This window comes from Sphingomonas sp. IC4-52, assembly GCF_020707225.1.
Taxonomy (GTDB): domain Bacteria; phylum Pseudomonadota; class Alphaproteobacteria; order Sphingomonadales; family Sphingomonadaceae; genus Sphingomonas.
In genome coordinates this window covers 57,672-284,188 of the sequence record NZ_JAJFEU010000005.1, presented here as the reverse complement: position 1 = coordinate 284,188, position 226,517 = coordinate 57,672, and the positions used below count along the sequence as shown (strand labels likewise).

Below are 226,517 nucleotides of genomic sequence, written 5' to 3'. Positions count from 1 at the left end.
GACAGCCTCCCCCGGAACAGCCATCGGCCGCCCGGAAACCGCTGCCCGCCAGATTCACGCGGGTTCGACAGCCCTCGCTTCCAAAAGCCCGGAAAGGCGCTGCGCCACGATCGCGTCGGCTTCCCCGATGATCCGGTCGATGAGTTCCTGGACACTGGGAATGTCGTGGATCAGGCCCTGCGCCATCGACGCCCAGTAGATGCCGGCGTCCAGATCGCCCTGCTCGATCACGATCTGCCCCTTCGCGCCGGACACCAGGTGCTGGATGTCCGCAAACGTGGAATCGGGCTGTGCGGTGATCCGCACCACTTCATCGGACACGGCGCTCTTCCCTACCCGCGCCGTATTGTGGAACTTGCGGAAGATAAGGTTGGTGCCGCGCTCGTCATTGTCGACATACGCCTGCTTCACGCGCGGGTGGATCGGCGCCTCCTGCGTTGCGCAAAACCGCGTCCCCATGTTCACCCCTTCCGCGCCCAGCGCGAGCGCCGCGACGAAGCCGCGGCCGTCGGCGATGCCGCCGCTGGCGATCAGCGGGATCTTCACCTTGTCCGCCGCCGCGGGGATCAGGATCAGGCCGGGAATGTCGTCCTCGCCCGGGTGGCCCGCACATTCGAACCCGTCGATCGAAATAACGTCCACGCCCTTGCGCTCGGCCGACAGCGCGTGGCGCACCGACGTGCACTTGTGAAGGATCCGGATACCGTTCGCCTTGAACATCTCCCACAGCTCGGCGACGGCGGGCGTGCCGGCGGTTTCCACCGCCTTGATCCCCGCATCGATGATCGCTTGCGCATAGGCCTTGTAATCGGGCGAGTTGATAGTCGGGAACACGGTCATGTTCACGCCGAATGGCTTGCTCGTCATCGCCCGGCAGCGGTCGATTTCGTCGCGTAGCGCCTGGGGCGTTGGCTGGGTCAGGCCGGTGAGGATGCCGAACCCACCTGCATTCGAGACGGCCGCGGCCAGTTCCGCCCGGCCCACCTGCTGCATGCCGCCCTGAACAATGGGATGCTCGATCTCGAGCAGCTCCGTGATCCGTGTATGAAATGCCACGTTCGTCCCCTCCTGTGTCGCCCCCGATCTGGTGGTCCTGCGTTGAGGTCGCAAGGAAACAGGTGGCGGGCAAGAGGGTTCGCCTTGCGAGGTCCCAACCTCAGCTCCTGTCGCTGAACCGCGCACAGGCGGCTGCGAAATCTACCAGATGGTTCCGTCCGCCGTGCGGCCGTTCCCGGCGCAATTTGGTCGTCGTCGTCGCGGTTCGATCAAGCGCTCCCGCTTGATCCCGTACAAGACGCGCATCGCAGGATCTGACCTGCTAGCCTTCATGCCCAAGGGATTTGCGATGAAAACTCTGCTTGCTGCTGCGTTGCTGCTCGCGCCTGTCGCGGCGACCGCCCAATCCGCCGTCGTGATCCCGGCGGCATCGCCCAATGTCTTGCGCGCGGGAACGCCGGTCGCGCTGCGCCTCATCGAGGGACTTACGACCAAGGAGAAAATCGCGCGCATCAACGATCGCGTGCGTTTGGAGGTCGCAGAAGCCGTCACCGTCAATGGTGCGGTTATCATTCCGGTCGGCAGCCCGGCAATCGGCGAGCTGACCGATGTTCGCAACAAGGGCATGTGGGGCAAGTCCGGTCGGATCGTCGGCCGCGTGCTGAGCGTGAACGCGAATGGCCGTACCATCCGCTTGTCCGGCACGTTCGACAGCAAGGGCGGATCAGGAACGGCCGGCGCCGTGGCAGTGTCGGCCGTGGTGTTCGCACCCGCCGGTTTCTTCATGACGGGCAAGAGCGCGGAGATGCCGGCCGGCACCATGCTGCGCGGCTTTGTCGAGGAAGACGTACCCTTCGCCCTCGCCCGCGCATCGGCGCCGGTGGCCGCTCCGATGCTGGTCGCTCGCTGAGCGTCGCGGCGCCTTTGCTCCCAGACGGGCGCCGCGACACTCAGGTGATCAGTCTATCCAAAGGGTATGCGCATCGATGCGCAGCTTGAGGATCAGCCGCGCGGCCGCGGCGCGGGCCGTGAGTTCCTGAGCACGCGCCTCGTTCGCCTGCCGCTCGGCATAGAGTCGGTCGGCTAGGTCGATGGCGCCCAACTGCTGGCCACGCGCAGCCAGCGCGGCGCTGCGCTCGGACCGTTCGACCGCCGCCTGCGCCGCGAGCCAGGCACTATGGCGGGCACGGAACTCCGCCACATCGGCTGCGGCATTGCCGCTGACCTCGCGCTCCACCGCGACTCTCTCCGCCTGCGCTGCGCCGGCCTCGGCGGTGGCCTGATCGGACAGCGCGCGCCGGTACCCGCCACCTAGCGGGAGCGAGGCGAAGAGGCCGGCGCCCTGTTCCTCGCCGCCGCGCTCACTGAACAGGCGGACGCCGAGCGAGGGGTCAGCGACGCGGTCCGCCCGTGCGCGCCTGGCGAGGATCGACTGACGCTCCGCCGTACCCGCGGCGGCGGCAATTTCATGGCTGCGGGCGACGATCAGGCGCTGAAGCTCGAGCAGGCCCTCTGAGGGGATGGTGGGAGCGGCCAGCACCGGGGCCTCGGCGGGCAGCGGCAGGTCGGGGAAGCGCGTTTCGAGCAGCGCGCGGGCGCGATCGCGGCCGGCGGCAGCCTCGGCCACTTGCGCCTCGGCCAGCGCGAGCGCGGCGCTGGCCTGTTGCAGATCCAGTTCGGCCGCGTCGCGCACCTGTACCCGCCGCTCGGTCGCGGCGACCAAGGCGCGCTGGTTCTCGACCAGTTTCGTCGCGTTGCGATGAAGGTCGGCGGCGAGCAGCCAGTCGTACCACAAGGTCGCGAGCGACAGCGCGGCCTGGTGGCGGGCATCCTCCATCCGGTTCTGCGCGACATCAACGCCAAGCGCGCCGGCCCGCCGATCGAGTGCGGCCTTGCCCGGCAGGCGGAAGGCGCGGCTGATCGTGGCGTCATACTCTACGAAATTGCCCTCGCGATCGACGCGGCGGCGCGACAGCGTGCCCTGCGCGGTGATTTCGTGCGGGCCGCGGCGAAGCGCGTCGGCCTCCGCCTCCGCCGCGCCGATCCGCGCGGTCGCCGCAGCGACGCCGGGCGCATTGTCGAGCACGCGGATGACGAGATCGGCGGGGGGCAGATCGCTGGTTTGCGCCATCGCCGGCAGTGCAGCGCCGGCGAGCAGCAGCCATGCCCATTTCATGCGATCCGCCCCGCATCGAGGATGGCGACACTGTGCCAGCGGAACGGCAGGCGGCGGCGGGCAGCGGTGGCGATGCCCAGCGCCTGCGGCACCTGATCCGCCGGAATGTCGAGCGTGATGGCGATGCGGGCGAGCGCGCCGGCGACCCGCTCCACCGTGCCGGCGTCGTCGAAGTCGCGGCCGAGCACTGTTTCCGCGCGCTGGTGCACGGGGACGTGGAGCCCGTCGCGCAGGCCCGAGGCGATCGCCTCCGCATCGGCGACCCCGCAGGTCAAGGTAAGCAGCACGCGGCTCATGCGGCCAGCTCCTTCCGGCTTTCGCCAAATCGTTCAAAGAGGATGGGAAGAAGGACGAGCGTCAGCAGCGTCGAGGTAACGAGGCCGCCGATCACGACGATCGCGAGCGGACGCTGGATCTCCGATCCCGGCCCGGTCGCGAAGAGCAGGGGCACGAGGCCGAAGCCAGTGATGCTGGCGGTCATCATTACCGGGCGCAGCCGGCGTTCCGCCCCCGTCCGTACCGCCTGCGCCATCGGCATGCCGTCTTCGCGCAGCTGACGGAAATAGGCGACCAGCACGAGCCCGTTCAGGACCGCGATGCCGAGCAGCGCGATGAAGCCGACCGAGGCGGGGACCGAAAGATACTCGCCGGTCAGCCACAAGGCGACGATCCCGCCGACCGCGGCAAAGGGAATGTTGGCGAGGATCAGCAGCGATCCCCGCACAGACTTCAGGGTCACGAACAGGACGAGGAAGATCAGCAGGAGCGCGATCGGGATCACCGTCGCCAGCCGGGCGGAGGCACGCTGCTGGTTCTCGAACTGCCCACCCCATTCGAGGCGATAGCCCTGCGGCAGCGGAACCTCGGCGGCGACGCGCGCGCGGGCATCGTCGACATAGCCGACGAGGTCGCGCCCCGACACGAATGCCTGCACCAGCGCGTAGCGCGAGCCGCTTTCGTGATCGATGCGGATCGGCCCCTCGGTCTTTTCCACGCGCGCCAGATCGCTGAGCCGGGCCAGCTCGCCGCTCGGCGTCGTAACCTGAAGATCGGCGAAGCGGGTGGCGTCGTCGCGGGTGCCGTCGTTGCTGCGGATCATCACGGGCACGCGCTTCTGCCCCTCGGCGACGATGCCCGCGGGCAGCCCCTCCAGCTGCGCACGCAGCGTGTCCTGCAACTGGTCGATCGGCATGCCGGCGCGGCCCGCGGCGGTGCGATCGATATCGAGCTGGAGATAGTCGATATTCTCGTTTGCGACCGTCAGCACCTCGGCGGCGCCCGGGGTGGATTGCAGGACGTGCTGGATGCGTCCCGCCAGCCCGGCCAGCGTCTTCAGATCAGGGCCGAAAATCTTGACCGCGAGGTCGCCGCGCGCGCCAGTAAGCATTTCGGCGACGCGCATCTCGATCGGCTGGGTAAAGCTGGGATCGAAGCCCGGCATCCCTTCGAGCGCGCGGCGCATCTCGGCGACGACGAACTCGCGGTCGCCGCGCCATTCCTTCGACGGCTTCAGCGTCACGAACAGGTCGGTTTCGTTGAGGCCCATCGGATCGAGGCCGATCTCGTCGGTGCCGGTGCGCGAAATGACGCCGGTGACTTCGGGCACCTTGCCGATCAGCTCCCGCTCGACGCGCGAGGTGAGATCGAGCGAGCGGTCGAGGCCGACGGTCGGCAGCTTGGTGATCTGGATCACCACCGAGCCTTCGTCCATGGTCGGCATGAACGTCTTGCCGACCGCGCCATAGGCAAGGCCGGCAATGACCAGCCCGACGCCGGCGAGGGCATAGACCAGCTTCTTGCGCCCGAACGCACCGGTCAGCAGCCGATGGTAGCGGGGCGCGAGCTGCCGCATCACCCATGGCTCGCCATGATGACCGCTCTTGAGGCCGTAAGAGGCGAGGACTGGCACCAGCGTCAGCGCGAGCAGCAACGAGCCGGCGAGCGCGAACATGATGGTGAGCGCGACGGGGGCGAAAAGCTTGCCCTCCAGCCCCTGCAGGGAAAGCAAGGGGAGGAAGACGAGCGCGATGATGACGAGGCCGGCGGTTACCGGCACGACCACCTCCGCCGTCGCGCGATAGACGATGTTGAGCCGCGGCGCGGTTTCCTCACCGGGCCGGTTCAATCGCTCGACGATATTCTCGACCACCACGACGGCACCGTCGACCAGCAGGCCGATCGCGATGGCGAGGCCGCCGAGGCTCATCAGATTGGCCGACAGCCCCATGCCGCGCATGAAGAGGAAGGTCGTCAGCGCCGCCATCGGCAGCGTCGTCGCGACGATCGCCGCGGCGCGCCAGTCGCCGAGGAACAGGATCAGCAGCACGACCACAAGGATTGTCGCCTCGATCAGCGCCTTCTGCACGGTCTGCACCGCGCGGCCGACGAGGTCGGAGCGGTCGTAGAAGATCGTGATCTTCGTCCCCTTGGGGAAGCTGCGTTCCAGCTCCGCCAGTCGCTCGCGCACGCCGTCGACCACCTTGCGCGAATCCGCGCCGCGCAGTGCCATGACGAGGCCCTGCACCGCCTCTCCCTTGCCGTGCGCAGTGACCCCGCCATAGCGGGTGAGCGAGCCGGTGCCGACGGTCGCGACGTCGCCGATCCGCACGACGCGGCCATCGCGCGCAACGACGGCCATCTGCTCGACATCACTGGCGCTCTGAATCGCGCCCACCGCGCGGACGATCAGCGCCTCCTCGCCCGCTGCGATGCGCCCCGCACCGTCGTTGCGGTTGCCGCGCATGATCGCGTTGCGAAGGTCGTCGACCGACAGGCGCGCAGCGGCGAGCGCCGCGGCGTCAGGACGGATTTCGTAGGTGCGCACGAAGCCGCCCAGCGCGTTGACGTCGGCGACGCCCGGCACCGTGCGCAGCGCGGGGCGGATCGTCCAGTCGAGCAGCTCGCGCTTCTCCGCAAGCGACAGCGGGCCGTCGATGGTGAACATCAGCACGTCCGACAGCGGCGTCGAGATCGGTGCCATGCCGCCCGTCACGCCCTCAGGCATGTCGGCCATGACGTTGGCCAGCCGCTCGCCGACCTGCTGGCGCGCCCAGTAGATGTCGGTGCCGTCGGTGAAGTCGATCGTGATGTCGGCGATGGCGTATTTGGCGGTCGAGCGCAGCGTCGCCTGATTGGGAAGGCCGAGCGTTTCCAATTCGATCGGCGCGATGACCCGGGTTTCTACCTCCTCCGGCGTCATGCCGGGCGCCTTCAGGATGATCTTCACCTGAGTTTGCGCGATATTGGGATAGGCGTCGACCGGCAGCGCGGCATAGGCAAGCGCGCCGAGCACGCCGACCACCAGCGTCAGGCCGATTACGACCAGTCGGTAAGATAGCGACCAGGCGACGAGCGATCGCAGCATCAGTTCTGCCCTGCGATCGACTTGAGCTCGCTCACCCCGGCGACCGCGATCTGCTCACCCGCGCGAAGCCCCGAGCGGATGACGATGCGGCCGTCGGCGCGGTCGCCGGTCGCGACCGTGCGGACCGCTGCGCCCTGCGGCGTGCGCACGAATACGCTCGGCTTGCCGTCGACATCGGTGACGGCCGCGGCGGGAACGGCGATCGCCCCCCCGTCCGCCGCGGGTGCATAGAGGGTCGCGGAGACCGCACGACCGGAGACCACCCCGGCGCTGGCAGGGAGGCGCGCGCGCAACGTGGCGGAGCGGGTCTGTGGGTCGATCACGGTGCCGACACTGGTCACCTCGCCGCGCACGTCCTCGCCGGAGGAGGCGGGCACGCGCACCTTCATGCCGGGGCGGACCTGCCCCAGCAGCCGTTCGGGCAGCTGCGCGGTCAGCTCGTAGCGGCCCTGCGCGTCGATGACATAAGCGGAGGTCGCCTCGCTCACCGGGCTGCCGGTGGTGATCGTGGCGGAGGTGATCTTGCCGGCGATCGGTGCGGTCAGCGTATAGCTGCCGCGGTTGGGCGATCCGTTGACGAGACGGACGATGCGGCGCTGTTCGTTCAGCTCCGCCTCCGCCTCGCGCAGCGCGGCGCGTGCCTCGTCAGCGCGCGAGCCGGCGATCACGCCTTCGCGCGCCAGCTGACCCAGGCGGCGATCGTTGGCGCGGGCGACGGCGACACGTGCGGCGGCCTGGTCGATCCCGGCGGCGAGGGTGAACATCTCGCGCGCGGCGACGGTGGCGAGCGGCTGGCCGGCGCGCACGCTGTCGCCCTCCACCACCATCGTGCGGGTGACGACGCCGGGGATGACGGCGGCGACCGCGACGCGGGCGTTGGGCGGGGGTGCGAGCGTGGCGGGAACGGTGGCGACCGGGAGCTCGCTGACGCTTTCGACCGGAGCGAACGTGACACCAATCCGGGCGAATTCGGCCGCCGACAAGGCGAGGGGGGGCTTTGCGGCGGCCGCGGCGTTGCTGGTGGCGGCCAGGTTGTCGCCGGCCGGTACCGCTTCATTGCCGCCGCACGCAGCGAGCGTGCCGAGCAGCGCGAGAAGCAGCGGCTGTCGCCAGTTGCCGACCATGAAAGACGCCCCGATGTTGTTATCCTGGGCGCGCCGGTAGCTTCGCAACCTGACAGGAACCTGTCAGGATGAGCCATGCGAATTCTCCTGGTCGAAGATGAAGCCGCGCTGGCCGAGCGGGTGGTCGCCAATCTCGCGCGGCACGGCATGACGTGCGAGTGGCTGAGCCGGGCAGAGGATGCGGTCGATTTTGCCAGCGACGGCTTCAGCGTGCTGGTGGTCGACGTCGGCCTGCCGGGCATGTCCGGGATCGAGCTGGTCCGGGCGCTGCGGGCAAAGGGCATCGCGACGCCGATCCTGATCCTGACCGCCCGCAGCGGGTGGGAGGAAAAGGTCGAGGGGCTGAACGCGGGCGCGGACGATTTCATCGTCAAGCCAGTGCGCACCGAGGAACTGGTGGCGCGGATCCACGCGCTGGCGCGGCGGGCGGCGGGGCATAGCGCGACGCGGATCGCCGCCGGTCGGATCGCGATCGACACGGCATCGGGCGAGGCGTGGCTGGACGACCGGCCGGTGCCGCTGACCGCGCGTGAGTTCCACCTGTTGCAGCTGCTGCTCTACAATGCCGGGCGCACGCTGACGCGGCAGAGCATCATCGACAGCCTGTATCCGCTGAGCGAGGAGCGCGACGAGAATGCGATTGAGGTGCTGGTCGGCCGATTGCGCCGCAAGATCGGCCGCGAGCATGTCTTGACGGTGCGCGGCCTCGGCTATCGGATCGGGGCATGAACCAGCCGCTACACAACAGCCTGCGGCTGCGGCTGATCGTCGGGTCGGCGCTGGGCGTGATCCTGGCGGTGCTGCTGGCCGGGCTGTTCATCGGATACCTCTACCGCAGCCACACCACCGACCGCTTCCAAACCGAGTTGGACCATCATCTCGACGAGCTGACCGCGCTCATCGATTTCGATCCGCAAGGTCGACCGGTGGTGCGCCAGCCGCTGTCCGACCCGCAGTTCAACGTCGGCCGGTCCGGCCTTTACTGGCAGGTCAGCGGCCCGGGCGGCAGCGCCCTCTCCCCGTCATTAGCCGGCGGTCCACGGCTGATCCCGGCGCCGGACGACGCCTGGCACCAGGGGCGCGCCGGCGAGGAGGACGTGCTTCAGCGTAGCGCCCATATCGTGCGCGAGCGACAGCCGCTGACCGTCACGATCGCCTCCGCCCAGCATCTGCTGGAGGAACAGGTCGATCAGTTCCGCCTCGATCTCACGCTGTCGATGGCGGTGGTGGGCCTGCTGCTGCTGGGCGGAGCCGGGCTGATGGTCCGCTTCGGCCTCGCGCCCGTTCGCCGGCTCGGCGAGGAGGTCGACCGGCTACGCAACGGTGAGATCGAACGGCTCGATCCGCATGTGCCCGCCGAATTCGTGCCCGTCGTCACCCGATTCAACGCGCTGCTCGAGGGGCAGGCGCAGCTGATCGCGCGGGCGCGGACGGAATCGGGCAATCTGGCGCACAATCTGCGCACGCCGCTGGCGCTGATCGCCGACGAGGCTGAGCAGCTTGAGATTGCCGGCCAGACGCAAAGCGCCGCCTTCCTATTGGAACGGTGTCGGACCATGCAGCGCCAGATCGACTATCATCTCGCCCGCGCCGCCGCTGCCGGTACCCGCGGTGCTGGCACCCTGACAGCGGTCGAGCCGCTACTCGCGCGCATCCTCGAGGCGATGCGACGGCTGCACGCGGATCGCGCGATCGAGGTGACAGCGGAGCTGCCCCCTGCCCTTCGCCTTCCCTGTGATGGCGGTGATCTGGCGGAAATGCTGTCCAACCTGATCGACAATGCGTTTAAATGGGCCCGAACCCGCGTCACGATCACGGGAAGCGCCAACCGGATCGAGATTTCCGACGACGGCCCCGGCATTCCCCCCGATCAGCGTGCCCTGGTGACGAATGTCGGCACCCGGCTCGATCCGGCGACCCCCGGCACTGGTCTGGGCCTCGCGGCCACGGCCGACCTGCTGCGCTTCTACGACGCGCGGCTGGTGCTGGAAGATTCGCCGGAAGGAGGGCTGCGCGCCGCCATGCAGTTCTGATGCCCGGCTGCCCGGTCGGTGGACATGCGCAAGCGTTCGATCCCGCCGCAGGCCAAGCACGGCGAAGACCGCGGGGCTGGTGATCGCAAATCTACTTTATCAGCCCTCACTTCCAGGATCGCGCCCGGCGCCAACCAGGTATATATTGCGCCAATCGCCACCGAAGGTGCCGCGAGCATGATGGCGACAGAGGGCATGATGCCCCCGCTTGCAGAACGCGAGTGCCTGCCATGATCAGGAACACAGTTTTTCCATCCGATACCATCGACACCGAAGCCCTGCCCGCCGTCCGCAGGATCGAGCCAGCGCACCTGCGCCGCGCGCTGCGGCTCGGCTGGGATGATTTCCTCGCCAAACGCGGTGACCTTCTGTTCGTGGGCGTGCTTTATCCGCTCGTCGGCCTGCTGGTTGCGGTGGTGACCGTCGGCGACCGCTTGCTGCCGCTCTTCTTCCCGCTGGTGGCGGGGCTCTCGATCCTTGGACCGCTGGTCGCCGCCGGCTTTTACGAAATCGCGCGGCGACGCGCCGATGGCGACGAGGCGGGCTGGTCGCATTTCCTCGACCCGCTTCAGCCGGCGAGGCGGCACGGCGTGCTGGCGATCGGGGCGATGCTGATCGTCCTGTTCTTCGCCTGGCTGCTGATCGCCTGGACCTTGTACGAGGCGACGCTCGGCCGGCTGGAGCCGCAGGGCGTCGAAGGCTTCCTGCGTGCCCTGTTCACCACGCCAGAGGGCTGGACGCTGATCCTGCTCGGCAATGCTGCCGGCGCGCTGATCGCGGCGCTCACCCTCGCGCTGACGGTGGTGTCGGTGCCGATGGCGGTGGACAAGCCGGTCAGCGGGGTCGCGGCGGTGCGAACCTCGATCCGCGCCGTTACCGCCAATCCGGGCGTCATGCTGCGCTGGGGGTTGATCGTCGCCGCCCTGCTGGTGGCGGGCACCATTCCGCTGTTTATTGGACTTGCCGTCGTGCTCCCCGTTCTGGGTTACGCGACGTGGCACCTTTACGGCATGCTCGTCGAGCGATGATCCGCACTGCCGCTTCGCCATGAAGGTTGGCGAGGCGGCCGACCCGGCGCCTGACAGCGCCCTTACCGCTTGTCCCTTGCGACATGCCGGCAGGGCTCGCTGCGCTCGTTGAGGGCGAGCTGAGCGGATCCTAGGCGCCCTGTCCGGACAGTGCGGGATGACCGCTTTGAGCGGAACGCGACCACCGTGATCGCGGCGCTTCGGACCCGCCCCGAAAGCCGCTCACCTCCGTCAAACCTCGGCCCGGACGCTTACGCCGGGGCCTCCTTGATGCAGTGGACCTGAGAGGACATCAGGCGAATTCCGCACCAAGCCGCTTGGTCACGACGGCAGGACGTGGCTATCACCGCCATATGACCAGCAATCCTACCGCCATCGCCAAGCCTGATTTCCGGTCCCGCGTCGCGGAAGGACGGCGTGACCGGATGCGCGCTCGCCTGCTCGCCGCGACCATGAAGGTGTGCGGCGGCGCCAATCGCGGCCGTGCCGTGATCGACGATGTGGTGCGGGAGGCAGGCGTGTCGCGCGGCGCCTTTTACCGATACTATCCCTCCCTGGAGGCGGCGATCGGGGAACTGATCGATCAACTCGTGGCCGAACTGGTCGATGCCGCGCGCCTGACGTTTTCCGACGTGGACGATCCGGTACTCGGCTCGGCAATCGGCTCCCAATTGCTGCTGGGGCGCGCCAGCGGCGACAGGGAATGGGCGACCTTCGTATCGAGCTCCAGCCAGGTGCTGGACACACCGCCACTGCGCGCCGTGCTCCACGACACGATCGGTGCGGGGGGCAGGACCGGCGTGTTCGAGTTTCCGTCGCTGGATGTCGCGACGGACCTGTTCGCCGGCGGGTTGCTCGGCGGGATTCGGCGGCTGGCGTCGGATCAGGCGGCGGGGGACAGTTACGTCGTGGACCTGAGCCTTCAGCTGCTGCGCGGGCTCGGCACAACGCCGGATCGTGCCGCGGAGGCGGCCCGGGAGGGCGCCGACCGCATCGCGGCGGCCGCGTCCCGCCTTCCCTGGGCGCGCTGACCCGGCTTACGCCACCATCTTCACGTCGGGCAGGTCCATCACGAACCGCGCGTGGGTTTCGTAAGCGATATCGCTGACGAACATATGGGTCGCGGCGGTTTGAAGGTCGCGCAGCGTCCGCTCGAAGCGATGGCCGGCCCGGATCCCCTCCCCGCCGGCATAAGCGACGATCCGGTTCATCACCTCGACGGTCACGTCGGAGCAATAGGTGCCGACCGCGCGCGCCTCCGCTTCGTTGCGCTCCGGGCTGTTGCCCAGCCGCTCCGCGTCGGCAAGCAGCCGTTTTCCCATGTCGATGGTGAGCGCGCGTGCCGCCTTCAGCTTCAGGTCCGCCGCGCCCAGAAACGCCTGAAAGGCCCCGCGCTCGGCCAGCGTCGTCTTTACGGCATACCCGCGTGACTTTGCCGCTGCCATCGCGCCGAGATCATCGAGCGCCCGGCGCGCCGCGCCCACCATCACCGCCGGCATGCAAAGACCGGCATAGCCGAACGTGCCGAGCCGGAACAAAGCGCCGCCGCGCCGCGCGGTGCTGCCCGCGACATAGGTCATCTCAGCCGGCACGAAGATGTCGTCAGCGATGAAATCACAGCTTCCGGTACCCTTGAGGCCCATGACTTGCCAGTTGTCGACCAGCTGCAACTGGGCACGGGGCACGACGCACTGGATCACCTCCGGCCCGCCGCCGACCACACGGGCGGTCATCTGCACGAACTGCGCCTGGTGGATGCCGCTGCCGTAGATCCAGCGGCCGCTGAGACGATAGCCGCCCTCCACCGGGGTCAACTCGCCCATCATCAGACCACCGCCGCCGCATACCGCCGGGAGCGGCCCGCCATCACACAGCCGCGCCAGCCCTTCGTCGGGCAGGAAGGCCGCAGCCTTGCCGGTGTTGTCGACGTAAAGCATCAGGCACCAGGCCGCGGCGAGATTGTGATAGGCGACCTTCTCGAACACCGCGATCTGTAGCGGCCAGTCCGCTTCCGCGCCGCCCACCTCGCGCGGCGCCTTCAGATCCATCAACCCGGCGTCGCACAGCGCTTTCACCACCTCCGCCGTCGGCTCCCCCGACAGCTCCGCCGCCGGTGCGCCGCGCTCCAGCTGATCCACGATCCCGTCGACGGCGTTCAGCCAATGCTCGCGGCTGGCGATAAGGGTGGTCACGTCTGCTCTCTCCTGATGATCAGCATCAGGTCGCACAATGTCGTCACAATGACAATTCTGTTTACTGTCAGGTGCGCAGTCGGGATCCTGTCCCCCGCCAGCGTTGGCAACACCCCGCACCGCCCCCTATGGCCAGGCCGATCGAAGGGCTAAGGACACGGCATGAGCGACGATGACTATGTGTACGACGAGGATAGCGGCGAGTGGGTGCCCGCGTCCGAACTGGCCGCCAAGCGCCAGTCCGAAACCGAGGTTGAGGTTAGGGATGCGGTCGGCAACGTGCTTGCGGACGGCGACCAGGTCACGCTGATCAAGGATCTCGACGTCAAGGGCGCCGGCCAGACCCTGAAGCGCGGCACGCTCATCAAGTCGATCCGCCTGACCGGAGACCCGCAGGAGATCGATTGTCGGTACGAGGGGATCAAGGGCCTCGTTCTTCGGGCGGAATTCGTCCGCAAGCGCTGACATCTTTCCTCGCGGCGCGCGCCACAGCCCTGGCTTGGTGCACCGCCTGGCGTCGAGAAGCCGCGGCCCTCGCGGGCGCTGAGCGGTCGCGCAGCGCGCCTCCGCTGCGTCGCACAAAACCTATGTCGTATCCTGGCTGCCACAGAACGGATCTATCCGTCAGCTTCCGGAACTTTGCTGCCCCCTCGCGTTCCGCCCTTCGGATCAAAGCCGAGTTTCCAACCGGCAGGCGCGATCCCCGCTTCTGCCGCGTGGGACTGAGGAGGCGTATCATGTTCCTCGCTTGCCGCCGTTCGCTTCTCGCCACCACCTTCCTTGTCGGGGTCAGCGTCTCCGCCGCCGCCGCTGCGCAGGACGCCGCCAGCGCGCCGCCGCAGCAGCCGCAACCACCCTCGACACAAGTCGCCCCGACGACCACCCCGCCCGCCGCCGACCAGACCGGACAGACACCGGCGGGGAACACGGATACTGCCCAGGCCGGCGGCGCAACCGAGGAGGGCGGCAGCGACATCGTGGTCACCGGATCGCGCATCGCATCACCGCAGGCGGTATCCGCCTCGCCATTGCAGGTCGTTGGCGTGGAGCAGATCCAGCAGGCCGGCGCGATCAACGTGCAGGACGTGCTGCTGGAAAACCCGGCGTTCGGCAATCCGGGCATCAGCCGCACCAATTCCAGCTTCGCCACGCAAAGCGCCGGCGCCGCCACGGTGAACCTGCGCAACCTTGGCGAGGATCGCACCCTGGTGCTGCTGAACGGCCGCCGCTTCGTATCGGGGCAGCCGGGCAGCCAGGCGGTGGATCTCAACGTCATCCCCACCCAGATGCTGGAGCGGATCGACGTGCTGACCGGCGGCGCTTCCGCCGTGTACGGCTCGGATGCGGTCGCGGGCGTCGTTAACCTTGTCTACAAGACGCGGTTCGAGGGCATCCAGATCGACGGTCAGGTAGGCATTTCGGAACAGGGCGACGGCGCGGACCGGCAAGTGAACCTGCTGGTCGGCAAGAATTTCGCCGATGATCGCGCCAACGTCATGCTGTTCGGCGGCTATTCCAAACAGGGCACCGTGCTGAAGCGCAACCGCTCCACGCAGGCGGGCAGCAGCGCGATCGACACCACCAGCCTTGGCGGCAGCATCACCGGCGATCCCAGCGAGTTGTTCACGCCCACGACGCTCCTGTCCGGCTTCACGCCCGGCGGGCGCTTCTATGCCGGTGATTCCGTCTTCACTTATGGCTCGGACAATGTGCTGCGCGATTGCACCGACACCAGCTGCGGCGGTTTCAACCGTTCGGCACAACGCTATCTCGCGGTGCCGGTTGAACGCTATGTCGTTGCCGGCCGGGCGAATTTCGAAGTATCGCCAGCGTTCAACGTGTTCATCGAGGGCAATTACGCCCGCACCCAGGCCGACACCAATATCGAGCCCTTCCCGCTCAGTTCCGATCTGGTGGTGATCCCCACCGGCGGGCAAGTGCCGATCGAAACGCTGGTCGGCGGCCTGCCGGTGCGCAACCCGTTCGTGCCGGACGCGATCTTCAATGCCGCCACCGACACGGACGGTGATGGCCTGCGCGACATCTTCTTCGATCGTCGCCTCGCGGATCTCGGCTCACGCTCGCAGTCGGCCAAGCGTGATCTCTATCGCATCGCTGGCGGCGTCACCGGCAAGCTGCTGGACGATCGCGTCAGCTACGAAGTTTATGGCATCTACGGTAAGACGAAGGAGCGACAGGTCGGCACCGGACAGTTCAACAGCCTGAACTTCACCCAGGCGCTGAACGCCGTGGTTGATCCAGCGACGGGCACGATCGTCTGCGCCGATCCGGCCGCCCGCGCCGCGGGGTGTATCCCGGCCAATCTCTACGGCATCAATTCGCTTGCCCCCGCCGCCTCCTATATCGCTGCGCCAACCACGCTCGACGCGCGGGTTTCGCAAACGGTGGCGGGCGCCAACGTCTCTGCGCAGCTATTCTCGCTATTCGGCGCCGATCCCGTTGGAATCAGCATCGGCGGCGAATATCGGCGCGAGAGCAGCAGCAACGATTTCGACCCGCTGACCCAGCAAGGGCTCAACGGCAACAATGCCCTGCCTTCCACGCGTGGCAAGTTCCACCTGTGGGAAGGTTTTGGCGAGGCCATCGTCCCCTTGCTTCAGGACCGGCCGTTCTTCCACTCGCTCAGCATTCGCGGCGCGGTTCGCGTGTCGGACTATTCGACGGTCGGCACCACCTTCAGCTACAATTACGGTGGCGAATGGGCACCTATCGAGGACATCCGCTTCCGCGTGATCCAGGCCCGCTCGGTGCGCGCGCCGAACATCAACGAGCTGTTCCAGGCACCGCAGCAGGATTTCCCCAGCGGCCTGCAGGATCCCTGCGCCGGCATCACGCTCGCCTCGACGGGCACCCTGGCCGACAATTGCCGCGCGGCGCCCGGCGTGCTCGCCAATATTGCCACCAACGGCGCCTTCACCGTCAACCAGGCGGATCTTCAGGGCATTACCAGCTTCGGCGGCGGCAACCCGAACCTTCAGGAGGAAAAAGGCGATTCCTTTACCGCTGGCGTGGTGGTCAATCCGCGGTCGATCGACGCGCTGCGCAACCTCGTCCTGACCGTCGATTACTTCAACATCCGGGTGAAGGACGCGATCGTTTCCACCCCGCTCCAGTTCATCCTCACCCAATGCTACAACGCCTCGATCCAGTCCTATTGCGACCTGATCGTCCGCCGCCCCGCCCCGCTCGGCCCGAACAGCGCCGGCTCGCTGGATGAAGTGAACACCGGCCCCAGCAACAGCGGCGGCCTGAAGACCTCCGGCATCGATACCACGCTGACGTACCGCCAGGATCTTTCGCAATGGGGGTTGGGCGGAACAGCCAGCATCCGCGCCTCTTATACTCACCTGTTCAAAGGCTATGCCGTCCCGCTGCCGGGGTCGGATCGCGATTATTTCGCCGGGGAGATCGGCGCGGCCAAGGATCGGTTCACGACCAACCTGTCCTATGACAATGACGGGTTCGGCCTGACACTGACCGGCACCTATATCGGCGCGTCCTATCTCGACGATCAGTTCGTGATCTCGAACTTCCCGGATCTGTCGCGTACCGACCGCGCCTTCCGCATCGCGCCGGAATTCTATCTGGATGCGCAGGTGCGCTATCGCGTGCAGGACCGCTTCGAATTCTATCTGGGCGTCGACAACCTGTTCAATAACAAGCCGCCCTATCTGGCCGATATCGGCGCATCGACCGGCCAGGATACCGAGGCCGGCGTCTATGACGCGTTGCTGCGGCGCATGTATGCGGGCGTCCGCCTGTCGTTCTGAATGGCGGGCGCGGCGGTGAGGCGATCTGCGTGGAACGGGCCGCGGGTGGCGCCGTGGCCCGTTGCAGGTTATAATCGTGGCCCATCTGGATAGGAGCCACTCTCGTGAACAACCGGAAGATCAGCGCAGCCCGCCCTGTTTCTCCCGCCTGTTCCGGTGTCCATGTCCAGCTTTCTCACGCTTTCGCGTCTTTCCGCCGCCACCCCTGAGGGCCGCACCCTCTTTCACGACCTGACGCTATCGATCGGGGCCGAGCGGATCGGCCTTGTCGGCCGCAATGGATCCGGCAAGTCGACGCTGCTTGGCATCGCGGCGGGCCATGTCTCGCCCGCATCCGGCAAGGTCAGTCGCGCCGGCACCGCGGGGATGCTGGTCCAGCACTGGCCCGATGAGCAGACCATTGCCGAAGCGCTCGGCGTCGCCGAGCCGCTCGCCATCATCCGCCGCATCGAAGCGGGCAGCGGCAGCGAAGAGGATTTCGCAGGCGCCGACTGGCAGCTTCCCGGCGTTATCGAGGCGGCGCTGGCCGATGTCGGGCTGGCCGGGATCAACCCAGACCGCCGCATCGCCAGCCTGTCCGGCGGCGAGCGGACGCGCATCGGCATCGCCCGGCTGGCGATCGAGCGGCCGGACCTGCTGTTGCTGGACGAGCCGACCAACAACCTCGACCGGCCAGGCCGCATGGCGATCGAGCGGCTGGTTCATGGCTGGCGCGGCGGGGTGCTGGTGGCAAGCCACGACCGGCAATTGCTCGAGGGCATGGACCGGATCTTCGAGCTGAGCCCCATCGCCATCAGGATCGTCACTGGCGGCTGGTCCGACTTTGCCGCCATCCGCGACGCGGAACTCGCCCGCGCCGCGGCGGAGCGCGAACGGAGCGAGGCGGCATGGCAGGCGACCCGCCTCGCCGCCCAGGCGGCGCGAGAGGCGAAGGATCGCCGCGACAAGGCCGGCCGCGCCTTTGCCGCCAAAGGCTCCGAGCCGAAGATCCTGCTGGGTGCCCGAGCCGAGCGGGCGGAAAACAGCGGCGGTGACGCGCGGCGCCTGGCCGAGAGGCAGATCGAGGAAGCGGCGCGCCATCGCGACGATGCTCGTGCCCGCGTGGAGGTGCTCACCCCGCTCACCATCGATCTGCCGCCCACCGGCTTGCCGTCGCAAGCGGACGTGCTGGCCATGAAGGAGGCCAGCGTTGATCTCGGCGGCCGCCATTTCGGCCCATGGACGCTGGCGATCCACGGGCCGGAGCGGGTGGCGATCATGGGCGAGAATGGCGCCGGGAAATCGACGCTGCTGCGGCTCGCCACCGGCTCGCTGGTGCCGACGGCTGGTATCGTGCGGCGACGTGCCGAGCGGATTGCGATGCTTGATCAGCATGTCGCCTTGCTGGATGCGGCAGACACGATCGTCGGCAACCTGCGGCGGCTACATCCCACGCTTGACGATCAGGCCGCCTTTGCCGCCTGCGCCCGCTTTGCCTTTCGCAATCGTGATGCGCAGCGGCTCGTCGGCAGCCTGTCCGGCGGCGAACGGCTGCGGGCGGGGCTGGCGGCGGCGCTGTCCGGGCCACAGCCGCCGTGGCTGCTGATCCTCGACGAGCCCACCAATCACCTCGACGTGGACTCGATCGACGTGCTCGAACGCGCGCTTCAGACGTTTGACGGCGCCCTGCTGGTCGTCAGCCACGACCAGCGCTTCCTTGATGCGATCCGCATCGACCGCACGTTCGAGATAACGCGGCCGCCAGGCAGCGCCCGCTGATTGCCGCCGGGCCGGGCTGCCGTCGCGGCGGCACCGGCCCGGCTCGCATCGGATCACCAGATCCGGACGCGCTGCTCCGGCGCCAGGAACAGCTTTGATCCGGCGTCGGGCTGGAACGCCGGATACCAGGGATCGAGATTGCGGACGATCCATGCGCGCTGCTGGGAAGGCGAATGCGGATCGGTCAACAGGCGCTGGCGCAGATTGGCTTCGCGGTAATTGCGCCGCCAGACCTGGGCCCACCCAAGGTAGAAGCGCTGGTCCGCGGTAAAGCCATCGATCACCGGCGGCGCCTTGCCCTCGAGCAAGGCCATATAGGCATCGTGCGCCACGGTCAGCCCGGCGAGGTCGGCGACATTCTCGCCCAGCGTCAAAGCGCCCTTCACCTTCATGCCGGGTAACGGCTCGTACGCATCATATTGCGCCACCAGCGCGTCCGTCCGCTTCTTGAAGGCGGCGACATCGGCCGGCGTCCACCAGTCCGTCAGACGGCCTTCCTTGTTGTACTTGGCACCCTGGTCGTCGAAATGGTGGCTCAGCTCGTGGCCGATCACTGCGCCGATGCCGCCATAATTCACCGCCGGATCGGCGTTCGGATCGAAGAACGGCGGCTGCAGGATCGCGGCCGGGAACACGATCTCGACCATGCCGAAATTGGCATAGGCATTCACCATCATCGGCGTCATGCCCCATTCCCAGCGCTGCAGCGGCTTGCCGAGATGGCCAATGTTCCATTCATGCGCCCAATGCGCCGCCCGCACCTTGTTGCCGAACGCGTCGCCGGAAACGATCTGGAGGTTGGAATAATCGCGCCAGCGGTCGGGATAGCCGATCTTCGGGGTGAAGGCGGCGAGCTTCTCATGCGCCTTGGCCTTGGTTTCCGGCGCCATCCAGTCGAGCTGGTCGATACGGCGGTCCATGGCGGCGATGACGTTGCGGACCAGCGCATCAGCGGCGGCCTTCGCTTCCGGCGGGAAGTAGCGGGCGACATAGATCTTGCTCACTTCATCGCCCAGCGCCTCGCTGGTGAAGGACACCGCGCGCTTCCACCGCTCCTCCTGCTCGGGCGTGCCGGACAGGACGGTGCCCTGGAATGCGAACACCGCCTGATCAATGGCGGCGGGCAGCACGTCGGCATAGCCTTCGAGGCTGCGCACGATCAGCTGGTCCTGCAACACCTTGACCGGCGTGGACGCGATCAGCCGCGCTTCGCCGGCAATGGCGGTCGGCTGCGCAACCAGCAATTCGCTGACGGGCGTGCCGATCCCGGCGAGATAGGCTGCGAAATCGAAGCCGGGCGCGGTACGTGTCAGCTCGGCGACGCTCAGCTTGTTATACGCCTTGTCGCGATTGCGGCTGTCGATCCGCGTCCAGTGCACCCGCGCGATGCCGGTTTCGAAATCAAGGATCGCCTTTGCCCGCGCCGCGGCATTGGCTTCCCCGGCCAGCGTCAGCATCCGTGTCAGATGGGTGAGATACGCCGCGCGCGTCTCGGCAAGCTTGGCGTCGCTCGACAGGTAATAATCGCGGTCGGGCATGCCGAGCCCGCCCTGACTGAGCCGGACGATATAGGTTTCGGGATTCTTGTCGTCCTGCCCGACATAGCTGCGCACGGGCGTCGCGATGCCCATCCGGTCCGCTTCCGCCAGCAGCGCGGCATAGCCGGCCTTGTTGGTCAGCGCCTTGATCTTGCCCAGCCACGGCTGAATCGGCGCCAGCCCCTTGGCATCGATCGCGGCGCGGTCGAGATAGGTCGCATAAGCGGTGCCGATCTTCGAATCGCCCTTGGCCCGCGCTTCGTCCAGCAACCCGCGCGTGCGCTCCGTCGACAGATCGTCCAGCACGGTGAACATGCCGTAATTGGACTTGTCGGCCGGGATCGGCGTGTTCGCCGCCCAGGTGCCATTGGCATGGCCGTAGAAATCGGTGCCTGGCGCGATCGAGCGGTCCATGCCGGCGACATCGAAGCCGAAGGTGCCGATCTGCGGCGCATTCGCCTTGGCCTGCGCCGATCCGTCGGTGCCCGTCTGCGCCGCAGGTGCGGAGGCGACGGGACGATCGGCATTGGCGCAGGCCGCCACCAGCGAGACGGAGGCGAGCAACGCGCCGGTACGGATTAGGGTCAGCATGGAATTTCCCAATTCTTTTCGGTCGTTCGCCGCCGGCTGTAGACCGAACTGGGCGCGAGGGCCAACATGGTAACATTTATTACCATGCCAGCGCCTCGCTGATGGAGCGCGATCACACGTTGGCGACGACCACCGCGCGCGTGTTCAGATATGCGTCCAAAGCCTCCGGCCCGCCTTCGGTGCCATAGCCGGAATCCTTGATCCCGCCGAACGGCAGCTCCGCGCTGCCCGCGGCCGGCGTGTTGACCCAAAGCATGCCGACCTCGACGCGCCGGGCGAGCAGATCGGCATTCGCCAGCGACCGGGTGAAGGCATAGCCGGCAAGGCCGTAGGACAGGCGATTGGCTTCCGCGATCGCCTCGCCGAGATCGTCATAGCCGCGGATGCCGGCAACCGGGCCGAACGGCTCCTCGTTGAACAGCTTCGCTTCCAGCGGCACGTCCGCCAGCACGGTCGGCGCCCAGAAGTTCCCGGCATCCCCGATCCGCCCGCCGCCAGCCAGCACCGTGGCGCCCCTTGCCACGGCGTCCTCATGAAACTCGGCCATGGCGGTCAACCGCCGCGGGTTGGCGAGCGGCCCCATTTCAATGCCTTCCTCAAGCCCGTTGCCGACCTTGATCCCTTGCGCCAGCGCCGCCAGCGCCTCGGCGAACGGCTGCTTCACGCTGTTGTGGACGAGGAAGCGGGTGGGCGAGATGCAGACCTGCCCGGCATTGCGGAACTTCGCCCGCCCGACGCTTTTGACAGCGAGGTCGAGATCCGCGTCCTCGCACACGATCACCGGCGCATGCCCGCCCAATTCCATCGACACCCGCTTCATATGCTGCCCGGCCATGCCGGCGAGCAGCTTGCCCACCGGGGTGGAGCCGGTGAAGGTGATCTTGCGGATGATCGGGCTGGCGATCAGATATTCGGAAATCTGCGCTGGGTTGCCGAACACCAGGCCAAGCACGCCTTCGGGCAGGCCGGCGTCCTGGAACGCCCGGATCAGCGCGGCCGGGCTCGCCGGCGTTTCTTCCGGTGCCTTGACGATCATCGAGCAGCCGGCGGCAAGCCCGGCGCCGATCTTGCGCACGATCTGGTTGATCGGGAAGTTCCACGGCGTGAAGGCGGCAACCGGCCCGACCGGATCCTTCACCACCATCTGGCGAATGGACAGGTTGGTACGATGCGGGACAAGACGGCCGTACACGCGGAAGCCTTCTTCCGCGAACCATTCGATGATGTCGGCGGCGGCCATTGCCTCGCCCTTGGCCTCCACCAGCGGCTTGCCCTGTTCCTGGGTCAGCAGCGCCGCAATGTCACCCGCGCGCTCGCGCATGAGGCCGGCGGCCTTGCGCATGATGCGGCTGCGTGCGGCGGGGGTGTAATCGCGCCAGATCTCGAAACCGCGCTGTGCCGCGGCCAGCGCCTGGTCGAGATCGGCGACATCGGCATGGGCGACCCGGCCGATCTCCTGACCCGTTGCCGGATTCTGCACCGCCAGCGAGCGGCCATCCGCCGCATCCTGCCAGCGGCCGTCGATGAAAAGCTGTGTGTCGGGATAGGTCATTGGCACTCCGTCGGGTCACTTGGTCGTCAGGCCGGCCAGCGAGAAGCGCCGCCGGTCGTATGGGACGGAGCAGAGATAGCGGGTGAGCGGCCCGCCATGTAGCCCATCCGCCGCTCTTTTCGTCATCGCCGCCGCATCGGCGGGCGTGCTGCCGGTGAGGATGATGAGGAACTCCTCCCCGCCATATCGAAACCCGGGGGGCGTGCCGGGCCGCGCTGGGTTTGACTTTCCCCTCCAAAGGTCCATGTTCAATTCATGTCCTTCACGGCCATCATCCCGCACATCGGCGTGCATCCGGGCAGCAGCACCGAACGCCTGCCGGCCCTGGGCGGCGCCGTCGCTTAGGCGCCCGACCTAGGGCTCTCCTCCAGCCGGTGATCGCACCGGATGTCTGCAACTTGAACGATGCCGCGCCCTCTCTTCCGGCGCGCCGTTCGCTTGTTTGGAGGTGCATGATGGACAGGTTTCTTGTCGAAGCGGACAGACGGCCCGTCGGCGTCGCGGTACGGGTTCCCGGTGGCTTCCGGTTCTTTTCCTCGGATCCCGAGTTCCGCGCGATGGACAGCAAGATCTTCCCCCGCGCGCGGGCCCTTACCAGCCGGGTACAGCAGCTGGCGCGCATGCGGCGCAGCGGCATTCGCGCGCCGGCCGAACATTGAGGGGGCGGATCATGGATGCGATCTGCCCCACGGCCGTCGATTCCCTGGTCCGGATCTGGACCACGCTTCACGCCGATCTCTCCGTCGAGATCGAGCCGGCGGAGGTGCGCCATCTGCACCGCGTCGTCTTTGGCATGGATGACGAGCTGTTGGCGTGCCTGCTCGCCACCAAGCTTGCCATGTCGCGGCGCCCTCGCAGGAACTGGCCCGGCGATGATCTCGCCCGGTTCGGAAGCGAGATCCTGTTCTCGGTTCAGGGGCGGCAGCATCGCGGCAGGCTGATCCACGGCGCCGCGGACGAGGCCGGCGTGATCGGCATCGAAAGCCGCTATGGCGCCGCGCTCCTCGGCCTGCGTTCCGGCCAGCAGATCCTCTGGCCGCACGCTTCGGGTCGCCTCGTGGAAGTCCGGGTGCTGGAGGTGACGGCACCGCGAATTCTGGGGAGGCCGGATTGCGCCGCTGGCAGGCCGGGGAGGGCCGCGCCATGCGCATCTGGGTAACAAGAACGGCCCCCGAGAATGCAAAAACGGCCGCCAAACTTCGCGATCTCGGGCACGAGCCGGTCTGCGTACCGGTTCTTGATGTGCGCCCCACACCGGCGGAGCCCCCGCTCACGCCGCCCCATGCGATCGTCTTCACCAGCATCAACGGCGTCAGGCACCATCCCCGCCAGACCGCCCTTGTGGACATTCCTGTCTTCGCGGTCGGCGACCGTACGGCGGCAGCGGCCGTGCGCGCCGGCTATGCTGACGTACGCTCCGCCAACGGCGATGTTTTCGCCTTGCAGCGGCTGATCCGCGAACAGCTCCCTGCCCCCGGCCGCCTCGTCCATTTCGGCGCGCGCGACGTCGCCGGCGATCTGCGCGCCATGCTGCGGCGCTTCGGCTATCTGGTTGATCGCAGGGTGGTTTACGCAGCGCATTCGGTGGCGCTGCGCTGGCTGCTGCAGGTGAGAAACGGGCTCGGCTCGATCGACGGCATCGTCGTGCATTCGCCCCGCGCCGCTGATCGGGTGGCGCGGGTGCTCGCCGGCACGACCTGGCGCGGCAAGGTGTGGTGCATCTCGGAAGCCTGTGCCCGCAGGTTCGCCGGCATGCCGGGCGTGCTGACGCGGCATGCGGCGCAACCGAACGAGGCCGCCCTGCTCGACCTGGTTCAACGCGCGGAACCGCCCCGATTGCCGTTTCGCACTCCGCCTTCAGCGGAGGGCTCCCCCTCGCCTGCCCGGCCGGGAAAGCCGGCCAATGACAATGACAGGCCACCCGGCGGCGGCAACGGCAAGGGCTTCGATCCCGGCGAAGGTCCCCCGCCCGCCGCCTGACCTGCAGTCGCAGGGTCCTCGCCCGCCGGGATCCGTGCTACGGCGTGAGCGCCTGCGCCACGCGGCGGCGCAATACCGGCAGCACCTCCGCCTCGAACCAGGGATTGCGCTTCATCCAGCCATTCGACCGCCACGACGGATGCGGAAGCGGAAAGACGCCAGGCAGATGCTGGCTGAACGCCCGCACCCGATCCGTCATCTTGCCCGGCCCCAGCACATGGTTCTGCGCATAGCTGCCGACCAGCAGCGTCAGGCGCAGCTGCGGCAAAAGGTCGAGGAGCGGCCGCCGCCATAAAGTCGCACATTCGCGCCGCGGCGGGGCATCACCGCCCCCGCTCCGGCCGGGATAACAGAACGCCATCGGCACGATCGCTACGCGGCTGGCGTCATAGAATATGTCGTCCGGCACGCCCATCCAGCGCCGCAGCTGTTCGCCCGACGCGTCGGAAAAGGGCACGCCGCTCTCATGCGCACGCGTACCCGGCGCCTGGCTGGCGACCAGCAATGTCGCGCTCGCCGACACCTGCAGGATCGGTCGTGGCCCGAGCGGCAGGTCGCGGCAGGCGGTGCACGCCCGCACCCTGCGCAACAGTTCAGGAAGATCGTTCGCAGGATCGGAGACTGCCATTCTGCGGCTCGATGTGGGGGCATGGGGGCGCGTTCGCCACCGTCTCTCACACGGCGGCTTCGCACCTCGCCTGCACGCCCACTTGCGCCCGGTGCCACGCGACGACAAAGTATCGCCAATGGCGGCGCCCGCGAAGGCATGCCGCGCACAGGCCGGGCGGGATCTGCCGATCACTGACCTGAGCCACGGGAGGGGTATCGGCAATGACCGAAGACATTCTGGATCCGGATCTGCGCATCATCGATCCGCATCATCACCTCTGGGATTTCTCCCCTGCGCTGCCGCGAATGCCGGAGATCGCCCATCCCTTTGGCCGTATCACCCGGCAGAGCCCGCGCTACTTGTTCGACGAGCTGCTCGCCGACTGCCGCGGTTCCGGGCACAATGTGATCGGCACCGTCTTCCTTCAGTGCGGCGCCTTCTATCGCGCGGACGGCCCAGTCGAGCTGAAGCCCGTGGGTGAGGTCGAGTTCGTCAACGGCGTCGCGGCCCAATCGGCCAGCGGGATCTACGGCCCGTTCCGCGCCTGCGCCGGGATCGTCGGACAGGCCGACCTGACGTTGGGCGCGCGCGTCGGCGCGGTGCTGGACGCGGAGATCGCCGCTGGCAACGGGCGCTTCCGCGGCATCCGGCATATCGGAGCGCATGATCCCGATCCGGAAGTGCTTGGCCCCTTGGCGCATGCACCGGCCGGTCTCTACTCGGACCCAACCTTTCGCGAAGGCTTTGCGGAACTCGGCAAACGCGGGCTGACGTTCGACGCATGGGTGGTGGAGCCGCAGATTGGCGACGTAACGTCTCTCGCCCGCGCCTTTCCCGAACAGCCGATCGTGCTGGATCACGTCGGAACGCCGCTGGGCCTTGGCACCTATGCCGGCCGGCATGACGAGCGTTTCGCCGCGTGGAAGACAGCCATCGAGGAACTGGCGACCTGCCCGAATGTCACGGTCAAGCTGGGCGGGCTTGCCATGCCCTTTTGCAAGCTGGGTGAGCTCGGCCCCGACAACCGCACCACCTCCGCACGGCTGGCGGAGCTGTTCCGCCCCTATGTGGAAACGTGCATCGCCGCGTTCGGGCCCGCCCGCGCGATGTTCGAAAGCAACTTCCCGGTCGATCGCTGGGGTGCCGATTACGGCACGCTGTGGAACGCTTTCAAGCTGGTAGCCAAGGGGGCCAGCGCCGACGAAAAGCACGAACTGTTCGCCGGCGCCGCCGCTCGCTTCTACAAGGTCGAGGATCTGCTCGCCTGAAAACATAGCTCGCGCGGGCACGCGGCAACCGCGCGCACTGCTTCCCTGGTGCCGCTGGAACGGGACGTGCCGTTCCAAGCCGCGCTAATGTCAGTCACAAGTTACGTAGCGGGAGTCAGCTGCGCGCGGCTCACGGCCAGTTCGTCCTTGCGAAACGGCTTTGTCAGCCGCGGCAGGTCCGGGTCGACCCCCTCGGTTTCGGCATATCCGGAGACCAACAATACCGGCGTAAGAGGCCGGGCGGCCCGCACCTCGCGAGCCAAGTCGGTGCCACTTAGGCCGGGCATCAGGTGATCGGTCACGAGGAGGTCAAAAGGCTCGTTGCCCCGTAGCAAGGAAAGAGCTTCCTCTCCTGATGACGCTTCGATCACCGCATAGCCGAAATCTCCGAGCATATCGGCCGTGCTCATGCGGACCAGCTCTTCTCGGCGCGCGCTGTCGACCGCCACTTTCACCCGTTCGCCAACTTCGCGGAAAAGCCCCCCTCGGAGGACGTCCATGTGCGAGGGGTAGCGCTTTGCGGGGCGAGCAGGCTTACCCAAGGCCCTTTTTCGAACAGGACCACATCGAAATAGGCGCCGACTTGCCGCGCCTGGAGCCCTGCGCGGGCTTGCTTATTAAAGCGCGGATCCGTGCGAAGGTCGTCGACCTTGACGATCGGGCATTCGCGGTAGGCGAGTGTGGCCATGACTCCAATGCGCCGAGCGGCGAGGCGGACCAGTCATGACTCGCGATCATCCGCCCGTTCCCTCCGCCGAACACGCCCAGTCGGTCAGAGAAGGTGTAGGCCCCGGTTGAGCCCGGGGCGGTCCTTTCCGGGTCGTTCCCGGGCAGAAAGCTACTCATTGGCCATACACTTACCGCAGGACGTCGGCGCAGTCATGGTCGAAGCGTCTCGCACCGGTGGCTATCGAGGCAAGTGGTTGAGCCTCTGTCCGCCCCTGATGTCGTACGCGCCACGGCACGAAGGTTTAGGCAAACGTCGCCCTGGTTTCGCTGCCGGCGTTAGGGCTCGTGGCATTCGCCTGCCGCGACCCGCGTCAGGAACGGCATGCCTTTACGGGCTGGCATGAACCTTGACGCGCTTGACTGCGCACCGTCATGCAAGCCGCGGAGCGAGCCGGCTGCACGCTCCAAGACTGGAGTACGACAGGGCGCGACGAATGCAGGATGGCTCAACAAGGCGCGTCAGGGAGGAACGGGAACTCGTTCGATCGATACGGCTGTCCCCGATCGCTTCGATCGTCACCGATCCGAAGGCGCCAGACAATCCGATCATCGCCGCGAATTGTTCCTTCGAGCAGCTGACCGGCTACACCGAGGCAGAGCTACTCGGCCGGAACTGCCGTATTCTCGCGGGGCCCGAGACGTCACGCGCGCAATCGGCATCGCTCAGCCGCGCTGTCGCGTCGGGCACACCTGCCGTGGTCGAACTGGTCAATTATCGTAAAGACGGCAGCGCGTTCCTGAACGCAGTGATGGTTGCTCCTCTCTTCGACGAAGAAGGCAACCTAGCCTACTTCGTTGGCAGCCAGATGGAAGTCAGTGGCACGCAGCCCGGCGAAGCCCGGGCAATGGCGGTGGAGCGGATAAGCGGCCTGACCAATCAGCAACGCGCCGTGCTGCGGCTGATGGCACAAGGCATGCGCAACCGCCAGATCGGTGAGGCCCTTGGCCTGGCCGAGAAGACCATCAAGATGCATCGCGGCGCCCTGGTGAAGCGCCTGGGGGTATCCACAGCGGCTGAAGCCATGCGCGTAGCGATCGAGGCGGGCTTGTAAGCGTTGGAAGACGCTCGGGAAGATGCATGCGAAATCCCGTTGCACGCTCCTCTCGACCCACTATGGACTTTGGTCTGGGGTGTGAGCCGGGAAGCTAACACGGGAACAGATCTTGCCGACGTCCGAGTTCCAAAAGCAGCCACCTGCGGAAACGTTTCAGCGGCTCGTCGACGCGGTCACTGACTACGCGCTCTACATGCTTGATCCGGACGGGCGCATTGTGACCTGGAACGCGGGCGCTGCGCGATCCAAGGGCTATGCTCCGGACGAGATCATCGGCGAACATTTCTCGCGCTTCTTCACCCAGGAGGACCACGATGCCGGCCTCCCCGCTCTGGCGCTTGAAGCGGCAGCACGAGAAGGTCGCTTCGAGGCGGAAGGCTGGCGTGTTCGCAAGGACGGCACCCGTTTTTGGGCGAACGCCATTCTCGACCCCATTCGCGATGATGCCGGCCAGCTGATCGGCTTCGCCAAGATCACCCGCGACATCACCGAACGCAAGGAGCGCGAGCGGGCCCTGCGCGAGAGCGAGCGTCGCTTCCAGCTGCTCGTCGGGTCGGTCGACGATTACGCCATCTACATGCTCGACCCTCAAGGGCACGTCGCTACATGGAACGCCGGCGCGCGTCGTTTCAAAGGCTATGAGGCCGAGGAGATCATCGGCGAGCATTTTTCCAGGTTTTTCCTTCCGGAGGACCGACGCGACGGCCTTCCCGCCCGCATCCTCAAGACAGCGTTTGAACAGAAGCGCTTTGAGATGGAGGGCTGGCGGCTGCGCAAGGACGGTACGAAATTCCTCGCGCATGTCGTGGTGGACGCCATCCACGAAGATGGCGAGTTCGTCGGCTTCGCCAAGATCACCAGGGATATCACTGACAGGCGGCGCCTCGAGCAGGAGACCTACGATAGCGCGCTGCAGCTTCGTATGCTCGTTCAGGGGGTGCGCGATTACGCCATCTACATGCTCGATCCGCAGGGGAGGATCACGAGCTGGAACTCGGGGGCACGCGCCATCAAGGGCTATGAGGAAGACGAAGTGCTGGGTCAGCACTTCTCGCTCTTCTACACGGAGGACGATCGAGCGCTCGGCAAGCCTGCGATAGCGCTGGAAACCGCGTTGCGCGACGGCAAGTTCGAGGCCGAGGCGCGCCGCGTTCGTAAAGACGGGTCGCTATTCTGGGCGCACGTCCTCATCGACCCGATCTACAACGAAGCCGGCGAGCACGTCGGCTACGCCAAGATCACCCGCGACATTACGGAGCCCAAGCAGGCTGAGGCTGAGCTTCGACAAACCCAGGAAGCGCTGCTCCAGTCGCAGAAGCTGCAAGCGCTCGGTGAACTCGCGGGCGGTATCGCGCACGACTTCAACAACCTGATGACGGTCATGCACGGCTCGGCGGATTTCATGTTGCGCCAGCCTGACCTGCCGGTCGACAAGCGCAACCGCTACCTGAGCGTCATGCTGGAGACGGCAGAGCGGGCAACCAGCCTGACCTCTCAACTGCTCGCCTTCGCGCGCCGCCAACCGCTCGAGCCCGAGGTCATCGACCTCAGCGTGCGCCTGGATGCCTTGAGCGAGATGCTCCAGCGCACGCTCGGCAGCCTCTATGATCTGAAGCTAGATCTCGCGCCAGCCCTATGGCTGGTCGAGGTCGACCCTACGGGGCTCGAAGCCGCCCTGCTCAACGCGGTACTCAACGCACGCGATGCCATGCCGGACGGTGGGCGGATCACCGTCGCAACCAGAAACGTCACGCGCGACGAAGCCGAAGGTGTCACGCTGTCGATCAGTGATACCGGCCACGGGATCCCAACCGAAACGCTCCAGCGTGTCCTTGAACCCTTCTTCACAACCAAGCCCACGGGCAAAGGAACCGGCCTCGGCTTGTCTCAAATCCATGGCTATGCCGTTCAATCTGGCGGATCGGCCAAGCTGGAATCCGAGGTAGGGCGCGGCACCACGGTCGAACTTTGGCTCCCCCGCACGAGCAAGCAGCGGCGCGGGGATGCTTCGCCTACCGGCCAGGCCGTGGTCCCGCCGGGGCTCAGGGTTCTCGTCGTGGAGGATAGTGAGCACGTTCGTTACTTCGCACGACAGTTACTCGATGATCTCGGCTGCGTGGTCATCGAGGCGACGGACGGCGACGAGGCGCTCGAGCTCATGAAGCATCATTCGGTAGATCTGGTATTCTCCGACATCGTGATGCCGGGAATGAGCGGCCTTGATCTGGCGAAGCAGATCAGGGAGGCCTACGGAGACGTGCCCGTGCTCCTGGCCAGCGGCTACAGTAGCAAGCAGTTCATACCGAAGAACGAGCGAGAGTTTCCGATCCTCCGCAAGCCGTACAAGATCGAGTCGCTTACTGCAGGAATAAACCAGCTTGTGGGGCCCACCTCTCCTCCCGAGTGAGGCCGCTGGAACAAGCGCGGGCTTACTGAGTGAGGCGAACCTCGATGCGGCAAAGTCGAAGGATGCGGGTTGATCATCAGCGTCTTCGAACGCCCGGAGGTGCAGCCATGGAAGGCGCAGACCCATATCGCCTTCGTGGATACAGTGATATGCTCGCGCAGGAAGGCGCGCACGGCTTCGAGCTTCTCCACAAGCCATATTCGATCGAGGACCTGGCCCGGGTTCTACGCCGCATGAGCAGATGAGCTCTTGCCAAAAAATACCAGCTGGTACAGAAAACCAGTTGACGCAGAGCAGCACGATTTCTATACCATGCGGTATTGAACGAGCGCCGTCTTGGTGCTCCTGCCGAAAGGGCGCTGAAATGCTTCCTTGTTCCAATGGGGCCGCCGCCGGGCCGTAGCCCGCGCGTTCCCATCCTCATCTTCTCGCGACCTGCCGGCTGCGCGCTCTGCGTGGCGGTGATCGCTCCTGCGCGTGTCAGCCGCTGATCCGGATTGCCGGAGGTTCGCGCGCGCCCATCAGACAAAGGGGAATTTTCATGGCCTATCTCGCGTTCGACGCGTTCGGTGCCGTCCAGAATGCCGCAACTGCGGGTCGGGAGACCGGCGCTCGTCTTTCGCCGCTCGAATGGGCAGTGGTGGTGCTGGCGCGCCGCGACACGCCGGCATCGCTGCGGGAGCCGGGGCGGCTCTCCGTGGCGCTCGGCAACCTGTTCGGCCGGCGACCCAATCCGCGCCTTGCCGATCCTCGGCTGGAGGCGCTGCGACGGCTCGCCGTGCTGACGTGGCAGGACCGCAACACCGTGCCGGAACGCGAGATGGCGGACTTCCTCGCCGCCGGCTTCACCACTGGCCATTATCACACCATGCTCGCCAGCATCCGCATGGCGACGTTCAACAAGGCGCAACGCGCATGAACATGCACAGCAGGATCGAGGCCGCTGCCGAAGTGACGTCTCCCATTGAACGGCGGCCCGCCAGATGGCGGATCGGCGCGGTGATGGCCGCGCCCGTGCTGGCCATTGCCGCTGCCGGCATCTTGCTCAACCGCGAACAGCCGGCGGTTGCCGCACCCCCGCCCGCCACCGTCACCGCGGCAACACCGCTCGTCCGCACGATCACCGAGTGGGACGATTATGTCGGCCGGTTCGAAGCCAGCAACTCCGTGGAGGTGCGGCCACGCGTCTCGGGCGCCATTACGGCCGTTCACTTCACTGATGGCGCCATCGTGAAGAAGGGCCAGTTGCTGTTCACCATCGATCCGCGCCCATTCACGGCCGCGCTGGCGGAGGCGCAGGCCGGGCTCGCCACGGCGCAGAGCGAAATGGCGCTCGCCCGCGCCAATCTCGACCGCGCAAACCGCCTCGTTGCCGACGATGCCGTGTCGAAGAACGACCTTGATCAGCTCGGCGCGCGGGTCCGCGCGGCAAGCGCCGCGCTTGCGGCCGCACAGGCGCGCGTGCGTGCCCGGGCGCTGGACGTGGAGTTCACGCAGGTGCGCGCGCCGATCAGCGGCCGCGTCTCGGATCGCCGCATCGACGGCGGCAATCTGGTCGCTGGCGGAGACACCAGCGGAACGTTGCTTACCACGATCAACGCTCTCGACCCGATCCATTTCACCTTCGACGGCTCGGAAGCCCTGTTTCTGAAGTCGAAGCGGGCGCAGGCATCGGGCGCCGCCCCATCGACGGTCGAGATCAAGCTTCAGGACGAAGGCCAATATCGCTGGTCCGGCCGGCTCGACTTCACCGACAACGCGCTTGATCCGCGCTCGGGCACGATCCGCGGACGCGCCGTGTTGCGCAATCCGGACATGTTCCTGACACCCGGCATGTTCGGCAACATGCGGCTGGCGAGCGGCGGTGCGGCCCCGGCGATGCTGGTGCCCGACGCGGCGGTGCAGACCGATCAGGCGCGCAAGACGCTGCTGACGGTCGGCGCCGACGGCATTGTTGCGGCAAAGACGGTGAAGCTCGGCCCGGTGGTCGACGGCCTGCGGGTGGTGCGCAGCGGTCTGGAGCCCAGCGACCGCGTCGTCATCAGCGGAACGCAGATGGCGATGCCAGGGACCAAGGTTCAGGTGCGCGTTGGCCGAGTTACGCCGACACGCGAAACGGCATCCGTCACGATCGGTGAGGGCACCATCCCCGGCCAGGCAACCTTGGCAGCGCGGTAGAGCCGCCCCCGAGCGGTCCGCAACGAACGGACCCATGATCTAGCTCGGCTCTCAAAGGCCGATCCCTTCCATCCTCGTTTCCGGGGAGCCTGCCATGCGCCTGTCGCGCTTCTTTATCACTCGCCCGATCTTCGCGGGCGTCATCGCGGTGATCATCACCATCATCGGTGCGATCGCTTATTGGCAACTGCCGGTCGCGCAATATCCCGACATCGTGCCGCCGACCGTCACGGTGACGGCGACCTATCCCGGCGCATCCGCCGAGACCGTGGCGGAAACCGTCGCCGCGCCGATCGAGCAGGAAATCAACGGCGTCGACAACATGCTGTACCAGTCGAGCCAGTCGACCGGCGACGGCGTCGTCACCATCACCGTCACCTTCAAGATCGGCACGGACCTCGATGCCGCGCAGGTGCTGGTGCAGAACCGCGTCGCGGTGGCCGTGCCGCGCCTGCCCGAGGAGGTGCAGCGGCTGGGCGTCGTAACGCGCAAGACCTCGCCCGACTTCCTGATGGTGGTGAACCTCATCTCGCCCGACGGGTCACTCGATCGCGGCTACATTTCCAATTACGCGCTGACGCAGGTGCGCGACCGGCTTGCCCGTATCGACGGCGTCGGCGATGTGCGCCTGTTCGGCAGCCGCGATTATGCCATGCGGGTGTGGATCGATCCCGGCCGCGCCGCCGCGCTGAACCTCACCGCGGGCGACATCGTCTCCGCGTTGCGCGCGCAGAACGTGCAGGTCGCCGCGGGCACATTGGGCCAGCCGCCTTATGCGCAAGGCAATGCCTTCCAGCTTAACGTCGAGACGCAGGGGCGGCTCGTCGATCCGGCGCAGTTCGCCGACGTGATCGTGCGCACCGACGCCGATGGCCATCAGGTGCGCGTGCGCGATGTCGCCCGCGTCGAGCTTGGCGCGCAGGACTATAATTCGAACACCTATCTCTCGGGCCAGCCGACCGTCATCGCGGCGGTGTTCCAGCGCCCGGGCACCAATGCGCTCGCCGCCGCCGAAAAGGTGACGGCGGAGATGGAGGCGATGGCCAAGTCCTTCCCCAAGGGCCTGGAATATCGCGTGATCTACAACCCGACCGAATTCATCGCGCAATCGGTGGATGCGGTGATCGATACCTTGTTCGAGGCGATGATCCTCGTCGTCCTCGTGATCCTGGTGTTCCTGCAGAAATGGCGCGCGGCGATCATTCCGATCGTGGCGATCCCGGTGTCGCTGGTCGGCACGTTCGCGGTGCTGGCGGCGTTCGGCTATTCGCTCAACACGCTGTCGCTGTTCGGCCTGGTGCTGGCGATCGGCATCGTCGTCGACGACGCGATCGTCGTAGTCGAGAATGTCGAGCGCAACCTCGCCAATGGGCTGACACCGCTGGAGGCGGCGCGCACGTCGATGGACGAAGTGTCCGGCGCGCTGGTCGCGATCGTGCTGGTGCTCTGCGCGGTGTTCGTGCCGACCCTGTTCCTCACCGGCATGTCGGGGGCGTTCTATCAGCAGTTTGCGGTCACGATCGCGACCGCGACGATCATCTCGCTGATCGTGTCGCTCACCCTGTCGCCCGCGCTCGCCGCGATCCTGCTGAAAGGGCATGAGGCGGAAGGGCACGGCAACCGCGTGACCCGCGCGCTTGCCCGCGCCGGCGACTGGTTCAACCGCGGGTTCGAGCGGATGAGCGATCGCTATGCGCGGCTCACCGACCGGCTGGTGCGCCGGCCCAAGCGGATGATGCTGACTTATGCCGGCCTCATCGCCGCGACGGGGGCGGTGTTCTGGGCGACGCCGACCGGCTTCATTCCGGCGCAGGACCAGGGCTATTTCCTCACCGTCGTTCAGCTGCCCGCCGGCGCCTCGGTCGAGCGCACCGATGCGGTGGTGCAGAAGGTGGCAAAGCGGATCCTGCCGCTCGCCGGGGTTAAGGGCGTCGTCATGCTCGCCGGCTTCGACGGCCCGTCGCAGACGCTCGCGCCCAACACCGCCGCCGCCTACGTTCCCCTCAAGTCCTTCGAGGAGCGCGCCGAGCTTGGCGTCACCTTCGCCGGGCTGATGGACGAGGCACGCAAGGTGACGGCGGACATCGACGAGGCGCGCATCCTCGTCATCCCGCCGCCGCTGATCCAGGGCATCGGTTCTGCCGGCGGCTATCGCATGATCGTGCAGGATCGTGAGGGCGCTGGGTACCAGAAGCTGGGCGAGGAAACCCAGAAGCTGATCGCCAAGGCGAACGAGACGGAAGGGCTGGCGCAGGTCTTCACCTTCTTCGACACCGCCACGCCACGCATCTTTGCCGATATCGATCGTGCCAAGGCCGACATGCTGGGCGTGCCGCCGGAACGCGTGTTCGAGGCGCTGCAGGTCTATCTCGGCAGTGCGTTCGTCAACGACTTTAACCTGCTCGGCCGCACGTATCGCGTGACCGCGCAGGCCGACGCGCCGTTTCGCTCGACCCCGGCGGATATCGCCAACCTCAAGACGCGGTCGAACGCCGGCAGCATGGTGCCGATCGGATCGGTGGCCAATTTCGAGGACAAGACCGGGCCGTACCGCGTCACGCGCTACAACCTCTTCCCGGCGGTCGAGGTCGATGGCGACACCGCGCCCGGCTATTCCTCGGGTGCCTCGCTGGTCGCGATGGAGAAGCTTGCCGCCGAGACGCTGCCCAAGGGCTATGGCACCGAATGGACGGGCATCGCCTTCCAGGAAAAGGTGGCGGGCAGCACCGCGGGGATCGTCTTCGCGCTGGCGGTGGTGTTCGTCTTCCTGGTGCTGGCGGCGCAGTATGAAAGCCTGTTCCTGCCGCTGTCGATCATCCTGATCGTGCCGATGTGCCTGCTTGCGGCGATGATCGGCGTGAACCTGCGCGGCATGGACAATAACGTCCTGACGCAGATCGGGCTGGTCGTGCTGATCGCACTGGCGGCCAAGAACGCGATCCTGGTGGTCGAGTTCGCCAAGCAGGCGGAGGAGCAGGAAGGCCTGTCGCCGGTCGAGGCGGCGGTGCGCGCGGCGCAGGACCGGCTTCGTCCGATCCTGATGACGAGTTTCGCCTTCATCCTGGGCGCGGTGCCGCTGCTGATCGCCACCGGCGCCGGCGCGGAGCTTCGCCAGGCGCTGGGCACGGCGGTGTTCTTCGGGATGATCGGCGTCACCGGCTTCGGCCTGATCTTCACCCCCACTTTCTACGTCGTCTGCCGCGGGCTGGCGGAGCGGATCGGGCGCGGCCGTCGCCGCCCCGCCGCCGATACCGACCCCGCGCTGCAGCCGGCCGAATGAGGAGCGAAATGATGCTCATGCACTTCACCAAGTTGATGGTGGCTGCGTCCGCGCTGACGCTGGCGGCCTGCGCGACCGGGCCGGATTATGCCCGGCCTGCCACCCCGGCCGCTGCTGCCGCGCCGTTCGTATCGACCAGCCCGGCCGTCTCGACCGCCGCGCCGGCGGAGGATTGGTGGCGGCTGTACCAGGATCCGGTGCTCGACGGGCTGATCACCGACGCGCTGGCGGCGAATACCGACGTGCGCGTCGCGGTCGCGCGGCTCGCCCGAGCACGCGCAGCGCTGCGGGAGGTGCGCAACGATCGCCTGCCGCAGGCCAATGTCGGCGCCGGCGCGACCTACAACCGCTTCTCCCAGGTGCAGCGCGCACCGGGCATCGACAGCGAAAGCTGGCTGACCGATGGCGGGCTGGACGTCTCCTATGAGGTGGACCTGTTCGGCCGCGTCAGCCGCAACGTCGAGGCGGCGCGCGGTGACGTCGGCGCGGCGGAGGCGGATGCCGACGCAGTGCGCGTGTCCGTCGTCGCCGAGACGACGCGGGCCTATGCCGATACGGCATCGGCGGCCGAGCGGCTGGCCGTGGCGGAGCGGATCGTCGCCTTGCTCGATCAGTCGCTGCGCGTGACCGAGCGGCGCGTCGAGGTGGGCATGACGACGCCGCTCGACGCGACGCGCATCGCCGCGCTGCGCGACCAGCGGCGCGCCGACGTGCCGACGATCGCCGCCGAGCGGCAGGCGGCGCTGTTCCGGCTGGCAACGCTGACCGGGCGCACGCCGCAGGAGCTGCCCCCGATCGCCGCGCAGCGGGACCGGATGTTGCGGCTCGATCAGCCCATTCCGGTGGGTGACGGGGCAGGGCTGCTCGCCCGCCGGCCCGACGTGCGTGCGGCCGAACGGCGGCTCGCCGCGGCCACCGCGCGGATCGGCGTCGCGACGGCGGATCTCTATCCGCGCATCACGCTGGGCGGATCGATTGGCCAGACCAGCACGGGGCTGGGCAACCTGTTCGGTGGCGGGCCGCTCAACTGGCTGATCGGGCCGCTGCTGAACTGGAACCTCAATCAGGGCCGCGCACGGGCGCGGATCGCCGGGGCGGAAGCGGACACGCAAGCCGCGCTCGCGACCTTCGACGGCACCGTGCTGACCGCGCTGGAGGAAACCGAGACCGCTCTGTCCAATTACAAGCAGGCGATCGAGCGCCGCGCGGCACTAAGTCAGGCGCGCGAGGCGGCGGAGCGGGCGGCGCGGATTACCCGCGCCCAGCGGCGCGAGGGGCAGATCGACAGCCTGTCGCAGCTCGATACCGAACGCACCTTTGCCGATGCGGAAGCCGCGCTCGCGCTGGCGGACGCGCAGATCGCGCGTGCCCAGATCGATGTGTTCCGCGCGCTGGGTGGCGGGTGGCAGACCGCTGATGGCGGCAGCAGTGTCGAAACTGCCGCCATATCCGCGTCCACGCCCTAGCCGGCTCGCGCGCCCACCCGCCGTCGCCAGTGAAGAAGGCCGGTCACGAACAGGATGGCCGGCACCAGCCCCAGCAGCACGGCAAGGACGCGCGTCGCCATCCCGCCGATCGTCCCGTCATGAAGGGTGCGGACCCACAGCAGCACCGCCGCGCCAAGATTGCTCCGCCGCACATCATGCACCGCCAGCACATGGCCGGCGCGGCGATCAACGAAGACGAAGCTGCCGGGAAAGCGCGAATGCGGGTCGCCCGGCACCTGGTAGCGCGCGCGGATCGGGGCATTACCGTCGACTGGCACGTCAACGAACACCAGCCGCCCGTCCGGCAGCGCGCGCTGCGCGGCGGCGAGTGCCCGGGCGATGGACACCGTCCGACCCTCACCGCCGCGATTAGCGGAAACCGGCGCCGGCACCGCGGTGGGCGCCAGCAGCGCCTGCGTCACCGCTGGCAGCGCCAGCAGCACCCCCGTCGCCACCAGTATCAGGAGCAGCATCATGCTCCACACCCCGAACAGCTTGTGGATATCGCGCAAGCGGCGGATCGGCGCGGCATCACGCTTGAACGCCAGCGCCTTCCGCCAGCTGCCGCGCGGCCACCAGGCGAACAGGCCGGACAGCAACAGCAACAGCATGGCAACACCGGACCACCCGACGATCTGATGCCCGACGTCGCCGGCGAGAAGCTGCATGTGCAGTTGATACAGCCAGCTCATCAGATAGCCGCCCCATGGCTCGGCGCGCAGGATATGGCTCCCATCGGCGGAAAACCAGACCATCAACCGATCCGCATGATGGCCGGGGGCGGGGTAATAGCGCGCCGGTATGGCGCCCCCCTCCCCCGTCACTTCAAACGTCCACTTGCCGCCAGGATGGTGCCAGCGCGCGCTGCCCGTCGCGAGCGCCCGATCCCACACGGGGGATTGGATGCCCGGCGCGGGGGCGCCATCGCCGGCTTGCACCACCGGATGAAGCGCCGCGTCGATGCCGGTGTAGAAGACCAGCGCCGAGCCGGTGATACCGAGCAGTACGAACAGCAGCCCGAGCGTCAGGCCAAGCCACAGGTGCACGCGCCGCACCAGAACGCGGGCGCGCGAACCGAAGGCCGACACGGGCGGCCACGGGTGCGAAGCCATCGGCACCCTCAGAACCGCGCCGCCAGCGACAGCTCGAACGATCGCGGCGCGCCGATATAGACGTTGGTGGCGGGGTAACCGGAATATTCGCCATAAAAGGCATTCGTCAGGTTGCGGCCGCGCAGGGTCAGCGTCGCTTCCGGCGCGACCGGCACGGAAAGGCTCGCGTCCACCACCCGGTGGCCAGCAACCCGGATCGTATTCGCCGTGTCGGTGTAGAAGGCGCTGGCGTGGCGCAGGAACCCGCCCAGCGTCACCTTGCCGGCGATTGTATAGAGCGCGGAGGCATTCAGCGTCGTAGACGGCACGTTGATCGGGCGATTGCCCGCGCGGTCGATCCGCACGCCGCCGATCAGCTCGGACAGCTCGTCATATTGCGCGTCGGTGTAGGATGCGCCCGCCGACAGGCGCAGCGCCTTCACCGGCGAAATTACGGCGGTCACCTCCAACCCTTGCGAGGATTGTCGCCCGCCTTGTACGGTCAGCGTCGGATTGGCGGGATCACGAGTCAGGATATCGCGCTGTTCGATGCGATAGGCGGCGCCCGTCACGCTGGCCCGCCCGCCCCATCCGCTCGCCTTGAACCCCGCTTCATAGGCCCGACCCTTGGTCAGTCGGAACCGGCTGTTGGCGATCGACGCCAGCAGGATCGAGGACACGGGTGAGACGGCGGTCGTATATTGGGCATAGAGCGTCAGCCCCGCCGCCGCATCCCACGTGGTGCCCGCCCGCCAGGAAACCGGGTTGAAGGTGGGGCTGTTGCGATCCACCGCTCCGGTCACGTTCTGGATCGTGGCGCGGCGCAGCGCGATATAATCCCAACGCACACCGCCGACCAGCAACCACTTGGGCGTCAGGTTCAGCGCATCCTCCGCAAAAACCGAGGTCTGCCGCAGCCGTGAATCAAATGTGACATTGCCGCTGGTGAAGATTGCGGTGCCCGTCGGCAGCGGCACGATTGCGGGATCGCGCACGTCCACCTCGGGCAGCGCGGTTGTGGGCGCCTGTTGCCGCAGACTGACGAAGTCGGTTTCGTTATGCTCCACGCCCAGGGTGAAGCGATTGCGGAAGGCTCCGATACGGCCATCGTTGCCGACAACGCCCCGCGCATTCCAGAACTGATGATCGTGGCGGAAGTCCTGATAGCTTTGCCGGAAGCTCCCAACGGGAAAGGCGGCGCTAGGCGCGACGAAGCTCTGGCTGTCCGCCAGCAGGAAGGCCCGGTCGGCGGTATAGCCGGTCACGTCCAGCGCCACGGACCAGCCATCACCCACTGCCCAGTCCAGCCGCGAGCGGACGGTGGTTTCGTCGGCTCCGGAATAGGCGCCCCGGGGATTGTAATTGCGCCGCCGAAGCGCGCGATCCGCGATCAGGCCGCTGTCGCTCCGCACCGCATCGGTCGGGCGCAAGGCATAGCGTTCTGGGATCAGCGGCAGGCCCTGGTAAGTGGACGTGTAACGGTCTTCGAAATGATCAACCGCCACCAGCAGCGACAATCGATCACTCGGCCGCCAGAGCGCGCTTGCCGTCAGCCCGGCAGAGAACGTGTCGTTATCCTCCACGTCGTAGAGGCTGTCGGACCGTTGGTAGCTGGCATCGGCGCGCACCGCGAGCGTTGAGGACACCGGCAGGTTCACGCCGCCAGCCGCGAACAGCGTGTCGAAGCTGCCGACCGAGACCAGGCTGTCGAGGCGCCTCTCGCCCAGCACCGGCTTGCGCGTTACCTTGTTGATGACGCCGGCCAGCGCGCCCTCGCCATACAGGACGGACGCTGGCCCCTTCAGCACCTCGACCCGGTCAAAGTGCCAATTGTTGCTGTCCCGCTGAACCACTGTGGAGGTAGAAACGCGCACTCCGTCCTGCAGGATCGACACGCTGTTGCCGGCAAAGCCGCGCAGTGACACGACGGCGGGATTCCCCGGCACGTTGCCGGCGATGGCGCCCACCACTTGGTTGAACGTCTCGCGCGCCGTGCGCACGCCCTGGAGCTGGAGATCGTCCTGCGTCAGCACTTCGACGCTGGCTGGGGTTTCGCGAACCGACAGGCCAAGCCGGCTGCTCGCCTGCGGCCGCTCGTCAAGGCGCAGAGGATCGCGCTGGCCGGTGACGATGATCGCGGCGCCGTTGCCCTCTTCGGAATCGGCCGGCCGCGCACTGGCGGCGACCGGAAACAACAAGCTCGATGACAGGGCCAAGGTCAGGCAGGGCGCGGCAACGCCCGCCAACAGGTGGGAACGGAACATGGACATACCTTTGACCGGCCCAGCGCCTATGGCGTGGGCCGCAGTTCATGGACGCGCCTGTTGCAGCAACGGCGCGAAACGACAGGTCAGAGGTAGGCTGGTGGCCCTCTCAGCGGCGGCCGCAGGTAGCCATCGCGCGCAGGCGTCGGCAGGACGACCGGCACAAAGCCGATCGCCAGCACGAAGGCGATCAGTGCGGCAAGCTGGATCGGATCGATGGCGCCGAGCGCCGCGGCCGAAAGCCCGGCAAAGGCGCAGGGCATCTTTGCCCAGCTATGATCGCCCGATTGGTCGTGGTGATCTGCCTTGGCATGGTCGTGCATGGATGCATGTTCCGCCATGTCGCCATGCGTCGCGGCAGCGGCAGCCACCGGCGCGGGACGCTGGACCACGCCCGAACATTCGATGATGGCAAGGCGCCCGTGATCAGCCTGGATCATGTAGCCGGTCGGCACCAACAGCTTCAGCACCAGCGCTGCCCCGCAGATCAACAGGGCAAGATGGCGTTGCGCAAGAAGGAGCCGGATGGCCTGCACTGGCTCGCGGTATCGGCATCGGGCACCCGTGTCACTTGGACATTCTGCCCAACCGCCTCCTCCGCCGCAGCGCTGCCCGCTCCCCTGTCGCCCGCCTCACGGCGGCATCAGCCCGTCAGCAGCCGAGCTGGTCGGCCAGGTCGATCAGGCTGTCCGCCGACCATTCCCAATCCTGCGCCAGCTTCGCATCAGGCGCGGGCCGGCCGCCATATTCCATCGGCCGGGCAATGAACGCGGTTTTCAGCCCTGAGGCGCGCGCGGCGGCAAGGTCGCTGTGATGCGCGGCGACGAGGCATATCTCGCCGGGTGCGAGGCCCAGGACCTCCGCCGTGCCGAGATAGGCGCGGGAATCGGGCTTGTAGGCGCGGGTGACTTCCGCCCCCATGATCGCATCCCATGGCAGCCCGCCGCGCCGCGCCATCTCCAGCATCAGCGCGATATTGCCGTTCGACAGCGTGACGATCGGGAAGCGGCGCTTCAGCCGGGTCAGCCCCTCGACCGAATCCGGCCATGGCGCGAGACGGCGCCAGGCGAAGGTCCAATCCTGCAACAACGCTGCATCCAGGGTGGCGGGATCGATCCCCTCGTCCCGCAGCCTCTCTTCCAGCATTTCCCGGTGCAGCACGTCGAGAATGGTGAAGTCCCGGCCCGATTTCGCATAGGCGGCCATGCCGGTCAGATAGCGGCGGCGCCAATTGTCGGTGAACGCGGCCGGATCGATCTCCGATCGGCCGATTTGCGCCAGAAACGATCCGGACTCAGCCGAAATGCTGCTGCGCCAATCCACGACCGTGCCGAACACGTCGAACGCAAGCACCCCTGGTAAGTCGTTGGCCGCCATCGATCCCCTCGCGTCCGGTGTCGACGCGTCGCCACGCGCCTTCCCGAACGGGTGCTAAGGGCGACGCGCCCCGTGGACAAGCCGCGCCGATCCCGCCACTCCGTTGCCCGGCAACAACAAGGCAGGTCTGGATGGCGTTCACGGCAACAATCCTTCTGCTCGGCTCGGGCGAGCTTGGGCGCGAGTTCGTGATCTCGGCAAAGCGGCTGGGCTGCTATGTCATTGCCTGCGACAGCTATGACGGCGCGCCGGCGATGCAGGTGGCGGACGCGCGGGAGGTGTTCTCGATGCTCGACGCCGACTTGCTGCGCGCGGCAGTCGAGAAGCACCGGCCCGATTTCGTCGTGCCTGAGGTGGAGGCGATCCGCACCGAGGTGCTGGCCGAGCTGGAAGCGGCGGGGACGACGATCGTGCCATCCGCGCGCGCGACAATGATGACGATGAACCGCGACGGCATCCGCGAAGTCGCCGCCGTCGAACTGGGGCTGCGCACGTCGCGCTATCGCTATGCCGAGACGCTGGACGAGGTGCGCGCGGGCGCGGCGCACACCGGGCTGCCGTGCGTGATCAAGCCGGTCATGTCCTCATCAGGCAAGGGGCAGAGTACGGTTCGCAGCGAGGCGGAGCTGGAGGCGGCGTGGGACTATGCCGTCGCTAATATGCGGGGCGACCGGGCGCGGGTGATCGTCGAGGAGTTCGTCGATTTCGACTATGAGATCACGCTGCTGACGGTGCGTACGCGCGAGGGCGTCGTCTTCTGCCCGCCGATCGGCCACCGGCAGGAACGCGGTGATTATCAGGAAAGCTGGCAGCCCGCCGCCATGTCGAACAAGGCAATCGCCGACGCGCAGGACATGGCGCGCAAGGTAGTCGATGACCTGGGCGGTTATGGCCTGTTCGGGGTCGAATTCTTCGTCAAGGATGACGAGGTGATCTTCTCCGAACTGTCGCCGCGGCCCCACGACACTGGGATGGTGACGCTGATCTCGCAATCGTTGAGCGAGTTCGACCTGCACGCCCGCGCGATTCTGAGCCTGCCGATCCCGACGCTGACCAGCTACGGCCCGTCCGCCTCCGCGGTGATCCTGGCGGATCGTGCGTCGGACACGGTGCGCTATGACGGCCTTGCCGAGGCGCTGGCGACGCCGGGGGGCGAGGTGGACGTGCGGATCTTCGCCAAGCCGACGACGCGGCCCTATCGCCGCATGGGCGTGGCGCTGGCACGCGCCGCAACTACCGACGGGGCCCGGCGCATCGCGGCGGAGGCGGCGTCAAAGGTGCGGCTCAGCTACGATCCTGCATGACCATTTTTCCGCGGTTCACCTGCTGCTGCTGATCTTTTGGGGGGAGAAAGAATATGCGTCCGAGCCGATCTGTTGCCGCCGCGCTGGCGACCGCCATGCTCACGTCGCCCGGCCTGGCGCTCGCGGGTAAACCGAGCACCACAGCACCTGCGGCCAACCCTGCGGATGATGGCGCCAAGGGCCGGCTGAAGGCGGATGCGATTGCCGGCGTCGAGCGCCAGACAAAGCTGGTGCAGGAGATGGTGGATTCTGTCTTCAGCTTCGCCGAACCGGGCTTTCAGGAATTCCAGACCATGGAATATCTGACCGGGATCCTTGCGAAGAATGGTTTCAAGATCGAGCGCGGCGTCGCCGGCATCCCCACCGCCTGGACGGCGACATGGGGAAGCGGGGGGCCGCTGATCGCCCTGGGCAGCGACGTGGATGGCCTGCTGGGGCTGAGCCAGGTGCCGGGGTCGCCGGAATTGAAACCGCAGGTCGAAGGCGCGCCCGGCCATGGCGAGGGGCATAATTCCGGCATGCCGCTGGTGATCGCTGCTGCGATCGCCGCCAAGCAGGTGATGGAGAAGAACAAGATTCCGGGGCGGCTGATGCTGTGGCCGGGCATCGCCGAGGAGCTGCTCGGCTCCAAGGCCTATTACGTGCGCGCGGGCCTGTTCAAGGACGTGGACGCGTGCATCTTCACCCATGTTTCCAGCGAATTCAGCACCGGCTGGGGCGACATGGGCAATACCGGCATGGTCTCGGTCGAATATACCTTTCGCGGCAAGACTGCCCATTCCGCCGGCATGCCTTGGGAAGGACGCAGCGCACTGGACGCCGTGGAGCTGATGAACGTCGCCTGGAACATGCGGCGCGAGCATCTGCCACTGACCCAACGATCGCATTATGTCGTCACCGAAGGCGGCGGCCAGCCTAACATCGTGCCCGGCAAGGCCAGCGTCTGGTATTATTTTCGCGACAAGGATTTCGCGAGCGTTCGCACCCTGTTCGACACTGGCAACACCATCGCCAAGGCGGCGGCGATGGGAACGGGTACAACGGTCACACAGCGTACTTTGGGCTATGCCGCGCCCAATTTCGGGAACAAGCCGCTCGCGGAAGCGGCGTGGGCCAACATCAAGGCCGTCGGCATGCCGCAATGGACCACGGGCGATCAAACCTTCGCGAAGTCGGTGCAGCAGGCCAATGGGCGCGAGTTGAAGCCGCTTGCCGGCGAGGTGGCGCCGCTCTCCACGCCGGACACGAGGGAGAAATCCATGGGTGGCGGGTCGGACGACATCGGCGACGTGATGTGGACGGTGCCGACGATCACCGTGCGCTACCCATCGAATATCCCCAACATGATCGGCCATAACGTGCTGTCAGCGATCGCCATGGCCACCCCGATCGCTCACAAGGGCGCGGTGCAGGGCGCGAAAGCGGTGACGGCGACCATTATCGACCTGGTGACCACGCCATCACTGATCGCGGAGGCCAAGACGTTCCAGCAGACCGTTCAGTTCAAGGACCAGAAATACGATCCCGTACTGACCGCGACCGATCAGCCGGCAACTCATCTCAACGCCGATCTGATGGAGCGAATGCGGCCGAAGCTGAAGCCGTTCTATTATGATCCGGCCAAGCACCGCAGCTACCTGGAGCAGATAAAGGTCGCTTATCCCGAACAATAAGTCGCTCGCCTGCCCCCGCGCCACTCTCAACTGGCGCGGGGATCCAGCGAGCGGACGACGTCATGTAAGTTCATTGTTCACTATTGCTGGGAATGGTGCGCCATGGCCCAGGCATCCCGTTTTACACCTTCCTCGATCCTTCTCCTTGCCGGCATCATTGGCGTGGCGGGCGGCATCGGCTCCGTCGCGGCAACGCCAGAGGGCCGGAAGATCGTGAGCGAGAAGGCGAGCGGCCTTGCCATTGCGACCGGCCTGAAACGGGCCCGCGAGCCGCAACCCGGTGATTATTGGCGCGGCTGCAACGAAGCGCGCGCTGCGGGTTCCGCGCCCATCTACCGGGGTGAACCAGGCTATCGCCCGGCGATGGACGGGGACAATGATGGGATCGCGTGCGAGCCTTATCATTAAGGTGATGTGGGCGGCGGGATTGCCGCTTCAGATGAGTGTGCCGCCTTCCGAACCGCCCATCGGCCCTGCCATCACCAGCCGACCGTCGAGCAGCTCGATCCGGCGGCGGCAGCGCGCGGAGATTCGCTCGTCGTGAGTGGAGATCAGGAAGCAAGTGCCAGTTTGCGCGTTGATCGCGCCGATCAGGTCCATCACCTGGTCCGCGGACTCCCGGTCGAGATTGCCGGTCGGCTCATCGGCAAGCACCAGCGCGGGACGGTTCATCAAGGCGCGTGCCACGGCAACACGCTGCCGCTGTCCGCCCGACATGGCGGCAGGGCGATAGTCGCGCCGTGCCGCCAGACCAACGGCTTCCAGCAGCTCGCCGGCACGGTCCCGCATCGCCGGCGTTTCCCGCCCGGCCTGAGCCGCGGCAGGCATCATGACGTTCTCCAGCGCGGTCAGATCGGGCAGCAAATGGTGAAATTGAAACACGAATCCGATGTTTTCGGCCCGAAACCGCGTTTTCTCGGCCTCGCTTGCCGTGGCGAGATCGACACCCAGCATCCAATGCTCGCCTCTGGTCGGCTGAAGCAGCGTGCCGAGGATCGTCAGCAGCGTGCTTTTGCCCGACCCGGATGGTCCAAGCAGAGCGGCAAGCTCGCCTCGCGCCAGATCGAGGTCGATGCCGTAAAGAACGGTGGCAGCGGCTTCGCCCTCGCCAAAGCGTTTCACCAACTGGCGAACGGAAAGTAGCGGCGCGTCGGTCATTGCCCGATCGCCTCCACCGGATCGATCCCCGCCGCACGTCGCGCGGGCAGCACGGAAGCGAGCGCGGCGGCGAGCGTGGTCAGCACGATGGCGAGCAGGAACTGGCCCTGTGCCCGGTCGACCGGCAAGCCACCGGACTGAACCTGCTCGATCGGCGGAAATGGCGCCAGCGCCGCCCAGGCGACCGCGGCGCCAAGCACTGCGCCGCTGGCGCCGATCAGCGTTCCTTCCAGCACGAAGATGGTCGTCACCAGTCGCTTGCCTGCGCCCATGGCGCGCAGGATGCCGATCTCGCTGCGGCGGCGGACGATCGACAACAGCATGGCACTGGCGATGCCAACCACGATGGTAATCAGCGCAAAGGCCTTGATGATCGTGCCGGTCCGCCCCTGCGCATTCAGCGCCTCGAACAATTGGGCGTTATCCTCGGTCCAGGGCGTTACCTTGAGCCCGGTGGCGCGCCGCAGGGTAGCGGCGATCTGCGGCGCGTTTTCCACCGGCATCACCTTTGTCTCGATGCGCGAAATGCCGCTCGGCAAGTCGAACAGCGCCCGCGCGGCAACGAAGTTCATGTACAGTGCCTGACGATCCGCACTGGCGATACCGAGCGAGAAGATACCGCCGATGCGAAAGCTGCGTTCGCGTCCGCGATCGGAAACGAGGCGCAGCACCTGACCGACGCGAACGCCCAGGTCTTCCGCCAGCGTGCGACCGATCAGGATGCCGTCCACTGGCAGATCGGCACTGCCGCTGACGATCGCACCGCGGATGTTGGCAATTGCCGAAAGGTTGCCGGGCGTAACGCCAGTGACGCCGACCGGTGCGATCGCCTGGCCGCGCTCGATATAGGCGCTGCCGCGGATTTGCGGAGACACGGCCGTGATGCCGTTGGTGCTGGCGATGACCGGAAGGAACGGCTGCCACACGGCAATCTGTTCGCGTCGACTGAGATCCTTTTGCACGACTGCCTGGGCCGCCGTTCCGCCGAGCGGCGCCGGGTCGCAATCGCGCATTTCAAGCGTCACATGGGAAATGCTGCCGACGGTGCGCTGCGTGAGCAGGGTTGCGAGGCCGCCGATCAGTGCGCTCATGAAGATGAACACCGTGACGCCGAGCGCCACGCCAACGGTCAACAGCGCCGTTTGCCCAGGGCTGGACAGGAGGTGCCGAAACGCAATCTTGGCGGCGTAGCGCATCGGTCAGTCGCGCAAGCGAACGCGGGTGCCGGGTGCGGCCGCCTCCGGATCGGCGAGGATGCGGGCGCCCGGCGCGAGCCCCTTGGTGACCGTCACCGTTTGCGCCGGCCAATCAACGAACCGGATCGGACGCTCGACGACGTTTCCGTCTGCTTCGACGACCCGCACCTGCGGATTGCCCTCCGGCTGAAGGATGGCGCTGCGCGGGATGCTGATCGCCGACGGCTCGCGGGCGACAATCAGGTTGACCGACAGAGTAAGGCCCGCGGGCACGTCCGTCAGTGGCTGAGCGACGCTGAGCCGTACCTCGCGCGCGCCCGTCGAACGGTCGACGCGCGGCTCGACAAAGACGATGGTGGCGCGCAGCGGTGCCGAACGGCCGGGTACGGAGACCAAGGCTTCCCCGCCCGGACGCAGATCCACGGCATAGGTTTCGTCCACATCCGCCGTCACCTGCGGCGCGGAAAGGTCGGCGAGGCGATAAAGCACGCTGGTGGCAAGAATGGTCTGGCCGGGATCGACCGGGCGTTCCATGATCACCCCGGCAAACGGCGCGCGCACCTCGTAGCGCTGCTGCACCTCGCGCGTCTGGACCAGGGCGGCGCGGCGGCGGCGTAATTCCTGCTGACCCTGATCGACGGCGAGGCGCGCTTCCTCCTTGCGCTGCCGCGTGACGAACTCCCCGAGCGCGAGGAAGCGGGCGAGATCGCGCCGGGCCTGCGCCAGAACGACCTCTTGCGCTGCCACCGACGCCTGTGCTTCGCCGATCGCCGCGCGCTGCGGCGCATCGTCGACCCGAGCGAGGAGCGCGCCCGCAGTCACCCGATCGCCGACGTCGAGCGGAAGCGCCGTTAGCGTGCCGGCGACGGGCGACTGCACCTCTACGGACAGGCGCGGGCGGATGGTGCCGTTCACCGCCAGCGTCCGCACCGCGGGCGCGCGCTGAACGAGGATCGTCTCAACCGGAACGGCACGCGGCCACAGCAGCCACGCCCCCAGTGCGGCGAGCACTAGGACGGCGACGGTGGCGACAAATTTCCTGGATTTCATCCTCACGGGACGAGCGATAGCGCAGCTGTTGCCGATCGGGCCAGAGCGGCGCACAGGCGACACCCGGCGAGTGTTTCCGAGCAGGGCGGGTGACGGCGAACGGGCATGAACATGGCCAAACCGCGCTTATTCCGGCGGGTTGCCTGCTACTCCATCTTCACGGGATTGAATGACGGCGGCGATCGGATAGCATCGGCGCACAGGAGAGGCGGCCATGACCGACACGAAGACGCTTGCCGCGTCGATCGAGGGCAATCTGTGCATCATCCGGCTTCAGCGCCCGGAGGTGCTCAACGCCTTCGATTACGAAATGCTGGAGGCGCTTCGGCGCGCGGTGGACGCGGCAGTGGCAGACGAACGGGTCTTCGCCATCGTCATCACCGGTGCGGGGCGTGCCTTTTGCGCGGGCATCGACGTGTCGCTGCTGCAACGGGCGGCGAACGAGGGAGCGAGTGGCGGAGGAGCCGGGGCCGGCGACGGGTTGCCACGGCCCGAGGGACCCGCGCTGTTTGCCTTTCTGCTACACGCGCCCAAGCCTGTGATCGCGGCGGTCAATGGCATTGCCGCGGGCGGCGGCTTCGTCCTGTCCATGATGAGCGACCTTCGCTTCATGGCGGCGGACGCCAGCTTCACCACCGTATTCTCGCGCCGCGGGCTGGTGGCCGAACATGGTATGAGCTGGCTGCTGCCACGCCAGCTCGGCACCAGCCGTGCGCTCGACCTGTTGTGGAGTTCGCGGCGGGTGGGCGCGGACGAGGCGCTTCGCCTGGGGCTGGCCGACCGGCTGACGGCACCAGACGCGCTGCTGGACGAGGTCCGCCGCTATGTCGATGACATGGCGGCAACGGTAGCGCCGCGCGCGATCGCGACCATCAAGCGGCAGGTTTATGATCATTGGGCGCAGGATTTCCTCGCCGCCTCCGCCGCCTCCGAACGGCTGATGCAGGACGCGCTGGCGCATCCCGACGCCGCCGAGGGCGCGCGCAGCTTCATCGAACGGCGACCGCCACACTTCCGGCCCTTGGGGGAGAACCAGCCATGACCGATTACAACAGCATCCGGCTGGCGGTGGAGGGGCGGGTCGCCCGGCTCACCTTTGCCCGGCCGGCAGCGCGCAACAGCCTGACCGGCGAATCGGTACTGGAGATTCATGACGCCGCGGCACGCGTGGCGGCGATGAATGAGGTCCAGGTGCTGGTGGTGCGCGGCGAAGGGCGTGACTTCTGCCCCGGCGCCGATGTGAAGGGCTATAATGCCGCCGATGCCGGCGGGAGCGATGCCACCAACGCCGGACCCGCCGGATCGTCCGCCCCTTCCCTGCTGCCCTACCAGACAACCGTGCTGCTGCACGAGATGCCGGCAGTGACCATTGCGGCGATCCAGGGCGGCTGCGCGGGCGCGGGCTTCGGCTGGGCATGCGCGTGCGACATCCGGGTTTGTGATACCGGCGCTCGGTTCAACACCGCCTTCCTTGACGTGGGCGTGGCTGGCGACATGGCGGTGCCGTGGCTGCTGCCGCGCATCGTCGGTGCCGGGGTGGCGCGTGACCTGTCCTTCTTCCCGCGCAAGTTCGACGGGGTGGAGGCCGATGCGATGGGGCTGGTGTCGCGTCTGTGGTCGCCGGAGGTGTTCGACGCTGAGCTGGAAGCCCTGGTCGCCCGACTGGCCGGCGCGGCGCCGCTTGCGCTCAAGGCCTTGAAATCGCACTATGTTCAGGCAGAGGGAATGGGCCTCGCCGATTTTGTCGCGGTCGAGAGCGAGCGCCATCACCAGCTGTTCGCCACACAGGATCGGGCCGAGGCGTTCGCCGCCTATGTGGGAAAGCGCGCGCCGCGCTTTGCCGGCCGGTGAGCGGGGTGGCTGACCTTCGCCTGCGGCAGATCGCCTTTGCCGCGCACGACATGGACTTAGCCGAGGCGCAGCTGCGGGCCGCGTTTGGCCTGCCTGCCGGCTACCACGATCCGGGCATCATCCATTATGGCCTGCGCAACACGGTGCTGCGCGCCGGCGGCGATTTCCTGGAGATCGTGGAGCCGGTGCGGGCCGACGCTTCGGCCGCGCGCTATCTGGCGCGGCGCGGCGGGGATGCCGGCTATATGGTGATTTTCCAGGCGGAAGATGCGCTAGCCCATCGCGAGCGGACACGCACGCAGGGCGCGGCGATCGTCGACGTGCTCGACCACCGGGAGCACCAGGCGACGCACTACCATCCACGCGAGTTCGACGGCGTGCTGGTGTCGATCGACGCCGCGCCGGGGGTGGCGGACTGGCGACGGTCAGACAGCTTCTGGCATCCCGCCGGGCCAGATTGGCAGGGCGCGGCGGCGGGCGATGTGGTGGGCATTGCCGAGGTGGCGATCGCGAGCGCCGATCCCGCCGCCACTGCCGCGCGTTGGGGCCGGATGATCGATGCGGTGCCGCGCGAGACCGAAGAGGGCTGGCAGATCGACCTGCTGCACCACGCCGCAGTGCGTTTCGTACGGGTCGCTGACGGTGCGGCGCCGGGTATTTCCGGCCTCGCCCTATATGTCGCCGGCCTGCCTGCGGCCTGTGCGCGGATCGCATCGGCCAGCGTGCCGATGGCGGGTGACGCAGCGCTGATCTGCAACGTGCCGGTTCGCGTGGTGGCGGCACCCTGACCCCCGCAGATGCCCGGCCAATCGAGCGTTGACTCCGCGCCGGGTTAGGCGGAACCTGCCACCCGATCGAACCGGCAACAGACCGGAACGGCAGGAGAGTGATGATGGCGACGGTCCTACGCCCCCCAGCGGCGGCGCCCGAGGCGTCCACGCGCACGTCCGACGCAGCCCGGCAGCAATTGCACGACGAGGGCTGGTGCGTGATCCCGGACGTGATCGACCCGCAGACGACGCAGGCGGCACTCGACCGGCTCCACGCCGCCGCCGCACGCAGCGAGGCACGGGGCATTTCCACCTTCATGCCGGTGCTGGATCCCAACGCCAGCAACGTGCGCGTTTTCTACCTGCTGGAGCATGACGCGATCTTTCGCGACCTGATCCGCCACCCCGAAGCGCTGGCGCTGGTGCGCGAGGTGCTGGGGCGCAACTTCCTGATCTCCAACTTCACCGCCAATATCGCCCGCCCGGGTGCGCGCTCGATGGCGCTTCATTCGGATCAGTCGATCGTGGTGCCGGAGCCATGGCACGAGGCCTGGTCGGTCAACATCATCTGGTGCCTGTCCGACGTTCGGTTCGAGAACGGCGCCACCTTGTTCATCCCGGGCAGCCATCACTGGCGCACCCATGGGGACGTTCCCGCCGACGCCAAGGACCGGCTGCGCCCGTTTGAGGCAAAGGCCGGCTCGATCGTCGCGATGGACGGGCGGCTGTGGCACACATCGGGAGCGAACATCACGGCGGACGAGGAGCGTGCGCTGTTGTTCGGTTATTACAGCAAGGCGTTCCTGCGGCCCCAGGTGAACTGGAATGCCGCGCTGTCGCCCGAGACTCAGGCCGCGATCGACGGTGAGTTGTTCGACCTGCTGGGCCTGGGCGTGACCGCCAACACCGGCGAGGCAAAGCATATCAGCCAGCTGGAGCCGCGCGCATGAGGAAACAGCCCGACATTCACGGCGAGATCATTCATGTCGAACTGGCGTCGCCGCCGACCGCCGCGCCCTCCCCTGCCCGCGCGCCCGACCCGGTGATCCCGCCGCCGACCCGCGACCTGGCACAGGGCCTGCGGAACATCGCCGACCATGGCCTTACCATCGTGCCGGACGTGCTGACCGGCGACGCGCTGAAGGCGGCACGCGATGCGCTGTACCGCGCCGCGGCCTCCGACCGGGCGCGTGGGCGCGAGCAGAAGTTCGGGCTGGACTATGCGCATGACGACAGCAACCAGCGCGTCTGGAACGTGCTGAACCGCGATCCGGTGTTCGAGGACATGGCCTTTCACCCGCTCGCCATCGCTTATGTGAAGGCGGTGCTGGGCTGGCCAGCGCTGCTCGGCAACCTGTCGGCCAACATCACCGGGCCGGGCGGCGGAGAGATGGTGCTTCACGCCGACCAGATCTTCGTTCCCGAACCCTGGGCGGCCGAGCCACAGGGGCTGAACGTCGCCTGGTGCCTGGACGATTTCACCGAGGCGAACGGCGCCACCCGCTTTGCGCCCGGCAGCCATCGCTTCAACCGCGCGCCCACTGCCGCCGAAGCCGACACCGCCACCGTCCCGATCGAGGCGCCGGCGGGCTCCATCGCAATTTTCGAAAGCCGCGTCTGGCACAAGACCGGCTTCAACCGCACCCAGGATCAGCACCGCGCCGGCGTGTTCGCCTGGTACACCAAGCCGATCTATCGCACCCAGGAAAACTGGTTCCTGTCGCTCCGTCCCGAGATCCGCCAGTTCGCCAGCGATGATGCGCTGGTGCTGCTTGGCTATCGCGCGGAGGGGCTGGGCCTCGTGAACGGCGCCTCGCCGGCCTGACGCCGAGTGCAGGAGCAGGTGGACGATCGGGTTGCCGAGCCGGCGTGAGGTGGGCGAGAGGCGAAGAGGCGCCTTGTGTTGCTCAAGGCGCAGGCCTGATCACGCGGACCGCCGGCTCACCACTGTGCGGTTGCGGCCGCTCCGTTTCGCATCATAGAGGGCGGAATCCGCCGCTCGGACGAGCGTGGACCCGTCGCGTGCCATTGTGGGGTCCCATGTCGCGATGCCAAAGGACATGCTGGTCGAGCCCAGGGTTCTGCCGTTCTGCGCGATGTTCAGCTCCGAAATCGCCTGCCGAACAATCTCGACCCGGTGCAGCAGGGTCTCGGCGTTGGTTCCCGGGGCAATGATCGTGAACTCCTCGCCACCATAACGGCAGACGACATCGCCGTCGCGGAAGCGGCTGCGCATCTCGGCGGCGACAGCCTGGAGCACGGCGTCTCCGCCGTCATGTCCGAACTCGTCGTTGAACCGCTTGAAGTGGTCGACATCGCACATGACCAAGCTGAGCGGGTTGCCCGAGCGGGAGGCGCGCGCGATTTCGAGCGTGAGCGCTTCCTCCATGTAGCGGCGGTTGAACAAGCCGGTGAGCGGGTCGCGGATCGTCTGTTCGCGCAGCGATCGCTGCAGGCGATGATTGACGAGGGCGGAGGAAATATTTTCGGTCAGCACAGTGAGGTGGAAGCGGGCTTCCCCCTCCACCCGTCCGCCCAGCGACAGGACGCCGATGACCTCGCCACCCGCAAGCAGCGGCTCGCAATGATAGACCTCGCCTTCATGAGCGTGGCCGCAGACGATATCGCTGCCGGGCGCGCTGACGAAATGGCTTTGACCGAGGCGCAACGCCCAGCATTGGTCCGGGGCAAAACCGCCGCTCAAGGGGGTGGCACCGCCCCAGTCCGCGATCGGGAGCAGCAGGTTACGCGAATTGTTGTGAGCGTAAAGCGTGCCGGGAAGGTCCGGCATGATACGGGGCACGAACGCGCGAATGATCGCGGCCAGTTCCTCGTCCGTGCGGGCCGCCTGCATCCGATGCGCCATGCCGCCAAGGATCTCGATCGCCTCTCCGCGCTCCTGCAGCGTCGCGGTCTTGCGCAGCAGCTCCGCATTGGCGCCCTGCAGATGCTGCTCGCTCTGCTCCTGTTCATCGATCGCGTGTTCGAGGCGATCCGCCATGTCGTTATAGCCGCGCGCCAGCCGCCTGAATTCGATCGACCCCATGCGGGCGCCGACCCGCGCGCCTCGTACGCCGTGCCCAAGGCTGGTCATGGCCAGGAGAATGGTATCGAGCGGTTGGCGAATGCTGCGGACCAGCAAGGCGAAGCCAGCGACGACGATCAGCCCGACGATCGTTGCACCGAACAGCGCCAGCCGCTCGCCGCGCGTCACCCGCTGCTCGGCTGCCCTGCCCCGTTCCTTTTGGAACATGCGTTCTTCGTCGAGGAAGGTTTCGGCGCGGACGTTGACGGCGTCCATCAGTTCGCGACCGTGACCGCTCTGGATCGTGCGGACCGCGGCGGCGAAATCGCCGCGTTGCCCGAGATCGAGCGGAACGCGTAACGTCGTGGCGCGGCGCGCCATCAGGCCGGCCAGTTCGCCGGCCCGGGCATGTTGGGTCGGATTGTCGCGGGTCAGCGCCACGACGCGCGCGATCGCCACTGCGGACTTGCGCAGGCTGGCCTCGAACGAGCGGGCATAGGCGGGTTCACGCGTGACGATAAAACCGCGCTGACCCGATTCGGCCCCGCGGAGATGATCCAGCGCCTCCTGCGTCGCGTCGATCACGGCAGCGGAGTGGGCGACCCAGCGAAAGCTGTCGGTGGTCTGACGCGAAGCATCCACGAGCAGCCCCGCCAGGGATGCCAGGGCCAACAAGACCACCAGACCCAGCCCGGCGATCCTCCCGGAGATCGACGCAAACATGCCCCTAGGTTAGGGCCGAAATCTTTAGAGGAGATTACCCGATCGCGGCCCGGACGGGTCGGCGGCGTGCGAGCGGAGGGGCAGATGCGATCGCCAGCGGCACGTCCGCTGGCGGTTTGATCTGGGCGAGACCCAGCCTTGCAGAGGCGATCCGGCCCCTCTCAGGAGGCACTCAGTTCACTGACCCGACACGGGTTCGTGCGCTTCGCGGGCGGCCTGAGCGGCGGAGGTGCGGGGCATCGCCTCGATCGCGCGTTCCACTGCATCGGCGCCGGCGGGCGAGGCCGTGGCAAGCGCGAGCGGCCTTCCGCCGAGGGCGGGATCAGGAGTGTTCAGGAACAGGCGGGCGGCCTCCGCGCCAAGCCGGTCAAAGGCGATCCGCACGATCCGGCCTTCGCGTGCAACCTCATCGCCCGACAGGCGCGACGCGGTCTTCGCGGCGCGAAAGATGCGACGCGGCCGCCCGGTCGCGGCAGCGCCGGTCGCCGCCGCCGCCGCCGGGTCATTGCCGGCCGCGCTCATGCCTCGATACCCTCACGCAGCGGCTGGCGCGCAGCGGCCTGCGCCTCCTCGATCCGACGGCCGTAGCCATTGGCGAGTTCGCGATGGGCGTAGCGCGCTTCGACGCTTGCCGCGCCGGCGGCACGGGCAAGGGAAATCTGCTGCCGGAAATACAGCTCGTTCAAATCCATCGGACATTCTCCACACGCGTAAGCGGGAGCACGATGGTCTCTCAGTCAACGGCGCCTACGGATCGGAACTGCCGTCGATCACCCTGATGTGGGAAGCGGGTTCCCCATTGGCAAGGCAGCGGCAATTTCGCGCCGGGGCCCGGGAAATTGCCATGGGCGGCGGGACCTAAATTAATATCAAGCGTTAGGGGGCGATGACTGACAGCCGGATCGTAGCGGTGGGCCTCCTAACCCGGCGGGACCTCGAAGTCCTCGGTACAGGGTTCACGCGCGCCTTCCCGGTGGAGGATCTTTCCGGCTTTGAGGACGTGCTGGCAAAGCTCGACCAGATCGAGGCGCTACCGCCACGGGAGGAACGGCGGTCATAATCCTGGCGCGTGGCGCCAGGGATCCATCAGGGGAAGCGAGGCGATGGATATCGAGGTCACGGCGGTTGACGGCATGGTCCGCCTGAATGTGGGCCAGCCGGTACTTCTGACACCAATCGAAGCCCATGCGTTGACGACGCGGCTGGTGGCCGTGCTGGCGGACCTTGCCGAGCCGCCGTCGCGGCCCGCGCCGTCCAGCCCCTGCACGACCCGCCGGGGACATCTGGTGCTGGTGGCATCCTCAGGATCCGCCGTCTCCGCCTGACCGGGGGGTATCGGCCGGATCTTTCCCCGCCGCGCGATCCTGTCCGATCCTCCCCGGCCTGCTGAACCGACCCCGGCAACGGGGTGATCCGTCGCGGCCGGACGAACAAAGCGTTGACGATCATGACCCCGGCCCCCTAGCCGGCGGCATTGTCCCACCCGCTCCAACCGTCCCGAAGGCACATGCGCCATTCCCGACCCTGTTCCTGCTGATGACACCTGTCGCCTGCGCTTACACAGCGGCCGACGCCCGTGCGGGGATATCGCCCGACACGGCCAGGCATAGCCGGGATACGAGCGCCGCTGACGCGCCGGTTGTGGCAAGGGGACGGGGTCATGGCTGACGTTCTGATCGAGATCTGCGTCGACAGTCCGGACGGGCTGGAAGCCGCCGTGGCGGGCGGGGCGGATCGCATCAAGCTCGCCTCCTCGCTGCCGCTTGGCGGGCTCAGCCCGTCCGCCGGCCTGCTGGCGATGGCGGGCGATTGCCCGGTGCCGGTGCGGGCGCTGATCCGGCCGCGGGAAGGCGGCTTCGTGTACGATGCGCGCGAGCGGGTTGCGTTGTTCCGGGATATCGACGCAGCGCGCGCCGCCGGGCTGACCGGCGTGGCGATCGGCGCGCTGACGCCGGAAGGCGAACTCGACGTCGCGCTGATCGAAGCGTTGGTCGCCCACGCCGACGGGATGGAGGTGGGATTGCACCGGGTCGTCGACCTGCTGCCCGATCCTGCCGTCGCCGTGACGGTCGCCGTCGATCTCGGCATCGCCGGGATCGCCACCGCAGGCGGCGCCCGGGTGGCGCCTGAGGGGGTGGCGACGATCAAGGCGATGCAATGGATAGCCGGCGACCGGGTGGAAATCATCGCCGGCAGCGGGCTTCATCCCGGCAATGTCGCCGCGCTGGTCGCGGCCACTGGGGTGCGCGCGATCCACGCCTCCTGCTCGCGGCCGAACCGCAATGCCTCGTCCCGCGCCATCGAGCTTGGCTTCGATTCAGAGCTGGCACGCGTGACGGACGGGGCGGAAGTGGCGGCGATGCGGGCGGCGCTTGGCCGCCCTGCCCCCCTGCCCGCCAACCCGGAGGCGGAGGCGAAGCCGGTGCGGCGCGCGCCCACGGACACGTTGATGTATGCCGAGGCGGGCGAGGCGCCGGACGTGGTCGCGCGGCTGGTGGCGCGCAATCGCGCCGCGATCGATCGCATCGCCGCACGGCTGCGCGACCGCCCGCCGCCGTTCATCGTGACGTGCGCGCGCGGCTCATCCGATCACGCCGCCACTTACGGCAAATATCTGTTCGAGACGATGACGGGCATTCCCGTGTCCTCGGCGGCGCTGTCGGTGGCATCGATCTTCGGCGCGCCGCTGCGCGCGGACGGTGCCTTGTGCCTGGCGATCTCGCAATCGGGCCGCAGCCCCGATCTCCTCGCCAGCGTGGAAGCGTACAAGGCGGCGGGGGCGTTTGTCGTCGCGCTTGTCAACGACGAGAGCTCACCGCTGGCGAATGCCGCGCATGAGGTGCTGCCACTGTGCGCCGGGCCGGAGCGGTCGGTGGCGGCGACCAAGTCCTGCATCGCCGCGCTCGCCGCGCAAGCGGCGCTTGCCGCTGCCTGGGCCAGTGACGATCGACTGCCGCCGCAGATCGCGGCGCTGCCTGCCGCCATGACGCGCGCCTTTGCGCTGGACTGGCGGGGCGCGGATCTGCCGCTGCTGGGCGCGCGCAACCTCTTCGTCCTCGGCCGCGGCTATGGCTTCGGGGTGGCGCAGGAGGCAGCGCTCAAGTTCAAGGAAACCTGTGGCCTGCATGCCGAGGCATTTTCCGCGGCGGAGGTCCGGCACGGGCCGATGGCGATCGTCGGGCGCGGCTTTCCGGTGCTCGCCTTTGCGACCTCCGACCCGTCGGGCGAGGGGGTACGAAGCGCCACCATGCTGTTCGCGGAGCGCGGCGCGCGGGTGATGCTGGCCGATCCCGCCGGGCAGTCGGGTGGCCGGGGGAACCTGCCAGCCATCGCCGCCGCGCCGGCGCTGGAGCCGATCCTGATGCTCCAGAGCTTCTACCGCTTCGCCAATGAGCTCGCGCTCGCGCGCGGCATTGATCCCGACGCGCCGCCGCACCTAAAGAAGGTGACGGAAACGCGATGACTGACCTGGTCTTCGAGAACGGCACGATCGTGATCGACGGTGGCCCGGATGGCGGGCGGCGCACCGCTGACCGGCTGTACGTTTCCGATGGGCGGATTGTCGCCGATGCGCCCGCGGGTGCGGACAGGACCGACCTGGGCGGTGGGTGGCTGCTGCCCGGCTTTATCGATACGCAGGTGAATGGCGGCGGCGGCGTGCTGTTCAACGACGATCCCAGCGTGGAGACGATCCGCCAAATCGGCGCGGCGCATGCGCGGTTCGGCACCACCGCGTTCCTGCCGACGCTGATTTCCGACACGCTGGAGCGGGTGGACCAGGCGATGCGGGCCACCGAGCAAGCGATCGCCGAGGGCGTGCCTGGCGTAGTCGGCATCCATATCGAGGGTCCGTTCCTGAACCCGGCGCGCAAGGGGACGCATGACGCCAATCGCTTCCTGGCGCTCGATGCGGAATCGATCGCGCTGCTGGGCAGCCTGAAACGGGGCAGAACGCTGGTGACGCTGGCCCCGGAGATGTGCACGCCGGCCGATATTGCGGCGCTGGCCGCCGCGGGCGTGATCGTGTCCGCCGGGCATAGCGATGCCGATTACGACACCATGCGCCGGGCGTTCGACGCCGGGGTGACTGGCGTCACCCATTTGTTCAACGCCATGTCGCCGCTACACCATCGCGAGCCGGGCGTGGTGGGCGCTGCGATCGAGAACCAGCGGATCTACGCCGGCCTGATCGTGGACGGCCACCATGTCGCGCCGGCCGCGCTGCGCATCGCGCTGGCCGCGCGGCCGCACGATCGCTTCATGCTCGTCACCGATGCCATGTCGCCGGTCGGCACCGATGCGACCAGCTTCACCCTGCAAGGCAAGACGATCCGGATCCGGGACGGGGCCTGTGTCGAGGAAAATGGCACGCTCGCCGGGTCGGCGCTCGACATGGCGACAGCGGTGCGCAACGCCGTGGAGATGCTCGGGCTCGACGTTGCCGAGGCCGCCGGCATGGCATCGGCGTCACCGGCTGCATTCCTGTCGCTGGCGGATCGCGGTTCGCTTCGGCCCGGTGCGCGTGCCGACCTGGTGTGGCTGGACGAGAAGCTAATGCCGCGGGGTACCTGGATCGGGGGCGTTCCGGCGAGTGCCGGCTAATCACTGAGAAAGCGGCGTAGCGCCGGCGGCATCCCGCGCGATCGGGACGTGATCAGGGTCGGCTGCGGGATGCGGCGTTTCAGACCGATAACTGGGCCAGGCTTGCTGCCAGTTCATCCTTGCGGAACGGCTTGGTCAGGCGCGGCAGGTCCGGGCCGACATCCTCACGCTCGGCAAAGCCCGACACCAGCAGAACGGCCACGTCCGGCCGCTGCTGACGCACCGCGCGCGCCAGTTCGGCGCCGGTCAGCCCAGGCATCAGGTGATCCGTGACCACCAGGTCGAACGGCTCGCCGCGATTGATCAGCCGCATCGCCTCCTCGGCAGAGCCAGCCTCCGTCACGGAATAGCCGAGGTCGACCAGCATGTCCGCGGTGGTGATCCGCACCGCTTCCTCGTCATCCACCAGCAGCACCAGCCCACCCCCCACCGGTGGCGACACATCGGCGGGCGCCATGTCGGCCCGGTCAGGGGCAACGAGGCTGCGCGGCAACCACAGCTCCACGTTCGTGCCGAGCCCCTGGCGGCTCTGGATCGTCAATGCGCCGCCCAGTTGCGAGGCGAGCCCATGCGCCATGGACAGACCAAGGCCCGTCCCCTTGCCAATGCCCTTGGTGGAAAAGAACGGCTCAATGGCACGGCCCAGCGTTTGTTCATCCATGCCGATGCCGGTATCGGCGACCGACAGGCGCACATATTGGCCGGGCCGCAGCTTCGCACGATGGCCGGTCCGCACGTCCTCCGCCGTGGCGGAAATGCGCAAGGTGCCGCCGTCCGGCATGGCATCGCGTGCGTTCACCGCCAGGTTGAGCAGCGCCATTTCGAGCTGGTTCGCATCGCATTCGGCGGGCGGCAGATCCGGCTCGGCATCCACCACCACCTTGATCTGCGGCCCGGTGGTGCTGGACACGAGATCGCCCATGCCGGACACGAGCTCCACGATGTCGACCGACACTGCGCGCAGCGGCTGGCGTCGGGCAAAGGCGAGCAGCCGCTGCACCAGCGTCTTGGCGCGGTCCGCAGACTGGATGGCGCCAGCGATCAGCCGTTGTTCGCGCTCCGAGCCGACGCCGCGGCGCTGAAGCAGGTCCAGCGAGCCGACGATGGGCGCGAGCAGATTGTTGAAATCATGCGCGACGCCGCCGGTCAGTTGGCCCATCGCCTCCATCTTCTGCGACTGGCGCAGCGCTTCCTGCGCGGCTTCCAGTTCCGCCTGCCGCGCCTTTTCCGCCGTCACATCCCGAGTGACCGAATAAAGCTTTCCGCCCTCTGGGACGGCTACCCAGGACAGCCAGCGCCATTCCCCGGTCTTGCTGCGATAGCGGTTATCGAAATGAAGGACGGCGTTGCCGCGCCGGACGTCCTGAAACGCGTTGGCGCTGGCGTCGTGATCGTCGGGATGGACGAAATCCGTGTAAGGCCGGCCCTCGATCTCAGCGATCGACCAGCCCAGCGCCGTGGCCCACGCCGGATTGACGGCGTCGAACCGTGCCGTCGCGACATCGATAATCGACAGCAGATCCATGCTGTTCTGCCAGATAAGGCCACGTTCCCGCGTGCGCTGGATCACCTGACGCTCCAGATCCGCATTAAGCGCGGTCAGCGCCTCCTCGGCCTTTTTCCGATCGGTGATATCGATCGAAACGCAGGCCATGCTTGTGACCTCGCCCGCGGGGCCGCGTAGCGCGGTCACGCTGTTGTGCACCCAGACGATGGAGCCATCCGGGCGAAGATAGCGCTTCACGATGTCGAACGGGCCGGCGCCGCTCGCCGCGCCTGCGAACAGGTCGACGTTGCCGGGAAGATCATCGGGGTGCGTGATGTCCTGCATGCGCAGCTGCATCAGCTCCTCGCGGGTGCGGCCGACAATTTCGCAATAGCGATCGTTCACGCGCACGAACCGGCCGGTGACATCGCCTTCGGAAAGACCAGCGGCGGATTGGTTGAAGATCGCCGACAAATGCATTTCACTGGCCCGAAGCGCTTCCTCCGCAGCCTTGCGATCGTTGATGTCGACCGAAGCGCCGAACCAGCGAACGATCTGCTGCGTATCGGCATCGCGATACGGCTCCGCGCGAACCAGGAACCAGCGATATTCCCCCGACGCGGATCGGATGCGATGCTCGGTCTGGAAGGTGGTGCCGGTGCGGCGCGCTTCGTCAAAGGCGGCCATGGTGGCGGCAGCATCATCGGGGTGCAGGTGGTTGTTCGACACCTCCGCCGCCGTGGTCGGCTCCGGCGGGGCGCCGGTATAATCCCACCAATGTTTGTTGAAGAATTCGGCGCGGCCATCCGCATCCGTGATCCAGGTGATCTGCGGCACCGCGTCGGCCATCAGGCGGAACCGCGTTTCGCTCTCGCGCAGCCGCCGTTCGCCCAGCACCCGTTCCGTTGTTTCGTTCAGGATGCACAGCACGCCGCCGGGCCGGCCGCTTTCGTCCAGCACCGGCGAGTAATCGAGATCCATCCAGACGGGCTCGGCAACGCCGTTGCGGTAAAGCGTCAGTTCCTGATCGCGGTAGCGCAGCGTTCCGCCGGCAAGCCCCACCTTCATCACGTGATCGTTGAAGTCGGCGACCTCCAGCCAGCCTTCCCGCACGCGCGAGCCAAGGAGTTGCGGGTGATTGCCGCCGGCGAACAGGGAATAGCTGTCATTGTACAGCATGATCCCCTCCTCGCCCCACAACATCACGATGGGCACCGGCGAGCGCAGCAGGATGGACGTCGCGGTGCGAAGGCTGGGCGGCCAGGCTGAGATCGGGCCGAGCGAGGTTGCCGACCAGTCGCGCATGGAGATCAGACGCCCGCACTCGCCCCCGGCCAACAGGCTTTCCCGGAATATGTCCACATCAGCCTCTGCCAAATGAACCTCGTTTATGCCGGAGCTGGTGTCCCACGAACGCATCAACGCTGCGAATGGTGGCGGGAAGGCCCCAATACCTCCTCGGCGCCGCCGAGGACGCACGCTCGCGCTACGGACGCCGGTGCGCGGCGGCAAGCGGGCGGTGAGCGTTATCTGGCAAGCGACGGCGGCTGCCACGCGATCCGAGGTTCGCCTTCCTCGCGCGAGCCCGGCATCCTTCCGGGGCGGCTGGAAGCGCCACCGGGTGTCAGCGTCGGGTGGGTCAGACGAGCGTGGGACGGGAGCGAATGGCGTTCAGGACCGGCGGGTCGACCCGATAGACCGCCAGGCGCCGGCCGCCCCGGTTGCAATGATCGGTGATGCGGCCGGCGTAGTGGCGGCGCACGAGCCCAGCGCGGACCAGATCGGATACCGCGCGGCTGACATTGGCCTTGCCGATCGCCAGCGCTTCCTCCGCGAGAGCCGCCTCGACGCGATCGGGATCGTTGCTGCCGAGCCGAGCCGCTACCTTTGCGCGCAGCCCGGCCCGGCGACGATCGCGCGCCGCCAGCGGCAAGAGCTGACGCGCGAGCCAATCACGCAGCGAGACGCGTTCGGCCCCCTCCTCGCCGCGCACCTGGACCCAGGGGCCAGCCTGGCCATCGGCACGCGCGGCCTCCGCGATCAGGCCGAGGACGAGAAAGGCGTAGCGGGGGCGGCTGGACGCAGCCGCGAGCGCGGAGAGGATCGAGCCGAGATCGGGACGGGGGGTGGTCGCAGTCATGTTGGAGAATCAAGCACAAGCGGAACGCAACGTGAATCCCCCTTCGTACCGATTGTTGTGACTTTGTCGTGCGTGACACTTTGCCGCGGGCCCTCGGCAGAGTGTCATCCGTGACCTATCCGGGAGTTTTTCGAGCGGGCGGCTCCCCCACTTGCGTGCGCCCGGATGGCACTCGCCCAAAGGCTGCTACCGCCCGCTGACTCCCTCCCCTTACCCGCCGGCAACAAGCAGCGGCGCCCCGAGGCAAAGTGTCACACCTTCCACTTTATGGGCCCCGTCCGCAGGGGTTGGGCTTGCGCGGCGTGAGATGCACGAGGGGCGGCAGTTTGCGGTCAGCGAGTTGACGGAGAGATCCCGATCCGGCCGTGGCGGCGCGTCACGCGAACGGGACCGGAGGTCTCTTCAACCAGACGGTTTGATGCAGCGCTTGCGACAGCGGCGCTTGGGGGCATGCGGGTTAGGGTCGCTGCGGCGCCGGGACTGACTGGCCGACTTACGTTCTGCGGGATGCGGCCCCGGTTCTTTGATCAGGCAGGAGCGCGGTGGCGAGGTGGCCCCCTCCCCTGCCCCCGTGATCAGGCTTTCGGGCCTAGCCACTTTGCCATGAGCACGCGCGGTACGTCCTCGTAGCCGAGCCGTTCGTAGAATTGCGCGACGCCAACATTGGTGGGGCGGATCATCAGCTGGACCTTGGGCACGCCGCGATCCTGAAGCCAGCGTTCGCCGGCCTCGACCATGGCCCGCCCGATGCCGTGGCCCTGCCGCTCCGGCATGGCGGCGAGATAGTAGAGCCAGCCGCGATGCCCGTCATGGCCGACCATCACGCTGCCGATGATCCGACCGCCCTCCTCCCCCACCAGCACCATCGAGGCCGGGCCGGCCAGCGCGAAGCGGAAGTCGGCGGCGGGATCATTGTGGCTGACGACCAGATCGCACGCGCGCCACAGGGCGGTGACTGCGGCTTCATCGGCAGAGGTTGCGGCGCGGATCGACGGGGGCATGGCGAGTAACCTGGCTTGATGGCGCGGCGCCGAACCAGTCAGCGCCGAGCCAGTATCGGCGGTTCAGCAGGCCGGCGCCAGCGCCAGCGGCACGTCCAGTTCGATGCGGTTGCGACCGCGCGCCTTTGCCAGATACAGCGCCCGATCGGCAGCGGACAGCAGTTCGCCCAGCGTGGTGCCGCCCATGCCATATTCGGCAACGCCAATGCTGACCGTCGCTTCAAGCCCCGGGGAACGCGGGTCACCCGGAACGGTGTCGGCGAAGCGGGCGGCGAGAACACGGCCGATCTCACGGGCGTGATTGCGCCCGAAGCCGGGCAACAGCGCGACAAATTCCTCGCCGCCGATCCGCGCCAGCGCAGCGCCGGGGCCAAGCGTGGTCCGCGCGATACGGGCGAACGTCTTCAGAACCTCGTCGCCGGTAGCATGGCCATAGCGATCGTTGATCGACTTGAAGTGATCGAGATCGAACGCGAGCAGCGACACCGGCTGATCGGCGCCGCGCTGGTGGAGCAGCCGCTCGCCATGTTCGAAGAACCATTGCCGATTGCCGAGGTCGGTAAGGAAATCCTTGCGCGATGCCTCCAGTAACTGGGCATGCGATTCCTCGCGGACCACGGCGAGGAGCGCCATCGGCAGACCGACGGAATATAGCACGCCCTCATACATGGTGAGCTTTGCCACCACCGACATGATCGAGGGGCCGAGCGTGGCCTCCAGCGCCGGCAGCACGAACAGCCGGGCCGAATAGAACAGGGTATGCATCGCCAGAACGGCGACCACGAGGCGATGGGAACGCAACGCGCGCAATGCCCGGCTGCGGATCATCTCCCAGGTCGTCAGCCCCCCGGCCAGCGCGATGGGAATGCCGCCGATATAGCTCCACAGGCCCTCCGGCCAGGTCGCGCCACCGACGATCCAGGCCAGCGCAAGCGAAACCAGCATGATGGCCGAGAGCTGACCATAGCGGCGCCCGTTGAACGAAGCCGCCGCGTTCAGGATCAGCAGATAGCCGCTGACAAAGGTGAGATTGCCCAGCGCCGAGCCGAACACGCCATGAAGTTCGCTGCGGATGGTGGCGATCACGCACCCCGCGGCCAGCATCAGATAGCCAGCGGCAAGCAGCCGCAATTCCCGCCGCCGCTGCGGACGAGCCTGGCACTCCCACACGGTCAACGCTGCACTCAGGAGCAGCGTGCCGACCGCCAGAAAGTAAAGGGTGAACAGATCGAAACGCATCGCGAGGCCAAAGTTTCCAATGCCACCATTTAGGCGCCATTTCGAAAGAACTCCTTAATTGTTGAAGATGCCGCGCTGCCGGTGTTGGCTGTCCGAAAAGAAGGCTCGTCAGCGGGCGGCGTGCCGGTGCCGGCAGGCATGGCGCGGCGCGACCCGGCCAGCCGCACAAGCCCTTTCATCCCGCGAACTTGCTGATATTAGGCGCGCCGCAGCCGCCTCTTTCGGGTTTCCGGCCGCTGCCCTCCCCAGTCAGAGCCCGCGCAAGGAGAACGCTTTTGGCGTGGGTCATACTTGGCTGTGCCGTGGTTACCGAAATCATCTGGGCGCTGAGCTTGAAATGGGCAGCGATGGGCGGCGGATGGCAGAGATCCATCATTCCGGTGGCGCTGAGCTTCGTGAACATGGGGCTGCTGGCGCTCGCGATGCGCGGGCTTTCCGCGGGCACCGCTTATGCGGTCTGGACGGGGCTTGGCGCCGTGGGCGTGACCATTTTCGGGGTCATGTTGTTCGGCGAGCGGCTGAGCGCGGTGCAGATCGGGTTTCTGGCGCTGATCATCATCGGCGTGGTCGGCACGAAGCTGTTCGCCCAGCAGTAACCCCGCGGTCGCTGGAAGGGCGAGGCTGGGTCAGGCGATGCTGCTCCAATGGCCGAGCGCCATCGCATTGTAGCGCTTCATCGCCTCCACCATCCGGCCGCGCAGATCGACATCGATCAGCTCTGCCGGCAGCAGCGGATCGGAATTGATCGCGCGAAGCACGGACTGGCCGAGAAGATAGGTTTCGCGAGCAGCGTCGCGGGTCGCCATATGCTCGACCCGCGCCGCGCTCGCCGCCATTTCCCCCAGCCAATGACGATAGCCCTGCTCCAGCGCATCCACGGGCCAGAGGGCACGGTAGCTGCGATCCGGTGCCGGCTCCGCGATGCAGCCGGTGAGCAGCGGCGCCTCCCCTTCCAGCCCCAGCCCGCCGAGTTCGTTACGTAACTCCGCCACGCTGCGACGCAGATTGTCCGCCCTCACCCATGTGCCCGCGCCCGCATGCGCGAACCCGGTCAGGCGAAGCGCCCGCTCGCGACGCTGAAGCCGGGAGCGATCGGTGCGGCCGAGGTGATGAGTGAGCACCAACATCCACGCGCCCGCCCAGGGCCGAACGCTCGCCTCCACCAGCATCCAGCTGCGCGCCTTGGCATGAAGCGCGGCCGCCGCCGAACCGAGCGCATAGACGCCGCGCTCCGGCTGGCGGGCCATGCCCTCCCGCACCAACCGCCCCAGCGCGACCCGTACCGCCGCCGGCTCGATCCCGAAGATCGCCGCGCGGCCGATCAACGTGCCGGCGGAAAGCGGCGCCGGTGCCGAGGTCGACAGCAACCATAGCGCCAGGGAGCGCGGCAGCACCGGATCGCGCCAATCATGTAACACGCTTTGACTCATCATGCGAAAACGCGTTATATAGAAGGCGGAGAGGAGAGCCAGCGTGAAGGTGTCCGAATATCTCTCGTCCGAGGAGCTGGTGGCGCTGACGCGGCGCTCCGACTCCCGCGCATGGGCGGCATTCGCGATGAACTGGGGCCTGATCGCCGCAGCCTTCGCCCTGGCGATCGCCTGGCCCAACCCGCTGACGATCGTCCTCGCGGTGCTGATCCTGGCCGGCCGCCAGCTCGGGCTCGGCATCCTGGTGCATGATTGTGCGCACCACGCATTGTTCCGCAGCCGGCGCACCAATGAAGTGGTTGGCCAGTGGCTGGCGGGAACACCGATCAACCTCTCGCTGACGGCATACCGCACCTATCATCTGGCGCACCACCGCTATGCTGGAACCCCGCAGGATCCGGATATCGGCTTTGTCGCGAGCTATCCGATCTCGCGCGAGTCGCTGCGCCGCAAGTTCATGCGCGATATTACCGGGCGGACCGGGTTCCGGGACCTGCGCCGGACGCTTTCGCGCTTTCGCCTGGGCACACACTGGCCATGGCTGGCGTTTCACGGCGCCTTGTTCGCGACGCTAACGCTGGCGGGCGGATGGTGGGCTTATGGCCTGTGGTGGGTCGCGGAACTGTTCGTTTACCCCGTGATCGTGCGGCTGCGGCAGATCGGCGAGCATGGCGTGGTGCCCGATCGCGGCTCCCCAGATCCGCGGATGAACACCTCCACCACCCTCGCCCGCTGGTGGGAGCGGCTGTTCATCGCGCCCAACCACGTCAATTACCATGTTGAACATCACCTCGCCGCCGGCGTGCCGCCCTATCGCCTGCCGCGGATGCACCAGTTGCTGAGCCAGCGCGGTTTTTACGAGGGGCATGACGCGATCTCGCGCGGCTATGTGGATGTCCTGCGCCGGGCCACGCGCCAACCGGCGTGAGGGGCCGCCGTGACGCGATGGCGTGTTGATGTATCGAGCAGTTGAACGGCCGGCCCTTTGACTTAGCGGACCTTGCAACATCCTAAGTCTTGGTTAACGCTGCGGCCGGATAATACCCGGATAGTGCAGAAGGGAAGTTTTAGGACAGCAGATATCTCCACCAACAGGAGATATTATGCCGCCTTTTGCCGCGCACGACCTGCTTACTGTTAAAGAGGTGGACGCCCACCCGAACAAGCCCGCCTGGGCAAATCTCGTCGCCCATATCAGCGTTGATCCTGTTCCGGCATCCTTGCGCGGGCCCGGGATCTACGCGCTCTTCCTGGACGGTGCGCTGTTCTACATCGGGCTGCACGTCGGCAAGGATGCGGATCCGGATCTGCCGGTGCTGGAACGCTGGAAGCTGCATGTCGTGGGACAGACCCTGCGCGCCAAGGCGATCAGCTTCAGCCCGACGCCGCTCAACGCCGTGCTGCGGGCAGAGGATGCAACGGGCATGGTCGACGATCTCGCCGCTTGCCTGCCGAGCGGCCGGGATACCGATTGCCGCACGGCAATGCCGCATGCGCTGCTGAGCGGATCGCATTGTACCGCGCAAAAGGCGGCCTTTGCCCGCGCGAACTGGGCAACCTTGCGCGGCGCCTCGCCTGACGAGCTGCTGGCGCGGATCACCTGCCTGTTCCGTCCCCTACCGGCCGGCTGGGAAGCGCTGCTTGCCGGTGCCGAGGGGCAGGAACGCGGTGAATGGGTGCGCGAACAATGGCTGCGCCCGGCCGAGACCGCGTTGGTCGAACAATTTCGTCCGATCTGCAACGCCTGCATCGCCATCGGCACCCACCGTGCCGGCATCCAGGCGGCCGAGGTCAGCGCCGCGCTGGAAACGATCTTCCCGGATGATCTGCGGGCGTTCGACCGCCAGGTTTACACTAATCGGGTGGCGCGTCGGCGACCGGCCCCGCGCGCGTTGGTGGAAGCCTATACCGCCGCCGGCGTCGAGGCGGATGAGCAAGTGATGGAACTGGCCGAGGACGAGGGCCTGAGCCGTGGCGAGCTGGCGTTCCGGCACAAGCTGTCGGATGCGGGGACTCGCCTGGTGGATGCCCTGATCGACAGCTGCCCGGTGCCGCTGGAGGTTTACTTCACCAATGTTCCCGACGTGCGGATCCGGCTTGGCGAGGGCGGGCGAACGCTGCTCCTGCTCCGCACCGCCGGGGACCGGATCCACTGCTTCTCCAAGGCGAGCGTATCGGCCTGCCTGGCGCTGGGCGTCGTTGCAGAGCCGGTCAGCAACGATCCGATGAAATCGCGGTTCACGTTCGATCCGGCGGAGATTGCGCCGGCCCTGTTGCTGGGGATCGCAGGGGCAGCGGCGCAGGCGGTTTCGGCCTGATCGTTCCGGGGGGCGAGCGGCGCGACTGTTCGCCCCCTACCCTACCCTGCGCGGGGTCAGGAGCCGCCCAGCAACGCCTCCGGATCGAGCAGGGTCAGTTCGGCCCCCTCCCCTGCCCGGCCGGCCGCGTGCCAGCGCCACAGCACGAGGTTGCGGCCACCGCGGTGCTGAACGGATGGCACGATGGCGCCGTCAGCGCCACGCGCGATAAGGTCGCTCGCCACGGCCCAGCTGGGCGGCACTTGCTTGTGGATCATGTGGATCTCGCGCCACAAACAAGCGGTGATCGAGGGATCGGCATCGGTAAGGTCGGCAATCGCATCGGCGGTGACGTCAAATGCCACCAGCGTGCCCGGCCGGATCAGATCCTGATGCATCTCCTGGATCGCAGTATTGTAATCCGCCGACAGATACAGGGCCGGCGTACCCGGCGGGTTCCAGCGGCCGCCCGTGAGGTGCGATCCGCTGTCATAGGGCCGATGTTGCCAGCGGATGCCCAACATGCGCCAGAAACGGCCCTGAAGCGGCGAGAGAGGCGGTTTGGCCATGGTGGGCGGGTCGACCGCAGCGCAATCGGCGGCGGATCAGGCGTAGGCGCCCTGATCCATGCTTTCCAGTGTCCACATCACGGCATCGGCGTGGCCGTCCTCCACCAGCTCCTCGGCCGTCTTGCCGAAGCCGGCAATCGGCTGATGCTTGAACCAGATGATCGCCCTCCCCTCATCCCCCGCCAGTTCAGCGGCGCGGGCGATGATCCGGGCGATTTCACCAAGCTTGGCCTGCACCGCGGGGCTTTCCGGCCGCGCCGTCATGGTGTTGCGGTTGACATGGGCCAGCTTGGCGAGACGAGACATCGGCAAGCGCAACCGTTCGGCCATGCGGCGCGGCGCGATCATGTCGGCATCGCGGATGTCGTCGAGGAAAGCGGCAAGCATGGGTGCACTCCTTGTCCGTTATATGCACGCTCGATCGCTTTGGTTCAATAAATCCCTCTTCCCCATCAAACCATATATCTCGCACCTGTTAAGGGGTTCATTGTAGAGGTTAGAGAGTTAGCGAGGCCTTCGGTGCCTGCTAAGCCATTGTAGACGCAAGCTAACCTGCGGTCCTGCGGTTCCCGTTGTGTCGTGTTTGCGTTCCTGAAGATCCGGCAGGGGCGTTCCTGATGTGTCGGGAGAGCGTTCCCGGAGGTGCGGTGATTGTTCCTGGAGTGTCGATGGGCTGGCAAATGCTGCCTTTCGATGCCGAGGATTGAATCAATTCCGGCAGCATGGGTGTTGGAGACGTTCAAATGTGCGGATCTTGCACGGACGGATCTGCTGACGCTCCGGATTTCCCGACACTTCGGGAACGGCGACGCTGGTTCGGTCTGTCGTTTCGCTTGGTGACGGCCCCCTTCCCTCGCAAATCGACGCGGGTAATTGGGGCAGCAGCTGACGGTGTCGCGCGTCCCGGCTGATGCGTTCTGCTTCCAATCGCTCCTGCCGCGTTTGGGACCCTGTGGAGATCGAGTTCCTCGCTCGTCTGCTCCGACACTGTGCAACCGCCACTGCTCGGGGCTGCCGTACCGCGCCTCGATCCACGGTTGGCATTTCTTGGTAGCATAGCGCTGGCTCGCAGCTTGCGGTTCTGCACCTGAGCGCCCCAGCTTGCGGAAGTCGGTACCGGGGCAGCAAGAGGCTGCGCGACCCGCGCCGGTTGGCTGGGCGCCCACGCGCTGAGGCGGTCGGGAGTGATTGGTTCGGGCAACGAAGCAGGATTGGCGTTGAGCTTTCCGCGGGCGCCATGGCGCGGCGGTGCGGAATTAGCGGCCGAGGTGATGGCGGTGCTTGGCGTCCCAGCGTTTCACGAAGCCGATGAACGCGTTCTGATAGCTCACCGGAGTGCGCGCAGGGTCGGCAGCGAGCCACTGCCGGAACTCCTCGTGCAATGCCTGATAGTCCCAACCGGGGCATTCTGCCTTGAGGGTGGCAAGCGTTGCGTCCGTGAGTTCGCCGGCGGTTACCCGATGCGCAAGGCCCTTGACCGAACGACGGATCATGGCCGCGGCGGCGGACAGTTCAGCGGTGCGCTCGGGGGACGGCGTTTCCCCGGGGAAACGATCTGCTGGTGGCTCGGACGGCGTGACGGGCAGGGGGCAGGGCTGCACCGCGCCGCCGTCCAGCATTAGCGGCTCGGATACAGGGGCAGCAGCGTCGCCGCTGGCTTGATGTTCCTGTGCATTAGCTTTGGTGGGTGCGCCCTCACGACCAGCGGAACCTAGCGGCGCCGGATTCACCGCGTCGGCTTTGGGTTGTGGGGCAGGGGGCACGTTCGAGATCGCCAAGGCAGGCTGTTCTGCGTCCTTGGCCTTCGTACGCGCGCGGGGCTTGGCCTGCCGCTCTGATGCGGGTTCCGGTGACGTGCTCGCCGGATCGCTGCGGCGGCGCATGCGCAAGGCAGGCTCGCGCTTGCCGGCTGGCTGCTCCAGCGCCAGCGTATAGCCGGGCAGGGGATCCTTCTCGGCAATGCGGGCAATCTCGAACTTGAAGCGGCGGTACTGGCCCTCTGCGCCCGACTTTTCGAACAAGGTCGGCATGGAGATGGCGAAGCCAGCCTCACCGGCACCGCCGGCATGTTTGCGCGCGACCTTGTAGAGCCAGCGCTCGCGTCCGCCGGTCAGATCGAAATAGGCGCGGTCGATCGACAGGACGCCGCCCGTCATCATCACGCCTTCCCAGAACCAGTTGCTGAGTTCGATGGTCATGCCGCGCGACCGCTCGGTCTTCTCATCGACCAATTGGGTCCAGCCATCGAGCCAGCTGAAAGTGGCTTCCCGGCGGTTTTCGGCCCGGATGTTGGTCTTGATGGTGGTGGCAACGAGCCGGTCGAGCGCTTGGCCGAGCAGCTCATACGCGCGCCCGGTAGTCGGCCGCCCGATCGCGCGCAGCAGGTCATAGGGCATGAGGTGCAGCTTGCGCGGCACATCGTTGACGCCGCGGCGCGCCATGTCGGCGAGCACGCTGGCGCAGTAGATCAGGATGTCGGCATCCCAGATCGTCGCCATGCCATAATCGGGATTGGCGGAGACATGGACCCACAGCTTCCCGTCAGGGCTGCGATAATCGATTGGCTTTACCCGCTTCGACTTGGCGAGGCTGAAGAAAGGCCGCTCCATCATCTCGCGCTGGTCGCGCAGCGCGAGATCGGCGACATAGGGGAGGAACAGATCGAATTGGTTCGATGCAGTCTCGCGGGTCGCTTTGGTCATGCACGGTTTCCCCGGGGAAACATGTGCCGCCACCCGGCAGGTGCCGAGCCAAGCGCAACGTGCGGGCAGCGGTCATGTGGCGGTCGCGCCGCAGTGAGGTGTCCGAGGGTCGTACGGCCATGACGCGGCCGTCGGCAGGGGAGGCGAGGGCCATTGCCGTTTGTGTGGCGTTTCCCCGGGGAAACACACGCAAGGGCACTACCCGGCCGGCCCGCATGGGCCGCCATAAGCCGGCGTATCGGGGGGAACGCAGACGCCTGATGTGCCCGACGACCGCGCGGCTGTTTCCCCGGGGAAACATCAGCCGCCCCGGCGAATGTTGAGAAAGTTGAGGCGCCGGCGTGGTTCAACGCTGCAAGCCCCGCCCCTCTGCTTCGAGATGATCGAGTGCCTGGCGCAATGCCGTGGCGAGATCATCGTGACTGGCGCCCGAACCGGAATGAAGGCGAATGGTGACCCCCTGCCGATTGGCGGACTGAATGGTAAGGGCCGGGCGACCGTGATTGGTCGTCCATGTCCAGGGTTCGGCCGCCGCGCCGTTCGAGGCACGGGGCGCTTCGATCAACTGGCGCACCACTTCCGTCGCATTCCACTGCGCCAGGCCGTGATCGCGGCGCATTTTCTGGTCCCGCGCCAATGACTTGGCTTTCGCCAGAATGGCTGGCGCCGCAGCCTTGTCGTCCAGCGCCTGCGCCAGGGTGTAGCCCGGCTTCAGCTGCACGTCGGCCGGCGAGGCAAAGGCCTGGATCACGACGTCGGGAAGGCTGGCGACCTTCAACATCTTCGACAACCAGCCCTTGGAGAGCTTCAGCCGCTCCGCCATGCGCGTGAGGTGATTGCCATAATGGCTCTTCAGTGCGGCGGCATAATTGCGGGCGCGCTCGAGATCCGAGACGTCCTTGCGGGCGCGATTTTCCAGATCGGCGAGGCGAAAGGCGGCCTCATCGTCCAGCACCGCGACCTGCGCCACGAACATCATGTCGGGATAGCTGTGCGCGCGCAGCCAGGAGATCGACCAGTGGCGGCGCGTTCCGGCGATCACCTCATAGTCATAGTCCGGATCGCCCTCCACCCGGCGGACAACGGCTGGCACCTTCTGCCCGCCCTCTGCCACGATGGAATCGATCAGCTCGCGGCAACTTTCCTCGCTAAGATGCGCATAGGACCGGGCATTTCCCGGCCAGATCCGCACGCGCGCGGGATTCAGCAGCAATTGTGTGACCTGACGCACCTCGCCCGACGCCACCCGCGCCAGCGCAGATTCGCGGCCAAGGAGCGTGGTGCCGCGCAACCGCTCGCGTGCAGGGGAGGGAAGCGGGGCAGGGCTGGGCGTGCTCGCCGCCGGCGCTGGGACCGGGGCGATGATCGCGGCCTCCGGCGCGCTGCTCGGCGCCGGCGCGGGGGCAGGTTCATCGTCCGCCAGCAGGCCGGCAAGATAGTCTGACTGTTTACGCGCCATCGAAGGTCTCCACCGCGCGGAACATATGCGGAACACGCCTCTGTAGGAAAGAGGCGGGCGGGAGTGGGTGGCGGCGCTGATCAGGCCGCGGCATGAATGACATCCTCTTCGCGCGCGGGCGCCACCCGGCCCCAGCCCTGACGGACCAGTTGCTCGATCTGCCCCAGTGCTTCATCCAGGTTGGTGCGGCACCTTTTGTGCGTCTTGGGCGTGCCGATCGGCTTTTCCAGCTCATACACCGTCATCATGCGCAGGGCGGCGTGGCTGATCTCCGCCGAATCAAGGATCGGGACGGGGAGCAGGGCAGAGCCGAAGCTCTGCTCCATGATGGCCCGCACCATCGCGTGGCTGGGATCGTTGGCGTCGAACTTGGAGCAGATCAGCCGGACGAAACTGTAATCCACGGCGATGCCGGCACCCTCCAGCTGACGCAGCACCTGGTCCATCATCGACAGGAACTGCACCGTGGAGCAGAAGTCGGGCGTGGTGGCCGCCAGCGGCACGAGCAGCGCATTGGCCGCCTGCATCACCGCAAGGCTGATCGTGCCCAGCGCGGGCGGCGGATCGAGGATCACCACGTCATAATCGCGGGCGAGGTCGATAAGCCCCTGTTTAAGCTTGCGAAAACGGGCAGCGAGCACCGATTGCCCGTTCGACCCGGCCGCCGCCAGCTCATATTCCACGTCGAACAATTCGAGGTTGGACGGGATAAGATCTACGTTCGGCCACGGCGTGCGCTTCACGGCATAAGCGAGATCGGCCTCGGTCGGGTCGATCGAGAGATAGGGGTAAAGCGTTTCTTCGCGCGCGATGTTGAAATGCGGGTTGAAGCCGAACAGCGTGGTGGTGGTCGCCTGGCTGTCGCAATCCACGACGAGCACGCGATAGCCCTGCACTGCGAAATAATGCGCCAGATGGGTGGTGACGGTGGACTTGCCGACGCCGCCCTTGAAGTTCTGCACCGCGATGATCGCCGGCACGTCGAGCGGCGCACGGGCCGGGGAGGCGCCGAGCACCTGGCGCATGTGGAGCAGCTCCTCCACGGTATAGCCCAGGCGCCGCCCTGTCTCGCTGGCCGGTGGCGGCGGCAAGCGGCCGTCCTCTTCCGCCATGCGGATGCGATTGGTGGAGCAGCCGAGCAATGCTGCCGCCTCGGCAATGCCGAAGCGGACGTTGAGCCCCTTGCGGCTTTCGGGCAAAAACGCCTTGCGCCGCAGGCGTTCGATCATCCGTTCGCCCGCCTCGGCAAGATCGCCGATCTGGCTGGTGATTGCATTCATGCCGGAGCCCCGCGCGTCGATTGAAGCTTGTTCGCGCGGTCATCGCACGAAATGGTTCAAGCGCACAAGACCGTTACGGCAAAGGTTCTAAAGTTAAGGTGCCCCTGGTCTCCCAAGGGTGCCGAAACGCGTCAACTGGCGAGCGCGTAGAGCGATGACTGGGGGCGGCACGGCGCCTCGAACACTAGCCTGGGACGGGCCGCGGCGCGCTCCAGCCGCAGGCCGGCGCGCGCCCCGATCACCGCCGCCTGCGTGCGGTTGGTGACGCCAAGCCGCGACAGAAGCACGCGAATTCGCGCCTTTACCGCGCCTTCCGACGTTTGATGAAGGCGCGCGATTTCCTTGTTCGACAGCCCTTCCGACAGGCAGCGCATCAGCTGCCATTGTTCGTCATCAAGCCCGGCCTGGTCCAGCGTATCGCTGTCGCGGGGTTGATCGGGCAACAGGGCGGGGGTGGTGCAGGTCGGCTGGCCAAGCGCGGCGAGGGCGGCGACATGGGCTAGCTGACGCCCGTTCAGCGACGGTGAGGCCAGCGACACGCTGCGGCCGGCGCCCTGAAGCTGCGCCACCAGGGATTGCTGCGCCGGACCGCCGATCACCACCCAATTGTCGATCGGCAATGCCGCCACCTCGTCGCCGAGCCCGGCGGGATCAAGATCCGCGGCCACCAGCGCCACATCTGCCCCGCGAGCTTCACCGTCAGCAGGTGCAGCCGACGCGATAACCTCAATATTCTGAAGCTTCAGCGCAGCGGCGATGGCTTCCCGCCAAATGCTGTTGGTGCACAGCAGCACCGCGCGCAGCGCGTCTTGCATGAAAAACCCCCTCCTGATGAACAAGGCCAGCCCCGTCCGGCCCGTTCATCTTTCCTTAAGCAGACATTATCCAATTTACGAAGATGTCAGTAGGAGTGCGTCGATAGTTGCACATCGATGCCCCTTTGTGAGTATTCTCGCGTCCATCGCGTGAACAATCCACGCCGCGCCGTCGAAAGACGCGGCGTTCCTGTCTTCTGATACGCTGGCCAACCCTCGGACGCAGCACCGGTTTCCGAAGAGCACCGGGCGCGTCCGATGCGTGATTGTTGCGCAGGCACTGAGATCGCAACCTTGTTGGCGGGGGGCAAGACAGCTTCAGCCGAACAGTCACGGCGCATGACGGCGCCACGAAAACTGGTCGGGGGGGAGGTCATCACTTGCAGACCCAGCATGACCAACAGGAGGTAATCATGAAGGCTCTCGCTCTTATTTCGGCCGCCGCGATCGCGATGGTTGCAGCATCTTCGGCGTCGGCACAGGTCGGCAAGGATTCCGAGCAGTACAAGCTGGCGCTGTCCGGCACCGTCGCCAGCAACTGCGAACTGCTTCCGGAAGGCAGCGGCACCTACAACGTCAACATGAGCGAAACCGGCAACCAGGGCGTTCTGACGATCGCTTATGCCTGCAACTCGCCCTACACGGTGTCGCTGCAGTCGCTGAACGGCGGCATGCGTCACGCCGAATCGAACGGTTCGGTCAACGTGCGCTATGACGTCGAAGCCAGCTTCCTTGGCCTGGGCATCGGCGCCACCAGCACCAGCTCGGCCGCGATGAAGAACGCGCCGGTCGTGATCGTGAACGACAACGACTGGACCAACATCCTGCTGAACGGCGGCACCCGCACCGGCAACCTCGACCTGCAGTTCAACGGTCTGACGAACTACGAAGTCGCTGGTACCTATTCGGACGAGCTGACCATCACGCTTGCCGCGAACTTCTAAGCACCCCCGGTCTTAGGATGTCGCGGCTGGGGGGAGGGGGTCGCTCCCCTTCCCCCCGTTTCGTGCCGCGGGTCCGGGCCGATCGGTGCACCATCGCTTTCGGGGGAAACGATATGTTCAACCATTCACGCCGGGCGCTTGGCCTGGCCGGCTTCGCCATGGCCGCCTGCGCCAGCACGTCAGCGCTCGCCTATGACCTGAAGCCCATCGTCATCCAGCTGACGCCGTCGGGCGCGCGCGCCGCGCAGACCGCCGTGGTGACCAATACCCATGACGTGCCGATCGCCATCGAGGTGAAGGCGTTTCAGCGCACGCAGAAGTCGGACGGCACCGACACGCTGACCGCCGACGACGACAATATCATCGTTTCGCCGCCGCAAATGGTGATCCCGCCCAAATCGTCGCAGAGCTTTCGCGTGCAATGGGTCGGCGACACGGCGCCTGCGAAGGAAATCGCCTATCGCATCGTCACCGAGCAGCTGCCGATCCAGTTCAAGGAGCAGGTGCGCAAGGATCTGACCGCTGATCTCACCATGCGCTATCGCTACGAAGCGGCGCTCTACATCATGCCCGAGAACCGCCAGGCAAAGGCGACGCTGACCGGGGTGTCGGCGGTGAAGAATGCCGAAGGCGCGGACGAGCTGGAACTGCGCATCAAATCGGAAGGGACCAGCCGCGCGATCCTCGACAAGCCGGTGCTGGATCTGACCGCGGACGGCAGACCGTACCGCCTGGAAGGGGAGGCGGTGAAATCGCTTTCCGGCCTCAACATCCTGCCGGGGGTCGAGCGCGTGGTGCGGATCGCCATGCCCGCCGATCTCAAGGGGCACGCGCTGTCCGGCAAGCTATCCACCCAGTATATCACGCTGAACTGAGCCGTGGCCCGGCTGGTTGGGCTCGGGCGTCTCGCGCTGCTCTCGGCAACCGCGAGCCTGCCCTCGATGGTGATCGCGCAAAGCCATGCGCCAGGGCGGTCAACGGCGGCGGCAGCACTCGCCGCCGCGGCACCGCGGCCGGAAGCTGAAGCCGCTGCGACGCAGGGGACGGCGGCGGCAACCGCCACAGCGGAGGCGCAGAAGACCGCGGCGGCATCAAGGACGCAGGCTGCGGCGACAGGGCAGGGCCAGGCAGCGCCGGCAGCGCCGGCCGAGGCCACGCCGTCGGCCGACGAAATCTTCCGCCGCGTGTTCGGCAAGGAACGTCCGCCGGTGGCGGCAGGACGCTATATCGTGGTGGTGGATGGGTCGCCCGTCGGGGCGTTCATGATCGATCCCGCCGGCGAGGGGCAGATCGAAAGCGCCTTCGTCACCGAAGTGCTGCTGCCGATCATGGTGGAGGCGCACAAGGAGGCGTTCCAGGCGCTGGCCCGGCAAGGTGAGCGGGTCGGATTTGCGGCGTTGCGCACACTCGGCCTCACGGTCGCGTTTGATCCGGGCGAGCTGGTGCTGACCGTGGGCGTGCCGATGGCGATGCGCTCGGCCCGCGTGATCCGGATGCGCGGCACGCGGGCGCGGCCGGAGATGGCCTTTGTGGAGCAGGCTGGCGTTTCCGCTTACGCCTCCGTTCGTGGCGGCATGGACGTGGTTGCGCAGAACACACGCGGCGACAGCGGCTTTTCCGGCTTTGCCACGGATGCGGATCTGGGGCTGAACATCGGCGGCGTCGCCGTGCAGGGGCGGCTTCGCTATGCCGAACAGGGGGAGCGCAAGTGGAGCCGGGGCGACTTTCGCGTCACCTATGACGATGTCGACCGGCTGATCCGGTACGAACTGGGCGACCTGTCGATCGGGCGGCGCTCCTATCAGCGTGGCGGCCGCATCATGGGCCTGTCGGCGCGCCGTGAATATCGCATCGACCCTTATCTGAACATTCGCCCCGGCGGCGCGCGCGATTTCGAGATCGACCGTCCGGCGCGCGTCGACGTGCTGGTCAACGGGCGGGGCGGGCGGACCTTTTCGCTGCCGCCCGGGCGCTATTCACTGCAGGATTTCTCCCTGCTGCCCTCCGCCACCAACGATGTGGAGATCCGCATCACCTATGCCAGCGGCGAGGTGGAGACGATCCGCTTTCCCGCCTTTTACGACATCGACCTGCTGGCGCCCGGCATGTTCGAGTTTTCCGCCAATGCCGGCGTCCCCTATCGCGACGAGGGCGGGCTGCGCCGGTACAATCGCGATGACTTCAACGTGCTCGGCTATGCCCGATACGGCGTGAACAACGTGCTGACCGTGGGTGGCAGCATCGAGGGAAACGAGCGGTTCACCAACCTGGGCGGGGAAGTGACCTGGGCGTCGCCGTTCGGCTCCCTGTTCGTGACGGCAAGCACCGACGTTCGCCAGCCATCGCTGGCGACGTCATCGGCGCTGCTGCTATATTCGTGGCGCGATGCCGATCAGCTGCGCGGCCGATCGTTCGACGCGCAGGTCCAGCTGACCGGGCGCGACTTCCGCACGCTCGATGGCCTGTTCGGCGGCAATTACACCGCGATTTCCTCGCAGGCCCGCTACGGCCAGTGGTTGAACGACCGCACACGGCTGCAACTGTCGGGCGGCTATGACCGGCTGCGGGATTTTGGCGACAAGGGTGCCGGCGGCGAACGCTGGTTCGTGGGGGTGGGCGCATCCTATCAGGCGCAGTTCGGGACGGTTTCGGCCAGCCTGGATTATGTCCGCGCCCGCCGCGACGGCGGCCTCAGTGCCAATGTCGCGCTGTTCGTACCGCTGGGCCGTGGCACCGTCTCCGGCAGCTATTCGACCCGCGATAATGCGACACGGCTGGAATATAACCGCATCGCGGCGCTGGGCATCGGCGCGACCGGGCTCAGTGCCGGGGTGGAGCGGCGCGACGGGGCGGACCGGCAATATGTGCGCGGCAGCTATGTCGGCAATCGGTTCGAAGGCTTTGCCGATGTGGTGCGCACGGCCGCGCCGGGTATCCGCGACCTGCGCACCTCGCTCGGCTTCGGCACCGCGCTGGTGATGGCGGACGGCGCCTTTGCCGTCTCCCGCCCGGTGGTGAACAGTTTCGCCATTGTCGAGGCGCCCAAGGAGGGTGATTATGCCGTGGAGCCGCGTACCGGCTTCGGATCGGCCGATACCCGCTACGCCGCTTATACCGACTGGCTGGGCGCGGCGGTCATTCCCGACCTGCAACCCTATCTGGAGCGTTCGATCCAGATCGATCAGCGCGGCGACCGCACACCGCCGGGCGCCGGATCCGTGTTCAACCTGAAGCCAGGTTATCGCTCGGGTTATCTGCTGCGTCCGGCGCAGGCGAGCGGCGGTGGCACCGCCGCCGTGGTTGGCGTGCTCGCCGATGCCACGGGCGCGCCGCTGCCGTACCTGTCGGGCGAGGCACGGCGCGTCGGTGGCAAGGAGATCGAGCCGAAGCTGATCTTCACCAACGGATCGGGCCGCTTCTTCCTCGATGGGCTGGAAGAGGGCGCCACCTATGAAATCACCGTGCCGGTCGCCGGGCGCAGCGTAACCACGACGATCAAGGTGCCCGCCGGAAACACCGGCCCAGTGCGGATCGAGGCGCCGATCCGGCTGGACATGATGCGGGAGACACAGGATGCGAAATAGGCTGGCCGCGGCGATGGCCGCATGGCTGCTTGGCGCCATGCCGGGGGCAGCGGGCGCAGCGCCGCTGCCCGGGCTGGAGGAGCCCGCACAGGCCGCGCTTCCCACCGCATTGCCGGGAACCGGCGCGCCCTGCCAGCTCGAGCTTAGGCTCGCCGGCCAGGCGGCGTGGCGCGGCATTTACGGGCGCGGCTATGAGCCGACCGCTGGCGAGACGCTGGAGCAGACCGATGTGGTGGTGCTGCACGATGGCGAGCCGTGCCAATGGTATCTGACGGCCGAACGGCCAGCAGACGGTGCGTTCCTGGTGTCGGCGGGCGGCGGGCGGCTTGGCTTCGACGTGCTGCAATCGCCGAACGGCCCGTCGTTGCTGTCGGATGATGTGCAAGGGACGACATTTTCGCGGCTGGTGGGTGCATCGGGCGAGGGGCTGGGATCGCAGAGCCTGGCGCTGTTCGTGTCGATCCCGCCGGGGCAAGTGGTGCGGGCCGGCAATTACGTCGGGCAAGCGGTGATCCGGCTGTACCGGATAGGCGATGGCGCGCCCGAACTGGTGGTGCAGGCGCCGCTGGCGATCACGACGGCCGTGCCGTCGGTGCTGAGCGTCTCCTCGCGCGATTTCACGCCGGGGGCGGCGGGCGGGGTGGTGGATCTCGGCAGCCTGGAGGGCGGGGTGTCCCGCACGCTGGGCTTTGACGTGACGGCCAATGCAGATGTTTCTTTGACCTTTCAGTCGGCCAATGGCGGCGTGCTTCGCCACCAGGCCGGCGCGAGGGGCATTCCCTATCGCCTGTCCGCCTCCGGCCGACCGATCAGCCTTGACGCGGCGGGCACTGTCGAGCGTTTCGTCACCACACCCGAAACGCCGCTGGCGCTGGATCTGCGCATCGACGTCGATCCGCAGCCGCGCGCGGCCGCCGGCACCTACCGCGACGAGCTGGTGGTGACTTTCCGTGCGGAAGGGTGAGGGGAGGGCGTGCCAGCCGGCGCTCGCCTCCCCCCGGCAGGGGTAATCCACGCGCGTCGCCCGTGCGACGCGCAGGCTATACCGTTCAGCAGTGTCGCCGCGCCGAGCCGGCCCTAGACTGGGGCGGCAACGTCGGACGGAAAGGAACAGCCGATGGCAGAACGAGCGTGTTCGCTTGCCGACAATGCGTGCGGCACGGAGGGGGAGCCGCGGCGGCGGGCGCAAACGGGTGATGGCCGCAAGGGCGGCCGAAGCCCGGCAGGGGTGAACTAAAGTACGATGATGTCGTCGTCGCCCGCTCCGCCCGCTGCCAACATCCACCACGCGATGTTCGATGCGGATCCCGAACAGCTGATCGGGATCGGGCGGCTGCTGATCGCCACCTGCGCGCTGACCGCCATCTATCTGGATCCAACCCAGCCGCTGAACCTGGCCGGCATCGCTTACTGGGTGCTGGCGGGCTATCTGGCGTTGTCGATCGTGCTGCTGCTGGTGCCGCTCGGCATCCGCTCACGGCTGACCTGGCAAGTGCTGAGCACCGCCTCCGACATCGGCACGGTCGGCATCCTGGTGCACATCACCGGGGAACTGGAAAGCCCGTTCTTCATCGCCTTCACGTTCATGCTCGTCTCGGCGGCGATCCGCTGGAGCTGGGCAGGGACGCTGACGGTGGCGGCGTGCCTGCAGCTGATCCTGATTTTGGTGGGCATCGGCGATCTGACGGACGGCGAATCCGAACTGAACCTGCTGATCATGCGATCGGCCTTCTGCTGGACCAGCGTGTTGCTGCTCGGCTATTTCGCCAATTATCGCAGCCGCAGCGGCGCGCGTCTGCGCGAACTGGCGGATTGGCCGCACGAGATCGTGCCCGAACAGGATCGGCCGTGGCTGACCACGTCGCTGGCCCATGCCAATCGCGTGCTGGGATCGGAAGCGATCATCGTGATCTGGCGCGATCTTGATCAGGACATGCATTGCGCCGCAATCTGGGACGGCCAGCAATATCGTTTCCTCCCCACGTTCGCGGGGGGCAATATCGCCACGGACCTGTCCAGCCAGCGGGCGGTGCACGAACTCGGGCCGGCGCAGCGGGCGGAGCTGCACGGGCGCCTGGCGGCGTCAGCGGGGCCGGTTGCTGATCACTGGCGGGCGGTATTCGTGTCGCGGTTCGACACCATCCGGTTCAGCGGCGCAGTGCTGGTGGCGAACCCGCATTGGCGCGAAAGCGACATGAGCCTGCTGATGCGGATCGTCGCGTCGCGCATCGCCATCGAGCTGGAGCAATATGCGCTGGTGCAGGAATTCGCCTCCGCCGCCTCGCTGCGCGAGCGCGTGCGGCTGGCGCGGGACCTGCACGACAGCGTGCTGCAGGATCTGACCGCGGCGGTGATCCAGCTTGATGCCGCCACGCGCGAAAAGGCGGTGGGGACAGCGCCGGGGGATGGGGGGGAGAGCGGCGCGCTGGGGCGGATGCGCAACCAGCTTCAAGCGATCCAGGGGCGGATCCGCCGTCTGGTCAGCGACACGCGCCAGACATCGACCAGGCGGCAGTTGCTGGCCGATCAGCTGCAGATGTTCGTCGCGCCGCTGGGCGAGCAATGGACGTGCCGGGTGACACTGGAAGTACGCCCGCCGAACCTGACCGTGGACGAGGCGATCGCCGCGGAGATGTGCCTTGTGCTGTCCGAAGCCACCGCCAACGCCGCGCGGCACGGCGGCGCTCGCCGGGTGGAGGTATTGTTCGAACGGGCGCGCGACGCGCTGTTCGTCAGCATCGCGGATGACGGGTCGGGCGGCGGCACCGGACCGGTTCCTTATCCCGCCTCGATCGGCAAGCGGGTGGAGGAGCTGGGCGGATCGCTCGCGGTGGCGCGCCAGGGCACGGGGCTGGCGCTCAGCATCACCTTGCCGCTCGTGAGGCTGGCGGCATGATCCGGGTGATGCTGTGCGACGATCACCCGCTGCTGCTGCGCGGGCTGGCGGATCTGATCGCTGCCGAGCCGGACATGGAGCTGGTGGGCTGCGCCGCCGATGGCATGGAGGCGTTGGGCATGATCGCCGCTTGCCGGCCGGACGTTGCGGTGATCGACCTCGCGCTGCCGCGCTTGTCAGGGCTGGAGGTGCTGCAGCGCGTGAACCGGGAGCAATGGCCGGTGCGCGTCGTCCTGCTCACCGCCTGTATCAGCGATCTTCAGGTGGTACAGGCGCTGTCCGCAAGCGTTGCCGGCATCGTGCTCAAGGAAGCGGCGCCGGAAACGCTGACCCAGGTGTTGCAGCAGGTTTTCGGTGGCGCGCGCTGGCTGCCGTCGGAAATCGTGCAGCCGGCAATCGCGCGCGCTTCCGCGTTTCGCGAGGCGCCCGATCCGATCGCCGAACTGACCCCCCGCGAGCGGGAGATCACCCAGTTGATCACCGATGGGCGCACCAACCGCGAAATCGCCAGCGCGCTCAGCATCGGCGAGGGGACGGTGAAGACCCATCTGAACCGGATCTATTCCAAGCTGTACGTGAACAATCGCACCGCCGTGGCGATCATGTTCGCGCGCAAGAACAAGGGCTGAGGGCGTAGCCGGACCCTGCCGCGCGAGCGCAGCGACGACCCGCGCGATTGCATCCGCGATGCGCCTCTGGCTATCGCGATCCCCGACGTGAACGGGCGGGCCGGGGTGAAGGTGGCATGATGAAGATGCAGCGGCGGGTCGCGGCGGCAATCGCGGGCATCGGTCTGCTCGCCGGTGGTGCAGCGACGGCGCAGGGGCATGCGAGCGCGCAGGAACCCGCACGAAAGGCGCAGGAGCGGCCGAACGCGCTGCAGGACGCTGGCGCCGGGCGGCTTCATTTGCCGCGTGGGTGGCAGGTGGAGCGCGTCGTGCTGCTGATGCGCCATGGTGTTCGCTCGCCGGATCGCCCGACGCCCGCATTCGGCAAGATGCCGCAGCCGTGGCCGACATGGGCGGGCGAGCCGGGCGCGCTAACCGAGCATGGCGCCGCGGCGATCGCGCGCCTCGCCGCGGCTGACCGCGAATGGTTGAGCGCTTATGGGGTGATCCCCGCGAGCGGCTGTCCCGAAGCCGGTGCGCTCAACGTCATGGCCAACAGCTTCCAGCGGACGATCCGCACGGCGCAGGTCTATGCGGCTGCCGTCGCGCCGGGCTGCGGCGTGGTTGCGCAGCACCGGCCGCAGGGCGAGCGGGATCCGCTGTTTCCCTCCGGCGCCTGGGGCAATCTGGTCTTCTCGCCGGCCAAGGCCGATGAAGCGGCCAATGCGGCGATCGGGCCGGCAGGGCTGGGGCGATGGGATCGCGAGGCGCAGCCGCTGGTGGCGCGGCTGAACACCGTGTTGTGCGGAAAGGTCGCGAGTGACTGCGGCATCCACGCGCCCTCCTCGCTGCAGCCGGCCAGCTTGGCACGGCCGCCACGGCTGAACGGCGGGATTGCGGCGGCATCGGAGGCGGCGGGGGCGCTGCTGCTGCAATATGCCGATGGCTGGCCGATGGCGCGGGTGGGATGGGGCCGGGCGACGGCGGGCGACATCACCGCTCTCTCCGAACTGGTGCACCGCCCTTATGAGATCACGACGCGGCCGCCCTATCTTTCCACGCTGGAAACGCCCTTGCTCAAGCGGCGCATGGCGGCGGCGCTGGATGGCGGGGACAAGGCGCGGCTGACCGTGATCGTCGGACATGACGGCACCATCGCCAGCCTGGCGGGCGAGCTGGGTCTGCACTGGCAAGTGCCCGGCTTCGCGCGCGATTACCCGGCGTTCGGTTCGGGGCTTGGCTTTGCACGGGTACGCGATCCCGCCGGACAGGCGCATGTCGCCGCTTTCTACCGCGGCCAGTCGCTGGAGCAGATCCGCGCGCTCGCCGCGGTGGGTCAGGGGGATCTGTACCTCATGACGTTGCCGCTGCCCTGCGCATCGGAGCGGGCAGCGGGCCTGTGCAGCCATGCGGAGTTCCAGGCGCTTCTGACCGCGGCCAAACGTCAGCCGGGAACCACGGGAGACTGACACGCACCCGCCCCTGCGCGTGCTTGCTGCGTGCGTGTTTCCTGCCTGCGCGATGCCGTCAGTCGATGGCGCTGCGGGCGCGCCGCGACAATGCCAGCAACTCGTCGAACAATGCCTCGTCCGCTTTCTTGAAGTTGAAGCAGGTCTTTCCCTGCCGCCGCTTGGACAGCGCACCCGACAGCTCGGCGGCGAGGGCGGGGTGCTCGTACAGCGGGATCAGGTGATAGGCGACGTAGCTCTTCTTGGTCGTCACCGTGCCGAACCAGCGCGGATTGCCGGTGTGTTCATCCACGGCTGTTTCGTGGACGATGAGATTGCCCGGTTCATCCGTGACGATGGCGAGCCCCTGGGCGGCATCCAGCATGATCTGGCGTAACCGGCCGTGGATGGCGTCGAAGTCGGTCATGATCGCGTCGCCCCATGTGAACGATGCGCGCGAAGCTGTGTGGGACAGCCTTGCGGCCGACGCGAAGAATAGCGGCGCTGCGATCTGCCGTCACTATGTTCGCGGCGACGTGATCGGGGCCTTGCCGCTGACACGCGTCATGGCACCATCGATCGTGGGAAAAAACGGAGACGCAGATGAGCCGGCGGCGAATCGAAACGGTGAGCGTGGCGAGCGTGTACCCGCTCTATGTGGCCAAGGCGCAGAAGAAAGGGCGCACCAAGGCGGAGGTGGACGAGATCCTGTGCTGGCTGACCGGCCACAGCCAACAGTCGCTGGCGGAGCAACTCGCCACAGACGTGGACTTCGCCACGTTTTTCGCCACGGCGCCGGCGCCAAACGCCGCCCGCTCGCTGATCACCGGCACGATTTGCGGGGTGCGGATCGAAACCATCGGGGATCCAGTCGTGCGGGAAATACGTTACGCCGACAAATTGGTCGATGAACTTGCCAAAGGACGACCGATGCACAAGATCTTACGAACAGGAGAGTAAAGGCAACTATTTCGGCTAGACTCCCGGGCGGCGATCCCAAGCTGGGATAACCCGATACGGGTACTTACTTAGACCTTACCCATGTAATTGATGGATTGATCCGAATCGAACAAGATCTGTTCCTTGAGGGGAGTGGAGAACCGCGATGGACCTGGCGTTTCGCAACGCGCCCAAAACCGAACGGTGGCGCGAACTGGAGCAGGAGGCACGCAATGCCTCGACGCTGATGGAGGCGATGCGGCTTCTGGAAGAGGCGGATCGAATGCGCCGCCGCCACGAAATCAACGGTTTCTGGTCCACGCCGCTGATGCGCAATTAACCGGACCCACGTCGGACAGGCGGCTGCGATCAGCCGCCATCCGCCGCGCGATGCGCCGCCGGCAGGGGGGCAGGTGCGGCGCCGAACAGCGGCAAGGCAGGCGCGGCTTCGGGCGCCGGCACGTCGAAATTCGACACGGTGACGCCGACCAGGCGGATCCCGGTTTCCGGCGGGTAGATCGACCGGACAAGATCGAGACTGGCCTGGCGAAGCACGGCCTGATCGGCCACCGCGCTGGCGTGGCTGCGGCTGCGGGTGATTTGCCGGAAATTCTGGAATTTGATCTTCACGGTCACGGTGCGGCCGAACGCCTGGGCCTTTTCGCACCATTCCCACACATCGTCCGCCATGCGCAGCACGCCGGCCTCGATCTCGGCCGGCTCGGTCAGGTCGCGGTTGAAGGTGGTTTCGGATCCCGATGACTTGCGCACCCGGTTCGGGTTCACCGGGCGATGATCCTCCGCCCGCGCAATGGCGTGGTACCAGCCGGCGGAACTGCCGAAATGCTGTTCCAGAAACGCGAATGACTTCGCGCGCAGGTCCGCGCCCGTTTCGATCCCCAGCCGCTTCATCTTCGCCGCCGTCACCGGACCGACGCCGTGGAAGCGGGCAACGGGGAGCGTTTCCACCCAGGCCGGCCCCATATCGGGGGTGACCGCGAACTGGCCGTTTGGCTTGCGATGGTCCGAGGCAAGCTTGGCCAGGAACTTGTTGTAAGAAATGCCGGCAGACGCGGTGAGCCCCGTTTCTTCCAGGATGCGCGCGCGGATCGCCTTGGCCGTCGCCCAGGCCGTTGGGAGGCCGGCGCGGTTCTCGGTCACGTCCAGATAGGCCTCATCCAGCGACAGCGGCTGGATGAGCGAGGTATATTCGGCGAAGATGGCGTGGATCTGGCGCGAAACGGCCTTGTACACGTCGAAGCGCGGCCGAACGAAGATCAGGTCCGGACAGCGGCGCAGCGCCGTGACCGAGGGCAAGGCGGAGCGGACGCCAAAGGCGCGCGCTTCGTAGCTTGCGGCGGCCACCACGCCGCGCGCCGCGGCATGGCCGACGGCGACCGGCCGCCCGCGCAGGTCAGGGTTATCGCGCTGCTCCACCGACGCAAAGAAGGCGTCCATGTCGACATGGATGATCTTGCGAATCGATCCATCTTCCATGCCGGGCCTGTAGCAGCGCGAGAACGGAAACGGAACAGCCGATCTCGCGAGCGTTCGCGCGCCGCTGCCGTGGCGGCGCTCCGCTCGTCGCGCCGACCGGCCCGGCACAATGCCGGGCTGACGCATAGCGGAAGCATTCGGATGCTAGACCGTGGAACGACCACGGCGGTGCCGCGCTGTGACAATGGCGGATGCAACGCCGGGTACACGACCGGCCCGGTGCCGCGAAAAGGCCGGATGAAAGGATCCGGCGAGATGGAGTGTTCATGGCCGAGAAGAAAGCGATCCTGTACCGAATGGTCCTGCCGGACCACACCTGCCCCTTTGGCGTGCGCGCCAAGCAGATGCTGGAGGGCGCCGGGTTCGACGTGGACGATCGCGTGCTTTCCACGCGCGAGGAAGTGGACGCGTTCAAGAGCGAGCATGGCGTGCAGACGACGCCGCAAGTGTTCATCGGTGGCGAGCGGATCGGCGGTAGCGACGATCTGGAAAGGTATCTTTCGGTATGAGCGCCGCCATCACTTCGAGGCGTGAGGGCCTTTCCCGCCCGGCCGCGGCGGCGATCGTCGCCGGCGTGCTCGGGGCCAGCGCATTGGTCGGCCGGCGCAACGCACCCGACCGGTCGCACCCGCGCACCCGCAATTGGTACAAGCGGCTCGACAAGCCCAGCTTCACCCCGCCGGACGGCGCGTTTGGCGCGGTATGGCCGACGCTCGAAACGGGCCTGGCAGTGGGCGGCTATCGCCTGCTGCGTCAGCCCCCGGGGACTCAGCGCAACCTGGCGCTGGGCCTCTGGCTGCTCAACACGGGCATGATCGGCGGCTGGACCGAGTTGTTCTTCCGCAAGCGGGAGCTTGGCGCGAGCGCGGTGGCATCGGGCGCGATGATCGCGAGCGGGGCCGGCTATGTCGCCTCGGCGGCGAAGCTGGACCGGCCGGCGGCGCTGCTGGGCGTGCCGTTCGTGGCGTGGCTCGGCTTTGCGACCATCCTTGCCGAGCAGGTGTGGGAGCGGAACAGCGGCCGGCGGCGCGGCGAGGAGCAGGATCCCACCCAGTCGGCCGGGGCATGATCAACCGGGTGGCGCCGTCGCGGCGGCGCTGCCCCAGTCCCCGGATGTATTCGGCGCAGCCCTGATCCGTGCTGGCGTCGCTCGACCAGCGGAGAGCATGATCGATGTTCTTCCCGCCTGTCGCCAAACTGTTCTAAGCCGGGCGGATGGCGCGCAATCCTTATTATCAGGGGCCGGCGAGCGATCACTTCGACGGCGTCCGTTTCTTCAATCCGGGTCAGCGCTCCACGGATCGCGGCCTTCGCTCACTCCTTCGCTGGAAGCTGGCGGGCGGTGCGGCACGATGGCCGGCATCGGTGCCGGTCACCCCGGCCAAGCCAGAGGCCGCGGTTGCGGGATTGCGGATCACCATGGTCGGCCATGCCTCGCTGCTGATCCAGGCGGCGGGGGTGAACATCCTGACGGACCCGGTCTGGTCGACGCGGGCGAGCCCCTTTGCCCGCCTCGGCCCCAAGCGCGTGACGGCGCCCGGCATCGCGTACGAGGATCTGCCGCCGATCCACGCCGTGCTCATCAGCCATTGCCATTACGACCATTTCGACATGGCGACGCTGCGCCGGCTTCACGCCGATCATGCGCCGCTGTTCGCGATGCCGCTGGGCAATGACGCGATCCTGAGGGCCGGCGTGCCCGACGCCCGGTGCGTCGCCGGCGACTGGTGGGACCGGCTGCCGCTCGGCGATGGCATCGCCACCACGCTGACCCCGGCCTATCACTGGGCAAACCGCTGGCCCAGCGACGTGCGCATGGCGTTATGGTCCGGCCATTACCTGTCGACGCCGGCCGGCAGCGTCTGGTTCGTCGGCGATACCGGCTATGGCGACGGCGCGATCTTCACCGCGCTGCGCGAGCGGCTTGGACCGCCGGACGCCGCGCTGATCCCGATCGGCGCCTATGAGCCGCGCTGGTTCATGGCCGCGCAGCACGTCAATCCGGCGGAGGCGGTGCGCATCTTTCGCGAGGTCGGGGCAGAGCGCGCGATCGGCATCCACTGGGGCACGTTTCAGCTGACCGACGAGGCCCGCGAGGCCCCGCGGCTCGCGCTGGCCACCGCGCTGTCGAGCGCCGGCATTCCGCCGCGCCGCTTCGTCGCCGGCCAGCCGGGCGAGGCCTATGACGTGACGCCCGGCAGCGGCGATTGATGCTTCAGCCGGCCGGCGTCCCGGCCGTATCCGGCAGCGCTTCGCACAAGGCGCCGGCGGCCAGCGCGATGCGCGATTCCGCCGTGTCGCGGTTCTTGGGGCTGTTCTGAACCGCCTCGGTTTCGGTGTTGAAGGCAAGGATGCTGCCGGCCCGCTTCGACGGGCAGAGGCTGAGATAGGCGCGAAACCCGTTCTGATCGCCGTTGTGGCCGACAAAGGTGAAGGGCTGGCCCCCTGGCGAGCGGCCCTCATCCAGAAAGAAGGAAAGGCCGCTCTGCGTCGTTTGCGTCATCCGCCCTTGCGTGAAATCCTCCCCGGCCGAAATCTGCGGCTTCCACATTTCCTCCAGGGAGGATCGTTTCAGCACCAGATCGTGCGCGGCGGCGTGCGCCGGATCGCCCAGCAGGAAGGCGGCATAGCGCGCCATGTCCGGCATGGGCGCGTTGAGCCCGCCGTTGGAGACGGTGACGCCGGTATCGACATCGAACGGTGCAGCCACCCGCTTTCCCTTGCGGACATAATAGCTGTGCGCGCGGTGCGGCAGCAGGTGCGCGGGGGTGCGATCGAAATAGCTGTCGTACATCCCCAGCGGCCGCAGGATGTTCTTGTCGACATAGACTTCGTAATCCTCGCCAGACAGCCGCTCGATCACCTGGCCGAGATAAACGATGCCGGGGTTGGAATAGCTGAAGCGCGAACCCGGCCGATAAAGGATGCGGGTATAGGGCAGCATCGCGACGAGCTGTGACCAGCGCGCCGGCTCGAACGGCTGCCAATCCGCTTCCCGCCACGGCCAGGTCGGGCCGCCATAGCCCGCGCTGTGGCTCATCAACTGGCGCAGGGTGACCGGGCCGGCATCCGCGAAGGGATTATGCACGGCGGCAAGTTCGGGCACATATTTGGTGATCGGATCGTCGAGCGAGAGCAGCCCGCGATCACGCAATTGCATGATTGCGATGCCGGTCATCGTCTTGGTGATCGATGCCCAGTGATAAATGGTGCGGTCATCCACCGGCACGCCGGCGTCGGCATCCTGAAAGCCGATATGATCGGCCACTGCCGTTTGGCCGTTGCGCAGGAAATAGAAGCTGCTGCCGGCGATATTGCCCCGGCTTATCTCTTGGCGGTGAGTCTGGCGGAACGTGGCCAGCGCCTTGTCGAACGGCTGTGAGGCCGCTGGCGTTGGCGTCTGCGCCACCGCAGGCGTGGCGATCGAAAGCAGGAGCATCGCGGCGGCGAGCTTGGCGGACACGCATTTCCCCCGTTGAAGAGCATGGCGGACCCCCCAGCCATGCAGCGGCGCAGATTGCGGCGCGGCGACAAGCTTGTCGAGGGCGAAGGCGCGGGTGGAGGGGCGGTGGCACCAGTGCCGATCGCGGCTGATCGGGGCGCCGGGGTGCTCGGGCGGGGCGTCGCGGGCGGCGGGGGATGCGGCCGTGTCCGCCGGGTGCTGCAAAGGGGAGGGGACAGGTGGCGGGCGGCTCAGGCCGGCAGACGCTGGCGCAGGACAGGCGCGATGCGCGGGCCGCCACCGATGCTCTCGTCAGGGGGGAGAGGGGAGACCAGAGCGAGTGGCGGCCCGCGATCGTGGCGGATCACGATCCCCTGGCGCCAGACCAGGGGCCGCGATCCGCCCGACGGCTCAGAAGTTCACGCGTGCGCGCAGGCCGTAGCTGCGGGCATCGTTCAGGAAGCGGATGTTGAGCGACGAACCGACCAGCGCCTTGGTGGACGCCTGCTGATCGGTGAAGTTCGATGCCCAAGCCTCCAGACGATAGTTGCCCAGCGTGTAGCCGATGCCGAGGTTCAGCGTGGTATAGCCCTCCTGACGATCCGGGAAGCCGGCCTCCAGCGCATTCTGGCGGCTGCCATCGAGGAAGACAATGTCATCCTCGTTGAACTGCGACAGGAAGAAGGACGAACGGTAGCTCAGCAGCGCCTGCCAATCGAGGCGGCCGGCACCCACATTGAACCATTGCGCCAGCTTCACGCTCACGTTGAACTTGGAGGCCAGCGGCAGGCGGTTGCCCGTCAGGTCGATGAGCGGCGATTCACCGGTCTCGTTGTTCTGCCCACGCGCATCGGCCACCGTGCCGCGCGTGATCTTGGTGTCGAGGAACGCGACATTGGTGTCGAGCGAGAAATTGCCCGGCAGGTTGAAGCGCGCTTCGGCTTCCAGACCATAGATGCGCGAGGCACCGATGTTGCGGTTCACCAGCGAATAGCCGTTGCAGACCGGCGGGTTGCGCGTCGTATCGAGATTGATGCAGGTCAGGTCCTGAAACACCTGATCCTGATAATCATAATAGAAGCCGGTCAGGTTCAGGTACGCACGGCGACCGAAAGCGGTGAAGCTGTTGCGCGATCCCGCCTCGAACACGGTCAGGCTTTCCGGCTTGAACGCTTCCGGAATCGGCGAGGTCTGGAACGTGTCGTTGAACCCGCCCGACTTATGCCCGGTCGAAACCTTGGCGTAGAGCATGTTGTCCGACGTGATGTCATATTCCAGGCCGACGCGATAATCGATGAAGTCGAACTTCGCCGAGCCGCGCTGCTGCCCCGGGATCGTCAGGTTGGCGTAGCTGAAGCTGCCGTTCGCCGGGCAGGTGACAAAGCCATTGTCGATGTCCGGACGGGTGAAGCAGGTGCCGTTCGGGTTGGTGCCATTGGCGATGGAGCCAATCTGCTGGATCAGCGTGTCCCGCGCGCCGGCGCTCTTGATGCCCTCGATCAGGAATTGCGCGCGCTGCTGCGGCGTGGTCAGCCCGGTGACGTTGAAGTTCGGACGGTCGAGCAGCGCCGGGCTGAAGCCTTCGGTGCCCAGACGCGTGCTGACGCAGCATGCACCGTCCGCGCCGCCCAGCGTCAGCGCCCAGTTGCCGCCGATGCCGTAACGCGACTTCTGCTCTTCGGTGTAGCGGATGCCGCCGATCACGCGCAGGCGATCGGTGACGTCATAGGTGCCGTCCGCGAAGAAGGCGAAGCTTTCGCCATCCACGTCCGGCATGGTGAATTCGGTGCCGGAATAGCAGCAATAGCCACGATCAGCGACGGCCATGTAGCCGACCTGCTGCTTCTCCTTGAAGTAGAAGCCGCCCAGGTTCCAGCGCAGCGCCTGATCGGCGTCGGCACTGGCGCGCAGTTCATAGACTTGGCTCTGCGAGCGGGTCTGCCAGAAGTTGTTCGAGAAATTGTCGAACTGCACCGTTGAATAATCGCGGCCGTTCCACGCGATGCTCTCGCTGCTGGCGTTCGACTGCATGAAGTCGACCGAGCGATAGCTGCCCGTCGCCTCGACCGAGAAGGTGTCGAAACGGTAGCCGATCTTGCCCTGCACGCCCCAGAGCTCGTTCTCCATGTCGCCCTGCTGGCCGCGATAGACCACGCGGCGCAGGTCGAGCTGCTCGGCGCGCAGCCCGGTTGCCTGAACGGCGGCGAAGATGTTCGCGCCGGGATAGCCGGTGCCGGTTTCCTTGCCGTAGTCACCCACCACCGAGACGGAGAGTCGATCGGTCGGCTCCCAGCGCAGCGACAAGCGGCCGGCGTAGTTTTCCTCGAGGCCGGCGGGCTTCAGGCGGCTGGCCTGTGCGTCCGGCGAGGCGTTCTTGAAGCCGTAATCCTTGTTCACATAGTAACCGGCGACGCGGGCGGCGAAGTTGTTGCCCAGCGGCACGTTCAGCGCGCCTTCGGCGGCGTAGCTGTCGCGGTTGCCATATTCGGCCTGCGCATAGCCGCTGACGGCGTCGAACTGCGGCTTGGCAGTGATGATGTTGAGCGTGCCGGCCAGCGCGTTGCGGCCGTACAGCGTGCCCTGCGGGCCCTTGTTCACTTCCACGCGCTCAAGGTCGTAGAACATCAGGCCAAGGCCGCGCGGACGCGGAATGTAGCTGCCGTTCAGGTGCGGCGCGGCGCCCGGATCGCCCAGCTCGGTGTTGTTCGACGAGCCAACGCCGCGAATGAAGATCTCGACGTTGCCTTCCTGGTTGGCGATGTTGAGGCCCGGCACGGCGACCGACAGGTTGCGAAGCTCGGTGATGCCGCTCTTGCGCAGGTCATCGGACGAGAATGCCTGCACCACGCCCGACACGTCCTGCAGATTCTGCTCGCGACGGTTGGCGGTGACGAGGATGTCCTCGCCGCCCTGCTCCTCGGCCTGCGGCGAGGTCGGGCTGGTCGACTGATCCTGCTGCGGCGTCTCGATCACCTGTGCCATGGCCGGCATCGCGGTGCCGGCGAGAAGCAGTGCGGCTAACGGAGTATATTTGGTCTTGGTCATGATAACCCCCTGAGGACGTTTCTGTTTTTATCAGTTGTTCGGGCAAGCGGTGCCCGCGCCGTTCGCCTGCACCAGACGCGCGCGAGAAATCGTCAGGTCGAGCGTGCCATCGGTTGTCAGTGAAAGCGGTGCCGTGACCTGGCGCATGTCGGCGCCGGCCTTGGCGAAGCAGGAGAGGGGAATGTCGAGCGTGGTCCACTCGCCCTTCTTTGCCGCGCGCAGCGGCGCGGTGATCGGCACTTCGCCGCCGCAATTGGGGCCGCAGGCGACGCCGGCGGTAACCGGGCGGCTGGGTGCACCATCCACCTTGAGATCGATGCGCACGGCGAGCGCGCCGTTGGTCTCGCGCATCAGGTCCACCGGCGTCGTATCGACGATTGCCGCCACGGCCTTGCTCTTGCCGGTCCAGGTCAGCCGGACGCTGTCTTCCTGCGCCCGCCGGTCGGCGCCGCGGGCGGTGATGAGGTCGGGTCCCGGGTTCGGCGACAGTTCGCCGGGCGCACCGATCAGCAGCCGGCGCCCGGCCCCCGGCCGGCCAGCGTCGAACAGGACGGTGCGATCGCCCGTGGCCTGCGTCGCGCGCTGTTCGGGCAACGGCGCCAGTTCGCCGCGATCCTTCATCGTCAGGCCGAAGCCATAAGGGAATAGCGGGTTGTAGTTCGCGTCGCCGACGTTGACCGCGGTCTGATCCGACGTGCGCGGCCAGCTGTACGGCAGCTTGCCGCGGAAATCGGTCTTCCCGAACAGCACGTCGGCCACGCCGCCACCCTCGCTGCCGGGCAGCCACGCCGCCACAAAGGCATCCGAGGCATTGAGGTACGGGTTCACCCACATGGCGCGGCCGGACAGGAACACCGACACGGTCGGGATACCCGCCGCCCTCAGCCGCTTCAGCAGCGCCAGATTGTCCTGCGCATCGTCAAAGCCGACGTCGGCGCGGTCGCCCTGGAATTCGGCATAGGGATCCTCGCCGAACACGACGACGGCCACGTCGGGCTTTTGCGTGAAGCGCCCATCGGCAGCGAGATCGACGGTGGCGCCCACGCCCTTGGCCACGTCGCGCATCCCCTCGGCAATGGTCTCGCCATTGGGGAAGTCGGTTCGGCTGGTGCCGGTGCCCTGCCAGGTCAGCGTCCAGCCGCCGGTCTGCTTGGTCATGTTGTCGGCGCCGTCACCGGCCAGCAGGATGCGCGCACCCGGCTTCAGCGGCAGGACGCTGCCGGCGTTCTTCAGCAGGACCAGCGATTCCCGCACGGCCTGGCGTGCCACCTCGCGGTGCGCGGCGCTGCCGAGCAGGTCGTACTTGCCGGCCAGCGGCCGCGACGAGGGCTTGCCCGCCTCCATCAGCCCGGCGCGTACCTTTACGCGGAGGATACGCCGCACCGCGTCGTCGAGCGTGGCCATCGGTAGGCGGCCGTCCTTCGCCTGCGCCAGCGTGTTCTGCCACAGCCCCTTCCAGCTGTCCGGCGCCATGGCCATGTCCAGCCCGGCGGTGAACGTCTGGTAGCAATTGTCGGGCTTGCAGCCATCGACCTGGCCATGGCCGTTCCAGTCGCCGACCAGGAAGCCGTCGAAGCCCCAGCGATCCTTGATCACGCCGCGCAGCAGGGACTGGTTGCCGTGCATCTTGGCGCCGTTCCAGCTGGAAAAGCTGACCATGATCGACTGCACGCCAGCCTCGATCGCCGGCACGTAGGGCGCGGCGAACAGGCGCCGCAGCGTCGCCTCGTCAGTGCGCGTGTCGCCCTGATCCTTGCCGCCAGCGGTGCCGCCGTCGCCCAGGAAGTGCTTGGCCGTCGCGATGATATGCCCACCGCGCAGCCAGTCGGCATCGCCGACCTTGCCCTGCAGGCCCTCGATCAGCGGGCGGGCATAAGAGGTGGCGATTTCGGGATCCTCGCCGAACCCTTCATAGGTGCGGCCCCAGCGATCGTCGCGCACCACCGCCAGCGTCGGCGCGAAGGTCCAGTCGAGCCCGGTGACGCGCATCTCTGCCGCCGTCACTTCGCCGATGCGGCGCATCAGCTCCGGATTGCGCGCCGCGCCAAGGCCGATGTTGTGCGGAAACAACGTGGCGCCGACGACATTGTTATGGCCGTGAACCGCGTCCGATCCCCAGATCACCGGGATCCGCGGCAGCTTGCCATTGGGACGCATCGACGCCTCGTAGAAAGCGTCCGCCGCGGCAACCCAGGCGGGCGCCGTCACGTGATGGCCCTGGCCCGGCTTCGAATTGCCGCCGTTCAGCACCGAACCGAGGTGATAGCGATAGACGTCTTCCGGCGTGACGCTGGCGATGTCCGCCTGCACCACCTGGCCGACCTTCTGCTCCAGCGACATGCGGCGCAGCAGATCCTCCACGGTCTTTTCGACCTTGGCGTTGCGGGTGGCGGGGAGGGCCGGCTTGGCCCAGTCCTGCGGGGTGGCAGTGATGCTGGCCGGGGCCGCAGGAGTCGCCGTCCCCGAAGCCGCCGAGGCAGACGCTGGCGTCGCAACCTGGGCCTGCGCCATCGGCGACGCCGTCGCCATCAATAGTGCGGCATAGCCCATGCGAGTCAGCCTTGTCACACGCCCTCCCCTAGAATCTTCGATGCTCAATCTGACAGCGTTGTCTAAAGGTTCATTGGCAACGTTGTCAATTTACCCGCATGGGGGTAGCACCCCTGACCGGGGGAACAGCTTGTCCGGTACGGTGCAAAAGGGCATCGTTCGCCGGCCCGGCTGGCAAGCGGTACAAAAGGACAGGATGGAAGCGGACGGGAATCACCGGGGGCGGGCGACCATCACGGACGTGGCGAAACGGTCCGGCACCTCGATCAAGACGGTGTCGCGGGTGTTCAATGACGAGCCGTTCGTACGCGCCGAAACCCGCAAGCGCGTGCTGCAGGCTGCAAGCGAGCTTGATTATCATCCCAATATCGCGGCGCGCAGCCTGGTGCGGGGGCGATCGTTCCTGATCGGCCTCTTCTACGAAAATCCCAGCCCGAACTATGTCGTGGATCTTCAGACCGGCGCGCTCGACCGGCTGCGCGACGAACGATTCCGGCTGCTGCTGTTCCCCTGCCAAAGCGCGCAGGCGATGTCGGGCAAGCTGCTTCAGGTGGCGCGCACGTCAGGGCTGGAGGGGATCGTGCTGGCGCCGCCTCTGGGCGATGATCCGCGTACGGTTGAGGAGTTGAGCGGCGCGCGCATGCCGTTCGTGCGGATCGCGCCGACCACCGCGCTGGACGTGTCGCCGATGGTTGGCATCGACGACGTGGGGGCGGCGCGCGCGATGACGCAGCATCTCCTCGCGCTTGGCCACCGCCGCATCGCCTTTGTCCAGGGCGATCCCGGTCACCCCTCCAATACTCAGCGTCTGTGCGGTTTCCGGGCGGCGCTGTCAGAAGCAGGCGTGGCGTTCGAGGAACGCTTTCTGGAACAGGGGATGTACACGTTCGAATCCGGGCTGGCCGCCGGGCGTCGCCTCTTTGCCGATCGCATGCGTCCGACCGCCGTGTTCGCGGCCAATGACGACATGGCGGCGGGCGTTTCGGTGGCGGCGAAGGAATATGGCCTGGAGATCCCCGGCAACGTCTCCATTGCCGGGTTCGACGACAGCTTGATCTCGCGCGTCACCTGGCCGCAGCTGACCACCATTCACCAGCCGACCTATGACATGGCGCATGTGGCGACCGACGCGCTTCTCGCCCTGATCGATCAGCGCGCGCTGAACCCGGCCATCAGCCTGCCGCACCGCTTGCTGGTACGCGGGTCCACCGGCAAGGCACCACCGGGGGATTCCGCCACCTAGTTTTCGATGACCGGCGGCAGCCGTGCGCGCGGGGCGCCTTCCTAGAAGGTCGCGGTCGCGTTCAGGGAGACATAGCGGGTCCATCTCCCTGCCGGGGCATTGGGCGCTTCCCGGAGAAAGCGGCCCTTGTCCAGCAGCACCGCGTCCAGCTCCAGCCGGAGCCAGGGGGTCAGCAAGTGGCGGATGCGCCCGTCGAACTGGGTACCGGCGAAGCGCCCGGCCCGGCCGCTGGCGTCGCGAACCCCGGTGGAGGCAAAGCTGTCCTCGCGCGCGGCGAGCCACATCGGCCGCAGCGTCGCCATCACGTCGGTGCGCTTGTCGGGGTTTGCCTCGATGCGCACGCCCGGGCTGATGATGTTGCTGCGCATGATGGCATTGTAGAGCCCGGCCGGCGCCAGATCGGCACGGCGCATCCCGAACAGCGTGTCGAACCGGCCGTATCTGCCGCCCGGCCGGTCGCCGCTGGCGTGATCATATTCGACCGACAGCCGCGTCTTCCAGCCATCGGCAAAGGTATAGCCGGCGTCGGCATGGACGAACCACGCCCGCACCGCCTGCCGCGGCGCGTTTGCGGCAAGGCTGGTCGACACATGCCCGCGCTGGCCGATCGCCTCCAGCTCGCCATCGAAATGTGCGGGCGCCGGGGCGCTGATCAGCCGCACACTGGCGGTGTTGAGCGATCGGTCGCGTGTCGGGCGGCCCGGCTCGTCCCGCTCGCCCAAGTGGAAGAACGACGCCTCGATCGTCGCCGGGCCGATCGCCCGCGCCCGGCTGACCAGCCCGCCCCATAGCACCAGGTCGAACCCTTCATGGTCGAAGGCAACCGCGTTCCGGCGCACGCGCGGCGGATCGTCGGGCCGGCGCTGTTGCGGCAAGGTGTAGATCAGCGTCGCAGTCCAGCCGTCCCGCCAGGCGAGATCGGCGCGCACGCCCGTATAGCCGTTGGTGGTGTTTCGATAATCATCGGCGGCGACCAGCCGGCGCGACCCCAGGTTCATGACGAAGCGCCCCCCCGCGATCGTCTCGGTGCTGCCCTGGCCCAGCAGCCCGGGCGTCGTCACCTCGGCAAAGGCCTGCACCAGTTCCAGCGCATTGACCTCGCCAGTGCTGACGGGCGTGCCGTCCTCGTCGCCGTAGACGCGGCTGTCCCATAATTCCCCGACCAGCCGGACGGGGCCGTCGCGATATTGCGCCATCAGGGTGGTGCGCAGGTTGAGCAGCTCGTCCGACGTGTTGAACCCGGCACGCGCCTGACCATCGATCGCCTCCACCCGTAACCGCGTGGAGCCTGAAAGCGACAGACCCTCCTTTGCGCCGCCCGCGGATTGCCCCCATGCCGGTGCGGCGAGGCACAGCAGGCTTGCCGCGGCGCCTGTCCAGTTGGCGCGACAGATCATCTGGCCAGCCCGCTGGCATAAAGGGCCACGCCGGCCGCGGCACAGGCCGAAAGCGTCCAGATCACGCCCAGTTTGAACCGGAACATCGCCACGATCGCTGCCACCGTCAGCGCGAGCGCCGCCGGATCGAGCGTCGACAATACCGGTACGTCCAGCGTGCGCCCGGCGATCGGCACGGCGCGTACTTCCCGGAACAGGGTGTGCAGGGCGAACCACACGGCCAGGTTCAGGATCACGCCCACCACCGCCGCCGTGATCGCCGCCAGCGCCGCAGATAACGCCTTGTTGCCGCGCAGTTTTTCGATGAACGGCGCGCCCAGGAAGATCCACAGGAAGCAGGGCACGAACGTCACCCAGGTCGTCAGCAACCCGCCCAGCGTCGCCGCCAGCAGCGGCGGCAGCCCGCTCGCCTCGCGCAGCGCGCCCATGAAGCCGACGAACTGGGTCACCATGATCAGCGGCCCGGGCGTGGTTTCCGCCATGCCGAGCCCGTCCAGCATCTCGCCCGGCCGCAGCCACCCGTAATGATCCACCGCCTGCTGCGCGACGTAGGCGAGTACGGCATAGGCCCCCCCGAACGTCACCACCGCCATGCGTGAAAAGAACAAGGCGATCTGGGTGAAGACATTGTCCGGCCCGAACAGCGCCAGCAGCGCGGCGACCGGCGCCAGCCACAGGAACAGCAGCGCGCCGCTGATCCGCAGGGACCAGCCAAGACCCGGCCGGGCATGGTCGGGCACATGCTCGCCCAGCGCGGTTTCGGCATCGGGAACGATCGCGCCCCCGCTGGACCCATGCCCGCCGCCTCCCATGAACGCGGCCCGGCCGGCACGCCCGCCGACAAAGCCGACGATCGCCGCGGCAAGGATGATCAGCGGAAAGGGCAGGCCGAGGAAGAAGATCGCCACGAACGACACTGCGGCGATTCCGCGCATCACATTGTTGCGCAACGCCCGCGATCCGATACGAACCACGGCCTGCAGGACGATGGCGAGTACCGCCGCCTTCAGCCCGAAGAACAACGCAGCCACGAACGGCACATCGCCGAACAGCGCGTAGATCCAGCTCAGCGCCATGATCGCGAGCAGCCCCGGCAGCACGAACAGCGTGCCGGCGACCAGCCCGCCTTTGGTCTTGTGCAGCAGCCATCCGATATAGATGGCGAGTTGCTGCGCCTCCGGGCCGGGCAGCAACATGCAGTAATTGAGTGCGTGCAGGAACCGGTGCTCCCCGATCCAGCGCTTCTCCTCCACCAGTACCCGGTGCATCATCGCGATCTGGCCGGCGGGGCCGCCGAAGCTGAGCGCCGCGATCTTCGCCCATATCTTCACCGCTTCGCCAAAGGGAATGCCGTGGTCTCGCGGTGCCGCGGCTGGATAGGGAAGGGTCGCCATCATCATTCTCCCCGACGTCTGGTGAAGTGCGCGTAGAGCCCGTCCAGCGCGGCCGAGCCTTGCGCAATGCGCTGCATGTCATCCTCGGTTGCGGCGCAGATCCCGTTGATGAGCGCTTCCACCCCGGCCGCCTCCGGGCGGTTGAACCGGGCATCGGCGATGTCGAGGTCGTGGATGATCTCGCCCAATGCCCTGAGCGCGGCATCCTCAGCGAGCCCGCCACGCACCAGCAGCGTTTCAAAGGTGCAGCGATCCCCCTCATGGGTGAACTCCGCATCCGCCATGTCGAAGCGGAGCTCGCCTGGCTCGGGGCGGTAGCCCTTGCCTTCCACGAATTTGAAGTTTGCCTCGGGATCGATGAACCGCCGGATCAGCCATGCGGAAGCGATGCGATCGACATGGACGTGCCGCCGGGTCACCCAGATGCGCGCCTTCAGCTCCGCCGGGGTCAGTGCCGGCGCGCCTTGGCCGCTGACGTCCGGGTGCCGGCGCGCGCGATCCTCGGCCTGGGCTATCGCGGCTTCAGCACTCAGCCGCCCGTGCGCGCCGAAGAAATCCGCGCTGGCAATCTCCGACAGCCGCTTGCGCAGCCGCGCGACGTCCGCCGCGGTGGCTTCCTCATTATCCGCCAGCGCGCGTGCCTCGCCGGCAAGATCCTCGTAATCGGCATCGCAGGCGGCGTCGAATTGGGCCTGCAACTCCGCGTCGGTCATGCCCAGCGCCATTCTGGCCTCCAGGATCAGCGCGTCTCCGCCGCTCTCGCTGATCTCGCGGTGCAGTTCCTCGAACCGCCCTCGGATCTCGGGCCGGTTGGGCAGGGCATGAACGGCGTTCTTGAGTGGTGCCGCGCCAATCGCCTGCAATCGCCGCCACACCTTGACGCGCAGATACGCCGGCTTTGCCGGAAGCTGGGGGATCAGCAATAGCCAGGGGTATAGCGGTTCAGACACAGATGTATCCTCGACTCGCAGCGAGTGTAACACCTGTATCGTAGTTGCCAAGCGCTGATGTTGCGGTTTCCGTCAGTGCGTGGCGGCCGCGCTATTTGCCCTCCGCTACGCGCTTGCGCGCTGCTGCCTTCACCGCCAGCCACCGTTCGCGCTCTGCCACCGCATCGGGCAGGGCACGGTGCGCCGGCGGCGTTTCCGGCCGGGCACCCGCCGTCATCACCACACGGTGCGTCTCGTCCTCAAGATGCGGGCCGGTGAGAAGGTGCTTCAGCTCCTCGCGCGCGGTTTCCTCCAGCGCCTCGCTGGTGTTCCGCAGGCGCAGGGCATGGCGATCCAGCCCGGCACCGCGCAGCAGCGCGCTCAGCCATTTGCCGTCCCACGACGGCGCGCTGGCGAACAGGTCATGCCCATCCAGCGCCTCGATCATCCGCGTTCCCACATCCTGCGCCGACTGCCCCTGTTCGCGCAGCAGCTCCCGGCTGAGGCCGTGGATCCGTTCGGACTCCTCGTCCCAGTCCGACCATTGCGGCAGTGGCGCGATCAGGTGGCTTTCCGACCGGCCATCCTGGAAAACCCAGGCGACCTCTACCGGCCAGCTGTGATCCGACAGCGACGATGCTTCGAAATCGAGGAACACCTTCATAGACTTCCTCTCCCGCTATCGGCGGCGCCTGTGCCGGCTATGTCATGGAAACGCGAGCGGCGGCGGAACGGTCCGGCGGCGATGAGCGCCGAGTGGATCCTCGTGGAGCGCAAATGGGTCGCCGGGCAAAAATCCCGGTGGCCCCGGCACTTGCCGCTGGCTAACGAATGACCGTGCACATCCTGGAAGGTTCGCTCGCGGCGATGGGCCGCATCCGTGTCTCGGCCGACGCGCCGTATTTCGTGACCGAGGATGGCGCGCCATGGACCCCCATCGGCCACAATGATGCGATCACCTGGCCCGAGCTCGCGCCCCTGTTTCGGCGGCGGGACATGGCGGCGGTGGAGCGGCACCTGTTGTACCTGCGCGCATCCGGCGTCACCTGCATTCGGCTGATGCTGGAATATTGCCACGGGGAGCACCGCTATCTCGAGCGGCCGGCGGGGCAATTCGCCCCTAATATGGTGCGGCTGTGGGATGACCTGTTCGCACTGCTGGAACGGATCGGCCTGCGCGTGTTGCTGACGCCGTATGACACGTTCTTCATGTGGATCCGCTGGCACCGCCACCCCTATAATCGCACCAATGGCGGGATGTGCGCCAGCCGCGACAGCTGGCTGACCTGCCCCGACACGCGCGCCGCGATCAAGCGCCGGCTTGCGTTTGCGAGCGATCGCTGGGGCGGCAGCCCGGCGCTGTTCGCCTGGGACGTGTGGAACGAGATCCACCCAGCGCATGGTGGGAATGACCCCGCCGCCGCGGCGCCGTTCGTCGAGGATCTGTCGCAATGGCTGCGCGCGCATGAGGTGGCGCGGCGCGGCTATGCCAACCTCCAGACGGTATCGATCTTCGGACCCGAACTCATTCGCCATCCCGCGCTGGTGGACACCATTTTTCGCCATGCCGCGCTCGATTTTGCCAATACGCATCTCTACGAACACGGCACCATCGACGACCCGCGCGACACGGTGGCCCCGGCACTTGCCGTCGCCCGGCTGATGCGCACCGCCGTGATCGAGGCGGGGGAGGGGCGGCCCGTCTTCGATTCCGAACACGGACCGATCCACAGTTTCAAGGATCGCAAGAAGACGCTGCCCGCCTCGTTCGATGACGAATATTTCCGGCACATCCAGTGGGCGCATCTCGCCAGCGGCGGCGCTGGCGGCGGAATGCGCTGGCCCAATCGGCATCCGCATGTGCTGACGCCCGGAATGCGCCACGCGCAGCGCGCACTTGCCGGCTTCTTGCCGCTGATCGACTGGACGCGGTTTCGCCGCCGCAACCTGAGCGAAGAGTTGCGCTGCGACGATCCCGGTGTGGCGGTGGTCGGCTGCGGCGATGCGGCGCAGGCGCTGGCCTGGCTGGTCCGTACCGATGCGCTTGGCCCCGATGGCACGCTGACCGAGCGTGAGACGGCAGCGCCGGCCACGCTGTGCGTGCCGGGGCTGGCGAACGGGGAATATTCCGTCACCGTCTTCGATACGCAGGCCGGCACCATCCTTGCCCGGGCAGAGGCGACAAGTGCCGGCGGCGTACTGCTGGCGCCCATCGGGCCGGTGCGTCGCGATGTGGCGGTGGCGATCCGCGCCCATTCACACGCGTGACGGAGGTGCCCGCCAAGCCGCGCCGGGTGGAACCACGGCTGAGCGAAACGGCGCTTTACCCGCCAGTAAAGGCGTTCCTTGAGGCGCAGGGCTTTGAGGTGAAGGGCGAGATCTGCGGCTGCGATGCGGTTGGGGTACGCGCTGACGAGCCGCCGGTGCTGGTAATCGCGGAGCTGAAGCTGTCGTTCACGCTGGAACTGGTGTTGCAGGCGGTAGAGCGGATGCGCTGCGCCGACCAGCTGTACTTGGCGGTGGTGGCCAGTCGGCGTGGGCGGGATCAGGACCCGCGGGTGGTTCGCCTGTGTCGCCTGCTCGGCCTGGGGCTGCTCGCCGTTGATCTGCGCATCGGGCGCGTCACTGTGCTGTGCGAGCCAACGCCTTACCGACCGCGTGCCAACCTGCCGCAGCGCCGCCGCCTGATCCGGGAGCATCACCGGCGCGCGGGCGATCCGACGCCCGGCGGCTCAAGCCGGCAGCCGATCATGACCGCTTATCGCCAGCGCGCGCTGGCCTGTGCGGCGGCAATCGGTGAGGATACTGCCCGCCCGCGCGACCTGCGCCACCTCGCCGAGGATGCCGGGGCCATCCTGTTGCGCAACGTCTATGGATGGTTCGAACGGGTCCGCCCGGGTCATTACCGCTTGTCCGATGTAGGGCGGGCGGCAGCGACAACGGCGGATCGCGCCGCCGCCTGAGAACCGGCCCTCGGTTGAGCGCGGCTGCCTGGCTGCGATGAACCGCTCGCCCGCCCGCGCATTGTGCCTGCATGGAAGCGGCATCTCTCGCGGGCAAGCGCGTGCTCGTCACCGGCGGCGCGGGCGGGGTCGGGCGTGCTGTCGCCACGCGGTTCATCAACCTGGGCGCCCGAGTGCTGATCGCTGATCGGCATGAGCCGGACCTGAGGCGGGTCGCGGAGGCAATCGCGCCGCCCACCGCGCCGGGCGTGCTGGAGGCGGTGGCCGCCGACCTGTCGAGCAGCAGCGGGCTTGCCCATGTGTTCGCGCGGGTCGACGCGGGGCTCGGCGGGCTCGACATCCTGGTAGCCTGTGCGGGTGTCGGCTCCGGTCCCCTGATGGACATGCCGGAACAGGACTGGCGCGCCGTGATCGAGAACAATCTCGTCAGCTATGTCGCCTGTACCCAGCGGGCCGTGGAGCGGATGCGCGGGCAGGGCGACCGGACCGGGATCATCATCCTGGTCGGCTCGATCAGCGTTCACATCAAGGCGGTGGGCGAAAGCGTGTATAATGCCTCCAAGGGCGGCGTCGCGTCCTTCGCAGAAACCCTGCGCAAGGAGATGATCCCCGACGGGATTCGCGTAACGCTGATCGAACCGGGTGCGATTGGATCGGCCATGCAGCCCTTTTCCGCGGAGGAACGCGACCGCCAGGTCGCCGATCACCGCATGCTGGCCCCGGAGCACGTTGCCGAAGCGATCCTGTTTGCCGCCACGAGGCCCCCCGGCGTGGATGTCGTCACGCTGCGGATCGAACCGCTGGTGCAAAAGATCTTCTAGAAACGCCGCGCGGGCTGCCGATCCGACTATCTTGTGTCCAATTATCTGGTCATAGAAAAGGCCCGCGGCGGACCATCTGGCCCATCGGCGCGTTGGCAGGGCGGAGGTGGCGATGACGGATGAAGACGAACGGTGGATGCGCCGGGCAATCGAGATTGCGCGGTCAAAGGGATCGCATCCCTCCACCTCGCCCCTCGGGTCGGTAATCGTGCTGAACGGACGGGAGATTGCCGGCGAGCGCAACCAGACGGCGGAACTGCCGGATGCGACTGCCCATGCCGAAATGATGGCGATCCGCCGCGCGTGCGAGGGGATCGGCGAGCAGGAACTGCGCGGCGCGACGCTTTATTCCACGCTTCAGCCGTGCGGCATGTGCACCATGGCCTCAATCTGGTCGAAGGTCGGCCGCGTGGTCTACGGCGCCGGGCGCGGTGACGTGCACGAGATGTATTTCGAGGCGAAGCACGTCGACACCTTGTCCTTCATCGCCGACGCTTACCGCGACGACATCGTGATCGAGGGCGGCTGCCTGCGCGAGGAATGCGCACAGCTTTATTATCCGCCCGATGCGCAGCTGCCGCGCGAAGAACTGGCCAATCTGTGAGCGAGCCTGGGATGATCGACATCAACACCGCCGCCGCCGAGGAGATTGACGCCGTGCCCCAGCTTCAGGGCCATGGCTTCGAGATCGTCCGTTACCGCGAGGAGCGGGGCCGCTTCACGGCCTTGCGCCAGCTGGAGGAGGTGCCGGGCATGGCCGGGAAGGCCGACGGCCTCGGCGATGTGATCCGTTGCGGATGATGGCCAGCGCGCTGTCCGGCGAGGCGGATTTTCGCTAATGGACCTCTTTATGGCAGAGCATCCTGCCTCCATGCCCGAGCCTACCGGCCTGATCGGTGGCGGGCAGGCGGGTGATCTCATCCGAGGCAAGGACTGGAGCACCACGCCGCTTGGCGCCATCGTGAGCTGGCCGGCCGAGCTGAAGGCCAATGTGCAGACGTTGCTGTCCTCGCCAGTGCCGATGGCGGTGCTGTGGGGCTCCGAGGGGATCCTCATCTATAACGACGGCTATGCCGAGGTATGCGGCCCCCGCCATCCAGAGGCGCTGGGCGGCAGCGTCCTTGAGGTCTGGCCCGAAGCGCGCGACTTCAACGCCAATGTGGTGAGCGCTGGCCTGCGGGGCGAGTCGCTCAGCTTCCACGCGCAAGAGCTGGAACTGTGGCGCTTTGGCCAGGCTGAACGGGTCTGGATGGACCTCGAATATCTGCCGATCCGCGACCATCAGGGCCGCCCGATCGGCAGTCTCGCCATCGTCATGGACATCACCAAGCGGGTGCTGGCGGAACGGCGGCTGGAGCGCAGCAGGGAGCAATATCGCTTTCTTGATGAGCTCGGCCAGGCGGTGGCGAACCTGCACGATGCCGATGACGTCCTTCGCGTCACCACCTGCATGGTCGGCGCTCATCTTCACCTGTCCAACTGCGCTTACGCCGATATGGATGAGGATGGGGACGGCTTCACGATCCGCGGCGATTGGTATGCGGCCGGCTCCCCGTCGATCGTTGGCCACTACAGCCTTGCCGATTTCGGAAGACTGGCGGTGGAGCGGCTTGGTGCGGGCGAGCCGCTGATCATCAACGACAATCTTGCCGAACTGGCGCCGGAAGAAGCGCGCACGTTTCGCGACATCGGCATCGCCGCCACCATTTGCATGCCGTTGATCAAGAACGGGCGGCTGCGGGCGTTGATGGCGATCCACCACCGCGAACCGCATGTCTGGACGGAGGATGAGCTGTCGCTGATCCGCCAGGTCACCGAACGGTCCTGGGCGCATGTAGAGCGCGTCGGCGCGGAGGCCAATCTGCGCGCGAACGAGGAACAATTGCGCCTTGCCATCGACGCGGCCGAGATCGGGCTTTGGGATGTCGATGAGATTACCGGCACACGTTTCTGGCAACCGCGCGTGAAGGCGATGTTCGGCATTTCACCCGACCGGCCGATCACTCCGCAGGATTTCGCTGCGGGACTGCATCCGGAAGACCGGGACCGGGTGGCCGATGCGCTTGCCGCCGCTGCCGATCCCGACCGCCGCGCGCTTTACGATGTCGAGTTCCGCGCCATCGGCAAGGAAGATGGCGTGGTTCGATGGGTTGCCGCAAAGGGGCGCGGCATGTTCCGCAACGGGCGCTGCCGGCGGGTAATCGGCACTGCGATCGACATCACGGAGCGCAAGCAAACCGAACAGGCACTGCGGGACCTCAACGCCACGCTGGAGCGCCGTGTGGCGGAGGGGCTCGCGGAGCGCAAGCTGCTCGCCGATGTCGTGGAAAATACCACCGCGATCATCTTCGTCGCCGATTGCGACTATCGCTGGCTGGCGATCAATAAGGCCGCGGCCGACGCGTTCGAGGCGATCTACGGCGTCCGGCCGGCGGTGGGTGACTCGATGCTCGAGCTGCTCGACCATGTGCCCGAGGAACGTGATCATCTCCGCGAAACCTGGGGGCGCGCCTTTGCCGGCGAGGAGTTCAGCCTGGTCGAGACGTTGGGTGATCCCGCGCGACAGCGGCGCTGCTTTCAGTTGAACTTCAACGTCCTGCGTGATCCGTCCGGTCGGCAGATCGGTGCCTGCCAGATTTCGCACGACGTGACGGAGCGGACCGCGGAACAGCGCCGCCTGGCGGAGGCGGAGGAGCAACTGCGCCAGGCGCAGAAGGTGGAGGCGCTTGGCCAGCTGACCGGCGGCGTCGCGCATGATTTCAACAATCTCCTTACGCCCATCATCGGCTCGCTCGACCTGCTGGTCCGTCGCGGGATCGGCAATGATCGCGAGCGTCAGCTGATCGGCGGCGCACTTCAATCGGCGGAACGGGCACGCACGCTGGTGCAGCGCCTGCTCGCCTTTGCCCGCCGCCAACCGCTTCAACCAACCGCCATCGACGTGCGCGCGCTGGTGACCGGCATGGGCGAGTTGGTGGCAAGCACCACTGGGCCGCAGGTTCAGGTGGTGATCGAGGCGGCCGATGATCTGCCGCCGGCCCGGGCGGATCATAATCAGGTCGAGATGGCGCTGCTGAATCTCGCCGTGAACGCGCGCGATGCCATGTCGGAGGGCGGCACCCTGCGCATTTCCGCTGCACCCCGCGTGGTGGAGGAAACGGAGGAGGGCGGTGAGCTGAAGCCGGGCCGCTACGTCATGGTGTCGGTTGCCGACACTGGCGTCGGCATGGACGCGGAAACCGCCGCGCGCGCCATCGAGCCGTTCTTTTCCACCAAGGGGATCGGCAAGGGCACGGGTCTTGGCCTGTCGATGGTCCATGGCCTTGCACGCCAGCTTGGCGGCGGCATCCGCATTTTCAGCCGCCCCGGCTTCGGCACCAATGTTGAGCTATGGCTTCCCGCCGCAAGCGAGGCGGCCAGTCCTCATCCGCCCGGCGGCGAGGAGCCGGCGCCCCGTTCCGGCCGTCGGGGCAAGGCGCTGCTCGTCGACGACGAGGATGCCGTGCGCACCGCAACCGCGCACATGCTGGAGGAGGCCGGCTTCACCGTGATCGAGGCGGCTTCCGGCCAGGCGGCGCTCGTCGCGCTGGGGGAGCAACCCGATATGGCCGTGCTTGTCACCGATCACCTGATGCCCGGCATGGACGGCACTCAGCTCGCCCGACGCGCCAAGCTGATCCGTTCGGACCTGCCGTGTCTAATTATTTCCGGCTATGCCGATGTCGAAGGGATCGCCCCGGACCTCCCCCGTCTTGCCAAGCCGTTCCGCGCCCGCGAGTTGATCGACGCGCTGAACATGATCCTCCCCGCCGATCCGGATTCCGGTTCCGCCCACTCTGAGCCGTCAGCCGCTCCGCGTGCGGACAACGCGCCCGCGGCCGGCGGCTCACGCGCAGCCGCTGACACTCGTCTGCCGTGAGTAAACGACGGGCGCTGGTTGAGCTCATCCATTTGGATCCTGGCGGGCAAATGCCGCCATTTCCTGACGGAGAACCTTGGCTTCTGGTCGAGGCGAGCGACGATGGCCGGTTCTTCGGCACCGGCTGTGGCCGGACGCCGGGCGGAGACGACGTATTCTACATATCCGCGGTCGAGAACGACGGGCACTTGGAAGAAGCGATTAACGCCGCAACGGCGTGGGCGGAGAAGCGAGGTGTGCCGCGCATCTGGATCAAGGCGACCCCTGATTAGCGAACGAGCGCTGGCTATCCCAACCTGCCCCGCCATGGCGGCACATCTGGTGCTGACCTGATCCCACTGCATCGCGCCACCCGCACTTGTTCATGTTGCAGCAAGAATCTTCTGTTCCGAAATAGAACAATGATCGACGACGTGGATACTTAGGTCGGCTATCTTAAGGTAAGATATCGAACTTACCCAGATGCGGTAGATGGTTGCGAACATCCGACGAGAAACGACGATATAAAAAATTCGCGATTTCGGGTGAACCTTTACGATCCTTGTGCGCTTCTCCGCGGTCCTCCTCGTAAGAGGGCCAAGATATCGGAGAGTACAATGCGTATCACTTCCATGTTTGCGACCGTTGCTGCAGCTGGCCTGTTGAGTGCGACTGCCGGCGCGCAGACCACCGCTGGAGGCGGCACCGCAGCCTCGAGCCCGCAGGGTTCGGTTGCTGGCGGCGCATCGGGCGGCACGATGAGCACGGGACAGCAGAAGCGGATGGATCGTGCGGCCAAGCGTGATCAGCGTCAGGCCGGCAGCTCGTCTTCGACCTATGGCGCAGGCTCCATCTACACCGATCGTACCAAGGCGACCGGCGGCGTAGCGGCCGGCGGCACGGCGACGGGCACCGGCGCGACGTCGAGCGGCACCTCGGTGGACGCTTACGGGTCTACCGATCGTAACGGATCGACTGGCGAAGTCTTCGGCGACAGCTCGGCAACGGCCACGACGCCGCAGACCGACCCGAAGAACTGAGAATGAGGGGCGGGCCTTAACGGCCCGCCTCCGTTTTCGTGGCGATAGCACTTATCCTTGCCCTTGCAGCCGCGGCACCGTCGCAGTGCAGGCAAGTTCATTATTTCGCCGACGGTCGGATCGAGACGACAATGGTCGATGACGATGGTGCGCACAGCGCCAGCGCAAGCTCGCATGCGTCGGGCGCCTCCTCATCACACAGTTCGGTTTCGGCTTCTTCGTCGAGCAACGGGCGCTCGTCGGTCTCCAGCAGCAGTTCTTCGGACGGGAAAACCCGATCCGTGCGTGTCACACGCGATGAAAAGGGCTGCACCATCACGATCGACGAGCGACACAATCAGGAGTAACCCTATGCGTAGCCTTCTCCTTTTGGCGCCGGCGCTGATGCTTGCGGGTACCGCAACGGCGCAGTCGAACACGAGCAGCGCCGGTACTGCCTCGCCAACCACCGGCGATGTTTCCGCCGGCACCACCACTGGTGGCATGAGCGGCGATGGCACCGTCGGCGTCTCAGGCACGGCCGACGCTGCTGCGGCGAATGGCGGCACGGCGACCACCGACGCCAGCGCGCGCTTCAACACGGCGAACAACACGGCACGCCAGCGCTCGACCGCCACTGCGCGGGACGATGACGAGCGTGCCCGGTCGCGGTCGATGACCAACGTCAACCCGAACGGTGACGTGCGTTCGAACTCCATGACGATCTACAAGCAGCGCGGTGAAAAGCCGGTGATCTCGCGCGAGCGGACGGTCAACGGCGAACCGAAGTAACGGAAGCGCCCGTCAGACAAGGGTCGCGGCGGTCCATCGCCGCGGCCTTCGTTGTAGGGACAGGGCGCGGAATTGCGCATGGGGTGAGGGCGGCAGCGGCCGCTCGCCTCACGAGATCGCGCCCGTGATCGTCGGCAGTATCGGCTGCGAGCGCAGCTGGACCGCAATCCCGCCTTACATTCGGCCGTTCACCCTCGCGAGCTGACGGCCCGGTGTTTCACTCTCCACGGGATCACGCGCGCACGTCGGTGACGGTGGGAAGCTTGCGCGCTTCCTCGGCGAGGTTGCTGATCACTTGCCGCAGCAGCCGTTGCAGGGTTTCGACCTCTTCGTCGCTCATGCCGGCCGTTGCGATGGCATGCACCTCCGCATTCAGCGGGGCGAGCTTTTCCTCAAGCTCCCGGGCGAAGGGCGTGAGATGAATGTAGATCTTGCGCCGATCCACCTCGCTTTTCACACGCCGCACGAGGCCGGCGGCCTCCAGCCCCTTCAGCGCGACCACCGTGGTCGGCTCGCGCATGCCGACGCGCTCGCTCAACTCGCGCTGGGTGATGCCATCGGCAATCCATAGCTGCCGCAGGAAACGCCACTGCCCCGCCGAAATCTCATGCTGAAGCGTGTATTTCTCGAGCACGCGCGAGAAGTTGCGAAATACCAGCCGTGTGAGATAGCCGATACTGTTCTCTGGGCTCCGGTAGTAATCCGCAGGCTTCCTGATGGTCCGGTTTCGACGCAAAAGCGGGTCTCCTCTGGTGCCGCGCGGGCGACCGTAGCAGCCGCTAACGTACGGGCAAGCGGGCGGCTCCACGCTGGCCCGCGGCGGCCGTGCCGCAACCCCCGATCCGCCACAATCGTCAGTAGCGATATGTGAGGTCCGCGCGGCCGCCGGGCGGCAAGGTAACGATCCAGGTGGCGACCCCGTCGATCCGTGGAAGCGCCGGGTCCGCCTTGATCTCCTGTCGTGCACTGCCGATGGCGACGTCCAGCATCGCCGGACGCGCGGTGGCATTAGTGGCGGTCAGCCGCATTTCACCCGAGGCAGCGACCTTCTGCTCGATCGTGACCTGGTGGCTGATTCCCGCGGGGAGGCGAAACGCCTCGCCCTCCGCCCGGTCGGTCATGTTTCCCAGCCCCAGCAACAGGCGCTGGCCATCAGCACGCCGGCTATAAGCAGCGGTGCTTCCCGCCGGCAGCGGCAGGCCCAGCCCGGCCTCCGTGCTGTTGCGCATCGCCAGCACCATTGTCGTGGGTGCCCCATCCAGGACTTGTCGGGGAAAAACGCTGGCGCGGTAGCGGCGCTGGAAGGAAACCTGCTCACGGGCCAGCAGCGCGATCTGCTTTTGCCCGCGCGCGCTCACCGTGACGCGTTCGGGCGCACGATAGAGTTTCAGATCGCCGAGGTCTTCCGGCGGCGGCGGAGGTGGCGGGGGAGGCGGCGGTGGCGGGGCCGGGACGGCCAAGGCCATCTGGGGCATGGCAAAGGCGCGCGATGCCGTGACGACGATCTCGTGCTTCTCCAGCCGAAGGCCGGACGTCGTGGTTCCCAGGGGATAGCAACGCAGCGACAAGGCCTGAACGGCGGCGCTCAGATCGCCGGTGACGATGCGGTTGAGCCGCCCGGCCACCGCGGAGACGCGCGCCCGTGGAAAGGCCTGCACATTACCGTTCGCAAGCGTCAGCCAGGCGAACAGGTCCAACGATGCACCGTCCTGCGCGACCGTCGCGACATAGCTGGCTCGCCAGTCGAAGCCGGAGGCGAGATAGCTGAGGCGAACGGTCGCCGTCCGTGCCGAGGGGCTGACGGTGGAAATGCTGAGCACCGGCTCGCTCGAGAGGCCAGGGGGAACCCGATCGAAGCTGAGTCGTTCAGGAACGCCCGAGCAGCGCAGCGTTTCGATCCCAGCCGCCGTGCGCAGCACGACGCCGGGCTCCGGGCCGGCCACGATTGTGGCGGGTTCGCTGACAGCGCGGCCTGTGGCCCTGTCCGTGCGGGTCAGCGTCACGTCTCGGCCGAGGGTGCCGTCGGCCAGAGACGCCGGGGACAGCAGCCGGGCCTCGCGGTTCTTCTCCACCACGCCGCCGGGCAGCCCCTCCACCACCGCGCTGACCGGGATAATGCCCTCCGCCACTCCTTCGAAGCGAAGCACGGCGGGGCCGCGCGGCAGCGTCACTCGTCTCGTCTCTGTTACCAGCGCGAATCCATCGAGGTAGCGCAGGTTGATCGCACCCTTGCCCGCCGGTGCGCGGTAGACGGTCAGGGCCAGATCCTGCGGTGCCGCCGAGGTGACAATCGCAGGCGCTCCCCCGGACCGCGCTGGCCGGACCTGAGCAGCGGTGACGCCGGCCACGCCAGCCGCGGCCACCGCAAGGCACCAGAGGCGGGTGGATCGCATCAGTAACGAGTGTCGAACGTGGCGGTGACCACAGCCTCCCCTTTGGCGGGCACCTGCACTTGCCATACCGCCGTGCCGGCGTCCTGCCGCTCGCTCTTGAGGCTTTCCTGAAGGATACGGGTATCGCCCCAGGCAAGACCACCCTGCACCAGCTCCACCGTCACCGGCTGCGCGCGCGCGTTGGTCACGCGATAGCGCACCTGCGTGCGCCAGCGATCGTCAGCCGTGTTGGTTCGCGCGACCAGCGTGGGCTGCACCTTCACGTCAAAGGCGTCGCCGGTCGGCAGCGTGATCGTGGAGCCCTGCGGCGTATGATCGATCCGGTTCTCGCCGGTGAATTGCGGCTGGCCACGCGCATCGCGGATATAGACCCGAACGACGCCGGCCGGCAACGCATCGCCCAACCCCGCCGCCCCCGAATTGGCGAAGCGCAGGACACTTTGCGCGCTCGCTGGCTCTCCGCTGCCGAGCCAGGGGTTCTGGAAACGATAGCCGGAAGAAGCGCGCGCACCCTTGGCATCAAGGAAGCTGACCTGCTTGGTCTGCTTGTCCGCGATGGTTGTGCGCTCCGCAAGCGGATAAAGGTAGAAATCGCCAAGCTGTTCTCGCGAAGCCGCTTCGGTGCCCGGCTGGATGCGTGTCGGGCGGCGCGGGCGAGGCGCATATTGCTGCATCTCTTCCGCTGACCCGACCTCACCGGCAACCAGCAGGGTGCGCGCGTTGGTGAAGGTGGTCCCGCTGCTGTTCTGAAGCGTGATCCAGCCCTGCACGTCCACCATGCCGTTCTTGTCATCGAACAGGGCGACATAATCGGCGCTCCAGCCAAGCCCGCGGGTGAGGTAGGAGAGGCCCGCCGGTCGGCTGCCCGCGCGATTGCTGGCAAGGGTGACCGACAGGGTCGGGCGCGCGCGCAAGGATTCCGGCACGCGATCGAACACGGCGCGCACTGGGAGCCCGTCGTCGCGCAGCACCTCGATGCGCCCGCCGATGTCGAGAACCACACCGCCGTTCACCGCCAGCACACGCGCCCGCTCGCGCGTTTCCGCTCCGGTGGCGGGGTTGGTGCGCACCAGCGTGATCGTCTCGCCCACCGCCTTTTCCATCAGGCTGGACGGGCTGAGCAGGTCATAATCGAAATTCTGTTCAACGATGGCGGCATCGTCCACCGACAACGACACGGTTTCCGGCCGGATCTGTGCGCTTACGTCTGGGAAGCTCTGGCGCACGCGGCCATTCGGCAAGGCGAGCGTGCGCACGTCCTGCACCAGCGCAATATCGTTATTGTAGATGGTGACCGACAGATCGCCCTGCGCACTGCCAGCCTCTGGCGCAGCAGCGGGTGGCGGCAGGTCTTGTCGCGCGGCAGCGACGGGCAGCGCGAGAACAACCGCCAACATTCCGAAACCGGCCATCCCCGCCCCCTGTCGTTTCAACCACCATGCGTCGCAAGGGAGAACTGCGCAATCGGCGGGATGTGTCCAGGGGGCGGAGGGCCCAATATGCTGCGGAGCGCCGGGGAGGGGGCGGCACGCCCCGCAGCGGGATTCACGATCAATCGGCGCGCGCGCCCGATGCCAAGCGGTCAAGGTCCGTCAGCAGCACGCTGCGATCGGCCTCGGCGGCTTTCACGAGATGCTGGCTTCCATCGCCCAGGCGCTCCGCAACGTCGCGGGCGATCGCACCGCGGCTCGCGCTGCACCAGCCCGGGCGGCTGCCGTTCGCGACATTGTCCTGAACGAAGCTGCGCGAAGCCAGCGCGCCCGCCGCAGTGGTGGCGGTGCGGTTTACCTCCATCTTTGCCGTCCAGACGCAACGAAGCGTCGAGGGCCGGCCGGCGGGAGCAACCGCCCCGACCTGCTTGTGCTGGATGCCGATCGCCCCGCTATACTCAGCCTTGGCGGTACCGGAGGAATGCGGAACGGAAAGGCTGTGCGCCGGAAGCGGAGTGGCGGTCGCAGCGGCCGCCGCGACGGCAAGGGTGGCAAACAAGGTCATCGGAATTCCTGAAAATCTGGTGGCGCACGGCCGGACCGAATGGCGGGATCGAAAGGGCCGATCGCCGCCGTGCGCCGGTTGAGAATGGGGTCGATCAGCCCGCCTGTGGCTGCCACGACAGGCTGTGCAGCCGGTCCTTGACGCGCAAACGCAGCTTCTTGAGCCGCAACAGGCGCAAGCTGTCGGGCATGCGCCGCTTCAGCTCGGTACGGATCTGCTCATCCAGCCGTTTATGAAGCTGGGTGAGATTGTAACGATGGGAACTCAACGCCTCTCTCCAATCAGTGATTGAATGATCGGATCAGCGCAGATGTGAGAAGGCAGACAGCAGGCCTACATCGAGCTAACCCGATGCGGTCCGACATCACGTTCGTCCAAAGACGAGCGCCAGAGGGGCCCGGTCCGCACCTTTGAGATAAAGTCTCCGCCACGAAGATCAAGGCCGCTCTCCGGCAGCCACAAAATGTAACACTGACGGACCGGCGCAGAAGCAAAGAGGACCATCTTTCAATCGGTTGCGCGCATCCTACATGGGGTGGGTCGGGCTGGTTGCCTGATTCCTCTGGAGCTTCGACGTGCCTGCATCCCGCCTCGGGAGCTGGGCCGGTGCCTTGCTGCCGGCGCTTCTCTCCCTGCTGATCTCTACCGCGCCGGCATCTGCCAGCCCGGGGGCCCCCGTAGAGGCGCCGCCGCGCCGCAACAGCCTGGAAGCGCGCCTGAGCTGGGGCGTCACCGCGGCTGGCGCATCACGTGCCTATCGCAAGGGTGCCACTGGTCAGGGGGTGGTGGTCGCGATGATCGACACTGGCCTGACCGCGGCGAAGCTCGACATGTTCAGCCACCTGTCACCGCATTCCACCGATCTGGTGGCCGATCGCCGGCTGGATGACGGCGACCGGGCGCATGGTGAACAGGTGGCCTCGCTGCTGGCGGCACGGGTGGACGGTGCCGGGACCTACGGCATCGCTTACGGTGCAACGCTGCTGCCGATCCGCGCCGATCGCGACGGCTCGTGCCTGCGGGTGTGCGCCTTCGATCCCGAGGTGCTGGCCGAAGCGATCGATTATGCCGTGGCCCGTGGCGCGCGCGTGATCGGCCTGCCGGTCGCGGCGCAGCGGCCGATCCCCGCGATCGAGCCGGCGCTGGCTCGCGCAGTGGCGAGCGGCGCAGTGATCGTGGCGGCCGCTGGCAATGACGGTGGAAGCCAGCCGGTCTGGCCGGCGCGCTATGCCGCCGATCCGCGTTTCGGGGCATCGATGATCGTTGCGGGCGCCAGCACGCCGCGCGGCAGGCCGGCCGCCTGGACCAACAAGGCAGGCGCCACCGAGGATCGCTATCTCGTCGCGCCGGGGCAGCAAGTGATCGTCGGCTGCACCACACGAACCTGCCGCCTGACGTCCGGGACTTCTTACTCGGTGGCCTATGCGGCGGGAGCGCTCGCCGTGCTGCTCAGCCGGGCGCCGGAGCTGTCCACCAGCGACGCGGCCGGACTGTTGCTCGACAATGCCAATGATCTGGCGTCGCGCGGACCCGATCCGGCGACCGGGCGCGGTCGGCTTGACGTCGATCGTGCCTTGCGCGCGCTGGATCACTGATTCACGATCATGCCGGCGATTGGCCGGTGCCACGCAACTTCGCAGGGGGCGAGCGGTTCCAGCCAGATGGCCATTGCGTTCAACAACAGCTACGCTCGCCTGCCGGAGCGCTTCTTCGCCTCGGTACGGCCGCTGCAAAGCCCGTCGCCCGCGCTTATCCAGGTGAATGAGCCGCTAGCGGCCGACCTGGGTATCGATGCGGAGTGGCTGATGAGCCCGGCGGGCCTCGACGTGCTTTCCGGGCGCACGATTGCCGAAGGATCGGAGCCGATCGCCCAGGCCTATGCCGGGCATCAGTTCGGGAATTTCCAGCCGCAGCTGGGTGATGGCCGCGCGGTCCTGCTCGGCGAAGTGATCGACCGGGACGGGCGGCGGCGTGACATTCAGCTGAAGGGCGCGGGGATCACGCCCTTTTCGCGATCTGGCGACGGTCGCGCTGCGCTTGGCCCGGTGCTGCGGGAATATCTGGTCAGCGAATATATGGCGGCGCTCGGCATTCCGACCACCCGCGCGCTCGCCGCTGTGACAACAGGCGATGCGGTGATGCGCGAGGAAATATTGCCGGGCGCGATGCTGACCCGCGTCGCCTCCAGCCATATCCGTGTCGGCACCTTTCAGTTCTTTGCCGCGCGCGGCGATGTCGAGGGGCTGCGGCTGCTGGCCGATCATGTCATCGAGCGCCACTATCCCGCGGCAAAATCAGGAGAAAATCCTTACCGCACGCTGCTTGATGCGGTGATCGCGGCGCAGGCCGTACTGGTCGCGCGCTGGCTGCAGGTGGGCTTCATTCATGGCGTGATGAACACCGACAACATGTCGGTTGCCGGCGAGACGATCGATTATGGGCCGTGCGCGTTCATGGACCATTATGATCCGGCGACCGTGTTCAGCTCGATCGACCGGGCGGGCCGTTATGCCTATGCCAATCAGGCGCGCATCGCCCTTTGGAACCTAACGCGCTTCGCCGAAACGCTGTTGCCCCTGATCGATGCGCAGCAGGAGGCGGCGGTGGAGCAGGCGCAAACGGCCTTGAGCGGCTTCGCGCCGGCCTTCGAAGGAGCGTATTTCGGCCGCTTTGCGGAGAAGATCGGCCTCACCGAAAAAGATCCCGACGATCGTGCGCTGATCGATGATCTGTTGAAGCGGATGGAGGAGAACCAGGTCGATTTCACCCTGCTGTTCCGGCACCTCGGCCAGGCGGTGAGCGGGGATGACGAGCCGGCGCGGTCGCTGTTCGTCGATCCGACGGCTTTCGACGGCTGGGCCGGCGAGTGGCGCGCGCGGCTGGCACAAGACGGGCGCGAGGCGGGCGAGCGCCGCGCCGCGATGGACCGGGTGAACCCCGCCTTCATTCCGCGCAACCATCAGGTGGAAGCGATGATCGCGGCGGCGGTGCAGCGGGAGGACTTTGCCCCGTTCCACCGCATGCTGGACGTGCTGTCGCGCCCCTATGACGATCAGCCGGACGCCGCCGCGCTGGCAGAGCCGCCCCAGCCGCATGAACGGATCGCGGCGACGTTCTGCGGCACCTGAACCGCGGTCCAGCGCGCCGACCGGCCGACGACAGGCGCGGCAGCGAGTTTGCAGCAAAGAGGCGGGCAGGGATCCTGATCCGGCCTTTATCGCGGTGCGGCGATGTCGCGCATAAGCGTTCCTTCGCCGATCCACTTGCGCGCTTGCCTCGGGATGAGGGCTGTCATCGTTGACCGGATCGAAGAACGACGGGTCGAACCCGCGTGGCCATTTCCACGACGAACTTGCCCGGTTCCTCATGGGGCGGAAGATGGGCAGAATGTTCGAACCAGACGACCTGCTTGGCGGGAGCGTCAAGGCGGTTCAGCCAATCCACCGCGATGGTCGATGGGGTCGTCAGGTCATGACGACCGAGAAACATGAAGACGGGAAAGGGTGTTGAGCGGATCGGCGTGTGATCGACGCGGGTGAGCTCAGGAAGAAGCGCGCCGACGGACAATTGGCCGCCTTGATCGATGGATTGGCGATCGGCCAGATCATAGGCGGGGCTCAGACGTGCGGCCCGGAAGTAAAAGTTTGCATTGTCACGGTAGGCGGCCAGTCCCCCGTAGGCCATCACCCATTTCCGCACGACATTCAGCTTTTCAAAGGGAATGGGCCCGGAGCCGGGATAGGGCGCCAGAGCGTTTAGCTCGGCAAGGGCCGCCCGATCGTTGCGCTGGCGTGCGATGGCAAGCACGCCGGCATATTGCTGTGCCTCGTTCGCAGCCATGTTCACGAGCGGGCCCATGCCGATATAGGCGCTGATCCAGTCCGGCCGCGCCATTGCCGCATCCATGCCGATGACATTGCCCCATGAATGACCGATCAGCGCGACCTTGTCGTGACCAAAGCGTTTGCGAACATGGGCGATAAGCTCGACGAGATCCTGAGCCATGCGGTTGCGCGACAGGCTCGGGCGGGTCGTTTCGGCGCCATTGGTGCGCAGCGTCTTGCCCGTCCCCCGCTGATCCCATTGCACAACGGTGAAATATTCTTCGAGGCCGCGCTGATAAGGCCAGCTTCGGCCAAGCTCCGCCGCGCCGGGGCCCCCATGAACATAGATCACGATCGGGTTGCGCCGGTCCACACCGCGCACCGAAATCCATTGGGGCACGCCGCCCAGTTCGACCGTCTCCAATAGCTGTACGCCGCCGGGCGCTACGATCTTTTGCATATCCGCGATCATCGGGCGCACCGCTTCATACGCGCTTTCCGGTGTGGCGCCTTGGCCCGTTGCAACGGGTGCGGCGAGGCAAGCGCCGACAGCGAGCAGCGATGCCAGTTTCTTCAGACCATTCATAAGCAATCGACCCCCCCCCCTCTTTTCTTCTTCGATAAAGCCGTGAGGCAGCGTTCCTGCAAGGAGGATTTCCGCGGCGACGGAGCCGACCGCTACGGCCATTCAGACCTGCACCGCGGAGGAAGAGCCGCTTCGCGCCCGGGTCTTCGATATGCCTCGCTGGTAGTCGTTCAGCATCTGATGCTCCGAGGTCAGTTCGGGTTGTCGAGCAAAAGCGACCTGAACGGTTCAAAGAAGCACGCCCGATCCTTACCGCATTGCCCAACGTGCGCAGAGCAGGTGCCACATAAGTCCCACGTTCACGCCATGCGCGTGCTGCGAGCCGCTGGACGACATGCGGCTAATCCCTTAGCTTGCTAACAGATAGGCTGGAGGGGGGAGCGCGAATGACGGTTCAGGTTGCGGTGGTGACGGGCAGCGCGCGTGGGGGATCGTTCAACGCGATGCTGGCGGCGGTGGCGGCGGATCGGCTGCGGGCGCGGGGCGCGGCGGTCACGATGATCGATCTCGGCGCATTGGACCTGCCGCTTTACTGCCAGGACTTGGAGCAAAGCGCCTATCCGCCGGCGGCCGGCACCTTGAAGCGGCAGCTTGTCGCCAGCGACGCGGTGCTGTTCGCGACGCCCGAGCATAATGGCGGACCTTCCGTGCTGCTGAAGAATGCGATCGATTGGGCATCGCGGCCGACCGACGGGGAGGGGCCGCTTGCCCTGTCAGCGTTTCGCGGGGGCACGGCGGCGATCATGGCCGCCTCGACCGGGCCGTTCGGCGGGCTGCGCGCGCTGGCGCAGCTTCGCCAGATCCTGGGCACCGTGCAGATGATGGTGATCCCCGAACAGGTTGCTCTGCCCTTCGCTGACCGTGCCTTCGACGCGGAGGGGCAACTCATCGATCCGCTCGCCGGTACGATCCTCGATGCACTGGTCGCGCGCCTGCTCGACACCGCTGACAGGTTGCGACGTTAACGGGCTTGTGGCAGCGCACCAAGACGGATAGCTTAGCTATCTAAGTTTTTCGGGGAATGCGTGATGGGGCCTCTTTCCGATATCCGCGTGGTCGAGCTGGGGCAGCTGATCGCCGGCCCGTTCTGTGCCCAGCTGTTCGGCGACATGGGCGCGACGGTGGTGAAGATCGAGCCGCCCAGGACCGGCGATCCGATGCGCCAATGGGGGGCCGGGGATCCGCCGGTGTGGTGGGAAGTGATCGCCCGCAACAAGCGTTCCGTCGCGGCGGACCTGCGCACGGCGGAAGGGCAGGAGATCGCCCGCCGGCTGATCGCGGGCGCGGACGTGCTGATCGAGAATTTCCGGCCCGGCACGCTGGAGAAATGGAACCTCGCACCTGAGGATCTGTGTGCGGCGAACCCGCGGCTGATCGTGGTGCGCGTGTCCGGCTATGGCCAGACGGGGCCTTATTCCACCCGCGCCGGCTTCGGCGGGATCGGCGAGGCGATGGGCGGGTGGCGTGCATTGGTCGGCTCGGCCGATCGCCCGCCGTCGCGGCTTGGCGTGTCGATCGGTGACAGCCTGGCGGGCACCTATGGCTGCCTGGGTGCGCTGGCCGCGCTGCATGAGCGGGAGACCAGCGGGAAAGGCCAGATCGTCGACGTCAGCCTGTTCGAATCCGTGCTTCAGGTGATGGAAGGGCTGGTGCCCGAATATGCCGCCGCGGGCCATGTGCGCACGCGCAGCGGATCGGTGCTGAAGGGGATTGCGCCATCCAACGTCTATCCCTGCCAGGACGGCGAGCTGCTGATCGCGGCCAATCAGGATGCGATCTTCCGTCGCCTGGCCGCGGCGATGGGGCGGCCCGAACTGGCCGACGATCCGCGCTACGCCACCCATGTCGCGCGTGGCCAGCATCAGGACGAGCTCGACGCGATGATCGCGGACTGGTCGCGCGGATATGACGTGGCGACGCTGGAGGCGCTGATGGCGGAACATGCCGTGCCTGCGGGCCGCATGTTCGCCGCGCGCGACATGCTGGAGGATCCGCATTTCCGCGCGCGCGGGGCGCTGGTGGAGGTGGAGACGGAGCGGCACGGCGCCCTCCCGATGCAGGGCGTCTTCCCGCGCCTGTCGCGCACCCCCGGCGGGATCGGTCGCCCGGCGCCGGCGGACGTGGGCAAGGATAGCGACGCCCTGCTTGCCGAGGCAGGCTATGACCAGAGCGCCATCGCCGATCTGCGCGCACGCGGCATCATCTAGGCGCATGGCCGGCCGAACGCTCCTCGACCGCATCTGGGACAGCCATTGCGTTGCGCAGGACGGCAGCGAGGCGTTGATCTACGTCGACCTTCATCTGCTGCATGAAGTGACGTCGCCCCAGGCCTTCGCCGGGCTCCATGAGGCGAGGCGGAGCGTGCGGGCGCCGGCGCGCACGCTGGCGCTGTTCGACCATAACGTGCCGACCGAGGGGCAGGAACAGGGCATTGCTGCGGTCGCCGACCCGGAGGCGCGCGCCCAGCTCGGCCGGCTGGTGGAGAACAGCGAGCGGCACGGGATCGAGCGGTTCGCGATGGGCGATCCGCGCAACGGCATCGTCCATATCGTCGCACCGGAGCAGGGCCGCACCCTGCCCGGCACCACCATCGTGTGCGGGGACAGCCATACCTCCACCCATGGCGCATTCGGCGCGCTCGCCTTCGGCATCGGCACGTCGCAGATCGAGCATGTCCTCGCCACGCAGACGCTGCGGCTGCGCAAGCCGCCCGCGATGCGCGTCACCATCACCGGCGCCGTGACCGCGCCGGTATCCGCCAAGGACATGGCGCTTGGCGTGCTCGCGGCGATCGGAGTGGATGGCGCGATCGATCACGTGATCGAATTCGCCGGCCCGGCCGTCCGCGCGCTGTCGATGGAAGGGCGGATGACGCTCTGTAACCTTGCGATCGAAATGGGCGCCCGTTCCGCGCTGATCGCGCCTGACGCAGTGACGATCGCCTATCTGGCGCAGCGGCTCGGTCATCTGCCCGATTGGCCGCAGCGAAGCGCCGCCTGGGCCGCGCTGGCGAGCGACCCTGACGCGGTGTTCGCGCGGGAGGTGACCGTGTCGGCCGACGATCTCGGCCCGATGGTCTCGTGGGGCACCACGCCGGCGCAGGTCGTGCCGGTCGGCGGCCGCGTGCCCGATCCGGCGAAGGTTGCGGACGGCGCGGCACGCCGGGCGCAGGAACGTGCGCTGGCCTATATGGGCTTGCGGCCGGGCCAGCCGATTGCCGGCTTGCCGATTGACCGTGTGTTCATCGGATCATGTACCAACAGCCGGATCGAGGATCTGCGCGCCGCTGCCGAGGTTCTGCGCGGGCGCACGGTGGCGCCGGGCGTGCGCGCCATGGTGGTGCCCGGATCGGGGCTGGTGCGCGCGCAGGCGGAGGCGGAAGGCGTCGCCGACGTGTTCGTCGCTGCCGGTCTCGACTGGCGACAGCCGGGCTGTTCGATGTGCGTCGGCATGAATCCCGATCGCCTGGCGCCGGGCGAACGCTGCGCCGCGACCTCGAACCGCAATTTCGAGAACCGCCAGGGCACCGGCGGGCGCACCCATCTGATGAGCCCCGCCAGCGCTGCCGCCGCGGCGGTCGCGGGCCGGATCGTGGACGTGCGGGAGGTATAGTCCGCTGGGGCCGGGCGGCCGGTTGGCAGAAACCGGCCTATAATAAGGCTTTGACGCCTTTCCACCCCCTTGCCCCCATCAGGAGCCCCGCATGTCCGACGCCATTGGTTCGCGTCTCGAATTCATGGAGTTCGACGCCACGCAGCGCGCCGCGCTGCGCGGCACGCAGCCCGCCATCCGCGCGATCATCGGCAAGGCGCTGGACCGTTTCTACGCCCGTGCGCAGCGGACCGCCGACACCGCCAGCTTCTTCAGCAGCCCCGCCCATATGGCCAAGGCGAAGGCCGCGCAGGAGAAGCATTGGGAACATTTGGCCAGCGCCGAATTCGACAGCAATTACTACGAAAGCATCCGCCGCATCGGCGCCACCCACGCGCGCATCGGCCTGGAGCCGCGCTGGTATGTCGGCAGCTACGCGCTGGTGATCGAGGAACTGGTCGCCGGCGTCGCGCGCCGCACGCCGTGGTGGCGGCGCCTGTTCGCGATCTGGAACCCGGCGGCGGCGCAGGCTGCGACCAACGCGCTGGTCAAGGCGGCGCTGCTCGACATGGAATTGTCGCTGTCCGTCTATTTCGAGGAAGCGCAGTCATCGCGCGAGACGGCCGTTGCGCAACTGGACGAGGCATTGGCGGCGCTGGCGGCAGGCGATCTTACGCGCCAGCTTTCCGGAATGCCGCGCAGCTTCATCTCGCTGGAGACCAGCTACAATGACGCGCTGGGCAAGATCCGCCAGATGATCATCGCGGTCACCGATGGCGCCGGGAGGATCGATGCCGGCGTTCACGAAATCGCGCAGGCGTCGGAGGATCTGGCCCGCCGCACGGAAGGCAATGCCGCCAGCCTGGAGGAAACCTCCGCCGCGATGATGCAGATCGACGATCGCCTGAAAAGCGGCGCCGACGCTTCCCGCGCGACGGTGGTGCGTGCCGATCAGGCGATCGCCACGGTATCGACCGGGCGAAGCATCGCCGACGATGCGATGCAGGCGATGACGCGGGTGGCGCATTCCGCCAAGGGCATCGACAGCGTGATCGAGGGCCTGGACAAGATCGCGTTCCAGACCCGCGTGCTCGCGATGAACGCCGCGGTCGAGGCCGGCCGTGCCGGCGAGGCCGGACGTGGCTTCGCGGTGGTCGCCGATCTCGTCTCGGCGCTGGCGATGCGCGCGGAGGAGGAGGCCGGGCGGGCCCGCGATCAGCTCACCTCCACGCAAAGCGACATCGGCGCGGCGGTGGAGATGGTGCAGCGCGTGGATGGCGCGCTGGCGAACATTTCCGAGGATGTCAGCGAAGTCCATGTGCTGCTCGGCGCGATGGCCGTCGACAATGATGCGCAGGCCGCCACCATTGGCGAGATTTCCGCCGCGGTCGGCACCATGGATCGCTCGACGCAGCAGAATGCGGCCATGGTGGAGGAAACCTCCGCCGCGGCCCGCAACCTGGCGCATGAGGTGGAGCAGCTGTCCGAACTCGCCCGTGCCTTCCAGACGGAGGCAGGGGAACGCGGCGGCCGCGCCGCGACGATCGCGGGCGGTCACCAGTTCGCGCCGGTCGAGCGGCAGGCCGCGTCGCTGCTCGCGGCCTGACCGGCGGCGGCGTCGCGCGGGCGGCGCACGGGAACGGGCGCGCGGGCCAGAAGGAGTGAGTTGCCGGCGGGATCATGCCGCGCCAGACTTGCTCCATGCCGGCGCCCGTCACCTTGTTGATCGCGATGCTTGCGTCCGCAGCCGGCGAGGAGGCGCCCCGCCCGACCGTGCGTGATGCGGTGTGCGCGCAAAAGCTGCCGGCGGTGGCGGGGGACGGGTTCAGCCTGCTCGCGCTGCCCGCGCCCCGGCGCGGCAACGAACACGGCGTCCTGTTGCTGGTGAACTGCTCCAGCCGAAAGATCGTCAGCCTGCGTGATCCCAGCCGGTCGCGGCATCACCTGACGGAATTCGTCTATGATCCGCGGGTCCGGAAGCGGCTGCGCGGGGATCCGCATCGCTACGAATTCATCAACTTCCATCAACGGCCAGTGAACTCTGCCGTGGAAGTGAACGGATTTTCCCGGAACACCTATTGGCGGGGGCCGTGCCGCTATGACGGGCTGGAGCTGACCACCGTCGACGCCGCCAATGAGCACGACCGTGCGACCATCACGTTCAGCCTCGACATCTGCCGCAACCAGGTTCTGGCGCTGGTAACGCCCTGACCGGTCGCCGTTACGCTGAGGCCGACAGGGAGCGTTGCTCGTAAGCGGCGATCGCGTCGGCAAAGCGCAGCGTCCGGCCGATATCGTCCAGCCCCTCCAGCATTGCCTGGCGCACCCCGGCGTCGATCGCGAAGGCAAGGTGCAGGTTGCCGGCGAGGATCGTCTGCGCGCCAAGATCGACGTCGATCGGCAGATCGGGAAAGGCCGTCAGCCGCTCCGCCAGCATCGCGAGGTCCCCGTCGCTCACCGTCGCCAGCAACAGGCCGTTCGATGCGGCGTTGCCGGCGAAGATGCTGCCGAAGCTCGGCGCGATGACGCAGCGGATGCCATGGCCGGTCAGCGCCCAGACGGCATGTTCGCGCGAGGAGCCCGAGCCGAAGTTGCGCCCCGCCACGATGATCCGCCGATCGCGCGCGATGGCATAGTTCGCGTCGCTCACGCGTACGTCCGCGAACAGATGCTGGCCGAGCCCGTCGCGCTCCAGCCCCTTCATGAACCGCGCGGGCAGGATCTTGTCGGTGTCGATATCGGGGCTGGGCAGCAGTGCGGCCGGTGCGGAAAGGCGAGTCCAGGGGCTCATGCCGCGCGCTCCAGATTGCCGTCCGAGCCATTCGGCTGCGGTCCATCGCCCCAGTCCATCGCCAGCGTTTCAAGCAGCGTCTCGAACCGATCCTCGCCGATCGTCCCTGCGATATGATCGGTCAGCCCGCCCATGATCCCCTGCGCATCAGCGCGCATCCGCTCGCCGAACGGCGTCAGCCGCAGCTGCTTGTGCCGAGCATCGTTAGGATCGGGCACCAGCGTCACGATGCCCTTGTCGATCATCTGCGCCACCGTGGTGTGGATCGCCTGGCGCGATATGCCCAGCCGCCGCGCGATATCCGACGGGCGGGTAATGCCGCTGACGATGTTGATCATCACCATGGATTGCGCGCGGCTGACATCGGGCCAGCCATGGTCGTGCAGCTGCGCCTGCAGGCGTTCGTCCAGCCAGCAGAAGCGCTGAAAAAGGTGCATCATCAGTTCGATCGACTTCATCGCACGGGTTAGAGTGGCTGGCGGCGGAATGCGCAACCCGGGTTGCTCCGCACAGATACTTAGCATACTAGGTATTAAGGAGGGAGCAAGCCTTGGCCGGAACAGCAACGATAGAGATCGTCGAGGTATCGCCGCGCGACGGGCTGCAGAACGAGGCTGCGACGGTTTCCACCGCGGACAAGCTGGCGCTGATCGATCGCGCGATCGCGGCCGGCGCGCGCCGGATCGAGGTGACGAGCTTCGTCAATCCCGCGCGCGTGCCGCAGCTGGCCGATGCCGATGCGGTGGTCGCCGGCCTTCCGGAGCGGGACGACGTGACGTTCATCGCGCTGGTGCTGAACCGGCGCGGCGCGGAGCGGGCGCTTGCCACCCGGATCGACGAGCTGGGCGCGGTCTGCGTTGCCAGTGACACGTTCGCGATGCGCAATCAGAAGCAGACGAGCGCGGAATCCTTGCTCGCCGCGCGCGACACGGTGGCACTGGCGCGCGCCGGCGGGCGCAGCGGCCAGATCACCATCGCGGCGGCGTTCGGCTGCCCGTTCGAGGGGGAGGTGCCGCTGCAGCGCGTGATCGACATGGCGCGCCGTGCCGCCGACGTGTCCCCCCGCGAAGTGGCGCTGGCGGATACGATCGGCGTCGCGGTGCCGGCGCAGGTGGCCGAGGCGGTCGCGCGCGTGGCGGAAGCGGTCGCGCCGCTCCCGGTGCGCGTCCACCTCCACGACACGCGCGGCACGGGCATCGCCAATGTCTGGGCCGCGATCGGCGCGGGGGCGACGGTGATCGACGCGTCGCTTGGCGGCACCGGCGGCTGCCCCTTCGCGCCTGGTGCGTCGGGCAATGTCGCGACGGAGGATGTGCTGTACCTGCTCGATCGCTCCGGGATCGCGACCGGCTATGATCGCGGCGCCGCGATCGAGGGCGCGCGCTGGCTCGGCGGGGTGCTCGGGCGCGATCTCCCCGGCAAGCTTGGCCGCGCGCCGCAATTCCCCCCGGTGGGCGCATGAGCATGCTTCACGATCTCGCCGCGCGCCTGGCCGCGGCGCGCGCCAGCGGCACGCCGATTCCGCCGCTGCGCCACGATCATCCGTCGCTTAGCCTTGCCGATGCTTATGCCGTGCAGGACATCGCCACTGCCGCGCGCCGCGCGGCAGGCGGGCGCACCATCGGGCGCAAGATCGGCCTCACCTCCGAAGCCGCGCGGCGCCAGTTCGGCGTGGATGAGCCCGACAGCGGCTGGCTGTGGGCGGATTGCCGCTACGCCAGCGGCGACACGATTTCGCGCCGCCTGATCGCCCCGCGCGTCGAGGCGGAGATCGCGCTGGTGATGGGCCGCGACGTCGATGATCCCGCCGACGCCGCAAGCGCGGTCGACCATGCGCTGCCTGCGCTGGAGATCGTCGATAGCGCGATCGCAAACTGGGACGTCGGCCTTGTCGATACGGTGGCGGACAATGCGTCCGGCTGGGGCGTGGTGCTCGGCCAGCCGATCACGGGCGTGTCGCTCGACGCGCTGCCGGCGCTGACCATGACGCTGGCGCGCAACGGCGTCGAGGAATCCCGCGGGATCGGCAGCGCCACGATGGGCGGGCCGCTGTCCGCGCTGCAATGGCTGGCGCAGCACGCGGCCGAGCGGGGCGTGCCGCTGCTGGCGGGCGAGATCATCATGACGGGCGCGCTGGGGCCGGTGCCAATGGTGCACATCGGCGACACGTTCACGCTCACCATGGCCCATTGTGCACCCGTCAGTGTCACTTTTGCCGATCGGGAGGATCAATGATGCGCGGCTTGATGCAGGATGTGCCGCTGACGGTCGATCGCCTGCTCACCCATGCCGCCACCTGGCATGGTGACCGCCCGATCGTCTCGCGCGATGCCGAGGGGCGGGTGACCCATAGCGACTATGCCCGCGTCCATGCCGATGCGAAACGCGTGTCAAACGCACTGCGCCGTGCCGGCGTCCAGCAGGGTGACCGGATCGCGACGCTCGGCTGGAACGGCGCGCGCCACCTTGCCGCCTGGTACGGCATCGCCGGCATCGGCGCGATCTGCCACACGCTGAACCCGCGGCTGTTCCTGGAACAGATCGTCTATATCGCCAATCACGCCGGCGACCGGATGCTGCTGGCCGATCCCGCCTGCGCGCCGATCGTGGCGGAACTCCGCCACCAGGTGCCGAGCATCCGCGAGGTGATTTACCTGTGCGACCGCGCCTCGCTGCCGCCCGAAGATGCGGACGCCATCGCCTTTGACGACTGGATCGCGGGGGAGGACGTGGAGGCGGGCTGGGGCGGCTTCGACGAACACCTCGCCTGTGGTCTGTGCTACACCAGCGGGACGACAGGCAATCCCAAGGGCGTGCTCTATTCGCACCGCTCCAACTGTCTCCATGCGATGATGACGCTGCAGGCCGATGCCTTGGCGCTATCCGCGCGCGACACGGTGCTGCTGGTGGTGCCGATGTACCATGCCAACGCCTGGGGCGTGGTCTATTCCGCGCCGGCGGTGGGCGCGAAGCTGGTGCTGCCGGGGCAGCGGATGGACGGCCAGTCGCTGCAGGGGCTGATCGAGGCGGAGGGCGTTACCTATTCCGCGGCGGTCCCCACGGTCTGGCAGGGGCTGCTGCAATATCTTCGCGACAGCGGGAAGCGCATCGACTCGCTCGGCCGGGTGACGATCGGCGGATCGGCCTGCCCGGAATCCATCATCCGCGCCTTTCGCGACGAATACGGCGTCGAGGTGACGCAGGGCTGGGGCATGACGGAGACGTCCCCGCTCGCCACGGTCTCCGTGCCCTCGCCAGCCGTCGCCGCGCTGCCGGATGACGCGCAGATGGCCTTTCGCCTGAAGCAGGGCCGCCTGCTGGCGGGGCTCGAGCTGAAGCTGGCCGACGACTTCGGCAACCGCCTGCCGCACGACGGCCAGACGCCGGGCCGCCTGATGATCAAGGGCCCGACGATCGCCGCGGCCTATTACGGCGGTGAGGGCGGAGAGGTGCTGGACGAGGAAGGCTTCTTCGACACCGGCGATGTCTCCACGATCGATGCGCATGGCTACATGCAGATCACGGACCGCGCGAAGGACGTGGTGAAATCGGGCGGCGAGTGGATCAGCTCGATCGAGATCGAGAATATCGCCACCGGCCATCCTGCGGTGGCGCTCGCCGCCGTCATCGGTGTCGCGCATCCCAAATGGGACGAGCGGCCGATCCTGCTGTGCCAGCTGAAGGATGGTGCTGCCGCGACCCGGGAAGACCTGCTCGCCTTCCTTGAAGGGAAGATCGCGCGCTGGTGGATGCCCGACGACGTGCTGTTCGTCGACGAGATCCCGCTCGGCCCGACCGGGAAGATCGACAAGAAGCGGATCCGGGCTGACCTCACGGGATACACGTTGCCGTTCGAGGTTGCACGCTGATCGCCGATATGCTTCGGTACCTAAGTAGATCAAGGGAGGGGATGGATGGATCGGCGCGACGTTGAGGGGCTGGACGTGACCTTTATCGGCAAGGTGTCACCCACCGCGCCGCGCATCCAGGCCGGGGGGCATCCGTGCCAGGGCATCTATTATGCGCCCGCCGGCAAGCGGCCCAGGACGGCGGTGATCGCGACCCATTACAACGTGGATTTCAGCGAACATTATATCGCGCCCTATTTCGCGCGCCGCGGCTACGGCTTCCTTGGCTGGAACACCCGATATCGCGGGTTCGAAGACCAGTTTCTGCTCGAGCATGCCGTGCTGGATATCGGCGTCGGCATGCGCTGGCTACGTGAGGAAGCGGGCGTCGAGCGGATCGTGATCCTGGGCAATTCCGGCGGCGGATCGCTGATGGGCGCCTATCAGGCGGAGGCGATCGCGCCGACGCTCGGCCACGCGCTGCCGCCTGTGGGGCAGGACGCGCTGGCGCAGCTGATCAAGGCGGATCTCTACATCTCGCTGAACGCGCACCAGGGCCGGCCGGAAGTGCTGACCGACTGGATGGACGCATCGGTAGTGGACGAGTTCGATCCGGTGGCCACCGATCCGGCGCTCGATCCCTTCAACCCCGACAACGGCCCGCCCTATTCGCCCGAATTCGTCGAGCGCTATCGCGCGGCGCAGCGTGCCCGCAACCAGCGGATCACCGACTGGGCCAAGGCTGAGCTGAAACGGCTGAACGACGCGGGCGTGCCTGACCGGCTGTTCCCGCTGTTCCGCTGCTGGGGTGACTTGCGCTGCATGGATCCCTCGCTCGATCCGTCCGATCGCGAGCCGCGGCGCTGCTATCGCGGTGATCCGGCAGTGGCGAACCGCACCCCTTCGATCGGGCGCGCCAATACGCTCAAGACCTGGCTCAACATGTGGAGCCTCGAGACATCACCCTGCCAGGGCGCGCCGCATCTCGTGAAGTTCGATACACCCGCACTGGTGGTGCAGGGCACTGCCGACACGGGCGTATTCCCGAGCGACGCACGCAAGATCTTCGACCACATCGGTTCCACCGACAAGGAGCTCGAGCTGGTGAAGGGCGCGCATTACTTCGAGGATTCGGACGCCGATCGTGATGTGGTGGCAGACCTGATGGCGGCCTGGATCGAACGGAAGGCGTGATGGACGACGCGGCCACACTTGCCGCGCTGCGCCGGCTGCGCGTGTTGGGCGAGGGGGAGGCCATCACGCTGACGCCGCTGTCCGGCGGTGTATCCTGCGACGTGTGGCGCGCGGACATTGCAGGGGGACGGCCGCTGGTGGTGAAGCGTGCGCTGCCGCAGCTGCGTGTCGCGGCGGAGTGGCTGGCGCCGGTGGATCGCGCCGAGAACGAGGTAGCGTGGCTGCGCCGCGTCGCGCGGATCGATCCGGCGCTCGTGCCCGTGGTCGTCGCGCATTCTCCCGAGGATCACCTGTTCGTCCTCGACTGGCTCGATCCGGTGCGGCATCCCGTCTGGCGCGACGAGCTGGTCGCGGGCCGCGTGGATCCCGCATTTGCCGGCACGCTGGGGGCGGCGCTTGCCCGCATCCATGCCGAGACTGCAGGCGACGATGCCGTCGCACGCAGTTTCGGCGATCCGGCGCTCTTCGATGCGCTCCGCATCGCGCCGTTCCTTCGCTACACGGCGGAACGCGTGCCGGAGGTCGCGGCCCGCCTCAACGCCATCGCCGATGCGCTGGCAGTGCGGCGGATCGCGCTGGTTCACGGCGACGTCAGCCCGAAGAACATCCTGGTCGGCCCGCGCGGCGGTGTGTTTCTCGATGCCGAATGCGCGGTGCATGGCGATCCGGCGTTCGACCTTGCCTTTTGCACCACGCATCTGTTGCTCAAGCAGGTCTGGCTGCCTGAGCACCGCGCCGTGCTGGCGGTGGCGGCGCGCCAGTTTGCGGTGCGCTATCTCGCCGGCGTCAGCTGGGAGGAGGCCGGTGCGCTTGGCGCCCGTGCCGGCGACCTGGTCGCCGCGCTGCTGCTTGCGCGGGTCGAGGGCAAGTCGCCCGCACCCTATCTCGACGATGCCGCCCGCGCGCTGGTTCGCGCACGCGCCGTCGCCCTGCTGGCGGGCGAAACGCCCGCCATTACCGATCTGATTGCCGCATGGGAGCCAAGATGAGCCACCGTATCGCCGCCGTTCACGCCCGCCAGCTTTGGGACTCGCGTGGGCGGCCCACGGTGGAGGCCGAGGTGCGGCTGGAGAATGGAGCCGTCGGCCGCGCGATTGCCCCCGCCGGCGCGTCGCGCGGCGCGCATGAGGCGATCGATCTGCGCGATGGCGGCGCGGCATTCGGCGGCATGGGCGTCGCCGCCGCGGTCGCCAATGTCGCACGCGAGATCGCACCCGCGCTGTCGGGCATGGATGCGCGCGACCAGGCGGGGGTGGACGCGGCGCTGGCGGCGCTAGACGGCACGCCTACCAAGCAGCGGCTGGGCGGTAACGCCGTCGTTGCGGTGTCCATGGCGGTGCTTCATGCCGCGGCGGCAGGGGAGGGCGTACCGGTCTGGCGCTGGCTGGCGCAGGACCGCCGGGTGCGCCTGCCGCTACCGGAAATCCAGATCTTCGGCGGCGGCGCGCATGCGGGGCGCCGCACCGACATTCAGGATTTCATGATCATGGCGCCGCATGCCGGCAGCTTCCGCCGCGCCCTGGAGGTGACGGACGAGGTCTATCGTGCCGCCGGCCGTCTGATGGAGGAGCTCGGCCCGCTTGCCGGCGTGGCGGACGAGGGCGGCTGGTGGCCGAATTTCGCCTCCAACGGGCAGGCGCTCGACGTGCTGACCCGGGCGATCGACGCGGCCGGGCATCGCGCCGGTGAGGACGTGTTCATCTCACTCGACATCGCCGCCAACGAGTTCGGCGACGGGAAGGGCTACCGCCTGGCACTAGACGATCGCGCGATGGATGGCGCGGCGATGGCGGAGACGGTGATCGGCTGGACGCGCCGCTATCCGATCCTGTCGATCGAGGATCCCGCCTCGCAGGACGATCTTGCCACCATGGCCACCGTCACCGGCGCGATTGGTGACGCGGTGCAGGTGATCGGCGACGACGTGCTCGTCACCCGCGCGGCGCGCGTCGAAGCTGCCGCAGCAGCCGGAGCCTGCAACGCCGCGCTGATCAAGGTGAACCAGATCGGCACCGTCACCGAGGCGAAGGCCGCGCTCGATGCTGCCCGAGCGCATGGGTGGGGCACGATCGTCTCCGCCCGCTCGGGCGAGACGGAAGATGTGACGATCGCGCATCTCGCCGTCGGCTGGGACGCGGGCCAGTTCAAGGTCGGCTCCTTCACCCGTTCCGAACGAATGGCGAAGTGGAACGAGATGCTGCGCATCGAGGAGGCGATGGGGCAGGATGCGGTGTTCGCCGGCCCGTCCGCCTTCGCCGCGCCGGTCGCTGCCCGGCTGGCGCGATGAGGATCGCGATCGATACGCATCCGAGCGCTGGCTTCCAGGCGCAGATCGCCGCCTCGTTCGGGCCCGGGGCGGTGACCGCGATCGGCCCTGGCGGCGCGATCGGCGATGCCGAGGTGCTGCTTCACGTGCTGCATCCCGTCTCGGCAGAGGCGATCGCAGCCGCGCCGTCCTTGCGGCTCATCCAGAAGCTGGGCGTAGGCGTGAACACGATCGCACTGAATGCGGCCGAAGCCTGCGGCATCACCGTGTGCAACATGCCGGGCGTGAATGCACAGGCGGTGGCGGAAAGCGCGCTCGCGCTGCTTCTGGCGGTGCTGCGCCGCACGGTGCCGCTCGATGCCGCGACGCGCGCGGGGCAATGGGCGGTGCCGGATGCGGTGCTGGACGACATGGGCGAAGTTGCCGGCCGCACGATCGGCCTTATCGGCATGGGCGCCAGCGCCTCGCGGCTGGCCAAGGCGCTGTCGGCGCTGGGCGCCGACGTCGTCTATGCTGCGCGCAGCCAGCATGACGTGCCGTGGCGCCGCCTGCCGATCGACGCGCTGATTACCGAAGCTGACGTCGTCTCGCTCCATGTGCCGCTGACGCCCGAGACAAGGCATATCGTCGATCCGTTGGCGATGAAGCGGGGCGCGGTGCTGGTCAATGTCGCGCGCGGCGGTCTGGTGGACGAGGCACGGCTCGCGCAGGCGCTGGAGAGCGGGCATTTGCGCGGCGCCGGGCTCGACGTGTTCGCGAACGAGCCGCTGTCGCAAGACGATCCGCTGCTCGCCGCGCCCAACCTCGTCGTCAGCCCACATGTCGCTTGGCAAACCCCCGAAACACTGGCCCGCAGCCTTGCCGCGGCGGCGGAGAATGTACGCCGGCTGGCGGCGGGCGAGCCGCTCCTGCACGTGGTGGCGGCATGAGCGGATTGCCGATCGTCCTCGCGTCCGGCCAGTTACTGACTGCGGAAAGCTGGTCACCACAGCGCGCGGCGTGGGGCGCGCGCGACGTGCGCCACGCCGATCATACCAAGGACGATACGATCGCCGGGATGGCGGCGCGGCTGCTCACCGCCGCGCCGCCGCGCTTCGTGCTAGTCGCGCATGCGATGGGCGGCTTCGTGGCGATGGAAGTCATGCGCCGCGCGCCCAATCGCGTCGCCCGGCTTGCATTGATCGCGACGCTGGCGACGGCGGATGGGCCGGCGCAGACCGCGCGGCGGCAGGGCTATATCGATCTCGTCGACGCAGGCCGCTTCGACCAGGTGATCGAGGAGCGGATCCCGATGCTGTTCCCGCCCGAACGCCGCGATGACGCTGCGTTGCTTGGCGCCGCGCGACGCATGGCGGCCGATACCGGCGCGGAGACGTTCCTGCGCCAGCAGCGCGCGATCATGGGCCGGATCGATAGCCGCCCTTCGCTCGCCCGCATCACCGTGCCGGCCCTGCTGATCCGCGGCGACGGCGACGGCATCACGACGCCCGGGCAGCAGGCGGAGATGCTGGAGGCCATTCCGAACGCGCGGCTCGAGACGCTCGCCGGTGTCGGCCACCTGCCGATGCTGGAGGCGGCGGATGCGACCACCGCGCTCCTCACCCGCTGGATCGACGAGGCAGATGCATGATCGACCTTCATTATTGCGCCACGCCCAACGGCATGAAGATCGCGCTGATGCTGGAGGAAACGGGCCTTTCCCACCGCATCATTCCCTATGACATCTTCGAGGGTGATCAGCTGCGTCCCGGCTTCGGGCGGATCAATCCCAACCGCAAGCTGCCGGCGATCGTCGATCATGATCCGGGCAATGGCGAGGCGCCGCTGGCGGTGTTCGAATCCGGCGCGATCCTGCAGTATCTCGCCGAGAAGACGGGGCAGTTCCTGGCGCCCGCCGGGGCGGCGCGCAGCCGGGCGATCCAGTGGCTGACGTGGCAGGTCGCGGGCCTCGGGCCGATGGGCGGGCAGGCGAGCCATTTTCTGCGCTATGCTCCGCCGGGGCAGGATTATGCGGTGGAACGCTACACCCGCGAATATGATCGTCTGCTGGCGGTACTGGAGAACCGGCTGGCGGAAAGCCCGTATCTTGCTGGCGACGACTATACGATCGCCGACATGGCGGTATGGCCCGGCCAGGCATCGGCCTTCGTTATGGGGCGGCAGGGGAAAGAGCGGCCGGCCACCCGCCGCTGGTATGAGGCGATCGCCGCTCGTCCCGCCGTCCGGCGCGCAACGGCAAGGGAGGATCTGAAGGCGCCCGACAAATATCTCGGCCGGCACCAGAAGCTGACCGAGGAGGAATGGTCGAACATGTTCGGCGATGCCATGCACGGTGCTGTGCGCGAGGCGGTGCCGGGCGGCGACTAGACCGCCCGCGTAGCGCCAGACATTATCGCGCCGCGTGCTGTCGCTCGCCCCACAGGATCGATCGGTGCTCGTCGGTGAAGCCGTCGAGGCCGCCCTCGATCGTCTCGGGTCGCGCGATGCCAACCGCCATGCCGTCGCGAACCGCCGGCCGCTGTAGCATCGCCTGGCCCCAGCGCGCGACGTTGGGATAGCGGTCCGCCTGCTCCTCCACCGGACGTCGCAGGTACGGCAGCATCGTCATGTCGGCGATCGTATATTCCTCGCCCGCAACCCACTGGGTCTTCGCCAGCTGCCCATCCAGCACGCGCAGCAGCCGGTCCACCTCGCGCGTGTAGCGCTCGATGGCATAGGGGTGCCGCTCGGCCGCGTAGAAGCCGAAGTGCGCCGCCTGACCGAACATCGGCCCGACGCCCGACACCTGGAACATCAGCCATTGCCAGCAGATCGCCCGCTGCTCCGGATCTGCCGGCAGGAAGCGCCCGGTCTTCTCGGCGAGGTACAAAAGGATCGCGCCCGTTTCCCAAAGAACAAAGCGCCCCGAAGGCCCGTTCTCGTCGACGATCACGGGCGTCTTGTTGTTCGGGTTGAGCGCCAGGAATTCGGGGGTCAGCTGGTCACCGGCAAGGATGTCGACATCCTCCAGCCGCCATTCGAGGCCCATTTCGTACAGCGCGATGGCGATCTTGCGCGCATTGGGCGTCGGCCCGCCATGAAGCACGATCATCTCTTTCCTCTCCTCCTGCTGGCGACGCTTGACCGCGTCGTCCCTTATCGAACCACGTAGATCCGGTGCCGCGCGCCCAGATCGGTACGTTCGCCGACGCCGATCGCCAGGACGCCGTTCAGCCAGGCATAACCGGGATGCGCGGTCTCGAACACGGGCGCGATGCGCAGGTAGTAGCGCGCAGGATCGACCAGAGCGGCGCGTGCCGGATCGGCGAATTCGGCACGAACATCGTCCGGGATCACACTGCGTCCGCCATAGCTGACATAGATCAGCGCCCCATCATCGGTGCGCCAGATGGCACGCGCGTCCATCGTGCCGACCGACGTTTGGCTGTCGAGCCGCCCGGCGACGGACCAGTTGCCGCCGCCCTCCAGCACCGTGCCCGAAAGCCGCGGGCCGGCGAAGCTGCCCCCGGTGACATAGCCGATCCGCCGCTCGCCGAAGGGGGAGGCGCCAAGCGCCGCGATGCCGCCGGCGACGTGGAAATCGACCGTGCAGAGATAGTCGCCAAGCACTGTGTCATGCGCGGCTGCGCGCATCGTTTCAGCCACCTTCACCCTCCCCTAGACACTTATCAATTTAATTAGTAGCCTAAGTGAAACCGTAAAGGCCGGTGACAGTCAAGGCCGGGTGGGAGCGAGGAGGGGATATGACACATAAACTCCGTTGTCTGCTGGCGGCATCGACCGCGGCGGCACTGGTGCTGGGTACGCCGGCGTTGGCGCAGGACACAATGGCGAGCGGCGCCGATCCGCAGCCCGGCACGCCGCAATCGCCCGCATCGGGCGCCACCGCCGCGACTCAGGCTGCGCCTGCAACCGACAGCGCCAGCCCTGCCAGCGTCGATAGCATCGGTACGGGCGGCGACATCGTCGTCACCGCGCAGCGCCGCGAGCAGCGGCTGCAGGACGTGCCGATCTCGATGGAGGTGGTGACGGGGGAAACCATCGACGCGTTCCAGGCGACCGATTTCAAGGCCGTGCAGAATTACGTGCCCAACGTCTTCGTGCAGCAGACGAACGGCAATGACACGATCTACATCCGCGGCTTCGGCTCGCCGCCCCAGAACTTCTCATTCGACCAGGCGGTCAGCGTGTATGTCGACGGCGTCTATGCCGGCCGCGTCCGCCAGGCGCTGAACCCGTTCTTCGACGTGGCGCGTGTCGAAGTGCTCCGCGGCCCGCAGGGCGCGCTTTATGGCAAGAACACGCCGGCCGGTGCGGTCAGCGTCGTGTCCGCCGGGCCGACGAAGGAATTCGAAGGCTCCGTCACCGGGGTCTATAACTTCGACCTGCGCGGCATTGATCTGACCGGCTATGTTTCGGGGCCGCTCAGCGACAATTTCGGTCTGCGCGTTGCCGCCCGTATCCAGGATCAGGACGGCTATATCCGCAACCAGTTCAGCAGCAAGGACGAGCCGAACAACCAGCTCCAGCTGTTCCGCGTCAGCGCGCGCTGGGAGCCGGCGGACAATGTCGACATTTCCGGCAAGCTCGAGCTCACCAATCAGGAGCGCAGCGGCGGCCTTGGCGTGTCCAGCCCGGCAAACACGCGCCAGCAAGTGAAGCTGACGCGCTATATCGACAATGGCCCGCTTGGCGATGAAGGATCCAGCAACCGTTCGGTGCTTGGCTCGGTTACGGCCAATGTCGGTATCGGCGACCATACGCTGACGTCGATCACCGGCTATTCCTGGTTCAACGGTTCGGTCACCAATTATTTCGACCAGGAGACGCCCAGCGGCGCGATCACGCCAAGCTCCACCTACAATTCGTATCCGGAGCGCTTCCGCCAGTTCTCGCAGGAGGTGCGCCTTCTTTCGCCCACCGGCGGCACGCTGGAATATGTGGTTGGCGCTTATTATGACACGTCGCGCTACAACCTGACGCAGCTGGGCGGGTTCAACATCGCCTCGCTCAATTACTTCGGGCTGATGGAAACGAACTTCCGTCAGAAGGCGCGGTCGATCTCGGTTTTCGGTCAGGCGACGCTGCGGCCGTTCGACGGCCTGCGCGTGATCGGGAGCCTGCGTTACACCAACACGCACAAGGACGGCACATTCGGCGGGCGCCTGCGCTATGGCCCCTATGCGCTGCGTCCGGTCAACACCACGGCGGACCGGTCGATCAGCGAAGGGCTGACTGATCCGTCGGTGACGCTGCAATATGACATCACGCGCGATCTCATGGTCTATGCGGTCTATGGCCGCGGCTCGAAATCGGGCGGTTTCGTGTCGAACACCTATGGCACGACCAACGCGACGTTCGTCTATCTGCCGGAGCGTTCGCGCAACTGGGAAGCGGGCGTGAAGGCGACGCTGGCGGACGGGCGCGTGTCGGCGAACGTGTCGCTGTACGACACCAAGTTCACCGACCTTCAGTCGTCGGTCTACAATCCGGTGATCTCCACCTATCAGGTGGGCAACGCCGCCGCCGCGACCTCGCGCGGTATCGAGGGATCGCTGCGGATCGCGCCCAGCCGCTATTTCGACATCACCGCGTCGGGCGCCTATCAGGACGTGAAGTACGACGATTATCCCGGCGCCGCGTGCCTCGCGACGCAGCCGATCACCGTCTGCAACCCGGCGTCACCGGCCAGCATCCAGGCGAACAACCTGCGCGGCGTGCGGTTGCCCTATACGTCGAAGTTCACCGGCAATGTCGCCGTGCACGGCCGCGTCGACATCGCCGATTACAAGATCGACGGCAATGCCATCGTCGGCGGGCGTTCGGGGTTCTTCAATTCGGACAACCAGAGCCCGCTCTACGGGTATCAGAGCGGCTTCGCGAAGCTGGACCTCCGGCTCCAGTTCGCGCCGCAGGACGAGCGCTGGCACGTCGCGCTGGTCGGTCGCAACCTGACGGACAAGCTGACCACGGGCAGCGCGTTCCTGCTGCCGGCGCCGATCACCGCCGTTCCGCGCGCGATCCTGTTCGTGGAGCCGCCGCGCAACATCGCCATCGAAGCCGGCGTGAAGTTCTGATCCAGCGATCGGTCACGGCCTTCGCGTTTCTCATATGGGGCGCGCAAGGCCGTGGCCGCACCCGCTGACCGCGCGGGGGCTCATGGCGGTCAACGTCGTTGCTGAACCTGCGGCACGCCGGCACATGGGCCGGCATGGAACAGGTCATCCTCTACGGCGCGCCCCATTCTCTTTATACCGGCAAGACCCGGTCTTACCTGCGCAAGCAGGGGATCGCGTATGTCGAGCGTGCGGCCGATCCTCGCTTCCGCGCCGAGATTGTTCCGGCCATCGGGCGAGCGATCATCCCGGTTGTCGCCTTGCCGGACGGCACAATCGTGCAGGACACGGCCGACATTCTGGACCATTTCGAGCGCGCCGGCGTCAGGGTGAGTGCCTATCCTGCTGGCCCTCGGCAGCGCATCCTGGCGCATATCGCCGAACTATATGCGGTGGTCGTCCTCACTCGCCATGCGATGCATTACCGGTGGAGTTATGCCGGTGAGCAGGAGCGGTTCCTGATCTATGCCTTTGCCGGCGGATCGGGCGATACGGATGCGGTGATGGCGCGCATGCGCTCCTATCTGCCGATGCTGGGTGTCACGCCGGCCACCATAGCGGCGATCGAGGAGTCCTACCTTTCACTCCTTGATCTGCTGGAGGCACATTTCGCCGCGCACCCCTATCTGCTTGGGGGCCAGCCCTCGATCGGCGACTATGGCCTGTTCGGGCCGCTTTTCGCGCATCTCGGGCGCGATCCTGCCCCAGCCGATATCATGAAGCGCCGGGCGCCCAAGGTATTTCGATGGGTGGAGCGAATGAATGCGCCCGACCCCGACCTTCCCGAATATGGCGATTACACGCCCGCATTCCTTCCCGGCGACGAAATCCCGGGGACCCTGACGCCGCTGTTCCGGCACATGGCCGATGAGCTTTTCCCGGAGCTTACCGACAAAGTGGCGATGATGTGCCGGTACGTGGCCGAGGTCGATCCGCAGGAGGGAGCGCCCGTAACCGACAAGCCGCACCGCCGCGTCATCGGTTCGGTCGAAACCGCGTTCCGCGGCGTCGGCTTCGACAGCGGCGTACAGCCCTATATCTTCTACCTGTGGCAACGCATCACCGATGCGTTCGACGCGCTGGCGGCGCCGGAGGCGAAGGAGGCGCGCGACTGGCTGGAGCGGGTGGGTCTCGCCCCGCTGCTGGACGCTCGCCGGCCGATCCGGGTCGAACGCCGGAACCATATCGAAGTGTGGGGTCGCCGCCTCTAGATCGCGTGTGATCCAAGCCGTGAGAGATCGCTGGCCGGAACGCCGCTCGCCCCGAGCGGCTGCCCCGCCGGCGGTGGAGGCGCCGCCGCGACGAAAAGCGCGGCTTTCCGCAAAACCATCGTCAGTCAGATTGACATAGACCCTTATGTATCTAAGCTTCTCCGACGGCGACCACGGGTCGTCGCGGGGAGGATGGATGACGGACACGGCAATGCATACGGGTGCAGCGGCGGTCGCCACGCCCGGCGCGGCGCAGCGGACGGTGGCATTGTGGATGCTGTTCGCCATCGGCACGCTAAATTTCGTCGATCGGCAGCTCCTGTCGGTGCTGGTGGAGCCGATCCGCGCCGAAATGGCTTTCAGCGATACCCAGTTCGGGTTGTTGACCGGCCTCAGCTTCGCGCTCTTCTATGCTTTGATGGGGGTGCCGTTCGCCATGGCCGCCGATCGCTGGCACCGCGTGCGGCTGATCGCTGCCGCCTGCGCGATCTGGAGCGTCTTCACCGCTGCGTGCGGCCTCGCCGGCAATTTCGTGCAGCTCGCGCTGGCCCGCTTCGGAGTGGGAGTGGGCGAGGCGGGTGGCACGGCGCCGTCGCTGTCGGTGCTCGCGGATTATTATCCGCCCGAGCGCCGGCCGCTGGTGATCGGCATCTTCACCGCCAACGGGCCGTTCGGCGTCTTTCTAGGAGCGGCGTTCGGTGGCTGGGCGGCGGCGACGATCGGCTGGCGCGGCGCCTTTATCGCCATCGGTGTCCTGGGTGCGGTCATCGCCGCGCCGTTGCTGCTGATGCTGGTGCGGGAGCCGGTGCGCGGCCAGATGGATGCGCGCCGCCCCGCCGCCGACGAAGCCGCGTTGCCGATGGGCGCGAGCTTTGCCCTGTTCCTGCGCCGCCGGTCGCTCCGGATGCTGGCGATCGCCAGCGGTCTTTCCGCCTTTGTCAGCTATGGCATGCTGAACTGGATCCCGGCGTTTCTGATGCGCACGCAGGGCATGCCGCTGTCGGCGCTCGCGACCTGGTTCGCGCCGGCCGCCGGCATCACCTTCGGGCTTGGCATCTGGGGCGGCGGCGCGCTGGTCAATTGGGCCGCGCGCCGGTCGGCGGCGGCTTATGCCATCGTGCCCTGCGTCGCGACGGTGGTGCTGATCCCCAGCTTCGCCGCGGCGCTGCTGGTCGACAGCTGGCAATGGTCGCTCGCGCTGATGCTGGTGCCGATGGTGGCGTGCACCATCTATGTCGCCCCCGCGCTTGCGCTGGTCCAGAACCTGACACCGCCGCGCGCCCGCGCCACCTCGTCCGCCATCCTGCTGCTGATGTTCAACCTGGTCGGGCTGGGCGGCGGGCCGCTGGTGATCGGGATGATCAGCGACGCGATGGCGCCGGCCTATGGCGCCGACAGCCTGCGCTACGCCCTGCTGTGGACGTTGCCCGCCGCGGCGCTGGCCGCCGTTGCACAATTCCGCATGGGCCGCGTCGTCAGTGCCGACATGGACGGATATCATAGGGAAGGAGAGGCTTGATGACCGAGGCGGAGATGCGGGCATTTGCCACGCGCTTCTTCGACGCGATCGAGGAAGGCGATATCGCCACCATGCAGAACAGCTTCGCGCCCGATGCGGCGATCTGGCACAATACCGACGAGCTGATCGTCACCCCCGAACAGACGGCGCAGACGCTGACCGGCATGATCGCCCGCATCAGCGATCGCACTTATGCCGATCGCCGGGTTCAAGTGTTTCCCGGGGGCTTCGTGCAGCAGCATGTGCTGCAAGGGGTGCGCACCCACGATGGCGAGCGCGTGCGCCTGCCCTGCGCGATCATCTGCGAGGTAAAGGACGGGAAGATCACCCGCCTCGACGAATATTTCGATTCCGCGCACGTCGCGCAGTTCCGCAAATACGCCTGAAGGAGGCCGATCAATGCCCGTTTTGCGCCAGGTACCGCTCGCCGAGGTCAAGGACGAAACCGTTCTTGCCTATTACAAGCGGCTGTTCGGGGATCGCGATCCAGTCGCCGAGCCCGGCACCGCGACCGGTACGCCCGGCGACTGGTGGACGGTCTATGCCCTGGCGCCCGACATCTTCAAACATGCCGTGGACGGCTTCGCGGTGTACCGCCACCCCGCGCGCCGCATCTCGCCGGTGCTGCGCGAACTGGGGCAGACCCGCGCCGGCTGGGTGAAGGGCAGCCAGTTCGTCTTCTCGCAGCATTGCAAGTCGCTGCGCGGCCTTGGCGTCAGCGAGGAGAAGATCGCGGCAATCCCTTATTGGACGGTTGCCGATTGCTATGACGAGCAGGAGCGCGCCGTCCTCGCCTACGCCGATTGTCTCGCCCAGGCGGGCGGGCGTGTGCCGAACGAAGTGTTCGAGAAGCTCAAGACCTTCTGGGATGACGAACAGATCTTCGAGTTCACCTACATCACCTGCCTTTATGACATGCACGCCGTGATCACCCGCGCGCTGCGCATGGAATATGACAATCGCGAGGATCCGATCGTCGAGGTGGCAGCGCCAGAAGGCTTCAGCGCAGCCGACTTCCTCAGTGCGCCACGGACCGCCGCGGACCGTCAACCAGATTGACGGTAAACCCCTTTTCCGCTACACAGAGTCGCGAGGATTTAGGATGAGGTTCTTCAACTCGGTCGGGCCGAATCCCCGCGTCGTGACTCTGTTCATGGCGGAAAAGGGGATCGAGATCCCTCACGTCACCGTCGACCTTCGCGGCGGGGAGAACCGTCGCCCGCCCTATAGCGAAACCGTCAATCCCACCGGGCAAACGCCCGCGCTGGAGCTGGACGACGGCACGGTCATCACCGAAATCGTCGCGATCTGCGAATATCTCGAGGAGCTTCACCCGGCGCCGCCGCTGATCGGAACGACGCCGGAGGAGCGGGCGGAGACGCGCATGTGGACCCGCCGTGCCGACCTCAAGATTTGCGAACCGATGAGCAACGGCTTCCGCTTTTCGGAAGGGCTCGCGTTGTTCGAGCCGCGGATGCGCTGCTTGCCGGAGGCGGCGGCGGGGCTGAAGGCCGTGGCGCAGGACGGGATCAAGTGGTTCGACGCGCAGATTGCCGGGCGGCGCTACATCGCCGGCGATCGCTTCACGCTGGCGGACATCATCCTGTTCGCCTTTCTCGATTTCGGTCGCACCGTCGGCCAGCCGCTCGATCCGGCCTTCATCAATATTGCCGCGTGGTTCGATCGAGTGGCGGAGCGGCCCGCCTTTCAGCCTGCAACATGACGATCATAGGAGAGTGACGATGCCGGCAAGCAACACCGAATTCGAGTTCAAGGGCGTTAATCACCTTGCGCTGGTGTGCAAGGACATGGCGCGTACCGTGGAATTCTACCGCGACGTGCTCGGCATGCCGCTGGTCAAGACAATTGACCTGCCCGGCGGGCGCGGTCAGCATTTCTTCTTCGACATGGGCAATGGCGACAGCCTCGCCTTTTTCTGGTTCCCGCAGGCCGCGGTCGCGCATCCGGGCATCTCCGCGCCGGCCGCTCTGCCCAGCCAGGGCGATTTCACCTCCGCCCACGGTTCCATGAACCACATTGCGTTCAACGTCCCGGCCGAGAAGTTCGACGAATATTACGAGCGGCTGAAGTCCAAGGGCGTGGCGGTCACCCAGATCATGAACCACGACAATTCGCCGAACCAAGTGTCCGACCACATGCATGACGATGTGTTCGTGCGCTCGGTCTATTTCTTTGATCCCGATGGCGTGTGCCTCGAATTCGCGGCGTGGACGAAGACGTTCAGCGACGCCGACGTCGCCCATGATCCGGTGACCGCCGACGGCACCAAGCGCGAGGGCATGATCGTGCAGCGCGCACTGGCGGAAAATGACGTCGCCGAAATGGTGCCGGCGGAATAAGCCGACTCGGAACACGTGTCTCCGGCGGGCCGCCCCCCCAATGGGGCGGCCGGTTGCCCGAGCAGCTCACCTTCGTTGCGGAGCGGGCGAGTTAGCGACGCCGCCGTGGATCGACGCCCGATACTTCATCGCACAATCACTTAGCGACTAAAGCATCGGGTGCGTATGTTGGCGATGGAGCCAGCCATCAGATGTTCGCTTCCCCCCGTCAATGACGGTGATCGCATCCGCGGCGGACGGTGTACTCGAACACTTCCGGTGTACGTAGAATCCCGACCATAGTTCCTAACCAGTCCGCAAGCTCACCCGCGTAGAACGGGTGCGTGAGCCGCGCCCGCGTTCATCTTCCCGGTCTTGATGCACTTCGCGGCGTTGCTGCATTGGCGGTGGTCGCGCTGCACGGTAGTTACATGTTCGGAACGAAGGGCCTTGTTCCGCATGGCTATCTCGCCGTGGACTTCTTCTTCATGCTGAGCGGCTTCGTGCTTGCCCATGCTTATGAAGATCGGCTGCGGGGCGGCCTGCGCGCGCGCGCATTGATGCTGAGGCGTCTTCACCGGCTGTACCCGATGGTTGCCCTGGGCGTGGTCGCGGGCCTTTGTTCTGCCTATGTGGCCGGCACGCACTGGCGGATGTTCGTCAGCGACGCCGTGGCCGGTGCCTTGCTCCTTCCTCAACCGCTCGGCACCAATGCGCTCGGCACATTGTTTCCGATCGATCCACCTTTGTGGTCGCTGTTCTGGGAAGTGGTCGCGAGCGCCATCTTCGCCGCGGTCCTTTATCGATCGCCCACACGGCTGCTGATGGCTGCGCAGATGGCGGCGTTTGCGGCCCTTGTCTGGTGCGCGATGCACTATGGCACGCTCGAAGTCGGTTTCGAGTGGCGCCACTTCATCGGCGGGGCCGCCCGCATTGGCTTTGGTTTCGTAACCGGCCTGCTGCTCTTTCGACGGTGGGCGGGCCAGCCGCCCACCGCTTCAGTCACCATGGGGGCGCTGGCTGCGGTGCTCGGATTATTGCTGCTGATGCCGGTCGATATGCCGACATGGCTGTACGACCTGCTCGCGACCTCGCTTGCCTTTCCGTTCCTGATCCGCGCGGCAGCCGAGGTGACGCAGATCGCCGGGCCGTGGCGGACGGGAGCGACCTTGTCCTACCCGCTATATGTGCTTCATGCGCCGGTTCTGAAGCTCCTGCAAAGCTGGCAAGCAACGCACCCCGGCCTCGGGGCCGGTAGTGCAGTGCTCCTGGGACTGGTGCTGTCATCAGCGGCGGCGTGGTTGGGTCATCGTCTATGGGACACCCCCGTCAGGCGCTGGCTGCACGCACATAGCCGATTTGAGCGGCGCCCGACGCTGCCGGAACATCAGCCGCCGCCCCTAGCGGTGTGAGCGCATCGCGCCGCTTCCATCGCCCGGCCGCCTGGGCGGGCTGTACCTGCCCGACGGCTCCCGCTCCGCTAACGCTTGCGCCGAATGCCCGAACCGACAAGCGCCTCTGCCAGCATTCGCCGGTGCGCGCGCGCCTCGCGGTCGAGTGGAACCGCGTACAATTGGGTGAGCAGCGCAACGTCATTTGGGGTCGCGCCGCTGGCGGGCTCGTTTGTCTCGAACATGGCAAGGAGCGAATCCGACGGCGGCGGCTGAGACGGTCTAAACTCCGCCAGCGCAACCATCGCAGCATAGTCGCCCAATGCGCGAAGGTCGCGCCCCGGCCCGGCACGGCCAACGTCGATCACAACGGCAGCACCAATGATCGAACGCGTGGCCTGTGAGGAGATTGCGCCCTCTTTGTAGCGCAGTTGCACGCCACCCTGACCCATCGGCAATCCGAAGCCACCGGTGCCGCCATCGATCGACACGAACGAGGGCTGCATCGCCACGGGGGGAACGCCATCCGCATCGCCCGTCGCGATGACGTGCCACCAACGAATGGGCGCGTCGCCGTTGCGAAGCTTGTCACGCTCACCAAGCGGCACGTCTTTGAACTGGTGTGGCGCACGAGTGAGAACACGACGCACCACCCCCTTCGCATCGTTGGTGAATGTAACGATCGCATTCGGGGTACAACCGGGCCCGGCGAGCGGCGCACCCACTTCGGTCGCCAGCGCTCTGATCCGTTCATCGACAATCGCCGCCGTCTCCGGGCCGACTCCGCCCACCTTCGGGCAGACCGCCTCGACCCAGCGCGCGGCCGGTAGCTGACCACGCGCTATGCCGGTGGCGCGAACATAAGCATTCGCACGCTCTCGGCGCTCCTTCATCTTGGAGCCTAGGACGACGATACTGCCCGATGCACGAGGCTCCGCTTCAGCCGCTTCCGACGCATTGTCACGTTCCGGCGGAGGTACGACCGTTTGCGTGCCCGCCAGAAGGGCAGCCCCAATCAACGTCGTGATCAATGACCCATCAGGCATCGAATGTCTCCACGTAACCGGGAGAGTTGCGCCATTTCGAGATCACATCAAGGGAATAAGACCGCCTCGGTTCCCTTGCGCAAACGTCCGGTATTGGGAGGAAAGCCGACATGGACCCCACCATTCAGATGCCGTTTGCTTCGGGGTCCCTGATCCTCATAACGCGACATTTATCCACGAAGGCTCGCAGTAGCGGACTTGGCCTGAACGACCGCACCCAGTTTGGGCCAACCCGGAACGAAATGCGCTGCTTCGCGCCACGAAACAGATCCACAAACTGCGGATCATCGACAGGAAGGCTGCGGCCATGCGCGCCTTGGAAGGCGCTTAGGTCCCATGATTGCCGGTCAATTGTGAGCGTAAAGCGTTCCGAAAACGCAGGGTAGTCGCCTCCGTAGAGGCCGAACACCGGACGCGAGTCGCATATACCGCTGAACGTGGTTTCAGACGGGTCGGCAAATCGGAAGAACACGCCATTCCTGTACTTGTTGAGGGACGTGGTCCAACCGGGCGCACGGGTGAACTTCTTTGTCTGCTCATCGGAGCAGCCAGCTAACGCGAGCAAGAAGCAGATCGTTACACGCACTATACCGGCAAGATGCGCGCATCGCCGAATGTCCACAAGTGGGCGTGAGCAGCCTGTCAGCTTTCGGGAAGGACGAGGCGCATCGCGGACCACCGGAAATGGGAGGCTAGCGGACGTTCGCACAGTTCTCGCTAACGGAAGAAGCAAACGACCGAATACGCTTTCGCCGGGAGCGCTTCGCAACGCGTTCCGAACGGATTGAAGAGCAATAGCCTAAGCCGACCATTCTTCGCACATGTATCCACATGATCAGTCCGCCGTACAAGAAGAGGCCCACGAAGAGGATCGCCGCACCCGCATTGTACGACCATTGCTCAACTACCATTGCCGGGACGAGCAAGCAGATCATAGGTGCAACTGCGATTAGGTGGTGCCGCAGTGTCGGCATCCCGGCCCAACCGACTCTTATCCATTCGCGATCGACGATCCGTCGCAGACGGTGACTTAGCTGCGCCATGCCTCGATCCTGATCAGATTAGCGAATGTCCGCAACTGGCAAGTTAGCTGCCGTTCCGCTTCGAGAGTATGAAGTATCGCAGCGATACACCTAGGGCGTACCCGCCCATCGCTCCGAGACTTGCCCATAGCGGCACAAATAAAAATTCAAGGCCGCTGGTGGACCTAAGGTTTTCTGGATGGGCGCTTTGCCACGCGTACACGTAGGCGATCATCGCTAGCGGAACGATCCATAAAGCCGCACACCCAAGTTTTGGATTGCGGAACGCCAACCCGATAACGAAGCCAACTAACGCTCCCGCAAGAAGCAACATCTCGATAGTCATAACGCATCGTGCACCGCACGTTCGGACGTCGGCAAGTGGGCGTAGGCGGCCGGTCCGCTTTCCAGTCCCGACGACACGAGCGCGGATGACCGGTGTTGGGCGTTAGCGGACCGGCGGCGTTGGCGAGAACCGGACGCGATCGGGGGTGGAGGCAAACCGGGGCGAACGCGCGGGTGCCGCCGGCGCGGGCTCTAGCAATTACTTAGAAACCGAAGTATTACCGGTTCTATGCCGTTCTGCCTCGCTGCGCCGTGAACCTGGCGCTTGCCTGGATCCCTGCCACCATGCTCGCCGGTCTGCTTCAGGCCTGGCGGACGGCCGTGCAGCAACGGTTGCGGGCGCAGCTTTCGATCAACGGCGCCGGCATCGTGCGCTACGTCTATGGCCTGCCGGTCGTGCTGCTGGTGCTGGGCGCCTATCTATGGACGACCGGAGCAACGCTGCCTTCCGCCGATGCGACATTCCTTGCGCTGGCGGCGGTGGCGGCGATTGCGCAGTTGCTCGCGACCAACCTGCTCATCATGGCGTTCGGCTATCGCAATTTCGTTGTCGGCACCGCCTTTTCCAAGACGGAAACGGTACAGGCGGCCTTGTTCGGCTGGCTGATCCTGGGCGAACGGATCACGGCGCTGGTCGGGCTGGCCGTGACGCTCGGCATGGCGGGGGTGCTGACGCTGGCGCTGGGCGGGCGCAACCTTAGCGGGCGCGACGTGTTGCGTGCGCTGGGGCAGCCGGCGGCGCTGTGCGGGCTCGCCTCGGGCGGGTTGTTCGCGATCACGGCCGTGTTCATCCGCCGCGCCGCGCTTCACCTTGATCCCGGCGCACCGCTGCTGGCCGCCCTGGTGACGCTGGTGACGGTTATCCTGATCCAGGCGCTGTCGCTCGGCATGTGGGTGGCCGTTCGCGAGCCTGCCACGTTGCTGGGCGTGGCGCGCACCTGGCGAACGTCGGCGCAGGTGGGGGTGCTGGCGGGTATGGGCTCGATCTGCCTGTTCTGCGGCCTTGCCATTGCGCCAGTCGCGCTGGTCCGGATCGTGGCGCAGGTAGAGGTGGTCTTCACGCTGGCCTTTGCCGCGCTGTACCTTCGCGAACCCTTTCACCGCTTCGAGGCGGCGGGATTACTGATGGTGGTTGGCGGCGTGGTGCTGGCGCTGCTGGGCGCTTTGCGCTGAAATGACGTAAAAACGGGCAACGGCCCGGAGATTCGGACGGCTCATGAAGCCGGGAGGAGAGGAACGTGATCGATCTGGACGCCATTCGCACACTGGCCGACATTCCCGCCGCGCAACGCGCCGCCCGCGGGGATGCCGTTGCCGTCGCCTTTGAGGGCCGCGAGACCAGCTATGCCGAGCTTGACCGGCAATCGAACCGGATCGCCAACGCCCTGACCGCGGCGGGCATCCGGCATGGCGATCGGATCGCCGTGCTGACCAAGAACCACGATAGCTGGTACCCCTTGTTCTTCGGCACCGCGCGCGCGCGGGCGTGCCTTGCGCCGATCAACTGCCGGCTGTCGGCGGTGGAGATCGCCGGCATCCTCGAGGACGCGGCACCCGCAATCCTGTTCGTGGGCGAGGATTTCTTCGACACCGCGCTGGCCGCGGTGGCTGACCTGCCGAAGCGGCCGGCGCTGGTCGCTCTTTATGGGGAGCATCCGCAGTTCACCCCGCTCGTAACATGGCTCGGCACGGCCAGCGACAGCGCTCCGGCGGACAAGCCCACGCTGGAGGACGACGTGCTTCAGCTGTACACCAGCGGCACCACCGGCCGGCCAAAGGGCGTGGTGCTCACCAACTTTATCTATCGCCGCTTCATGGAATTGGCGACCGAGGTCGACGGCTTCGCCTATGACGAGGGCGACACGGTGATGATCGTCATGCCGCTGTTCCATGTCGCCGGGACCAACATCAGCTTCGCGGCGCTCGCCCAGGGTGGCCGCATCATCCTGATCAAGGATTTCGATGCGGCGGGCGTCGTCGATCTGATGCCGCGTGAGCGGGTTGCGCATACCTTCCTCGCCCCTTCGATGATCCAGATGCTGCTTCAGCAGCCGCAATCGTCCGCCCAAGGGTATCCGTCGCTGCGCACCATCGCTTATGGCGCGTCGCCGATTGCGGAGGACGTGCTGCGCCGTGCGCGCGCGACGTTCGGCTGCGGTTTCGTGCAATTCTACGGCATGACCGAGTCCGCCGGCAGCGGATCCTATCTGTCGCCCTCCGGCCACGATCTGCCCGGCAAGCTCGTGTCCTGCGGCCGTCCCTGGCCGGAAGTGGAAATGGGCATCATGGGCCCCGATGGCGAACTGCTCCCGCCGGGCGAAATCGGCGAGATCGTGATCCGCGGCGACATCGTGATGAAGGAATATTGGAACCGGCCGGACGCGACGGCCGAGACGTTGGCGGGAGGATGGCTGCGCACTGGCGACGCCGGCTATCGCGACGAGAGCGATCACTTCTTCGTCCATGATCGCATCAAGGACATGATCGTGTCCGGCGGTGAGAATGTTTATCCCGCCGAGGTCGAAAATGCGATCGCCGGCTGTCCCGGAGTCGCCGACGTGGCGGTGATCGGCGTTCCCGACGAACGCTGGGGCGAGGCGGTGAAGGCGCTGGTCGTGCCCGCCCGCGGCACCAGCCCCACGGAGGCGGAGATCATCGCGTGGGTCCGGGCCCGTATCGCTGCCTACAAGGCGCCCAAGACGGTGGAATTCATCGATGCCCTGCCGCGCAATCCGTCGGGAAAGGTGCTTCGCCGCGAATTGCGCGCGATCTACTGGCAAGGGCGCGAGCGGGCGGTGGCCTGAGCGCCGCAATCACGGACGCGACCAGCCGCCGCCCATTGCCTGATATAGCGCGACCAGTGAATTGAGCTGGTCCGCGCGCAGCTGAACGAGGGTGAGTTCGACGTTCAGCAACGCGCGCTGCGCATCCAGCTGCTCGAGATACGCGGCATAGCCTGCGCGATAGCGGTTCGCGGCGTGACGCAGCGCCTCCGCTGTCGCAGTCCGCTGCGCCTCCAGCTCGCGACGCTGGGCGGCGAGGCGATCCACCGCCGCCAGATTATCCTCCACCTCGCGAAAGGCGGTGAGGGCGGTACGCTGATAGGAGAAGGCGGCCTGATCGCGCCGGGCGGCAGCGCCTTCGACATTGGCGCGCAGCCGGCCACCCTGGAACAGGGGCGCCAGCACGCTCGCGCCGATCGCCCAGATCGACACTGGGTCAGAAAGCGCGGTCGAAAGGGTGAGGCCCGTTGATCCGGTGAGCCGCAGCGACGGCAGGAACTGCGCCCGTGCCGCGGCGAGCGAGGCATCCGTGGCGGCCAGCGTGTATTCCGCCTGTGCGATGTCCGGTCGGCGCCTGAGCAGATCGGCGGGAAGGCCGGCCGGCACCGGCGGTGCCTGGAGCGAGGACAGCGGCGTGCCGCGCTCGATCTGCTGCGGAGCCACGCCGGTCAGGATGCTGAGCGCGTTTTCCTGACGCCGGATTGCCAGATCGACTTGCGGCAGGATCTGGGTGGTGGCGCGATATTCCGCCTCGGCCTGTCGCAATTCGAGCTGGGAGGTATAGCCTACCTCGGCGCGCGAGCGGGCGAGCCGCAGCGCCTCCGCGCGCGACGCGATGGTGGCTTGCACAACCTCGCGCCGTGCATCCAGCGCGCGCAGGGTGATATAGCCGCTGGCCGTTGCGGCCGTGACGGAGAGAAGCGCGGTGTCGCGCGCTGCCTCGCTCGCCGCGGTGGATTGCCGCGCGGCCTCCACCTGATTGCCGATCCGTCCGAACAGATCGATTTCATAGGCGGCCTGAAACAGTGGCTGAAAGCCAGTGTTCGTTGTCGGCACGCCGAGCGGATTGACCGCGCGCGCTTCGCTCACGCCGGCGCCGACGTCCAGCGACGGGAACAGCTGCGCCCGCGCCAGCCGCTCGTTCGCGCGCGCTTCCTGAACACGGGCGGCGGCAATCGCCACATCCGGATTGTTGGCACGCGCGCGCTCCACCAGCCGCCCCAGCGCGGGATCCCCGAAGCGGCCCCACCAATCGGCCTCCAGCGCAGCGCCAGCGGGCAGGTTTGTGCGCCAGGCTACCGGCGCCGCAACCGCGGCTGCCTCGGGGCGGGGCGGATTGGGGGCGGTGCAACCGGCCAGCAGCGTGCCGGCCATCAGCGCTGTGATGGTGAGCTGCCTCATCGTGCCACCGGCTCCGGCGCGCCGCGCGTGTCGACTCTCGCCTCCACGGACATGCCGGGGCTTAGCCGCTGGTACAGCGGATCGCGGGCGTCCAGCGCGATGCGCACCGTCAGCCGCTGCGGCACCTTCACGAAATTGCCGGTCGCATTGTCGGTGCGGATCACCGAGAACTCGCTGCCGGCGGCGGGCGCCAGACGCTCCACCCGGCCGCGGATCTCGGCCCCACCCAGGGCATCGACGCTGAGCGTGGCTGGCTGGCCGGGGAAGATGCGGGCGGTCTGCGCTTCCTTGAAATTGGCCGATACCCAAACGGTGGGTGGCACCAGGAACATCAGCTGCGTGCCGGCCGTGACATATTGGCCGAGACGCACCGATACTTCGCCCAGCCGTCCCGCCTGCGGCGCGTGAATGACGGTGTTGGACAGGTCGATTTCCGCGAGCCGCAGCGCGGCGCGGGCATTTTCTACGGCCGCCTGCAGGCCGCCACGGCCAACCGTGACCGATCGCACCTCCTGCTCACCAATGGTGCGCTGTGCCTGCGCCTGACGGACGGCGGCAGCCGCCTGCGCCAACGTGGCGCGGGTCTGATCGCGCTCGCGCAAGGAAACGGAGCCTTGCGCCACCAGGTCCTCGACCCGGCGCATATCGGCTTCGGCTCGTGCGAGCTGCGCCCGCGCGCTGGCAATCGCCGCGTCCTGGCCGCCCACGGCCGCCTGGCGCGAACGCTCGCTCTGCTGCGAATTGGCGAGGTTGGCGAGCTGCGTCGCAAGGTTGGCGCGCGCCTGTTCGACGCGCTGGCGATAGATGCGGTCGTCGATGCGCGCGAGGACCTGGCCCGCCTTCACCGTTTCGAAATCGCGGACCAGCACCTCCACCACATAGCCGTTGACCTGCGGCGCGATGATGGTGGTCTGGCCGCGGACATAGGCATTGTCGGTGGTCTGCACGCTGCGGCGGAACGGCGGCAGATCCCAGGCCCAGAGCGCCAGCAGCGCGCCGCCGATCACGAGCCCGACGAAGAACAGGGTAGCCATCAGCCCGCCACGCGGCGGTGCCCAGCCGCGGCGCCGTTCCGCGGTGTCGGCGGTCTCGGCGGCTACCTCGACCGGGTCTTCCAGTCGTTCATGGTCGGGGTGCGCAGCCGGAGGTCGCGCCGTCGTGTCGGTCATTGTGCCGCATTCTCCCGCATCTTCTGCATCGCCACCAGTTCCTCCGCGAGTGGATTGATCCCATGCGCCTTCAGCCACAGCCAGCGGCCGCCTAGCCAAAGCACCACCACAAGCGCCAACAGGCCGATCAGGAAGAAGACATCGTTGAAGGCAAGGATGTTCGCCTCCCGGGTTACCTGCTGGCTGAACAGCAGGGTGCCCTCCGCTTGACGTAGCACCGGATCCCCCTCAACCCGGGCATAGGCGCCGCCGAGCTGTTGCAGCCGCTGCGTGACCAGCGGGTCGCCGGCCGTTAGGCTATGAACGATCTCCTGCGAATGCAGTCGCTCGCGGGCGATCTGGATGGTGCCAAGCACGGCCGTGCCGGCAAGACCGCCTACCGTTTGCGCAATGCCGAACACTGCCGAGAAGCTGACGAGGTGGCTCGGCCCCTTGGAGATCGCGCGCAGGATGCCGACCATTGTGACCGGCCCCATCCAGAACAGCGCGGCAAAGGCGAGCAGCCCCTGACTGACATAAAGGTTGGCCGGGCGGGTCAGGTTCGTCGCGTCCGAATCCATGAAGGCGACGGCGGCAATGATCATCGCGGAGGCAACCACCTGCCAGAGCAGGTCCTTGGGATTGAGCGTCAGCACGCCCGCCACGATGCCCAGCACAGAGCCTGTGAAAATGACGACGTTCAGCGTCACCATCTGGTCATTGCCCATCCCCAGCGCCGTCAGCAATCCCGTCGAGCCGAAGCTTTGTTCGGACAGCAGAACGCGGATCGCGGCCACGATGATGATGAAGCGAAGGACGTTGCGCGTTCGCATCCAGCGTGTGTTGAGCAGGGGATTGGCGCGATTGTGCTCGATCAGCATGGCCGCCCCGATCAGCAGCACGGCAGCGGCCGTGGCATAGCCGAGCCAGGGCGTGGTCCACCACACGATGCGGCCCTGGACCAGCACGCCGCACAACAGCGCCATGCCCGGCGCAAACAGCGCAAAGGTGAGGAAGTCCAGCCTTTCAAAGGCCTGGATCCGCTCGCTGGGGGGCAACCTGAGGAGTGCCACCGCCCCCAGGCACAACAGCGTCAGTCCCAGCTCGAACACGAACAGGTTCTGGATGTCGCCATCGGCGAGCAGAAAGGGGGACACGATCCGCGCCAATGGCAGGCCGAGCTGCGCTAGGCCGAAGCCGATGATCATGCCCGACAACCGCGCCGTCGCTGGCATCGCCTGCATGATGTAGAAGAAGCACAAAGTGGTGAGGCCGCTGCCGACGATCCCGGCCGCCGCTCGCGTCAACAGCTCCACGCTATAGCTGTGGACGAAGACCTGCAGGATGGTGACGCCAAGGAAGCCGGTCAGAAAGACGCGGTTGAACCGCTGAAGTCCGAATTGCTGGCGAAACTTGATGAGCAGCATGCTCATGCACACGCTGGTCATGGAATAGATCGCGCTCAGCCAGCCGCCCTCCACCGGCGTCAGGCCAAGCGAGCCCTGGATCTGCGGCAGGTTCGCCAGCAGCAGGCCGTTGCTGAGCCCGCCGGTCAGCCCGAGGAGGATGCCGATCGCGAAATAAGCGATTCGCCGTCCCATCGGGTGATCGGGGGTGGCCGGCGATCCCGGCAGGAACGGCCGTTCGTGCGGCTGAAACTCATAGGCTGCGGATTGGGCTGGCATGCCTCAGCGGACCGAACCAGTTGGCGATTGGTTCCGCGCGATCGCGCAGCCCAGGCCGTTCAGGTTCAGCGTTGGGCCGGCGCGGCATCCGGCAAGGCGGTAAGCTGTTCCGCGGTCATGGTGGTGGACAGATCCGTGTCCGTGCCTTGTTTGACCGGCTTCAGACCGGCGACGGGCACCTGCACGGTCCGCGCCGGGTTGCTGCCTTCCAGCTCCACCAGCAGGTGTTCAACCTGTCCACCGCTGCCGCGCACCACGCCTTCGACCTCGCCGAGTTCCCGATTGCTGGCGTCGATGATATCGGCGTCCAGCAATTGCGCTTCGGTCAGCCCGAGTGCGGCGATCGCCGATCCGGAAGCGGCCGCACTCGCCTCTGCGGCATCCTCGCGCTGATCTTCGGCGCGTTCCTGCGCGCTGTTGCACGCGGTCAGCAGCGCCGCCGAGCCGAACAATGCCACGAGGCCTTTTGTGATCGGCGCTTTTGTCATCGTCACGTCTCCCTTGATCCACGCCGCCTGGGCGTCCCGGCTGAACGCCGCGGCGCCGTGGTCGTTCCCGATGCGTCACAATGGCGCCGTTCGGATGGTGGCGGTGCGGCCGTTGGTGGCCCGCCTACCTGACGCTTTCGCCAGCACCACATTCTCGCCGTTGACGGCTAACGAAAAAGCCTGAAGCGATGATGGCTCGGTAAAACGCCGGACATGATAAAGGGAGAAGGATATTGACCGACGAAGTTCTGACGCGTGACCAGGACGGCATCCTGATCGTCACCATCAACCGCCCCGAAGCGAAGAACGCGATGACCAAGGCCGCGGCCGAGGGGATCGCCGCCGCCATGGACCGGCTGGATTCCGAGGACGCGCTTCGCGTCGCCATCATCACCGGCGCTGGCGGCACCTTCTGCTCGGGCATGGACCTGAAGGGCTTTCTGCGTGGCGAAACACCGTCGGTCGAGGGGCGCGGCTTTGGCGGCCTGACCCAGGCGCCGCCGAAGAAGCCGCTGATCGCCGCCGTCGATGGCTATGCGCTGGCCGGAGGGCTTGAGCTGATGATCGCCTGCGACATGGTGGTGGCGAACAGCAAGGCGAAGTTCGGCATCCCGGAGGCGAAGCGCGGCCTGGTGGCGGGCGCTGGCGGCCTTATTCGCCTGCCGGAGCAGATCCCGTCGCGGATCGCGATGGAGCTGGCGGTGACCGGCGACTTCATCGATGCCGAACGAGCGTATCAGCTTGGGCTCATCAACCGCGTCACCGAAGGCCCGGCGCTTGACGCCGCGCTGGAACTCGCAGCGACGATCAGCGCCAACGGCCCGCTCGCGGTGCAGGTGTCCAAGCAGATCATCAGCGAATATCGCAACTGGCCGGTGGAGCAGCGCTGGGACAAACAGGGCGCGCTGATGGGCCCGGTGTTCACCAGCGCCGACGCGCGCGAAGGCGCGGCCGCCTTTGCCGAAAAGCGCAAGCCGAACTGGACCGGCAAGTAAGCCGAAAAGGAAGGTGTCCCGGGCGTGCCCATCCGGCACGTCCGGGCAGGAGATCGGACGGGCGCGAGCTGCCAATCTCCTGTCCTTCGGGGCGTCGTGGCAGCGTCACGGGTCCGCAGGGTGACCCCTCCGCCTTCCGCCGATCCGCATATGGACCGGGGTTGCGGGCGTCCACACCCGCAGCCCTGTTCCGATCGCAGGCGCGTCAGGCGCCGAACGCGCCGTCGATCGTGTGCATCGCGCCAGTGACAAACCCTGCCTCCGGCCCGGCCAGCCATGCGACCATGCCGGCGACTTCCTCCGGTCGCCCGTGGCGTTTGATCGCCATGAAGCCGTGCAGCAGGTCGCGCATTGGCCCGCTTTCGGGATTGGCATCGGTATCGACCGGACCCGGCTGCACGACATTGATGGTGATGCCGCGCGGTCCGAAATCGCGCGCCAGCCCGCGCGCCATGCCCTGAAGCGCTGACTTGCTGAGCGCATAGGCCGCCATGCCGGGCACCGGCATGCGATCGCCATTGACGGAGCCGATCACGATGATCCGTCCCCCCGCCGGCATCTGCCGCGCCGCCTCCACGGAGGCATGATAGGGCGCGTGGACGTTGATCCGGAACAAGCGGTCGATCTGATCGGGATCCTGTTCCAGTGCATCGCCGAAGATCGCGATGCCGGCATTCACCACCAGCACGTCTATGGGGCCGCTGTCGCGAACCCGAGCGATCACCGCGTCGCGATCTGCGCTGTCCGTCATCGCCGCGGTGGCCCCGGTTTCCTCGGCGAGCTGCTGCGCAGCCTCCGGAGAGCCCGAATAGGTAAAGGTGACGGCGGCGCCGTCCTGAACGAACCGCCGCACGATTGCCGCCCCGATGCCCCGGCTGCCGCCGAGCACGAGCACGGACTTTCCTTCGAACGATGCCATCGGTTTTCCTTGAGCTATAATGTAGTGCTCACTACATAAAGGCGGGCAGAGCGGCGTCAAGGACAACTGTAACGGTGACTACAAAAAAGGTGAGCGGCCGGGGCCGGCCCAGGCGGTTCGATCCGGACGAGGCGATCGCGACCGCGCAGGAACTGTTCCATGAGCGCGGCTATGATGCGGTGGGGGTTGCTGACGTGACCGCCGCGCTCGGCATCAACCCCCCAAGTTTCTACGCCGCCTTTGGCAGCAAGGCCGATCTGTACAGCCGCGTTTTGGATCGCTGGGCGGGCACTGGCGCCATTCCCTTTGCGGACATCCTGCGCGACGACCGGCCCGTGGCCGAAGCGCTGGCCGCGTTGCTGGAGGAGGCGGCACGCCGCTATGCCGCCAGTCCCGCAGCGCGCGGTTGCCTGGTGCTGGAAGGAACGCGGTGCAACGATCCGAAGGCGCGTGACACTGCCCGCGCCCTGAACCTTGCCGCCGAGGATTCCATCCGCCGCTATATCGCGGCCCGTCACCCGGATCAGGCCGACAGCATCGCCGATTTCGTGAGCACGACCATGTCGGGCCTGTCGGCAAAGGCGCGCAACGGGCACCAACTGGATCAGCTGCTGGCGAGCGCGCGCCTCGCCAGCGCTGCGGTTGCCCTGGCGCTGTCCTCTTGACGGCCGGCGGTGATCCTGCTGGCCAGTGACGTCTTTTCGGCCGGCTCGCAGGATACCCGTGGCCGCTCTCGCCCGCGCGAGGGGTGAGCCCGGCAATGATCGCGTCGCGGCAGCGTTGCCGGGGTGAGACCGGGACCTTATTTCAGGGCCATGCCGCAGGACATCACTGACCGCCCCATCACTGACGAGGCGCTGAGCGCGTTGGTGGACGCTTTCTATGCGCGTGTGCGGGCGGATGCCGAGCTTGGGCCGATCTTCAACGGCGCGATCACGGACTGGGATCACCATCTCGGCAAGCTGGCGGCCTTCTGGTCCTCGGTGATGCTGGGGAGCGGGCGGTACAAGGGGCGGCCGATGGCGGCGCACTTCCGCCACGCCGATGCCATGACGCCGGCGGCGTTCCGGCGCTGGCTGACGTTGTGGAAGGAAGCGACGGAGGCGCAATTGCCGCCGCAGCAGGCGATCGTGCTTCAGGCGAAGGCAGCGCATATCGCGCAAAGCCTGCAGATGGGGATCGATTTTCAGCGCGGGAACGGTCTGCCGCTGGCGAGCCCCGTGCCCGCGGCATGAGCGCGGACGAGCCATCCGCGCCGCGCGCCAATCCGGCGCGATTGCCGAACGGGCTGGAGCCGTATCGGCGAACCCCGGTCTTCACCGAAGAAACCGTGCCCGCCGCCCTGCTGCGCGATCATGATACCAAGGCGGGCACCTGGGGCCTGATCCATGTGCTGAGCGGTCAGCTGCGATATCGCATTACCGATCCGCGCCGCGCGCCGGCCGAGACGCTGCTGACACCGGATACGCCGCCGGGCGTGGTGGAGCCGACCATCGTTCATCATGTCGAGCCGGTCGGCGCAGTGACGTTCCAGGTCGAATTCCTGCGTGCCGCACCAGCTCCCTTGTGCCGGTACGAGGAACTGGCGCAGCGCGAGAACCAGTTGCGGGCAGCGCAAGACAAGGACTGAGCGACACTGCACGCCGCGTTCTGCAGCGTCAGATGCGGGGGCAGGGCAGGGCAGGGCCGGTGCCGGCCGGATCAGGAAAAGATGAAATCCGCGGCGCTGATATGGGCCGCAGCGAGGCTGCCACCGGGATCGGCAAGCAGGATGGAAAACTTCGCACCCGCTGACGTCACGATGTTGAGCGCAACGTCACCGCTCGCCAGATCCTGCGCGAAGACCGTCCCCAAACCGCCGCCGGCGCGATAGGCGGTGACACCCAGCTGATCGAGCACGACCCGGTCGATCCCGTCTTCGAAATCCTGGATCACGTCGCCGCCACCCAGCGCGGATGCGCCGCTGAACACGAAGCGGTCGGCGCCTGCCTCGCCCCACAAGCGGTCGGCGCCCTCGTCGCCCGCGATCTGGTCATGGCCAGCGCCGCCGTGAATGCGATCCGCTCCGGCGCCCCCGGACAACATGTCGTCGCCGGCATCGCCAAACATCTGGTCGTTGCCGCCTTCTCCCAGCATCGTGTCCTGGTGGTTGCCCCCCTCCATGTAATCATTGCCGTCGCCCGCCTGCATGGTGTCGCGTCCGTCGCCGCCCAGCAGCACATCGACACCATCCTCGGCGGAGATGATGTCGTCGCCGGTGCCACCCTCCAGCCAGTTGTCGCCATCGCCGCCGTCGACGCGATCGTTGCCGTCACCGCCGAACACGCGGTCGTTGCCGGCCTGCCCCTTCAGCTTGTCGTTGCCGCCCTCGCCATAGATCTGGTCATTGCCCGCCCCGCCGCCGACCGCCATCGTGGTCAGCACGCCGGTCGCCGGGTTGATCTCGTTCAGAAATCCGTCGTCGTCCGCGCCGGCGTAGATGATGTCGTCGCCATAGCCGCCGTCGAGATAGTCGCGACCCTCCCCGCCGTAGAACAGGTCGTTGCCGGCATCGCCCAGGATGCGATCATGACCGGCGCCGCCTTCGAGATAATCGTCATCGTCGCCGCCGGAGAGGATGTCGTTGCCGGCAGCGCCGATCAGCCGATCCTTGCCATAGCCGCCGTCCAGCCGGTCGTTGCCGTTCTCGCCATACAGGTAATCCAGGCCGGCGCCGCCGATCAGATAATCATGGCCGTCGCCGCCATAAATATCGTCATCTCCATCGCCGCCGTCGACGCGGTCGGCGCCCGCCCGCGCGCGGATCAGGTCGTTGAGATTGGTGCCGACGATGACATCGTCGCCGTAGCTGCCGTCGATGGTCTTGGCGAATTTCCGCATGATGCGCGATTATCTACGCCCGTGCGAGGGTGCGCTGAATACCCACAAACGGGGATGCAACCGGGGCAAGACGGTGCCGCCCGGGCGGCGGCACTTGCCCGATCGGCCATGCCCGTTCGCGCATGGCGCCTGGAAGCGCGCAAGCCGAGCGGCTGTGAATTTGTGTTGCTGGCGGAACCAAATGCAGCCGCGCGCGGTCATCAGGGAGTTCGGAGCGCTGGTAAGGGGCCGCTCGACAAAACCGCGATCAAGCGGTGCGTACGGCCCGGCGCTGGTGCCGGCAACGAAGCCGGCAGTTCAGAAGGCCCGCGACACGCGGAAAAAGGGGAACGGTGGCAGCGCTGGGGGGCAGAACCATAAGCGGCAAGGGGCGTCCGGGCGGGCGACCCGAAACGCATGCTGCGCGCGCATCGACAATGGCAAAGGCAGGGCGCCGGTTCCCGGCTATCCTTGCGGTACCCGTACTGGGCCTCGCCGGCTGCAACCGCCATCAATCCGCCTTCTCGACCTTTGGCGAGGAAGCCGCCGGGATTGCACACCTCTCGCTAATCATGGTGATCGGCGCGGTCGTGATCGCGGTTGCACTTGCGCTGCTGGTCCGCTGGGCCGTGCGCGCGCCGGAGGGGTCGCTGTCGCTACGCGGTGGGGAGCGGCTGATCGTGATTGCGGGCGCGGTGCTGCCGTCGATCCTGCTGCTTGGCCTGTTGATCTACAGCCTGCCGGCGATGAAGCCGCGCCCGACGGGGGCGGGCGACCTGACCATTGACGTGACCGGCGAGCAATTCTGGTGGCGCGTCCGCTACAATCCGCCGGGCGCAGCGCCGGTGGTCGCCGCCAATGCGGTGCGCGTCCCGGTGGGCCGTACGGTGCGGTTTCGCCTGCACGGCGGCGATGTGGTGCACAGTTTCTGGATCCCGGGCCTTGCCGGCAAGATGGACATGATCCCCGGCCGGGTGAACGAGCTGCCTGTAAAGGCGGTAAAGGCCGGCCTGTTTCGTGGCCAATGCACGGAATTCTGCGGGCTTTCCCACGCGTTGATGGCGTTCGAGGTGATCGCGATGGAGCCGGCGGCCTTTGACCGCTGGCTGGCGGCGGAGCGCCTGCCGGCGAGCGGCAACGCGGGTGGGCGGGGCGAGGGCAGGGCGCTGTTCGCCAGTTATGGCTGCGGCGGATGCCATGAGATCCGCGGCACCGACCAGCGCGGTCGGATCGGCCCGGACCTGACCCATCTGGCCAGCCGCCGGACCGTCGGCGCGGGCACTTTGCCGATGGAGGAAGCCGCCATTGCCCGTTTCATCCGCTTCCCCTCCGAAGCGAAGCCCGGCGCCCGGATGCCAGCCTTTCCGCACATGAGCGAAGCTGAAGCGAGTGAGATCGCCCGCTATCTGGGAGAGCTGCGTTGAGCCTGCACGATCAGGACGATCCCGAGCTGCGCCGCGCCCAGGAGGAGAGGCTGCGCGCCGTCTGGGCGCCGCCGCGCGGGCTGTTTCTGCGCTGGACCGACACCAACAACAATGCCGTTGGCGTCTGGTACACGCTGACCGCCTTCTGCTTCATGCTGTTCGCCGGCGTGCTGGCGCTGATCATGCGCACGCAGCTTGCGATGCCGGAAAGCACGATCACGAGCGCATCGACGTACAACCAGCTGTTCACGTTGCACGGCTCGGCGATGATGTTCCTGTTTGCCGTGCCGATGTTCGAGGCGGTGTCGATCATCCTCTTGCCGCAGCTGCTGGGCGCGCGAGATCTGCCGTTCCCCCGCCTGTCGGCCTTTGGTTACTGGAGCTTCCTGCTGGGCGGCGTCTTCGTGCTCGGCTCGATCTTCTTCGATGTCGCGCCGGATGGCGGATGGTTCATGTATCCGCCGTTCACCACGCGCACCGACCTCTCGGGGCTTGGCGCCGACATCTGGATGCTTGGCCTGTCCTTCATTGAAGTATCCTCGGTGGCGGCGGCGGTGGAGCTGATCGTCGGCATCCTGAAGTTCCGCCCGCCGGGGATGCGGCTGAACCTCATGCCGCTCTACGCCTGGTACATCCTGGTCGTGGCGGTGATGATCCTGTTCGCCTTTCCGCCGCTGATCGCGGGCGACCTGTTGTTCGAAATGGAGCGGCTGCTCGGCTGGCCATTCTTCGACGCGGCGCGCGGGGGCGATCCGTTGCTGTGGCAGCACCTGTTCTGGATCTTCGGCCACCCGGAAGTGTACATCATCTTCCTGCCGTCGATCGCGTTGTTCGCGATGCTGGTGCCGACCTTCGCGCAGCGGCACCTGCTCGGCTATCCCTATATCGTGCTGGCGGCGGTCGGCACCGCGTTCCTCAGCTTCGGCCTGTGGGTCCACCACATGTTCACCACCGGCCTGCCGAAGATCAGCCTCGCCTTCTTCTCGGCGGCGAGCCAGGCGGTGGTGATTCCCACCGGCGTGCAGATCTTCGCGCTGATCGCGACGCTGGCGGCAGGCCGCGTGATCTTCTCGACGCCTTTGCTGTTCGCCACCGGCAGCCTTGCGATTTTCGTGATCGGCGGTCTGACCGGCGTGATGGTGGCAATCGTGCCGTTCGACTGGCAAGCGCACGACACCTATTTCGTCGTCGCTCACCTTCATTACGTGCTGATCGGCGGTACGCTGATGCCGTTGATCGCTGGTCTTTATTATTATTGGCCGCTGATCACCGGAAAGAAGCTGAGCGACAGGCTGGGCCGTACCGCGTTCTGGGTGATGTTCGCCGGCGCCAATCTCACCTTTTTCCCCATGCATTTCTCCGGCCTGCTGGGGATGCCGCGCCGCGTGTTCACTTATCCCGCGGAGCTGGGCCTCGCCGGGCTCAACATGGCCTCGACCGCCGGCGCCTATCTGTTTGCGGCCGGGATGCTGATCGTGGTGATCGACCTCTGCCTCTCGCCCCGGCGCGCCAAGGCGAAGCGCAATCCCTGGAACGCCGGCACGCTGGAATGGCTGGCCGAGCCGGACAGCGAACCATGGGGCGTCCGCTCGGTGCCGCTGATCGAGACCCGCTATCCGATCTGGGACCAGCCCGATTTCGTGCGCAAGGTGGATGAGGGGCGCTTCTTCCTGCCCGATGCGGAGGAGGGGCGGCGCGAGACGATCACCACCACCGTGCTGGACGCCCGGCCCCTGGCCGTGGTGCGGCTGGGCACGCCATCGGTGCTGCCGATGATGACCGCCTTCGCGCTGGGCGGCGTGTTCATCCTGACGACCTTCCACTTCTACTGGGCGGCGCTGGTCAGCGGCGTGCTGACGCTCGGGCTGGTGCTTCGCTGGATGTGGACCACGGCGGAGATCCCGGAAAAGCCGTCCAAGCCGATCGGCCACGGGCTGGAGGTGCCGCTGTACTTGTCGGGGCCGCAGGCGCCGGGCTGGTGGGCGATGTTCATCACCATGCTCGCCGATGCGACCGCCTTTGCTGGCCTTGTGTTCGGTTATTACTTCTTCTGGACGGTGCATCCGGTGTTCCCGCCGCCGAACATGCCGGGGCCGGGGATCACCTGGCCGATGGTGGCGCTGGCGCTCACAGCGGCAAGCTGGGCGGCGACATTGATCGCCCGCGAGGCGAACCGGCGCGGCGCCGTGGCGGTGACGCGGCTCCTGCTGGCGCTGGCCGGTGTCGGATCGCTGCTGGCCATCCCGGCCGGTCTGGCCGGCCCGTGGCTGCATGGCCTTGATCCGACCGCGCACAGCTATCCCGCGATGGTGTGGCTGCTGGCGATCTGGACGACCATCCATTCCGGCGTGGGCGCGATTGCGCAATTCTACGCGCTGGCCCGCAGCATCGCGGGCCGGGCAACGCCGACGCATGACGCGGACATCCGCAACACTGCGCTCTACCACCATTTCATGCTGTTCACCGCCGTCGTGTGCTGGTGCACGATTGGACTGTTCCCGGAGGTGGCATGATCAGGGACCTCCATCGCCGGGTCCGCACCCTTCGGGTGACCTTGTGGACGCTGATCGTGCCGCCGACGACGTGGGCGGCGCATTTCCTGTTCTCCTATCTCTGGGCGGCGCTGAGCTGCGCCAAGCGCGGCTATTTCGCCGAAGCGCCGGTGCTGTTCTGGGCAGGAACGGTGCTGGCGCTGCTGGTGATCCTCGCGTCCGGCTGGATCGCGCTGATCCAGTCGCGCCTGCCCGGCGACAATCCCCCGCACGAACAGGGGACGGAATCGGATCGGCTGCGCTTCCTGGCCTATTCCACCCTGTTGCTGGCCGGCCTTAGCTTCGTAGGGGTGATCTTCACGGCGGCGCCGGTCGTGTTCATCGGGGATTGCCGGTGAGGCGCGGGCCATTGATCGGTGCGCTGGCGCTGCTGGCGGCGGGCTGGGTCGCCGCGCCGCTGGGTATGACGGGGCACATGATCGCCCATATGATCGCGGTGGCGGTTGCCGCGCCCTTGCTGTCGATCGCCATCGCCGGCACGCGGCTGGACCCGGCGCAGCGCTGGCCGGGGGTGGTGACGCCCTTTGCCATGAGCGTGGTCGAACTGGCCCTGGTGTGGTCCTGGCATGTCCCCGCGCTGCGCGCGGCGGCGGCGCATTCGCTGGCGCTGATGGTGATGGAGCAGCTCAGCTTCCTCGCGGCCGGCGTGCTATTGTGGTCAGCGGTGCTGGCGCGTCCGGCCGCGGCCCGGGCGAGCGGTGTCGGCGTGCTGCTGCTCACGTCCATGCACATGACCCTGCTTGGCGCGCTGATCGCGCTGGCGCCGCGTCCGCTTTACGCCGCTGCGGCGCATGGCGCGATGGGCCCGCTTGACGCGATGCAGGACCAGCAGCTGTCCGGCGTGGTGATGCTGCTGATCGGTGGGGCCGCCTATCTGCTCGGCGGGCTGGCGGTGCTTGGCGGGCTGTTGCGGCAGGAGGCGCGGGCATGAGGATAACGTGGCTGCGCGCATCGCTGGCGGCGCTGGCACTTGGGCTCGCCGGGCTCCTGTTCGCATGGTCCGGCGCGTTCAACGTCGCGGCGTCCAGCGGGCATTGGGCGGTGACGGACTGGTTCCTGCACTGGGTAATGCGCAATTCGGTGGAAACCCGCAGCGCGCTGACCAGCCCGCGCGATGCGTCGGACCCGTCGGGCCTGGTGAGCGCCGCCGGCCATTTCGCGGCCGCCTGCGCGACCTGCCACGGCGCGCCCGGCATAAAGCCCTCCCCCGTGTTCAAGGCCGCGACCCCGCCGGCGCCCGACCTTGCCGAAACGGCGGGCGAGTGGGACGACCGCGAGCTGTTCTGGATCATCGACCATGGCGTGAAGATGACGGGCATGCCCGCCTGGCCCGCGCGGGAGCGCGAGGACGAGATCCGCCGCATGGTGGCGCTGGTCCGCCGCCTGCCCACCATGACGCCCGAGCAATTCGCGGCGCTGACCGGCGGCGCAGCGCGCATCGCCCCCGCGCCGGGCTTTGCCTCCTGCGCTGGTTGCCATGGTGAGGACGGGCGTGGCCGCGGCGCTGGCGACATCCCGATTTTGGGCGGTCAGAAGCCGGCCTATCTGCTTGCCGCGCTGCGCGCCTTTCAGAACGGGACGCGGGAAAGCGCGATCATGGGTCATGCCGCCGCCCGCCTTTCGGAGCCGGAAATGCGGCAGCTGTCCCTGCGCTTCGCCGCCATGCCGGGACTAAGTGATAGCGCCCGGCGTGTCGCAGACGCCGATGCAGCGCGGATCGTGCTTGCCGGCCTGCCTGACCGGCAGCTGCCGGCCTGTGCAAGCTGCCACACACCGGCCAAACCCTATCCGGTACTGGCCGGTCAGAAAGCGGCGTATATCGCCGCCCGGCTCCGCCAGATGCGCGGCGATGAAAAGGAGATCGACGCGCGCAAGACGCAGGCGACCATGCCGGTGATCGCCCGGCGCATTCCGGACGAAATGATCGACCGGCTTGCTCGCTATCTCGCTGGATCAGCCGCAGAAACCGCACAAAGGTAAAGCGAACGCCGCCGCCGACCCGCACGACTAGGCCGTGAACAGCAACACGAAGAACGCCTGCACGGCACTTCGCCGTTCTTCGCCGCAAGTCACCCATTATTAACGCCCCGGCTGGTATTCACGGGGATCGAGCCCGCCGGATCAGCCTGATGTTTTTTCGTCCCTTCAAGCAGGTAGCGCAAAGCTCCGACGTCCTGCTTCGGGAGCAGTTCGCTCGGCTGCGCACCCAGATCCCGCTGATGTACGCGCTGATGGTCATCGACTCGGCGTTTCTGGGCCTTGCCACTTATGGTGAGGTGCCGATCACTTACAGCCTGGGCATGCCGGCCATGCTGCTCCTGGGCGTCATGGCGCGGGCCGGCTTGTGGATGTTCCGCAATTTCAAGGCGCCTACGGCTGCACAGATCCGCCGCTATCTCGTCGGAACGATCATCGCCTCTGCGCTTCTCAGCATCGCTTTCGGCCTGTGGGGCTTCATGCTGTTGGGTGCGGCCACTCCGGCGCGCGGCCCGGCGATCGCATTGTTCGTCTTCGTCGGGTCGATCAGTTGCTGTTATTGCCTTCAGGCGCTGCCGGTCGCCGGCCTTTCGGTGCTGGTATTCGGGGCCATGCCGATCACGCTCCGGCTGCTGGCGTCGGGCGACTGGTATCTGGCCGGCGTGGCGCTCACGTTCTTGATGGTCTCGTTCGTGGTGGTGCGCGCCATGGCCGGCAGTCACAAGGCGTTCACCGCCGCGCTGGAGGCGCGATCCGAAATGGCGGATCTTGTCGCGGCGCTGCGCGACAGCGAGGAACGCTACCGGCTCGCGTCCCAAGCGTCGAGCGATGTGATCTGGGACGTTCCGTTGCAGGGCGATCAGATCGGGTGGAGCAGCGCGGTAGGAACCACGCTTGGTTATCCCGAGGCGCTGGCCGGCACGACGCGGCAATGGTGGATTGATCGCATCCACCCGGAGGATCGCCATCGCATCGGGGTCGATGCCGCCGCGCTGAAGGATCCTCAATTCACCAACTGGACCCAGGAATTTCGCGTCCTGGCCGGATCGGGTGACTATCTCACCATGCGCAGCCGCGGCTTCGTGGTGCGTGACCAGGATGGCCGCGCGACCCGTCTGGTCGGCTCGCTGCAGGACGTCACGGCGCAGCGACGGTATGAAAGTGAGCTGCGCTTCGCCGCTCATTATGATCCGCTGACCCAATTGCCCAACCGGTTGCTGTTCGCCGAGCGGCTGGACGCGGCGCTGGCCAATGCGCGGCAGGGCGACGGCCGCGTCGGGCTCATCGTCTTCGACGTCGATCGCTTCAAGACGATCAACGACAGCCTGGGCCATGACGCCGGCGATGCGCTGCTGTGCGAGGTGGCCGCGCGGCTGCAGCGGATCGCCCCGCCGGGCGCCACCGCTGCCCGGCTGGCCGGCGACGAATTCGCGATCATCATCCCCGGGCTCGACCATAGCGGGATCGGCACCACGCAGATCGCCGCCCTGCTGGCGGAAATCTCCAGCCCGATGACCTTTGCCGGGCGTCACATCGACGTCAGCCTCAGCGCCGGTTTCGCTGCGGCGTTCCGCGACGGCAACACCGCAGATGAAATCCACAAGAGCGCCGATCTCGCGCTCTACGCTGCCAAGCGCGATTGTCGCGGCGGCCTACGCGAATTCAACCGCGGGCTGCGCGATGCGGCCGAACGCGAGAAGCACATGCTGGCCGATGCCCGCGCCGGGTTGCAGGCGGACTGGATCGTCCCCTTCTACCAGCCCAAGATCTGCCTGAAGACCGGCGATGTCCTCGGGTTCGAGGCGCTGCTGCGCTGGCACCATCCGCAGCAGGGCTTGCGCTCACCCGCATCGATCAGCGCCGCGTTCGAGGATCCCACCACCTCCGTCCAGATCACGGACCGGATGCTGGAACGCACGATCAGCGACATGGCGCGCTGGGCCGACCAGGGCGTCCAGTTCGGGCGCATAGCCATCAATGGCTCGCCCGAGGATTTCCGCCGTGGCAATTTCGCGGAGCGTATCCTGGAGCGGCTGGAACGCGCGAAGCTGCCGCCCTCCATGCTGGAACTGGAGGTGACCGAAACCGTCTTCCTCGGCCAGCTCGCCGAAAACGTCAGCGTCGCGCTGAAGACCCTGTCGGAGGCCGGCATCCAGATCGCGCTGGACGATTTCGGCACCGGCTATGCCTCACTGACTCACCTGAAGCAGTTTCCGGTCGATGCGCTGAAGATCGATCGCTCGTTCGTGTCGCGCCTGACCATGGTGGATTGCGAGGATTCGGCGATTGTCGGGGCAGTGATCGAACTGGCCAGGAGCCTGAAGATCACCACGGTGGCGGAGGGAGTGGAGACATCCACCCAGGCGGCGCACCTGATCGTCAAGGGCTGCGACATCGGTCAGGGTTATCTGTTCAGCCGCCCCATGGCCGCCGAGCAGGTCGGCCACTTCACGGCCTCCTGGGACAGCCAGTCGGTTCCGCAATTGTGCGGATCGGCGGACTGGGCGGCAGCGGCTCGCCAGAGCTATCGCGAACGCTTCCGCTGACGATTGCTGGCCGGCTGAAAAACAGCCGCGGGGTTGCGACCGAAACGGCCCGGTCCGCGTTGTTGCGTGATGGCCAGACCCTCAAACTCACGGCTTGCACGGGCAGCGATCATCATCGTCGCGCTGGGTGCCTTGCTCTGGATCGTCTCGTTCGTCGGCATCAGCCTCAGCGGGAAGCAGACCAAGGACAAGACGCCCGAGCCGATCGGGGCCCCCGCCAACCCCGGCTGATCGCCGCGCGCGACGGGCGGTTTTCGGTAGCGTTTTCCAGAGCCATTTAAGCGATGCGCTCGGCCAATGGGGTCCACCAGCGCGACCGGCTCCATCTCGAACGTGGGTCGGCGGACCTTCACGCGGCCAGCCGCGAAGTTTGACGGGACGGACGTAACCGGCTCATTTTCTCAGGACATAGCCAGTTTTGGATAATGGCTGGCTTAGCCGAAAAGTCCGATCCGCAGCGGTTCGAGATAGTCGCGAACCGCCTCGGCGCGCGGGCGCGGCGCGGCCCAGCGGCGCAGGTCGGAGGCGGCGCTGATTGCCGCCATCACCGTCTGCCCCGCTATCAGCGGGTCGACCGGCCGCAGTGACCCATCCGCAATGCCGTCCGCGATCGTTCCGGCGACATGGCGAGTGAGCTGCGCCGCCAGCAGCAGCATGTCCCCGCGCAGTTCAAGCGGCAGCGCCTGATAGGCGCTCATCCGCAGCAGCGGGCTGTTCTGGTCGAATTGCAGGGCGACGAGAATGGCAGCAGCCATGGCCAGCCGTTCGCCCTCGTCAGCGCCGCTCACCTCCGCCTGTGCCTGGGCCCATTCGATGGTCGCGAAGGAGCGCCGGAAACAGGCGAGCACCAGATCGTCCTTGTTATCAAGGTGATGGTAGAAGCTGCCGGTGCTGACGCCCAGTTCTGCCGCAATCCGCTCCACGCTGGCACCGGCATAGCCGTGGCTGTTGATGAGCCGGCTGGCGGCGGTCAGGAAGCGGGCCTGCGCGGTCGCCTCGGCGGAATGGCAGGGCTGGGTCGGCACCATCGGCCACGGCCTGCCGTCACACGCCAGGCCGTGGGCCAGCACGTCGAACAGGCGGGCCTCCACCCGCGGATAATCGCGGGGCTGGTAACGGTCGATCCAGGCGGGCAGCCATTGAAGGCTGGCGGTCAGATGAGTGGCTGCAATCGCGGAGCGCGATCCGCCGGTCCCCCCCTCCGCCGGCGCGAAGAAGCCGCGCACCACGGCAAACGACTCGGCATAGATCGCCTCAAGCGGGGCACGCGCGGCGGGGTCCAGCGCGCGGATGTCTGACAGCACCGCCAGCTCCCCGGCGCCCGGCTCGGCGCGCCCGCGATACAGATCGAATTGCGCCGCGATCAGGTGCCTGACCCGCGCCGGTGCGTCCGGTTGACGCGCGGCCGCTTGGGCGGTCTCCAGCGAGAAACGTAATGTTCGTTCGAAACAGGCGACGGCCAGCTGTTCCTTGCGCCGGAAGTAATAAGTGACGCTGCTGGTATCGAGGCCGAGTGACTTGGCCACCGCCGTCAGCGTCATCCCGCGCAGCCCGTGCCGGTTGATGAGCGCGGATGCCGTGTCGAGGATCTGTGAACGGCGACGGGTAAAGCGCGGCGTGCGGGGCGGGCGCTGGGCAGGCGTTTGGGCAGGAACAGGCCGGGCACTCACCGGGCCGATATAGGCCCGCGCGCCGCGACACTCCAGCCATAGCCGAATTTGGAATCTTGACACCGGCCAGTGTTTTTCCAAAACTCATTATGGAGAGGATGATCATGTGGCGGTACGCGGGGATAATCGCGCCGGCCGTTGGTCTGGGCCGGTGAACCAGCGCGCTGATGATGGCGCGAACGGGTGCGTGCGCCGTGCGGTCGGCGCTGGCGGCGGCGCGCGGGCCGAGGCGGCATCGTCACTTTCATCGCGGCAGGTTCAACGGATCGGGTCAAAGCGGGTCGACGCCATCGTGATCCCTTCTCGATCCGCGGAAGGTGCTGGCCGATCTTCTCCGCTAGCTGCCCGATCGTGGTGCGAGTGCGGCCGTTTGTGGCTTGGACCCGGCCATTGCCGTGCTGGCGGGACGGCAGGGCGGGCCGGCGTTTGGCACCGCCGCTTCGCGACCCAGCCGCCGTCCGGCGGACCCGAAAAGAGGAGAGGATCATGGCGACGATTGCGGCCGGGGTGACAGACGCGTGCCCGGAACATCGGCGCGCTGCGCTTCCGCTCGGGACCAAATTTGCCCACGGTACCGGCGCCATGGCGAATGGCTCGCTGATCTATCTGCGGTCGCTTTTGTTGTTGTTTTACAGTCAGGTCGTCGGCCTTGAGGCGTGGATGGTCAGCCTCGCGCTCGGCATCGTGATTGCGTGCGACGCGATATGGGACCCCGCGATCGGCCACTTTTCCGACACGCTGCGCTCGCGCTGGGGCCGACGCCACACCCTGATGTTCGCCGCCCCCATACCGGCCGCGCTCCTGTGCGTAGCCCTCTGGAATCCCCCGATTGGTCTGTCATCGCAGATGACCTTTGCCTGGCTGCTGGCCAGCGCGCTGCTGCTGAACCTCAGCTTCAGCTTTTTCGAGGTGCCCGCCAATGCGCTGACCCCGGAGCTGGCGCCGGGATATCATGTCCGTACCAATCTAGTCGCGTGGCGCTGGGTGCTGGGCACGGCAGGCGCAATGATCACGGCCTTCATGGGCCTCGGCTGGTTCCTGTCGCCGGAAGCGGGCGCGGTGGGCCAGCTCGTTCGCGAGGGTTACGGCAAGCTCAGCATCGCCGCAGCTCTGCTGATGCTGGGGGCCATGCTGATCAACGCTTTCGGCACGCGGCGCTATCGCGGCACCCTGTACGAGCCGCCCAAGGCAAGCGGGGGGCTTCGAGGCTCGTTGAGGGAAGCGGTGGAGACGCTGCGCAATCGCAACATGGCGGTGGCCGTGATTGCCGGTGCGCTGGCCGGTATCGGCTTTGGCATCCGCACCGTGCTGGAGGCGTATATCGCCACCTTCATCTGGGGCCTGCCTGCCTCGGCCCTTCTGCTGACCACGGTGGCAGGGTTCGTGGCTACGCCGATCGGCGCTATCGTTGGGGCCATGCTGTCGCGCCGCTATGGGAAGAAGGCTGCCTGCATGGGCCTGTTCTTCGTGGGCACCATCCTCACCAACATGCCGCTGCTGCTGCGCCTTTCGGGCGCGTTTTTCGCCAATGGCGATCCACTGCTGCTGCCGACGCTGATCGCCTTCGCCTTCGTCTCGGCCGTCTTCTATTATGGCGGCTTCGTGCTGGTGAGTTCGATGATCGCCGATATTGTCGAAGACGCGCAGGCCAAAACGGGGCGGCGCTCCGAAGGGCTGATCACCTCGGCCGATCAGTTCATCCAGAAGATCATCACCGCGATGGGAACCGTGCTGGGCGGGGCGCTGCTCACCTTCATCGCCTTCCCGCGCAAGGCCTTGCCGGGTCAGGTGCCCGCAGAGACGCTGGCCGCACTCGGCTGGACCTTTCTGGTGCTGGTGACGACGCTCAGCTTCCTGTCGATTGCGGTGTGGAAGTTCTACCGCATCGATCGCGAGGGGCATGAAGCACGTCTGAGCGCGCTCGACGTACCCGAGGTGCGCAGCGTCGCCTGATTGCGGCGCGTGCCAGTGCAGGATCCTGCAACGGCGATCAGGCCGCAGGGCTGGATTCGTGTACCATGGTGCGCGTCATCCACTGCGCCGCTGGCCCGTATGCGGCTACCTTGGCGGCGAGTTCCGGAGAGCCGGGGGACGTACGGAAGCCCAGCGCGCGCCAGTAATCGGCCGCGCCCTCGACCGCGATCAGCTCGGCGGTCGATAGGCCATCGGCAACGGCCAGATCGAGCGCGCTGGACACCAGGCGTCTTCCGATGCCGGACCCCCGCCCGGTGATCGACACGGCGAGATCATGGATGAACAGCACCTCGCTGGCGGCATGGCGGGGCAGAAGGGTGCCGACCGGCGGCGGCGCGGCGCTCCTCCAGCCATGGGCCAGAAGATAGGCAATCAGCGTCCCGCCGCGCGTCGCGGCGAGGCAGTAGGAAGCGGCGGTCCGCAGCCGGCTCAGAAACGCGGGCTCATCCTCCAGCAGGAACGCAGGATAGCTCGCCTGCTGAATGGCGAGCGCGGCTGGCAGATCGGCGGGGACCAGCGGGCGGATCCGGATGGTCTGATCGGGTGGCGGCATGGCTTCTGGCATCGTGGGAAGGCGGTTGTGTAGCACAACGGCGGCTTGGCGGTGGCTGTGGATAACTCCGGTGATAACCTCTCGATAAGTGAGGGAGGACGATGTTGATCACCTGTGCGCAATACCTGAACAAGCTGTGCAAACCCCGTGCACAGGCTTGTGGATAAATTGTGGAAAGCCGGGCGCGCGGACCCGTTCGCCGGTCCTGCGGGTTGATGCACCTGAATGGAGGACAGGATGCAGGACGACAGCAAACCGGCCGAGAAGCGCCAGCCCCAGGACAAGGACACCGGCGAGACCCGGCCCCAGCAGGCCGGTGAAGGCGGCACCACCCGTTTCGGCATGGAGGAAGGCGACAATACCGACGTGCCATCGACCGGGCTGGATCCCGACGCGCAGTCCAAGCCGCCCGCCTGACGTGCGCTGCGATCGGTAGAAGCGGCAGACGGGCGGTGGCTGCGCAGCCTTTCGCCGTTTCACCCGTTCGGGCCGGACGACGCACAGCAAAGGACCTGCAATGAGCGACTCCACGGAACGCCCGGCGGCGCGGCCCCTCGCGGTCGTGACAGGCGGCTCCAACGGCATCGGCCTGGAACTGGCGCGTGAACTGGGTGAGCGCGGGCATGACCTGCTGATCGCGGCGCAGGATGAACAGCATCTGCGTGACGCGGCCGCGGCGCTGGCGGCGACCGGCGCAAAGGTCGACATCTACGCCGGCGATCTCGGCAAGGCAGCGGCGGTCGAGGGGCTGCATCAGGCGATCGGCGGCCGTGCGGTGGAGGTGCTGTGCGTCAACGCGGGCATCGGGCTTGGCGGGCCGTTCGCCGAAACCGATCTTGCCACCGAATTGCAGATGATCGACCTGAACGTGCGCGGGGCGGTGCACCTGACCAAGCTTGTGCTGCGCGACATGGTGGCGCGGGATAGCGGGCGAATCCTGTTCTCATCCTCCATTTCCGCGACCATGCCGGATCCGTTCGAGGCGGTTTACGGGTCGACCAAGGTGTTCCTGCGCTGGTTCGGCGAGGCGCTGCGCAACGAGCTGAAGGACACGGGCGTTACCGTTACCGTCCTGATGCCCAGCATGACGGAAACCGACTTCTTCCACCGCGCCGACATGGACGACACGCGCGCCGGCCAGGCGAACAAGGATGATCCCGCCGTGGTGGCCAAGGCGGGCATCGACGCGCTGATGAGCGGCAAGGACAAGGTGATCCCGACGCTGAAGAACAAGGTGATGGGCGCGATCGCCGACGCCCTGCCGGACAGGGCGGCGGCGCAGATCCACCGCGGCCTTTCCGAGCCGGGCTCCGGCCGTTGAGCGGATCAGTTTCGGAGAACATCGGCCGCCTTTGGAATGAGATCGGCCAGAAGGAGCCTCGGACATGAACGAAGCCGTGACGCTGGATCGTGCCGCGGGCCAGCGGGTGGCCGCCGACCCGATCGGCACCCTGTCGCTGACCCTGACCATCAACGGCGAAGCGCGGAAACTTCAGGTGGAGCCGTGGACGACGTTGCTCGACCTGCTGCGTCATCAGCTTGATCTCACCGGATCCAAGAAGGGCTGCGACCACGGCCAGTGCGGGGCGTGCACGGTGCTGATCGATGGCAAGCGGATGAACTCCTGCCTGAAGCTGGCGGTGACGCTGGACGGGTGCGAGGTGACGACGATCGAGGGGCTGGGGGCACCGGGCAACCTCCACCCGCTACAGGCCGCCTTCATCGAGCATGACGCGTTTCAATGCGGTTATTGCACGCCGGGCCAGATCTGTTCCGCGCAGGGGCTGATCAGCGAGGGGCACGCGAAAAGCCGCGACGACGTTCGCGAGCAGATGAGCGGCAATCTGTGCCGCTGCGGCGCCTATACCAACATCGCCGACGCGGTGCTGCAGGTGCTGGAGACGGAGAAGGGGGCATGATCCGCTTCGATTACCAGCGGCCCGGCGCAACGGCGGAGGCGGTTTCGGCCGGACGCGGTGAGCACGCTGCCTATCTCGCCGGCGGGACCAACCTGGTCGACCTGATGAAGGAGAATGTCGCCAGACCCTTGCAGGTCATCGACATCAATCACTTGCCCCTTGATGCGATCGAGGAGCGGGAGGGCGGCGGCCTGCGGCTGGGGGCGCTCGCCACCAATGCCGACACGGCGTACCACCCGCGCGTGCAGAAGGATTATCCGCTGCTCGCCTCCGCGATCCTCGCCGGCGCCTCGCCCCAGTTGCGCAATGCGGCGACCAACGGCGGCAACATCAACCAGCGGACGCGCTGCTATTATTTCTACGACGTCGACACGCCCTGTAACAAGCGCAACCCCGGCGAGGGGTGCGGGGCGATCGGCGGCGTCAATCGTATCCACGCCATTCTGGGCGCAAGCGACCAGTGCATCGCGACTCATCCCTCCGACATGTGCATCGCGCTGGCCGCGCTGGAGGCGGAGGTGCAGGTGACCGGGCCGGAGGGCGAGCGGACCATTGCCTTTGCCGATTATCACCGCCTGCCGGGCGACGAGCCGTGGCGCGACAACACGCTGCGCCCCGGTGAACTCGTTACTGCCATCGACCTTCCCCCCGAAGGGTTCGCCAGCAACTACACCTATCTGAAGCTGCGTGATCGGCTGTCCTATGCCTTTGCGCTGGTTTCCGTCGCGGTCGGGATGCGGATCGAGGGTGGCGAGATTGCGGAGGCGCGGGTGGCGCTGGGCGGGGTGGCGCACAAGCCGTGGCGCGTGCCCGAGGCGGAGCGGCTGCTGCGCGGCGAGCGTCCCGGCGAGCAGGCGTTCCGCGCCGTGGCCGAGGCGATGCTGAAGGGCGCCAGGGGCCAGGGCGAGAATGACTTCAAGATCGACCTTGCCCGCCGTGCCATCGTTCGCGCGCTGAGCCAGGCGGCGGCCGGCACGCCGCAATCGCAAACCGACAAACGTATCGCGTGAGGAGCATGCCATGAACGCACCGGCCAAGATCGGCATCGGCTCGTCGCTGTCACGCGTGGACGGCGTGGAGAAGGTAACCGGGCGAGCGAAATATGCCGCCGAGTATAACATCGCCGGCCTCCTGCATGGCGTGGCGGTGTCGTCGCGGATCGCCAAGGGCAAGATCGTGTCGATCGATGAGGCGGCGGCGCGGGCGGTGCCCGGCGTGGTCGACATCATCAGTCACCTGAACCGGCCGCGCCAGGCCTGGCTGGACCGCAGCTGGAAGGACGAGCTGTCGATCCCGGGCGAGCCGTTCAAGGCTTTTCACGACGATACGATCCTGTTCGCCGGCCAGCCAGTGGCGCTGGTGGTGGCCGAGACGTTCGAGGCGGCGCGCTTCGCCGCCAGCCTGGTGGAGGTGCGATACGAGGAGGAGGGGCACAATATCGACTTCGAGGCGTCACTCGCCGAGAAGTTCACCCCGTCCTACCTGAAGCGGCGCAACAATTATCACCCGCCCAAGAACCGCGGCGATGCCGAGAAAGCCTTTGCCGAGGCGGCGGTGAAGGTATCGGGCGAGTATCACCTTGCCACCGAGCATCACAATCCGATGGAGATGCACGCCTCCACCGTGGAATGGCATGGCGACGGCAAGATCACCGTCTTTGACAAGGTGCAGGGATCACAGGGGCCGCAGGCCTATCTCGCCAGCGCCTTTGGCCTGGGCAAGAAGAACGTCCGTGTCGTCAACGCTTATGTCGGCGGCGCGTTCGGATCGGGGCTGCGCCCGCAATGGCAGGTGCAGCTGGCCGTGATGGGCGCGATCCATCTCGAACGATCGGTGCGCGTGGTGATGACGCGCGCGCAGATGTTCACCCACGCGCATCGCCCGGAATGTACCTATTCGATCAGCCTGGGTGCCGAGCAAAACGGCAAGCTGAGCGCGATGATCCATAATGCGACCACGTCCACGTCGCGGTTCGAAAGCAACATGGAGGATATCGTCGTCTGGGGCATGATGAATTACGACTGCCCCAATGCGAGCGGCGAATATTTCATCGCGCCGCGCGACACTTACACCTCCGCCGACATGCGTGCGCCGGGCGCGGCGACGGGCATGACGCTGTTCGAAATCGCGATGGACGAAATGGCCTATGCGGCCGGCGTCGACCCACTGGAATTCCGCCTGATCAACTATGCGGACGTGGATGCGATGAACGGCACGCCTTACACATCCAAGGCGCTGCGCGAAGCGTATCAGGAGGGAGCGGCGCGCTTCGGCTGGGAGAAAAGGTCACCCGAGCCGCGCTCCATGAAGGAAGGCCGCGAGCTGATCGGCTGGGGCATGGCGACCGGCATGTGGGACGCGCAGTTCACCAAGACTGCCGCCAGCGCGGTCCTGACCGCCAACGGCAAGCTGGAGGTGGCCTCCGCCAGTTCCGACATCGGTACTGGCACCTATACGGTGATGGTGCTGGTCGCCGCCGACACGCTGGGCATTGCGCCCGAGCATATCACCGCCAAACTGGGCGACAGCGACTTGCCCGAAGCGCCGGTCGAGGGTGGTTCCTGGGCAGCGGCGTCGACCGGCGCGGCGGTGCAGCTCGCCTGTCAGTCGGTGGCCAAGAAGCTGCTGACGGCGGCGGACAAGCTGGACGGGCGCCCGTTTCGCGGCGTCAACGGCATCGAGGGCCTGGAGTTTGCCGGCGGCGAGATGATCCGCCGCGACAATCCCGCCATCCGCGCCAAGCTGAGCGATGTCATGCAGGCGGCTGGGCTGGACCGGATCGAGGTGGAGGAAACATCCTCTGCCGGGCTTAGCGACATGGTGTCCATGGCGCGCAAGTCACGCAACACGCACAGCGCGATCTTCTGCGAAGTGCGGGTGGACGAGGAACTGAATCAGGTGCGCGTCACCCGTGTCGTCAATGCGGTGGCGGCTGGGCGGATCATCAATCCCAAGACTGCGCGCAGCCAGATCCTGGGCGGCGTGGTGATGGGCATGGGCATGGCGCTGCACGAGGAGACCTTTGCGGACCGCACGCTGGGGCGGTGGATGAATCACAATTACGCCGAATATCACGTGCCCGCCCATGCCGACGTTCACGACATCGACGTGATCTTCGTCCATGAGCCCGATCCCGAAGTATCGCCGCTGGGCGTCAAGGGGTTGGGCGAGATCGGCATCGTTGGCACGGCGGCGGCGATCGCCAATGCGATCTTCCACGCCACCGGCAAGCGTGTGCGCACGCTGCCCGTCACCATCGACAAGTTGCTGGAGACGCCCGAGAGCTGAGCGCGTTAAAAGGGGGCGCCGAGGGCTGCGACGCTCATCGGCGGCCTCTCGCGGGCAGCGCGGAAGGGGCGTTTGACTGTGAATGGAAAGCGCCGGGCGGCCGTCCGAGTGCTGGCTCGCCCATCGTGCCGGCGTGATGGCGGCCAATAGCTGATCGGTGGCCGCGTTTGCGTCCGCACACGTCCCTTTCGGGCGCGTGTGCGGAACGTGGGCAATCAGGCCTTTAGTTGCTCTGCGGCCTTGTCCAGCTCGACGCGATTGTTGCCGATCCGGGCGATCAGGTCGCGCGCCTGATCGGCGTGCAAGCCGTGCTTTCTCGCGAAATATTCGACCTCATAGGGTTCATCGCCGGCCACCGTTCGGCGGTCTGCGCCGCCAACCTTGGTTTTATCGTCAGACATGATCGCCTCCAGATATATGGACAGGAATCCGCCAGATGCCGCCCGGTTCCTGACCCGGCGGCATCTGAAATATCACTTCGGTGCAGGAGCTTACGGCCCGACGTCCGCGGCGCCGGTCTTTACCCGCATGGAGGCCGGCCCCTTGAAGCCCAGCGCCTCGGAAACGCGGTCGTTCCAGCCATAGGGATCGTTGCGCACGATCGGTGCGCCGGAATCGTCGAACAGCACCGTCTGGTAAAGCAGCCGCACCGGGATCTGGCGCGGCAGCTTCACAAAGGTTTCCTTGCCGGTGGCGCGGGCCTTGTTCCATTCGTCAAGCACGCCCTCCTGCTCGGCCAGCATGGCGGCGAAGCCGAGCGCGTCCTCCACGCGGACGCAGCCGTGGCTGCGCGCGCGCTGCACCATCGCGAACAGCGGCTTGGCGGGCGTATCGTGCAGGTAGATGGCGTGATCGTTCTGCATGTCGAACTTGACCAGGCCGAGCGAGTTCTTGGGGCCCGGCTCCTGCACGATCCAGCCGTCCTTCCAGACCATGTTATTGGCCTTCAGATAGCCCGGGCCCTTTTTCGCGATTTCCTTTTCCTGGATCGAGCGCGGCACCGTCCAGGTCGGATTGGCGACCAGGCGGAACATCGGGGAGCCGAGCTGCGGCGTTTCGGTGTCGGGTTCGCCGACCACGACGCGGCGGCTGTCGACCAGCTTGCCATCGCGCCAGTAGCTGAGGCGCGCGGCGGCGACATTCACGTCGATGCGCGTCGTTGGCGGGGTGCGTTCCAGCCAGCGCAGCCGTTCCATGTTCACCGCGATCGCGCGGGCGCGCACGTCATCGGACATGTTGAGGATCGCCAGCGCCTCCACGCCGATCACGCCGTCCGGCTCCATGCCGTAATCGGCCTGCATCTTCTTCACCGCCGCGACCATCGCGGGCGTGTAGCCATTGCCCTTCGCCGCGGCGGGATCGAGATAGTCGAGCACGGCGAGCTGGTTGGCGATCACCGGCAGGCGCGGATCGGAGGCGCCCGGCTTGATCAGGTCGCCCGTCTCGGGAACCGCGGGCTTGGCCTGGGCCGGTTGCTTCCGCAGTTCCACATAGGCCTGGGACAGGCGGCGGTAATTGGCATCCTGCGGCGCCAGGCTGTCGAGCCACTTGCCGACGTCGCCCGCCGCCAGCGCGGACTGAAGACCCTGCTTCAGATCGGGCTTGGGCCGCGGCACCGTATAGACGTCGTACAGCTTCGTCGGGTCGGTCGCCCCGCTCGCCAGGGCGCCGGCATAGGCAAGCGCGGCCTGAGTCAGCGCCTGATCATCGTCGCCGGCGATCGGGAAATCCTTGCCATCAAGGCCATGCGCCGCGCGGTTGGCGATGGCCTGGCGAAGCTGGTCCGCGGTCTTCCCGTCCCAGCTTGCCTGCTGCACCGCCTGCGCATTGGATGTTGCGGAATTTTGCGCCGACTGATCCTGAACGTTGCATCCTGCCAGCAGCGCGACTGCCGATGCCGTTACCACCCAATGTTTACGCACATGCTACTCCCGTGAACTATCATGGAACGCACCGGATGGCGGCGCGCTCCCGCAGGCGCGACAAAGTTCGGACCCCGGCGAGAAAGGAGGCGTGCGCATGAAGATCGCGACGTTCAGCACCAAGGCGTATGACCGCGCGTTCCTTTCGGCGGCCAATGCGGCGCATGGCGGGCGGCACGACATCGTGTTTCTGGAATCACGGCTGAGCAAGGAGACGGCGCCGCTGGGCCAGGGAGCGACGGGAATATGCGCCTTCGTCAATGACGTGCTGGACCGGCGCGTGCTGGAGACGCTGTACGCCGGGGGGACGCGGCTGATCGCGCTGCGCTGTGCCGGGTTCAACAATGTCGACCTGGTCGCGGCGCGCGATCTGGGCATCCAGGTGGGGCGGGTGCCGGCCTATTCGCCCGAAGCGGTGGCCGAACATACCGCGGCGCTGATGCTGAGCCTCAGCCGCAACATCCACCGCGCCTATGCCCGGGTGCGGGAAGGCAATTTTTCACTGGATGGTCTGACCGGGTTCAATTTCCACGGCCGCACGGTCGGGATTGTCGGGACGGGCAAGATCGGCGTCTGCGTGGCGCGGATCATGGCCGGCCTCGGGTGCCAAATCCTCGGCCATGATCCGGGCGAGAACCGGGACTTTCTGGCCGCGGGTGGCCGCTACGTGGCCATGGACGAACTGTTCGCGCAAGCCGACATCATCACGCTGCACTGCCCGCTGACCCCCGACACCCGCCATCTGATCGACCACGCCGCGATCGAGCGGATGAAGCCGGGCGTGATGATCATCAACACCGGGCGCGGTGCGCTGGTCGAAACGCGCGCGCTGATCGACGGGCTGAAGAGCGGCAAGATCGGCCATGTCGGGCTGGACGTTTACGAGGAAGAGAGCGACTTGTTCTTCGAGAACCTGTCCGGCCAGATCATCCAGGACGATGTGTTCGCGCGGCTGCTGACGTTTCCCAACGTGCTGATCACCGGCCACCAGGCGTTCCTGACGCGCGAGGCGCTGACCGCCATCGCCGAGACGACGATGGAGAATGTCGCGGCGTTCGAGCGAACCGGCACCCCCGCCTTTCCGGTCACGATGGAGATGCTGGCCTGAGGCGCCGGTGACTTGGATCTTCCCTCGCCCACCGGACTGCGGATGGGCGAGGGGAGATCCCCACCCCGGACCGGGCCCGGGGTGAGGAACCAAGCGTAGCGCCGAACCGCGCCGGCTGGCGTCAGCGGCAGATCAGGACGGCAGGTCGGACGGCGCGAGGATGAAGTCGCTTGCGCCGAGCATGTGATGGCCGTTCAGCAGGATCGTCAGATCGACGGTGCTGTTCCCGTCCACGTCGACCTGGATCAGCGTATCGTTGTCAATGGAGCGGAAGCGCACCTCGGCCTCGCCCCCACCAGTGAAGCCCTTGCGGCCAAGAAACGAGAAGCTGCCGACGTTAGACAAGTCGATCACGTCCTCGCCGCGGGTGAAATCGGTGATGGTGTCACGGCCGGAGAGATGATCGGCGTCCCAGACGAAGAAATCATAGCCGGCGCCGCCCGTCAGAATATCCGCGCCAGCGCCACCGGCGATAAGATCGTCGCCGTCGCCGCCGTTGATTTCATCGCGGCCGGCGTGGCCGAGCAGAATGTCGTCGCCAGCGCCGCCAAGGATGAAGTCGTTACCCTGTTCGCCGTAGAGTTCGTCATCCCCCGCGCCGCCGAGCAACTGATCGTTGCCGGCGCCGCCGAACAGGATGGTGCCATCGAAATCAGCCAGCATGAAATCCGCAAACCGCGTGCCCAGCACGCGATCGAAGCCGGTGATCAGGCCGAATACCGAATCCAGCCCCTCGCGCGGTTCCGCGGATCCAAATGCCGCGAGGCCGGGCGCGTATTCACTCGTGTGAACGCCATAACGAAGCTGCGAGAAGTCAAGCGTGTCGACGTCGGTGTCCAGATCCTGGATACGGATCATCCCGCCCTTGATGACGAACACGTCCGCGCCCCAGCCGCCATCCGCCTCGGCCCGGCCGCCTTCGAACACGATGACGTCGTCGCCATTGTCGCCGGCCACGATGTCGATCATGCCTTCCGCCGCGCCGCCGGTGCGGATCAGATCGTTGCCGTTGCCGCCGTACAGCGTGTCGCCCCGCGTCGAGCCGATCAGCACGTCGTCATGCACGCCGCCCCAGACCTGTTCGATACCGACCAGGCGATCGCGCGCTTCGCCGTCGACGCTGACCACGCCGCGCCCTCCATCGCTCAGGCGGACATAGATGCCGCCGTCGATCTGCTGATAGTCGGCAACGTCACCATCGCCATCGCCACCGATGAGCGTGTTGAAGCCGCTGCCGCCGACCAGCCGATCGTTGCCCGAGCCGCCCCGCAACGTGTCGTTGCCAGCCGCGCCGATCAGCACGTCATTGTCATCACCGCCCACCAGCTCGTCATCGCCATAGCCGCCGTCGATGTAATCGCGGCCGGCGCCGCCGCTCAGCCGGTCCGCCCGCACGCTGCCGGCAATGACGTCCGAACCGCGCGTGCCGCCGCGCGTGATGCCCGGCGTATCGGCAAGCGTTTCCACATAGGCGATGATATTGTTGACGGAGTCGACGACCTGATCGGCGTAGAGATAACCGGGAAGATCCTGGCCGCTGCTGATCTGACCGAGGATCTCGCCGGTGACCTGATCGACCACGAGCTGCGGCGAGAACCATGCGAGCCCCAGATCCTTGCGGATGATCGCCTGGCGTTCATCATCGGCGGACACCGTGAAAATGTCGCCGCGCAAGCGATAGGCATGTTCCTGAACGGCCGCTTCGGCAGTGGTGGCGTAAACGCCGCGTGCTGCCTCGAACAGCACGCTCTTCATGTCGAAGCCATTGCCGATCCGCTGCTGAACCGCCGACAGCGTCTGCTGAAAACGCTGGGTCGGGCCGCACCACAGGGCGCCGAAGTCGATGATGGCGAGCTGCGTCGTGCGATCGTCGAGCAGCATCTCGCTGCGGCCACGTGAATCGAGGATGGCGAAATTCTCGACCCGGCCTTGCGAGAAACTGAAATCGTCCGACGACATCATGTCGACAGGGGTGGTGGTGATCACAGGCGCGGCCTCTTCGCTGCCGGTCGCGACGGCCGAAATCTCGTTGAGGAGGCCGAGCACCAGGCTGGACGCGCCGATACCGATGTGGCGGCCATCGTCGCTGACCACGAGGGGAACGGCGGTGGAAAAACCATTCGGGAGCATCACCTGAAGCACGCGCTCACCCGCCCTCTGGGTGTCGATGCTGGTCAGATCCAGCGTCACGTCGCCGAACGTGACCCGCACATTCTGCCCCGCGGCAAGACGTTCCGCCAGAACCAGTTCGATCCAGCCGCCCATGCGCACGGTCGGCGAATAGCGATTGTCATAATCGAACGTCAGCGACAGCACCTGCGGCGCTGCCTGTACCCCGTCAGCCATTTCAGATCTTCCCCCCGCGCGTCAGGTCTGGAGCAAGATTGCCGGACCGACGCGATTGCGCGCGCGATACCGCCGACACGGCGCGGCGCCAAGCATTGTCTCAATATACGCAACCTTCTCCACCTGTTGAGCCGGTGGCGAACATTGCACCGGGCGGCGCGACTATTGCCGCGCGCCGTGAGGGGACAGGCCGGAAACTTGCCGGAGATTTAGCGGCCGTACCGCTCCAGCCCCAGTCCCTCCGTCACGATGGGCGGCGTTTCGCCCGACATGATTGCCGCGATCACGGCCGCCGATCCGCACGCCATGGTCCAGCCGAGCGTGCCGTGGCCGGTGTTGAGGAACAGGTTGCGCAGCGCGGTGCCGCCGATGATCGGCGGGCCATCGGGGGTCATCGGACGAAGGCCGCTCCAGAAGCCGGTCGGCCCCTGCCTGGTCGCGCCCGGGAACAGATCGTTCAGCGAGTGGAGCAGCGTCGCCTCGCGCCGCTGCGGCAGCGAATTGTCGTAGCCGGAAATCTCCGCCATGCCGCCGACGCGGATGCGATCGCCCAGCCGCGTGATCGCGATCTTGTAACTTTCGTCGAGCAGGGTGGAGACGGGCGCCGCCGCCGGATCGGCGATGGGCACGGTGATCGAATAGCCCTTCACCGGATAGACCGGCAGCCGCACGCCGAGTGGGCTCACCAGTTGCGGCGAATAGCTGCCCAGCGCGACGAGATAGGCATCACCGCGGACGATGCCGGCATCCGTCCGCACCCCTGTCACCACGCCGCCGCTGGCCTCGATCGCCTGAATCTGGGTGGAGAAGCGGAATTCCACGCCATTGCCGGCGAGGCGATCAGCCAGATGATTGGTGAACAGGTGGCAATCGCCGGTTTCGTCACCGGGCAAGCGCAGCCCGCCGACGAAGCGATCGCTGGAAGCGGCCAGACCCGGCTCGGCGCGCACGCAGCCCTCGCGGTCCAGCAGCTCGAACGGCACGTCGTAGGAGCGCAGGACGTCCATGTCCTTGGCGCTGCCCTCCAGCTGCTTGGTGGTGCGGAACAGCTGCAGCGTGCCCTGTGACCGCTCATCGTAGAAAATGCCGAGATCGCGGCGCAGCGCGACCAGCTCGTCACGGCTGAACTCGGCAAGGCGGACCATGCGGCTCTTGTTCAGCGCGTAACGCTGCGCCGTGCAATTGCGCAGCATGGCGGCGAGCCAGGTGATCATCGCCATGTCGGGCTTTGGCCGCACGATCAGCGGCGCATGGTGCATCAGCAGCCAGCGGATCGCCTTTGCCGGAATGCCGGGCGCCGCCCAGGGGGAGGCGTAGCCGGGGGAGACTTCGCCGGCATTGGCGAAGCTGGTTTCCAGTGCGGGGCCGGGCTGGCGATCGATCACCACCACTTCATGGCCGGCGAGCCGCAGGTAATGTGCCGCGGTGACGCCGATCACGCCGGCGCCAAGGATGACGACCCTCATCGAACCGCCCCGCGCACCGCCGCCGCAGCGCAGGGACGGCCCGGCCGCCGCCACCAGATTGCACGATCGATCATCGCCATCGCTACCTAATCTCCTTCGCGCATCATGAACGAAGTGGATGCGGATTTGTGGCCGAATCTGCGACGGATGCTGCTATCGAGCCGACGAATTCGCAGCTTCTGCGAAGCGAAGGGAAAATCACGGACATGATTGACGCGGTCGACCGCCGCATCCTGAACCAGCTGCGCCTGAACGCGCGGATCACCAACAGCGCGCTCGCCCGTGAAGTGGGGCTGTCGGAATCGGCGTGCCTGCGGCGGCTGAAGCTCCTGGAAAAAAGCGGGGTGATCCGCGGCTATACCGCCATCATCTCCGGCAGCGATCCCGATGAAGGGACGGTGGCGCTGGTGCAGGTGGAGCTGGAACGACAGACGGAGGAATATCTCACCCGGTTCGAGGCGGCGATGCGCAAACATGCCGAGATCCGCGAATGGTATCTGCTGACCGGCGACGGCGACTACCTGCTGCGGCTGCAGATCACGGGCATGGATCATTATGCGACCTTTCACCGCGATGTGCTGTCGCGGCTGCCCGGCGTATCGCGGATCACCTCCAGTTTCGCGATGCGCAGCAACCGCAAGCCTTGAGGGCGGCGGGCGATGCGGCCATGGCGGCTGCCGATTGATCGATGGCAGGCGGGTGGAACGGAATGGGGCGTGACTGAACTGGCCGGCAAGACCGCACTCGTTACCGGCGCCGGCGGCGGGCTGGGGCGCGAGATTGCCCGGTCGCTGGCGCAGGCGGGCGCGCGGGTGCTGCTGCACGGCCGGCGGGCGGAGCCGCTGCGCGCGCTGGCAGCGGAGATCGCTGACGGTGGCGGCGCCTGCGAGATTGCGGCAGCGGATCTTGCGACGGAGGCGGCGGCCGAACGCTTTGCGGCGCGCGAGGAGCCGATCCATATCCTCGTCAACAATGCGGGGGATCGCGACCGGCGCGCGATTGAACAGCTCGACCGGGCGGCGGTGCGGCGGCTGCTGGAGATCAACCTGGTCGCGCCATTCGATCTGGCGCGGCGGCTGGCGCCCCGGATGCCCGCGGGCGGGCGGATCATCAACATCACCTCCATCGCCGGCCAGATCGCGCGATCGGGCGATGCCGCTTATACGATGAGCAAGGGCGGGTTGGAGGCGCTGACCCGCGCGCTGGCGGCGGAGCTGGGGCCAAGGGACATCACCGTCAACGCGGTGGCACCCGGCTTTTTCGCGACGCAGGCCAATGCCGCCATGGTCGCCGATCCCGCGATTGCGGAACATCTCGCCCGGCGGACGTCGCTCGGCCGGTGGGGGCGACCGGAGGAAATTGCCGGCGCGGTGCGGTTCTTTGCCTCGCCGGCGGCGTCCTATGTGACGGGACAGGTGCTGGCCGTCGACGGCGGCTATCTCGCGCATTTCTGACGCGGACAGCGCAAGACGAACAAGGGGCCACCCGCCGATGGCGAAACGCAAACGCATGCTCCGCGCGACCATGGCCGACGGCTATGTCAAGGTGATCGGGCCGACCGCGAGCCCCTTCACCCATTATTGGCGCATCGTCGCGGATCTGGGCGGTGGGCGCACCGAGGTGTTCTGGGGACATACCAAGTCGCTGCGCGAAGCGACCGGCAAGAAAGCCGCCGCGGCAGAGGCTGCGCGGCAGCGTGGATGGGCCAGCTATGACTTCGAGGTGGTTGCGCTCGAAGAGTTCTGAATCACTGATTCAACAGGCTCAATGTTGCACTGCAAAAGCGGCAGTTCATCGCGTGGCGGACAATGTTCGCCCATAGGTAAGCGAACAACAACTTCCCGTAACATCTCCGAACGTCTCTGAACCCCTTGTTAACTGTTGCCGATAAAGCTTGCGAATCGGTGTGGGACGAGTCCACACTGATCGTGGGGAATGCGCAATTTGCGTAAATAGGGGGATGTTATGAATAATCGTTGGGAAGAGTTGGAGAAACGTGCCAGCGCGGCGCCGACGCTGAGGGAAGCGATGCGCCTGCTGGAAGAAGCGAGCCGCGTTCGGCGTACCATGTCGATCGAAGGTTATTGGCGCACGCCGGCACGCCGCGACGACAATCTCGCGAATTGGGGCAAGCCGGGCGAACAACGCCGCCATCACTCCTGATCGCCGGAGTCCCTGATCGGGACAAGCGTTGCCATCATGGCTCGGGAACATGGGCGTGCCGGGCAAGCGGCTGCCCAAATGTTTCCTTGTGTTGCTAATGGGGTTGGGCGATAGTTCCGGGGCGGCACTAGTCGTCGTCAGATGAGCGCCCTGTCAACTGAACTCCCTTCAGGCGGGGCGCTCACCTTGGTGATCCGGGGCGGGGCAGCACCCCTGGCGGGCGCGGCCCAGGATCGGCCTTGATTCTGCACCCTATGTCACTCGTTGTGCCGGGCGCCGAGCGCTCGCGGGCGGGGCCTTTACCCGTACTTTGACAAGTTCAGCCGGCGCGGTTCCGCGCCCGGCGCCGATTGTCCTTTGGTGAACCATCATCATCCATAACGGACTATACTCCCCACCCAAATGCGCTACTTGCGCAATAAGGTTTCCGGGGGGAGATACATGTCTGAGTTGATTACCGCGGGGGCTGTCGCGGCAGTTGGGGTTCTTTCGACTTTCCGTATCATCAAGGCACGACGGTTACGCATCGAGCGGGAAGAACGTCGAAACAAAAGAGACGCCGAAATGCGCCGCCGAATGGGGCTGGATCGGTGAGAGGACTGGCTGAAAGTTAAACACTTCGGCGGAGGAGGGCTGAACCGATGAATGGACGGCCACCATTATTCACCGTGATCGTGGTTTCATGGGTGAAACTCCTCGTTCGTGTCCTTGTTACGGAACGCGCCTGACCGACAGCCTTTTGCTGCGCTACAGACAAGCGGATGGCCTGGCGTCAACGTCGGGCAGGATCTCGGCAACGCCGTGTATCCGCGTGATCCCGACAGCGTCTGATCGTGCCGGGCCTGATCCGACCGCGCCTCATCGTACCGGGCCTGATCGTGCTGCGCCTGCTTACCGTGTGCCTGGCTGGCCGACGACGGTGACGATCTTGGCAAGGCTGCCGGGGCGCAGCTGACGCTGTTCGAGGCCGTTCAGCAAAGAGAAGAGCGGGCCGGGGGCCGGATCGACGGTGCGGGCGGCGAGGGTGGCGGGGGTGTCGCCGGCGCCGACCCGAACGGTGCGGATCACGCGCGGACGCAGCGCCGCAGCCTCTGCCGCGGACAGGCGGCGGAAGGAGGAGAACAGGCGCGCAATGGCCTGCGCGCTGGCATCCGCCGGCGGAGACGCGATGATAAAATGATAGGCCTGCCCGTCGCGCCCGTCATAGACGGCCATGGCGAGGGGAACATTGCCATCCTGCACCGCGAGGCGCACCTGAAGGATGATGGTGGGCAGGCCGTTGACCACCAGTTGCGAGACTTCGGTGATCTCCGCCGGCGCATCGCCAACGACATGCGCGGCCAGCGCCTCGGCGTAGCGGGCCAGCCCGCCTGGGGGCAGCGGGCTGCCGCCGAATTCACCCGAAATGCCGTTGGGGCCAGTCAGCCTGATCGCACGCGGACTGTTGGCGAGCGAAAAGCCAGCGGGCGCCTCAAAGGAAATGCGCATCAGCGGATGGGCAAAGCGGCTGCCGATCACGAAGCCCTGTTCGGGATCATCGCCGAAGAGCAAGCCGTCGACCGCGGCGAAATAGCTGGGTTCGTTTTCGGGTAAGGCGTCGTCGGCGAGCCCGGTCTTGTCGGCTGTTTCGCGCGCCCGCTCGATCCGCCGCTCGGTCAGCGGATGGCTGAGCGCCCATTCCGGGACGCTGCGGGCGCCGTCCGCGCGCTGCAGCTGCGTCATGAAGGTTTCCTGGCGCTTGAGCGCGGCCAGCATGTCGGCGGCGGCATGAACGTCATAGCCGGCATTCTGGAGGTAGCGGACACTGAGATCGTCCGCCTCATATTCCTGCGACCGGGAATAGCGCAGGCCGAAATATTGCGCCGCCTGATTGGCAAGGCGGGTGAGACGTTCCGAGCCAGTGACGCTGACCGCGATGACGCCGAGCTGGCGCCAGATCGAGCGGTTTTCCTGCCGCTGCGCATGGCGGCCGAGGATGTGGCCAAGCTCATGACCCAGCACGGACGCCAGCTCCGCCTCGCTGGTGACCACCGCCACCAGGCCGCGAGTGACGTAGATGTAGCAGCCCGGCACCGCGAAGGCGTTCACCACGGCGCTGTTGACGAGGGTGAAGGTGCATTGCCCCTGAAGCCCCGCCCCGGCGGCGACCCGTTCGCCCACGGCGCGGACATAGCGCGCGGTGGGGCCGCCATATTCGCCGCCGAACTCCATCAGCAGCGCGGGATGCTGCTCAGCGCCCAGCGCCCGATCCTCGGGTGAAATCGCCGTCGCGGGGTCGACCGGGGCGCCCGGCCCGCAGCTCGCCAGCCCGAGCGCGAGCGGAAGCGCCACCAGCGCGCCGATCCGACGCATCATAGCCAGCCGAGCAGATACAGGAGCAGCACGGTGAGGGCGGCCGAAAGGACCAGCGACCCCGCGCAGCCCAGTCGCCGCGAGAAAAGGAAGAACATGCCATCTCCTGCGCATCCGGGGTTCAAACTCGCGGATCTGTTGATCGGTCCCGAGCGTGCGCCTGCAGCGGGGTGCAGATGAGAGAGACGTGTCTTGCCGGGATCAATTGTTCGCGACCATTTTTCGTGACTTAACAAAGATTAAGCCAGACCTTTTAATTCGCCGCCGAGGCGGAACAAGTCGTGCGGTGGCAGCTTAGTGGAGGAAACCGAACGGAGACGGGCATCATGGCGACCAAGGTGGAGCACCGGCCACCACCAGTCAGCCCCTATCTGCTGGCGCTGCGCGAGACACTCGGAAGCGGCGGCAAGGGACTGGCGCAGTTCAGCATCGGGGAGCTTGAGGTCGAGGTACGCGCGGCACATGATTCAGTGTTCGCGATCGTGCGGCGTCCCGGGCATGGCGGGCTGGCCGTGCGCGCAGCCTTCATTGCCGGGCCGTTCAGCTGCAAGTCGCTGCGTTGTTCGCCCGGCGAGGCCGCCCGGATCGAGATCGCCAGTGCCGTCGGCACCCACGTTGTCACCATGGAACGGAACAAGGATGCGCTGGAGCGATTGCGCATCACCGTTCAGTTGACGCCAGCCAGCGACATCACCCTGCCGTTCGTGCCGCGCGACCTTTATCCGCTGGGGGAGGGTGACGATCCGCTGACGGCAATAGGCAATGTTGAAGCGGCGCAGCGCGGCCATAACGCCGGCCTGGTCTATTTCCGCATCGACGAGCCGGCGTTCGGCAATGTGCTCTACTTCCAGAACCTGACCGATCTGAACGATTACTTCCGCGCCACGGGCACCACGCCGGATGGTGTGGTCGGCGGCGAATGGCCGGAGCTTGGCTATCTGTTGCCCGCGCCGCCCCGCGATGCCGCACCGGAAGAGGCGGCGCTGAAGGCGGGCGAGACGGTCACGATTTCCGACGCGATCCTGATCTTTCGCCATCAGGCGCCCCCGCATGAGCGCGCATCCGCCAGGCAATTCGTCCAGATGCTGGGTGCCGCCTATCGGATGCTGGACCTGCCGGTCGTCCATTATCGCGACTGGGTGGACCGGGCGGAGCGCGCCGCGCGGGACCTGGCCGAAGCGCCGGAGGCGACCATCCGCCACTACGGCCACCTGTATGTGCATCCGTACACCGCGGCCGAATATCCCGACATCATGGTGCAGATGTCGGTAATCGCGGCGCTGCATGGCTGGGGCAAGTGGCTGGGCGAGCCGCTGCCGCTGGAGACGGAGCTGAAGAAGGGGCTGAGGAAGTTCTACGACCCCAAGCTCAGGACGCTGCGGCGCTATTTGCCCAACGTGGGCAAGGACAAGGACGCCGACGCCGTCGACAGCTGGTATCTTTACCACCCGCTGCTGAACCTCGGCATCCTCGCGCTGGACGGCGACGCGGACGCGCGCGCGCTGTTCCTGGATTCGCTGGACTTTGCGGTGAAGGCTGCGCGCCATTTCGATTACGAGTGGCCGGTTCAGTACAAGGTCAACGATTTTTCGGTGATCGAGGAAACGGCTCCGGCGGACGGCCGCGGCCAGACCGATGTGGGCGGCATCTATGCCTGGGTGATGTTGCAGGCGTTCGAGCTGACCGATGACAAGACCTATCTCGACGAGGCGCGCGCCGCGATCGAGAAGGCGATCGGGCTTCGCTTCAACGTCAATTACCAGGCGAACCTGACGGCGTGGGGCGCCGCTGCCTGTATGCGGCTGTGGCGGATCACCAACAACGACGTCTATCTGGAGCAAAGCTACGTCTATCTGGCGAGCTTCCTGCACAATTCGGTGATCTGGGACAGCCACATCGGCCACGCCGCGGCCTATGAGACGTTCCTGGCGGTTACTTGCCTGCAGGACGCGCCGTACATGGCGATGTACGAGTGTTTCGACAGCTTTGTCGCGTTTGAACAATATCTGCGTGACGGCGGCCCCGACCTCGAGCCCGAAGCGCGCATGCTGATCAACGAATATTGCAAATACGTGCTGTCGCGCGCCTGGTATTATTATCCCGACGCGCTGCCGCCTGAGGCCATTTCGGACAAGCAGCGTGAGCCGAACGGGCACATCGACCACAAACTCTCCTTCCCGCTCGAAGATCTTTATCCCGATGGGCAGCAGGCCGGGCAGGTCGGGCAGGAAGTCTATGGCGCGGGCGCGGCCTTTATCTTTGCGACGCGGGCGTTCCACCATGTCGAGGGCGCACCGTTCCGGCTGTATTGCGATTATCTGGTGCGCGGCGTGGAGCGTACCGGGGATCGCGCGCTGACCATAACGCTGGACGGCAGCGAGCCGTGCACCGCCAATCTGCGGCTGGTGCGGTTGAAACGGCGCAAGCTGACCAAGACGACGGTGACGACGTCGGACGGTGACGCGTTGCGCCCTTATGCGACGTCCGACGACCGGATCGACTATAACGTGCCCGCCAACGGGCGGCTCGTCATCACCTGGGAGTAAGCATGGCGATCGAGCACACGAGCCTGGCGGGCAAGCGCATCCTGTTGACCGGCGGCACCACCGGGATAGGGCGCGCCACGCTGGAACTGCTGGCGGCGGAGGGCGCGCGGGTCCTGACCTTCGGCCGGCATCAGGAGGCGCTGGACGAGGCGCTGGATAAAGCGCGCCAGGGGGCGGGCAGCGAGAGCGAGCTGTTCGGCGTGATCGCCGATTCCGCCACCAGGGAGGGGATCGAGCAGGTCTTTGCCGCCGTGGACGAGAAACTGGGCGGGATCGACATTCTGGTCGCTTGCGCCGCTTTGGGCGCGCAGCCGATCCACGAGATGGCCGATGACGACTGGCGCTATGTGATCGAGACGAACCTGGTCGGCTATCTCGCCTGCGCCCGCGCCGCGATCAAGCGGATGGAGCGGCAGGGCAGCGGGCATCTGCTGTTCGTCGGATCGATCAGCACCGAGATCAAGGCGGAGGGCGAAAGCGTCTATTCCGCGACCAAGGCCGGCATCCAGGCCTTCGCCGAGACGCTGCGCAAGGAAATCGCCGACAAGAACATCAAGGTCAGCGTGGTCCAGCCCGGCTCGGTCGACACCGACATGCAGGAATGCAGCGACGAGGAGAAACGCGAAGCGGTCGCCAATCACGAGATGCTGCAGGCGGGCGAAATCGCGGAGGCGATCCACTTCATCCTCACCCGCTCGGCCGCGTGCGACGTGGTGAACCTGCGCATCGAGCCGCGCATCCAGAAGACCAGCTGAGCCGGCCTCCTCCCAAGCACCAAGGATCGCACCGACCCATGAAGGCTGCCCTGAAGACCGCCGAAGGCACGTTCGAGGTGACCGAGACCGAACGGCCGATCATTCCTGCTTCGCACTTCGTTCTCGCCCGTGTGCGCGTCGCCGGCATCTGCGGCACGGACCTTCGCCACTGGAAGAAGCATGAGCCCGAGCTGGAATGCCACATCATGGGGCATGAACTGGCGGGCGAGGTGGTGGAGGTCGGCGAGGACGTCACCAACGTGAAGCCCGGCGACCGCGTGGTCATCGAAACGGTGATGGGCGATGGCGTGTGCGACTATTGCCGCGTCCAGCGCTACAATATCTGCGAGCATCTCTATGATGTGCGCACCCAATATGTATCGCGCGCTTATGCCGAATATGTCGCCGGGCCGGCGGAGAAATTCTACAAGCTGCCCGATCACGTCAGCTTCGAGGAAGCGTCGCTGATCGACACCTTTTCGGTCTGCCTCCATGCGCAGCACCTGTCGGGGCTGGGCATCAACGACAAGGTGGCGGTGATCGGCGCTGGGCCGATCGGGCTTGGCCAGATGATGCTGGCGAAGGCGAGCGGCGCCGATGTCATCATCTGCGACCTCGTGCAAAGCGCGCTCGACCTGGCGAAGGAGCTTGGCGCCGACGCCGTGGTGAACGCCGGGGCGCAGGACGCGGTGGCGCAAGTGATGGCCTTTACCGGCGGGCGCGGCGCCGACATCGTTTTCGAATGTGCCGGCGGCGAGTCCATGCCCATCACCCTGCCGCAAGCCACCCGAATGGTCCGGCGCGGCGGCAAGGTGGTGATCGTCGGCGGCTTCGATGCCGGCGAGACGACCATCCCGCTGGAATGGCAACGCATTCAGATGAGCGAGATCCAGCTGATCCCCAGCGCCAGCTTCGCCATGCACGACATCTATCGTGAACAGGGCATGGTGCTGGACCTGATTGCCAAGGGCCGGATCGACGTGAAGAAGATGATCACGCACCGCTTCCCGCTCGACCGGATCAACGAGGCGTTCGACACCGCGGATCGCAAGGAGGAAACCGGCGCCGTGTTCGTGGCGATCGAGATCTAGCGCGCGGGCGACCCGTTGCCGCCGCGCGCCCGGCCTTCACCCCCGACTGCTGGCCCGCAATCCCTTACCCCTGAAAGCAGATCGGCCGGGCGATGGCCAAGGGCACGCTCGCCCGCTAGGCCCGCAACACGCCAACACCGCCACGGGAGAAAGATGCTGATGGTGATGTCGCAAGACGATGCTGCAAGCGGCGCCAGCCACGCGCGGACCGTGCCCCTGGCCCGATGTGCCGCGGGGGCGATCGCTGCGGCGCTGTTCGTTGCCGCACCGGTCGCTGCGGCGGATTATGCCACCCGAACGGTTGAAGGCTGGACGGTGGCCGTGAGCAAGGACGGCAAGGGATGTTTCCTGACCCGCGACTATGATCGCAACGGTGGCACGACCCTGTTGCTGGGCCTGGACGTGGACGGATCCAATCACCTGTCGGTGCTGAACCCCAATTGGTCGATCAAGCCCAAGGAACAGCTGAAGCTGACCTATCGCCTGACGCGCGGCGGCTACAGCGATCACTTCGCCGTGGGGATCAAGTCCGAGGGCAAGCAGGGGTTCGTCTCGACCTTTGAGCCCAAGTTCCCGGCGTATTTTGCTGCTTCCAAGGCGCTGCACGTCACGCGGGGGGACGTGCCGGTGGCGCGGCTGGAGCTGCAAGGAAGCGGGGCGGCGGTCGCGGCGCTTCGTGAATGCGTCAGCGTGCAGAAGGCCAAGCCCGCTTCTGCCGTCGAGGAGGCGGAGCAGGGCGACTCGATTCCCAAGGACCCGTTCGCCCCTTCCGCGGAGCGGAAGCGCAAAAAGCAGAGAAAATAGCGAACAAAAAAAGTCACGCGAATCACGCAACCTTTTGATGTTTCAAGAGTGTGACAGAGTGGGCATCAGTTGATCGCAGAACATGCACATTTGATCAAAATACGGATTGTTGAAGGTTCGGCGCTCAGCTTCCTTGTTCCGACTGGTTAACGATCGAAAGACACGCAATGTATCTGTATGCGTCCAAAGTTGCTCCTGCCGTGCTTATCCTGGCGGGGGCCGTTGGCCTCGGCGGCTGCGCCACCAAATCCTATGTGCGCGAGCAGATCGCCCCAGTGAGCCAGCGCGTCGACACGCTCGAGGCGCGGCTTCAGGAGACCGACGGCACCGCGAAGGCGGCTCTGGCGGAAGCACAGGCAGCATCGGGCCAGCTGCAGACCAGCGGCCAGCGCCTCGATCAGCTCAACGGCCGCGTCGACAGCGTCGAGCAGCGGTTGCAGGCACAGGAATCGCGCGGCAAGCGCCCGCGCAACTGATCACCACGACCATCGACAAGAAACGGTCGCCCGCTCCATCACGAGCGGGCGACCGAAATTGTGAGCGTAACGAATAGATGAATGCTGTTTTGCGGGCGCTGGCCGGGCTTGCGCTGATCATTCCGGCCGCAGCGGGCGCCCGCCCGCTTGAAGTGACGCCGGCCAAGGCTAAGGCCACTGCCACGCAAGCGAAGGCCGCGACCAAGAAGGCGCCGGCGCGCAAGGCGAGCGCCAAGAAGGCCGGCGCGAAGAAGACAGCGAAGGGCGCCGCAACCAAGGCGGCCGAGAGCGCTCCCGAACCCGTCATCGTCCAGACGGCGGACACAAACCGTGTCGCGCGCTGGGTCGGATCGTCCGGCGACAATCAGAAGCTGCCCTATGCCATCATCGACAAGAACGATGCGTCGCTGTCGCTCTACAGCGCGAGCGGCAAGCTGCTGGACAAGGTGCCGGTGCTGATCGGCATTGCCCGCGGCGACGAAGCGACCGCAGGGGTAGGCACCAAGAAGCTGTCGGAGATCGGACCGGCCGAAAAGACCACGCCGGCCGGGCGCTATCTGGCGAAATTCGGCCTCGCTTTCGGACGGGAGCGCGTCCTGTGGGTGGATTATGCCACCTCCGTCGCGATCCACACCATTCCGGCGGACAGCAGCAAGAAGGAGCGCCGCCGCGAGCGGATGCTGTCCGAAACGCCGGAGGACAATCGCGTCACCTTCGGCTGCATCAACGTGCCCAAGGCGTTCTACGCGCAGCTGCTTCGCCCGCAGTTCCAGAAGAAGGGCGGCTATGTCTATGTCCTGCCCGACAGCAAGCCGATCGAGGAGGTATTCCCGCGGCTGCGCGTCGAAGCGGTGAAAGAGGCGAGCCTGACCGCGCATTAACCCCCACCACCAGGCTGCGGAGCCCCGCGCGCGGCGGACGGGCCCGGGAAAGCGTTCACTATACGCCAGCTATATGCGGTTGGCGGGAATCGATCTCGAATTGCTACGACGCAGGGGCCTAATCGCCCCGCCCTGAAGGCATCGTCAGGTGACGATTGCCGTGAAGGGTGGAACAATGAAGTTTCGTCATGCCGCTGCCGCGGTCGCTGCACTGGTCAGCACGGCGGCCGGCGCACAGGCTCAATCGACATCGCAGGACGCCGATAGCGCGCCGCCGCCGACGGTGACGATCAGCGGCAGCGCAGCGATCGCCAGCGACTATCGCTTCCGCGGCATCTCGCAATCGGATCGCGACATGGCGGTCCAGGGCGGGATCACCGCCAGCCATGAAAGCGGGCTGTACGCCGGCGTCTGGGCATCGAACCTGGCCGGATGGGGTACGTTCGGCGGCGCCAACATGGAACTGGACCTGATCGCCGGCTATAAGGCGGCGCTGGCCGACAATGCCACGCTGGACGTCGGGCTGACCTGGTACATGTATCCGGGCGGCGCGGCGAAGACCGACTTCGCCGAACCCTATGTGAAGCTAACGGGCATTGCTGGCCCCGCCACGCTGACCGCAGGGGTCGCCTATGCGCCGAAGCAGCAGGCGCTGGGCCGGTGGTATCGCACCGGCGCCGACGCCGCGGCGGGCACGTACACGGATCCGGGCGCGAAGGACGACAACCTCTATCTGTGGGGCGATGCCGCCGTCGCGGTAGCCGGCACGCCCTTCACCGCCAAGGCGCATATCGGCCACAGCCGCGGGCAGGACGGCCTTGGGCCCAATGCGACCGCAGTGTCGCCGACCGGCGCCTATTGGGACTGGTCGCTCGGGCTCGACACCAACTGGCGCAACCTGACGCTGGGCCTCGCTTATGCCGACACGGACATTTCGGCGCGCGAGGCAGCGTACCTCCGCCCCAGCTTCAGCAAGGGGCAGGACGGCACCGGCAGCATTGCCGCGGGCACGTTCCTCGTCTCGCTAACCGCAGCGTTCTGACAGGGCCGGGCCGATGCAGGACATGTTGTGGATCCTCGCCATCCTCGGGCTGCTGGCGGCGACGCTCGCTTACGCCCGGCTGTGCGACCATTCGTAAGGACGCGCCAATGACGCTCGACCTCTGGCTCGCCGCGATCACCGCGGCGGGGCTTCTCCTTTATCTCGTGGCGGTGCTGATCCGCCCCGAGCGCTTCTGAAAGGAGCGCTGCCATGACCATCACGGGATGGGCCCTGATCCTGGGCTTCGTCGCGATCCTGCTGGCGCTGACCAAGCCGGTCGGCCTGTGGCTGTTCGCGCTGTACGAAGGGCGCCGCACGCCCTTGCACCTTGTGTTCGGGCCGGTGGAGCGCGGCTTCTACCGGCTGGCGGGGGTCGATCCGGCCGCCGAGCAGGGCTGGCGCCGCTACGCGCTTCACATGATGCTGTTCAACACGGCGTTGCTGCTGTTCACCTACGCGGTGCTTCGATTGCAGGGCGTGCTGCCGGGCAATCCACAGGGGCTGCCGGGCGTGTCGCCGGACCTCGCCTTCAACACCGCGATCAGCTTCACCGCCAACACCAACTGGCAAAGCTATGGTGGCGAAGGCACTATGTCGAACCTCAGCCAGATGCTGGGGCTGACGATTCACAACTTCCTGTCGGCGGCGACCGGCATCGCGCTCGCCTTTGCGCTGTTCCGCGGCTTCGCGCGGCGAAGTGCAACGACGATCGGCAATTTCTGGGCCGATGTGACGCGCATCACGCTGTACCTGCTGCTGCCGATCTGCGTCGTGCTGACGATCTTCTACATCGCCAGCGGCGTGCCGCAGACGCTCGCCGGGGCCGTCGAAGTGACGACGCTGGAGGGCGCCAAACAGTCCATCCTGCTCGGCCCCGTCGCCAGCCAGGAAGCGATCAAGATGCTGGGCACCAACGGCGGCGGCTTCTTCAATGCCAACAGCGCGCATCCGTTCGAGAATCCGACCGCGCTGACCAACCTCGTCCAGATGCTGTCGATCTTCCTGATCGGCTTTGGCCTGACGTGGACGTTCGGCAAGGCCGTGGGCAACACGCGTCAGGGCTGGGCGATCCTGTCGGCAATGGTGATCCTGTTCCTGGCCGGTGTCACCATCACTTATTGGCAGGAAGCGGCGGGCAATCCGGTGCTGCACGGCCTTGGCGTCGCCGGCGGCAACATGGAGGGCAAGGAAGTACGCTTCGGCATTGCCGCCAGCGCGCTCTTCTCCGTCGTGACCACCGCTGCCTCCTGCGGCGCGGTCAATGCCATGCATGACAGCTTCACGGCGCTCGGCGGCATGATCCCGCTGTTCAACATGCAGCTGGGCGAAGTGGTGATCGGGGGCGTTGGCGCGGGCATCTACGGCTTCCTGCTGTTTGCCATCCTGGCGGTGTTCGTTGCCGGGCTGATGGTCGGCCGCACGCCCGAATATGTGGGCAAGAAGATCGAAGCGCGCGAAGTGAAGCTGGCGGTGCTGGCGGTGCTGGCGGTCGCGGTGCTGCCGCTTGTCATTCTTGGCTTTACGGCCTTGTCGTCGGTGCTGGAGCAGGGGCTGGCCGGGCCGCTCAACAAGGGGCCCCACGGGTTCAGCGAGATCCTTTACGCCTTTACCAGCGCGGTGGCGAACAACGGCTCCGCCTTTGCCGGGCTGACCGCCAACACGCCTTATTACAACGGCCTGCTGGGCGCGGCGATGTGGATCGGGCGGTTCTTCATCATCGTGCCGATGCTGGCGATCGCCGGCAGCCTGGCGGCGAAGAAGCACACACCGGAAAGCGCCGGATCATTCCCCACCACGGGTGGGCTGTGGGTGGGCCTGCTGGTCGGGATCATTCTGATCCTGGGCGGCCTTACCTTCCTGCCGAGCCTCGCGCTTGGCCCCATCGCCGATCATCTCGCGATGATCCGCGGCCAGCTGTTCTGACAAAGGGCGCCATCATGGCCAATACCGACACCAAAAGCCTGTTCACGGCCGACCTCGTCGTGCCGGCGATCAAGGCATCGTTCGTGAAGCTCGACCCGCGCGCGCTGGTCCGCAATCCCGTGATGTTCGTCACCGCGGCAATCGCTGCGCTGATGACCGTGCTGCTCATCGTGGGGCAGGATGACCTTTCCACCGGGTTCAAGCTGCAACTCGTTGTCTGGCTGTGGCTGACGGTTCTGTTCGGCACCTTTGCCGAGGCGTTGGCCGAGGGTCGCGGCAAGGCGCAGGCGGCGAGCCTGCGCGCGGCGAAGGCGGAATTGACGGCCAAGCGGCTGAAGGGGGACGGGCGGCAATATGACCTGGTGCCCGCCAGCCAGCTCAAGGTCGGTGACGTGGTGTTGGTCGAGACGGACGACCTGATCCCCTCGGACGGCGAGGTCGTCTCGGGCGTTGCCTCCGTCAACGAAGCCGCGATCACTGGCGAAAGCGCGCCGGTAATCCGCGAGGCGGGCGGCGACCGATCGGCAGTAACCGCGGGCACGCGCGTGATTTCCGACGAGATCCGCGTGAAGGTGACGGTGGAGCCGGGCAAGGGCTTTCTCGATCGGATGATCGCGTTGGTCGAAGGAGCCGAGCGGCAGAAGACGCCCAATGAGATCGCGCTGACGCTGCTGCTGGTCGGCCTGACGATCATCTTCCTGATCGCGGTCGGCACGATCCCCGCCTTTGCCGCTTATGCCGGTGGCAGCATCCCGGTGGCGATCCTGGCGGCGTTGCTCATCACGCTGATCCCGACCACCATCGCGGCGCTGCTGTCGGCGATCGGCATTGCTGGTATGGACCGGCTGGTGCGGTTCAACGTGCTGGCGAAATCGGGTCGCGCGGTGGAGGCGGCGGGCGATGTCGACGTGCTGCTGCTCGACAAGACCGGCACGATCACCGTCGGCGATCGCCAGGCGAGCGAGTTTCGTGCCGTGGGCGGCGCCAGTGAGGCGGAACTGGCGGAGGCGGCGCTGCTGGCGAGCCTGGCCGACGAGACGCCGGAGGGGCGATCGATCGTCACGCTGGCACGTACCCGGTTCGACTTGCAGCACAGCCTGCCCGCCCATGCGGAGGTGATCTTCTTTACCGCGCAGACCCGGGTATCCGGCATCCGGGTGGGCGACACGCTGATCCAGAAGGGTGCGGTGGATTCGATCCTGCGCGCCAACCCCGGGGTGGGAGAGACGGCGGCGGCGACCGAGCTGCGCCGCATCACCGACGAGATCGGCCGCGCCGGTGGGACGCCGCTGGCGGTGGCGCGGGACGGGCGGCTGCTGGGCGCCATCTTCCTCAAGGACGTGGTGAAGGCTGGCATCCGCGAGCGCTTCGGCGAACTTCGCCAGATGGGCATTCGCACGGTGATGATCACCGGCGACAACCCGCTGACCGCCGCCGCCATCGCCGCCGAGGCAGGGGTGGACGATTTCCTCGCCCAGGCGACGCCGGAAGACAAGCTGGACCTCATCCGCAAGGAGCAGACCGGCGGACGGCTGGTGGCGATGTGCGGCGATGGCACCAACGACGCCCCAGCGCTGGCGCAGGCCGATGTCGGCGTGGCGATGAACACCGGCACGCAGGCGGCGCGCGAGGCGGGCAACATGGTCGATCTCGACAGCGACCCGACCAAGCTGATCGAGGTTGTCGGCCTCGGCAAGCAGTTGCTGATGACGCGCGGGGCGCTGACCACCTTTTCCGTCGCCAATGACGTCGCCAAATATTTCGCGATCATCCCGGCGATGTTCGTCGCGCTGTATCCCGGGCTGGGCGTGCTGAACGTCATGGGGCTGGCGACGCCGCAGTCGGCGATCCTCAGCGCCATCATCTTCAACGCGCTGATCATCCCCCTGTTGGTGCCATTGGCGCTGAAGGGCGTGGCCTATCGCGCGATGGCGGCGGGGCCGCTGCTCGCGCGCAATCTCGCCATCTACGGCCTGGGCGGGCTGGTCGCCCCGTTCATCGGCATCAAGATCATCGACCTGTTGGTCGGCGGCCTCGGCCTCGCGTAAGGACAAGGAACATGGGCAAGACAGACATGGGCAGCACAGTGCGTGGCGGGGATCTATCCTCCGCCTTGCGGCCGGCGATTGTGATGACGATCCTCTTCGCCGCGCTGCTGGGGCTCGCCTATCCGCTGGCGATGACCGGCATCGGGCAAGCGCTGTTTCCGGCGCAGGCGAACGGCAGCCTGGTGCGCGATGCGGGCGGGACGGTGGTCGGTTCGACGGTGGTGGGTCAGGCGTTCGCGTCTGACCGTTATTTCCACACGCGCCCCTCGGCCGCGGGCGATGGCTATGACGGGCTTGCGTCGTCCGGCTCCAACCTGGGGCCGGCCGCGCAGGCGCTGACTGACCGGGTGAAGGCCGATGTCGCCAAGCGGCGCGGCGAAGGCGTGAGCGGGGCGGTGCCGGCGGATCTCGTTACCGCCAGCGGGTCGGGGCTGGACCCGGACCTCTCGCCCGCCGCCGCGCTGGCGCAGGCACCGCGGGTGGCGCGCGTGCGTGGCTTGCCGGTGGCACAGGTGCGGGCGCTGGTCGATCAGCAGATTGAACCGTCGCTGCTGGGCGAGGCGCACGTCAATGTTCTGGCGCTGAACCAGGCGCTGGACCGGCTGTCGCATGGCAATAGCCCGGGGGCGCCCGCGCACTGATGGCGGTTTCCGGCTTTCCCGCCGACGGCCTTCGGCCTGACCCCGATGCCCTTCTGCGCCAAGCCGCGCAGGAGGGCCGCGGGCGTTTGAAGATCTTCCTCGGCGCGGCGCCTGGGGTCGGCAAGACCTATGAGATGCTGTCCGAAGGGGCGGCACGGCGGCGCGACGGCGTCGACGTGGTGGTCGGCATCGTTGAGACCCATGGCCGCATCGAGACGGAGGCGCTGACCCGGGGCATGGAGATCATCGCGCGTCGCGCCTGCTCCTATGAGGGGCGGACGCTGCACGAAATGGATCTGGACGCGATCCTGGAACGCGCGCCGCGACTGGTGCTGGTGGATGAGCTTGCGCACACCAATGCGCCCGGCAGCCGCCATCCCAAACGCTATCAGGACGTTGAGGAGCTGCTGGCGGCGGGGATCGACGTTTATTCCACCGTCAACATCCAGCACGTCGAAAGCCTGAACGACGTCGTCGCCAGCTTCACCCGCATCCGCGTGCGCGAGACGGTGCCGGACCGGATCCTCGAAATGGCCGAGATCGAGGTCGTCGACATTCCGCCCGACGAGCTGATCGAGCGGCTGAAAGCGGGCAAGGTCTATCTGCCGCAGGAAGCGACGCGCGCGCTCGGCCATTTCTTTTCCCGGTCGAACCTGTCCGCCTTGCGCGAACTGGCGCTGCGCCGTGCGGCGCAGGCGGTGGACGCACGGATGCTGGAGGATGTCCGCGCGCTGGGGCTTGGCGGCACCTGGGCGGGTAGCGAGCGGATCGTGGTGGCGATCAACGAGCTGCCCGGCGCGGAGCCGCTGGTGCGCGCGGCGAAGCGCGTCGCCGACGGCCTGCGCGCGCCGTGGACGGCGGTGTTCATCGAAACGCCGCGCGCCGCGAGCTTCACGCCGGCCGAGCACCAGCGTGTCGCCGCGGCCATGACGCTGGCGACTCAGCTCGGCGCCGCCGTCGCCAGCGTACCGGCCACCAACGTGATCGACGGCATCAAGGGCTTCCTGGCGGAAGCGCGGGCGACCCAGCTGATCCTGGGCAAGTCGCGCCGCTCGCGCTGGTTCGAGCTGCGTCATGGATCGGTGGTCGACCGCCTCGTGCGCGAGACACCGGGCGTCACCGTTCACGTCCTGCCGATGGCGGAGGAAGCGCCAGCCTCCCCAGCGGGGCCGCGGGCGCGCGCCGGATCGGGCTCGACCGCCGGTTATCTCGCGGCCAGCGGGATGGTGGCAGCTGTCACCGCCTTTGCCAGCGCGCTGTTCCGCGTACTGGACCTTGGCAATGTGGGGATGCTGTACCTGCTGCCAGTGATGGCGGCGGCCAGCCTTTATGGCCTGCGCACCGGGCTGTTCGCGGGCATCCTGTCGACGCTGGCGTATAATTTCGTGTTCCTGCCGCCGGTCGGCACGCTGAGCATCAGCAATCCCGAAAATGTCGTGTCGATGTTCGTGCTGCTGGGCGTGGCCTTCGCCACCAGCCAGCTGACCGCGCGTGTGAGGGCTCAGGCGGATCTTGCCGCCGCCAGCGCGCGCACCAATGCGATCCTCGCCGGCTTCCTGCGCGAGATCGGCAGCGTCAACGATGCGCAAGAGGCCGCGCGGATGATCTGCGCCGACGTGCGCCGGCTGTTCGACGTGAAGGTCGTGTTGATGACGCCGGTGCCGGGTGCCGGGCTGAGCGTGCAGACCGCAACCGACCCCGAATATCGCGTCGACATCATGGACGTTGCCGCTGCCACCTGGGCCTTCGACAATGGGGTGGCGGCGGGCAAGGGATCGGGCACGCTGACCGCGTCCGAATGGCTGTTCCACCCGCTGAAGGCCGGCGGCCGCGTGCTGGCGGTCTTGGGCATCGCACGCGACAGCGGCGGCGATCCGGTGCGCGCCGACCAGCTGCCGCTGCTCACCAGCCTGATCGATCAGGCCGCAATGGTGCTGGAGCGGCTGCGGCTGGAAGGAGAGATGCGCGACGTGGATGCCGTGCGCACGCGCGACAAGCTGCGCTCGGCGCTGCTTTCGTCGGTCAGCCACGACCTGCGCACCCCGTTGACGGCGGTAATGGCGGCTGCGGCGCAGCTTCATCATGGCGCAACACCCGAGCTGATCGCGACCATCGAGAGCGAGGCGGCGCGGCTCAACCGCTTTGTCGCCAACCTGCTCGACATGGCGCGGGTGGAGGCGGGGGCGCTGAAGCTGGCCGTGGAGGCGATCGACCTCAGCGATGCCGTGACGGGCGCTGCACATGATGCGCGCCGCGCGCTGGAGGGCCATGGCGTACGGCTCGACGTGCCGCCGGACCTGCCGCTGGTGCGCGCGGACCCGCAGCTGCTCCACCACTGCCTGCTCAACCTGCTGGACAATGCCGGCCATTATGGTGAGGCCGGGACGGAGATCGTGATCGAGGGCCGGCACCGTTTCGGCGAGCTTCGCCTGACGGTCCTGGACCATGGCCCCGGCCTGCCGCCCGGCCGGGAGGGGGAGGTGTTCGAGACGTTCAGGCGGCTGGAGGGATCCGACCGCGCCATCGTCGGAACGGGTCTGGGCCTTGCCATCGTGAAGGCCTTTGCCGAGGCGATGGGCATGACCGTCACGGCCGCCAATCGCGCGGACGGCGCCGGCGCCGCTTTTGCCCTCGTCTTCCCGCCGGAACTGATCGTTCGCGACCTGTCCGTTGAAAGTGACACCTGACATGCCCGCCAAGGTTCTGGTCGTGGACGACGACGCCGCCATTCGCCGCCTGCTGCGCAACACGCTGGTAAGAGCAGACTATGCGGTGGTGGAGGCAGGCACGGCGCGCGACGCGCTGCGCCTGATGCCGATCGAGCATCCCGATGCGGTGCTGCTGGATCTCGGCCTGCCGGACCGCGACGGCCTCAGCATCATTCCCCTGTTGCGGGCGCCGGGCGGGGCGGTGGTGCTGGTGGTTTCCGCGCGGGAGGCGGTGGAGGAAAAGGTAAGCGCGCTGGATCTTGGCGCCGACGATTTCGTGACCAAGCCGTTCGACACCGACGAACTGCTCGCCCGATTGCGGGTCGCGCTACGGCACCGCGGCTCGGCAGAGGCGCCGCCGGCAATCGTGCGACGCGGCGAGATCAGCATCGATCTCGACCGTCGCACCGTGGAGCGCGCCGGGGAGGAGGTGCATCTGACCCGCAAGGAGCGCGACGTGCTGGCGGTTCTGGCGCGCCATATCGGCCGGGTGGTGACCCATGAGCGGTTGCTGACGACCTGCTGGGGCGGAGAGGAGGATCCCCGCATCGAATATCTCCGCATCGTCATCCGCAACCTGCGGCAGAAGCTGGAGGCGCCGGGGCCGGTGGGCAGCGTGATCGCCAATGAGCTTGGCGTTGGTTATCGCCTGCGCGCCGATCCCTGATCGCACGCCTCGCCGAGCCCGCCGGCGATCAAGAATGACGCCGCTGTCCGCCCCGCCGGCTGCGTGCCGCCTATAATGGCTCCAGTGCATGGCCGCGCGTGCGGCCGCGGGAGTTTCGGGTGGCACACGAAGAACAGCAGTTTCGGGAGCCGGGCCCGAGGATCAGCGGAGCGCATCGCGCCGCTTCCGGCCGCGGGCGGGGCGGGGCGCGGGCGTTCCCCCTTTCGGGCATGGGTCGCGTGCTGGACGGCGAACGGCAGGCGCTGGCCCGGGTGCTGAGCCTGTCCGACGATGGCCTGGTGCTGTCCTCCCGGATGCAGCCCCACCTTGGCGATCGGCTGACGGTGGACGTGTCGGAAAGCTGCTCGCTCACCGGCGAAGTGATCTGGGTACAGCCGGGCCAGTGCGGGCTGCGGCTGGCCACCACCATCGACAGCGTCGCGCTGATGCAGCGACTGTCGGAGGAGCGCGCAAAGACCCGCCGTCGCCGGCGCTGGTGGCCGGAAAAGACGGTTGTTGTCCGAAGCGAGCTGGGGCTGCAGATCGTTCGCCTGCGCGACGTGTCGCGAAACGGCGCACGCATCGTGCATGACGGGCGCTTCGTTCCCGGCATGTCGGTGAAGCTTCAGCTGGCGCCCGGTATCGAGCGGCCCGGGATCCTGTCCTGGTCACGCGACGGGATCGCCGGGGTGGAACTGACCGAGATGCTGGATACCGATCAGCTTGGCTCGGTGAAGCGCATGTAAGCTGGCCCGCCGCCCCGGCGCGGTGGTGCTTGACGCTGAACCGGCCAGGGGGGAACAGCCGAACGCTCGATGTTGTCGAAGCGGGAGGCTGTTCGTGCGTATTGCCTTGGCGCTGGCCGTTCTGATCGCCCCCTTGCCCGCCGCGGCACAGCAGCAGGCGCCGCGCAGCTATGCCGGCACGGTGGGCACCAGCCGGATCGTGCTGACGCTGGAAGACGGCGGCGACGGCCCGGACGTTCGGGGCAGCTATTTCTATCTGTCGACCCGGCTGGACATCGCGCTGGATGGGCAGCGGCGGGGCGGTGCGCTGATCCTCGATGCGATGGCGACCAGCGATCACCTGGAGCTTCGGCCGCAGGGGCAGGAGCTGGTGGGAACGCTCACCACCGCGGCGAAGCGGCGCTTAGCAGTGCGGCTGTCGCCAGTGACGCACGCTGCGAACCTGCCCGCGGACGTGCCGACCGGCCTTTCGCTGCACGAGCAACTGCAACTGGCGGGGCTGACGCTGGCGCCGGACGGGGTTGAGCAGATCAACGGCCGGGCGGTGCGCTGGTATCGCGAGGCGAAGAGCGGCGTCCGGCTGTTCCGGCTCGAAGGCGACTATGCGGCCGAGCCGATGCGCGCGATGAACGCCGCGCTTGCCCGCAATCAGTGGCAGGAGGTCACCCGCTGGCTCGGCTGCGTCGATAGTGGCGGGACGCCCGGGGTGGATGGCGGCGTCTCCGGCAAGCCGTGGCTGGGCCGCGATTACGTCAGCTACGCCTGGCAGGCGAGCTGGTCCTGCGCGGGCGCCGCGCACCCCGATTTCGGCACCGAGAGGCATAGTTTCGATGCGCGCACCGGGCGCGAGCTGACGCTGGACGAGGTGCTGCGCGTGCCGGGCACGCCGGCGCCGACGGCCGAGAGCGACGCCTGGTATCGTTATCGCAGCGACGTTTTCGCGCCGCATGTGGTGAAGCTGCTGCAGCGCTATCACCCGGCCGAGATGCGGGCGCCTGGCGCTGGCCGCGGGGACGAAACCGATGAGCCGCCGTGCGACTATACCGATCCGACGGTGTGGAGCTTCCCGGCCTGGCGGCTGAGCAGCGACGGGTTGTGGCTGGGCGCGTCCTTCGCCCGGGTGATGCGGGTATGCGACACGCCGGAATGGGCGGTGCTCCCCTGGTCAGCGCTGCCACCAAGAAGCGCGGAATAACAGCGGCCTGCCGCCTTTTCCTGCGGCGGCGCCTCACTCCTGAAGGGACCGAGCGCTCAGGGCGGGGGAAGCAACCCAAGCATCTCCGACACGCGGCCACGCAATTCCGGATCACGGGTGATTTCCAGGATCGTGCCCAGGCTGCTGCGCGCGCTGGCGACCTCACCATCGACCAGTTCCAGCCGGGCACGCTGCCACCAGGCGTGGGCATATTCGGGCGCCATCGCCGTCATCCGCTCATACAGGATCAGCGCGCGGCGGCCCTGTCCCGCCTGTTCGGCGCGGCTCGCCTGGTTCTGGAGCAGGCGGATCAGCACGGCACGGTTGGGCATGGCGCTGACCTGAGTGACCGGCTCTTCCGGCGGCGAAAACGCCTGGAGCAGCGCAGCGAACCGCTCCGCGCCGACCCGCGCCCCGCCCGCAAAGGGATCGATGATCACGGGCGCCGCATCCATGCCGACCAGCACCAGCACATGGCCGGGCACGTCCAGCACCTGCGCGTGCCAGCCCAGCCGCCGCGCCGCCGCGACATAAAGGATCGACAGGCTGACCGGCAGGCCGCGGCGCCGGTCCATCACGCGGATCAGGTCGGCATTGTCGGGATCATCATAGGTCTGGTCATCGCCGAGGAAGCCGAACTCCTGTGCCAGCACGGCGGACAAGGCCCCCGCTTGATCGGCCGCGGTCTCCGCATCGTTGCCGGCGCGATCGAGGCTGGCGGCGATTGCGTCGAGCGTCCGGTGATAGGGGGCAAGATCGACCTCCGGACGATCGAGCAGCGCCAGCGCCAGCGCCGCTTCGTCCAGCACGATCTCCTCGTCATCGACAAGGCCGAGCCGGGTCAGATCATCGTCCAACGGGGAAGGGATGGGGGAAGACATGAGAGAAAAGATGGGGACGATGGCCCGCCGGTGCAAAGCCGTAGGGCAAAGACAGGTGGCTGGGGCGCCAGGGCCGGCCGCAGGCGGGCAGGAGTGGTTTTCCGATCACCAGCGAACGGCGCCCATCTGCCGCGCCCATCTGCCGCCCTTTGCGAACTTTGCGCCACGCGCACCTTGATCCGACCGGCTATTTGCCCCAGATTATGCAAGCGGGCCGGGCCCCTCTGGCACCCCACAAGGCGGGTGTGATGTCGGACCGCGTTATATCGGGCCCGGCATAATCGTGATCTCACCGGCCGAGCCCCCAGATGTGGAGTGTGCGATGACGGCCGCTGGTGGAATGCCCTGTCCGATCTGTCGCGTCCCGCTCGTGATGAGCGAGCGTCAGGGCGTGGAAATCGATTATTGCCCGCAATGCCGCGGCGTGTGGCTGGATCGTGGCGAGCTGGACAAGATCATTGAACGCAGCGCGGCCGAGCTGAGTGCGCAGGCACCGCCGCCGCCGAAGCAGCCGCCGCTGTCGCAGCCGCCATCCTATGCGCAGCCATCCTATCAGCATCATCAGCATGATGCCTGGCCGGCGCGCGGGCATGATCCCTATCGCCAGAGCCACGGAAAGCCGCCCAAGCGTCGCAAGTCGTTCCTTGAGGAACTGTTCGACTAAAGCCGCGGCATAACGGGCGGAAGCTCGCTTTCCCTATCAATAATCAACGACAAAGCATTGTTCGTCCAAGGAGATATGATGATCCGGTTGAAGAAAGGCACCTTCGGGGCCGTGAGCCTGGGCCTTGCGGCTGCCGTGATGCTCACCGCTCCCATGGAAGCCGACGCGCGGCGCAAGGGCAGCTTCGGCAGCCGGGGTGCGCGCACTTATGATGCGCCGGCGGCAACCAACGTCGCCCCGCGCCAGACCGCGCCGGTGCAGCGTTCGATGACGGAAAAGCCGCCTGCCGGCGCTGCCGCCACCCAGGCGGGGGCCGGTGCAGCCGGTGCGGCAGCGACCGCCAAGCGCGGCGGCATGGCCAAGGGGCTGCTGGGCGGCCTGCTGGCCGGCGGCCTGATCGGCGCGCTGCTGGGCGGCGGTCTTGGCGCACTGGGCGGCGCTGGTGCGGTCATGGCGCTGTTGCAGATCGTGCTGATCGGCGGCCTGCTGTTCTTTCTGTTTCGCATGTTTCGCCGCAGGTCCGCGGCGGCGCCTGCGCCGGCCATGGCGGGGGGACCGCACGGCGCGACGGGATCGGCGTTCTCCGGATTCCAGCCGCAGCCTGCCGCCGCGCCAGCGCCGACGCCGATGGGCGGCTTCGCCGCTGCATCCGCCCCGCAACAGCTCGGGGAAGACATCGCAATCAACGATGCCGACCGGCGTGACTTCGAGCGGCTGCTCATGGAGGTGCAGGACGCGTTCTCGAGCGAGGATTTCGCCCGCCTGCGCGAGCGTACGACGCCGGAGGTGATGTCCTATTTCGCCGAGGAGCTGAGCCAGAACGCGACCGCCGGTCGCCGCAACAGCGTGGCCGGCACCCGCCTGCTCGACGCGGAAGTGGCCGAAGCGTGGAACGAAGGCCCGGTGGATTATGCGACCATCGCCATGCGTTACGAAAGCATCGACGTGATGCTGGATCGCAGCACCGGCGACGTCGTGGAGGGCGATCCGTCGCGGCCGACCGACGTGACGGAACTGTGGACCTTCAAGCGCGAGCCGCAGGGCCAGTGGCGCCTGTCGGCCATTCAGGAAGCCTGATCCGCTGATCTCCCTTGCGGCTCCGTCGATCATCGGCGGGGCCGCAACTGCGAAGGGCGGTTGGCCCGCCCGGCCATGATGTCTTACCAGCCGCCGTGGCCCCGCCGGCGCTCACGGCAGCGCGGCCGCAACACACGAGTCAGAACAACAGGGAGGGAGCCCGCATGTGGACGGCGTGATCAGCCTTGGCCCCCTGATGATCGCAACCGATCGCGCGCTGGCGCTCGTCGCGATCTGGAGCTTCCTCGGCATCGGCGGGCTGGTCGGGGCAAAGACCGGCAGCCGGGCGGGACGCGCGGCGTGGTTAGCGGTTCTGGTCGGCATCGTGGCGGCGCGGGCCGGCTTCATCTTCCAGAATGTGGACGCCTTCAGCGTGGAGCCATGGGCCACGCTCGCAATCTGGCAGGGCGGTTTTGCGCCACTTGTCGGCGTGGTCGCAGCGGCGCTGACCCTCGCCATCATGCTGGGCCGACAGGGTGCGAGCGGGTTGATGCTCCTCGCCCTCGCCGCGCTGACGATCGCGCACGCGGGCGTTTCCGCCGCGCTTGCCCCCGAGCCTCGACCGTTTCCCGCCCGTCTTGACGTCCGCGCCCTGACAGGGGGCACGCTGGCGCTCGACCGGCTGCGCGGCCGCCCATTCGTGATCAACCTGTGGGCGACGTGGTGCCCACCCTGCCGGCGCGAAATGCCGATGGTGATCGAAGTGGCGGAAGCGTCCGGCATCCCGGTGCTGCTGGTCAATCAGGGTGAATCGCTCGCGCGCGTGCGCAGCTATCTCGCCGCGCACCGGCTTTCCGCCAAAACGATCGCCCTTGATCCGACGCAGCGCGTCGCCGCAGCCACGGGCGCCGGCGCGCTCCCCACCACCTTGTTCGTCGACAGGGACGGCCGCATCGTGAACCGCCACGCCGGCCAAATCTCGCGCGCGGGCCTCAGCGCCGCGATGCGCGACCTGCAAGCCGGGGCGCAGTGACGGCGCGTCAGATCGCCAGTCCTCGCGCCGGTCAGACGACACCGGGTTTTTCCCGGATAGGTCGATCGGCTTAGAACGGCGAAGGGCGCGCGCTCGCCGCTGGCCGGTTCGCCGTTGGTGCACATTGGGTTTGCGCCAAATGGCGCCGAGGCCGTGCGAGCGGCCGATAGCTGCGGCGGATGCGTGATCGCCTGTTGCGATGGGTCGTTCTCGGCCCTGCGCCAAGTCTTGGGGGCGTTCTCGTCCAATCCACGCAAAAAGTTCCACCTGCATGATATGAAGCAACTCCGGGGACGCAAAGTCGAGCGACGGGGGTAAGCGAGTCGTCGCGTAATGATCCGGCGCCGATCTCTTCTGCGTGGCAGGACGATTCGTTCTCGTTTATTTGCACGGTCCCGCGCGCCGATGTTCCATAACGATCCAGCTTGAGTGGTCGGGCGCTGAATCGGCCGGGCGAAGCTTCTTGCCACGTCATTTACGCCTCATTAACAAAGCGGTGAAGGAAGCGCCCCGGTGGGGACCGACGGCGAGTCGCCGTTATGCTGGTGCTTTCCTGGAGGGGGAATAATGTTGAAGGTGGCGTTGCCCGCGTTGGTGTGTCTGGTGCTGCCTGCGGGACAGTTGCACGCCCAGGATCTCAGCTATTCGCCCGTGAACCCGAGCTTCGGCGGCAATCCGTTCAATTCGAGTCATTTGATCGGCATCGCTAATGCCGAGAACAAATACACCGATCCCGCCACGAAGAAGACCAGCACTCAGGCCGATATCTTTGCGCAGCAGCTGCAGTCGCGCCTGCTTTCCGGTCTTTCCTCGCAAATTGTCGACGCGATCTTTGGTGAGAACCCGCAGGAGCGCGGAACGATCAAGTTTGGCGGCCAGACCATTCAGTTTGTTCGCGGGCTGGAAGATGTGACGCTGACGATCAGCGACGATGGCAACGGCCAGGTGACCACCATCGTGGTCCCGACCTTCGTTACCGCGAACTGATCATGCGCCAGCTTGTTGCTTCCCTCGGCATGGCCGCCGCGCTGTCAGGCTGCACCGCGATGACGACGCTCGACCGGTCGCTGCCGACCATGACGTCGCAAGCGTTCATCCCGGCCAAGACGCCGACCCAGATCGCGCTCAACCAGTTGCCGCCCCCGGCCAAGCCGGTCGCCATCGCGGTTTACGGCTTCGGCGACCAGACCGGCCAGTTCAAGCCGAGCGAGACCGGGCAGACCTTGTCCCGTGCGGTGACGCAGGGCGCCGGCTCGATCCTGGTGAAAGCGTTGCAGGATGCCGGCAATCGCCAGTGGTTCACCGTCGTGGAGCGCGAGCAGCTCAAGAGCCTGCTCAACGAGCGGCAGATCATTCGCGAGATGCGTGAGCGCTATCTGGGCGAAACCAACGTCAACCCGCAGGCACTGCCGGCGCTGCTGTTCGCCGGCGTGCTGCTGGAGGGCGGGGTGATTGGCTATGACACCAATACGGTGACGGGCGGGGCGGGCGCCGCCTTCCTGGGGCTGGGCGCGCATACCGAATACCGGCAGGACACCGTCACGGTTTACCTGCGCGCCGTATCGGTGCGGACCGGCGAAGTCCTGTCCACCGTGACGGCGTCCAAGACGATCGCCTCGCGCGCTCTCACCGCCAGCACGTTCCGCTATGTTGCGTTCAAGGAACTGCTCGAGGCCGAGCTTGGCATCACCACCAACGAGCCCGACCAGGTCGCGCTGCGTCAGGCGATCGAAAAGGCGGTCTATGGCCTGGTGATGGACGGCATCGAGCTGAAGCTGTGGAACTTCGCCTCGCCGCAGGCCGGCGACGAATTGCTCCAGCGTTATTTGCAGGAACGGGACGGCCGCTATTCGCCGGCACAAGTGGCCGACGCCATGGCCAAGTCCCGGTCGATCCCGCCACTCAAGATCCGCGGCAAGCAGCCGCGTGAGGAGAAGATCAAGGAATTGCCGCAGGGCGTTGACTGAGGTCAGCGTGCCAGGGCGGTAAGCCGCGTTTCCCGGGGCGGCATCGCAACCCGGGTAATGATGATCACGTGACGGGGTTGCAGCCCCGCCACGTGAAGTAAGTGTCCGTTTGGTGTGTACGAACAATCATGTTTGCTCCCGCTGGATTGCAGTCCGGCGAGGGCGGGCGTGGTTATCAACCCTCGTAGAAGGAATGACAACCATGAAACTCTCGATCCTGGCGTCGGTCTCCGCGCTCGCTCTCGTTGCCACGCCGGCCTTTGCCCAGACTGTCACGCAGGCAGCGGCCAACAACGATTCCACCGTTGCCCAGACCGGCAACAGCAACGAAGCATCGGTGACGCAGCGCATGGACGGCCAGACGGCTGCCATCGAACAGACCGGCAACCGCCACTCCGCCTCGATCACTCAGGGTCACAATTACGGTGCCCGCGCCAATAGCTCGGCCAACACCGCCTCGATCACGCAGGGCAAGCGTGAGGATGGCACCACGGCAACGTCGGGCTCGCTGGCCAACATCTCTCAGCTGTCCGCGAAAAGCACCGGCACCATCACTCAGAAGGGCCAGAACCAGGCCGATATCGCCCAGGGCCTGGGCGCTGCCGCAGCGGCCGGCACCGGCAACAGTGCAGCGATCAGCCAGTCCGACACCAACAAGGACGGCACGCTGATCAACATCGCTGGCATCTCCCAGGATGGCTCCAACAACGGCGCCACGACTGCGCAGATCGGTGACGCGAACGTCGCCCGCGTTGGCCAGAATGGAACGTCGAACAGCTCGATCCTGTCACAGAACGGCCTGCGCAACGTCCTGGACGGCAACCAGCAGGGCAACAGCAACCTGCTGACCGGCAACCAGATCGGTGATGGCAACGCCGCCGACAGCTGGCAGAGCGGCAACAACAACGTCGTGTCGGTTGACCAGACCGGCAACCAGAACCAGGCGGCGATCCGTCAGGAAAACGGCGACGGCAACAAGGCCACCGTGGTCCAGACCGCGAACAACAACAGCGTCGGCGAGTCTGGCGCAAAGCCAGGCTGGGTGAACCCGCGCTCGAACTATGACGTGAAGTCGGTCGGTATCCTGCAGAAGGGCAGCAACAACCAGGCTTACGCTTCGCAGACCGGCAACGGCTCGGCCAACATCGACCAGATCGGCAACAGCAACTTCGCCGGTGTGGTACAGGACGGCGCCAAGGCAGTGTTCGACGTTGCTCAGACCGGCAACGGCAACTTCGTCACCAAGACGGCCGGCGCGAAGGAGAATGTGACGCAGACCGGCGCCGGGGCGGCCATTCGCGCCATCCAGACCGGCAACAGCAACCAGGCGGTGCTGTCGCAGATCGGCGACCGCGCACTGGTCGACATCAGCCAGATCGGCTCGACCAACTACGCGTCGACCACCCAGGGCCCGGCTGCGACCGACGCCGTGTCGCTCATTACCCAGAACGGCAACACCAACAGCGCCTCGGTGAGCCAGGCATCGTTCGCCAACTCGAGCGTGAACCAGCAGGGCGACGGCAACACGGCGGGCGTGACTCAGGCGTCCTACGCCAAGTCTGTTCTCGACCAGACCGGTAACAACAACAGGGCAACCGTCGCTCAGGGCACCTATGCGACCTCGCTCATCACCCAGACCGGCAACAACGATGTCGCGACCGTGAACCAGGGCGCGAACTCCTACTCGTCGATTAGCCAGACCGGCGGCGACGCGAACCTGGCGACCGTGACCCAGGGTGCGAACGCCTGGTCGAGCATTGCTCAGGCGGGCGCCGGCAACTCGGCGATTGTTGCGCAGCAGTAATGGCTGACGGGCGGCGCTTCACGGCGCCGCCCCCAAGCGGGCGGGTCGCGGCCGGCGACCCGCTTCGTTCCTCGACATGACTGGAACAGGCAGCATGATGACCCATGTGGCGGCACTCCATGCGGTGGCTTTGGTCGCCGGTGCCCTTCCAGCGACGCCGGTAACGATCCTGCACGCCGCACCCACGGCCTGCGCGGGAGCTTCAACGATGACCAGCGATCCCGAATTTCCGAATGGCCGCACCACGGTCGTGCGCAGCGGCACTGGCCACCGGACGGTGATCGTTCAACAGGATCCGGGCGGCACGGTGCATCTGGAACAGCATGGCGCGAACCATTCGGTGCACGCACGCCAGTCCGGCAGCGGTGACCGGCTCGTGGTACAGCAAAGCGGCGACGGTGCGATCGCCGATGTCCATCAGTCCGGCGGATGCCATGACGTCACCCTGAGCCAGAGCGGCCAGGGGAACCGGGCCCATGTGTCCCAATCGGGCACCGGCAACAGCGTGGTGATCCGCCAGGGCGGCGCGCCGGATGCGGAGCCGCGGCCATGATCCGAACCATGCGATACATGCTTCCCGTCGCCGCGCTGCTCCTGGCATCGGCCAGCGCGGACGCCAGCAACTCCAAGACGCCGCCGGGCGACCCGTGCGGCAAGGGTAATGGCAATCCGTGCGGCGGCAATGAAGGCAATGGCGGCAGTCAGGGCAACAGCGGCAAGCCCAGCTATGGCAAGCCCGATCCCATCACGATCGACCTTCCGACCTTTCAGGGGCGCAGCGCCTATGTCCTGCAAATCGGCAGCGGCAATGAGGCCACGGTTCACCAGACCGCCACGCACGCGCTCAGCGATATCGAGCAGCGCGGCGACGATAACATTGTTTCGGTGACCCAGCAGGGCGGCCGCGCCTTTGTTCATGCCGCGCAGGTCGGCGACGAGAACAAGGTGGTTGTGGCACAGGCCGGCAGCGGCGTGAACGGCGCGCTGATCCACCAGCTGGGCGCCCGCAACCAGATCACGCTGACCCAGACGGCGGCAGGCGCGCTCTACAATGGCGCTGTGATGACCCAGGCAGGGATCGACAACCGCATGACCCTGACGCAGACCGGCAATGACAATCGCGCCTTGCTGTCTCAGGCGGGTGACAGCAATGCGATGACCGTGAGCCAGACCGGCTCCGGAAACCGCCTGGCCTGGACCCAGGTGGGAATGAACCTTCCCGATCTCGGCATCCGGCAGACGGGCGGGCAAGCGATCAGCATCACCCAGGCCGGCTTTGGCCGCTGAGCCGCCAATGCCTGTACGCCGCCGCCGTGAAGCCCTAGATCGGGGTTACGCTTCTGGAGGGCGGGCACTGATGTCGATCCTGCGACCGGGCACAGCGGCGTCGATCCTGAGCCTTCACCTGTTTGCTGCGGGTGCGCTGGCGGCGCAGGACCGGGGCGGTGTCGCGGCGGTTGATCAACTGTCGCCGACCGATGCGCCCGTCGCCGCCATGCAGATCACCTCGGGGGCGGAAGGACGGCCGTCGCCGGCTCAGCTGGCGCCCCCCCGCGCGCCGGTCGCGACGCCCCAGGTCAGTAGCGGCCCGCGCAGCGCGAGCGCGCCGCAAGGCCCGTCTACCGCGCGCGATGGCCGCAGCGTCGCCACCGCGGCGGTCGGGGGACAGGACCGATGCGACCGTACGCCCGACGCGCCCGGCTCTGCCGTACCGGTCTGCGCAGCACCGATCGAAACCCGCGCGGCGGACTTCCGCCCACCGGCACCAGCGCCGCTGTCACCGGAACAGCGCCTGTTGATCGACCAGCAACTTCGCGAGGCGCCGGCCGATCTGCGCAGCGCCGCGCGCCGACTGGGCGAAGGCGACATCGTGCAGGGCAGCGAGGATCAGGGCGTTGCGGCGCTGGTGCTCGCGCGTGAACGGGCCGAGCATGCCGACAGGCAGCGCGAGGCGGAACAGGCCGGGCAGAAGCCACCAGTGGCCGACCCCGCGATCCTGCGGATGATCGGCGACGTCCCCGCTTTCGATCCACGCTGACCCGGCGTCGCGGCGGGCGGCGCCCGCGCCGGTGCGGCGATCCCTCGCCCGGCCGCGTCAGCGATCGTCAGCGTCCCTGTGCGCTGTGCCTTTATCAAGCCGCTGCATTGGCATAGTGGGGTTCGTCTTGATCGGCCCTGCCGCCACCGCGCCCTTTCAGGCGCGCTCCGAGCCGATGTCACGCAACGCCGCCAGAGGAATCATGTCGCCAGTTTTCACTTCCATCAGCCATGACGCCTTCGTCGCGGATGTGCAGGCACTGGCAGCGGGTATCGCGGCCGCCCCCGGCTGGCGGCCCGACACGATCATCGGGATCGGCCGCGGCGGCCTGGTGCCCGCGGTCTATCTCAGCCACGCCATTGGCCTTCCCATGCTGTCCTGCGATTTCACCAGCCAGGTGCAGGACGGCGCCGGTGACCTGCTGATCCGCCTCGCCGAGCGGACCCGTGGTGGCGAGCGGTTGCTGTTCGTGGACGACATCAATGATTCCGGGCGCACCATCGGCATGCTGCGCGCCCACCTTGCGGCGGCGGGTGCCGTGGCGGAGATGGTGCGTTTCGCGACCCTGATAGACAATGAAGTGTCCGCGCAACCGGTCGACTATCGCGCCCGCACCATCGACCGGCGGATCGTAAAGGACTGGTTCGTGTTTCCCTGGGAAGCGCTCGCCTCCGCCGAAGCGATCGCGGACGACGCGGCTGAGGTTCCCGATCGGCTCGGTTGACGGGCCAAAAGGCTGTTTGGCGGCGACGCTCGGGATCTGCCGGCGCGGATAGCGAAAGTCCTGACATGCTGTGATAGACTGACGAAATCGACGCGGACCGGTTGGGCGCGCCTGGGAGATACAGATTGGCGACGACAACGACAGGTGACGCGAAGACCGGCATCGCCGGTCTCGATGATGTGCTCGGCGGCGGCTTGGAACGGGCGCGTACCTTCCTGCTCGAAGGAAGCCCCGGCACCGGCAAGACGACGGTGGCGCTGCAGTTTCTGATGACCGGCGCTGCCGCCGGCGAGCGCTGTCTCTACATCTCGCTATCGGAAACCGAGGACGAATTGCGTGCCACCGCCGGCGCGCATGGCTGGGACTTGTCGGGCATTCAGCTGTACGAACTGATCCCGCCGGAAAACCTGCTGGACGAGGACCAGCAGCAGAGCCTGCTTTATTCCTCCGACCTCGAACTCGGCGAGACGACCAAGCGCATCTTCGAGGCATTTGAACGCGTGAAGCCGGATCGGGTGGTGCTGGACAGCCTGTCCGAGATCCGGCTGCTGGCGCAAAGCTCGCTGCGTTACCGCCGGCAGATCCTGGCGCTGAAGCATTATTTCGCGAAGAGCCGCACGACGGTGCTGATGCTCGACGACCTGACCACCGACGTGAACGACAAGACGGTCCACTCGGTCGCGCATGGCGTCGTCCGGCTGGAGGAACTGGCGCCGGAATATGGCGCCGAGCGGCGGCGGCTTCGGGTGATCAAATATCGTGGCCGCCGCTTTCGCGGTGGATTTCACGATTTGGTGATCGAGACCGGGGGCGTGTGCGTCTATCCGCGGCTGGTTTCGGCCGAGCACAAGACGCATTACGCCCGCGATCTGATGACGACGGACTCGTCCGAGCTCAACGAGCTGCTCGGTGGCGGGATCGAGCGGGGATCCAGCGTGCTGGTGCTTGGCCCGGCGGGGACCGGCAAGAGCTCGATCGCGCTTACCTTCATCCAGACCGCCGTGGCGCGCGGAGAAACCGCTGCCATGTTCGTGTTCGACGAGGAGGTCGGCCTCCTCATCCAGCGCGCCAAGGGGCTGGGCATCGACTTGCAGGCGATGGTCGACCGGGGTGCGCTGGTGCTGCAGCAAGTCGATGCTGCCGAGCTGTCGCCCGGCGAATTTTCGCAGCGGGTGCGCTGCTGCGTCGAGGAAAATGGCGCGCGAACGGTCGTGGTGGACAGCCTCAACGGCTATCAGGCCGCGATGCCGGGTGAGCAAGCGCTGGTGCTGCACCTCCACGAAATGCTGCAATATCTCAATCGTCAGGGCGCGACCACGTTTCTGACGGTGGCGCAGCATGGCCTGGTCGGCGACATGAAGACCCCGGTCGATGTCACCTATATCGCCGACACGGTGATCCTGCTTCGCTATTTCGAGGCGCTGGGGCGCGTTCGCCGGGCGATCTCGATCGTGAAGAAGCGCACCGGCCCGCACGAAAACACGATCCGCGAATATCAGATCGGCGAACGCGGCATCACGCTGGGTCAGCCGCTGACGCAATTCCACGGCGTGTTGCGGGGCGTGCCGGTCTTGCATGGCACGAACGACCTGTTGAACGAGGATGACGCTTGAAGCGTACGACGGCCTCGGAACGTGCACTGGTGCTCGCGCCCCGCGGGCGCGACGCGGCCGTCGCCACTGCGATGCTCACCGAAGCGAAGCTGGCGGCCGACCCCTGCCAGACACTGGCGTCGCTGATCGCGCAGCTTGATCGCGGCGCCGGGCTCGTCGTCCTTACCGAAGAGGCGATTGCGACCGCTGATCTTTCCCCCCTCTCCGCGTGGATCGCGGACCAGGAGGAATGGTCGGACATGCCGTTCGTCCTGCTCACCAGCCGGGGCGGCGGGCTGGAGCGCAATCCGGCCGCCGCGCGCTATCTCGAAGTGCTCGGCAACGTCACGTTCCTGGAACGGCCGTTTCATCCGACGACGCTGATCAGCATCGTGCGATCCGCCATTCGCGCCCGGCGCCGGCAATATGAGGCCCGCGCCCGGTTGCTGGCGCTGCAGGACAGCGAGGCGCGCTACCGAACGCTGTTCGAGAATATCGAGGTCGGCTTCTGCATCATCGAGATGGTGTTCGACGACGATGGCCGGCCGGTCGACTATCGCTTCATCGAGGCGAACCCCGCGTTCGATCAGCAGGCCGGCTTTCACCCCGGCGGGCGGCTGATGCGCGACATTCTGCCGGGCCACGAACAGCATTGGTTCGATTTCTATGGCAAGGTCGCCATGACCGGCGTGCCCGGCCGGGTCGAGCAGGGCTCGGCGACGCTTGGGCGCTGGTGGGACGTTCACGCCTTTCGTGTCGGCGAGGTGGCCAAACGCCGCGTCGCAGTGCTGTTCAACGACATCACGCTGCGCCGCAATGCCGAGCTTCGCCTGCAGGAAATGAACGGCACGCTGGAAGCGCAGGTTGCCGCGCGATCCGCCGAGCGCGACCGGCTCTGGAACCTGTCGCAGGACATGCTGGCGCGGGCCGATTATAGCGGCATGATGTCGGCGGTCAGCCCCGCCTGGGGCTGGGTGCTGGGCTGGAGCACGGAAGAGCTGCTGTCGCGCGGCTATGCCACCTTCATGCACCCCGACGACGCGCCGCCCACCCTGGCGGCGATCGCGGCCATGGCCGAAAGCGGCGAGCCCGCCCGGTTCGAGAACCGTATTTCCACCAGCAACGGCGGCTGGAAAGCGATCGAATGGACCGTCGCGCCCGAGCCTGACGGCGTGAATTTCATCGCCGTCGGCCGCGATCTCAGCCACGCGAAAGCGCGCGAGGCGGAGCTTGAAGCCGCGCAGGAAGCGCTGCGGCAAAGCCAGAAGATGGAGGCGATGGGCAGCCTGACCGGCGGCGTAGCGCATGATTTCAACAATCTGCTCACCCCGATCATCGGCTCGCTCGACATGCTTCACCGCAAGGGCGTCGGCACCGAGCGCGAAAAGCGGCTGATCGACGGCGCCCTGCAATCGGCGGAGCGCGCCAAGACATTGGTCCAGCGCCTGCTCGCCTTTGCGCGCCGCCAACCGCTTCAGGCGACGGCCGTGGACGTGAAGCAATTAGTGGGCGGGATGCTGGACCTGATCGGCTCCACGCTGGGGCCGACCATCGACCTGAAGGTCGATCTCGCCGCGGATCTGCGGCCGGCGCAGGCGGATCCCAACCAGCTGGAAATGGCGCTTCTCAACTTGGCGGTGAACGCGCGGGACGCCATGCCGGACGGCGGCGAGCTGACCATCGGCGCCGCTTGCGAAAACGTGCGCGACAGGCGGCCGGGGCTGCCGCGCGGCCATTATGTCCGGCTCAGCGTGTCCGACACCGGCAGCGGCATGGACGAAGAAACCCGCCAGCGCGCCGTGGAGCCGTTTTTCTCCACCAAGGGGATCGGCAAGGGCACTGGCCTTGGCCTGTCCATGGTGCATGGCCTGGCCGCGCAGCTGGGCGGTGCGCTGACGATTGACAGCGCGCCGGGGCAGGGAACCAACGTCGCCTTGTGGCTGCCGATCAGCACCGATCTTCCCGATCAGGGGCGCGTGCCCGAGCAGCTGGAGCGGCCGGAGAACCCGCTGGGCGTCGCGCTGCTGGTCGATGACGAGGATCTGGTGCGGATGAGCACGGCCCATATGCTGATGGACCTTGGCTATGACGTGGTGGAAACGAATTCCGGCGAAAGCGCCTTGCAGATGGTGCAGGGCGGCCTCACCCCCGACCTGCTGGTCACCGATCATCTGATGCCGGGGATGACCGGGGCACGCCTGGTCCGCAAGATGAAGGCGCTTCGCCCCTCGCTCCGGGCGTTGATCGTGTCGGGCTATGCCGAGGCGGACGGGATCGACCCCGACATAACTCGCCTGACCAAGCCGTTCCGAAGCATCGAACTGGCCGAAAGCCTCTCCACCCTGGCGAGCAAGAAATAGGGTCGGCGCGGCCGGGATTGCCGCAGGTCGGCCCGTGCCGCGATCGTCGCATCCGACGCGCGGGATGACATGCTCGTCGCGCCGCAGGTGCAGGCGCGGCGTGACATGAGGGATTGTTCATGCGGTCGGCGCCCGCGCTGGCGTGCGCCTCTGGCGAAAGGATCCAGCATGAACCCGAACAAGGCCCTGTGGGAAAAGGGCGACTTCACCCGGCTCGCCGCAACGATGCGTGACAGCGGCGAGGCGCTGGTCGACAGCATCGATGTGCATCGCGGGATGCGCGTCCTCGACCTTGGCTGCGGCGACGGAACGACGGCACTGCCCTCGGCGCGGCGAGGCGCAACGGTGCTTGGCGTCGACATCGCGTCCAATCTCGTCGCCGCCGGCGCGGGGCGGGCGCAGCGGGAGGGCCTGACCAACATCCGTTTCGAGGAAGGCGACGCCTGTTCGCTGGACAATGTGGCGAGCGACCAGTTCGACCTGGTCGTCAGCATCTTCGGCGCAATGTTCGCGCCCCGGCCGTTCGATGTCGCTCGCGAAATGGCCCGGGTCACGCGTCCGGGCGGTCGCATCGTCATGGGCAATTGGATTCCCGGCGATCCAACGCTCGTCGCCCGGATCCTTCAGATCTGCGCCGCCTTCTCGCCCCCGCCGCCGGAAGGGTTTGTCAGCCCGGTAAGCTGGGGCGTGGAAGAAAATGTTCGCGAACGCTTCTGCGCGGCGGGCGTGCCCGACGATCACATCCGGTGCGAGCGGGCAAGCTATACCTTCCGCCATGATGGCCCGCCGTCCGAGTTCCTGGCGCTGTTCCGCGATTATTACGGCCCGACCATGAACGCCTTCGAAGCGGCCGAGCGCAGCGGACGAAAGGCGGAGCTGCAACAACAGCTCACCGAACTGTTCGAGCGGGAAAACCAGGGTACCGCCTCCAGCACCGTGATCCCCGCAACCTATCTGAAGGTCACGGTCGACAAATAGCCGGTGGGCGGCCCCGTGGAGGTTGCATCGGTGATGCGGCGATTGCGCGCCGTTTCGCCGGGCTGTTAGACATGCCGGGTGATTGAACGCCTGAAACAGGACGCCGCCGCGCTGAAGGCGGCTGGCGACCTCGCTGGCGCCGCGCGGGTCCACCAGGCGATCGTCCGCGGCAACCCGCAAAGCGCGGTTGCGGAGCATAATCTCGCGGCTGCGCTGGGCGACGCCGGGGATCACGCGGGTGCGGTCGAGGCGACGACGCGGGCCTTTCAGAAGGGGGGCTCCGCCCCCGAAACCTGGCTGGTACGCGCGCGATCGTTGCAGGCACTCGGCGATGTCGATGGCGCGGAGGCCGCTTATGAGGTGGCGATCGCGCGCCGCCCCGACTTCGCCGTCGCCCATCGCGACCTTGCCCAGTTGCGCTGGATGCGCACCGCCGATGCCGCCGCGGCGATGCGCGCGCTCGATGCCGCGCCGAACACGCTCGAGCTGGCGCTGGTTCGCGGCACCGTGCTCGGCAGCATCGGGCAGGACGCGAAAGCGCGCGCCGTGATCGAGACTGCGCTCGAACAGGCACCCACGATGGTGCCGCTTCGGCTCGCCGCTGCGGCACAGGCGGGGCGCGCGGGCGATGCCGAGGCGCAGCTTGCGCACGCCACGGCTGCGCTCAGGGCCGCTCCCGCTTCCATCGAGGCGGCGCGCGTCGCGGTTGAAGCGCTGCTGCACACCGGTCAGGTCGGTGAGGCCGCGCAGCTTGCCGAGCGGATCGTCGGCGCGGCGCCGGATGACCAGGCGGCGCTGGCCTTGCTGGAAACGGCATGGCGGCTGACCGGGGATCCGCGGCATGCCGCCCTTGCCGAAGATCCCGCGCTGATCTCCACGGCCATGCTGGACACGCCCGAGGGCTGGAGGGATCGCGCCAGCTTCCTGTCCGACCTCGCCGGCGCGCTCCACGATCTGCATGGCTGGCGCTCGCATCCGCTTGGCCAGTCGGTGCAGCATGGCAGCCAGACGCCGATCGACCTCGCCACCGTGCAAACGCCGGTGATCCGCGCGCTGTTCGCGACGCTGCCGACGCTGATCGACGCCCATATCGCACGGCTCGGCCACGGCACCGATCCGGTGCGGCGGCGCATGGCGGCAGGGTGGCGCTTTGCCGGCGCCTGGTCGATCCGGCTCAGCGCGGGCGGCTTTCATACCGATCATGTCCATCCGCAAGGCTGGCTCTCGTCCGCCTTCTATGTCGCTCTGCCCGCGGTGGTGGCGCGCGAGCCCGAAGGGTGGCTGGCGTTCGGCCGGCCCGGGATCAAGACGCGCCCGGCGCTTCAGCCATTCCGCCGTGTGCAGCCGCAGCCCGGCATGCTGGCGCTTTTCCCATCCTACCTTTGGCATGGCACGGAGCCATTCACTGGCGATGCGCCGCGGCTGACCGTCGCCTTCGATATCGTGCCAACATGACAATAATTTGAAATTTCAGATGTGGTTTGTGTCTCCGCATGCGTCATGCGGATGAGCAACGACAAAACGGGGGGTGTTATGATGAAGTTGGGACTTTTCTGCGGTGCCGCGGCGCTGGCACTGGCGATCCCGGCCCTGGCCGAACCAATCACCCCCAAGGTCGGCGCCTTGCCCTCGCCAGCGGAAGCGTTTCCGACCGAACCGGGCAGCGATTATTATCTCGCCAATTACGACGCCTATGAAAAATACCTGAAGACGCTGGCCGCCCAGTCCGACCGCATGAAGCTGGTCGATATCGGCAAGAGCGCCGAGGGCCGCACCATGTGGGTGGCGATCGTCTCCTCCCCGGCGAACCTCGCCAAGCTCGACCGTTATCGTGAGGTCGCCCGCCGGCTCGCCAAGGCCGAGGGGGTGAACGAGACGGAGGCAAAGGCGCTGGCGGCGGAGGGCCGGGCGATCGTGTGGATCGACGCTGGCCTACACGCGACCGAGACGGTGACGACGCAAAGCCAGATCCACGTTCTGTATCGCATGCTGACGGCGCAGGACGCTGAAACCAAGCGCATCCTGGACGAGACGATCGTGCTGTTCGGCCATGACAATCCCGACGGGCTTCAGCTCGTCGCCGATTGGTACATGCGCAATCCCAATCCCAAGGACCGCGAGTTCCGCACCATTCCGCGCCTGTACCAGAAATATGTCGGGCACGATAACAATCGCGACAGCTTCATGTCGCAAATGCCCGAAACCACCGCGATCAATCGCGTGCTGTTTCGCGAATGGTTTCCGCAGATCATCTTCAACCAGCATCAGACCGGCCCGGCGGGGATGGTCGTGTTCGTTCCCCCGTTCCGCGATCCGTTCAACTATAACTACAGCCCGATTGTGATGACCCAGCTGCAGGAAGTCGGCGCGGCGATGCACAGCCGGCTGGTGTCCGAGCAGAAGGGCGGCTCCGGCATGCGCTCCGCCGCGCCTTATTCCACCTGGCACAACGGCATGGTGCGTTCGGTCGCCTATTTCCATAATTCGATCGGCCTGCTGACGGAGATCATCGGCGGCCCGACACCCGAGAAGATCCCGCTGATCCCCGAACTGCAACTCGCCCGCAATGACGAGCCATTGCCGATCGGCCCGCGTGAATGGCACCTCAAGGACAGCCTGGAATATCAGAACTCGCTGAACCGCGCGGTGCTGGATTATGCCGCCCGCAATCGCGAACGGCTGTTGATGAACATCTGGCGCATGGGCGACCAGTCGATCGCGCGCGGGAAGCGTGACAGCTGGACGATCACGCCGAAGAGCGTCGACGCGGTCAAGGAAGCGGCCAAGGGCAAGGTCGCAGAGGGCGGCGAAACCTATTTCCGCGGCCCGCCCCCGGTCGAAACCGGCCTGTACAAGACCGTGCTTCAGGATCCCGCCAAGCGTGATCCGCGCGCTTATGTGCTGCCGCCGACGCAGCGCGACACCCCGACCACCGTCGCCTTCCTCAACGCCTTGCTCAAGACCGGCGTCGACATCGAACAGGCGACGACCGCCTTCACGGCGGGGGGCAAGCGCTATCCGGCCGGCAGCTATGTGGTGAAGACGGCGCAGGCTTACCGCCCGCATGTCGTCGACATGTTCGAGCCGCAGGATCACCCGCACGATCTCGAATATCCCGGTGGCCCGCCCAAGGCGCCCTATGACATCACCGGCTATACGCTCGCCTATCAGATGGGCGTTCAGTTCGATCGCGTGCTCGACGGCTTTGACGGATCGTTCACCCGAGTCACCGCGGAACAGATCGCCCCGCCGCCGGGCCGCGTGCTGGGATCTGGCACCGCCGGCTACATCGTCGGGCATGAAACCAACAACAGCTTCATCCTGACCAACCGCTTGCTGAAGGCCGGTGTGCCGGTGTCCTGGCTGGACAGCGCTACCAAGGCGGGCGGCGTGAGCTTCGCGCCCGGCGCGCTGTGGATCCCAGCCACGCCGGCGGCGACCCAGATCATCCAGGCGGCGGCGCCGCTGGGCGTCGACGCCTATCGCGTCCCAAAGGCCCCGTCCGGCGCAAGAACGGCGCTGAAGCCGGTGCGGGTCGGCCTGGTCGACCGCTACGGCGGGGTCATGCCGGCCGGCTGGACGCGCTGGCTGCTCGAACAATATGAATTCCCGTTCGAGGTCGTTTATCCGCAAACGCTGGACGCGGGTGACCTGAAGTCGAAGTTCGACGTGCTCGTCTTTGCCGATGGCACGGTCCCTGTGGAGCGGGGCGGCGCTTATCCCGGCGGCTATCGCTTCACCATGCCAAAGCCGTCGGAGATCCCGGCGGAATATCGCGGCTGGCTGGGCGAGGTGAGCAAGGACAAGTCGGTGCCCGCGATTGACGCTTTCGCCCGCGCTGGCGGTACCGTCATCACCGTCGGCAGCGCCAAT

201 protein-coding genes (1 of these 201 only partly in view) are annotated in these 226,517 nt (G+C 66.9%); 133 read left to right on the top strand and 68 right to left on the bottom strand.

The window, feature by feature from the left end; translation table 11 throughout:
• Positions 1-54: 54 nt before the first annotated feature.
• Positions 55-1,056, bottom strand: a complete 1,002-nt coding sequence (locus tag LK535_RS13880; RefSeq protein ID WP_227772522.1) for an NAD(P)H-dependent flavin oxidoreductase — start codon at positions 1,054-1,056, stop codon at positions 55-57.
• A gap of 289 nt (positions 1,057-1,345) precedes the next feature.
• Here LK535_RS13880 and LK535_RS13875 point away from each other — a divergent pair, with 289 nt between their 5' ends.
• Entirely contained in the window at positions 1,346-1,906 is a 561-nt protein-coding gene (locus LK535_RS13875; RefSeq protein ID WP_227772521.1) for a hypothetical protein, read from the top strand.
• 48 nt (positions 1,907-1,954) lie between these two features.
• Here LK535_RS13875 and LK535_RS13870 read toward each other — a convergent pair whose 3' ends face one another.
• Genes LK535_RS13870 through LK535_RS13855 form a run of 4 tightly spaced genes read right to left on the bottom strand, consistent with a single transcriptional unit; the run spans position 1,955 to position 7,660 of the window.
• The gene (locus LK535_RS13870) at positions 1,955-3,172 is read right to left on the bottom strand and encodes a TolC family protein (RefSeq protein ID WP_227772520.1); all 1,218 of its coding nucleotides are present in this window, start codon (positions 3,170-3,172) and stop codon (positions 1,955-1,957) included.
• Positions 3,169-3,468 carry a DUF3240 domain-containing protein gene (locus tag LK535_RS13865; protein ID WP_227772519.1) on the bottom strand — a complete coding sequence of 100 codons (300 nt, stop codon included), beginning with the start codon at positions 3,466-3,468 and terminating at the stop codon, positions 3,169-3,171. Before LK535_RS13865 ends, LK535_RS13870 begins: the two co-directional genes overlap by 4 nt.
• Complete coding sequence (locus LK535_RS13860; protein ID WP_227772518.1) at positions 3,465-6,536, bottom strand: efflux RND transporter permease subunit; 3,072 nt, start codon at positions 6,534-6,536, stop codon at positions 3,465-3,467. The genes LK535_RS13865 and LK535_RS13860 overlap by 4 nt, the downstream gene beginning before the upstream one ends.
• Positions 6,536-7,660, bottom strand: a complete 1,125-nt coding sequence (locus LK535_RS13855) for an efflux RND transporter periplasmic adaptor subunit (protein WP_227772517.1) — start codon at positions 7,658-7,660, stop codon at positions 6,536-6,538. Before LK535_RS13855 ends, LK535_RS13860 begins: the two co-directional genes overlap by 1 nt.
• A 75-nt stretch (positions 7,661-7,735) precedes the next feature.
• Here LK535_RS13855 and LK535_RS13850 point away from each other — a divergent pair, with 75 nt between their 5' ends.
• From LK535_RS13850 to LK535_RS13835, 4 genes are all read left to right on the top strand, one after another.
• Positions 7,736-8,389 (top strand): response regulator transcription factor, encoded by a 654-nt coding sequence (locus LK535_RS13850; RefSeq protein WP_227772516.1) that lies wholly within the window; start codon positions 7,736-7,738, stop codon positions 8,387-8,389.
• A complete protein-coding gene (locus LK535_RS13845; RefSeq protein WP_227772515.1) occupies positions 8,386-9,693 on the top strand; it encodes a sensor histidine kinase in 1,308 nt (435 codons plus the stop codon). The genes LK535_RS13850 and LK535_RS13845 overlap by 4 nt, the downstream gene beginning before the upstream one ends.
• A 230-nt stretch (positions 9,694-9,923) precedes the next feature.
• Complete coding sequence (locus LK535_RS13840) at positions 9,924-10,721, top strand: DUF2189 domain-containing protein (protein WP_227772514.1); 798 nt, start codon at positions 9,924-9,926, stop codon at positions 10,719-10,721.
• Between the two features lie 353 nt (positions 10,722-11,074).
• Entirely contained in the window at positions 11,075-11,752 is a 678-nt protein-coding gene (locus tag LK535_RS13835) for a TetR/AcrR family transcriptional regulator (RefSeq protein WP_227772513.1), read from the top strand.
• Positions 11,753-11,758: 6 nt separating this feature from the next.
• Here LK535_RS13835 and LK535_RS13830 read toward each other — a convergent pair whose 3' ends face one another.
• Positions 11,759-12,913, bottom strand: a complete 1,155-nt coding sequence (locus tag LK535_RS13830; RefSeq protein ID WP_227772512.1) for an acyl-CoA dehydrogenase family protein — start codon at positions 12,911-12,913, stop codon at positions 11,759-11,761.
• Between the two features lie 162 nt (positions 12,914-13,075).
• Here LK535_RS13830 and LK535_RS13825 point away from each other — a divergent pair, with 162 nt between their 5' ends.
• The 3 genes from LK535_RS13825 to LK535_RS13815 all read left to right on the top strand — a co-directional run bounded on the left by LK535_RS13825 (position 13,076) and on the right by LK535_RS13815 (position 18,462).
• Positions 13,076-13,378, top strand: coding sequence for an alkylphosphonate utilization protein (locus LK535_RS13825; RefSeq protein WP_227772511.1), 303 nt, complete (start codon positions 13,076-13,078; stop codon positions 13,376-13,378).
• Between the two features lie 272 nt (positions 13,379-13,650).
• Positions 13,651-16,704, top strand: coding sequence for a TonB-dependent receptor domain-containing protein (locus LK535_RS13820; protein ID WP_227772510.1), 3,054 nt, complete (start codon positions 13,651-13,653; stop codon positions 16,702-16,704).
• Positions 16,705-16,866: 162 nt separating this feature from the next.
• The gene (locus LK535_RS13815) at positions 16,867-18,462 is read left to right on the top strand and encodes an ABC-F family ATP-binding cassette domain-containing protein (protein ID WP_227772509.1); all 1,596 of its coding nucleotides are present in this window, start codon (positions 16,867-16,869) and stop codon (positions 18,460-18,462) included.
• A gap of 53 nt (positions 18,463-18,515) precedes the next feature.
• Here LK535_RS13815 and LK535_RS13810 read toward each other — a convergent pair whose 3' ends face one another.
• The 3 genes from LK535_RS13810 to LK535_RS13800 form a co-directional block, all read right to left on the bottom strand.
• The gene (locus LK535_RS13810; protein WP_227772508.1) at positions 18,516-20,591 is read right to left on the bottom strand and encodes a M13 family metallopeptidase; all 2,076 of its coding nucleotides are present in this window, start codon (positions 20,589-20,591) and stop codon (positions 18,516-18,518) included.
• A 112-nt stretch (positions 20,592-20,703) separates the two neighbouring features.
• Positions 20,704-22,143 carry an NAD-dependent succinate-semialdehyde dehydrogenase gene (locus LK535_RS13805; protein WP_227772507.1) on the bottom strand — a complete coding sequence of 480 codons (1,440 nt, stop codon included), beginning with the start codon at positions 22,141-22,143 and terminating at the stop codon, positions 20,704-20,706.
• 15 nt (positions 22,144-22,158) lie between these two features.
• Positions 22,159-22,389 (bottom strand): GGDEF domain-containing protein, encoded by a 231-nt coding sequence (locus tag LK535_RS13800; protein WP_227772506.1) that lies wholly within the window; start codon positions 22,387-22,389, stop codon positions 22,159-22,161.
• Between the two features lie 209 nt (positions 22,390-22,598).
• Here LK535_RS13800 and LK535_RS13795 point away from each other — a divergent pair, with 209 nt between their 5' ends.
• The 3 genes from LK535_RS13795 to LK535_RS13785 are packed head-to-tail and all read left to right on the top strand — an operon-like array spanning position 22,599 to position 24,123.
• Positions 22,599-22,802, top strand: a complete 204-nt coding sequence (locus tag LK535_RS13795; RefSeq protein ID WP_227772505.1) for a hypothetical protein — start codon at positions 22,599-22,601, stop codon at positions 22,800-22,802.
• Between the two features lie 11 nt (positions 22,803-22,813).
• The gene (locus LK535_RS13790; RefSeq protein ID WP_227772504.1) at positions 22,814-23,302 is read left to right on the top strand and encodes a hypothetical protein; all 489 of its coding nucleotides are present in this window, start codon (positions 22,814-22,816) and stop codon (positions 23,300-23,302) included.
• Positions 23,287-24,123, top strand: coding sequence for a uroporphyrinogen-III synthase (locus LK535_RS13785; protein ID WP_227772503.1), 837 nt, complete (start codon positions 23,287-23,289; stop codon positions 24,121-24,123). Before LK535_RS13790 ends, LK535_RS13785 begins: the two co-directional genes overlap by 16 nt.
• Positions 24,124-24,160: 37 nt before the next feature.
• Here LK535_RS13785 and LK535_RS13780 read toward each other — a convergent pair whose 3' ends face one another.
• Positions 24,161-24,751 carry a uracil-DNA glycosylase family protein gene (locus LK535_RS13780; RefSeq protein WP_227772502.1) on the bottom strand — a complete coding sequence of 197 codons (591 nt, stop codon included), beginning with the start codon at positions 24,749-24,751 and terminating at the stop codon, positions 24,161-24,163.
• 203 nt (positions 24,752-24,954) lie between these two features.
• Here LK535_RS13780 and LK535_RS13775 point away from each other — a divergent pair, with 203 nt between their 5' ends.
• On the top strand, positions 24,955-26,001 hold the full coding sequence (locus LK535_RS13775) for an amidohydrolase family protein (RefSeq protein ID WP_227772501.1): 1,047 nt from the start codon (positions 24,955-24,957) through the stop codon (positions 25,999-26,001).
• A gap of 101 nt (positions 26,002-26,102) precedes the next feature.
• Here LK535_RS13775 and LK535_RS13770 read toward each other — a convergent pair whose 3' ends face one another.
• Both LK535_RS13770 and LK535_RS13765 read right to left on the bottom strand, forming a co-directional pair.
• A complete protein-coding gene (locus tag LK535_RS13770) occupies positions 26,103-26,411 on the bottom strand; it encodes a response regulator (RefSeq protein ID WP_227772500.1) in 309 nt (102 codons plus the stop codon).
• Between the two features lie 41 nt (positions 26,412-26,452).
• Positions 26,453-26,689: a hypothetical protein gene (locus LK535_RS13765; RefSeq protein ID WP_227772499.1), complete on the bottom strand. Its 237-nt coding sequence runs from the start codon at positions 26,687-26,689 to the stop codon at positions 26,453-26,455.
• 475 nt (positions 26,690-27,164) lie between these two features.
• On the opposite strand from LK535_RS13765, the gene LK535_RS13760 reads away from it, so the two are divergent.
• The 6 genes from LK535_RS13760 (at position 27,165) to LK535_RS13735 (ending at position 37,116) form a co-directional block, all read left to right on the top strand.
• Entirely contained in the window at positions 27,165-27,782 is a 618-nt protein-coding gene (locus tag LK535_RS13760; RefSeq protein WP_227772498.1) for a response regulator transcription factor, read from the top strand.
• A 112-nt stretch (positions 27,783-27,894) separates the two neighbouring features.
• Complete coding sequence (locus LK535_RS13755) at positions 27,895-30,192, top strand: PAS domain-containing sensor histidine kinase (RefSeq protein WP_227772497.1); 2,298 nt, start codon at positions 27,895-27,897, stop codon at positions 30,190-30,192.
• 541 nt (positions 30,193-30,733) lie between these two features.
• Entirely contained in the window at positions 30,734-31,111 is a 378-nt protein-coding gene (locus LK535_RS13750) for a hypothetical protein (RefSeq protein WP_227772496.1), read from the top strand.
• Entirely contained in the window at positions 31,108-32,370 is a 1,263-nt protein-coding gene (locus LK535_RS13745; protein ID WP_227772495.1) for an efflux RND transporter periplasmic adaptor subunit, read from the top strand. The genes LK535_RS13750 and LK535_RS13745 overlap by 4 nt, the downstream gene beginning before the upstream one ends.
• Before the next feature lie 94 nt (positions 32,371-32,464).
• Positions 32,465-35,650: an efflux RND transporter permease subunit gene (locus LK535_RS13740; protein WP_227772494.1), complete on the top strand. Its 3,186-nt coding sequence runs from the start codon at positions 32,465-32,467 to the stop codon at positions 35,648-35,650.
• An 11-nt stretch (positions 35,651-35,661) separates the two neighbouring features.
• Complete coding sequence (locus LK535_RS13735; RefSeq protein WP_415837139.1) at positions 35,662-37,116, top strand: efflux transporter outer membrane subunit; 1,455 nt, start codon at positions 35,662-35,664, stop codon at positions 37,114-37,116.
• On the opposite strand, the gene LK535_RS13730 is transcribed toward LK535_RS13735, so the two are convergent.
• The 4 genes from LK535_RS13730 to LK535_RS13715 form a co-directional block, all read right to left on the bottom strand.
• Positions 37,113-38,249, bottom strand: a complete 1,137-nt coding sequence (locus tag LK535_RS13730; RefSeq protein ID WP_227772492.1) for a PepSY-associated TM helix domain-containing protein — start codon at positions 38,247-38,249, stop codon at positions 37,113-37,115. The genes LK535_RS13735 and LK535_RS13730 overlap by 4 nt on opposite strands.
• Positions 38,250-38,257: 8 nt before the next feature.
• A complete protein-coding gene (locus tag LK535_RS13725) occupies positions 38,258-40,492 on the bottom strand; it encodes a TonB-dependent receptor (RefSeq protein ID WP_227772491.1) in 2,235 nt (744 codons plus the stop codon).
• 86 nt (positions 40,493-40,578) lie between these two features.
• Complete coding sequence (locus LK535_RS13720) at positions 40,579-41,028, bottom strand: hypothetical protein (protein WP_227772490.1); 450 nt, start codon at positions 41,026-41,028, stop codon at positions 40,579-40,581.
• A 115-nt stretch (positions 41,029-41,143) separates the two neighbouring features.
• Positions 41,144-41,869, bottom strand: a complete 726-nt coding sequence (locus LK535_RS13715) for a haloacid dehalogenase type II (protein WP_227772489.1) — start codon at positions 41,867-41,869, stop codon at positions 41,144-41,146.
• Positions 41,870-42,000: 131 nt separating this feature from the next.
• Here LK535_RS13715 and purT point away from each other — a divergent pair, with 131 nt between their 5' ends.
• The 3 genes from purT (at position 42,001) to LK535_RS13700 (ending at position 45,254) form a co-directional block, all read left to right on the top strand.
• A complete protein-coding gene (gene purT, locus LK535_RS13710; protein ID WP_227772488.1) occupies positions 42,001-43,173 on the top strand; it encodes a formate-dependent phosphoribosylglycinamide formyltransferase in 1,173 nt (390 codons plus the stop codon).
• A 53-nt stretch (positions 43,174-43,226) separates the two neighbouring features.
• On the top strand, positions 43,227-44,846 hold the full coding sequence (locus LK535_RS13705; RefSeq protein ID WP_227772487.1) for an amidohydrolase: 1,620 nt from the start codon (positions 43,227-43,229) through the stop codon (positions 44,844-44,846).
• Between the two features lie 102 nt (positions 44,847-44,948).
• Positions 44,949-45,254 carry an excalibur calcium-binding domain-containing protein gene (locus LK535_RS13700; RefSeq protein ID WP_227772486.1) on the top strand — a complete coding sequence of 102 codons (306 nt, stop codon included), beginning with the start codon at positions 44,949-44,951 and terminating at the stop codon, positions 45,252-45,254.
• A 27-nt stretch (positions 45,255-45,281) separates the two neighbouring features.
• On the opposite strand, the gene LK535_RS13695 is transcribed toward LK535_RS13700, so the two are convergent.
• Genes LK535_RS13695 through LK535_RS13685 form a run of 3 tightly spaced genes read right to left on the bottom strand, consistent with a single transcriptional unit; the run spans position 45,282 to position 48,250 of the window.
• Positions 45,282-46,004, bottom strand: a complete 723-nt coding sequence (locus LK535_RS13695) for an ABC transporter ATP-binding protein (protein WP_227772485.1) — start codon at positions 46,002-46,004, stop codon at positions 45,282-45,284.
• A complete protein-coding gene (locus LK535_RS13690; protein WP_227772484.1) occupies positions 46,001-47,200 on the bottom strand; it encodes an ABC transporter permease in 1,200 nt (399 codons plus the stop codon). Before LK535_RS13690 ends, LK535_RS13695 begins: the two co-directional genes overlap by 4 nt.
• 3 nt (positions 47,201-47,203) lie before the next feature.
• Complete coding sequence (locus tag LK535_RS13685) at positions 47,204-48,250, bottom strand: efflux RND transporter periplasmic adaptor subunit (protein ID WP_227772483.1); 1,047 nt, start codon at positions 48,248-48,250, stop codon at positions 47,204-47,206.
• Positions 48,251-48,464: 214 nt separating this feature from the next.
• Here LK535_RS13685 and LK535_RS13680 point away from each other — a divergent pair, with 214 nt between their 5' ends.
• The 5 genes from LK535_RS13680 (at position 48,465) to LK535_RS13660 (ending at position 52,696) form a co-directional block, all read left to right on the top strand.
• Positions 48,465-49,292 carry an enoyl-CoA hydratase-related protein gene (locus LK535_RS13680; RefSeq protein ID WP_227772482.1) on the top strand — a complete coding sequence of 276 codons (828 nt, stop codon included), beginning with the start codon at positions 48,465-48,467 and terminating at the stop codon, positions 49,290-49,292.
• The gene (locus tag LK535_RS13675) at positions 49,289-50,101 is read left to right on the top strand and encodes an enoyl-CoA hydratase/isomerase family protein (RefSeq protein WP_227772481.1); all 813 of its coding nucleotides are present in this window, start codon (positions 49,289-49,291) and stop codon (positions 50,099-50,101) included. Before LK535_RS13680 ends, LK535_RS13675 begins: the two co-directional genes overlap by 4 nt.
• Before the next feature lie 5 nt (positions 50,102-50,106).
• Entirely contained in the window at positions 50,107-50,889 is a 783-nt protein-coding gene (locus LK535_RS13670; protein ID WP_227772480.1) for a VOC family protein, read from the top strand.
• A gap of 104 nt (positions 50,890-50,993) precedes the next feature.
• Positions 50,994-51,821 carry a phytanoyl-CoA dioxygenase family protein gene (locus LK535_RS13665; protein ID WP_227772479.1) on the top strand — a complete coding sequence of 276 codons (828 nt, stop codon included), beginning with the start codon at positions 50,994-50,996 and terminating at the stop codon, positions 51,819-51,821.
• Complete coding sequence (locus LK535_RS13660) at positions 51,818-52,696, top strand: phytanoyl-CoA dioxygenase family protein (protein WP_227772478.1); 879 nt, start codon at positions 51,818-51,820, stop codon at positions 52,694-52,696. Before LK535_RS13665 ends, LK535_RS13660 begins: the two co-directional genes overlap by 4 nt.
• 99 nt (positions 52,697-52,795) lie before the next feature.
• Here LK535_RS13660 and LK535_RS13655 read toward each other — a convergent pair whose 3' ends face one another.
• From LK535_RS13655 to LK535_RS13645, 3 genes are all read right to left on the bottom strand, one after another.
• The gene (locus tag LK535_RS13655; RefSeq protein WP_227772477.1) at positions 52,796-54,619 is read right to left on the bottom strand and encodes a diguanylate cyclase; all 1,824 of its coding nucleotides are present in this window, start codon (positions 54,617-54,619) and stop codon (positions 52,796-52,798) included.
• Between the two features lie 177 nt (positions 54,620-54,796).
• Positions 54,797-55,141 (bottom strand): antitoxin Xre/MbcA/ParS toxin-binding domain-containing protein, encoded by a 345-nt coding sequence (locus LK535_RS13650; protein ID WP_227772476.1) that lies wholly within the window; start codon positions 55,139-55,141, stop codon positions 54,797-54,799.
• A complete protein-coding gene (locus tag LK535_RS13645; RefSeq protein WP_227772475.1) occupies positions 55,138-55,311 on the bottom strand; it encodes a hypothetical protein in 174 nt (57 codons plus the stop codon). The genes LK535_RS13650 and LK535_RS13645 overlap by 4 nt, the downstream gene beginning before the upstream one ends.
• 194 nt (positions 55,312-55,505) lie before the next feature.
• Here LK535_RS13645 and LK535_RS13640 point away from each other — a divergent pair, with 194 nt between their 5' ends.
• From LK535_RS13640 to nagA, 4 genes are all read left to right on the top strand, one after another.
• Positions 55,506-55,679: a hypothetical protein gene (locus LK535_RS13640; RefSeq protein WP_227772474.1), complete on the top strand. Its 174-nt coding sequence runs from the start codon at positions 55,506-55,508 to the stop codon at positions 55,677-55,679.
• Between the two features lie 43 nt (positions 55,680-55,722).
• On the top strand, positions 55,723-55,944 hold the full coding sequence (locus LK535_RS13635) for a hypothetical protein (RefSeq protein ID WP_227772473.1): 222 nt from the start codon (positions 55,723-55,725) through the stop codon (positions 55,942-55,944).
• Positions 55,945-56,279: 335 nt separating this feature from the next.
• Entirely contained in the window at positions 56,280-58,082 is a 1,803-nt protein-coding gene (locus tag LK535_RS17010; protein ID WP_415837138.1) for a copper homeostasis protein CutC, read from the top strand.
• Positions 58,079-59,221, top strand: a complete 1,143-nt coding sequence (nagA, locus tag LK535_RS13620) for an N-acetylglucosamine-6-phosphate deacetylase (RefSeq protein ID WP_227772472.1) — start codon at positions 58,079-58,081, stop codon at positions 59,219-59,221. Before LK535_RS17010 ends, nagA begins: the two co-directional genes overlap by 4 nt.
• A 79-nt stretch (positions 59,222-59,300) precedes the next feature.
• On the opposite strand, the gene LK535_RS13615 is transcribed toward nagA, so the two are convergent.
• The 4 genes from LK535_RS13615 to LK535_RS13600 all read right to left on the bottom strand — a co-directional run bounded on the left by LK535_RS13615 (position 59,301) and on the right by LK535_RS13600 (position 65,087).
• Positions 59,301-62,012 (bottom strand): PAS domain S-box protein, encoded by a 2,712-nt coding sequence (locus LK535_RS13615; RefSeq protein WP_415837142.1) that lies wholly within the window; start codon positions 62,010-62,012, stop codon positions 59,301-59,303.
• Between the two features lie 334 nt (positions 62,013-62,346).
• Positions 62,347-62,847 (bottom strand): hypothetical protein, encoded by a 501-nt coding sequence (locus LK535_RS13610; protein WP_227772470.1) that lies wholly within the window; start codon positions 62,845-62,847, stop codon positions 62,347-62,349.
• 575 nt (positions 62,848-63,422) lie between these two features.
• Positions 63,423-63,848 (bottom strand): GNAT family acetyltransferase, encoded by a 426-nt coding sequence (locus LK535_RS13605; RefSeq protein ID WP_227772469.1) that lies wholly within the window; start codon positions 63,846-63,848, stop codon positions 63,423-63,425.
• A gap of 63 nt (positions 63,849-63,911) precedes the next feature.
• A complete protein-coding gene (locus LK535_RS13600) occupies positions 63,912-65,087 on the bottom strand; it encodes a sensor domain-containing diguanylate cyclase (protein WP_227772468.1) in 1,176 nt (391 codons plus the stop codon).
• Positions 65,088-65,362: 275 nt separating this feature from the next.
• Here LK535_RS13600 and LK535_RS13595 point away from each other — a divergent pair, with 275 nt between their 5' ends.
• Positions 65,363-65,683 carry a DMT family transporter gene (locus LK535_RS13595; protein ID WP_227772467.1) on the top strand — a complete coding sequence of 107 codons (321 nt, stop codon included), beginning with the start codon at positions 65,363-65,365 and terminating at the stop codon, positions 65,681-65,683.
• Positions 65,684-65,713: 30 nt separating this feature from the next.
• On the opposite strand, the gene LK535_RS13590 is transcribed toward LK535_RS13595, so the two are convergent.
• Positions 65,714-66,520: a PaaX family transcriptional regulator C-terminal domain-containing protein gene (locus LK535_RS13590; protein WP_227772466.1), complete on the bottom strand. Its 807-nt coding sequence runs from the start codon at positions 66,518-66,520 to the stop codon at positions 65,714-65,716.
• Between the two features lie 40 nt (positions 66,521-66,560).
• On the opposite strand from LK535_RS13590, the gene LK535_RS13585 reads away from it, so the two are divergent.
• Together LK535_RS13585 and LK535_RS13580 are read left to right on the top strand one after the other, a co-directional pair.
• Positions 66,561-67,445: a fatty acid desaturase family protein gene (locus LK535_RS13585; RefSeq protein ID WP_227772465.1), complete on the top strand. Its 885-nt coding sequence runs from the start codon at positions 66,561-66,563 to the stop codon at positions 67,443-67,445.
• Between the two features lie 175 nt (positions 67,446-67,620).
• A complete protein-coding gene (locus tag LK535_RS13580) occupies positions 67,621-68,835 on the top strand; it encodes a hypothetical protein (protein WP_227772464.1) in 1,215 nt (404 codons plus the stop codon).
• Between the two features lie 56 nt (positions 68,836-68,891).
• On the opposite strand, the gene LK535_RS13575 is transcribed toward LK535_RS13580, so the two are convergent.
• The 6 genes from LK535_RS13575 to LK535_RS13550 all read right to left on the bottom strand — a co-directional run bounded on the left by LK535_RS13575 (position 68,892) and on the right by LK535_RS13550 (position 75,639).
• Positions 68,892-69,383: an RES family NAD+ phosphorylase gene (locus tag LK535_RS13575; protein ID WP_227772463.1), complete on the bottom strand. Its 492-nt coding sequence runs from the start codon at positions 69,381-69,383 to the stop codon at positions 68,892-68,894.
• Positions 69,384-69,419: 36 nt separating this feature from the next.
• Entirely contained in the window at positions 69,420-69,770 is a 351-nt protein-coding gene (locus tag LK535_RS13570; RefSeq protein ID WP_227772462.1) for a hypothetical protein, read from the bottom strand.
• Between the two features lie 869 nt (positions 69,771-70,639).
• On the bottom strand, positions 70,640-72,085 hold the full coding sequence (locus tag LK535_RS13565) for a replication initiator protein A (protein ID WP_227772461.1): 1,446 nt from the start codon (positions 72,083-72,085) through the stop codon (positions 70,640-70,642).
• A gap of 346 nt (positions 72,086-72,431) precedes the next feature.
• Positions 72,432-73,544: a ParB/RepB/Spo0J family partition protein gene (locus tag LK535_RS13560; protein WP_227772460.1), complete on the bottom strand. Its 1,113-nt coding sequence runs from the start codon at positions 73,542-73,544 to the stop codon at positions 72,432-72,434.
• 80 nt (positions 73,545-73,624) lie between these two features.
• The gene (locus LK535_RS13555) at positions 73,625-74,824 is read right to left on the bottom strand and encodes an AAA family ATPase (RefSeq protein ID WP_227772459.1); all 1,200 of its coding nucleotides are present in this window, start codon (positions 74,822-74,824) and stop codon (positions 73,625-73,627) included.
• A 131-nt stretch (positions 74,825-74,955) separates the two neighbouring features.
• Positions 74,956-75,639, bottom strand: coding sequence for a helix-turn-helix transcriptional regulator (locus LK535_RS13550; protein WP_227772458.1), 684 nt, complete (start codon positions 75,637-75,639; stop codon positions 74,956-74,958).
• A gap of 413 nt (positions 75,640-76,052) precedes the next feature.
• On the opposite strand from LK535_RS13550, the gene LK535_RS13545 reads away from it, so the two are divergent.
• From LK535_RS13545 to LK535_RS13515, 7 genes are all read left to right on the top strand, one after another.
• Positions 76,053-76,583 (top strand): hypothetical protein, encoded by a 531-nt coding sequence (locus tag LK535_RS13545; protein ID WP_227772457.1) that lies wholly within the window; start codon positions 76,053-76,055, stop codon positions 76,581-76,583.
• A gap of 113 nt (positions 76,584-76,696) precedes the next feature.
• Positions 76,697-77,458 carry a fimbria/pilus periplasmic chaperone gene (locus LK535_RS13540; RefSeq protein ID WP_227772456.1) on the top strand — a complete coding sequence of 254 codons (762 nt, stop codon included), beginning with the start codon at positions 76,697-76,699 and terminating at the stop codon, positions 77,456-77,458.
• A 3-nt stretch (positions 77,459-77,461) separates the two neighbouring features.
• Positions 77,462-80,167 carry a fimbria/pilus outer membrane usher protein gene (locus LK535_RS13535; RefSeq protein WP_227772455.1) on the top strand — a complete coding sequence of 902 codons (2,706 nt, stop codon included), beginning with the start codon at positions 77,462-77,464 and terminating at the stop codon, positions 80,165-80,167.
• Entirely contained in the window at positions 80,157-81,131 is a 975-nt protein-coding gene (locus LK535_RS13530; protein WP_227772454.1) for a hypothetical protein, read from the top strand. Before LK535_RS13535 ends, LK535_RS13530 begins: the two co-directional genes overlap by 11 nt.
• A 282-nt stretch (positions 81,132-81,413) precedes the next feature.
• Positions 81,414-83,063 carry a sensor histidine kinase gene (locus LK535_RS13525; protein WP_227772453.1) on the top strand — a complete coding sequence of 550 codons (1,650 nt, stop codon included), beginning with the start codon at positions 81,414-81,416 and terminating at the stop codon, positions 83,061-83,063.
• Complete coding sequence (locus LK535_RS13520) at positions 83,060-83,692, top strand: response regulator (protein ID WP_227772452.1); 633 nt, start codon at positions 83,060-83,062, stop codon at positions 83,690-83,692. The genes LK535_RS13525 and LK535_RS13520 overlap by 4 nt, the downstream gene beginning before the upstream one ends.
• 119 nt (positions 83,693-83,811) lie before the next feature.
• The gene (locus tag LK535_RS13515) at positions 83,812-85,140 is read left to right on the top strand and encodes a histidine-type phosphatase (protein WP_227772451.1); all 1,329 of its coding nucleotides are present in this window, start codon (positions 83,812-83,814) and stop codon (positions 85,138-85,140) included.
• A 58-nt stretch (positions 85,141-85,198) separates the two neighbouring features.
• On the opposite strand, the gene LK535_RS13510 is transcribed toward LK535_RS13515, so the two are convergent.
• Positions 85,199-85,546 (bottom strand): hypothetical protein, encoded by a 348-nt coding sequence (locus LK535_RS13510; RefSeq protein ID WP_227772450.1) that lies wholly within the window; start codon positions 85,544-85,546, stop codon positions 85,199-85,201.
• A 176-nt stretch (positions 85,547-85,722) separates the two neighbouring features.
• On the opposite strand from LK535_RS13510, the gene LK535_RS13505 reads away from it, so the two are divergent.
• Positions 85,723-86,079 (top strand): DUF2200 domain-containing protein, encoded by a 357-nt coding sequence (locus LK535_RS13505; protein WP_227772449.1) that lies wholly within the window; start codon positions 85,723-85,725, stop codon positions 86,077-86,079.
• 145 nt (positions 86,080-86,224) lie between these two features.
• A complete protein-coding gene (locus LK535_RS13500) occupies positions 86,225-86,398 on the top strand; it encodes a hypothetical protein (protein ID WP_227772448.1) in 174 nt (57 codons plus the stop codon).
• Positions 86,399-86,427: 29 nt separating this feature from the next.
• Here the strand turns inward: LK535_RS13500 and dinB are convergent, their stop codons facing one another.
• Positions 86,428-87,555 carry a DNA polymerase IV gene (dinB, locus tag LK535_RS13495; protein WP_227772447.1) on the bottom strand — a complete coding sequence of 376 codons (1,128 nt, stop codon included), beginning with the start codon at positions 87,553-87,555 and terminating at the stop codon, positions 86,428-86,430.
• Positions 87,556-87,821: 266 nt separating this feature from the next.
• Here dinB and LK535_RS13490 point away from each other — a divergent pair, with 266 nt between their 5' ends.
• From LK535_RS13490 to LK535_RS13480, 3 genes are all read left to right on the top strand, one after another.
• Entirely contained in the window at positions 87,822-88,064 is a 243-nt protein-coding gene (locus tag LK535_RS13490; RefSeq protein ID WP_227772446.1) for a glutaredoxin domain-containing protein, read from the top strand.
• Positions 88,061-88,624, top strand: a complete 564-nt coding sequence (locus tag LK535_RS13485) for a TspO/MBR family protein (RefSeq protein ID WP_227772445.1) — start codon at positions 88,061-88,063, stop codon at positions 88,622-88,624. Before LK535_RS13490 ends, LK535_RS13485 begins: the two co-directional genes overlap by 4 nt.
• 146 nt (positions 88,625-88,770) lie before the next feature.
• Positions 88,771-89,766, top strand: coding sequence for an MBL fold metallo-hydrolase (locus LK535_RS13480; RefSeq protein ID WP_227772444.1), 996 nt, complete (start codon positions 88,771-88,773; stop codon positions 89,764-89,766).
• 4 nt (positions 89,767-89,770) lie between these two features.
• On the opposite strand, the gene LK535_RS13475 is transcribed toward LK535_RS13480, so the two are convergent.
• The 3 genes from LK535_RS13475 to LK535_RS13465 all read right to left on the bottom strand — a co-directional run bounded on the left by LK535_RS13475 (position 89,771) and on the right by LK535_RS13465 (position 96,553).
• Complete coding sequence (locus LK535_RS13475) at positions 89,771-91,018, bottom strand: serine hydrolase domain-containing protein (protein WP_227772443.1); 1,248 nt, start codon at positions 91,016-91,018, stop codon at positions 89,771-89,773.
• A gap of 390 nt (positions 91,019-91,408) precedes the next feature.
• Positions 91,409-94,042 (bottom strand): TonB-dependent receptor, encoded by a 2,634-nt coding sequence (locus tag LK535_RS13470; protein WP_227772442.1) that lies wholly within the window; start codon positions 94,040-94,042, stop codon positions 91,409-91,411.
• 30 nt (positions 94,043-94,072) lie between these two features.
• Positions 94,073-96,553: a glycoside hydrolase family 3 protein gene (locus tag LK535_RS13465; protein WP_415837141.1), complete on the bottom strand. Its 2,481-nt coding sequence runs from the start codon at positions 96,551-96,553 to the stop codon at positions 94,073-94,075.
• A gap of 235 nt (positions 96,554-96,788) precedes the next feature.
• Between LK535_RS13465 and LK535_RS13460 the strand changes: the two genes are divergently transcribed.
• Positions 96,789-97,835, top strand: a complete 1,047-nt coding sequence (locus LK535_RS13460; protein WP_227772441.1) for a LacI family DNA-binding transcriptional regulator — start codon at positions 96,789-96,791, stop codon at positions 97,833-97,835.
• A 41-nt stretch (positions 97,836-97,876) separates the two neighbouring features.
• Here LK535_RS13460 and LK535_RS13455 read toward each other — a convergent pair whose 3' ends face one another.
• The 4 genes from LK535_RS13455 to LK535_RS13440 all read right to left on the bottom strand — a co-directional run bounded on the left by LK535_RS13455 (position 97,877) and on the right by LK535_RS13440 (position 102,219).
• Positions 97,877-99,232 carry an alginate export family protein gene (locus tag LK535_RS13455; RefSeq protein WP_227772440.1) on the bottom strand — a complete coding sequence of 452 codons (1,356 nt, stop codon included), beginning with the start codon at positions 99,230-99,232 and terminating at the stop codon, positions 97,877-97,879.
• Positions 99,229-100,626 carry a chromate efflux transporter gene (gene chrA / locus LK535_RS13450; RefSeq protein ID WP_227772439.1) on the bottom strand — a complete coding sequence of 466 codons (1,398 nt, stop codon included), beginning with the start codon at positions 100,624-100,626 and terminating at the stop codon, positions 99,229-99,231. The genes LK535_RS13455 and chrA overlap by 4 nt, the downstream gene beginning before the upstream one ends.
• Before the next feature lie 2 nt (positions 100,627-100,628).
• A complete protein-coding gene (locus LK535_RS13445) occupies positions 100,629-101,576 on the bottom strand; it encodes a chromate resistance protein ChrB domain-containing protein (protein ID WP_227772438.1) in 948 nt (315 codons plus the stop codon).
• 91 nt (positions 101,577-101,667) lie between these two features.
• Positions 101,668-102,219 (bottom strand): transcriptional regulator, encoded by a 552-nt coding sequence (locus LK535_RS13440; RefSeq protein ID WP_227772437.1) that lies wholly within the window; start codon positions 102,217-102,219, stop codon positions 101,668-101,670.
• Between the two features lie 167 nt (positions 102,220-102,386).
• On the opposite strand from LK535_RS13440, the gene LK535_RS13435 reads away from it, so the two are divergent.
• The 8 genes from LK535_RS13435 (at position 102,387) to LK535_RS13400 (ending at position 110,277) form a co-directional block, all read left to right on the top strand.
• Positions 102,387-103,823, top strand: coding sequence for a hypothetical protein (locus LK535_RS13435; protein ID WP_227772436.1), 1,437 nt, complete (start codon positions 102,387-102,389; stop codon positions 103,821-103,823).
• 26 nt (positions 103,824-103,849) lie between these two features.
• Positions 103,850-104,518: a DUF2161 family putative PD-(D/E)XK-type phosphodiesterase gene (locus LK535_RS13430; RefSeq protein WP_227772435.1), complete on the top strand. Its 669-nt coding sequence runs from the start codon at positions 103,850-103,852 to the stop codon at positions 104,516-104,518.
• Between the two features lie 71 nt (positions 104,519-104,589).
• Positions 104,590-105,339: an SDR family oxidoreductase gene (locus LK535_RS13425; protein ID WP_227772434.1), complete on the top strand. Its 750-nt coding sequence runs from the start codon at positions 104,590-104,592 to the stop codon at positions 105,337-105,339.
• Between the two features lie 112 nt (positions 105,340-105,451).
• On the top strand, positions 105,452-105,943 hold the full coding sequence (locus LK535_RS13420) for a nucleoside deaminase (protein WP_227772433.1): 492 nt from the start codon (positions 105,452-105,454) through the stop codon (positions 105,941-105,943).
• Between the two features lie 11 nt (positions 105,944-105,954).
• A complete protein-coding gene (locus LK535_RS13415) occupies positions 105,955-106,140 on the top strand; it encodes a helix-hairpin-helix domain-containing protein (protein WP_227772432.1) in 186 nt (61 codons plus the stop codon).
• Between the two features lie 49 nt (positions 106,141-106,189).
• On the top strand, positions 106,190-109,258 hold the full coding sequence (locus LK535_RS13410; protein WP_227772431.1) for a PAS domain S-box protein: 3,069 nt from the start codon (positions 106,190-106,192) through the stop codon (positions 109,256-109,258).
• Positions 109,259-109,308: 50 nt separating this feature from the next.
• A complete protein-coding gene (locus tag LK535_RS13405) occupies positions 109,309-109,530 on the top strand; it encodes a hypothetical protein (protein ID WP_227772430.1) in 222 nt (73 codons plus the stop codon).
• Positions 109,531-109,854: 324 nt separating this feature from the next.
• Entirely contained in the window at positions 109,855-110,277 is a 423-nt protein-coding gene (locus LK535_RS13400; protein WP_227772429.1) for a hypothetical protein, read from the top strand.
• 100 nt (positions 110,278-110,377) lie between these two features.
• On the opposite strand, the gene LK535_RS13395 is transcribed toward LK535_RS13400, so the two are convergent.
• Positions 110,378-110,593: a hypothetical protein gene (locus LK535_RS13395; protein WP_227772428.1), complete on the bottom strand. Its 216-nt coding sequence runs from the start codon at positions 110,591-110,593 to the stop codon at positions 110,378-110,380.
• Positions 110,594-110,628: 35 nt separating this feature from the next.
• Between LK535_RS13395 and LK535_RS13390 the strand changes: the two genes are divergently transcribed.
• Entirely contained in the window at positions 110,629-111,048 is a 420-nt protein-coding gene (locus LK535_RS13390) for a hypothetical protein (RefSeq protein ID WP_227772427.1), read from the top strand.
• Between the two features lie 232 nt (positions 111,049-111,280).
• On the opposite strand, the gene LK535_RS13385 is transcribed toward LK535_RS13390, so the two are convergent.
• The 5 genes from LK535_RS13385 to LK535_RS13365 all read right to left on the bottom strand — a co-directional run bounded on the left by LK535_RS13385 (position 111,281) and on the right by LK535_RS13365 (position 115,704).
• On the bottom strand, positions 111,281-111,784 hold the full coding sequence (locus tag LK535_RS13385) for a MarR family winged helix-turn-helix transcriptional regulator (protein WP_227772426.1): 504 nt from the start codon (positions 111,782-111,784) through the stop codon (positions 111,281-111,283).
• Between the two features lie 118 nt (positions 111,785-111,902).
• Positions 111,903-113,441, bottom strand: a complete 1,539-nt coding sequence (locus tag LK535_RS13380) for a DUF4139 domain-containing protein (protein ID WP_227772425.1) — start codon at positions 113,439-113,441, stop codon at positions 111,903-111,905.
• A complete protein-coding gene (locus LK535_RS13375) occupies positions 113,441-114,853 on the bottom strand; it encodes a DUF4139 domain-containing protein (protein WP_415837137.1) in 1,413 nt (470 codons plus the stop codon). The genes LK535_RS13380 and LK535_RS13375 overlap by 1 nt, the downstream gene beginning before the upstream one ends.
• A 139-nt stretch (positions 114,854-114,992) precedes the next feature.
• The gene (locus LK535_RS13370) at positions 114,993-115,436 is read right to left on the bottom strand and encodes a hypothetical protein (RefSeq protein WP_227772424.1); all 444 of its coding nucleotides are present in this window, start codon (positions 115,434-115,436) and stop codon (positions 114,993-114,995) included.
• 94 nt (positions 115,437-115,530) lie between these two features.
• Complete coding sequence (locus LK535_RS13365; RefSeq protein ID WP_227772423.1) at positions 115,531-115,704, bottom strand: DUF465 domain-containing protein; 174 nt, start codon at positions 115,702-115,704, stop codon at positions 115,531-115,533.
• A gap of 307 nt (positions 115,705-116,011) precedes the next feature.
• On the opposite strand from LK535_RS13365, the gene LK535_RS13360 reads away from it, so the two are divergent.
• Together LK535_RS13360 and LK535_RS13355 are read left to right on the top strand one after the other, a co-directional pair.
• A complete protein-coding gene (locus LK535_RS13360) occupies positions 116,012-117,031 on the top strand; it encodes a S8 family peptidase (RefSeq protein ID WP_227772422.1) in 1,020 nt (339 codons plus the stop codon).
• Between the two features lie 66 nt (positions 117,032-117,097).
• The gene (locus tag LK535_RS13355) at positions 117,098-118,564 is read left to right on the top strand and encodes a protein adenylyltransferase SelO (protein WP_265334230.1); all 1,467 of its coding nucleotides are present in this window, start codon (positions 117,098-117,100) and stop codon (positions 118,562-118,564) included.
• Positions 118,565-118,727: 163 nt separating this feature from the next.
• On the opposite strand, the gene LK535_RS13350 is transcribed toward LK535_RS13355, so the two are convergent.
• Positions 118,728-119,846, bottom strand: coding sequence for an alpha/beta fold hydrolase (locus tag LK535_RS13350; protein ID WP_227772420.1), 1,119 nt, complete (start codon positions 119,844-119,846; stop codon positions 118,728-118,730).
• A gap of 386 nt (positions 119,847-120,232) precedes the next feature.
• Here LK535_RS13350 and LK535_RS13345 point away from each other — a divergent pair, with 386 nt between their 5' ends.
• From LK535_RS13345 to LK535_RS13325, 5 genes are all read left to right on the top strand, one after another.
• Entirely contained in the window at positions 120,233-120,811 is a 579-nt protein-coding gene (locus LK535_RS13345; protein ID WP_227772419.1) for an NADPH-dependent FMN reductase, read from the top strand.
• 63 nt (positions 120,812-120,874) lie between these two features.
• Positions 120,875-122,053, top strand: a complete 1,179-nt coding sequence (locus tag LK535_RS13340) for a CaiB/BaiF CoA transferase family protein (protein ID WP_227772418.1) — start codon at positions 120,875-120,877, stop codon at positions 122,051-122,053.
• Between the two features lie 4 nt (positions 122,054-122,057).
• Positions 122,058-123,458 (top strand): 3-isopropylmalate dehydratase large subunit, encoded by a 1,401-nt coding sequence (gene leuC, locus LK535_RS13335; protein WP_227772417.1) that lies wholly within the window; start codon positions 122,058-122,060, stop codon positions 123,456-123,458.
• A gap of 91 nt (positions 123,459-123,549) precedes the next feature.
• Complete coding sequence (locus tag LK535_RS13330) at positions 123,550-125,043, top strand: globin-coupled sensor protein (RefSeq protein WP_227772416.1); 1,494 nt, start codon at positions 123,550-123,552, stop codon at positions 125,041-125,043.
• Between the two features lie 74 nt (positions 125,044-125,117).
• Entirely contained in the window at positions 125,118-125,648 is a 531-nt protein-coding gene (locus LK535_RS13325) for a hypothetical protein (RefSeq protein ID WP_227772415.1), read from the top strand.
• A 10-nt stretch (positions 125,649-125,658) separates the two neighbouring features.
• Here LK535_RS13325 and leuD read toward each other — a convergent pair whose 3' ends face one another.
• A complete protein-coding gene (leuD, locus tag LK535_RS13320) occupies positions 125,659-126,228 on the bottom strand; it encodes a 3-isopropylmalate dehydratase small subunit (RefSeq protein WP_227772414.1) in 570 nt (189 codons plus the stop codon).
• On the bottom strand, positions 126,225-126,686 hold the full coding sequence (locus LK535_RS13315) for a MarR family winged helix-turn-helix transcriptional regulator (RefSeq protein WP_227772413.1): 462 nt from the start codon (positions 126,684-126,686) through the stop codon (positions 126,225-126,227). The genes leuD and LK535_RS13315 overlap by 4 nt, the downstream gene beginning before the upstream one ends.
• A 92-nt stretch (positions 126,687-126,778) precedes the next feature.
• Between LK535_RS13315 and LK535_RS13310 the strand changes: the two genes are divergently transcribed.
• Genes LK535_RS13310 through LK535_RS13270 form a run of 9 tightly spaced genes read left to right on the top strand, consistent with a single transcriptional unit; the run spans position 126,779 to position 135,903 of the window.
• Positions 126,779-127,690 (top strand): hydroxymethylglutaryl-CoA lyase, encoded by a 912-nt coding sequence (locus tag LK535_RS13310; protein ID WP_227772412.1) that lies wholly within the window; start codon positions 126,779-126,781, stop codon positions 127,688-127,690.
• Positions 127,687-128,463, top strand: a complete 777-nt coding sequence (locus tag LK535_RS13305) for a 2-keto-4-pentenoate hydratase (RefSeq protein WP_227772411.1) — start codon at positions 127,687-127,689, stop codon at positions 128,461-128,463. Before LK535_RS13310 ends, LK535_RS13305 begins: the two co-directional genes overlap by 4 nt.
• On the top strand, positions 128,463-130,097 hold the full coding sequence (locus tag LK535_RS13300; protein WP_227772410.1) for a long-chain-fatty-acid--CoA ligase: 1,635 nt from the start codon (positions 128,463-128,465) through the stop codon (positions 130,095-130,097). The genes LK535_RS13305 and LK535_RS13300 overlap by 1 nt, the downstream gene beginning before the upstream one ends.
• Before the next feature lie 45 nt (positions 130,098-130,142).
• Positions 130,143-131,270, top strand: coding sequence for an alpha/beta hydrolase (locus tag LK535_RS13295; protein ID WP_227772409.1), 1,128 nt, complete (start codon positions 130,143-130,145; stop codon positions 131,268-131,270).
• Complete coding sequence (locus LK535_RS13290; RefSeq protein WP_227772408.1) at positions 131,270-132,259, top strand: phosphotransferase family protein; 990 nt, start codon at positions 131,270-131,272, stop codon at positions 132,257-132,259. Before LK535_RS13295 ends, LK535_RS13290 begins: the two co-directional genes overlap by 1 nt.
• Complete coding sequence (gene eno / locus LK535_RS13285) at positions 132,256-133,557, top strand: phosphopyruvate hydratase (RefSeq protein WP_227772407.1); 1,302 nt, start codon at positions 132,256-132,258, stop codon at positions 133,555-133,557. Before LK535_RS13290 ends, eno begins: the two co-directional genes overlap by 4 nt.
• Positions 133,554-134,465, top strand: coding sequence for an NAD(P)-dependent oxidoreductase (locus LK535_RS13280; RefSeq protein WP_227772406.1), 912 nt, complete (start codon positions 133,554-133,556; stop codon positions 134,463-134,465). The genes eno and LK535_RS13280 overlap by 4 nt, the downstream gene beginning before the upstream one ends.
• Complete coding sequence (locus LK535_RS13275; RefSeq protein ID WP_227772405.1) at positions 134,462-135,166, top strand: alpha/beta fold hydrolase; 705 nt, start codon at positions 134,462-134,464, stop codon at positions 135,164-135,166. Before LK535_RS13280 ends, LK535_RS13275 begins: the two co-directional genes overlap by 4 nt.
• Positions 135,163-135,903 carry a glutathione S-transferase N-terminal domain-containing protein gene (locus LK535_RS13270; protein ID WP_227772404.1) on the top strand — a complete coding sequence of 247 codons (741 nt, stop codon included), beginning with the start codon at positions 135,163-135,165 and terminating at the stop codon, positions 135,901-135,903. The genes LK535_RS13275 and LK535_RS13270 overlap by 4 nt, the downstream gene beginning before the upstream one ends.
• A 22-nt stretch (positions 135,904-135,925) precedes the next feature.
• On the opposite strand, the gene LK535_RS13265 is transcribed toward LK535_RS13270, so the two are convergent.
• Together LK535_RS13265 and LK535_RS13260 are read right to left on the bottom strand one after the other, a co-directional pair.
• Positions 135,926-136,627: a glutathione S-transferase family protein gene (locus LK535_RS13265; RefSeq protein ID WP_227772403.1), complete on the bottom strand. Its 702-nt coding sequence runs from the start codon at positions 136,625-136,627 to the stop codon at positions 135,926-135,928.
• Positions 136,628-136,671: 44 nt separating this feature from the next.
• Complete coding sequence (locus LK535_RS13260; protein WP_227772402.1) at positions 136,672-137,181, bottom strand: DUF3237 domain-containing protein; 510 nt, start codon at positions 137,179-137,181, stop codon at positions 136,672-136,674.
• A gap of 98 nt (positions 137,182-137,279) precedes the next feature.
• On the opposite strand from LK535_RS13260, the gene LK535_RS13255 reads away from it, so the two are divergent.
• The 8 genes from LK535_RS13255 to LK535_RS13220 all read left to right on the top strand — a co-directional run bounded on the left by LK535_RS13255 (position 137,280) and on the right by LK535_RS13220 (position 146,133).
• The gene (locus tag LK535_RS13255) at positions 137,280-139,613 is read left to right on the top strand and encodes a TonB-dependent receptor (protein WP_227772401.1); all 2,334 of its coding nucleotides are present in this window, start codon (positions 137,280-137,282) and stop codon (positions 139,611-139,613) included.
• Positions 139,614-139,747: 134 nt separating this feature from the next.
• Positions 139,748-140,863: a glutathione S-transferase family protein gene (locus LK535_RS13250; protein WP_227772400.1), complete on the top strand. Its 1,116-nt coding sequence runs from the start codon at positions 139,748-139,750 to the stop codon at positions 140,861-140,863.
• A 196-nt stretch (positions 140,864-141,059) separates the two neighbouring features.
• On the top strand, positions 141,060-142,382 hold the full coding sequence (locus LK535_RS13245; RefSeq protein WP_227772399.1) for a spinster family MFS transporter: 1,323 nt from the start codon (positions 141,060-141,062) through the stop codon (positions 142,380-142,382).
• Positions 142,382-142,768 carry a nuclear transport factor 2 family protein gene (locus LK535_RS13240; protein ID WP_227772398.1) on the top strand — a complete coding sequence of 129 codons (387 nt, stop codon included), beginning with the start codon at positions 142,382-142,384 and terminating at the stop codon, positions 142,766-142,768. Before LK535_RS13245 ends, LK535_RS13240 begins: the two co-directional genes overlap by 1 nt.
• A gap of 13 nt (positions 142,769-142,781) precedes the next feature.
• Entirely contained in the window at positions 142,782-143,441 is a 660-nt protein-coding gene (locus LK535_RS13235) for a carboxymuconolactone decarboxylase family protein (protein WP_227772397.1), read from the top strand.
• Between the two features lie 43 nt (positions 143,442-143,484).
• Positions 143,485-144,105, top strand: coding sequence for a glutathione S-transferase family protein (locus LK535_RS13230; protein ID WP_227772396.1), 621 nt, complete (start codon positions 143,485-143,487; stop codon positions 144,103-144,105).
• Positions 144,106-144,124: 19 nt separating this feature from the next.
• Positions 144,125-144,742 carry a VOC family protein gene (locus tag LK535_RS13225; protein ID WP_227772395.1) on the top strand — a complete coding sequence of 206 codons (618 nt, stop codon included), beginning with the start codon at positions 144,125-144,127 and terminating at the stop codon, positions 144,740-144,742.
• 323 nt (positions 144,743-145,065) lie between these two features.
• The gene (locus tag LK535_RS13220) at positions 145,066-146,133 is read left to right on the top strand and encodes an acyltransferase family protein (protein WP_227772394.1); all 1,068 of its coding nucleotides are present in this window, start codon (positions 145,066-145,068) and stop codon (positions 146,131-146,133) included.
• 68 nt (positions 146,134-146,201) lie between these two features.
• On the opposite strand, the gene LK535_RS13215 is transcribed toward LK535_RS13220, so the two are convergent.
• Positions 146,202-147,158: a hypothetical protein gene (locus LK535_RS13215; RefSeq protein ID WP_227772393.1), complete on the bottom strand. Its 957-nt coding sequence runs from the start codon at positions 147,156-147,158 to the stop codon at positions 146,202-146,204.
• 1,619 nt (positions 147,159-148,777) lie between these two features.
• Here LK535_RS13215 and LK535_RS13210 point away from each other — a divergent pair.
• Together LK535_RS13210 and LK535_RS13205 are read left to right on the top strand one after the other, a co-directional pair.
• A complete protein-coding gene (locus tag LK535_RS13210; protein WP_321576566.1) occupies positions 148,778-149,698 on the top strand; it encodes a DMT family transporter in 921 nt (306 codons plus the stop codon).
• A 65-nt stretch (positions 149,699-149,763) separates the two neighbouring features.
• Complete coding sequence (locus LK535_RS13205) at positions 149,764-151,329, top strand: long-chain-fatty-acid--CoA ligase (protein WP_227772392.1); 1,566 nt, start codon at positions 149,764-149,766, stop codon at positions 151,327-151,329.
• A 9-nt stretch (positions 151,330-151,338) separates the two neighbouring features.
• On the opposite strand, the gene LK535_RS13200 is transcribed toward LK535_RS13205, so the two are convergent.
• The 4 genes from LK535_RS13200 to LK535_RS13185 form a co-directional block, all read right to left on the bottom strand.
• Entirely contained in the window at positions 151,339-152,709 is a 1,371-nt protein-coding gene (locus tag LK535_RS13200; protein WP_227772391.1) for an efflux transporter outer membrane subunit, read from the bottom strand.
• Positions 152,706-153,878: an HlyD family secretion protein gene (locus LK535_RS13195; RefSeq protein WP_227772390.1), complete on the bottom strand. Its 1,173-nt coding sequence runs from the start codon at positions 153,876-153,878 to the stop codon at positions 152,706-152,708. The genes LK535_RS13200 and LK535_RS13195 overlap by 4 nt, the downstream gene beginning before the upstream one ends.
• Entirely contained in the window at positions 153,875-155,542 is a 1,668-nt protein-coding gene (locus tag LK535_RS13190; RefSeq protein WP_227772389.1) for an MFS transporter, read from the bottom strand. The genes LK535_RS13195 and LK535_RS13190 overlap by 4 nt, the downstream gene beginning before the upstream one ends.
• Before the next feature lie 65 nt (positions 155,543-155,607).
• Positions 155,608-156,030 (bottom strand): PRC-barrel domain containing protein, encoded by a 423-nt coding sequence (locus LK535_RS13185; RefSeq protein ID WP_227772388.1) that lies wholly within the window; start codon positions 156,028-156,030, stop codon positions 155,608-155,610.
• Between the two features lie 233 nt (positions 156,031-156,263).
• Between LK535_RS13185 and LK535_RS13180 the strand changes: the two genes are divergently transcribed.
• Positions 156,264-157,025 carry a crotonase/enoyl-CoA hydratase family protein gene (locus LK535_RS13180; protein ID WP_227772387.1) on the top strand — a complete coding sequence of 254 codons (762 nt, stop codon included), beginning with the start codon at positions 156,264-156,266 and terminating at the stop codon, positions 157,023-157,025.
• Positions 157,026-157,230: 205 nt separating this feature from the next.
• Here LK535_RS13180 and bdcA read toward each other — a convergent pair whose 3' ends face one another.
• Positions 157,231-157,944 carry an SDR family oxidoreductase gene (gene bdcA / locus LK535_RS13175; protein ID WP_227772386.1) on the bottom strand — a complete coding sequence of 238 codons (714 nt, stop codon included), beginning with the start codon at positions 157,942-157,944 and terminating at the stop codon, positions 157,231-157,233.
• 74 nt (positions 157,945-158,018) lie between these two features.
• Between bdcA and LK535_RS13170 the strand changes: the two genes are divergently transcribed.
• From LK535_RS13170 to LK535_RS13160, 3 genes are all read left to right on the top strand, one after another.
• A complete protein-coding gene (locus LK535_RS13170) occupies positions 158,019-158,609 on the top strand; it encodes a TetR/AcrR family transcriptional regulator (protein WP_227772385.1) in 591 nt (196 codons plus the stop codon).
• Between the two features lie 150 nt (positions 158,610-158,759).
• On the top strand, positions 158,760-159,179 hold the full coding sequence (locus tag LK535_RS13165; protein ID WP_227772384.1) for a group III truncated hemoglobin: 420 nt from the start codon (positions 158,760-158,762) through the stop codon (positions 159,177-159,179).
• Complete coding sequence (locus LK535_RS13160; RefSeq protein WP_227772383.1) at positions 159,176-159,574, top strand: DUF1971 domain-containing protein; 399 nt, start codon at positions 159,176-159,178, stop codon at positions 159,572-159,574. Before LK535_RS13165 ends, LK535_RS13160 begins: the two co-directional genes overlap by 4 nt.
• A 71-nt stretch (positions 159,575-159,645) precedes the next feature.
• On the opposite strand, the gene LK535_RS13155 is transcribed toward LK535_RS13160, so the two are convergent.
• On the bottom strand, positions 159,646-160,824 hold the full coding sequence (locus tag LK535_RS13155) for a calcium-binding protein (RefSeq protein WP_227772382.1): 1,179 nt from the start codon (positions 160,822-160,824) through the stop codon (positions 159,646-159,648).
• 416 nt (positions 160,825-161,240) lie between these two features.
• Here LK535_RS13155 and LK535_RS13150 point away from each other — a divergent pair, with 416 nt between their 5' ends.
• The 7 genes from LK535_RS13150 (at position 161,241) to LK535_RS13120 (ending at position 169,533) form a co-directional block, all read left to right on the top strand.
• Positions 161,241-162,227 (top strand): c-type cytochrome, encoded by a 987-nt coding sequence (locus LK535_RS13150; protein WP_227772381.1) that lies wholly within the window; start codon positions 161,241-161,243, stop codon positions 162,225-162,227.
• The gene (locus LK535_RS13145; RefSeq protein WP_227772380.1) at positions 162,224-164,740 is read left to right on the top strand and encodes a cbb3-type cytochrome c oxidase subunit I; all 2,517 of its coding nucleotides are present in this window, start codon (positions 162,224-162,226) and stop codon (positions 164,738-164,740) included. Before LK535_RS13150 ends, LK535_RS13145 begins: the two co-directional genes overlap by 4 nt.
• Positions 164,737-165,117 (top strand): hypothetical protein, encoded by a 381-nt coding sequence (locus LK535_RS13140; RefSeq protein ID WP_227772379.1) that lies wholly within the window; start codon positions 164,737-164,739, stop codon positions 165,115-165,117. The genes LK535_RS13145 and LK535_RS13140 overlap by 4 nt, the downstream gene beginning before the upstream one ends.
• Positions 165,114-165,710 (top strand): cytochrome c oxidase assembly protein, encoded by a 597-nt coding sequence (locus tag LK535_RS13135; RefSeq protein WP_227772378.1) that lies wholly within the window; start codon positions 165,114-165,116, stop codon positions 165,708-165,710. The genes LK535_RS13140 and LK535_RS13135 overlap by 4 nt, the downstream gene beginning before the upstream one ends.
• Entirely contained in the window at positions 165,707-166,759 is a 1,053-nt protein-coding gene (locus tag LK535_RS13130; RefSeq protein ID WP_227772377.1) for a c-type cytochrome, read from the top strand. The genes LK535_RS13135 and LK535_RS13130 overlap by 4 nt, the downstream gene beginning before the upstream one ends.
• Before the next feature lie 149 nt (positions 166,760-166,908).
• Entirely contained in the window at positions 166,909-169,302 is a 2,394-nt protein-coding gene (locus tag LK535_RS13125) for a putative bifunctional diguanylate cyclase/phosphodiesterase (protein WP_227772376.1), read from the top strand.
• Positions 169,303-169,371: 69 nt separating this feature from the next.
• Entirely contained in the window at positions 169,372-169,533 is a 162-nt protein-coding gene (locus LK535_RS13120; protein WP_227772375.1) for a hypothetical protein, read from the top strand.
• A 203-nt stretch (positions 169,534-169,736) separates the two neighbouring features.
• Here the strand turns inward: LK535_RS13120 and LK535_RS13115 are convergent, their stop codons facing one another.
• Positions 169,737-171,035, bottom strand: a complete 1,299-nt coding sequence (locus LK535_RS13115) for a TetR/AcrR family transcriptional regulator (protein ID WP_227772374.1) — start codon at positions 171,033-171,035, stop codon at positions 169,737-169,739.
• Between the two features lie 423 nt (positions 171,036-171,458).
• Here LK535_RS13115 and LK535_RS13110 point away from each other — a divergent pair, with 423 nt between their 5' ends.
• Positions 171,459-172,925, top strand: coding sequence for an MFS transporter (locus LK535_RS13110; protein WP_227772373.1), 1,467 nt, complete (start codon positions 171,459-171,461; stop codon positions 172,923-172,925).
• Positions 172,926-172,962: 37 nt separating this feature from the next.
• On the opposite strand, the gene LK535_RS13105 is transcribed toward LK535_RS13110, so the two are convergent.
• Positions 172,963-173,499, bottom strand: a complete 537-nt coding sequence (locus tag LK535_RS13105; RefSeq protein ID WP_227772372.1) for a GNAT family N-acetyltransferase — start codon at positions 173,497-173,499, stop codon at positions 172,963-172,965.
• A gap of 237 nt (positions 173,500-173,736) precedes the next feature.
• On the opposite strand from LK535_RS13105, the gene LK535_RS13100 reads away from it, so the two are divergent.
• The 5 genes from LK535_RS13100 (at position 173,737) to LK535_RS13080 (ending at position 178,706) form a co-directional block, all read left to right on the top strand.
• Positions 173,737-173,916 (top strand): hypothetical protein, encoded by a 180-nt coding sequence (locus LK535_RS13100; RefSeq protein WP_227772371.1) that lies wholly within the window; start codon positions 173,737-173,739, stop codon positions 173,914-173,916.
• A 100-nt stretch (positions 173,917-174,016) separates the two neighbouring features.
• Positions 174,017-174,820 (top strand): SDR family NAD(P)-dependent oxidoreductase, encoded by an 804-nt coding sequence (locus tag LK535_RS13095; protein WP_227772370.1) that lies wholly within the window; start codon positions 174,017-174,019, stop codon positions 174,818-174,820.
• A 64-nt stretch (positions 174,821-174,884) separates the two neighbouring features.
• Positions 174,885-175,418 carry a (2Fe-2S)-binding protein gene (locus LK535_RS13090; protein WP_227772369.1) on the top strand — a complete coding sequence of 178 codons (534 nt, stop codon included), beginning with the start codon at positions 174,885-174,887 and terminating at the stop codon, positions 175,416-175,418.
• On the top strand, positions 175,415-176,428 hold the full coding sequence (locus LK535_RS13085; protein ID WP_227772368.1) for an FAD binding domain-containing protein: 1,014 nt from the start codon (positions 175,415-175,417) through the stop codon (positions 176,426-176,428). Before LK535_RS13090 ends, LK535_RS13085 begins: the two co-directional genes overlap by 4 nt.
• 10 nt (positions 176,429-176,438) lie before the next feature.
• Complete coding sequence (locus LK535_RS13080) at positions 176,439-178,706, top strand: xanthine dehydrogenase family protein molybdopterin-binding subunit (RefSeq protein WP_227772367.1); 2,268 nt, start codon at positions 176,439-176,441, stop codon at positions 178,704-178,706.
• 215 nt (positions 178,707-178,921) lie between these two features.
• Here the strand turns inward: LK535_RS13080 and LK535_RS13075 are convergent, their stop codons facing one another.
• Positions 178,922-179,107, bottom strand: a complete 186-nt coding sequence (locus LK535_RS13075) for a DUF3606 domain-containing protein (protein ID WP_227772366.1) — start codon at positions 179,105-179,107, stop codon at positions 178,922-178,924.
• 90 nt (positions 179,108-179,197) lie between these two features.
• Positions 179,198-180,628: a L,D-transpeptidase family protein gene (locus tag LK535_RS13070; RefSeq protein ID WP_227772365.1), complete on the bottom strand. Its 1,431-nt coding sequence runs from the start codon at positions 180,626-180,628 to the stop codon at positions 179,198-179,200.
• A gap of 97 nt (positions 180,629-180,725) precedes the next feature.
• Here LK535_RS13070 and LK535_RS13065 point away from each other — a divergent pair, with 97 nt between their 5' ends.
• A complete protein-coding gene (locus LK535_RS13065; RefSeq protein ID WP_227772364.1) occupies positions 180,726-181,736 on the top strand; it encodes a 2-hydroxyacid dehydrogenase in 1,011 nt (336 codons plus the stop codon).
• A gap of 132 nt (positions 181,737-181,868) precedes the next feature.
• Here LK535_RS13065 and LK535_RS13060 read toward each other — a convergent pair whose 3' ends face one another.
• Together LK535_RS13060 and LK535_RS13055 are read right to left on the bottom strand one after the other, a co-directional pair.
• Positions 181,869-184,082 carry a calcium-binding protein gene (locus LK535_RS13060; protein ID WP_227772363.1) on the bottom strand — a complete coding sequence of 738 codons (2,214 nt, stop codon included), beginning with the start codon at positions 184,080-184,082 and terminating at the stop codon, positions 181,869-181,871.
• A 209-nt stretch (positions 184,083-184,291) separates the two neighbouring features.
• Positions 184,292-185,548, bottom strand: a complete 1,257-nt coding sequence (locus LK535_RS13055; RefSeq protein WP_227772362.1) for a D-amino acid dehydrogenase — start codon at positions 185,546-185,548, stop codon at positions 184,292-184,294.
• A gap of 206 nt (positions 185,549-185,754) precedes the next feature.
• On the opposite strand from LK535_RS13055, the gene LK535_RS13050 reads away from it, so the two are divergent.
• The 4 genes from LK535_RS13050 to LK535_RS13035 all read left to right on the top strand — a co-directional run bounded on the left by LK535_RS13050 (position 185,755) and on the right by LK535_RS13035 (position 187,711).
• Complete coding sequence (locus tag LK535_RS13050; RefSeq protein WP_227772361.1) at positions 185,755-186,195, top strand: Lrp/AsnC family transcriptional regulator; 441 nt, start codon at positions 185,755-185,757, stop codon at positions 186,193-186,195.
• A 69-nt stretch (positions 186,196-186,264) separates the two neighbouring features.
• Positions 186,265-187,002, top strand: a complete 738-nt coding sequence (locus tag LK535_RS13045; RefSeq protein ID WP_227772360.1) for an SDR family oxidoreductase — start codon at positions 186,265-186,267, stop codon at positions 187,000-187,002.
• A gap of 37 nt (positions 187,003-187,039) precedes the next feature.
• On the top strand, positions 187,040-187,294 hold the full coding sequence (locus LK535_RS13040; protein WP_227772359.1) for a hypothetical protein: 255 nt from the start codon (positions 187,040-187,042) through the stop codon (positions 187,292-187,294).
• 219 nt (positions 187,295-187,513) lie between these two features.
• A complete protein-coding gene (locus tag LK535_RS13035; RefSeq protein ID WP_227772358.1) occupies positions 187,514-187,711 on the top strand; it encodes a hypothetical protein in 198 nt (65 codons plus the stop codon).
• Positions 187,712-188,602: 891 nt separating this feature from the next.
• Here LK535_RS13035 and LK535_RS13030 read toward each other — a convergent pair.
• Positions 188,603-190,063 (bottom strand): M48 family metalloprotease, encoded by a 1,461-nt coding sequence (locus LK535_RS13030; RefSeq protein WP_227772357.1) that lies wholly within the window; start codon positions 190,061-190,063, stop codon positions 188,603-188,605.
• Positions 190,064-190,389: 326 nt separating this feature from the next.
• Here LK535_RS13030 and LK535_RS13025 point away from each other — a divergent pair, with 326 nt between their 5' ends.
• The 15 genes from LK535_RS13025 to LK535_RS12955 all read left to right on the top strand — a co-directional run bounded on the left by LK535_RS13025 (position 190,390) and on the right by LK535_RS12955 (position 207,586).
• A complete protein-coding gene (locus tag LK535_RS13025) occupies positions 190,390-192,609 on the top strand; it encodes a hypothetical protein (RefSeq protein WP_227772356.1) in 2,220 nt (739 codons plus the stop codon).
• 2 nt (positions 192,610-192,611) lie between these two features.
• Positions 192,612-193,364 (top strand): SDR family oxidoreductase, encoded by a 753-nt coding sequence (locus LK535_RS13020; RefSeq protein ID WP_227772355.1) that lies wholly within the window; start codon positions 192,612-192,614, stop codon positions 193,362-193,364.
• A gap of 38 nt (positions 193,365-193,402) precedes the next feature.
• Entirely contained in the window at positions 193,403-194,455 is a 1,053-nt protein-coding gene (locus LK535_RS13015; protein ID WP_227772354.1) for a zinc-dependent alcohol dehydrogenase, read from the top strand.
• A 159-nt stretch (positions 194,456-194,614) separates the two neighbouring features.
• Positions 194,615-195,259: a hypothetical protein gene (locus tag LK535_RS13010; protein ID WP_227772353.1), complete on the top strand. Its 645-nt coding sequence runs from the start codon at positions 194,615-194,617 to the stop codon at positions 195,257-195,259.
• A gap of 167 nt (positions 195,260-195,426) precedes the next feature.
• Entirely contained in the window at positions 195,427-195,735 is a 309-nt protein-coding gene (locus tag LK535_RS13005; RefSeq protein ID WP_227772352.1) for a hypothetical protein, read from the top strand.
• Positions 195,736-195,812: 77 nt separating this feature from the next.
• A complete protein-coding gene (locus LK535_RS13000) occupies positions 195,813-196,616 on the top strand; it encodes a hypothetical protein (RefSeq protein ID WP_227772351.1) in 804 nt (267 codons plus the stop codon).
• A gap of 175 nt (positions 196,617-196,791) precedes the next feature.
• A complete protein-coding gene (locus LK535_RS12995) occupies positions 196,792-197,658 on the top strand; it encodes a TorF family putative porin (RefSeq protein ID WP_227772350.1) in 867 nt (288 codons plus the stop codon).
• A gap of 107 nt (positions 197,659-197,765) precedes the next feature.
• The gene (kdpF, locus tag LK535_RS12990; RefSeq protein ID WP_066782165.1) at positions 197,766-197,855 is read left to right on the top strand and encodes a K(+)-transporting ATPase subunit F; all 90 of its coding nucleotides are present in this window, start codon (positions 197,766-197,768) and stop codon (positions 197,853-197,855) included.
• A gap of 13 nt (positions 197,856-197,868) precedes the next feature.
• Complete coding sequence (gene kdpA / locus LK535_RS12985; RefSeq protein WP_227772349.1) at positions 197,869-199,581, top strand: potassium-transporting ATPase subunit KdpA; 1,713 nt, start codon at positions 197,869-197,871, stop codon at positions 199,579-199,581.
• 14 nt (positions 199,582-199,595) lie between these two features.
• Positions 199,596-201,629, top strand: coding sequence for a potassium-transporting ATPase subunit KdpB (gene kdpB, locus LK535_RS12980; RefSeq protein WP_227772348.1), 2,034 nt, complete (start codon positions 199,596-199,598; stop codon positions 201,627-201,629).
• A gap of 11 nt (positions 201,630-201,640) precedes the next feature.
• Entirely contained in the window at positions 201,641-202,270 is a 630-nt protein-coding gene (gene kdpC / locus LK535_RS12975; protein WP_227772347.1) for a potassium-transporting ATPase subunit KdpC, read from the top strand.
• The gene (locus tag LK535_RS12970; RefSeq protein ID WP_227772346.1) at positions 202,270-204,957 is read left to right on the top strand and encodes a sensor histidine kinase; all 2,688 of its coding nucleotides are present in this window, start codon (positions 202,270-202,272) and stop codon (positions 204,955-204,957) included. The genes kdpC and LK535_RS12970 overlap by 1 nt, the downstream gene beginning before the upstream one ends.
• 1 nt (position 204,958) lies before the next feature.
• Complete coding sequence (locus LK535_RS12965; protein WP_227772345.1) at positions 204,959-205,645, top strand: response regulator transcription factor; 687 nt, start codon at positions 204,959-204,961, stop codon at positions 205,643-205,645.
• 119 nt (positions 205,646-205,764) lie between these two features.
• Positions 205,765-206,391 carry a PilZ domain-containing protein gene (locus LK535_RS12960; protein ID WP_227772344.1) on the top strand — a complete coding sequence of 209 codons (627 nt, stop codon included), beginning with the start codon at positions 205,765-205,767 and terminating at the stop codon, positions 206,389-206,391.
• 94 nt (positions 206,392-206,485) lie between these two features.
• Positions 206,486-207,586: a hypothetical protein gene (locus LK535_RS12955; protein WP_227772343.1), complete on the top strand. Its 1,101-nt coding sequence runs from the start codon at positions 206,486-206,488 to the stop codon at positions 207,584-207,586.
• A 56-nt stretch (positions 207,587-207,642) separates the two neighbouring features.
• On the opposite strand, the gene LK535_RS12950 is transcribed toward LK535_RS12955, so the two are convergent.
• Positions 207,643-208,443 carry a SirB1 family protein gene (locus tag LK535_RS12950; protein ID WP_227772342.1) on the bottom strand — a complete coding sequence of 267 codons (801 nt, stop codon included), beginning with the start codon at positions 208,441-208,443 and terminating at the stop codon, positions 207,643-207,645.
• A gap of 346 nt (positions 208,444-208,789) precedes the next feature.
• On the opposite strand from LK535_RS12950, the gene LK535_RS12945 reads away from it, so the two are divergent.
• From LK535_RS12945 to LK535_RS12875, 15 genes are all read left to right on the top strand, one after another.
• Positions 208,790-209,131 carry a zf-TFIIB domain-containing protein gene (locus tag LK535_RS12945; protein WP_227772341.1) on the top strand — a complete coding sequence of 114 codons (342 nt, stop codon included), beginning with the start codon at positions 208,790-208,792 and terminating at the stop codon, positions 209,129-209,131.
• A gap of 78 nt (positions 209,132-209,209) precedes the next feature.
• On the top strand, positions 209,210-210,208 hold the full coding sequence (locus LK535_RS12940) for a TIM44-like domain-containing protein (RefSeq protein WP_227772340.1): 999 nt from the start codon (positions 209,210-209,212) through the stop codon (positions 210,206-210,208).
• A gap of 166 nt (positions 210,209-210,374) precedes the next feature.
• Positions 210,375-211,181, top strand: a complete 807-nt coding sequence (locus LK535_RS12935) for a redoxin family protein (RefSeq protein ID WP_227772339.1) — start codon at positions 210,375-210,377, stop codon at positions 211,179-211,181.
• Positions 211,182-211,694: 513 nt separating this feature from the next.
• Entirely contained in the window at positions 211,695-212,168 is a 474-nt protein-coding gene (locus LK535_RS12930) for a curli assembly protein CsgF (protein WP_227772338.1), read from the top strand.
• A gap of 2 nt (positions 212,169-212,170) precedes the next feature.
• Positions 212,171-213,148, top strand: coding sequence for a CsgG/HfaB family protein (locus LK535_RS12925; RefSeq protein WP_227772337.1), 978 nt, complete (start codon positions 212,171-212,173; stop codon positions 213,146-213,148).
• Between the two features lie 202 nt (positions 213,149-213,350).
• A complete protein-coding gene (locus LK535_RS12920) occupies positions 213,351-214,952 on the top strand; it encodes a beta strand repeat-containing protein (protein ID WP_227772336.1) in 1,602 nt (533 codons plus the stop codon).
• Between the two features lie 94 nt (positions 214,953-215,046).
• Positions 215,047-215,505 (top strand): hypothetical protein, encoded by a 459-nt coding sequence (locus LK535_RS12915; RefSeq protein ID WP_227772335.1) that lies wholly within the window; start codon positions 215,047-215,049, stop codon positions 215,503-215,505.
• The gene (locus LK535_RS12910) at positions 215,502-216,239 is read left to right on the top strand and encodes a hypothetical protein (RefSeq protein WP_227772334.1); all 738 of its coding nucleotides are present in this window, start codon (positions 215,502-215,504) and stop codon (positions 216,237-216,239) included. The genes LK535_RS12915 and LK535_RS12910 overlap by 4 nt, the downstream gene beginning before the upstream one ends.
• A gap of 70 nt (positions 216,240-216,309) precedes the next feature.
• Positions 216,310-216,990, top strand: coding sequence for a hypothetical protein (locus LK535_RS12905; protein WP_227772333.1), 681 nt, complete (start codon positions 216,310-216,312; stop codon positions 216,988-216,990).
• A 202-nt stretch (positions 216,991-217,192) separates the two neighbouring features.
• The gene (locus LK535_RS12900; protein WP_227772332.1) at positions 217,193-217,714 is read left to right on the top strand and encodes a phosphoribosyltransferase; all 522 of its coding nucleotides are present in this window, start codon (positions 217,193-217,195) and stop codon (positions 217,712-217,714) included.
• Positions 217,715-217,839: 125 nt separating this feature from the next.
• On the top strand, positions 217,840-219,327 hold the full coding sequence (locus LK535_RS12895) for an ATPase domain-containing protein (RefSeq protein ID WP_227772331.1): 1,488 nt from the start codon (positions 217,840-217,842) through the stop codon (positions 219,325-219,327).
• Positions 219,328-219,398: 71 nt separating this feature from the next.
• The gene (locus LK535_RS12890; protein ID WP_415837140.1) at positions 219,399-221,666 is read left to right on the top strand and encodes an ATP-binding protein; all 2,268 of its coding nucleotides are present in this window, start codon (positions 219,399-219,401) and stop codon (positions 221,664-221,666) included.
• A 168-nt stretch (positions 221,667-221,834) separates the two neighbouring features.
• Positions 221,835-222,644 carry a class I SAM-dependent methyltransferase gene (locus tag LK535_RS12885; RefSeq protein ID WP_227772329.1) on the top strand — a complete coding sequence of 270 codons (810 nt, stop codon included), beginning with the start codon at positions 221,835-221,837 and terminating at the stop codon, positions 222,642-222,644.
• Positions 222,645-222,722: 78 nt separating this feature from the next.
• Positions 222,723-224,099: a putative 2OG-Fe(II) oxygenase gene (locus tag LK535_RS12880; protein WP_227772328.1), complete on the top strand. Its 1,377-nt coding sequence runs from the start codon at positions 222,723-222,725 to the stop codon at positions 224,097-224,099.
• An 81-nt stretch (positions 224,100-224,180) separates the two neighbouring features.
• Positions 224,181-226,517 carry the 5' portion of a M14 metallopeptidase family protein gene (locus tag LK535_RS12875; protein ID WP_227772327.1) on the top strand. The gene runs 438 nt beyond the window's last position, so 2,337 of the gene's 2,775 nt are visible here — the first part of the coding sequence; its start codon is at positions 224,181-224,183; the stop codon falls past the right edge of the window.

Excerpts from the sequence above, each read along its gene's own strand:
- LK535_RS13825 (WP_227772511.1), top strand. The coding sequence starts at position 13,076 with ATGAGCGACGATGACTATGTGTACGACGAGGATAGCGGCGAGTGGGTG.
- LK535_RS13240 (WP_227772398.1), top strand. The coding sequence starts at position 142,382 with ATGACCGAGGCGGAGATGCGGGCATTTGCCACGCGCTTCTTCGACGCG.
- kdpA (WP_227772349.1), top strand. The coding sequence starts at position 197,869 with ATGACCATCACGGGATGGGCCCTGATCCTGGGCTTCGTCGCGATCCTG.
- LK535_RS13715 (WP_227772489.1), bottom strand. The coding sequence starts at position 41,869 with ATGGCGGCCAACGACTTACCAGGGGTGCTTGCGTTCGACGTGTTCGGC.
- LK535_RS13095 (WP_227772370.1), top strand. The coding sequence starts at position 174,017 with ATGAGCGACTCCACGGAACGCCCGGCGGCGCGGCCCCTCGCGGTCGTG.
- LK535_RS13875 (WP_227772521.1), top strand. The coding sequence starts at position 1,346 with ATGAAAACTCTGCTTGCTGCTGCGTTGCTGCTCGCGCCTGTCGCGGCG.
- LK535_RS13435 (WP_227772436.1), top strand. The coding sequence starts at position 102,387 with ATGACCGTGCACATCCTGGAAGGTTCGCTCGCGGCGATGGGCCGCATC.
- LK535_RS13745 (WP_227772495.1), top strand. The coding sequence starts at position 31,108 with ATGAACATGCACAGCAGGATCGAGGCCGCTGCCGAAGTGACGTCTCCC.
- LK535_RS12965 (WP_227772345.1), top strand. The coding sequence starts at position 204,959 with ATGCCCGCCAAGGTTCTGGTCGTGGACGACGACGCCGCCATTCGCCGC.
- LK535_RS13155 (WP_227772382.1), bottom strand. The coding sequence starts at position 160,824 with ATGCGGAAATTCGCCAAGACCATCGACGGCAGCTACGGCGACGATGTC.
- LK535_RS13775 (WP_227772501.1), top strand. The coding sequence starts at position 24,955 with ATGACCGAAGACATTCTGGATCCGGATCTGCGCATCATCGATCCGCAT.
- LK535_RS13805 (WP_227772507.1), bottom strand. The coding sequence starts at position 22,143 with ATGACCTATCCCGACACACAGCTTTTCATCGACGGCCGCTGGCAGGAT.
- kdpB (WP_227772348.1), top strand. The coding sequence starts at position 199,596 with ATGGCCAATACCGACACCAAAAGCCTGTTCACGGCCGACCTCGTCGTG.
- LK535_RS13330 (WP_227772416.1), top strand. The coding sequence starts at position 123,550 with ATGTCCGACGCCATTGGTTCGCGTCTCGAATTCATGGAGTTCGACGCC.
- LK535_RS13690 (WP_227772484.1), bottom strand. The coding sequence starts at position 47,200 with ATGCGCTACGCCGCCAAGATTGCGTTTCGGCACCTCCTGTCCAGCCCT.
- LK535_RS13800 (WP_227772506.1), bottom strand. The coding sequence starts at position 22,389 with ATGGACCTTTGGAGGGGAAAGTCAAACCCAGCGCGGCCCGGCACGCCC.
- eno (WP_227772407.1), top strand. The coding sequence starts at position 132,256 with ATGAGCCACCGTATCGCCGCCGTTCACGCCCGCCAGCTTTGGGACTCG.
- LK535_RS13465 (WP_415837141.1), bottom strand. The coding sequence starts at position 96,553 with ATGGCGCAGGCCCAGGTTGCGACGCCAGCGTCTGCCTCGGCGGCTTCG.
- LK535_RS13010 (WP_227772353.1), top strand. The coding sequence starts at position 194,615 with ATGGTGATGTCGCAAGACGATGCTGCAAGCGGCGCCAGCCACGCGCGG.
- LK535_RS12945 (WP_227772341.1), top strand. The coding sequence starts at position 208,790 with ATGACGGCCGCTGGTGGAATGCCCTGTCCGATCTGTCGCGTCCCGCTC.
- LK535_RS13505 (WP_227772449.1), top strand. The coding sequence starts at position 85,723 with ATGAGCCGGCGGCGAATCGAAACGGTGAGCGTGGCGAGCGTGTACCCG.
- LK535_RS13185 (WP_227772388.1), bottom strand. The coding sequence starts at position 156,030 with ATGACAAAAGCGCCGATCACAAAAGGCCTCGTGGCATTGTTCGGCTCG.
- LK535_RS13030 (WP_227772357.1), bottom strand. The coding sequence starts at position 190,063 with ATGCGTCGGATCGGCGCGCTGGTGGCGCTTCCGCTCGCGCTCGGGCTG.
- LK535_RS13370 (WP_227772424.1), bottom strand. The coding sequence starts at position 115,436 with ATGACCTTGTTTGCCACCCTTGCCGTCGCGGCGGCCGCTGCGACCGCC.
- LK535_RS13425 (WP_227772434.1), top strand. The coding sequence starts at position 104,590 with ATGGAAGCGGCATCTCTCGCGGGCAAGCGCGTGCTCGTCACCGGCGGC.
- LK535_RS13500 (WP_227772448.1), top strand. The coding sequence starts at position 86,225 with ATGGACCTGGCGTTTCGCAACGCGCCCAAAACCGAACGGTGGCGCGAA.
- LK535_RS13125 (WP_227772376.1), top strand. The coding sequence starts at position 166,909 with ATGTTTTTTCGTCCCTTCAAGCAGGTAGCGCAAAGCTCCGACGTCCTG.
- LK535_RS13415 (WP_227772432.1), top strand. The coding sequence starts at position 105,955 with ATGATCGACATCAACACCGCCGCCGCCGAGGAGATTGACGCCGTGCCC.
- LK535_RS13150 (WP_227772381.1), top strand. The coding sequence starts at position 161,241 with ATGGCAAAGGCAGGGCGCCGGTTCCCGGCTATCCTTGCGGTACCCGTA.
- bdcA (WP_227772386.1), bottom strand. The coding sequence starts at position 157,944 with ATGGCATCGTTCGAAGGAAAGTCCGTGCTCGTGCTCGGCGGCAGCCGG.
- LK535_RS13410 (WP_227772431.1), top strand. The coding sequence starts at position 106,190 with ATGGCAGAGCATCCTGCCTCCATGCCCGAGCCTACCGGCCTGATCGGT.
- LK535_RS13845 (WP_227772515.1), top strand. The coding sequence starts at position 8,386 with ATGAACCAGCCGCTACACAACAGCCTGCGGCTGCGGCTGATCGTCGGG.
- LK535_RS13300 (WP_227772410.1), top strand. The coding sequence starts at position 128,463 with ATGCGCGGCTTGATGCAGGATGTGCCGCTGACGGTCGATCGCCTGCTC.
- LK535_RS13100 (WP_227772371.1), top strand. The coding sequence starts at position 173,737 with ATGCAGGACGACAGCAAACCGGCCGAGAAGCGCCAGCCCCAGGACAAG.
- LK535_RS13110 (WP_227772373.1), top strand. The coding sequence starts at position 171,459 with ATGGCGACGATTGCGGCCGGGGTGACAGACGCGTGCCCGGAACATCGG.
- LK535_RS13195 (WP_227772390.1), bottom strand. The coding sequence starts at position 153,878 with ATGACCGACACGACGGCGCGACCTCCGGCTGCGCACCCCGACCATGAA.
- LK535_RS13510 (WP_227772450.1), bottom strand. The coding sequence starts at position 85,546 with ATGACCGACTTCGACGCCATCCACGGCCGGTTACGCCAGATCATGCTG.
- LK535_RS13290 (WP_227772408.1), top strand. The coding sequence starts at position 131,270 with ATGGACGACGCGGCCACACTTGCCGCGCTGCGCCGGCTGCGCGTGTTG.
- LK535_RS13680 (WP_227772482.1), top strand. The coding sequence starts at position 48,465 with ATGACCGACACGAAGACGCTTGCCGCGTCGATCGAGGGCAATCTGTGC.
- LK535_RS13655 (WP_227772477.1), bottom strand. The coding sequence starts at position 54,619 with ATGTTTGCGTCGATCTCCGGGAGGATCGCCGGGCTGGGTCTGGTGGTC.
- LK535_RS13245 (WP_227772399.1), top strand. The coding sequence starts at position 141,060 with ATGACGGACACGGCAATGCATACGGGTGCAGCGGCGGTCGCCACGCCC.
- LK535_RS12970 (WP_227772346.1), top strand. The coding sequence starts at position 202,270 with ATGGCGGTTTCCGGCTTTCCCGCCGACGGCCTTCGGCCTGACCCCGAT.
- leuC (WP_227772417.1), top strand. The coding sequence starts at position 122,058 with ATGGCCGGCCGAACGCTCCTCGACCGCATCTGGGACAGCCATTGCGTT.
- LK535_RS12905 (WP_227772333.1), top strand. The coding sequence starts at position 216,310 with ATGTCGATCCTGCGACCGGGCACAGCGGCGTCGATCCTGAGCCTTCAC.
- LK535_RS13750 (WP_227772496.1), top strand. The coding sequence starts at position 30,734 with ATGGCCTATCTCGCGTTCGACGCGTTCGGTGCCGTCCAGAATGCCGCA.
- LK535_RS13855 (WP_227772517.1), bottom strand. The coding sequence starts at position 7,660 with ATGGTCGGCAACTGGCGACAGCCGCTGCTTCTCGCGCTGCTCGGCACG.
- LK535_RS13860 (WP_227772518.1), bottom strand. The coding sequence starts at position 6,536 with ATGCTGCGATCGCTCGTCGCCTGGTCGCTATCTTACCGACTGGTCGTA.
- LK535_RS13460 (WP_227772441.1), top strand. The coding sequence starts at position 96,789 with ATGGAAGCGGACGGGAATCACCGGGGGCGGGCGACCATCACGGACGTG.
- LK535_RS13555 (WP_227772459.1), bottom strand. The coding sequence starts at position 74,824 with ATGAATGCAATCACCAGCCAGATCGGCGATCTTGCCGAGGCGGGCGAA.
- LK535_RS13645 (WP_227772475.1), bottom strand. The coding sequence starts at position 55,311 with ATGGATTTGAACGAGCTGTATTTCCGGCAGCAGATTTCCCTTGCCCGT.
- LK535_RS13735 (WP_415837139.1), top strand. The coding sequence starts at position 35,662 with ATGCTCATGCACTTCACCAAGTTGATGGTGGCTGCGTCCGCGCTGACG.
- LK535_RS13275 (WP_227772405.1), top strand. The coding sequence starts at position 134,462 with ATGAGCGGATTGCCGATCGTCCTCGCGTCCGGCCAGTTACTGACTGCG.
- LK535_RS13250 (WP_227772400.1), top strand. The coding sequence starts at position 139,748 with ATGGAACAGGTCATCCTCTACGGCGCGCCCCATTCTCTTTATACCGGC.
- LK535_RS13455 (WP_227772440.1), bottom strand. The coding sequence starts at position 99,232 with ATGATCTGTCGCGCCAACTGGACAGGCGCCGCGGCAAGCCTGCTGTGC.
- chrA (WP_227772439.1), bottom strand. The coding sequence starts at position 100,626 with ATGGCGACCCTTCCCTATCCAGCCGCGGCACCGCGAGACCACGGCATT.
- LK535_RS13190 (WP_227772389.1), bottom strand. The coding sequence starts at position 155,542 with ATGCCAGCCCAATCCGCAGCCTATGAGTTTCAGCCGCACGAACGGCCG.
- LK535_RS13835 (WP_227772513.1), top strand. The coding sequence starts at position 11,075 with ATGACCAGCAATCCTACCGCCATCGCCAAGCCTGATTTCCGGTCCCGC.
- LK535_RS13530 (WP_227772454.1), top strand. The coding sequence starts at position 80,157 with ATGCGAAATAGGCTGGCCGCGGCGATGGCCGCATGGCTGCTTGGCGCC.
- LK535_RS17010 (WP_415837138.1), top strand. The coding sequence starts at position 56,280 with ATGGCTGACGTTCTGATCGAGATCTGCGTCGACAGTCCGGACGGGCTG.
- LK535_RS12915 (WP_227772335.1), top strand. The coding sequence starts at position 215,047 with ATGATGACCCATGTGGCGGCACTCCATGCGGTGGCTTTGGTCGCCGGT.
- LK535_RS13600 (WP_227772468.1), bottom strand. The coding sequence starts at position 65,087 with ATGCGTTTCGATCTGTTCACCCTTTACTTTCTGGCGGTCGGCACGCTG.
- LK535_RS13870 (WP_227772520.1), bottom strand. The coding sequence starts at position 3,172 with ATGAAATGGGCATGGCTGCTGCTCGCCGGCGCTGCACTGCCGGCGATG.
- LK535_RS13660 (WP_227772478.1), top strand. The coding sequence starts at position 51,818 with ATGAGGAAACAGCCCGACATTCACGGCGAGATCATTCATGTCGAACTG.
- LK535_RS12900 (WP_227772332.1), top strand. The coding sequence starts at position 217,193 with ATGTCGCCAGTTTTCACTTCCATCAGCCATGACGCCTTCGTCGCGGAT.
- LK535_RS13515 (WP_227772451.1), top strand. The coding sequence starts at position 83,812 with ATGAAGATGCAGCGGCGGGTCGCGGCGGCAATCGCGGGCATCGGTCTG.
- LK535_RS13705 (WP_227772487.1), top strand. The coding sequence starts at position 43,227 with ATGCGTCCGAGCCGATCTGTTGCCGCCGCGCTGGCGACCGCCATGCTC.
- LK535_RS13040 (WP_227772359.1), top strand. The coding sequence starts at position 187,040 with ATGGCGAAACGCAAACGCATGCTCCGCGCGACCATGGCCGACGGCTAT.
- LK535_RS13485 (WP_227772445.1), top strand. The coding sequence starts at position 88,061 with ATGAGCGCCGCCATCACTTCGAGGCGTGAGGGCCTTTCCCGCCCGGCC.
- LK535_RS12925 (WP_227772337.1), top strand. The coding sequence starts at position 212,171 with ATGCGCCAGCTTGTTGCTTCCCTCGGCATGGCCGCCGCGCTGTCAGGC.
- LK535_RS13280 (WP_227772406.1), top strand. The coding sequence starts at position 133,554 with ATGAGGATCGCGATCGATACGCATCCGAGCGCTGGCTTCCAGGCGCAG.
- LK535_RS13580 (WP_227772464.1), top strand. The coding sequence starts at position 67,621 with ATGCCGCCTTTTGCCGCGCACGACCTGCTTACTGTTAAAGAGGTGGAC.
- LK535_RS13480 (WP_227772444.1), top strand. The coding sequence starts at position 88,771 with ATGGCGCGCAATCCTTATTATCAGGGGCCGGCGAGCGATCACTTCGAC.
- LK535_RS13235 (WP_227772397.1), top strand. The coding sequence starts at position 142,782 with ATGCCCGTTTTGCGCCAGGTACCGCTCGCCGAGGTCAAGGACGAAACC.
- LK535_RS13700 (WP_227772486.1), top strand. The coding sequence starts at position 44,949 with ATGGCCCAGGCATCCCGTTTTACACCTTCCTCGATCCTTCTCCTTGCC.
- LK535_RS13615 (WP_415837142.1), bottom strand. The coding sequence starts at position 62,012 with ATGCGCGACTGGTCGGCAACCTCGCTCGGCCCGATCTCAGCCTGGCCG.
- LK535_RS13165 (WP_227772384.1), top strand. The coding sequence starts at position 158,760 with ATGCCGCAGGACATCACTGACCGCCCCATCACTGACGAGGCGCTGAGC.
- nagA (WP_227772472.1), top strand. The coding sequence starts at position 58,079 with ATGACTGACCTGGTCTTCGAGAACGGCACGATCGTGATCGACGGTGGC.
- LK535_RS13325 (WP_227772415.1), top strand. The coding sequence starts at position 125,118 with ATGCCGCGCCAGACTTGCTCCATGCCGGCGCCCGTCACCTTGTTGATC.
- LK535_RS13685 (WP_227772483.1), bottom strand. The coding sequence starts at position 48,250 with ATGAAATCCAGGAAATTTGTCGCCACCGTCGCCGTCCTAGTGCTCGCC.
- LK535_RS13080 (WP_227772367.1), top strand. The coding sequence starts at position 176,439 with ATGAACGCACCGGCCAAGATCGGCATCGGCTCGTCGCTGTCACGCGTG.
- LK535_RS12885 (WP_227772329.1), top strand. The coding sequence starts at position 221,835 with ATGAACCCGAACAAGGCCCTGTGGGAAAAGGGCGACTTCACCCGGCTC.
- LK535_RS13765 (WP_227772499.1), bottom strand. The coding sequence starts at position 26,689 with ATGGCCACACTCGCCTACCGCGAATGCCCGATCGTCAAGGTCGACGAC.
- LK535_RS13675 (WP_227772481.1), top strand. The coding sequence starts at position 49,289 with ATGACCGATTACAACAGCATCCGGCTGGCGGTGGAGGGGCGGGTCGCC.
- LK535_RS13635 (WP_227772473.1), top strand. The coding sequence starts at position 55,723 with ATGGATATCGAGGTCACGGCGGTTGACGGCATGGTCCGCCTGAATGTG.
- LK535_RS13695 (WP_227772485.1), bottom strand. The coding sequence starts at position 46,004 with ATGACCGACGCGCCGCTACTTTCCGTTCGCCAGTTGGTGAAACGCTTT.
- LK535_RS13230 (WP_227772396.1), top strand. The coding sequence starts at position 143,485 with ATGAGGTTCTTCAACTCGGTCGGGCCGAATCCCCGCGTCGTGACTCTG.
- LK535_RS13085 (WP_227772368.1), top strand. The coding sequence starts at position 175,415 with ATGATCCGCTTCGATTACCAGCGGCCCGGCGCAACGGCGGAGGCGGTT.
- LK535_RS13000 (WP_227772351.1), top strand. The coding sequence starts at position 195,813 with ATGAATGCTGTTTTGCGGGCGCTGGCCGGGCTTGCGCTGATCATTCCG.
- LK535_RS13440 (WP_227772437.1), bottom strand. The coding sequence starts at position 102,219 with ATGAAGGTGTTCCTCGATTTCGAAGCATCGTCGCTGTCGGATCACAGC.
- LK535_RS13390 (WP_227772427.1), top strand. The coding sequence starts at position 110,629 with ATGCGTAGCCTTCTCCTTTTGGCGCCGGCGCTGATGCTTGCGGGTACC.
- LK535_RS13015 (WP_227772354.1), top strand. The coding sequence starts at position 193,403 with ATGAAGGCTGCCCTGAAGACCGCCGAAGGCACGTTCGAGGTGACCGAG.
- LK535_RS13255 (WP_227772401.1), top strand. The coding sequence starts at position 137,280 with ATGACACATAAACTCCGTTGTCTGCTGGCGGCATCGACCGCGGCGGCA.
- LK535_RS13785 (WP_227772503.1), top strand. The coding sequence starts at position 23,287 with ATGCGCATCTGGGTAACAAGAACGGCCCCCGAGAATGCAAAAACGGCC.
- LK535_RS13380 (WP_227772425.1), bottom strand. The coding sequence starts at position 113,441 with ATGCGATCCACCCGCCTCTGGTGCCTTGCGGTGGCCGCGGCTGGCGTG.
- LK535_RS13610 (WP_227772470.1), bottom strand. The coding sequence starts at position 62,847 with ATGACTGCGACCACCCCCCGTCCCGATCTCGGCTCGATCCTCTCCGCG.
- LK535_RS13725 (WP_227772491.1), bottom strand. The coding sequence starts at position 40,492 with ATGTTCCGTTCCCACCTGTTGGCGGGCGTTGCCGCGCCCTGCCTGACC.
- LK535_RS13405 (WP_227772430.1), top strand. The coding sequence starts at position 109,309 with ATGCCGCCATTTCCTGACGGAGAACCTTGGCTTCTGGTCGAGGCGAGC.
- LK535_RS13605 (WP_227772469.1), bottom strand. The coding sequence starts at position 63,848 with ATGCCCCCGTCGATCCGCGCCGCAACCTCTGCCGATGAAGCCGCAGTC.
- LK535_RS13810 (WP_227772508.1), bottom strand. The coding sequence starts at position 20,591 with ATGCTGACCCTAATCCGTACCGGCGCGTTGCTCGCCTCCGTCTCGCTG.
- LK535_RS12910 (WP_227772334.1), top strand. The coding sequence starts at position 215,502 with ATGATCCGAACCATGCGATACATGCTTCCCGTCGCCGCGCTGCTCCTG.
- LK535_RS13550 (WP_227772458.1), bottom strand. The coding sequence starts at position 75,639 with ATGCAAGACGCGCTGCGCGCGGTGCTGCTGTGCACCAACAGCATTTGG.
- LK535_RS13375 (WP_415837137.1), bottom strand. The coding sequence starts at position 114,853 with ATGGCCGGTTTCGGAATGTTGGCGGTTGTTCTCGCGCTGCCCGTCGCT.
- LK535_RS12890 (WP_415837140.1), top strand. The coding sequence starts at position 219,399 with ATGCTCACCGAAGCGAAGCTGGCGGCCGACCCCTGCCAGACACTGGCG.
- LK535_RS12995 (WP_227772350.1), top strand. The coding sequence starts at position 196,792 with ATGAAGTTTCGTCATGCCGCTGCCGCGGTCGCTGCACTGGTCAGCACG.
- LK535_RS13850 (WP_227772516.1), top strand. The coding sequence starts at position 7,736 with ATGCGAATTCTCCTGGTCGAAGATGAAGCCGCGCTGGCCGAGCGGGTG.
- LK535_RS13575 (WP_227772463.1), bottom strand. The coding sequence starts at position 69,383 with ATGGCCAAACCGCCTCTCTCGCCGCTTCAGGGCCGTTTCTGGCGCATG.
- LK535_RS13035 (WP_227772358.1), top strand. The coding sequence starts at position 187,514 with ATGAATAATCGTTGGGAAGAGTTGGAGAAACGTGCCAGCGCGGCGCCG.
- LK535_RS13265 (WP_227772403.1), bottom strand. The coding sequence starts at position 136,627 with ATGATCGTGCTTCATGGCGGGCCGACGCCCAATGCGCGCAAGATCGCC.
- LK535_RS13355 (WP_265334230.1), top strand. The coding sequence starts at position 117,098 with ATGGCCATTGCGTTCAACAACAGCTACGCTCGCCTGCCGGAGCGCTTC.
- LK535_RS13640 (WP_227772474.1), top strand. The coding sequence starts at position 55,506 with ATGACTGACAGCCGGATCGTAGCGGTGGGCCTCCTAACCCGGCGGGAC.
- kdpC (WP_227772347.1), top strand. The coding sequence starts at position 201,641 with ATGGGCAAGACAGACATGGGCAGCACAGTGCGTGGCGGGGATCTATCC.
- LK535_RS13295 (WP_227772409.1), top strand. The coding sequence starts at position 130,143 with ATGGATCGGCGCGACGTTGAGGGGCTGGACGTGACCTTTATCGGCAAG.
- LK535_RS13795 (WP_227772505.1), top strand. The coding sequence starts at position 22,599 with ATGGACAGGTTTCTTGTCGAAGCGGACAGACGGCCCGTCGGCGTCGCG.
- LK535_RS13665 (WP_227772479.1), top strand. The coding sequence starts at position 50,994 with ATGGCGACGGTCCTACGCCCCCCAGCGGCGGCGCCCGAGGCGTCCACG.
- LK535_RS12920 (WP_227772336.1), top strand. The coding sequence starts at position 213,351 with ATGAAACTCTCGATCCTGGCGTCGGTCTCCGCGCTCGCTCTCGTTGCC.
- LK535_RS13050 (WP_227772361.1), top strand. The coding sequence starts at position 185,755 with ATGATTGACGCGGTCGACCGCCGCATCCTGAACCAGCTGCGCCTGAAC.
- LK535_RS13215 (WP_227772393.1), bottom strand. The coding sequence starts at position 147,158 with ATGCCTGATGGGTCATTGATCACGACGTTGATTGGGGCTGCCCTTCTG.
- LK535_RS13740 (WP_227772494.1), top strand. The coding sequence starts at position 32,465 with ATGCGCCTGTCGCGCTTCTTTATCACTCGCCCGATCTTCGCGGGCGTC.
- dinB (WP_227772447.1), bottom strand. The coding sequence starts at position 87,555 with ATGGAAGATGGATCGATTCGCAAGATCATCCATGTCGACATGGACGCC.
- LK535_RS13650 (WP_227772476.1), bottom strand. The coding sequence starts at position 55,141 with ATGAGCGCGGCCGGCAATGACCCGGCGGCGGCGGCGGCGACCGGCGCT.
- LK535_RS13065 (WP_227772364.1), top strand. The coding sequence starts at position 180,726 with ATGAAGATCGCGACGTTCAGCACCAAGGCGTATGACCGCGCGTTCCTT.
- LK535_RS13160 (WP_227772383.1), top strand. The coding sequence starts at position 159,176 with ATGAGCGCGGACGAGCCATCCGCGCCGCGCGCCAATCCGGCGCGATTG.
- LK535_RS13315 (WP_227772413.1), bottom strand. The coding sequence starts at position 126,686 with ATGAAGTCGATCGAACTGATGATGCACCTTTTTCAGCGCTTCTGCTGG.
- LK535_RS13345 (WP_227772419.1), top strand. The coding sequence starts at position 120,233 with ATGACGGTTCAGGTTGCGGTGGTGACGGGCAGCGCGCGTGGGGGATCG.
- LK535_RS13730 (WP_227772492.1), bottom strand. The coding sequence starts at position 38,249 with ATGGCTTCGCACCCGTGGCCGCCCGTGTCGGCCTTCGGTTCGCGCGCC.
- LK535_RS13570 (WP_227772462.1), bottom strand. The coding sequence starts at position 69,770 with ATGCTTGCCGCTTTCCTCGACGACATCCGCGATGCCGACATGATCGCG.
- LK535_RS12940 (WP_227772340.1), top strand. The coding sequence starts at position 209,210 with ATGATCCGGTTGAAGAAAGGCACCTTCGGGGCCGTGAGCCTGGGCCTT.
- LK535_RS13020 (WP_227772355.1), top strand. The coding sequence starts at position 192,612 with ATGGCGATCGAGCACACGAGCCTGGCGGGCAAGCGCATCCTGTTGACC.
- purT (WP_227772488.1), top strand. The coding sequence starts at position 42,001 with ATGGCGTTCACGGCAACAATCCTTCTGCTCGGCTCGGGCGAGCTTGGG.
- LK535_RS13225 (WP_227772395.1), top strand. The coding sequence starts at position 144,125 with ATGCCGGCAAGCAACACCGAATTCGAGTTCAAGGGCGTTAATCACCTT.
- LK535_RS13130 (WP_227772377.1), top strand. The coding sequence starts at position 165,707 with ATGAGGATAACGTGGCTGCGCGCATCGCTGGCGGCGCTGGCACTTGGG.
- LK535_RS13560 (WP_227772460.1), bottom strand. The coding sequence starts at position 73,544 with ATGGCGCGTAAACAGTCAGACTATCTTGCCGGCCTGCTGGCGGACGAT.
- LK535_RS13760 (WP_227772498.1), top strand. The coding sequence starts at position 27,165 with ATGCAGGATGGCTCAACAAGGCGCGTCAGGGAGGAACGGGAACTCGTT.
- LK535_RS13305 (WP_227772411.1), top strand. The coding sequence starts at position 127,687 with ATGAGCATGCTTCACGATCTCGCCGCGCGCCTGGCCGCGGCGCGCGCC.
- LK535_RS13025 (WP_227772356.1), top strand. The coding sequence starts at position 190,390 with ATGGCGACCAAGGTGGAGCACCGGCCACCACCAGTCAGCCCCTATCTG.
- LK535_RS13545 (WP_227772457.1), top strand. The coding sequence starts at position 76,053 with ATGAAGGCTCTCGCTCTTATTTCGGCCGCCGCGATCGCGATGGTTGCA.
- leuD (WP_227772414.1), bottom strand. The coding sequence starts at position 126,228 with ATGAGCCCCTGGACTCGCCTTTCCGCACCGGCCGCACTGCTGCCCAGC.
- LK535_RS13540 (WP_227772456.1), top strand. The coding sequence starts at position 76,697 with ATGTTCAACCATTCACGCCGGGCGCTTGGCCTGGCCGGCTTCGCCATG.
- LK535_RS13060 (WP_227772363.1), bottom strand. The coding sequence starts at position 184,082 with ATGGCTGACGGGGTACAGGCAGCGCCGCAGGTGCTGTCGCTGACGTTC.
- LK535_RS13105 (WP_227772372.1), bottom strand. The coding sequence starts at position 173,499 with ATGCCGCCACCCGATCAGACCATCCGGATCCGCCCGCTGGTCCCCGCC.
- kdpF (WP_066782165.1), top strand. The coding sequence starts at position 197,766 with ATGACGCTCGACCTCTGGCTCGCCGCGATCACCGCGGCGGGGCTTCTC.
- LK535_RS13865 (WP_227772519.1), bottom strand. The coding sequence starts at position 3,468 with ATGAGCCGCGTGCTGCTTACCTTGACCTGCGGGGTCGCCGATGCGGAG.
- LK535_RS13590 (WP_227772466.1), bottom strand. The coding sequence starts at position 66,520 with ATGATGAGTCAAAGCGTGTTACATGATTGGCGCGATCCGGTGCTGCCG.
- LK535_RS13350 (WP_227772420.1), bottom strand. The coding sequence starts at position 119,846 with ATGAATGGTCTGAAGAAACTGGCATCGCTGCTCGCTGTCGGCGCTTGC.
- LK535_RS13525 (WP_227772453.1), top strand. The coding sequence starts at position 81,414 with ATGTCGTCGTCGCCCGCTCCGCCCGCTGCCAACATCCACCACGCGATG.
- LK535_RS13055 (WP_227772362.1), bottom strand. The coding sequence starts at position 185,548 with ATGAGGGTCGTCATCCTTGGCGCCGGCGTGATCGGCGTCACCGCGGCA.
- LK535_RS13820 (WP_227772510.1), top strand. The coding sequence starts at position 13,651 with ATGTTCCTCGCTTGCCGCCGTTCGCTTCTCGCCACCACCTTCCTTGTC.
- LK535_RS13470 (WP_227772442.1), bottom strand. The coding sequence starts at position 94,042 with ATGACCAAGACCAAATATACTCCGTTAGCCGCACTGCTTCTCGCCGGC.
- LK535_RS13770 (WP_227772500.1), bottom strand. The coding sequence starts at position 26,411 with ATGAGCACGGCCGATATGCTCGGAGATTTCGGCTATGCGGTGATCGAA.
- LK535_RS13815 (WP_227772509.1), top strand. The coding sequence starts at position 16,867 with ATGTCCAGCTTTCTCACGCTTTCGCGTCTTTCCGCCGCCACCCCTGAG.
- LK535_RS13395 (WP_227772428.1), bottom strand. The coding sequence starts at position 110,593 with ATGGTGCAGCCCTTTTCATCGCGTGTGACACGCACGGATCGGGTTTTC.
- LK535_RS13840 (WP_227772514.1), top strand. The coding sequence starts at position 9,924 with ATGATCAGGAACACAGTTTTTCCATCCGATACCATCGACACCGAAGCC.
- LK535_RS13140 (WP_227772379.1), top strand. The coding sequence starts at position 164,737 with ATGATCAGGGACCTCCATCGCCGGGTCCGCACCCTTCGGGTGACCTTG.
- LK535_RS13090 (WP_227772369.1), top strand. The coding sequence starts at position 174,885 with ATGAACGAAGCCGTGACGCTGGATCGTGCCGCGGGCCAGCGGGTGGCC.
- LK535_RS13005 (WP_227772352.1), top strand. The coding sequence starts at position 195,427 with ATGTATCTGTATGCGTCCAAAGTTGCTCCTGCCGTGCTTATCCTGGCG.
- LK535_RS13075 (WP_227772366.1), bottom strand. The coding sequence starts at position 179,107 with ATGTCTGACGATAAAACCAAGGTTGGCGGCGCAGACCGCCGAACGGTG.
- LK535_RS13120 (WP_227772375.1), top strand. The coding sequence starts at position 169,372 with ATGGCCAGACCCTCAAACTCACGGCTTGCACGGGCAGCGATCATCATC.
- LK535_RS13420 (WP_227772433.1), top strand. The coding sequence starts at position 105,452 with ATGACGGATGAAGACGAACGGTGGATGCGCCGGGCAATCGAGATTGCG.
- LK535_RS13490 (WP_227772446.1), top strand. The coding sequence starts at position 87,822 with ATGGCCGAGAAGAAAGCGATCCTGTACCGAATGGTCCTGCCGGACCAC.
- LK535_RS13520 (WP_227772452.1), top strand. The coding sequence starts at position 83,060 with ATGATCCGGGTGATGCTGTGCGACGATCACCCGCTGCTGCTGCGCGGG.
- LK535_RS13270 (WP_227772404.1), top strand. The coding sequence starts at position 135,163 with ATGATCGACCTTCATTATTGCGCCACGCCCAACGGCATGAAGATCGCG.
- LK535_RS13200 (WP_227772391.1), bottom strand. The coding sequence starts at position 152,709 with ATGAGGCAGCTCACCATCACAGCGCTGATGGCCGGCACGCTGCTGGCC.
- LK535_RS13400 (WP_227772429.1), top strand. The coding sequence starts at position 109,855 with ATGCGTATCACTTCCATGTTTGCGACCGTTGCTGCAGCTGGCCTGTTG.
- LK535_RS13340 (WP_227772418.1), top strand. The coding sequence starts at position 120,875 with ATGGGGCCTCTTTCCGATATCCGCGTGGTCGAGCTGGGGCAGCTGATC.
- LK535_RS13565 (WP_227772461.1), bottom strand. The coding sequence starts at position 72,085 with ATGACCAAAGCGACCCGCGAGACTGCATCGAACCAATTCGATCTGTTC.
- LK535_RS13790 (WP_227772504.1), top strand. The coding sequence starts at position 22,814 with ATGGATGCGATCTGCCCCACGGCCGTCGATTCCCTGGTCCGGATCTGG.
- LK535_RS13780 (WP_227772502.1), bottom strand. The coding sequence starts at position 24,751 with ATGGCAGTCTCCGATCCTGCGAACGATCTTCCTGAACTGTTGCGCAGG.